Source organism: Myxococcus hansupus, assembly GCF_000280925.3.
Classification (GTDB): Bacteria; Myxococcota; Myxococcia; order Myxococcales; family Myxococcaceae; genus Myxococcus; species Myxococcus hansupus.
On the sequence record NZ_CP012109.1, the window covers coordinates 1,942,501 to 2,173,186 of the forward strand.

General features: G+C 68.6%; 181 protein-coding genes, 2 tRNA genes, 2 rRNA genes and 5 pseudogenes (1 of these 190 cut by a window edge). 94 read left to right on the top strand and 96 right to left on the bottom strand.

The genetic code is table 11. The features are described 5' to 3' along the window. The first annotated feature begins 102 nt into the window (after nt 1-102). The 4 genes from A176_RS08000 to A176_RS08015 all read left to right on the top strand — a co-directional run bounded on the left by A176_RS08000 (nt 103) and on the right by A176_RS08015 (nt 5,067). A tRNA-Ile gene (locus A176_RS08000) sits at nt 103-179 on the top strand. 326 nt (nt 180-505) lie between these two features. Next, nucleotides 506-3,468, top strand: a 23S ribosomal RNA gene (locus A176_RS08005). A 160-nt stretch (nt 3,469-3,628) separates the two neighbouring features. Further along, nucleotides 3,629-3,745 (top strand): 5S ribosomal RNA (rrf, locus tag A176_RS08010). A gap of 107 nt (nt 3,746-3,852) precedes the next feature. Further along, entirely contained in the window at nt 3,853-5,067 is a 1,215-nt protein-coding gene (locus A176_RS08015; protein ID WP_002640816.1) for a methyltransferase, read from the top strand. Nucleotides 5,068-5,289: 222 nt separating this feature from the next. Here A176_RS08015 and A176_RS08020 read toward each other — a convergent pair whose 3' ends face one another. Continuing rightward, nucleotides 5,290-7,305: a hypothetical protein gene (locus A176_RS08020; RefSeq protein ID WP_044891159.1), complete on the bottom strand. Its 2,016-nt coding sequence runs from the start codon at nt 7,303-7,305 to the stop codon at nt 5,290-5,292. Between the two features lie 713 nt (nt 7,306-8,018). Between A176_RS08020 and A176_RS08025 the strand changes: the two genes are divergently transcribed. Together A176_RS08025 and A176_RS08030 are read left to right on the top strand one after the other, a co-directional pair. After that, on the top strand, nt 8,019-8,327 hold the full coding sequence (locus tag A176_RS08025; RefSeq protein WP_144429515.1) for a hypothetical protein: 309 nt from the start codon (nt 8,019-8,021) through the stop codon (nt 8,325-8,327). A 253-nt stretch (nt 8,328-8,580) separates the two neighbouring features. Then, nucleotides 8,581-9,582, top strand: coding sequence for a hypothetical protein (locus A176_RS08030; RefSeq protein WP_002640812.1), 1,002 nt, complete (start codon nt 8,581-8,583; stop codon nt 9,580-9,582). Nucleotides 9,583-9,709: 127 nt separating this feature from the next. Here the strand turns inward: A176_RS08030 and A176_RS39745 are convergent, their stop codons facing one another. From A176_RS39745 to A176_RS08045, 4 genes are all read right to left on the bottom strand, one after another. After that, the gene (locus A176_RS39745; protein ID WP_226994238.1) at nt 9,710-9,973 is read right to left on the bottom strand and encodes a hypothetical protein; all 264 of its coding nucleotides are present in this window, start codon (nt 9,971-9,973) and stop codon (nt 9,710-9,712) included. Continuing rightward, nucleotides 9,970-10,785, bottom strand: coding sequence for a lipase family alpha/beta hydrolase (locus A176_RS08035; protein ID WP_226994239.1), 816 nt, complete (start codon nt 10,783-10,785; stop codon nt 9,970-9,972). Before A176_RS08035 ends, A176_RS39745 begins: the two co-directional genes overlap by 4 nt. Nucleotides 10,786-10,975: 190 nt before the next feature. Next, a complete protein-coding gene (locus A176_RS08040; RefSeq protein ID WP_002640810.1) occupies nt 10,976-12,157 on the bottom strand; it encodes a lipase family protein in 1,182 nt (393 codons plus the stop codon). 749 nt (nt 12,158-12,906) lie between these two features. Then, nucleotides 12,907-14,096, bottom strand: a protein-coding gene (locus A176_RS08045) for an IS3 family transposase (RefSeq protein WP_226993910.1) whose coding sequence is annotated in 2 segments (ribosomal slippage) — nt 12,907-13,814 and nt 13,814-14,096 — 1,191 coding nt in all. Because the reading frame shifts where the segments join, the coding sequence is not laid out codon by codon here. A gap of 26 nt (nt 14,097-14,122) precedes the next feature. On the opposite strand from A176_RS08045, the gene A176_RS08055 reads away from it, so the two are divergent. Both A176_RS08055 and A176_RS08060 read left to right on the top strand, forming a co-directional pair. Further along, nucleotides 14,123-15,364, top strand: a complete 1,242-nt coding sequence (locus tag A176_RS08055) for a M20/M25/M40 family metallo-hydrolase (RefSeq protein ID WP_002640854.1) — start codon at nt 14,123-14,125, stop codon at nt 15,362-15,364. Between the two features lie 200 nt (nt 15,365-15,564). Then, nucleotides 15,565-16,485 (top strand): hypothetical protein, encoded by a 921-nt coding sequence (locus A176_RS08060; protein ID WP_002640853.1) that lies wholly within the window; start codon nt 15,565-15,567, stop codon nt 16,483-16,485. A gap of 135 nt (nt 16,486-16,620) precedes the next feature. Here the strand turns inward: A176_RS08060 and A176_RS08065 are convergent, their stop codons facing one another. Beyond that, a complete protein-coding gene (locus A176_RS08065) occupies nt 16,621-19,734 on the bottom strand; it encodes a hypothetical protein (RefSeq protein WP_144429517.1) in 3,114 nt (1,037 codons plus the stop codon). Between the two features lie 943 nt (nt 19,735-20,677). On the opposite strand from A176_RS08065, the gene A176_RS08070 reads away from it, so the two are divergent. Together A176_RS08070 and A176_RS08075 are read left to right on the top strand one after the other, a co-directional pair. Beyond that, nucleotides 20,678-22,288, top strand: coding sequence for a mechanosensitive ion channel family protein (locus A176_RS08070; protein WP_082282705.1), 1,611 nt, complete (start codon nt 20,678-20,680; stop codon nt 22,286-22,288). 165 nt (nt 22,289-22,453) lie between these two features. Next, nucleotides 22,454-23,236 carry an endonuclease/exonuclease/phosphatase family protein gene (locus A176_RS08075; protein ID WP_002640849.1) on the top strand — a complete coding sequence of 261 codons (783 nt, stop codon included), beginning with the start codon at nt 22,454-22,456 and terminating at the stop codon, nt 23,234-23,236. A 63-nt stretch (nt 23,237-23,299) separates the two neighbouring features. On the opposite strand, the gene A176_RS08080 is transcribed toward A176_RS08075, so the two are convergent. The 6 genes from A176_RS08080 to rpsU all read right to left on the bottom strand — a co-directional run bounded on the left by A176_RS08080 (nt 23,300) and on the right by rpsU (nt 29,035). Then, a tRNA-Ile gene (locus A176_RS08080) sits at nt 23,300-23,372 on the bottom strand. Nucleotides 23,373-23,451: 79 nt separating this feature from the next. Further along, nucleotides 23,452-23,826 carry an MGMT family protein gene (locus A176_RS08085; RefSeq protein ID WP_044891114.1) on the bottom strand — a complete coding sequence of 125 codons (375 nt, stop codon included), beginning with the start codon at nt 23,824-23,826 and terminating at the stop codon, nt 23,452-23,454. Between the two features lie 81 nt (nt 23,827-23,907). Next, nucleotides 23,908-26,031: an RNA polymerase sigma factor RpoD gene (gene rpoD, locus A176_RS08090; protein WP_002640847.1), complete on the bottom strand. Its 2,124-nt coding sequence runs from the start codon at nt 26,029-26,031 to the stop codon at nt 23,908-23,910. A 92-nt stretch (nt 26,032-26,123) separates the two neighbouring features. After that, nucleotides 26,124-27,944 carry a DNA primase gene (dnaG, locus tag A176_RS08095; protein ID WP_002640846.1) on the bottom strand — a complete coding sequence of 607 codons (1,821 nt, stop codon included), beginning with the start codon at nt 27,942-27,944 and terminating at the stop codon, nt 26,124-26,126. Nucleotides 27,945-28,277: 333 nt separating this feature from the next. Further along, nucleotides 28,278-28,736 carry a GatB/YqeY domain-containing protein gene (locus A176_RS08100; protein ID WP_002640845.1) on the bottom strand — a complete coding sequence of 153 codons (459 nt, stop codon included), beginning with the start codon at nt 28,734-28,736 and terminating at the stop codon, nt 28,278-28,280. 104 nt (nt 28,737-28,840) lie between these two features. Next, the gene (gene rpsU / locus A176_RS08105; RefSeq protein WP_002614080.1) at nt 28,841-29,035 is read right to left on the bottom strand and encodes a 30S ribosomal protein S21; all 195 of its coding nucleotides are present in this window, start codon (nt 29,033-29,035) and stop codon (nt 28,841-28,843) included. Between the two features lie 111 nt (nt 29,036-29,146). Between rpsU and A176_RS08110 the strand changes: the two genes are divergently transcribed. Next, the gene (locus tag A176_RS08110; RefSeq protein ID WP_044891112.1) at nt 29,147-30,760 is read left to right on the top strand and encodes a HEAT repeat domain-containing protein; all 1,614 of its coding nucleotides are present in this window, start codon (nt 29,147-29,149) and stop codon (nt 30,758-30,760) included. Between the two features lie 171 nt (nt 30,761-30,931). Here A176_RS08110 and A176_RS08115 read toward each other — a convergent pair whose 3' ends face one another. Both A176_RS08115 and A176_RS08120 read right to left on the bottom strand, forming a co-directional pair. Beyond that, on the bottom strand, nt 30,932-31,843 hold the full coding sequence (locus tag A176_RS08115; protein ID WP_044891111.1) for a GGDEF domain-containing protein: 912 nt from the start codon (nt 31,841-31,843) through the stop codon (nt 30,932-30,934). Nucleotides 31,844-31,900: 57 nt separating this feature from the next. Beyond that, the gene (locus tag A176_RS08120; protein ID WP_044891124.1) at nt 31,901-32,965 is read right to left on the bottom strand and encodes an asparaginase; all 1,065 of its coding nucleotides are present in this window, start codon (nt 32,963-32,965) and stop codon (nt 31,901-31,903) included. A 72-nt stretch (nt 32,966-33,037) separates the two neighbouring features. On the opposite strand from A176_RS08120, the gene A176_RS08125 reads away from it, so the two are divergent. Genes A176_RS08125 through truD form a run of 3 tightly spaced genes read left to right on the top strand, consistent with a single transcriptional unit; the run spans nt 33,038 to nt 36,412 of the window. Then, nucleotides 33,038-34,027 (top strand): DsbA family protein, encoded by a 990-nt coding sequence (locus A176_RS08125; RefSeq protein WP_002640840.1) that lies wholly within the window; start codon nt 33,038-33,040, stop codon nt 34,025-34,027. Nucleotides 34,028-34,034: 7 nt separating this feature from the next. After that, a complete protein-coding gene (locus A176_RS08130) occupies nt 34,035-35,381 on the top strand; it encodes a DUF4388 domain-containing protein (RefSeq protein ID WP_002640839.1) in 1,347 nt (448 codons plus the stop codon). Beyond that, entirely contained in the window at nt 35,378-36,412 is a 1,035-nt protein-coding gene (gene truD / locus A176_RS08135) for a tRNA pseudouridine(13) synthase TruD (RefSeq protein ID WP_002640838.1), read from the top strand. The genes A176_RS08130 and truD overlap by 4 nt, the downstream gene beginning before the upstream one ends. Before the next feature lie 338 nt (nt 36,413-36,750). Here the strand turns inward: truD and A176_RS08140 are convergent, their stop codons facing one another. Both A176_RS08140 and A176_RS08145 read right to left on the bottom strand, forming a co-directional pair. Beyond that, on the bottom strand, nt 36,751-38,157 hold the full coding sequence (locus tag A176_RS08140) for an OmpA family protein (RefSeq protein ID WP_044891123.1): 1,407 nt from the start codon (nt 38,155-38,157) through the stop codon (nt 36,751-36,753). 17 nt (nt 38,158-38,174) lie between these two features. Beyond that, a complete protein-coding gene (locus tag A176_RS08145) occupies nt 38,175-38,492 on the bottom strand; it encodes a DUF4398 domain-containing protein (RefSeq protein ID WP_002640836.1) in 318 nt (105 codons plus the stop codon). Nucleotides 38,493-38,569: 77 nt separating this feature from the next. Between A176_RS08145 and A176_RS08150 the strand changes: the two genes are divergently transcribed. Both A176_RS08150 and A176_RS08155 read left to right on the top strand, forming a co-directional pair. Further along, nucleotides 38,570-39,625, top strand: coding sequence for a HEAT repeat domain-containing protein (locus A176_RS08150; protein WP_044891110.1), 1,056 nt, complete (start codon nt 38,570-38,572; stop codon nt 39,623-39,625). After that, nucleotides 39,622-40,587, top strand: coding sequence for an N-acetylmuramoyl-L-alanine amidase-like domain-containing protein (locus A176_RS08155; protein ID WP_002640834.1), 966 nt, complete (start codon nt 39,622-39,624; stop codon nt 40,585-40,587). Before A176_RS08150 ends, A176_RS08155 begins: the two co-directional genes overlap by 4 nt. Before the next feature lie 17 nt (nt 40,588-40,604). Here A176_RS08155 and A176_RS08160 read toward each other — a convergent pair whose 3' ends face one another. Next, complete coding sequence (locus A176_RS08160; protein ID WP_044891109.1) at nt 40,605-41,051, bottom strand: putative signal transducing protein; 447 nt, start codon at nt 41,049-41,051, stop codon at nt 40,605-40,607. An 83-nt stretch (nt 41,052-41,134) separates the two neighbouring features. Then, entirely contained in the window at nt 41,135-41,494 is a 360-nt protein-coding gene (locus A176_RS08165) for a response regulator (protein ID WP_002640832.1), read from the bottom strand. Nucleotides 41,495-41,662: 168 nt separating this feature from the next. Between A176_RS08165 and hpf the strand changes: the two genes are divergently transcribed. From hpf to A176_RS08185, 4 genes are all read left to right on the top strand, one after another. Then, the gene (gene hpf / locus A176_RS08170; protein WP_002640831.1) at nt 41,663-42,022 is read left to right on the top strand and encodes a ribosome hibernation-promoting factor, HPF/YfiA family; all 360 of its coding nucleotides are present in this window, start codon (nt 41,663-41,665) and stop codon (nt 42,020-42,022) included. Nucleotides 42,023-42,179: 157 nt separating this feature from the next. Then, complete coding sequence (locus A176_RS08175) at nt 42,180-44,282, top strand: MXAN_5187 family protein (RefSeq protein WP_002640830.1); 2,103 nt, start codon at nt 42,180-42,182, stop codon at nt 44,280-44,282. 127 nt (nt 44,283-44,409) lie between these two features. Beyond that, complete coding sequence (locus A176_RS08180) at nt 44,410-44,742, top strand: SMR family transporter (RefSeq protein ID WP_002640829.1); 333 nt, start codon at nt 44,410-44,412, stop codon at nt 44,740-44,742. A 70-nt stretch (nt 44,743-44,812) separates the two neighbouring features. Next, nucleotides 44,813-45,637, top strand: a complete 825-nt coding sequence (locus A176_RS08185) for a class I SAM-dependent methyltransferase (RefSeq protein WP_002640828.1) — start codon at nt 44,813-44,815, stop codon at nt 45,635-45,637. 1 nt (nt 45,638) lies between these two features. Here A176_RS08185 and A176_RS08190 read toward each other — a convergent pair whose 3' ends face one another. From A176_RS08190 to A176_RS08210, 5 genes are all read right to left on the bottom strand, one after another. Beyond that, complete coding sequence (locus A176_RS08190) at nt 45,639-47,288, bottom strand: sensor histidine kinase (protein WP_002640827.1); 1,650 nt, start codon at nt 47,286-47,288, stop codon at nt 45,639-45,641. A 10-nt stretch (nt 47,289-47,298) separates the two neighbouring features. Next, entirely contained in the window at nt 47,299-48,669 is a 1,371-nt protein-coding gene (locus A176_RS08195; protein WP_002640826.1) for a periplasmic substrate-binding domain-containing protein, read from the bottom strand. Further along, nucleotides 48,666-50,021, bottom strand: coding sequence for an FG-GAP repeat protein (locus A176_RS08200; protein ID WP_002640825.1), 1,356 nt, complete (start codon nt 50,019-50,021; stop codon nt 48,666-48,668). The genes A176_RS08195 and A176_RS08200 overlap by 4 nt, the downstream gene beginning before the upstream one ends. After that, nucleotides 50,018-52,633: a penicillin-binding protein 1A gene (locus A176_RS08205; RefSeq protein ID WP_002640824.1), complete on the bottom strand. Its 2,616-nt coding sequence runs from the start codon at nt 52,631-52,633 to the stop codon at nt 50,018-50,020. Before A176_RS08205 ends, A176_RS08200 begins: the two co-directional genes overlap by 4 nt. Nucleotides 52,634-52,734: 101 nt before the next feature. Next, on the bottom strand, nt 52,735-53,895 hold the full coding sequence (locus A176_RS08210) for a tetratricopeptide repeat protein (RefSeq protein WP_002640823.1): 1,161 nt from the start codon (nt 53,893-53,895) through the stop codon (nt 52,735-52,737). A gap of 170 nt (nt 53,896-54,065) precedes the next feature. On the opposite strand from A176_RS08210, the gene xth reads away from it, so the two are divergent. The 4 genes from xth (at nt 54,066) to A176_RS08230 (ending at nt 59,498) form a co-directional block, all read left to right on the top strand. Further along, nucleotides 54,066-54,836 (top strand): exodeoxyribonuclease III, encoded by a 771-nt coding sequence (gene xth, locus A176_RS08215; RefSeq protein WP_002640822.1) that lies wholly within the window; start codon nt 54,066-54,068, stop codon nt 54,834-54,836. Nucleotides 54,837-54,925: 89 nt separating this feature from the next. Continuing rightward, nucleotides 54,926-56,722 carry a serine hydrolase domain-containing protein gene (locus A176_RS08220; RefSeq protein ID WP_002640821.1) on the top strand — a complete coding sequence of 599 codons (1,797 nt, stop codon included), beginning with the start codon at nt 54,926-54,928 and terminating at the stop codon, nt 56,720-56,722. 43 nt (nt 56,723-56,765) lie between these two features. Next, nucleotides 56,766-56,966 (top strand): hypothetical protein, encoded by a 201-nt coding sequence (locus A176_RS08225; protein ID WP_002640820.1) that lies wholly within the window; start codon nt 56,766-56,768, stop codon nt 56,964-56,966. A gap of 93 nt (nt 56,967-57,059) precedes the next feature. After that, on the top strand, nt 57,060-59,498 hold the full coding sequence (locus A176_RS08230; RefSeq protein ID WP_044891120.1) for a serine/threonine-protein kinase: 2,439 nt from the start codon (nt 57,060-57,062) through the stop codon (nt 59,496-59,498). An 18-nt stretch (nt 59,499-59,516) separates the two neighbouring features. On the opposite strand, the gene A176_RS08235 is transcribed toward A176_RS08230, so the two are convergent. Together A176_RS08235 and A176_RS08240 are read right to left on the bottom strand one after the other, a co-directional pair. Further along, on the bottom strand, nt 59,517-60,470 hold the full coding sequence (locus A176_RS08235; RefSeq protein ID WP_002640818.1) for a DUF6999 family protein: 954 nt from the start codon (nt 60,468-60,470) through the stop codon (nt 59,517-59,519). Then, nucleotides 60,463-62,340 (bottom strand): StlD/DarB family beta-ketosynthase, encoded by a 1,878-nt coding sequence (locus A176_RS08240; protein WP_044891119.1) that lies wholly within the window; start codon nt 62,338-62,340, stop codon nt 60,463-60,465. Before A176_RS08240 ends, A176_RS08235 begins: the two co-directional genes overlap by 8 nt. Nucleotides 62,341-62,582: 242 nt before the next feature. On the opposite strand from A176_RS08240, the gene A176_RS08245 reads away from it, so the two are divergent. Then, nucleotides 62,583-64,256 (top strand): DUF1800 domain-containing protein, encoded by a 1,674-nt coding sequence (locus A176_RS08245; RefSeq protein ID WP_002638959.1) that lies wholly within the window; start codon nt 62,583-62,585, stop codon nt 64,254-64,256. 3 nt (nt 64,257-64,259) lie between these two features. Next, nucleotides 64,260-65,810 carry a DUF1501 domain-containing protein gene (locus A176_RS08250; RefSeq protein WP_002638958.1) on the top strand — a complete coding sequence of 517 codons (1,551 nt, stop codon included), beginning with the start codon at nt 64,260-64,262 and terminating at the stop codon, nt 65,808-65,810. A 57-nt stretch (nt 65,811-65,867) separates the two neighbouring features. Here the strand turns inward: A176_RS08250 and A176_RS08255 are convergent, their stop codons facing one another. Beyond that, nucleotides 65,868-67,088 (bottom strand): M20/M25/M40 family metallo-hydrolase, encoded by a 1,221-nt coding sequence (locus tag A176_RS08255; RefSeq protein ID WP_044891118.1) that lies wholly within the window; start codon nt 67,086-67,088, stop codon nt 65,868-65,870. A gap of 193 nt (nt 67,089-67,281) precedes the next feature. On the opposite strand from A176_RS08255, the gene A176_RS08260 reads away from it, so the two are divergent. Next, the gene (locus A176_RS08260; protein WP_144429518.1) at nt 67,282-67,614 is read left to right on the top strand and encodes a hypothetical protein; all 333 of its coding nucleotides are present in this window, start codon (nt 67,282-67,284) and stop codon (nt 67,612-67,614) included. Between the two features lie 146 nt (nt 67,615-67,760). Beyond that, nucleotides 67,761-69,362, top strand: a complete 1,602-nt coding sequence (locus A176_RS08265) for a GMC oxidoreductase (RefSeq protein ID WP_002638955.1) — start codon at nt 67,761-67,763, stop codon at nt 69,360-69,362. Between the two features lie 2 nt (nt 69,363-69,364). Here the strand turns inward: A176_RS08265 and A176_RS08270 are convergent, their stop codons facing one another. Next, complete coding sequence (locus tag A176_RS08270; RefSeq protein ID WP_002638954.1) at nt 69,365-69,880, bottom strand: OmpA family protein; 516 nt, start codon at nt 69,878-69,880, stop codon at nt 69,365-69,367. 244 nt (nt 69,881-70,124) lie between these two features. On the opposite strand from A176_RS08270, the gene dgt reads away from it, so the two are divergent. Further along, nucleotides 70,125-71,534, top strand: coding sequence for a dGTP triphosphohydrolase (gene dgt, locus A176_RS08275; RefSeq protein ID WP_044891117.1), 1,410 nt, complete (start codon nt 70,125-70,127; stop codon nt 71,532-71,534). 13 nt (nt 71,535-71,547) lie between these two features. Here the strand turns inward: dgt and A176_RS39750 are convergent, their stop codons facing one another. Beyond that, nucleotides 71,548-72,273 (bottom strand): hypothetical protein, encoded by a 726-nt coding sequence (locus A176_RS39750; RefSeq protein ID WP_226994241.1) that lies wholly within the window; start codon nt 72,271-72,273, stop codon nt 71,548-71,550. A 52-nt stretch (nt 72,274-72,325) separates the two neighbouring features. Next, the gene (locus tag A176_RS08290; RefSeq protein WP_226994242.1) at nt 72,326-72,538 is read right to left on the bottom strand and encodes a hypothetical protein; all 213 of its coding nucleotides are present in this window, start codon (nt 72,536-72,538) and stop codon (nt 72,326-72,328) included. 96 nt (nt 72,539-72,634) lie between these two features. Here A176_RS08290 and A176_RS08295 point away from each other — a divergent pair, with 96 nt between their 5' ends. Continuing rightward, nucleotides 72,635-73,309, top strand: coding sequence for an SOS response-associated peptidase (locus A176_RS08295; RefSeq protein ID WP_002638950.1), 675 nt, complete (start codon nt 72,635-72,637; stop codon nt 73,307-73,309). 10 nt (nt 73,310-73,319) lie between these two features. Here the strand turns inward: A176_RS08295 and A176_RS08300 are convergent, their stop codons facing one another. From A176_RS08300 to A176_RS08315, 4 genes are all read right to left on the bottom strand, one after another. Continuing rightward, on the bottom strand, nt 73,320-73,709 hold the full coding sequence (locus tag A176_RS08300) for a DoxX family protein (RefSeq protein WP_002638949.1): 390 nt from the start codon (nt 73,707-73,709) through the stop codon (nt 73,320-73,322). An 83-nt stretch (nt 73,710-73,792) separates the two neighbouring features. Then, nucleotides 73,793-74,128, bottom strand: coding sequence for a winged helix-turn-helix domain-containing protein (locus A176_RS08305; RefSeq protein WP_002638948.1), 336 nt, complete (start codon nt 74,126-74,128; stop codon nt 73,793-73,795). After that, nucleotides 74,125-74,802: a hypothetical protein gene (locus tag A176_RS08310; RefSeq protein ID WP_002638947.1), complete on the bottom strand. Its 678-nt coding sequence runs from the start codon at nt 74,800-74,802 to the stop codon at nt 74,125-74,127. The genes A176_RS08305 and A176_RS08310 overlap by 4 nt, the downstream gene beginning before the upstream one ends. Before the next feature lie 145 nt (nt 74,803-74,947). After that, nucleotides 74,948-76,462 carry an Hsp70 family protein gene (locus A176_RS08315; protein WP_044891107.1) on the bottom strand — a complete coding sequence of 505 codons (1,515 nt, stop codon included), beginning with the start codon at nt 76,460-76,462 and terminating at the stop codon, nt 74,948-74,950. A 260-nt stretch (nt 76,463-76,722) separates the two neighbouring features. Between A176_RS08315 and A176_RS08320 the strand changes: the two genes are divergently transcribed. From A176_RS08320 to A176_RS08340, 5 genes are all read left to right on the top strand, one after another. Then, a complete protein-coding gene (locus A176_RS08320) occupies nt 76,723-77,442 on the top strand; it encodes an AzlC family ABC transporter permease (RefSeq protein ID WP_002638945.1) in 720 nt (239 codons plus the stop codon). Next, nucleotides 77,439-77,747 (top strand): AzlD domain-containing protein, encoded by a 309-nt coding sequence (locus A176_RS08325; protein WP_002638944.1) that lies wholly within the window; start codon nt 77,439-77,441, stop codon nt 77,745-77,747. Before A176_RS08320 ends, A176_RS08325 begins: the two co-directional genes overlap by 4 nt. A gap of 99 nt (nt 77,748-77,846) precedes the next feature. Then, nucleotides 77,847-78,695, top strand: coding sequence for a pesticin C-terminus-like muramidase (locus A176_RS08330; RefSeq protein WP_044891105.1), 849 nt, complete (start codon nt 77,847-77,849; stop codon nt 78,693-78,695). 124 nt (nt 78,696-78,819) lie between these two features. Continuing rightward, the gene (locus A176_RS08335; protein ID WP_021781627.1) at nt 78,820-79,257 is read left to right on the top strand and encodes a tetratricopeptide repeat protein; all 438 of its coding nucleotides are present in this window, start codon (nt 78,820-78,822) and stop codon (nt 79,255-79,257) included. Nucleotides 79,258-79,276: 19 nt separating this feature from the next. Next, nucleotides 79,277-79,693, top strand: coding sequence for a DUF7693 family protein (locus tag A176_RS08340; RefSeq protein WP_049872254.1), 417 nt, complete (start codon nt 79,277-79,279; stop codon nt 79,691-79,693). On the opposite strand, the gene A176_RS08345 is transcribed toward A176_RS08340, so the two are convergent. Next, nucleotides 79,636-80,825, bottom strand: a protein-coding gene (locus tag A176_RS08345; protein ID WP_226993910.1) for an IS3 family transposase whose coding sequence is annotated in 2 segments (ribosomal slippage) — nt 79,636-80,543 and nt 80,543-80,825 — 1,191 coding nt in all. Because the reading frame shifts where the segments join, the coding sequence is not laid out codon by codon here. The two genes, A176_RS08340 and A176_RS08345, sit on opposite strands and share 58 nt — an antisense overlap. Nucleotides 80,826-82,522: 1,697 nt before the next feature. On the opposite strand from A176_RS08345, the gene A176_RS08355 reads away from it, so the two are divergent. Together A176_RS08355 and A176_RS08360 are read left to right on the top strand one after the other, a co-directional pair. After that, on the top strand, nt 82,523-83,008 hold the full coding sequence (locus A176_RS08355) for an AHH domain-containing protein (protein WP_237076908.1): 486 nt from the start codon (nt 82,523-82,525) through the stop codon (nt 83,006-83,008). 3 nt (nt 83,009-83,011) lie between these two features. Further along, a complete protein-coding gene (locus tag A176_RS08360; protein WP_002634064.1) occupies nt 83,012-83,590 on the top strand; it encodes an imm11 family protein in 579 nt (192 codons plus the stop codon). Nucleotides 83,591-83,770: 180 nt separating this feature from the next. On the opposite strand, the gene A176_RS08365 is transcribed toward A176_RS08360, so the two are convergent. Further along, entirely contained in the window at nt 83,771-85,255 is a 1,485-nt protein-coding gene (locus A176_RS08365; RefSeq protein ID WP_002634065.1) for a sigma-54-dependent transcriptional regulator, read from the bottom strand. Between the two features lie 219 nt (nt 85,256-85,474). Between A176_RS08365 and A176_RS08370 the strand changes: the two genes are divergently transcribed. From A176_RS08370 to A176_RS08395, 6 genes are read left to right on the top strand one after another with little or no spacing between them, the layout of a single operon-like run. After that, complete coding sequence (locus tag A176_RS08370) at nt 85,475-86,224, top strand: OmpA family protein (protein WP_002634066.1); 750 nt, start codon at nt 85,475-85,477, stop codon at nt 86,222-86,224. A gap of 22 nt (nt 86,225-86,246) precedes the next feature. After that, the gene (locus tag A176_RS08375; protein WP_044890648.1) at nt 86,247-86,681 is read left to right on the top strand and encodes a chemotaxis protein CheW; all 435 of its coding nucleotides are present in this window, start codon (nt 86,247-86,249) and stop codon (nt 86,679-86,681) included. Nucleotides 86,682-86,684: 3 nt separating this feature from the next. After that, nucleotides 86,685-87,053: a hypothetical protein gene (locus tag A176_RS08380; RefSeq protein WP_044890647.1), complete on the top strand. Its 369-nt coding sequence runs from the start codon at nt 86,685-86,687 to the stop codon at nt 87,051-87,053. Then, nucleotides 87,050-88,837: a methyl-accepting chemotaxis protein gene (locus A176_RS08385; protein ID WP_002634069.1), complete on the top strand. Its 1,788-nt coding sequence runs from the start codon at nt 87,050-87,052 to the stop codon at nt 88,835-88,837. The genes A176_RS08380 and A176_RS08385 overlap by 4 nt, the downstream gene beginning before the upstream one ends. An 11-nt stretch (nt 88,838-88,848) precedes the next feature. Further along, on the top strand, nt 88,849-90,651 hold the full coding sequence (locus tag A176_RS08390) for a methyl-accepting chemotaxis protein (protein ID WP_144429713.1): 1,803 nt from the start codon (nt 88,849-88,851) through the stop codon (nt 90,649-90,651). After that, nucleotides 90,648-93,353: a hybrid sensor histidine kinase/response regulator gene (locus A176_RS08395; RefSeq protein WP_002634070.1), complete on the top strand. Its 2,706-nt coding sequence runs from the start codon at nt 90,648-90,650 to the stop codon at nt 93,351-93,353. Before A176_RS08390 ends, A176_RS08395 begins: the two co-directional genes overlap by 4 nt. 134 nt (nt 93,354-93,487) lie before the next feature. Here A176_RS08395 and A176_RS08400 read toward each other — a convergent pair whose 3' ends face one another. Further along, nucleotides 93,488-94,246, bottom strand: a complete 759-nt coding sequence (locus tag A176_RS08400) for a DUF6209 family protein (protein WP_002634071.1) — start codon at nt 94,244-94,246, stop codon at nt 93,488-93,490. Nucleotides 94,247-94,533: 287 nt separating this feature from the next. Between A176_RS08400 and cheB the strand changes: the two genes are divergently transcribed. The 7 genes from cheB (at nt 94,534) to A176_RS08430 (ending at nt 100,607) form a co-directional block, all read left to right on the top strand. After that, nucleotides 94,534-95,592, top strand: a complete 1,059-nt coding sequence (gene cheB / locus A176_RS08405) for a chemotaxis-specific protein-glutamate methyltransferase CheB (RefSeq protein WP_002634072.1) — start codon at nt 94,534-94,536, stop codon at nt 95,590-95,592. Nucleotides 95,593-95,598: 6 nt separating this feature from the next. Next, a complete protein-coding gene (locus tag A176_RS08410; RefSeq protein ID WP_002634073.1) occupies nt 95,599-97,089 on the top strand; it encodes a CheR family methyltransferase in 1,491 nt (496 codons plus the stop codon). Between the two features lie 88 nt (nt 97,090-97,177). Further along, a complete protein-coding gene (locus A176_RS08415) occupies nt 97,178-98,023 on the top strand; it encodes a tetratricopeptide repeat protein (RefSeq protein ID WP_002634074.1) in 846 nt (281 codons plus the stop codon). Beyond that, on the top strand, nt 98,020-98,154 hold the full coding sequence (locus tag A176_RS40770; RefSeq protein WP_002634075.1) for a hypothetical protein: 135 nt from the start codon (nt 98,020-98,022) through the stop codon (nt 98,152-98,154). The genes A176_RS08415 and A176_RS40770 overlap by 4 nt, the downstream gene beginning before the upstream one ends. Before the next feature lie 72 nt (nt 98,155-98,226). After that, a complete protein-coding gene (locus tag A176_RS08420; protein WP_002634076.1) occupies nt 98,227-99,165 on the top strand; it encodes a bifunctional UDP-sugar hydrolase/5'-nucleotidase in 939 nt (312 codons plus the stop codon). A 111-nt stretch (nt 99,166-99,276) separates the two neighbouring features. Continuing rightward, nucleotides 99,277-99,504, top strand: coding sequence for a 50S ribosomal protein L31 (gene rpmE, locus A176_RS08425; RefSeq protein WP_002634077.1), 228 nt, complete (start codon nt 99,277-99,279; stop codon nt 99,502-99,504). A gap of 218 nt (nt 99,505-99,722) precedes the next feature. Beyond that, on the top strand, nt 99,723-100,607 hold the full coding sequence (locus A176_RS08430) for a DNA-methyltransferase (protein WP_002634078.1): 885 nt from the start codon (nt 99,723-99,725) through the stop codon (nt 100,605-100,607). Nucleotides 100,608-100,628: 21 nt separating this feature from the next. Here A176_RS08430 and A176_RS08435 read toward each other — a convergent pair whose 3' ends face one another. Beyond that, the gene (locus A176_RS08435; RefSeq protein WP_002634079.1) at nt 100,629-102,383 is read right to left on the bottom strand and encodes a M1 family metallopeptidase; all 1,755 of its coding nucleotides are present in this window, start codon (nt 102,381-102,383) and stop codon (nt 100,629-100,631) included. Between the two features lie 127 nt (nt 102,384-102,510). On the opposite strand from A176_RS08435, the gene A176_RS08440 reads away from it, so the two are divergent. Then, nucleotides 102,511-104,889, top strand: a complete 2,379-nt coding sequence (locus A176_RS08440) for a 3-hydroxyacyl-CoA dehydrogenase/enoyl-CoA hydratase family protein (RefSeq protein ID WP_044890645.1) — start codon at nt 102,511-102,513, stop codon at nt 104,887-104,889. 79 nt (nt 104,890-104,968) lie between these two features. Beyond that, on the top strand, nt 104,969-106,141 hold the full coding sequence (locus tag A176_RS08445; RefSeq protein WP_002634081.1) for a thiolase family protein: 1,173 nt from the start codon (nt 104,969-104,971) through the stop codon (nt 106,139-106,141). A gap of 76 nt (nt 106,142-106,217) precedes the next feature. On the opposite strand, the gene A176_RS08450 is transcribed toward A176_RS08445, so the two are convergent. Next, nucleotides 106,218-108,062 (bottom strand): MutS-related protein, encoded by a 1,845-nt coding sequence (locus tag A176_RS08450; protein ID WP_002634082.1) that lies wholly within the window; start codon nt 108,060-108,062, stop codon nt 106,218-106,220. 178 nt (nt 108,063-108,240) lie between these two features. Here A176_RS08450 and A176_RS08455 point away from each other — a divergent pair, with 178 nt between their 5' ends. Next, nucleotides 108,241-109,335 (top strand): vWA domain-containing protein, encoded by a 1,095-nt coding sequence (locus A176_RS08455; protein WP_002634084.1) that lies wholly within the window; start codon nt 108,241-108,243, stop codon nt 109,333-109,335. Nucleotides 109,336-109,356: 21 nt separating this feature from the next. On the opposite strand, the gene A176_RS08460 is transcribed toward A176_RS08455, so the two are convergent. Then, entirely contained in the window at nt 109,357-110,640 is a 1,284-nt protein-coding gene (locus tag A176_RS08460; protein ID WP_002634085.1) for a HEAT repeat domain-containing protein, read from the bottom strand. A 168-nt stretch (nt 110,641-110,808) separates the two neighbouring features. On the opposite strand from A176_RS08460, the gene A176_RS08465 reads away from it, so the two are divergent. Both A176_RS08465 and A176_RS08470 read left to right on the top strand, forming a co-directional pair. Beyond that, nucleotides 110,809-111,567 (top strand): metallophosphoesterase family protein, encoded by a 759-nt coding sequence (locus A176_RS08465; protein ID WP_226994245.1) that lies wholly within the window; start codon nt 110,809-110,811, stop codon nt 111,565-111,567. Further along, a complete protein-coding gene (locus tag A176_RS08470) occupies nt 111,567-112,154 on the top strand; it encodes a hypothetical protein (protein ID WP_021781478.1) in 588 nt (195 codons plus the stop codon). Before A176_RS08465 ends, A176_RS08470 begins: the two co-directional genes overlap by 1 nt. A 36-nt stretch (nt 112,155-112,190) precedes the next feature. Here the strand turns inward: A176_RS08470 and A176_RS08475 are convergent, their stop codons facing one another. Continuing rightward, complete coding sequence (locus tag A176_RS08475) at nt 112,191-114,104, bottom strand: sulfatase-like hydrolase/transferase (protein WP_002634088.1); 1,914 nt, start codon at nt 114,102-114,104, stop codon at nt 112,191-112,193. A gap of 95 nt (nt 114,105-114,199) precedes the next feature. On the opposite strand from A176_RS08475, the gene A176_RS08480 reads away from it, so the two are divergent. Then, nucleotides 114,200-115,111 (top strand): LysR family transcriptional regulator, encoded by a 912-nt coding sequence (locus A176_RS08480; RefSeq protein ID WP_002634089.1) that lies wholly within the window; start codon nt 114,200-114,202, stop codon nt 115,109-115,111. Nucleotides 115,112-115,214: 103 nt separating this feature from the next. Beyond that, nucleotides 115,215-116,786: an aromatic amino acid hydroxylase gene (locus tag A176_RS08485; RefSeq protein WP_044890667.1), complete on the top strand. Its 1,572-nt coding sequence runs from the start codon at nt 115,215-115,217 to the stop codon at nt 116,784-116,786. Nucleotides 116,787-116,788: 2 nt separating this feature from the next. Here the strand turns inward: A176_RS08485 and A176_RS08490 are convergent, their stop codons facing one another. From A176_RS08490 to A176_RS08505, 4 genes are all read right to left on the bottom strand, one after another. Then, entirely contained in the window at nt 116,789-117,370 is a 582-nt protein-coding gene (locus tag A176_RS08490; protein ID WP_002634091.1) for an SMI1/KNR4 family protein, read from the bottom strand. Nucleotides 117,371-117,490: 120 nt separating this feature from the next. Further along, the gene (mrpC, locus tag A176_RS08495) at nt 117,491-118,237 is read right to left on the bottom strand and encodes a Crp/Fnr family transcriptional regulator MrpC (protein WP_002634092.1); all 747 of its coding nucleotides are present in this window, start codon (nt 118,235-118,237) and stop codon (nt 117,491-117,493) included. Between the two features lie 273 nt (nt 118,238-118,510). Beyond that, entirely contained in the window at nt 118,511-119,971 is a 1,461-nt protein-coding gene (locus A176_RS08500; RefSeq protein ID WP_002634094.1) for a sigma-54-dependent transcriptional regulator, read from the bottom strand. 7 nt (nt 119,972-119,978) lie between these two features. Beyond that, complete coding sequence (locus A176_RS08505; protein WP_226994246.1) at nt 119,979-120,953, bottom strand: sensor histidine kinase; 975 nt, start codon at nt 120,951-120,953, stop codon at nt 119,979-119,981. Between the two features lie 77 nt (nt 120,954-121,030). On the opposite strand from A176_RS08505, the gene A176_RS08510 reads away from it, so the two are divergent. The 3 genes from A176_RS08510 (at nt 121,031) to A176_RS08520 (ending at nt 125,296) form a co-directional block, all read left to right on the top strand. Beyond that, nucleotides 121,031-123,871: a fused MFS/spermidine synthase gene (locus A176_RS08510; protein ID WP_002634096.1), complete on the top strand. Its 2,841-nt coding sequence runs from the start codon at nt 121,031-121,033 to the stop codon at nt 123,869-123,871. Between the two features lie 164 nt (nt 123,872-124,035). After that, entirely contained in the window at nt 124,036-124,290 is a 255-nt protein-coding gene (locus A176_RS08515; protein WP_002634097.1) for a hypothetical protein, read from the top strand. A gap of 142 nt (nt 124,291-124,432) precedes the next feature. Then, nucleotides 124,433-125,296 (top strand): hypothetical protein, encoded by an 864-nt coding sequence (locus tag A176_RS08520; RefSeq protein ID WP_002634098.1) that lies wholly within the window; start codon nt 124,433-124,435, stop codon nt 125,294-125,296. Nucleotides 125,297-125,300: 4 nt separating this feature from the next. Here the strand turns inward: A176_RS08520 and A176_RS08525 are convergent, their stop codons facing one another. Then, the gene (locus A176_RS08525; protein WP_226994247.1) at nt 125,301-126,875 is read right to left on the bottom strand and encodes a YfhO family protein; all 1,575 of its coding nucleotides are present in this window, start codon (nt 126,873-126,875) and stop codon (nt 125,301-125,303) included. Nucleotides 126,876-126,899: 24 nt separating this feature from the next. Between A176_RS08525 and A176_RS40775 the strand changes: the two genes are divergently transcribed. Both A176_RS40775 and A176_RS39755 read left to right on the top strand, forming a co-directional pair. Beyond that, complete coding sequence (locus tag A176_RS40775; protein ID WP_257720805.1) at nt 126,900-127,034, top strand: hypothetical protein; 135 nt, start codon at nt 126,900-126,902, stop codon at nt 127,032-127,034. A 105-nt stretch (nt 127,035-127,139) separates the two neighbouring features. Continuing rightward, the gene (locus A176_RS39755) at nt 127,140-127,331 is read left to right on the top strand and encodes a hypothetical protein (protein ID WP_226994248.1); all 192 of its coding nucleotides are present in this window, start codon (nt 127,140-127,142) and stop codon (nt 127,329-127,331) included. A 238-nt stretch (nt 127,332-127,569) separates the two neighbouring features. On the opposite strand, the gene A176_RS08530 is transcribed toward A176_RS39755, so the two are convergent. Continuing rightward, complete coding sequence (locus A176_RS08530; protein WP_002634100.1) at nt 127,570-129,048, bottom strand: hypothetical protein; 1,479 nt, start codon at nt 129,046-129,048, stop codon at nt 127,570-127,572. 134 nt (nt 129,049-129,182) lie between these two features. Here A176_RS08530 and A176_RS08535 point away from each other — a divergent pair, with 134 nt between their 5' ends. Then, complete coding sequence (locus A176_RS08535; protein WP_002634101.1) at nt 129,183-129,965, top strand: MerR family transcriptional regulator; 783 nt, start codon at nt 129,183-129,185, stop codon at nt 129,963-129,965. On the opposite strand, the gene A176_RS08540 is transcribed toward A176_RS08535, so the two are convergent. After that, nucleotides 129,962-131,131 (bottom strand): hypothetical protein, encoded by a 1,170-nt coding sequence (locus A176_RS08540; protein WP_002634102.1) that lies wholly within the window; start codon nt 131,129-131,131, stop codon nt 129,962-129,964. The two genes, A176_RS08535 and A176_RS08540, sit on opposite strands and share 4 nt — an antisense overlap. A gap of 77 nt (nt 131,132-131,208) precedes the next feature. On the opposite strand from A176_RS08540, the gene A176_RS08545 reads away from it, so the two are divergent. Together A176_RS08545 and A176_RS08550 are read left to right on the top strand one after the other, a co-directional pair. Continuing rightward, nucleotides 131,209-132,534 (top strand): amidohydrolase family protein, encoded by a 1,326-nt coding sequence (locus A176_RS08545; RefSeq protein ID WP_002634103.1) that lies wholly within the window; start codon nt 131,209-131,211, stop codon nt 132,532-132,534. 8 nt (nt 132,535-132,542) lie between these two features. Then, a complete protein-coding gene (locus A176_RS08550; protein ID WP_044890666.1) occupies nt 132,543-133,529 on the top strand; it encodes a class I SAM-dependent rRNA methyltransferase in 987 nt (328 codons plus the stop codon). 192 nt (nt 133,530-133,721) lie between these two features. Here A176_RS08550 and A176_RS08555 read toward each other — a convergent pair whose 3' ends face one another. Next, nucleotides 133,722-135,812, bottom strand: a complete 2,091-nt coding sequence (locus tag A176_RS08555; protein ID WP_002634105.1) for a spermidine synthase — start codon at nt 135,810-135,812, stop codon at nt 133,722-133,724. Nucleotides 135,813-136,633: 821 nt separating this feature from the next. On the opposite strand from A176_RS08555, the gene A176_RS08560 reads away from it, so the two are divergent. Further along, nucleotides 136,634-137,485, top strand: coding sequence for a TolB family protein (locus A176_RS08560; RefSeq protein ID WP_044890640.1), 852 nt, complete (start codon nt 136,634-136,636; stop codon nt 137,483-137,485). A 23-nt stretch (nt 137,486-137,508) separates the two neighbouring features. Further along, a complete protein-coding gene (locus A176_RS08565; RefSeq protein ID WP_021781476.1) occupies nt 137,509-143,244 on the top strand; it encodes an RHS repeat-associated core domain-containing protein in 5,736 nt (1,911 codons plus the stop codon). 576 nt (nt 143,245-143,820) lie between these two features. On the opposite strand, the pseudogene A176_RS41155 reads toward A176_RS08565, so the two are convergent. Next, a pseudogene (locus A176_RS41155) lies at nt 143,821-145,159 on the bottom strand (IS701 family transposase). A 272-nt stretch (nt 145,160-145,431) separates the two neighbouring features. Here A176_RS41155 and A176_RS08575 point away from each other — a divergent pair. From A176_RS08575 to A176_RS08585, 3 genes are read left to right on the top strand one after another with little or no spacing between them, the layout of a single operon-like run. Beyond that, nucleotides 145,432-146,661, top strand: coding sequence for a serine/threonine protein kinase (locus tag A176_RS08575; protein WP_002634111.1), 1,230 nt, complete (start codon nt 145,432-145,434; stop codon nt 146,659-146,661). A gap of 1 nt (nt 146,662) precedes the next feature. Then, nucleotides 146,663-147,460, top strand: a complete 798-nt coding sequence (truA, locus tag A176_RS08580) for a tRNA pseudouridine(38-40) synthase TruA (protein WP_002634112.1) — start codon at nt 146,663-146,665, stop codon at nt 147,458-147,460. 21 nt (nt 147,461-147,481) lie between these two features. After that, complete coding sequence (locus A176_RS08585) at nt 147,482-148,327, top strand: hypothetical protein (RefSeq protein ID WP_002634113.1); 846 nt, start codon at nt 147,482-147,484, stop codon at nt 148,325-148,327. Nucleotides 148,328-148,565: 238 nt separating this feature from the next. Here the strand turns inward: A176_RS08585 and A176_RS08590 are convergent, their stop codons facing one another. After that, nucleotides 148,566-149,477 (bottom strand): universal stress protein, encoded by a 912-nt coding sequence (locus tag A176_RS08590; RefSeq protein WP_044890639.1) that lies wholly within the window; start codon nt 149,475-149,477, stop codon nt 148,566-148,568. 92 nt (nt 149,478-149,569) lie between these two features. After that, nucleotides 149,570-151,180, bottom strand: coding sequence for a Na+/H+ antiporter (locus A176_RS08595; protein WP_044890638.1), 1,611 nt, complete (start codon nt 151,178-151,180; stop codon nt 149,570-149,572). 187 nt (nt 151,181-151,367) lie between these two features. Here A176_RS08595 and A176_RS08600 point away from each other — a divergent pair, with 187 nt between their 5' ends. Next, a complete protein-coding gene (locus tag A176_RS08600; RefSeq protein ID WP_044890637.1) occupies nt 151,368-152,192 on the top strand; it encodes a TVP38/TMEM64 family protein in 825 nt (274 codons plus the stop codon). On the opposite strand, the gene argC is transcribed toward A176_RS08600, so the two are convergent. Genes argC through A176_RS08635 form a run of 7 tightly spaced genes read right to left on the bottom strand, consistent with a single transcriptional unit; the run spans nt 152,131 to nt 159,855 of the window. Continuing rightward, nucleotides 152,131-153,198, bottom strand: coding sequence for an N-acetyl-gamma-glutamyl-phosphate reductase (gene argC / locus A176_RS08605; RefSeq protein ID WP_002634116.1), 1,068 nt, complete (start codon nt 153,196-153,198; stop codon nt 152,131-152,133). The two genes, A176_RS08600 and argC, sit on opposite strands and share 62 nt — an antisense overlap. Further along, the gene (locus A176_RS08610; protein WP_002634117.1) at nt 153,195-154,256 is read right to left on the bottom strand and encodes a DUF1611 domain-containing protein; all 1,062 of its coding nucleotides are present in this window, start codon (nt 154,254-154,256) and stop codon (nt 153,195-153,197) included. The genes argC and A176_RS08610 overlap by 4 nt, the downstream gene beginning before the upstream one ends. A 7-nt stretch (nt 154,257-154,263) precedes the next feature. Next, a complete protein-coding gene (gene argG, locus A176_RS08615; RefSeq protein WP_193409836.1) occupies nt 154,264-155,451 on the bottom strand; it encodes an argininosuccinate synthase in 1,188 nt (395 codons plus the stop codon). Between the two features lie 25 nt (nt 155,452-155,476). Beyond that, on the bottom strand, nt 155,477-156,826 hold the full coding sequence (argH, locus tag A176_RS08620) for an argininosuccinate lyase (RefSeq protein WP_002634119.1): 1,350 nt from the start codon (nt 156,824-156,826) through the stop codon (nt 155,477-155,479). Continuing rightward, nucleotides 156,819-157,880 (bottom strand): M20/M25/M40 family metallo-hydrolase, encoded by a 1,062-nt coding sequence (locus A176_RS08625; RefSeq protein WP_002634120.1) that lies wholly within the window; start codon nt 157,878-157,880, stop codon nt 156,819-156,821. Before A176_RS08625 ends, argH begins: the two co-directional genes overlap by 8 nt. Continuing rightward, complete coding sequence (gene argB / locus A176_RS08630) at nt 157,877-158,803, bottom strand: acetylglutamate kinase (RefSeq protein WP_002634121.1); 927 nt, start codon at nt 158,801-158,803, stop codon at nt 157,877-157,879. Before argB ends, A176_RS08625 begins: the two co-directional genes overlap by 4 nt. 44 nt (nt 158,804-158,847) lie before the next feature. Beyond that, complete coding sequence (locus A176_RS08635) at nt 158,848-159,855, bottom strand: N-acetylornithine carbamoyltransferase (protein WP_002634122.1); 1,008 nt, start codon at nt 159,853-159,855, stop codon at nt 158,848-158,850. Nucleotides 159,856-160,024: 169 nt separating this feature from the next. On the opposite strand from A176_RS08635, the gene A176_RS08640 reads away from it, so the two are divergent. Beyond that, nucleotides 160,025-160,459, top strand: a complete 435-nt coding sequence (locus tag A176_RS08640; RefSeq protein WP_002634123.1) for an arginine repressor — start codon at nt 160,025-160,027, stop codon at nt 160,457-160,459. A 105-nt stretch (nt 160,460-160,564) separates the two neighbouring features. On the opposite strand, the gene A176_RS08645 is transcribed toward A176_RS08640, so the two are convergent. Next, the gene (locus A176_RS08645) at nt 160,565-161,374 is read right to left on the bottom strand and encodes a DUF6209 family protein (protein WP_002634125.1); all 810 of its coding nucleotides are present in this window, start codon (nt 161,372-161,374) and stop codon (nt 160,565-160,567) included. A gap of 299 nt (nt 161,375-161,673) precedes the next feature. On the opposite strand from A176_RS08645, the gene A176_RS08650 reads away from it, so the two are divergent. Beyond that, nucleotides 161,674-162,222: an ECF-type sigma factor gene (locus tag A176_RS08650; RefSeq protein WP_044890662.1), complete on the top strand. Its 549-nt coding sequence runs from the start codon at nt 161,674-161,676 to the stop codon at nt 162,220-162,222. A gap of 55 nt (nt 162,223-162,277) precedes the next feature. On the opposite strand, the gene A176_RS08655 is transcribed toward A176_RS08650, so the two are convergent. Next, entirely contained in the window at nt 162,278-163,132 is an 855-nt protein-coding gene (locus A176_RS08655) for an SDR family oxidoreductase (protein WP_002634129.1), read from the bottom strand. A gap of 101 nt (nt 163,133-163,233) precedes the next feature. Here A176_RS08655 and A176_RS08660 point away from each other — a divergent pair. Next, nucleotides 163,234-163,649 (top strand): annotated as a pseudogene (locus A176_RS08660) (winged helix-turn-helix transcriptional regulator). A gap of 29 nt (nt 163,650-163,678) precedes the next feature. Here A176_RS08660 and A176_RS08665 read toward each other — a convergent pair. From A176_RS08665 to A176_RS08670, 3 genes are all read right to left on the bottom strand, one after another. After that, entirely contained in the window at nt 163,679-165,379 is a 1,701-nt protein-coding gene (locus tag A176_RS08665) for an Ig domain-containing protein (RefSeq protein ID WP_226994250.1), read from the bottom strand. Next, complete coding sequence (locus A176_RS39770) at nt 165,319-165,921, bottom strand: hypothetical protein (protein WP_226994251.1); 603 nt, start codon at nt 165,919-165,921, stop codon at nt 165,319-165,321. The genes A176_RS08665 and A176_RS39770 overlap by 61 nt, the downstream gene beginning before the upstream one ends. Nucleotides 165,922-166,044: 123 nt before the next feature. Next, complete coding sequence (locus A176_RS08670) at nt 166,045-167,358, bottom strand: amidohydrolase (protein WP_002634134.1); 1,314 nt, start codon at nt 167,356-167,358, stop codon at nt 166,045-166,047. A gap of 152 nt (nt 167,359-167,510) precedes the next feature. Between A176_RS08670 and A176_RS08675 the strand changes: the two genes are divergently transcribed. Continuing rightward, on the top strand, nt 167,511-168,836 hold the full coding sequence (locus tag A176_RS08675; RefSeq protein ID WP_002634136.1) for a DUF418 domain-containing protein: 1,326 nt from the start codon (nt 167,511-167,513) through the stop codon (nt 168,834-168,836). A gap of 21 nt (nt 168,837-168,857) precedes the next feature. Here A176_RS08675 and A176_RS08680 read toward each other — a convergent pair whose 3' ends face one another. The 5 genes from A176_RS08680 to clpB all read right to left on the bottom strand — a co-directional run bounded on the left by A176_RS08680 (nt 168,858) and on the right by clpB (nt 175,758). Continuing rightward, nucleotides 168,858-170,246 carry a di-heme oxidoreductase family protein gene (locus tag A176_RS08680; RefSeq protein ID WP_002634138.1) on the bottom strand — a complete coding sequence of 463 codons (1,389 nt, stop codon included), beginning with the start codon at nt 170,244-170,246 and terminating at the stop codon, nt 168,858-168,860. Between the two features lie 106 nt (nt 170,247-170,352). After that, entirely contained in the window at nt 170,353-171,180 is an 828-nt protein-coding gene (locus tag A176_RS08685) for a hypothetical protein (protein WP_021781475.1), read from the bottom strand. A gap of 163 nt (nt 171,181-171,343) precedes the next feature. Further along, nucleotides 171,344-172,360 (bottom strand): LLM class flavin-dependent oxidoreductase, encoded by a 1,017-nt coding sequence (locus tag A176_RS08690; RefSeq protein ID WP_002634140.1) that lies wholly within the window; start codon nt 172,358-172,360, stop codon nt 171,344-171,346. A 10-nt stretch (nt 172,361-172,370) separates the two neighbouring features. Then, a complete protein-coding gene (locus A176_RS08695) occupies nt 172,371-173,054 on the bottom strand; it encodes a spermidine synthase (protein WP_002634141.1) in 684 nt (227 codons plus the stop codon). A 79-nt stretch (nt 173,055-173,133) separates the two neighbouring features. After that, nucleotides 173,134-175,758, bottom strand: a complete 2,625-nt coding sequence (gene clpB, locus A176_RS08700; RefSeq protein WP_002634142.1) for an ATP-dependent chaperone ClpB — start codon at nt 175,756-175,758, stop codon at nt 173,134-173,136. Between the two features lie 128 nt (nt 175,759-175,886). Here clpB and A176_RS08705 point away from each other — a divergent pair, with 128 nt between their 5' ends. Beyond that, complete coding sequence (locus A176_RS08705) at nt 175,887-176,522, top strand: hypothetical protein (protein WP_021781474.1); 636 nt, start codon at nt 175,887-175,889, stop codon at nt 176,520-176,522. Between the two features lie 12 nt (nt 176,523-176,534). Here A176_RS08705 and A176_RS08710 read toward each other — a convergent pair whose 3' ends face one another. The 3 genes from A176_RS08710 to A176_RS08720 are packed head-to-tail and all read right to left on the bottom strand — an operon-like array spanning nt 176,535 to nt 177,936. Beyond that, a complete protein-coding gene (locus tag A176_RS08710; RefSeq protein ID WP_044890635.1) occupies nt 176,535-177,164 on the bottom strand; it encodes a hypothetical protein in 630 nt (209 codons plus the stop codon). 11 nt (nt 177,165-177,175) lie between these two features. Then, nucleotides 177,176-177,490, bottom strand: a complete 315-nt coding sequence (locus A176_RS08715) for a DUF1844 domain-containing protein (RefSeq protein ID WP_002634145.1) — start codon at nt 177,488-177,490, stop codon at nt 177,176-177,178. Further along, the gene (locus A176_RS08720) at nt 177,487-177,936 is read right to left on the bottom strand and encodes a hypothetical protein (RefSeq protein WP_002634146.1); all 450 of its coding nucleotides are present in this window, start codon (nt 177,934-177,936) and stop codon (nt 177,487-177,489) included. The genes A176_RS08715 and A176_RS08720 overlap by 4 nt, the downstream gene beginning before the upstream one ends. 92 nt (nt 177,937-178,028) lie before the next feature. On the opposite strand from A176_RS08720, the gene thiE reads away from it, so the two are divergent. The 3 genes from thiE to thiD are packed head-to-tail and all read left to right on the top strand — an operon-like array spanning nt 178,029 to nt 180,207. Next, on the top strand, nt 178,029-178,685 hold the full coding sequence (gene thiE / locus A176_RS08725; RefSeq protein WP_002634147.1) for a thiamine phosphate synthase: 657 nt from the start codon (nt 178,029-178,031) through the stop codon (nt 178,683-178,685). A 20-nt stretch (nt 178,686-178,705) separates the two neighbouring features. Next, the gene (locus A176_RS08730) at nt 178,706-179,470 is read left to right on the top strand and encodes a gamma-glutamyl-gamma-aminobutyrate hydrolase family protein (protein ID WP_002634148.1); all 765 of its coding nucleotides are present in this window, start codon (nt 178,706-178,708) and stop codon (nt 179,468-179,470) included. Then, a complete protein-coding gene (gene thiD / locus A176_RS08735; protein WP_002634149.1) occupies nt 179,467-180,207 on the top strand; it encodes a bifunctional hydroxymethylpyrimidine kinase/phosphomethylpyrimidine kinase in 741 nt (246 codons plus the stop codon). The genes A176_RS08730 and thiD overlap by 4 nt, the downstream gene beginning before the upstream one ends. 109 nt (nt 180,208-180,316) lie before the next feature. On the opposite strand, the gene dnaB is transcribed toward thiD, so the two are convergent. The 12 genes from dnaB to A176_RS08795 all read right to left on the bottom strand — a co-directional run bounded on the left by dnaB (nt 180,317) and on the right by A176_RS08795 (nt 189,939). After that, nucleotides 180,317-181,684: a replicative DNA helicase gene (dnaB, locus tag A176_RS08740; RefSeq protein ID WP_002634150.1), complete on the bottom strand. Its 1,368-nt coding sequence runs from the start codon at nt 181,682-181,684 to the stop codon at nt 180,317-180,319. 69 nt (nt 181,685-181,753) lie between these two features. Beyond that, entirely contained in the window at nt 181,754-182,524 is a 771-nt protein-coding gene (locus tag A176_RS08745) for a LytR/AlgR family response regulator transcription factor (protein ID WP_002634151.1), read from the bottom strand. Further along, on the bottom strand, nt 182,521-183,642 hold the full coding sequence (locus A176_RS08750; protein ID WP_002634152.1) for a sensor histidine kinase: 1,122 nt from the start codon (nt 183,640-183,642) through the stop codon (nt 182,521-182,523). The genes A176_RS08745 and A176_RS08750 overlap by 4 nt, the downstream gene beginning before the upstream one ends. Before the next feature lie 8 nt (nt 183,643-183,650). Beyond that, nucleotides 183,651-184,817, bottom strand: a complete 1,167-nt coding sequence (locus A176_RS08755; protein ID WP_002634153.1) for an acyltransferase family protein — start codon at nt 184,815-184,817, stop codon at nt 183,651-183,653. Nucleotides 184,818-184,989: 172 nt separating this feature from the next. After that, entirely contained in the window at nt 184,990-185,433 is a 444-nt protein-coding gene (gene rplI, locus A176_RS08760) for a 50S ribosomal protein L9 (RefSeq protein WP_002634154.1), read from the bottom strand. 27 nt (nt 185,434-185,460) lie between these two features. Continuing rightward, on the bottom strand, nt 185,461-185,850 hold the full coding sequence (gene rpsR / locus A176_RS08765) for a 30S ribosomal protein S18 (RefSeq protein WP_044890634.1): 390 nt from the start codon (nt 185,848-185,850) through the stop codon (nt 185,461-185,463). A gap of 51 nt (nt 185,851-185,901) precedes the next feature. Further along, the gene (rpsF, locus tag A176_RS08770) at nt 185,902-186,378 is read right to left on the bottom strand and encodes a 30S ribosomal protein S6 (protein ID WP_002634156.1); all 477 of its coding nucleotides are present in this window, start codon (nt 186,376-186,378) and stop codon (nt 185,902-185,904) included. 264 nt (nt 186,379-186,642) lie between these two features. After that, on the bottom strand, nt 186,643-187,218 hold the full coding sequence (gene pth, locus A176_RS08775) for an aminoacyl-tRNA hydrolase (RefSeq protein ID WP_002634157.1): 576 nt from the start codon (nt 187,216-187,218) through the stop codon (nt 186,643-186,645). 81 nt (nt 187,219-187,299) lie between these two features. Next, complete coding sequence (locus tag A176_RS08780) at nt 187,300-187,962, bottom strand: 50S ribosomal protein L25/general stress protein Ctc (RefSeq protein ID WP_002634158.1); 663 nt, start codon at nt 187,960-187,962, stop codon at nt 187,300-187,302. Nucleotides 187,963-188,135: 173 nt separating this feature from the next. Further along, entirely contained in the window at nt 188,136-189,086 is a 951-nt protein-coding gene (locus A176_RS08785) for a ribose-phosphate pyrophosphokinase (protein WP_002634159.1), read from the bottom strand. 47 nt (nt 189,087-189,133) lie between these two features. Next, the gene (spoVG, locus tag A176_RS08790; protein ID WP_002634160.1) at nt 189,134-189,433 is read right to left on the bottom strand and encodes a septation regulator SpoVG; all 300 of its coding nucleotides are present in this window, start codon (nt 189,431-189,433) and stop codon (nt 189,134-189,136) included. Nucleotides 189,434-189,567: 134 nt separating this feature from the next. Further along, nucleotides 189,568-189,939, bottom strand: coding sequence for a DUF5658 family protein (locus tag A176_RS08795; protein ID WP_002634161.1), 372 nt, complete (start codon nt 189,937-189,939; stop codon nt 189,568-189,570). A 192-nt stretch (nt 189,940-190,131) separates the two neighbouring features. Between A176_RS08795 and A176_RS08800 the strand changes: the two genes are divergently transcribed. Genes A176_RS08800 through hpt form a run of 3 tightly spaced genes read left to right on the top strand, consistent with a single transcriptional unit; the run spans nt 190,132 to nt 192,107 of the window. Beyond that, nucleotides 190,132-190,731 (top strand): thymidine kinase, encoded by a 600-nt coding sequence (locus tag A176_RS08800; protein WP_044890632.1) that lies wholly within the window; start codon nt 190,132-190,134, stop codon nt 190,729-190,731. Between the two features lie 15 nt (nt 190,732-190,746). After that, nucleotides 190,747-191,562, top strand: a complete 816-nt coding sequence (locus tag A176_RS08805; protein WP_002634163.1) for a uracil phosphoribosyltransferase — start codon at nt 190,747-190,749, stop codon at nt 191,560-191,562. A gap of 11 nt (nt 191,563-191,573) precedes the next feature. Continuing rightward, nucleotides 191,574-192,107 (top strand): hypoxanthine phosphoribosyltransferase, encoded by a 534-nt coding sequence (gene hpt / locus A176_RS08810; protein ID WP_002634164.1) that lies wholly within the window; start codon nt 191,574-191,576, stop codon nt 192,105-192,107. A gap of 55 nt (nt 192,108-192,162) precedes the next feature. Here hpt and A176_RS08815 read toward each other — a convergent pair whose 3' ends face one another. Beyond that, the gene (locus A176_RS08815; RefSeq protein WP_002634165.1) at nt 192,163-192,582 is read right to left on the bottom strand and encodes a hypothetical protein; all 420 of its coding nucleotides are present in this window, start codon (nt 192,580-192,582) and stop codon (nt 192,163-192,165) included. 36 nt (nt 192,583-192,618) lie between these two features. After that, nucleotides 192,619-192,888 carry a hypothetical protein gene (locus tag A176_RS08820; RefSeq protein ID WP_063787444.1) on the bottom strand — a complete coding sequence of 90 codons (270 nt, stop codon included), beginning with the start codon at nt 192,886-192,888 and terminating at the stop codon, nt 192,619-192,621. Nucleotides 192,889-193,118: 230 nt separating this feature from the next. Between A176_RS08820 and aqpZ the strand changes: the two genes are divergently transcribed. Beyond that, nucleotides 193,119-193,955, top strand: coding sequence for an aquaporin Z (aqpZ, locus tag A176_RS08825; RefSeq protein ID WP_002634167.1), 837 nt, complete (start codon nt 193,119-193,121; stop codon nt 193,953-193,955). Nucleotides 193,956-194,034: 79 nt separating this feature from the next. Continuing rightward, the gene (locus A176_RS08830) at nt 194,035-194,670 is read left to right on the top strand and encodes a LysE family translocator (protein ID WP_002634168.1); all 636 of its coding nucleotides are present in this window, start codon (nt 194,035-194,037) and stop codon (nt 194,668-194,670) included. Here A176_RS08830 and A176_RS08835 read toward each other — a convergent pair. Then, the gene (locus tag A176_RS08835; protein WP_002634169.1) at nt 194,667-195,320 is read right to left on the bottom strand and encodes a hypothetical protein; all 654 of its coding nucleotides are present in this window, start codon (nt 195,318-195,320) and stop codon (nt 194,667-194,669) included. The genes A176_RS08830 and A176_RS08835 overlap by 4 nt on opposite strands. A gap of 30 nt (nt 195,321-195,350) precedes the next feature. Here A176_RS08835 and A176_RS08840 point away from each other — a divergent pair, with 30 nt between their 5' ends. Further along, the gene (locus A176_RS08840; protein WP_193409894.1) at nt 195,351-196,403 is read left to right on the top strand and encodes a hypothetical protein; all 1,053 of its coding nucleotides are present in this window, start codon (nt 195,351-195,353) and stop codon (nt 196,401-196,403) included. Nucleotides 196,404-196,569: 166 nt separating this feature from the next. Here A176_RS08840 and A176_RS08845 read toward each other — a convergent pair whose 3' ends face one another. Continuing rightward, nucleotides 196,570-197,178, bottom strand: a complete 609-nt coding sequence (locus A176_RS08845) for a glutathione S-transferase family protein (protein WP_044890631.1) — start codon at nt 197,176-197,178, stop codon at nt 196,570-196,572. 118 nt (nt 197,179-197,296) lie between these two features. Here A176_RS08845 and A176_RS08850 point away from each other — a divergent pair, with 118 nt between their 5' ends. Further along, entirely contained in the window at nt 197,297-198,487 is a 1,191-nt protein-coding gene (locus A176_RS08850; RefSeq protein WP_021781473.1) for a DUF6348 family protein, read from the top strand. 66 nt (nt 198,488-198,553) lie between these two features. Here A176_RS08850 and A176_RS08855 read toward each other — a convergent pair whose 3' ends face one another. The 3 genes and pseudogenes from A176_RS08855 to A176_RS08865 all read right to left on the bottom strand — a co-directional run bounded on the left by A176_RS08855 (nt 198,554) and on the right by A176_RS08865 (nt 203,434). Continuing rightward, entirely contained in the window at nt 198,554-199,564 is a 1,011-nt protein-coding gene (locus A176_RS08855) for a ribonucleotide-diphosphate reductase subunit beta (RefSeq protein ID WP_002634173.1), read from the bottom strand. Between the two features lie 69 nt (nt 199,565-199,633). After that, nucleotides 199,634-202,146: pseudogene (locus tag A176_RS08860) on the bottom strand (ribonucleoside-diphosphate reductase subunit alpha). A 427-nt stretch (nt 202,147-202,573) separates the two neighbouring features. After that, nucleotides 202,574-203,434, bottom strand: a complete 861-nt coding sequence (locus A176_RS08865) for a hypothetical protein (protein ID WP_002634175.1) — start codon at nt 203,432-203,434, stop codon at nt 202,574-202,576. Nucleotides 203,435-203,538: 104 nt separating this feature from the next. On the opposite strand from A176_RS08865, the gene A176_RS08870 reads away from it, so the two are divergent. The 4 genes and pseudogenes from A176_RS08870 (at nt 203,539) to A176_RS41015 (ending at nt 214,798) form a co-directional block, all read left to right on the top strand. Beyond that, the gene (locus A176_RS08870; RefSeq protein WP_044890628.1) at nt 203,539-210,519 is read left to right on the top strand and encodes a methyltransferase domain-containing protein; all 6,981 of its coding nucleotides are present in this window, start codon (nt 203,539-203,541) and stop codon (nt 210,517-210,519) included. Between the two features lie 24 nt (nt 210,520-210,543). Continuing rightward, nucleotides 210,544-211,394 (top strand): annotated as a pseudogene (gene dapF / locus A176_RS37845) (diaminopimelate epimerase). 38 nt (nt 211,395-211,432) lie between these two features. After that, on the top strand, nt 211,433-213,283 hold the full coding sequence (locus A176_RS08885; RefSeq protein ID WP_002634178.1) for a GGDEF domain-containing response regulator: 1,851 nt from the start codon (nt 211,433-211,435) through the stop codon (nt 213,281-213,283). 19 nt (nt 213,284-213,302) lie between these two features. Continuing rightward, a pseudogene (locus A176_RS41015) lies at nt 213,303-214,798 on the top strand (DUF4388 domain-containing protein). A 10-nt stretch (nt 214,799-214,808) separates the two neighbouring features. On the opposite strand, the gene A176_RS08895 reads toward A176_RS41015, so the two are convergent. From A176_RS08895 to A176_RS08905, 3 genes are all read right to left on the bottom strand, one after another. Beyond that, nucleotides 214,809-215,339, bottom strand: a complete 531-nt coding sequence (locus A176_RS08895) for a DUF3592 domain-containing protein (protein WP_002634180.1) — start codon at nt 215,337-215,339, stop codon at nt 214,809-214,811. A gap of 21 nt (nt 215,340-215,360) precedes the next feature. Then, entirely contained in the window at nt 215,361-215,795 is a 435-nt protein-coding gene (locus A176_RS08900) for an SHOCT domain-containing protein (protein ID WP_226994253.1), read from the bottom strand. Nucleotides 215,796-215,936: 141 nt separating this feature from the next. Next, nucleotides 215,937-216,710, bottom strand: a complete 774-nt coding sequence (locus A176_RS08905; RefSeq protein ID WP_002634182.1) for an alpha/beta hydrolase — start codon at nt 216,708-216,710, stop codon at nt 215,937-215,939. A gap of 163 nt (nt 216,711-216,873) precedes the next feature. On the opposite strand from A176_RS08905, the gene A176_RS08910 reads away from it, so the two are divergent. The 3 genes from A176_RS08910 to A176_RS08920 all read left to right on the top strand — a co-directional run bounded on the left by A176_RS08910 (nt 216,874) and on the right by A176_RS08920 (nt 219,557). Next, complete coding sequence (locus tag A176_RS08910; protein ID WP_002634183.1) at nt 216,874-218,484, top strand: sigma 54-interacting transcriptional regulator; 1,611 nt, start codon at nt 216,874-216,876, stop codon at nt 218,482-218,484. Nucleotides 218,485-218,675: 191 nt separating this feature from the next. Next, nucleotides 218,676-219,023 carry a hypothetical protein gene (locus tag A176_RS08915; RefSeq protein ID WP_002634184.1) on the top strand — a complete coding sequence of 116 codons (348 nt, stop codon included), beginning with the start codon at nt 218,676-218,678 and terminating at the stop codon, nt 219,021-219,023. 183 nt (nt 219,024-219,206) lie between these two features. Beyond that, nucleotides 219,207-219,557, top strand: coding sequence for a hypothetical protein (locus A176_RS08920; protein ID WP_002634185.1), 351 nt, complete (start codon nt 219,207-219,209; stop codon nt 219,555-219,557). Nucleotide 219,558: 1 nt separating this feature from the next. On the opposite strand, the gene A176_RS08925 is transcribed toward A176_RS08920, so the two are convergent. From A176_RS08925 to A176_RS08935, 3 genes are all read right to left on the bottom strand, one after another. After that, entirely contained in the window at nt 219,559-223,233 is a 3,675-nt protein-coding gene (locus tag A176_RS08925; RefSeq protein WP_002634186.1) for a serine/threonine-protein kinase, read from the bottom strand. A 122-nt stretch (nt 223,234-223,355) separates the two neighbouring features. Continuing rightward, nucleotides 223,356-227,333: a DUF4215 domain-containing protein gene (locus A176_RS08930; protein ID WP_226994254.1), complete on the bottom strand. Its 3,978-nt coding sequence runs from the start codon at nt 227,331-227,333 to the stop codon at nt 223,356-223,358. A gap of 136 nt (nt 227,334-227,469) precedes the next feature. After that, nucleotides 227,470-229,299, bottom strand: coding sequence for an OmpA family protein (locus tag A176_RS08935; protein WP_002634188.1), 1,830 nt, complete (start codon nt 229,297-229,299; stop codon nt 227,470-227,472). Between the two features lie 373 nt (nt 229,300-229,672). Here A176_RS08935 and A176_RS08940 point away from each other — a divergent pair, with 373 nt between their 5' ends. Further along, a protein-coding gene (locus A176_RS08940) for a sigma-54-dependent Fis family transcriptional regulator (RefSeq protein WP_002634189.1) crosses the window boundary here: on the top strand, nt 229,673-230,686 show its 5' portion. It continues 1,386 nt past the right edge of the window; only the first 1,014 of its 2,400 coding nucleotides appear in the window; its start codon is at nt 229,673-229,675; its stop codon lies beyond the right edge, outside the window.

The following is a 230,686-nucleotide window of genomic DNA, read 5'->3' on the forward strand; positions in this document are numbered from 1 at the left end:
AACTTGGGCTTGCTGTTTGGTTTTGAAGGACTGAGTCCGAAAGGGACTTCAGCTCTTTGAGAATGAAGGACGCTGTAGGGTTTGCCGACGCGGTAGCCCCCTGGGCCTATAGCTCAGCTGGCTAGAGCGCGCGCCTGATAAGCGCGAGGTCGGTGGTTCAAGTCCACCTAGGCCCACCATTTCCTCCCTTGAGAGGAGGAAAGCGGTGACGCGCACTGGCAGGCCCCAGCGATTCTAAAAAGCTTCTCTGAAGTCTAGAGAGCGTTCTTTGACAAGTGCATACGAAGGGTAAGTTCAATTTCTGCTGAGAGAAGTTCTCACAGAAGCCCTGACGAAGTACCCCGCCAACGCCGAGAGGCGAAGGTGAGGGGAAGCAAGTCAGGGCTCAATCAAGCGTAGGTAAATAAGAAGTCTTCCAGGCTTGCTGCGAAGAGCAGGAGTCTGGGCCTTGGTTTCGAGTTTCGACAATCCGCCGGGAGGCGGGCGTGAAACAAGAGATTAGGGCAAGTAAGCTACTAAGGGCGTGCGGTGGATGCCTAGGTGCCAAGAGGCGATGAAGGACGCGGGTGGCTGCGAAAAGCCCCGGGGAGCTGTCAACCGAGCGTTGATCCGGGGATGTCCGAATGGGGAAACCCAGCACTGCGAATAGCGGTGTTACCTTCCACTGAATACATAGGTGGAATGGAGCTAACCAGGGGAAGTGAAACATCTCAGTACCCTGAGGAAGAGAAAACAATGAGTGATTCCCAAAGTAGTGGCGAGCGAAATGGGAGAAGCCCAAACCGAAACCACGAAAGTGGCGTCGGGGTAGAGGGTCCACGGTAGGACTTTGACTTGCTAGCGGAAGCTCCTGGAAAGGGGCACCAAAGAGCGTGATAGTCGCGTACGCGAAAGCGGGTTGGAGCTGAGTGGGTTACCCAAGTAGGGCGGGACACGTGCAATCCTGCCTGAATCAGCCGGGACCATCCGGTAAGGCTAAATACTCCTTGGCGACCGATAGTGAACAAGTACCGCGAGGGAAAGGTGAAAAGAACCCCGGTGAGGGGAGTCAAAAGAACCTGAAACCGCATGTCTACAAGCAGTTCGAGCACTACGGGGCAACCCAGTGCGAGAGCGTACCTTTTGCATCATGATTCGGCGACTTAATATACGTAGCGAGGCTAAGCCGTTAGGTGGAGCCGTAGCGAAAGCGAGTCCGAATAGGGCGAAGAGTTGCGTGTATTATAACCCGAAGCGGGGTGATCTACACATGGCCAGGTTGAAGTGCGGGTAACACCGCATGGAGGACCGAACCCGTGAAAGTTGAAAATTTCTGGGATGAGCTGTGTGTAGGGGTGAAAGGCCAATCAAACTCCGTGATAGCTGGTTCTCCCCGAAAGATATTTAGGTATCGGCTCGGGCAATTCAATGCCGGAGGTAGAGCACTGGAACGGCTAGGGGTCTCACCAGATTACCAAACCGTACCAAACTCCGAATGCCGGCAATTGTTATCCCGGGACGCAGTCAGTGGGTGATAACGTCCATTGGCAAGAGGGGAATAACCCAGACCGACAGCTAAGGCCCCCAAATCTAGTCTAAGTGAACACTAGAAAGGATGTGGCAGGTCATTGACAACCAGGAGGTTGGCTTAGAAGCAGCCATCCTTTAAAGAAAGCGTAATAGCTCACTGGTCAAGACAGGCCGCGCCGAAAATGTAACGGGGCTCAAGACTAGTGCCGAAGCTTCGGGTCACACGTAAAGCGTGTGGCGGTAGGGGAGCGTCCCAGTTGCAGCGAAGGTCGACTGAAAAGGCGGCTGGAGCGGCTGGGAGTGCTGATGCCGAAATGAGTAGCGATAAAGGGGGTGAGAAACCCCCTCGCCGTAAGCCCAAGGTTTCCTGGGTCAAGTTAATCTTCCCAGGGTTAGTCGGAACCTAAGCCGAGGCCGAAAGGCGTAGGTGATGGAAAGCGGGTTAATATTCCTGCACCATCTTGTGAGCGTTGAACTAAGGGAGGACGGAGAAAGCTAGGCGAGCTGACCGGTGGTTGTGTCAGTCTAAAGGTGTAGGGGTGTCGCGTACGAATAAAGGCGCGGCAGCTATCCCCGAGACTCCATGGCGCCCCGTAAGGGGTAAGTCGCTGATGCTCTGCTTCCAAGAAAAGTCCCGTAGGGAGCTTACAGGGTGTCCGTACCGTAAACCGACACAGGTGGGCGAGGAGAAAATCCTAAGGCGCTTGAGAGAACTCTCCTCCAAGGAACTAGGCAAATTTCCACCGTAACTTCGGAAGAAGGTGGGCCTCTGGTAGGTGTAGGCGTACAGCCGAAGCTGAGAGAGGTTGCAGAGAAATGGCGGTAGCGACTGTTTACCAAAAACACAGGACTCTGCGAAGGCGACAAGCCGACGTATAGGGTCTGACTCCTGCCCGGTGCTGGAAGGTTAAGGGGATTCGTCAGCCGCAAGGTGAAGCGATGATCCGAAGCCCCAGTAAACGGCGGCCGTAACTATAACGGTCCTAAGGTAGCGAAATTCCTTGTCGGGTAAGTTCCGACCTGCACGAATGGAGTAACGACTTCCGCGCTGTCTCGGAGAGGGACTCAGCGAAATTGAAATAGCTGTGCCGATGCAGTTTACCCGCAGCAAGACGGAAAGACCCCGTGAACCTTTACTATAACTTGACAGTGACACTAGGGATTGACTGTGTAGGATAGGTGGGAGCCTTTGAAGCCGGGCCGCTAGGTTCGGTGGAGGCAACGGTGAAATACCACCCTGTTGATTTCTGGTGTCTAACCATGTCCCGTCAGCCGGGATTGGGACACTGTCTGGTGGGTAGTTTGACTGGGGCGGTCGCCTCCCAAAAAGTAACGGAGGCGCGCGATGGTTCCCTCAGCCCGATTGGAAACCGGGCGTCGAGTGCAATGGCATAAGGGAGCTTGACTGCGAGACGGACACGTCGAGCAGGTGCGAAAGCAGGTCATAGTGATCCGGTGGTCCTGAATGGAAGGGCCATCGCTCAACGGATAAAAGGTACTCCGGGGATAACAGGCTTATCTCCCCCAAGAGTTCACATCGACGGGGAGGTTTGGCACCTCGATGTCGGCTCATCGCATCCTGGGGCTGGAGCAGGTCCCAAGGGTTTGGCTGTTCGCCAATTAAAGCGGTACGCGAGCTGGGTTCAAAACGTCGTGAGACAGTTTGGTCCCTATCTGCTGTGGGCGTAGGATACTTGAGAGGCTCTGACCTTAGTACGAGAGGACCGGGTTGGAGGCACCGCTGGTGTACCAGTTGTCTCGCCAGAGGCATCGCTGGGTAGCCATGTGCCGATTGGATAACCGCTGAAAGCATCTAAGCGGGAAACCGACCTCAAGACCAGGTATCCCGGGCGCAAGCCCCTGAAGACCCGTCGAAGACTACGACGTTGATAGGCCGGGTGTGTAAGCGTGGTAACACGTTCAGCTAACCGGTACTAATTGGTCGTGAGGCTTACTTTCCCCATTCTCTTGCATGCCCCCTCAAGGGGAGTAAGGGACTCGGGGCCAAGGCCGAGGCTCGAGTGCGACACGCACTCGCCTGGAAGACGTACCTACGCACAGCGAGACTTCGCTTAGTAGAAATTCGAAACTTACCCTTTGTATGCACTGTCGCTTGTTTTCCGGTGGCTATGTCGGAGGGGTCCCACCCGTTCCCATCCCGAACACGGAAGTTAAGCCCTCCAGAGCCGATGGTACTTCGCGGGAAACCGCGCGGGAGAGTAGGTCGCTGCCGGATTCTTTTTGAGAAACCCCTGGTGTCCCTCGTGGACGCCGGGGGTTTTCCTTTTTGGGGCCTTTGGAGTTTCAGGTGCGCCGCTGCGGTGGCGCATAGGCTGCGCCGACATGGACTTCCAGGCGCGACTCGAAGCGCTCACGCACCAGCTCCAGCCCTGGTCTCCGCTCTGGTCCCGCTCCATCCTCCAGGGTTGGCCCGAGTCAGGTGTCGCCTATCCCGAGGAGTGGCTGGCCTACGCCCGGTCGCTCGATGCGTCGGGCGAGCGGCTGCTGGACCAGGGGACGCTCGTGGGTGTCCCGCCTCCATCCCTGTTGGCCCTGCTGAACTCGCTCCACGCGCTGACGGCGCTGCCCTGGCACGAGGGGCTTCACGCGCTGACGGTCGCGGAGACGCAGGGGCTCAGCGCCAAGAAGCGCCACGAACTCGAGCGGGTGCTTGCCCTGCTCGCACCGAGAACGCGCTTCGTCCATGAAGCGGTCGACATTGGCGGCGGCATGGGACACCTCGCCCGCCTCTGTTCGCGGACGTTCGGGTGGACCTTCCACAGCATCGATCGGGACGCCGCACTGCAGGACAAGGGCCGGCGGTGGCTGACGAGGCCCCATCCCCCAGGCGGGGGCACCCTGGGTTTCGTCCTGGCCACCGTCGAGGACGGGCCGCAGCCCCAACTCGATCCGCTCTTTTCTGGCAGGGACCGCGCCTCCATCGGCTTGCACACCTGCGGGCCGCTCGCCCTCACGCAGCTTCGTAAGAGCCAGGGGGCGGGTTTCGTCCTGAACGTCGGGTGCTGCTACGACAAGCTGGAGGTCCCGCGGGACTACCCCGTCTCCCGCTTTGGGAAGGCGCATCCGCTGCCCCTCACCCCGCATGCCCTGGCGTTGACGACGCGGGGACGGCATCACAAGACCGAGGTGGAGTTCGCGCGGATGAAACAGGTGTATGCGTGGCGCTTCGCGTTCGACCTCCTCTCACGGCGGCACTTTCCCGAACGCGGTTTCGTGAGGGCGGGGGACGCGCCTCGGGCGCTCTATGCCGGACGCTTCGCCGCCTACGCGCGAGACCGCCTGGTGCGGCTGGGGCTCGAACCCGGCATGACGGACGCCGAGCTGGATGCCTTCGAGGTGTCCGTTCGCGCCGATACGCGGGACCTCTTGCTCTGCCATCTGCTGCGGGACCGCTTCGCGAGGGCGTTGGAGGTCGTGCTCCTGCTGGATCGCGCGATTCTTCTGGAGGAATCGGGCTTCCAGGTCGAGCTCCTCCAACTCTTCGACCCGCGCCTCTCCCCGCGGAACCTCGCGCTCATCGCTTCGCGGAGCACTTGAGCCGTTCGTGCTCGTGCTCCTCGCTGCGCACCGGGCCCTCGTCGCCCTGGGCGGCATGCGGCCGCTTCCTGAGTGACTGGAGCGGCAAAGTCGCTCGTGCTGAGGGGGCGCCCGGTTTGACGGCGCCTTCACGCGGAGAGAGCGTCACCGCCCAGGTGTTCGTTGGCGCAGGTGACGCTCACTCCAGGGCTGCTGGCTCACTGGTGACGACGTGGGCCTTCCTCAGTTCACGTTGAGAGAGAAGGCACCGCAATGATTTGCATACCCGGTCATGTGCACCAAGACCATCTGGCCTTGTTGAAGGGGGATGCTGACGGAAGACTGTTGTGTGCCACCTGCGTCGTCATTGCAGGCCAACGATGCGCCGCTCACCATGTCCTGGACGTCCAGGACGGTATCGAAGTTCGAACCCGTGCTCGAGAATGTATACGTGCGGGTCGCGGGGGCAATCCAGAGTGCGCTGGAATCTGATGCGGAGGGACTGTACGCGCAGGCCGGCGTCCAATCATTCTGGCCACCGCAGGTGTTGGTCGCCAAGATGGGCGAGCCCAGTCGGGTGCCGGCATGGTGCGCAATCCGCTGGATGTTCAACTTGAACTCACCACATCTCCCACCGAAGCCATCCACATGAATCTTGAGCCGCTGACCCGGGACGAGGAGCGGCGTGAGAATCATGGATTGAAGCGTGTTGCTGGCATCGTCGTTACAGCCCAGAACCTGACCCGTGTCGGCGTCCGTCACCGCGAGCACCGTGTCGTAAGCCGACCCGAACGTTGAAATCAGGTAGTAGGCGTTGCCTTGGGCCGGCGCGGTCCAGTCGAATCCCTGGTCGTTGGAGATGGAGCCTGTACAGGTCGGCTGGTAGTTATTGGAGCCACCGCACGTGTTTCCCTCTGCCACCGTGCGGCCCAAGCTTGATCCCAGATTGCTGTCGATGCGCGCGGACGCAGAGACGAGGGCATAGGCAGTGCCACCTTGAGTGACTTCGAACACCGAATAGAACTCATGGTTGGCGCGGTTCCAGAACAGAGAGGTTCCCATCCGGCCATTGCTCGACATGACGACGGAGGAGGGATCCAACCAGGATGGCGCTGGGCTCGAAGCGCCCGTCCAAGTGCCCGTCCGATAATGCGTCGGACCGTATCCATTGCTTCCCTGTGTGAAATCCGAAATCACGATGCGGAACTGTGATTGGCCATTCACCGTTGCCGAAGCGACGTCGATGAGAGCCCTGCGCGGCAGGATTTGAAGGCTGCGCCAGTTGTCGCTGGGGTCGAGCGCGTTTTCGTAGTGGAGTTCAGTCCGCTCGAAGCCATTGCTGAGGTCACTGGATGCAAGGTAGAAGTCACCTGTCGTCCGGTTCGCTGCGAGCGAGAGCGCCACTGAGCCCGTCTGGCTGGGACTGACGGAGCCGCTCCGCGAAAAAACGTTGGGCCAGTAGATCGGGGAGGGCGTCGAGGGCTTCTCCGCCACGGACAGGCCAAAGAATCCTTCGCTGCCGCAGCCCGAGTAGGGTTGCGAGAAGGTGTACCAGGCCATGCGTACGATGGGGGTCGACGCTGTGGCGCCGTCCGAGACGGCGATGCTGGGATACGTGATGATGTGGCTGTAGCAGAGCGACACCAGATTCACATCAGAGGCCGTGGCGACCGGCGTGGTCTGGGTCGCCGGGAAGGTCGCGTAGAGCACTTGCGGTCCTGCGGACCAGCCCAGGTGCATGGTGTTGCCGTGTGCGGCGATGGATGGGTTTCTCCCCGAGCTGCTCCTGTGGTCGGACGTCACCTTGAAGGGCGTGTTCCAGGTGCCACCCGGGCTCCGGGACCGATAGTGGATTTGACCCGTCCCGTTGCCGTCCACCACATTGCGGACGTAGACCAGGCCAAGGGTGCCATCGTCCGCTACCGCAAGGGCAGGTCGCACCGCCAATGAAGGCTCGAGCACGATGGGACTCGCCCAATTCAGACCGTCCACTGCGGTGGAGTAGTAGATGGTGCCATTCAATTCCCAAACGGCATGCAGTCCGTCCGGGGCGACGACGCTCTTCTTTCCATTGACGTACGAGAGAACTGTGTTCGTTGTGTAGTTGGAGTACTGGGCGACCGTGGCCAGGCCCAGCCCTTGTTCTACCTGTCCGAACTCTTCAAGGTACGGCTCGCCTTCGGGACCACAGCCAGCAGCGAAGAGCACGGCAAAGCACAACAGGTAGCGCGGGGCGAAATGCTTCGGTATTCGCTGCATGCAAGGACCTCCAGGGATTGAGGCGCGAGTCAGGGTTTGTCGCTCAAGGGCGGAAAAGTAGAGCGAACGGGGTCGATTATGGCAAATTTGGCCTTGGGTGGGGATGTGCGTGGTCAGGTGGGTCTGGCTGCTGGCGGGGACGTTTGGGCTCGGTTTGGCGCAGTAGGGTTTGAAGAATGTGAGGATTTTGTAAGGCAGCCATGGTGATTCGGCGTCATGTCGGTCGGGCATGCGTCATGTTGCCGTGCCATGGGGTCGTCGTGTCTTGAGCTGTCGCGCTCAGTCGCTTGAAGGCTCACTGTGTGAGGGAGTTTGTTGTTGTGTGCCATTGCGGCGCATTGGTATGTCGTGCGCGCCGCTGTGTCTGCGATGACCCGGACCGTGGACACCTCGTCGAAGCGCTCATGTCAGCGCCGTCCGTACACTCCCGTTCGCGGTTCTGACAGGGAGCGTGTGTGACGACGGACCCGGTGCTCGTGAATGCGCTGAGAGGGCTCACGGGCGACTCATCGATTCAGTTCAACTGGAACGCCGCAGGAGACTGCACCTCTGTCCTTGTCGAGGAGAGCTCGACCTTCGCGCCCAAGGGCCCCTGAGTTCCGGCGCTGGGAGGCGCTCGTTTGGCGCCTCCCGGCGGTGGGAAGGAGCGTGACACCGCCGAGGTTCGCTGCGCCGTCACCGCGGCCACGCTCGCCCCCGAAGACCTGACTCGGTTGAAGGCCGAGCTGATTCAGGTGGTTCGCGAAGAACTGACCGCCCGTGGAGAGGCCCGCGTCGTCGACGATGGCGCGCGCGTCCCGGCGCCGGAGCCTTCTGCCCAGAGCCTCGTCGCGCAACAGGAGAGCTATCAGGTCATCGACGCCGCCGCTCGCGCGCGGCGCTGGACGAATGAGGACCGGGATGCCTTGCGGCGCGCGTTCGTCGAGATGGCGCCGAATCAACGCATCGAGGTCATGCGCCGGTTCTCCACCAGCCTGAATGGCAAGAAGATCGACCTCCAGACCCAAGGCGCTCCGTTCTGACCTCGGAGGGGGGCGTCTGGATGTCTATTCGGAGCCGCTGCCCGAGGCGTTGCTTCGATTCCGGGGGGCAGCGAACCTCGAATGGGGTGAGTTGGGGCGGCGTGGTCTCGTTGAGTCAGGCGCTCGCGGCCTGTGCGAACCGTCTGGGGTCAGGTGTGCCGTGCGTGAACGCGAGACGTACGGCATGACGCGGCGGTCCAATCTGGGCTAGGCACAGCACCTTCTCGTGGGCGGTCGAAGAGGAGGGGGCCTCGTGCGCATCCTGAAATGGCTCGTTGGAGGCTTGCTGGTCGTGGCCTTGTTGCTGGGCGGGGCGTTCGTCTGGGGTGTGCAGCGGGTGTCACGGGCGCGTGCGGCACGCGTCGAAGCCCTGGGCCCGTTGCTCGCGCGGGCGACGGCCGTGGCGTCCCTGAGTCCCGAGGAGGCTTGTCTCGTCGTCGAGGGCCATTACATGAAGCGGTCGACAGTGCTCACCGCGGACTGTCGGCGTGCCACGCTCGAGGTCACGGGCCCTGGGGTCGTGAAGTTCCGGGGGCTGGTCGTGGCCGATGCATGGGACGACGCGCTCCTGGGTGGGGGCTACGTCCCGACACTCTGTCTCTCGAAGGGCCCTCGCGGGTGGGAGGTCGCGGGGTTCTCACACCAGCTCCTCGACTGTCAGTTCGATGCCCCGACGGGCCCGGAGCCGGCGAAGGAGGCACTTGCCCAGGTGGAGCGTCGGCGGCGCGCCTGGGTGGATGATGCGTTTGTCGCTGTTCGAGATGCGCTGACGCGCCCAGCGTCGGACAAGGCGGTCTGCGAGGGCCTCCCTGCCTTGTCGAAGTGGGACGTGCTGGTCCTGGATGCGGACTTGCTCGGTGAGGACCTGTCCTCGCGGTTGCAGCGGACCACCCGCATCGGAGACATGCTCGGCTATCAGTGCATCCCCGCCATGATGGGGCAGGGGCTGAACCTGGGGCCGTGCGCCGCGAATCAGTTCATCAGCCATGTCGTCGTCATCGACGACATCGACGAACGTCCTTTAGAGGTTGTGGGGAGTCGCTACTCCGGCGGGCGCTATGCCGCGATGGTGAAGCTCGTGGATGTGCGCAAACACGAGGTCCTCTGTCAGCGCGAGGTGTCCTTTCAGCTCCCGGAGAAGCTCCTCCTCGTGAAGCGGCAGGACCTGAACTCCGAGTACCGCAAGCAGGTGCGCGCGGCGCTGCACCAAGCGGTGGAGCAACTCACCCAAGGCTCGTTGACGGCGGAGTTCTAGGCGCGCTGGTTTGACGGGGCGGCCTTCGCTACCGAGTCGCCACGGGCGCAAGGCCGCCAACCACAGCCGGGTACGGCGAACCCTGGTGCCAACGCACAAATGGTGGGTGGGCGCGAAGGGACGCCGCTCAGCTACCCTTGGGCATGTTCAATGCCATCGCGACCAGCGAGAGGGTCAAGTCCTCGGGTTGGTAGGGCTTGAACGGGTTCAGCGTCGTGCCGGTGGAGTCCAGGTGGTCAATGCCGGACAGGGTGACGGCCTTGGAGCCGGGGATGAACGCGTCCTGCGGGAGCACCAGTCCGTCGGACTTCACGCCGTAGCGCTGCTGCATGTACTGCTCGGCGGCGAAAAGCGGCGAGGTGGGGTTCGTGGTGGTGGAGGCCATGCTCACGGTGGGGATTCCCGGGGCATCGGGTGCTTGGCCAGGAACGCCTTGCGGGAGTCGTAGGTCAGGTCCTCACCCGCCTGAATGCTTCCGCCCAGGGCCTCGACGGCGCTGCCCACGCCGTAGCGTACGAGCGGGTTGTCCAGCAGGTCCTGCGCCATCGGAGAACCGCCGTATGGCGACTGGATGGTCACCAGGGCGCGCACGTGCTCCTGGAGCTCTGGGTACATGGCCAGGGCCGCCGCGGAGTCCAGGCCGCCCTTGCTGTGCCCGATGAGCACCACCTGCTTGCCGTTCTTCGCGGCGTCGAGCACCGCCTGACGGACGATGGCCGCGTTGTTCTCCACGCCCATGTCCGTGTCCACGGGGACGCGTCCGACCTGGAGGCCCTGCGCCTCCAGCGCGTCCAGGTTCCGGTCGAAGTAGAGCTGCTTGGGCGCCGCTTCGGAGAACAGGCCGCCTACCGCCAGGTACACGCAGTCCTTGGCTTCGGCGGGCAACACATTCTTGCCTGCACGCACGGCCTGGTTGAGCTTCATGAACTCCGCCGTGGAGTCCTTGGCGGGCGGATACGCCTTCTGGATCCAGCCGATCTTGTCCGCCTCGCCCTTGCCGGGCCAGGGGATGGGGAGGCGCAGGGCGTTGACCTGCGCCAGCGCGTTCGCCCGCTGCAGGTCCGCAGGCGCGCTCGGTGTGAAGTGGTCGCCCTCCATCACGGCGTTGACGCCCCGTGCGGCCTTGGGCTCGACGGGCGCTTCCGGCGTGGCCCGCGTCCGGAGGGACGGGGAGATGCTGGAAGGACGGGTGACCTGGACCATGGAGGACCTCGGGTGGGGGATGCCGAGTTGAGGATCGGGGAGGCTTGCCACCATTGTCGGGGTGGGGCGGCAGAAGTTGCGTGCCTCGTTCCAAGCGCGTGAGAACACGAGAATTCCGGGTTCGTGTCTCAGCGAGGAGACGGCCACCGACTGGGTGACGCCTCCCCGCCTCACCTCCGCGCTGGGCCCGTCAGCGCCCGGTCGCGGCGCGGCTCGCGTCCTGGGGGGCCATCCTCGAGAGGGAGTTCCACCAGCGCTGGACGTTCTTCTGGAGCCCGGACTGCGCTCCCAGGGCGACCAGTGCTTGGATCCCGAACATGATGTCGTAGGCCACCACGTGCTGGTACCCGACCTCTTCGAAGAACTCATCTTTGTTCGTGACGGTGCCCTGGAGCTTGCCCGGTACCTCGATGTTGGGGAGCTGCGTGTAGGGGCCGGGCACGAGGCCTCCAACCTCCGAAGCCACGACGGCGGCGTCGACCGCGAGCGTGATTTCCAGGGGGGCGTGGCCGCTGGCCCACTGCGGGTCATAGAGGGTGGGAATCTGCTTGAGCATGTCGACGACCCACGCGTGGGGCACGGCGTCGAGGCTGTTCCAGATGTTCTGGTTCCAGGCGTAATGGTTCTGGGGCTCGTTCGTGCTGAGCGGCGGGAACACCTTCTGGAAGAACTCGGAGAAGCCCTTGTTGCCGGGCGTAGGGCCCGCCACGGGGAGCACGTGGACATGCCCCCAGCTCCGGAGGTTGAGGGGGCCTCCCCCGGGGTTGAACAGGGCGAGGGCGAGCGTTGGCGCCAGCGCGCCGCCCAGGCTGTGGCCACCGAAGATGAGCGTCTTGGAGCCGGTCCCGCTCCGTGAGTGTAGGAAGTCCCGAAGACTCTGCTGGGTCTTCAACGTGTCGGTCATGCCCAGCAGGTTGTTGACCCCCAAGGCGGTCCCCGTTGAGATAGCGGGCCAGGGGTGGAAGCCCAAGGGCGCGCCGTAGGGCGCCAGGCTCGGGAACGCCTCCGTCCAGAACTTCGTGGTGTTGACGCCGTTGTCCTCCTCGTTTTCGTCATAGCTGGACTTCATGTTGGTCCCAGCGATGGCGACGACATAGACGGACTCGTCAGGGCTCGCCGCGACGTACATGACATTGTCCGCGTAGCTCGTCGCGCTCTCCTCGGCCTCGAAGACCGCGGGTCCCCACACCACGGACCATTGCCCCTCCATGGCCTTCTGGACTTCCGGCAGGGCCAGGTAATCGGTCAGCATGGTTTGCAGTTGCTTGGCCAGCGTCTTTGTATCGCCTTTCGCTTCACCCAGAAGGTTGGATTTCCGAGTGAGGAGATAGGTCTTCTGATAGAGATTGAGGGCAGGGGTGGTGTTGGGCATGGGATTCCTCCGGCGCGTCGTGGATACGACTCGGTGATACGGGTGGGATATGGGCTCCCGGGCCTGGCCCGCGTGCCGACGCGCTGGAAATGCAGGGGCGGTGCCAGCACTTCCGTTAGAGGGAGCGACCCCCATTGCCTCCACCAAGAGTCGGGTTTTGACAGGGGAATGACGTGTCAGCCCCTCGCTTTGACGTGTCTGCTTCTTTGCGCGACGCGCGGTCCCGGCGCATGCCTGCCGATTATGTTCCCGAGGCGAGGCAATCGCGGCGCCCGTGGGGCGTTGCGAAGATTGGCCACTGCCATGGAGCGCACGCATGTTCCGTCGTCCACTGCCGTTCTTGCTGCTGGTTCTTCTCCCCGCGATGGCTGCCTCCGCTGCGTCACCGGAAGCGGAGCGATGGTGGGGCCACGTGCGCGTGCTCGCGGATGACGCGATGGAAGGGCGGGAGACCGGAAGCGAGGGCTACCGGAAGGCCGCGGCCTACGTGGCGGAGCAGCTCGCGGCGATGGGCATCCAGCCGGGCGTGGGCAAGGGGTACGCTCAAGAGGTGACGCTGGTTTCACGGCAACTGGTGGATGCGAGCTCGCGCCTGGCCCTGGTGCGTGGGGGCAAACGCAGCCCGCTGGTCATCGGTCGCGATGCCATCATCGGCTCACGCCTGGGGGAGTCGGGGCAGGTGGATGCCCCGCTGGTGTTCGTGGGACATGGCCTCTCCTGGGCCTGCTCCGGTTCGGTGGACAGGTTGACTATGCTGCCAGCCTCTTGGTTTCGGCCATCCGCTCGTACTCCGCAGGGCAGACGTAGCCCAGGGCTGAGTGGCGCCGCTTCCGGTTGTAGAACACCTCAATGTACTCGAACAGCGACTGCTTCGCCGCCTCACGCGTCTTGAAGCGGGTGACGTAGACGAGCTCCAACTTCAGGGTGGAGAAGAAGCTTTCCGCCACGGCGTTGTCCCAGCAGTTACCCTTGCGCGACATGCTGCATCCGATGCCGTGCTCCTCCAGCAGCCGGCGGTAGTCCTCGCTTGCGTATTGGCTGCCCCTATCCGAGTGGTGAAGTTGCGGGGCGGGACGGCTGAGCAACGCCATGTCGAGTGCGCGCAGCACCAGGCCGCGGTCGATTCTCTCGCCCATCGCCCAGCCCACCACCTTGCGGCTGAAGAGGTCCAGCAGCACCGCCAGGTACAGCCAGCCCTCGTCGGTCCAGACATAGGTGATGTCACCCACCCACGTACGGTGGAGCTGACCGGGTTGGAAGTTCCTCTCCAGGGTGTTCGGCGCCACGGGGTGGTGGTGGGCCGAGTCGGTGGTCCGTACGAAGCGACGCCGTGCACGGCCACGCAGGCCCGCCTGGCGCATCAGGCGAGCCACTCGCTTCCGCGCCACCCGCTGGCCTCTCGCTTTGAGTTCCGCATGCACCCGCGGAGCGCCGTACGTGCCCCGGCTCTCCTGGTGGACGGCTGCCACTTCGAGATGAAGCGCCCGGTCGCGTTGCTTCCGCTCGCACTCGGGCCGCGCCGCCCAGGCGTAGTAGCCACTGCGTGAGACGCCCAGGTGACGACAGAGGACAGCGACGGGAAAGAGGGCCTTCTTCGCGTGGATGAAGGAGAACTTCACTTCATCTCCTTCGCGAAGAAGGCCGCCGCGTTTTTTAGTATCTCCCGCTCCATCCGCAGCTCCCGGTTCTCCTTGCGCAGCCGAGAGAGTTCCTCGCGCTCCACCGTCGTCAGCGCTCCAGGCCTGCCCCCGCCCCGGTCCGTCTTCGTCTGCTCGACCCACAGCCGCAGCGCTGACTCCGTCAGGTCCAAGTCTCGGGCGGCCTGGGGAATCGTTTTCCCCTCCTCCAGCACCAGCCTCACCGCCCCGGCCTTGAACTCCGCCGTGAACTCCCGGCGTGGCCTACGGGGCTTCCTCTGCTTCTCGTCAGTCGCGGACATCCCGTGCTCCTTCCATCACATCTCGGGTGTCCACGGAACCGGGCTACTCCCACTCCATCCCCGAAGCGGGACATGACGACTTCGAGGGGCTGGAGCTCCAGGGAAAGGTGGCCGTGTTTCTCTACGGTGGGCCTTCTCACATCCCCGGTGCGCTTCGCGCCCACCACAGCTCGACGGAGGAACGAATCAAGGCGCTCCGGAAGGCAGGGGCGGTGGGCGTCGTGATGTTGCAGAACCCGAAGAGCGAGGAGATGCCCTGGGCGCGTGTGGCCTCGTCGCGGTTCGAGCCGGCCATGACCTTCGCCGACCCGTCGCTGGTCGAGGACCAGGGGCTGAAGGTGAGCGCCGTCTTCAACTCTCGCCACGCCGAGAAGCTGTTCGCTGGCGCGCGGCACTCCTTCAAGGACGTGCTGGCGATGGCGGATGCGAACCGGCCACTGCCGCGCTTCGAACTGCCCAGCCGGCTCGAGGCGCGGGCGGAGTGGAAGCAGGCTCCGGTGGCCTCCTCCAATGTCGTGGGGGTGTTGCCCGGCAGTGATGCCACGTTGGCGAAGGAGTACGTCGTCCTCACCGCACACCTGGACCACATCGGCGTCGGTGTGCCGGTGAAGGGCGACGCCATCTACAACGGCGCCATGGACAACGCGACGGGCGTGGCCGCGGTATTGGAGGTGGCTCGGACGCTTCAGGCGCTGAAGCCGAAGCGTTCCGTGCTCTTCCTGCTGGTGACGGGAGAAGAGAAGGGACTGCTGGGGGCTCGCTACTTCGCCGCGAAACCGACGGTGCCCCTGTCCTCGATCGTCGCCAACTTCAACATGGACATGTTCCTGCCGTTGTTCCCGCTCAACCACCTGTTGGCCTTGGGGCAGGAGGAGTCCTCCCTGGTGGCGCCGCTTCAGCAGGTCGCCACGGCCCATGGTGTTACGCTGGTTCCAGACCCCGCGCCCAACCGCATGCTGTTCATCCGTAGCGACCAGTACGCCTTCATCCGCAAGGGCGTCCCCGCGCTGTCCTTCAAGTTCAGTCACGCGCCGGGCTCCCCCGAGGAGCGCTTGATGAAGGCCTGGCACACCCGCCACTACCACGCGCCCTCGGATGACCTGCGCCAGCCCATGGACCGGGAGGCGGCGGCGAAGTTCGTCCGGCTGCTCTCGGACCTCACCCTCGCCGTGGCCAATACTCCCGAGCGACCGCGCTGGAACGACACCAGCTTCTTCCGGAGGTTTGCTTCGCCGTTGGTGGAGGAGGCCCGGCAGCGGGAACCTTGAGCGCCGGCAAGCGCGCATTCCATCATGCGCCGGTCCCCCGCCGAGCGAGACGCTGCGCTCGTTGGCTGTGCGGAGCATGCACGCTCCCGAGAGGTCCGTCGAACGGAGTCCTCGCATCACGCCGTTGGTTCGCCTCTCCGCACGCTCCGTGACTTTCTCGCGCGGGATAATCTCGTCACCGCAGGCGGTTCGCGTCGTTCATGGCGATCCCCAACAGCTTCCGTGCGTCGTTCATCTCTGTGCTCGTCATTGGCACCGCCGCTCCGGCGCTCGCCGCCCCGGCGGCTCCTCCCGCTCCCGTGGCGGAGGTCGGTCCCAGTGGAGTGGGGATGTTGTTCCCCTCCGAGCCCTCTGGCAGCAGCTTTTACCTTGGTGACGGTGACCCCACTGACTCCGCGCCATTGTTCGACATGGAGGGCGACGCGGCCACGCCCGGCTTCGATGCCGGCATCCCCTACTGGTCGACCACCGGTCACCGCGTCACATACGCGAGCGGCAAGCCCGCGGGAAAGACGGTGCGGCTCCACCTCCGTCCCGGTGGTGGCGAGCAGTCCTTCACTTGGCGTGACGGCGCTCTCGAGAACGGTTTCATTGGCAGCCCTGCTGATCTCTTGAACTTCGAGGCGACCGTCTACGTGCGGGTTCACGAGGACAACGGGACGCACCACTCCATGTCCTGGAAGATGCGTGGCGGCGAGCACACGAAGCCCGAGGTGGCTCGCTCGAGCTGCGTTGGCATGAGCGTCCCGTTCGGAGGCGTCTCGCCCCAGGCCTACCGCGAGCTCGACCACCCGACCTACGACCACCTCGCGCTCACGCCTTCCTTCGACTACCAACTGCAGGAAGGCCACTGGCTCGGCGTGAAGGTGGTCTCGTATCTGGTCGAGGGCGGCACCCGGAATCTGCTGTTCCTGGACACGCAGCCCTTCGACGCCTCCGGGACGCCGCGAAACGAGTTCCACCTCTTCACTGAATGGCATGACCGAGATGGCGAGAGCACCGGTCACTACGACCGGGCAGCCAGGTGGGCCGGCTGGGAGACGACTTTTCGCGTGGACGGTTGGCGGAGGGTCGACTTCGCCTATCCCTCGGCACGTGAGATCGTGCCACCGACCTCCTGATTGGCGGGTGGTGGCTCCGAAGCTTCACGCATGTGCCAGCGAGACGTTCATCTCTGGCCTCGGACCCACCGTTGGATGACAGGGGCCTCCCGTCATCCAACGGTGTGCGGGACGTCCTGGCGTGAACGCAGGCGCTCAGTGGGCGACGTTGGTTCGCACCAGCGTGTCCACCAGGGGCAGGGTGTCGAGCGTGCTGGCAATCCAGGGCAGCTCCTCGACGTATGTCCCATCCGCGAGCAGCCGTGAGTAGTGCGCATAGCGTGCGGCAAGCGCGTTCAGTCGGGCCTGGGCGCCGCCAATCATGCAGTCACCTACGGGGTCGTCTTGCGTCACGCCGGGCACGCCCAGCGTCGTGGACCGGCAGGCCGGAAAGGGCGCCGGCGCCGACCCGGGCGTGGTGTCCAGGTGGGGCTGCCCGGCGAGCGGATAGAACGTGCCACCACCGCAGGACCGGCCCGGGGACGACGTGGGTGAGCAGGCGTAAGCATTGAACGCGGTGGCGAACGTATTGCTGAGCTGGGGGCTGGAGGCCATGTCGACCGGGATGGAGCGCTGGCCGAAGAGCAGGCTCCCGAGCAGGTCGTCGCTGCCGAGCGCTACCGGGAAGCCCATCCGCGTGAAGGCCTGAAGCTGACGCGCCGCCCGGGTCATGTCGGCGGCAGCCACCTGGAGTGGCGTGTTGGCGTTGTAGAGCTCGGTCAGGACCCGGTAGTAGTACCAACGCTGCCGGCCCTGGAGAAACGCAGTCATCCGCGTCTGCGCCGAGGTGATGAGCGCCGAGTTGGTGGAGATGGTCGCGGACTGCTCGAAGAGGGCCTTGTCGCGTGGCCAGCGGACGAGGAGCGCGTCCTCCACCTCGATGGGCGGAGGCGGATTGGTCGGGCAGTGAATGCCGAGGCACTCGTGGTGGGTACGGATTTCAGGCCACGTGTAGGTTGCCGTCTTGGCGTTCACCCACGTCAGGTCGGGGTTCTTGCTTGGGCGAGGAGGGAACACAGGCGGCTGGGGATCGCTCTGGGCGGCCCAGCGGAAGCGGGTGTGGATCGCGAGCCGGAGCCTCGCGTAACGCGAGTAGGTGTTCCCTGAGTAGACCTCTCGCGCATTGACCCAGGACACGTCGTAGCACTGAGAAAGCTGCGGCAGCTCGAGGGTCTGTCCGACGGTGGGCGAGTAGGCGTAGTTCGCGAAGCGCAGCTCGGTTGCCAGCGTCCTGTAGGTCACGTTGGTCGGACGCGTGAGCTGTGGATTCCACGAGGTGGGCGTGCACTTGGTGAGACTCGCCAGGTCCGGTGGCAGCGTCGACTCGGGGATGGGCTGGTTGGCGGGGGCGAAGACCTTGTAGGTCTTGGGGACAGACACGTTCCGTTCCTGGCGCCTCAGCACCTCACCCGTCCGGAGGGTGGTCAACTGGTTGCCGAACCTCACGAGCGCGGACCGGTGCTCGTTGATGAGGCTGGTGAAGATGGGATTGGTGAGGTGGCCCGCGGAGTCGGGCTGCGGCGCCGGACGGCTGAAGCTCGAAGCGACGTCCAGGATGCGCTGACCCTCCAGCGAAATCTGTGCGCTCCGTGTCGAGTTGACCTGCCTTGCGTAGCCAGGGTTCTGCAGGGCGAGCAGGGCGTAGGCCTGGGCTGCGAAGTTCCAGACCGAGGGGTTCGCGAAGGCACTCGAGGGCGAGGCCACGCGGGAGTCACGGAAGCTGCCCAGCCGGGCCAGGTAGCTGAGCGAGCTGGACTCGCCGTAGCTGTTGAGGATGTCGGTCGGGTTGACGCCCGGCGCGATGGCGAGCGAGGGCGGGACCACGAAGGCCGCGTGCGTCGCGATGCCAGTGGCCGCGTAGTGGAACTCGTTTTCGGGGCCCGTGTATTCGCCGTAGGTGGGAATCGGGTGGCCATAGGTGTCCGCGTAGCCGATGTACTGGTTCACATCCGCGCGGGTGTCATGAAGCTCGACGTCTCCGATGGCAGTCAGGATGGTGGCCGCCACGGACTCCAGCCGCAGCGCTTGTTCGGCGAGCTGGTTCTGGACGTGGATGAGGGCGACGGTGTTGCCGGCAATGGCGGCATTGAGCCGGTCAAACTCCTGGAGCATGGTGCCGAAGATGACGTTGAGGGCCAGCTCGATGTGGTCGAAGCGCTCGCGCATCTCGATATGAAGCGCGCGCACCTCCTGCCTCAGTGCCATGACGTGCTGCAGGATTTGCTGGTCGAGCGAGGGGCCGCTGTCTCCCAGGAGGCCCACCAGCGTCATCACGGCGCCCAGGACGTTCGCGACCAGCACCAGGGACGCGCCGGAGGTGAGGGCTCCCGCCGCGCCGAGGCCGGCGACGGACGTGTCGAACTTGTTGATGGCGGTGACGATGGAGAACCATGCAGCCGCGATCTTCTCGATCTTCTCACCCTCCTTGGCGTTGGCGATGCGCGCCAGATTTCCCAGCAGCTTGGCCGCGACCGAGGCGACATCGATTTCCTTCTGCTGCGCTTCCGCGGTGGCGGTGGCCGCCGCGCGTTGCTGTGGGGTGCAGGACGTCGTGGGCGTGGCGGGGCAGATGCTCAACAACTGCGCGAGTCGGGCACGGGCCTGTTCGCTCTCCGCGGCGAGCGCGACGACCACCAGCTCGAACTGGCGTCGAATCTCTTGGAGGAAAGACTCCTGGGACGTCAGGTGGGCCAGGATGGCGTCGATGTCCAGGTGGACGAGGAGCTGTGGGTCGGACTTGAGCTGCGCCAGCGGGGCCGTGGCGTCCACGCCCACCGGCTGACCCAGGCTTTCGTTCCACCGGAATGCGAACGTGGCGTCCTGGGCCGCCTGCCGGCGGACCGCCGTCCACACGGCGAGCTCGACTTCGTTGCGCGCGCGCAGCCAGGCCGTGGCGCGCAATGAGCCATTCACCAGGTCTTCTCGCGTGTCGAACGTGGTCACGGAGGCGCCGAGCGTCCTGTCCACGAGCAGGCGGAGCTGGGGCGAGGAGGCAGCGGCGCTCTGGGCGTCCGTGAACAGGAATGCGACGAGCTTCAGCGCGGCGACGGGCTCGGACAGCATCGCATCCGAAGCCAGGATGGACGCGGCCAGACGCTGCTGGAGGCCGGTCAGGTGTTGGTGGACCTCCGCCGAAGTGGCCGCTGGATTCTGACGACGCCATTCGACGAGCTCCGCCGAGAGCACGAGGCGCACCAGTCCCTGATGGCCACCTTCGCGGACCTGCACCTGGGCTGAGAAGAGGTGCTCGGCCAGGACGTCGGAGGTCATTGGCACCGGCGCGGCCTGGGCGGAAAGTCCCAGGCCCCACACCATCGCGATGACTGCTGTTGCATGTATTGTTGTTGGTCGAAATCCGCCAAGCATGAAGCCCTCCTGGGCGATTCGGCGCGGTTGTTTGAGACGGGGAGTTTTGTGTTCGCGTGCGTCATGCCGCCGTGCCGACACGATGGGTTGAGATGCCGCGGGCCCCGTCAGCCTGACTGGGTCCTCACGGACGAACGCATCGCGTGTGTACGGAATGGGCTGTTACTGAATCCCTGCGAGCGCCATGTCGACGCTCTGTTTCATGACGCTTGTCTCGCTGCTCGTCGCGCGAAGCGAGGGGTTGCAAGCGATGCCTACGCGCTGAAGGTGTCTCGCTGTCCAATCAGGTCATGGGATGCATGCCCTCAGCCCGCCCTCTTTCCATAGGTCGTGAGCAGTCGGCTTCTGGCTGCGCGACAAAGACGTTCGTAAACGCGACATCCCGGAAACTGGCACCTCGCGTCTGCTGGCAGGGACGACAGGGCGCCTGCCGTCAGGGGCCACCTTGCACCTGCATCCCGATGAAACGGCGCGGGCTCCGAGTTCCGGCGCACACTACCTGGACAGTATGGGGGCTCCCTCATGCGCGCCCGCCGGATGGACTCTGGGGCTATTGAGGGCACCCGGTGCGTGTCGAACGATCGCTTCCTGGTGAAGCCTTCCGAGGGGGCCTCGTGGGCCCTCCCCGGGGCCGACGGTTCGTGTCGCACGCGGGCGCACGGGCGTGTCCCGGATGCTGATGGCGGAGCTTTGCCTCGCCGTGCCTCACACGCGTGGGGTCTGCCCGTTCCGCCTGCGATGCACTATTCGGTTTTGCGTGCTATGCCGTCATTGCATGGAGATCTTCAGGCTCGCGGATACGGTTGAGTTGAATAACGCATGGCTTGTTGGCCTGAGCGTGGCATTGATGCTGCTCGCGCTCTGGGCCTTGCTGGTGGCCTCCAGCGCGCTGCTGTATCAGGGCATCCGGCTGGTGGGCATGACGGCGCTGGAGCAGGTTGCAGACGCCCTTCGCAAGCGCGCCCGGCTGAGCGCCGCCCTCCTGTCTTTCGTGGTGGTGGTCGCAGGCATCGCGGTGTTGGGTTTCTCTTTGTGGGCGAAGAAGGACCTGGCTCCCCACTTCAACGCCTTGCTCGCGGGGGTGACCGCGGAAGGGCTGGCGGACCTGGGACGTGGGGCGGGGTTGCTGGTGCTGCTGCTGGCGGCCGTCGTGGTGCTGGAGCGCGCGGCGCGTCAGGTTCTGGTGCGGCTCGAACGCAGGTTGAACGAGTGGCAATTGGCCCCGGAGCACAGGGTGCATGCCCAGAAGGCGGTGGAGCAGGGGCCCGGCTTCATCAAGCTGGTGCTGGTCTACTTCGCGGTGGGCGTGGCGGTCGCCTCGCTGCAGCTTCCGGCCGCGTTCGACTGGCTCATTGGTACGACCCTCTTCGTGCTGCTGGCCATCAGCGGCGGGCGGCTGGCGGTATCCCTGCTGCACCTGCTGTCCGGGCGGCTGGTCGGGTCCTGGGCGGCGAAGGGCACTGCCTCGAGGTACGAGGAGTACTTCCTGGCTCTTGGCCGGCTGCTGCCGGTGGGGCAGAAGAGCCTGGAGGCCATCGTCTACATCTCGGTGGCGACGCTGATCATCCGTCGGTTCCAGGGTCTGGAGTTCTTTGCCCCCTATGGGCCGGTGCTCATCCGCGTCATCGCCCTGTTCTTCGCCGCCAGCGTCGTCGTGGAGTTCGTCCGGCTGCTCATCGCCCGGGGATTCAAGGTGGACGGCCCCGACCTGGATGACGCGGCCCGACGGCGCAACACCTTCGTCGCTCTCATCCAGGGCGCCTCCAAGTATCTGGTCTACTTCCTGGTGGGGATGATGGTGCTCAGCGACCTGGGCGTGGACCCGACCCCCATCCTCGCGGGCGCCGGCATCGTCGGCCTCACCGTGGGCCTGGGCTCGCAGGCCATCGTCACGGACATGGTCAACGGCGTCTTCCTGCTCTTCGAGGACCAGATCCTGAACGGCGACTACATCCGCATCAACGATACAGAGGGTGTGGTGGAGGAGATAACGCCTCGCATCACCCGCATTCGAGATCGCTTCGGACGCCTTCACATCCTCCGCAATGGCGAGGTCAAGAATGTCATCAACTACAGTCGCGGCTGGACGCTGGCCATCGTGGACATGGCCGTGGCCTATGAGTGCGACCTGAAGAAGGTGATGGATGTGATTCGGCAGGTGTGTGAGCAGGTACCCATGCTGTCGCAGGGGAAGGTGTCCGAAATCCCCAGGCTTCTGGGGATCGAGAGCATGGAGGAGAGCTGCATGACCCTGCGCATCGAAGCCAGGGTTCAGCCAGGGACGCACTTCGACGTGAAGCGGCTGCTCAACCGGCTGCTCATCGAGGCGTTCAAAGCCAATGGCCTGGAGTTCCCCTATCCCAAGGCGGTGGAATACGACGGGGGCCCGTGGCTCCCCGCCCTCTCCGTGGCCCCGTCACAGGAAGAGCCCCAGGCGCTCGCCGCCTCGAACCGGTAACCTCGCGGCTCCTCTTCAGGCCTGTCTCTCGAACTTGGAGGCGGGGCGTCAATGCCTCGCCTCGAGCCAGTGGTTCGCGGGGCATGAAGAACGCGGCCCGCGCGGCGTGGGTTCGTTCTTGATTTTCTGCTGTCGGTGACGCCGTCCTTGAAAGCTACGGGTGAGATGATGAAGCGATGGGCAGCCCTGACGGGCGCGGTTCTCGCGGTGATGGTGGCGTCCGGCGCGGCCTGGGCCCGCGTGGAGCAGTCCTCGCCCATGCCCGCGGCGATGGCGCAGGCGCAGTTGCGGGTCGTGACGGCCAATCTTGATTTCCACCGGAGCGAGGCGGCTCGCAGAGATTGGAATACGATTGGCCCCGAGGCTGACATCGTGTTCCTGCAGGAGGTGAAGTACGTTCGGATGCGCGACATCCTTGGGGATGGATGGGCGGTTCGTCAGGACACGTCGTCGGAGGACCGGCAGGGGAGCGCGGTCGTCATCCGCAAGTCCGCCGTGAAGCAGATTGGGGAGCTGCACCTGGTGAAGGGGGTGGACGCCAGCCCCTGCCCGGACGGCGGCATCATGACCCGGTGGATTGCCAGCGTGGACGTGCAACTCCACAACAATCGCTGGATTCGTGTCGCATCGCTGCACATGCCGCCCCCGCGTTGTCAGACGGGACCGACCAGCCCCTACGCCCGGATGGCGGACAGCGTGGTGGCCTTCGCGAACCGCAGTGAGCCGCTGCTCGTCCTGGGCGCGGATTGGAACAAGGTGGTGGACAGCGACCCGAACGACATTGGCGCGCGCACGGGCTTGAAGCCGCGCGGTCCGGACTCGGGACTGCGCATCGACGGCTTCTACGTCTCCCCGGCCATTGGCACCCAGGGACTCCAGTTCCTGCCGCAGACCGGTGACAACTCACACCGTCCGGTGAAGATGAACATCACCGTTCCGGCGCCGTAGTCGCGTTCAAATGGACAGACACTCCGGAAAGGTTTCCGGAGCCTTGCAAGGCATTGAGGGAAGTGGGCCCTCCTGGATTCGAACCAGGGACCAATCGGTTATGAGCCGACAGCTCTAACCGCTGAGCTAAGGGCCCTCATGCGCCAACCAACCGCGTAACGGATTGATTATCCCTGGGCGCGCAGTCCTGGCAAGGGGCCACGTTTTACCCAGCCTCAGCGCTTTCGCCTGGCAACCTTCGCGGGCGGCGGCGTCTCCCGGGCCACCTTCACGCGGAAGGTGTCCCCACGTTGGGTCACCTCCACGCCTTCGGCCCGGAGGTTCCGTGCCTGCTCCTGGGCCACTTGGGGCGCCAACGTCCCGTCCGATCGCGTGACGCGCCACCAGGGCACCGGCAGCTCGGGCTGATGGGGCAGGGTGGCCATCTCCCGGCCCACGCCCCTCGCGGCGCCCGGACGGCCCGCGTAGAGCGCCACTTGGGCATAGGAGCGCACCTGCCCGCGTGGGATCGCCCGGATCGCCTGCCACACCGCCTTTGCGAAGGGCGGGGGCGCTGCCTTCGGTGTCTTCGTCTTCGCTCGGAGTGCCACGAACCCGGACTCTAGAAACACGAAGGCCCCCGGTCCATGACTGGAGCGGGGGCCCGGTGCGAGTTCAACTCACGGAGCGGCTCAGCTCTCCACGAAGGAGCGCAGGCGCTTGGAGCGGCTCGGGTGGCGCAGCTTGCGCAGCGCCTTGGCCTCGATCTGACGGATGCGCTCGCGCGTCACCTCGAAGTCCTGACCCACCTCTTCCAGCGTGTGGTCGGACTTCTCGCCGATGCCGAAGCGCATGCGGAGCACCTTCTCTTCACGCGGCGTCAGCGTGGCGAGCACCTTCCGGGTCTGCTCGGCCAGGTTCATGTTGATGACCGCGTCCGCGGGCGACACGAGGCTCTTGTCCTCGATGAAGTCGCCCAGGTGGCTGTCCTCTTCCTCGCCAATGGGCGTCTCGAGGGAGATGGGCTCCTTGGCGATCTTCAGGACCTTGCGGACCTTGTCGAGCGGCAGCTCCATCTTCTCCGCGATCTCCTCCGGCGTCGGCTCGCGGCCAATCTCCTGCACCAGGTAGCGGCTGGTGCGGATGAGCTTGTTGATGGTCTCGATCATGTGCACCGGGATGCGGATGGTGCGGGCCTGGTCCGCGATGGCGCGGGTGATGGCCTGACGAATCCACCAGGTGGCGTAGGTCGAGAACTTGTAGCCGCGCTTGTACTCGAACTTGTCCACGGCCTTCATCAGGCCGATGTTGCCCTCCTGGATGAGGTCCAGGAACTGCAGGCCGCGGTTCGTGTACTTCTTCGCGATGGACACCACGAGGCGCAGGTTGGCCTCCACCAGCTCGCTCTTGGCGCGCTCGGCGCGGCGCTCACCCAGGCGGATGGCGTCGTAGTTGCGGCGCAGGGACTCGACGGGGAGGTTGGCCTCCTCCTCGACCTTCTTGATCTTCCGCACCGCCGTGCGCACGTCGCGGTCCAGGACCTCCAACTGCTCCGGCGTGAGGTTGAGCTGCTTCTGCAGCTTCTTGCCGATGTTGGGGTTCTCCCGCGACTCCTTCAACTGCGGGCGCAGGTCCTTCATGGAGCAGTCGTAGCGACGCTCCAGGTCCCGCAGCTCGTCCTCGGCCTTGTCGACGCGCTCGATGAGGGACTTGAGGTTGATGACGATGCGGTCCACCTGCTTCTTGTTGAGCCGCATCTCCTCCAGGACCTCCATCATCTTGGTCCGGAGGTCCTTGATCTCCTGCTTCACTTCCTTCTTGCGCACGTCGGTCAGCTTCTTCTTGGAGGACAGCTCCTCCTCCAAGACGTCGCAGTCCATGGCGAACTTGCGGAAGCGCTCGATCTGCTTGCAGATCTGCTCAATCTTGTTGAGCTCGCTCTGCGCGAGCTGCGCGGGGGCGTCACCCTCGCCAGCCTCCTCGGGGGCCTCGTCGGCACCTTCGGCCTGCGACTCTTCCGGCGCGTCCTTGATGACGTCGCGCACGCGCAGCTTGGCCGTCTTCAGCTTGTTGCCGATGTCGAGGATCTCCTCGACGGCGACCTTGCACGCGAGCAGCGCGCGGAGGACTTCCTTCTCGCCCTCCTCGATGCGCTTGGCGATTTCGACCTCGCCCTCGCGGGTGAGCAGGCTGACGCTGCCCATCTTGCGCAGGTACAGGCGCACGGGGTCGTTCGACTTGCCGCCCGGCTCGTCGTCCTCGTCCTTCTCGTCCTCGTCGGCGTCTTCCTTCTCTTCCTCGACGGTGACGGTGGGCTTGATCTCGTTGTTCTGAGCGGCCTTCTGCGCGTCGACAATCTCGATGTCGTTGTCGCCGAACATGCTCATCACGTCGTCGATCTGATCGGACGACACGATGTCGGCGGGGAGCGCGTCATTGACCTCGTCGTAGGTGAGGAAGCCCTTCTCGCGGCCCGCGGCGAGCAGGTCCTTGACCTCCTTGCGCTCGGCGACCGGATCCTCCTCGATGTCGTCCTCGACGGCGTCGGGGTCGACCTGGACGGCGGCGGCGGCCTCTTCCGCGGCCTCTTCCGGGTCCACGTCATCGCCGACCGGCGCCACGCCCTTCTTCTTCTTCTTGAGCTTCTCCGTCGCCTCGGCGACGACGTCCCGCGCGGCGAGCTCTTCCTTCTCCTCGGCGCCCGTCTTGGCCCCCTTCGCCGTGGCACCGTCCGGAGCCTTCTTCTTGCGGATCACCGGATCCACCTTCTTCTTGGTGGGCTTCACGGACGCCTTCGAGGGCTTCTGCGTCGGCATTCGGGTACTTCTCCTTGAGCAAATTCAGGGGCTTGAGGCCTGGGCGAGCCGGCCGATCTACCGCAAAGTCAGGGTTTCTTACAAACGCGAACTCAAACCGGTTGCATGGGCGCCTTTGTTCCCGAGGAGGCAGGCTTGAGCTCCTCCAGGACACGCTTCTTGAGCGCCAACAGTTCCACGCGCTCGGCGAGGAGCTGGCGCGTCTCCTCTGTCAGGTCGAACGCTCCCGGCGTCTGTTCCGTCGCCCGCTTTATATAAACGAGCCGCTCGTCGATGCGCCGCACCATGATTTCCCGGCAGATGGCCAGGAAGGAGCCTTCCAACTGGACAGGGTCCGAGGGGAGCTGCCGCAGCGCGCTTTCAATGCCGCGCTTCACGGCTTCCGTGGATTCAAAGAGCGCATCCTTCGCGCCATGCCCGGAGGTCGCATGCGCCAGCGCCATTCGCAGACCCATGTGGGAGAGCTCGTCACACACGCGGAAGGTGTCCCGTGCCATCAACCGTGGCTCTCTCAACACCGCGCCCACGTAGAAGCACTCCAGGGGCGGCGGCGGCTTCTCCAGGGGCGGGGCTGGACGGTTGGGGGTCGAAGGAGGCGCGTCGTGGGCGGCGGGCTTGGGAAGGGGCACCTTGCTGCGCAGGGCGGCCTCCACGTCCGCGGGCCGCCAGCCGAAGTGCTCGGCCACCGCGCTGAAGAGGGTGGCGCGCACCAGGCCCATGGGGACCTGTCCCACCACCGGCTTGAGCCGCTCGAGCGCCGCCATCTTTTCCTCGAAGCTCGCGGCCTTGCCCTCGGGGAGGAGCGAGGCGAACAGGTGGGTGGTGAGCGGGTGGGCGCCTTCCAGCAGCTTCTCCACGCCCTCCTGGCCCACTCGACGCGCGAACGTGTCCGGATCATCCCCTTGCGGAAGCAGGGCGACTCGGGCGGTTGCCCCCGCGGCGAGCAGGGGACCGGCAAGCCGTTCGACAGCGGCAAGTCCCGCCGAGTCGCCATCCAGGAGCAGAATCAGCTCGCGGGCCTCGGCGCGCTTGAGCACCTGCATGTGCCCCGCGGTGAGGTTGGTGGAGCACAGCGCCACCGCGTGTCGCACGCCCACCTGGTGCAGTCCAATGGCGTCGAAGTAGCCCTCCACGAGCACGGCCGCCTTGCGCTTGCGCATCTCGTCGCGCGACTGGTCCATGCCGAAGAGCGTCTCGCTCTTGTTGTAGAGCCGGGACTCGCGCGAGTTGAGGTACTTGGGCCCTTCGTCCGCGCCCACCAGGCGGCCACCGAACGCGATGGGGCGGCCTTCTGGCGCGCGGATGGGCACCATCAGCCGGCTGCGGAAGAAGTCGTAGTAGCCGTCCGCATTCGGGCGCTTGAGCACCAGGCCGGCCTTGGCCGCCCACTCCAGCATGCCTGTCTTCTGGAAGCGGTCCGCCAGCGAGGCCCATTCATGGGGCGCCCAGCCCAGCCCGAAGGCCGCGGCCGTCTCTTCCGAGACGCCCCGGCTGGCGACGTAGGCGCGGGCGGCGCGGCCTTCGTCCTGCTGCCACAGCATTGCGCGGAAGTGCTCGGCGGCCAGGTCCGTGGCCTCCTTGATCTGCTGCCGCTCCTTCATGCTGGGGTCTTGCTCGGCCTCCAGGTCCACGCCGAGCTCACGCGCCAGGTCCTTCACCGCGTCCAGGAACGTCTTTCCCAGGTAGCGCTGGACGAAGGACACCGCGTCGCCGCTCGCGCGGCAGCCATGGCAGAAATAGAAGCGCTTCTCCGGCACCACGTAGAACGAGGGCGTCTTCTCCTGGTGGAAGGGACAGCAGGCCTTCCACTCCCGGCCCGACTTCTTCAGCTCCACGTGCCGGGAGATGAGCCCGACGAGGTCCACCCGCTCGATGACTTCCTGGATCTTGTGCTCGGGAATCACGGCTCCCACCCCCTGGCCCACCCCTGGGCGGGCTCAGCCGGTCCATCATGCTTGCCTGGGCTGACGTCGCCTGCCCCACGGCCGACCTGACGGATCGTCCCCTGGAGGGCCAGGGCCGGTGCGCTCGGAAGGGGAGGGGATGGTCGCGGCATGGGGTGGACTCCTGAGGCCCCGGCCCGTGACGTCCGCCGGGGTGAGCGGGTGTCGCGGTGGGACTGACCCAGGCACTTAATGACGGGGGCGCGGGTGAGCAAGTTTCCGCATGCTTGTCCAGCCCCCTCAATGCAAAGGCGCCGCCGGTTTCCCGACAGCGCCCGTGCGGACTTCAGACCGAGGAAAGCGTCAGGAGAGCTTCGCGAGCTCCGCCTTGACGGCCTCGGAGATGGCGCGGCCTTCGGCCTTGCCGTGAATCTTGGCGTTGACGTGCTTCATCACCGCGCCCATGTCCTTGGGACCCTTGGCGCCCGTCTCGGTGATGGAGGCGCGGACCTCGGCGATCAGCTCGTCGGAGGTCAACTGCTTGGGCAGGTAGTTCTGGAGGACGGTGATTTCGGCCTCTTCCTTCTCCGCCAGCTCCGGACGGCCGCCCGACTTGAACTGCTCGACGGAGTCACGGCGCTGCTTGATGAGGCCGGCGATGACGGTGAGGATTCCCGCGTCATCCAGGGCGGAGGCACCGGGCTCCACTTCCTTGTACTTCACCGCGCTCTTGAGCATCCGCAGGACGCTGAGCGTCAGCTCGTTCTTGGACCGCATCGCGTCCTTCAGGTCCGCGTCGATCCGCTCCTTCAGGGTGGCCATGGTCGCAACTCCGGGAGGTGAGACGTTGTTCAGGGGGACTTCGACGGCGGGAGCCAGGGCACCTGACAGCGGTGGCGCCCCAGCTCCTCGCGCGAGGCACGCGCCTAGAACGACTTGCGGGCCTTCTTCACAGCGCGCTTCTTGGCGGCGAGGGCCTTCTTCTTCCGCTTCACGGAAGGCTTCTCGTAGTGCTCGCGCTTACGGATCTCGGAAAGGATTCCAGCCTTCTCCGTGGCCTTCTTGAAGCGCTTGAGGGCGCTTTCAATGGACTCTCCTTCCTTCACTCGGATACCGGGCATGTAGTCACCTCCTTCCGCCGTACGTAGATGTAGGTTTAGATCAAAAGGGCTCGCGGGTATGACCCACTGGGCGGGAAAACGCAAGGACGCCGGACGAAAACGCTAAGGCCGATGGACTACACTGTCCTCCTCGTGAGCCCAGCCCTCCTCCTGGTGGTACTCCTGACGACCGGCCAGCAGCAGGGTGGGACGCCAACCCAGGCGTGTTGGATGTCTTGCCAGCGCCACGTGACGGACACCGTCCTGCGGGCCCGCACCTGCGCGTCGTGCCTGCCGGGTGGTCGGGTGGACTCCTGGGTGAAGACGCTGTCGGGCCAGCGGCCCATCCCCCGGGCGCCGCTCGTCTCCGCGATGAAGGATTCGGATTGGCGGGTGAGGTGGGCGGCGGTGCGAGCGGATGCCCAGCGCATGGGCGTCTCGGATCGCCGGGCGCTGGCGGAGTGGGTGCTGGCGCAGCCCGCGGCGTCGAACCTGGAGGCCTGCCTGACGGCAGCCCGCGCGGCGGCGGAGGCAGGGAGTTCGTCCGCGAAGTTCCTGCGGGAAGGCGGCCCGCGAGGCGCCAACGCGGCGGCCCGGGTCTGGGGGCGACGGGACGCGATTCGCGAGGCGCTGGAGTTGGAGCTCTATTCGGAGGACCTGGCGGTGCGGAGCTCGGCGCTGGCCCACCTCGCGGGCTTCCTGGGCCGCAAGCCGGCGCGGGTGGTGCTGGAGGCCATGGCGACACGGCCGGAGAGCGTGGACGCCGTCAGCGCGAGCGCGCTCAAGGTCGTGGCCGGACGCAGCCGCACGTCGGTGGGCCGGCTCCTGTTGGATGAGGCGAAGCCGGGCGAGGAGGCGCGCATCAACCGGCTCTTCGCTGTCTATTCGAAGGAGCTGGAGGCGATACAGCCGCAGCTCACCGTGGCGGATCCGCTCCAGCGCCGGCGCGCGGTGGAGGAGCTGCGGGCGTATGGGCCGCTGGCCACGCGCGAGCTCGAACAGGCGTTGGGGGATTCGGACCGGTGGGTGCGGCGGGATGCGGCGCGGGCCCTGGCGGAGGCGGAGGGCGTTCCCCTGCGCTCGGCCGCCGAGCGGAGGTTGGAGTCGAGTGATGCGAACCGGGCACGGCCATGGTTGGAGGCGATGGCGCGGGAGCGCGGGTGCTCGGCGTTCTTCCTGGGGACGGCGCGTGACAAGGCGTTGCCCGCCGGGGTTCGAGGCGCGGCGCTGGCCCAGCTCGCGGACTGCGGGGAGGGGGCTCGGGACCGCGTCGCCACGTTGGAGCCGTTCTTCAATGACGGTCAGCCGCCGCTGCGCGCGGGGGCGGTGCGGGCCTTGAGCGGGCTGACGACGCGGCACCCGGGGGTTCCGGAGGCCACGTCGCGGGCGCTGCGGGACAACGCGCCCGAGGTGGTGAGCGCGGCGTTGGAGTTGCTGACGCTCCAGCGGCAGACGTCGCGAGGGGATGAGGCCGCGATGCTGCTGGAGTCGGACCACGCGGAGGTGCGAGCCGCCGCCGCCGAAGCGTTGGAGCAGATTGGCCGTGCCCCGCATGTGAAGGCGCTCGCCGTGTGCTTGCGAGGGGACACGGAGGCGCCGGTGCGCGTCGCCGCGGCGCAGGCGCTCGGGCGCATCGGTGGGGCGCATGCCGCCGCCGCGTTGTCGGATGCAGCGGCCCGGGACTCGGATGCGCACGTGAAGCACGTGTCGCGTGAGGCGTTGCGGCGGTTGGGCTTCGGCCAGTAGCTCGCGAAGCACGTGTCGCGTGAAGCGCTGCGCCGGTTGGGCGTCGGCCATTGGCTCGGGGCCGCTGCGCCCACGGGCCTCGCCTCGGAGCGCGCGGGGGAGGCGCCTCGAGACGGCCCGGTGGTGGCGACGGGCCTCGCGACGACTCGCCGCGGGGCCCGCAGTCTCCGTCTACAGGCCGCTGACGGCCTTGGCGTCCACGCGGTTGCGGCCCGCGCGCTTGGCCCTGTACAGGTACTTGTCCGCCGCGGCGATGAGGTCCTCGGGCTGCGAGAAGTCCGAGTCCAGCAGCGTGGCGACGCCCAGGCTGATGGTGACCTTGATGGGCGTGCCGCTGAAGACGAAGTCCGCCTTGTCCACCGCGTACCGGCAGCGTTCGGCGCACGCCAGGGCCTGATCCTCGGCGGACTCGCGCAGCATCAGCGCGAACTCCTCGCCGCCGTAGCGCGCGAGCAGGTCCTCGGTGCGCACCGTGTCGCTCACGCGCTGGGCGATGCGCGTCAGCACATAGTCCCCGGCGGGGTGGCCATACGCGTCGTTGATCTTCTTGAAGTGGTCCACGTCGAAGAGGACCAGCGACAACGGCACCCGGTGGCGCAGGCAGTAGCTGAACTCCTTGCGCACCGTCTCCAGGAAGTACTTCTTGTTGTAGACGCGGGTGAGGCCGTCACGGGTGGCGGACTCATAGATGCTGCGCTGGTACTGCTCCTCCAGGGCGTCCTGGATGGAGAACTTCAGGACGGTGTTGGAGCCGATCTGGATCTTGTCGCCGTCGTACAGCGGGGCGGCGTTGACCTTCAGGCCGTTGAGGTACGTCCCGTTGGTGCTGGCCAGGTCCACCAGTTGGAAACGGCCATCCCCCAGCGCCACCACCTTGGCGTGCTTGCGGGAGATGCCGTCGTCCTCCACCTGGAATTGCGCCTCCGAGCTGCGCCCGAGGACGACCTCGGAGCGGTCCAGCTTGAACATGCGCCCGATGCCCGCCGCGGACTTGGCGCTGATGACGATCAGATAGGCGCTCTGCTGCTGGGCACTGCCCAGCAGGTCCGAAATCGAATGGACGGAAGTTTTCTCCTCGGACATCGCGGCACCCATCTTACGGGCCGCCTTTTCGCGGCGGCAAGCATACTGCCCGACTCTTCACGACTCCCCTCGGGACCGTCGCGCGGCGCGGCGACGATTCGGGGCCTCCGGGGCGACTGTCGGGCGTCCGACGGTCAATTCTCCGGCCACCGGCGCCTGGATGTAGCGCCCCAGGCCCTGCTCCGAGCCGGAGTGGTAGGCCAGCCCCTGCATCAGCTTCACCAGGGCCGCCGAGGGCGTCATGTCCGCGCCCCCCATCGCCCCGGCCTCCAGGGCCGCCGCCCCCGACTCATACAAGGAGAGGTCCACCCCATTCCGGTGCGCCTGGCTGACCACCACCACCGGGACGCCCCGCTCCCGCGCCTGGAGGAAGAGGGGCCGCAGCGAGCGGCCCAGCTCCGGGTCGATGGGGAAGTTTCCGGCCCCGTACGCCTCCAATACCAGGCCCCGGACATGGGGCAGGAGCTGGAGCGGCAGGGACGGATCCAGCCCCGGGTACACCTTGAGGAGGAAGACCCGTGGATCCAACCGCTCGAAGAGGCGGAAGGCGCCCCGGGACTTGAGGCCGGGTTCGAAGGTGGCGTCCACGCCCAGGGTGCCCAGGACGGGGAAGTTGGGGCTGTCGAAGGCGTCGTACTCGGCGACCTTCACCTTGCGGGCGCGGTTGCCCCGGTAGAGGTGCGAGTCGAAGCAGATGGTGACCTCCCGGGGGCCCTGGAGCGCGGACATCACCGCGTCGATGAGGTTGAGCCGCGCGTCCGAGCGGATCTTCCCCAGCGGCCGCTGCGAACCCGTCAGCACCACGGGGCAGGGCGGGTTGCGCAACATGAAGGAGAGGGCGCTGGCGGTATAGGCCAGCGTGTCCGTGCCATGGGTCACCACGGCCCCGTCGAAGTGGGGGAGGCGCGCATGGAGGTGGGCCGCCATCCGGCTCCAGAGCTCGGGTTGCATCTCCGAGCTGTCCAGGTTGCTGAACAGCTCCAACTCGATGTCGGCCAGCTCGAACAGCTCCGGCACGCGGGCCTTGAGCGTCTTGAAGAAGGCCGCGGGGCGCAGGGCGGACGGGCGTCCCCCGGCCATTCCGAGCGTACCCCCCGTATGCAGCAGCAGGACTCTGGGCATGATGAACAGCCGCTTCCCTGCCAAGGCTGGCGTTGCTTTACAAGCCCCCCGCGCGTCGCTAAGACCCGCCGCGTGCTCCTTTCCTGCTGGAAGCGTGTCGTTCCCCTGCTGGCCGCCGCGGTCCTGACGGCCCCGGGGTGCAAGAATCCCGAGAGCGCGGCCCCCGCTGGAGGCCAGTCGGCGTCGTCGGCGCCCACCCCCGCGGCCCCTGCCACGCCTCCCCCGGCGGCCCCCTCCGCGCCCGCGGATCCGGCCACCGTCCTGTCGGGCATCCCGGGCATGGACTTCTCCTCGCTGTCGCCCACGGCGAAGCGGGAGCTGGCCGACGTCCTCAGCGACAACTTCTGTTACTGCGGCTGCCCCCACACGCTGGGCGCCTGTTTGAAGTCGCACACCCCCTGCAAGCACGCCCGGCGCATGACGCAGCTCGCCGCGCGCATGGTGTCCGACGGTGTTCCGGCCACCGAGGCCATCCTCACCCTGTCGGCGTACTACCAGGGGTTCCCGAGCCCTCGGGCCCAGTTCAAGGTGGATGACCGGATGTGCATGGGCGCCGCCAGCGCCGCCGTGACGGTGGTGGAGTTCTCCGACTTCGAGTGCCCCTACTGCGCCAAGGCCCGTCCCATCCTGGAAGCCTTCGCCAAGAAGCACGCGCAGCAGGTGCGCTTCTGCTACCTGCCGTTCCCCCTGTCCATGCACCCCAACGCGGTGCCGGCGGCCCAGGCCGTCCTGTGGGCCCGGGACCAGGGCAAGTTCTGGCAGATGCATGACGCGCTCTTCGAGCACCAGTCCAACCTCCGCCCGGAGGCGATTGCTACCCTGGCGACATCCCTGGGCCTGGACGGTACGAAGCTGGCCGCGTTGATGAAGACGGACGCGTATAAGGAGGAGCTGGACAACTACCGCAGCCAGGGCCGCGCGGCGGGCATCAGCGGCACGCCTTCGGTGTACTTCAACGGGCGCACGGTGGAGCTGTCCTTCGTGGAGGCCAACATGCTCACCCACAGCCTGGAAGACGAGCTGGAGTGGTCCGCCAACAAGAACGCCTGGGCGGCTGACTGACGCCGTCATGACCACGCCCCGCTTCCGCATCGACGCATCGGCGCAGCTCGTCCCCGAGGACCGACTCGCGCCCTCGCCGCTCGCGGGCCGCTCGGGGACGTATGCGCTGATGGCGACAGCGCCCGACCTGCTGGTGTTCTCGCGGACGCCCGCGGAGGGTGGCTCCATTCCTCTGCCTCGCGTGGTGCTGTCGGGCGACGCGGGCGGGTTCCCGCTGTCGGACCTCATCGCCTTCCTCAGCCAGTCCCGTTGGACGGGCGTCGTGCGCGTGCACGCCCCGGGCGGTGAGCGCTCCGTCACCCTCCGCGATGGCGAGGTGCGGGGCGCGTCCTCCGACGACCCCGCGGACCGCCTGGGCGAGGTGCTGGTGCGGATGGGCTACGTGGAGCGGCCCCAGGTGGAGTCCACCCTGCGCGAGCACCCGCCGTCCAAGGTGGGCCGCGCGCTGGTGGAGAAGGGCCTGCTCAAGTCGCACGACCTCTTCAAGTGCGTCACCCACCAGGTGAGTGAGATCTTCCACGCCATCGTCCTGTGCCGGGAGGGGAACTTCTTCCTCATCGACCAGCCGGTGGAGGACAAGTCGGGTCACATCATCCAGCTCTCCACGCAGAGCCTGCTGATGGACAGCATCCGGAAGATCGACGAGATGGCGCACTTCCGGAAGCGCATCCCCCACGGCCGGTTGTACGTGACGCGCAAGCGCCCCTCCGACGGCAAGTTGGAGGAGGACGAGGACCGGGTGCTCGGCCTGCTCGACGGGCGGCGCACGCTGCTCGAGCTGGGGCACGCGGCCCGGCTGTCCGAGTTCGACGTCACCAAGGTCGTCTTCCGGTTGCTGGAGGGAGGCTTCGCGGCGGTGACGGACAAGCCGCTGATGGTGCCGGCCCCCGGCGTTCCGACGCCGATTCCGCAGCCGCCCGAGCGCACGGCCTCGGCGACGCCGCAGGCCCGGCCGGCCGCGCGCCCCGTGGCGGTGGTGGATCCGCGCCCGGTGGCCCGCGTCTTCAACTTCATCTACCGGGAGATTCGCGACGAGGTGGCCAAGCAGGGCATGGACCGCGAGTTCATCGCCGCCGCCAACGCCGCGCTCTCCGGGCAGGGGCTCACGTCGTCTCCGGTGCTGGAGGGGCTCGCTTTCGTCCCGGATGGCAGCCTGCCGGAGAACAAGCTCATCGAGAGCTTCGAGCGCCACCGGGCGCAGTTGGGCAGCGAGCCGCTGGCCACCTTCCGGCAGGCGCTCAGCGACATGATGTTCTTCCTACTCTTCCAGGCCGGTGAGTTGCTGGAGTCACGCGCGGACGAGGATTTGGCCCGGCGCGTGAAGGAACTGCTGGCCACGCTCGAGGCACCGTGACGGATTCTGGATGGCCGCGCCTGACGGCGGAGGTGCCCGGTTGTGGGGGCGCCTTCAAGCTGGTGCCGGAGGATTTCGAAGTCGAGGAGCTGCCCGCGTACCTTCCTTCCGGGGAAGGGGAGCATCTCTACCTCTGGGTGGAGAAGCGGGGCCGCGATACGCGCGAGCTGGTGCGCGCGCTGGCCGCGTCGCTGGGCGTCTCCGAGGATGACATCGGCGTCGCGGGGATGAAGGACCGGCAGGCCATCACCCGGCAGCTCGTGTCCGTGCCCGCGCGCGCCGAGCCGAAGGTGGCGGACTTCGCCCTCGACGGTGTCCAGGTGCTCTGGACGAAGCGCCACGGCAACAAGCTCCGCACGGGCCATCTGCGTGGCAATCGCTTCCGCCTGCGGCTGCGGGGCGTGAAGGACGTGGGTGCGGCGCGGGAGAGCTTCTCCCGGCTGGTGGCGCAGGGCGTGCCGAACTACTTCGGCGAGCAGCGCTTCGGCCGCGCGGGCGACAACGCGGACCTGGGCCGGTTGTTGGTGCTGGGCCAGCGGCTGCCGAAGCGGCCGGACCGGTTCCAGCGCAAGTTGTTCCTGTCCGCCTTTCAGTCGCGCATGTTCAACCGCGCGTTGGCGGAGCGGTTGACCGCGGGCACGCTGGCCACCGCGCTGCTCGGGGACGTGCTGCGGAAGGAAGAAACGGGCGGCCTGTTCGTGTGCGAGGCGCCGGACGTGGACGGCCCGCGCGTGGCGGCGTTCGAGGTGAGCCCGGCGGGGCCCCTGTTCGGGCCGAAGATGACCGCCTCCGCGGGAGCCGTGGCGGAGGCCGAGGCTCGGCTCTTGTCGGAAGAGGGCGTCACGCCGGACGACTTCAAGCGCGGGGGCGGGGAGACGGAAGGCAGCCGTCGGCCCTACCGTGTTCGTCTAGGCGCCGCCGAGCTGACGCCGGAGACGAGGTCAGAGGGCGAGGACCTCTGGCTGACGTTTGAGCTGCCTCGGGGCGCGTACGCCACCGAGGTCCTCCACGAGTTGCTCAAGGACGGTTGAGCCGACGAGGCGGCGGAGGCTGCCTTGGGTGAAGGCATGCCGGCCACGTCTCGCCGCGCGGGCGCCGGCGGCGAATCTGCATCAAGGACGGTTGCGCTGGCGAGGCGGCGGAGGTCGCCCGTTGGTGAGGGCCTACCAACCCAGTTGCGTGGCCCGTAGCGCGGGCGACCGTTTTCCCGGAACGGAACCGCTTCCTCCGGCAGGGTGCTCCGGACGTGCCACGCGGCGCGGCTGCCGAGCGAACCGCGCCTCCAAAATGGAGACGCCTCCGCGGGCAGGTGGCCCGGGAGGCGTCTTTCATCGTGCCCCGGCCTGTGCGGCCGGGGCGGCCCTGGGGACTACTCCGGGACCTTGAAGTCGGTCCGGCGGTTCATGGCGCGGCCCGTCTTGGTGCTGTTCGGCGCGATGGGCTGCGTCTCACCGTAGCCCACGGCCAGGAGGCGGGCCGGGTCGATGCCGCGGCGGATGAGCTGCGCCATCACCGCGTCCGCGCGGCGCTGCGACAGCCGCATGTTGGCGGCGTCATTGCCCATCGAGTCCGTGTGGCCCTCGATGCGGATGCGCTTGAGCCACGGCGCGTCGCGCAGGGCCTGCGCCACATCGTCGAGCACCGCGGTGCTCTGCTTGCCGTAGATCTTGTGCGAACCGGAGCTGAAGAGGATCTGCTTCTTGATCTCGATCCGGTCGCGCTTGATGACGACCATCTTGTACTGCTTGGGGCAGCCGCGCTCTTCCTGGACGCCGGGCTCTTCGGGGCACGCGTCCAGCCGGTCCACGATGCCGTCACCGTCGGTGTCCTTGTCCGGGCAGCCGCCGTTCTCGGCCGGGCCGGCCTCGTTCGGGCACTTGTCCTGCACGTCCGGCACGCCGTCCGCGTCGTTGTCGAGGTCCGGGCAGCCGTCCTCGTCCTGGAAGCCGTCCATGTCCTCCGGCTCGTCCGGGCACTTGTCGTCCACGTCGAGGATGCCGTCACCGTCCCTGTCGACGATGGGGCAGCCCATGTTCTGCATGGGGCCGGCCTCGTTCGGGCACTTGTCCGCCGTGTCGATGATGCCGTCGCCGTCGTTGTCGAGGTCCGGGCAGCCGTCCTCGTCCTGGAAGCCGTCGAAGTCCTCGGCCTGGTCGGGGCACTTGTCCAGATGGTCGGGGATGCCGTCGCCGTCACGGTCCTTGGGCGCTTCCGCGGGGCAGCCCTGGTTCTCCGGCACGCCCGGGGTGAGCGGGCACTTGTCGTTCACGTCCAGGATGCCGTCGCCGTCGTTGTCCGGGTCGGGGCAGCCGTCCTCGTCCTGGAAGCCGTCGAAGTCCTCGGCCTGGTCGGGGCAGGGGTCATCCTTGTCCAGGATGCCGTCGCCGTCGCTGTCCGTCTCCTCGATGCTGACGACGATTTGGGGCTGCTGGGGCTGTTGCGGCTGGGGCTGCTGCGCCTCCGGCCTGTCACGGACCAGCACCTGGCGCGGGCCGCAGTTCCTGGACAGCTCCAGGGCGCGGGTCACCGCGGCGTCCGCGGTGCGCGCGTGCGTGTCCGCACGGCCGCTGTTGCCCTGGCTCAGCTCGCCCCGGGCGAAGTCGAGGTGGGCCTCCGCGGTGGCCAGCTCCACGGGGGCGCAGCGCAGGGCGCCGCTGCGGCGCGCGCGCTCCACGTTGGCCGAGAGCACCTCCGTGTCCGCGCGAATCTTGCTGCCGCTGACACAGGAGAAGGTGAGGAAGAGGGGAAGCAGCGCGACTAGGGAAGGACGCGTCATCGGGAAGCGCTCGGGCGTCACGGGTTCGGAGTGCGGCCGCCGGGCTCGGTGCCGCCAGCCACGGCCATGGCCTTCTCACGGGCCTCGTTGGCGTAGCGCGAGGCCTTCACGGCGAAGTCCACGCCCGCCTGGTAGTCGGAGTACCCCACCTCCTCGCGCGCCTTGGTGATGTACAGGTTGGCGGCCGTCCACTCGTAGGGCGCGAGCTGCTCCGCCCCGGCGGTACGCGCGGCCTGGATCTGCACTTCGGCGTCGAGGATGTTCGCGGTGGACTTCACGGGACCGCACGCGGTGAGCGCTCCCGACACCGCCACCAACGCCATCAGCTTCTTCATAGGGTGGCGCCTCTGGAGAGGAGTGAAACCTGGCGGTCGTATCAATCGCCTCCTGGAGGGTCAAGAATCGGGCATCCGTGCTGACCGGGGGGCCGGGCGGGTGGCGGGACTTTGACGGGCGCCGCCGCCCTTGCCATCGTCCGGTCCCCGTGCACCCGTCCGCCCGCCTCGTCCTCGTATTGTCGCTGCTCCTCCCCTGGGTCGCCCTGTCCGGGCCGGGGGCCGCCGCCAAGCGGGGCTCCCGCCGCGCCGAGACGGAGGCCGTCGTCCAGGCCGTGGCGGAAGGCGGCGCCGTTCCCCCCGCCATCTCCCGCCTGCGCTTCTTGCGCGAGGAGGCCTTCGCGGCCCGGGAAATCACCACCACCCTGAGCACGGTCCATGAGGAGCGCCTGCGCCGCAACCTCACCGCCGTGCTCGCCGGCCTGGGGACGCGCGCCGCCGAGCCCACCCTGGCGCGGCTCGCGTCCGACGAGGACAGCGCGGTCCGGATGTATGCCGCGCAGGGACTGGCGAAGCTCAACAGCCGGCTGACGCAGGTGATGATCCCGCTGCTGGAGGACAAGAGCAGCGGCGTGCGCCGCGAGGCCGCGAGGGCCCTGGGGGCCTCCCGCAACGCGAAGATGGGGCCGCTCCTGGTGAAGGCGGCCAAGGCGGAGAAGGAGCTGGAGGTGCGCGCCGCCATGCTCTCCGCCGTGGGAGACACCGGCGACGCCAAGCAGGGCGCGGCCCTGAAGGAGTTCCTCGCGAGCGATTCGGAGAGCACCCGCTTCGCCGCGGCGAAGGGCCTGTGCCGCCTGGGCTCGCCCGACGGGTTCGCCTTCGCGGGCAAGCTGCTCGGCTCGGAGGACCGCTTCGTGCGCCGCCAGGGCCTGGAGCTGTACGAGGGCGTCAGCGCCAAGAAGGCCGCGCCCGCCCTCAAGCCGCTCCTGGAGGACAAGGACCGCGCGCTGGCCGCCAGCGCCGCCCGCATCCTCCACGACGGCGGCGACGCGTCCATGCTGGAGTGGCTGGTGCTGGCGTCGTGGAACGCGAAGTCCGACGAGAAGCTCGCCTACGAGCGCGAGCTGGAGACGCTCCAGCTCCGAGACGACCGGCGCAAGGCCATCCTCCGCAAGGCGGGTGTCGCGCAATGAGCCTGGGTGCGGTCCTGGCCGCGGCGCTGTTGTCCCAGGCGCCCGTGGCCCCCAGTCCCGCGGCCGAGGCGGATGCCCGCCCTGGCGCGGAGGCCGTGCTCGAGTCCCCGGCCGCCTCCGCGCAGGTGGCCACCGCCCGTCCGGTGAAGCCCAACGGTTGGGTGGGGCTCACCGCGCAGGAGCGCGCGGCGCTGGTGGCCGAGGACGCGGAAGCGCCGCTCGCCAGCCGGCTGCTGCGCATGAGCGAGCGCTTCATCAACACGCCCTACGTCCTGTCTCCGCTGGGAGAGGGCCACGGCGTGGACCCTGATCCGACGTTCCGGCTGGACGCGGTGGACTGCCTCACCTTCGTGGAGCAGTCGATGGCGCTGAGCCTGGCTCGCAGCGAGGCGGACGTGGCGCCGCTCTTGGAGCGCATCCGCTATGCGAGCGCGCCCACCTATGAGGACCGCAATCACCTCATGGAGGCGCAGTGGCTGCCCAACAACATCCGCAAGGGCTTCCTGACGGACGTGACGCAGCGTCATGCGGGCGGGGACGCGGTGGTGGTGACGAAGTCGCTCACCCGCCACACTTGGCAGTCGCGTTCGTCACAGGCGCTGGGGCTCCCCAAGGCGCAGCAGGTGGTGGGCACGTACTCGCTCAACATGCTGCCGCTGGAGCGGGTGATGGCGCACGCGAGCGACATCCCCTCGGGCACCATCCTGGTGGTGATGCGCGAGGACCTGCCGCTGAAGGCCACCCGCATCACCCACCTGGGCTTCGTGGTGCAGCGCAAGAAGCGCACGTACCTGCGCCATGCGTCGCGCGGTGGCTACAACCGCGTGGTGGACGAGGACCTGGAGACGTTCCTCGCCCGCAACGCGCGTTACTCGAAGTGGAAGGTGACGGGCGTCAGCCTCTTCGCGCCCCGCCAGCCCGACGCGGCCAGCGGCGGCACGGTGTCACGCTCCGCTCCCTAGCCGGCCGTGTCCTCCGCTCAGAGGCTGGGCGGCGACGCGGCGGGGGCCTCGGTCTCCCGCTCCTCCGCCTCCGCGGCCGCGGCGGCTTCATCGTTGGTGGCCAGCTCCCGCAGGCGCTCCTGTTCGATGAGCGTGGCCGCGCGCATCTGCTGCTCGGCCGGGACGTGGATTTCCCACCAGGGCAGCACGTTGCCCGTGGTCAGCTTGTCCACCACGCCCGAGCGGCCCGCGCGCACCAGCACGGGGATGTTCTCGTCCTGGAGGAGCTGGGCGTAGACCTCCGCGGTGAAGGGGTCGTCCGCCGAGCCGGCCCGGACGAAGACGCGCGTGTCCAGCTCGTGAGGGAGTGGCAGCCCCCGGGCGCGCATCTCCTCCGCGCTCACGAGAGGCGGATTGCCTGGACAGTCCGCGCATTCGACGACGCTGTCCTGATATTCGGAGCCGCACCTGGCACAGTATCTCATTGCCGTCCCTCCTACCCGTGGGTGTCTGGAGGGAAAGAGTAGGTCTGGCTCGCGCGGACGGCACCGGGGGCCCGTCACTTCGTTCAATGCCGGGCTTCTTCGCCCAGCCTGCCCAGCGCCGCGCTGAGGCGCTCCACGTCGATGGGCTTGCGCAGCACCACGTCACAGTGTTCGGAGCCCTGCACTTGGGTGTACCCGGACACGAGGATGACGCGGGCGCGTGGCTCCCGTTCCTTCACCTTCTGCGCGAGTTCGGTGCCATTCATGCCCGGGAGGGATTCGTCCGTCACCACCACGTCGGGGTGCTCGGCCTCGAAGGCTTTCAGGCCGGCCACGCCGTCCGTGGCGGTGCGCACGTCGAATTCCGGCTCGAGCAGCTCCGCCAGCAGCTCCCGGCTGTCCCCGTCATCCTCGACCAGCAAGACCTTGATTCGCTCACCCATGCCTGGGGGGAACCTCGTGGTGCGGCCAATTCGTCCGGCACGTTCGCGAGCCCTTGCTGGCTCTCTCGTCAGGGGAGCAAGGGAGCAGGGTGGGGCGGGCAATGAAGTGCGGGGGACGGCTCACCACCAAGCGTCAGGCTGCCCATCATTGGGTTCGGAGGAAATGCCATGAAGGTGTTGCTGCGTGGAGTGCACCTGGACCTGTCGGATGCTCTCAAGTCGTATGTCGACGAACACCTGGTGCGCCATATCGAACGGTTCGCGGATGACGAGGCGGCGGAAATCGACATCTCCCTGGTGGACACCAACGGCCCGAAGGGCGGCGTAGACAAGGAATGCAGGGTGACGGTGCGGATGCCCGGGCTTTCCGCGGTGCACGTGACGGAGTCGTCGGAATCCCTGTATCCGGCCATCGACGCGACGCGTGATCGCCTGGAAAGGAGCATCAAGCGGCTGCTGGACAAGCGTCGCGACGTGCATACCAACGGCCTGCCCCAGGACGTGGCGGCCGACGTGCCCACCTACTGAGCGCGCTCGCGCGCTCCTCAAGGCGGAAAAATGAGCCCGGCCTCCCAGGTCGTACCCCTGGCGGCCGGGCTCGTCATGTCCAGTGCCCGAATCTTGCTGGGGCCGAACGGTGAACGCTATAAGCGGAACCCTTCAACCTCGGGCTAAAAGGACGGCGATGGTCCGCCTCAAGTTCCTCGTCTTCGCATTCCTGGTCATCGGACTGGGCGTTGTTCACCTGCCGATGCTGTCGGGACCGCTGCGCGAGCGCGCTGTCGCCGGAGCGTCGGCCCAGGCCTCCGCGGGCGCCGCCGAGGTGGCGCGCCGTGTGGAGACTCGCCGTGCCGAAGTGCAGTCTCTCGCGCTGAAACTCGCGGCGATGCCGGAAGTGGTGTCGGCCGCGCTGCCGCCGCCGTCGGAGCAGCCCGCGCCTCGCAATCAGCGTGAGCGTGAGCGCGCCGAGGCGGATGCCGCCGCCGCTCGCGTCTTCACCGCCGAGCGCTTCGCCGCTGTTCGCGGCGCGGTCGAAGCCGTGATTCCCAAGGAGCTCAAGGGCGCCGTGGTGGCCGTGGCCGCCCAGGACGCGCAGTTCCACGCCGTCGCGGGGGCCGAGCCGTCCTCCGACGCCGCGAAGCTGGACGTGGTGGGTCTCATCAAGTCCGGCGCCAGCGTGGCGGAGGCCTTTGGCGCGCCGCACGCGTTCGCCGCCGTGCCCCTGTCGTGGTCCGCCGGTGCGCCGGCGGTGACGCTGGTGGTGGGCGCGCCGGTGCTGGACGAGGGCGCGCTGGACGCCGCGGTCCAGGCGTCGGGCGTGGCCGCGCTCGCGCTGGTGAAGGGTGACGCGCTGGCGGGCGTCGCCGGCCCGCAGAAGCTGCTGGCCGAAGGGTCGCTGTCGAAGGTGGCCGCCGACGCCTCTGGCGTGGTGCTGAGCACCGGCAAGTTCCAGGAGCTGGGCCCGGTCGCGCTGCCCGTCTTCACCCAAGGCGATGCCATGGGCGGCCAGGCGCCGCTGATGGTGGGCTCGCGCCGCGCGCTGACCGGTACGCCGCTGGAGGTGCTCGCCATCGCCAGCACGCAGCCGGTGCTGGGCGCGCTGGCGGCGTACCAGCAGAACGCCCTGTTCGCCCTGGCGGGCCTGCTGGGCTTCAGCCTGCTGTGGACGCTGATGATGGGTTCGGGCCGCAAGGCTGGGGCCGAGGAAGAGTCCAGCGGCAGCTCCGACACCCTGAGCCTGTCGGCCGCCATGGCCGCCGCGCCCACGCCGGTCGCGACGCAGCCTCCCGCGCCCGCCGCGGAGCCTGCTCCGGCGGCCGACCCGTTCGCCTTCGCCCCTCCGCCCGCGGCCCCCGCGCCCGGCGCGGACCCGTTCGCCTTCGCTCCTCCGGCCCAGGCGCCGTTGCCCGCCGCTCCGGCCGCGGACCCGTTCGCCTTCGCGCCGCCGCCCGCGGCCCCCGCGCCGGATGCGTTCGCCTTCGCCCCGCCCGCGCCCGCCGCACCCACGGCGGATCCGTTCGCGATGCAGGCGCCGCCCCCGGCCGGAGATCCGTTCGCGATGTCGCCCCCGGCCCAGGCGCCGGTGGGGGACCCGTTCGCCTTCGCCCCGCCGCCCGCGGCCCCCGCGGATCCGTTCGCCTTCGCGCCCCCGGCTCCTCAGCCGCCCGCCGCCACGCCCTTTGGTTCGGCCGAGGCCTTCCCGTTCCCCGCGCCGCCGCAGCAGCCCCCCGCGCAGGCGGCGATGCCGTTCGACGCCTCCTCCGAGGGGTTCGGCGGCGGCCCCGAGCCGTTGTCTCCCGCGTCTCCGCGCCGTGGCGCCTTCGCCTTCGAGGACCAGCCCACGGCGGCGTACTCGCTGCAGCAGGCCGCGGACCCCTTCGCGCTGGCGGCATCACAGGCGGCGCCGGACAGCCCGGAGACGACGCGCGTGGCCGCGATTCCGCGCGAGCTGCTCCAGGCCAGCGCCCGGCCGCCGACGTCGGACGCCATCCCCATGCCCGCGCCGCGTCCCGCTGGCGCGCAGGCCGCGATTCCGCTGCCGGGCCTGGGCAACTCCGCGGTGGCCCTCACCGACGAGCAGCACTTCCAGGACGTCTTCCGCGAGTTCGTCTCCACGCGTGAGCGGTGCGGCGAGGCGGCGGACGGCCTGACGTACGACAAGTTCGTGCAGAAGCTGCGCAAGAACAAGGAGCAGCTCGTCCAGAAGTACGCGTGCAAGACGGTGCGCTTCCAGGTCTACGTGAAGGAAGGCAAGGCGGCTCTCAAGGCCACGCCCGTCAAGGACTGAGCGGCTTCCGGCCGCGATGCCGCATTCCGAAGGCCCGGGGTCTCCCAGGAGACTCCGGGCCTTTTCACGTCGTGCGTCCCGGGCTGGCGTCCTGACAGGCGGTTATAGAGCGCCGCGGAGGCCGCACATGAACAACGCCGTCTATCTGGGCATCGCCATCGTGGCCGAGGTCATCGCGACCTCGGCGCTCAAGAGCTCGAACGGCTTCACGCGCCTGGGGCCGTCCATCCTCGTGGTGGTGGGCTATGGCGTGGCCTTCTTCTGCCTGTCCTTCGCGCTCCGGACCATTCCCACGGGCATCGCGTACGCCATCTGGTCCGGGGCGGGCATCGTCCTGGTGTCCGGCGTGGCGTGGGTGTTCCAGGGGCAGCGCCTGGACGCCGCCGCGCTCGCGGGCATCGGCCTCATCCTGGCGGGCGTGCTCGTCATCAACATCTTCTCCAAGTCGTCGGCCCATTGAATGGGGTTATGATATTGATTTTGGTTATCAATATCGACATTGGACTGGGGCGACCTGAAGGAGGCGGAAGATGCAGACGCGCTACGTGCCCAACCTCACGGGAATCCCCGAGACGATGCTCTGGACGTTGCACAACCGGGCAGGGGAGGCGAAGCGTCCGGACGGCATCCTCAAGGACGCGGAGGTGGTGCGCATCTACGAGGCCATCGACTACGACTTCCGAAAGTCGTTTGGCCGCGCGGAGCCGTCGCACGCGGTCCGCGCGGTGGAGACGGACCGCATCCTCCGCGCGTGGTTGGCCACGCATCCGGATGGCTTCGTGGTGTCGCTGGGGGATGGGCTGGAGACGCAGGCCCAGCGGCTGGACAACGGCCAGCTTCGCTGGCTGAGCGTGGACCTGCCGGAGGCGGTGGCCATCCGGGAGCGATTCCTGACGCCGAGCGAGCGGCTGCGGCACTTCCCAGTGAGCGCCCTGGACCGTGCGTGGATGGAGCAGGTGGACGCCAGCAAGGGCGTGTTCATCATCGCCCAGGGCCTGTTCATGTACTTCGAGGAGGACGCGGTCCGTCAGCTCCTCGTGGACATCGCCGAGCGCTTCCCTGGCGCCGAGCTCCTCTTCGACACGATTCCCCGGTGGTTCTCACAGCGGACGCTCAAGGGGCTGCACCGCACGCGGGCGTACCAGGTGCCGCCGATGCCCTGGGGCATCAACCGCGACGAGGTGGAGGCGACCTTGAAGCGGTGGGAGCCGCGCATCAGCCGCGTGACGCTCCATCCCTTCACCTTCCCGCGCGGGGTTCACCGCTACAGCTACAACCTGATCAACCACGTGCCCTGGGTGAAGGAGCGCCTGCCCTCGCTGGTCCACGCCCACTTCTCGCGGACCGAGGCCTGATTCAGCGCGCGCGCGGCAGCACCAGGCTGAAGCGCGCGCCGTGGCCGGGCTCGCCGCCCACCTCGAGCTTGCCGCCATGCTCCTGGAGGATGCGCGCGGCGATGGCGAGCCCCAGGCCCGTGCCGCCGTCCTTGGTGGTGAAGTAGGGCTCGAAGACGCGAGCCCGGTGTTCCGGGGGGATGCCGGGGCCGCTGTCCTCGACCTCGACGACGGCGTCCGCGTCCGTGGAGCGCACGCGCACGCGCAGGGTGCCTCCGGTGGTGGCCATGGCCTCCTCGGCGTTCTTCACCAGGTTCACCAGCACCTGGGTGAGCTGGTCCCGGTCCGCGTTGGCCACCACGCCCGTCTGGAGCGTGGGACGTATCTGGATGCCGGGCGGCGGCGTGGCGTACAGCGACAGCACGCTCTGCGCCAGCTCGCCCAGGTCCACCGGCGCGAGCTGCGGCTTGGGCATCCGCGCGAAGTGGCTGAACTCGTCGACGATGCGCCGCAGCCGGTCCACCTCTTCGAGCACCACGCCCGCGCTCTCCTTGAACATGTCCGGGAAGCGCGGGTGCTTCGCCTCCTGCGCGGCCTGGAGCGTCTCCAGCGACATGCGGATGGGCGTCAGCGGGTTCTTGATTTCGTGCGCCAGGCGCCGCGCCACTTCCTGCCACGCGGCGATGCGCTCGCTGGCCATCAGTCGCTCGGTGGTGGCCTTCAGCTCGGACGTCATGTGATTGAAGGTCCGGACCAGCTCGCCCACCTCGCCGCTGGCCTCCACGGTGACTTGTGACTCCAGCGCGCCCTCCGCCACGCGCCGGGCGCCTCGGGTGAGGGCCTCCACCGGCCGCGTCATCCACCGGGACACCAGCACGCCCAGCAGCACCGCGAAGGCGCCGCCCAGCGCCGCCAGCAGGAGGAAGGCGCGCATGACGCCCTGTTCGGCGTCGCGCGCGGCGGCGCGGCTGAAGACGAGCTGCACCGTGCCCTCCTCACCCAATGGCAGCGACTTCGTCACCGTCGGCGGCTCGGCGTTGCCAGCGCGGGCCAGCGCGGTGTCGCCCGCCAGCAGCGTCACCTGCGTCTGCGTGAGACGCGCCAGGTGCTGCGCCAGGCTTTCATCCAGCAGCACGCCGCCCACGGCCCACAGCCGCAGGTCGCCGAAGTCCACGGGCCGGGCGGTGACGAGCGCGGGGAGCTGGCGCAGGCCGGACGCGGTGCGGACCTCCACGCGCACCGGCACGGGGTGGGATGACTTCTCCCGGGTGACGGCGAACAGGGCCGGGTCCGGGTCTCCACGCCGCGCGGGGAGGTGGCCGGAGGAGAGCACCGTGCCGTGGCGGTCGAAGAGCGTCAGCACGCTCAGGCCGCGCGTCTTCATCAAGCCCTCGGCGGTGCCCGCCTGGATGGCGCGGGTGGGCCGCTCACGGGCCTCGCGCGCCAGGTCCTCCATGATGGTGCTTTCCACCAGCTCCTCCACCGCGCGACGGGCGGTGGCGCTGCTTCGCTCCAAGGATTCCTGCGCGGAGGCGGTGGCGGCCTCCATGCGCGCGTCCAGCTCGCGCGACAACGTGTCGCGCAAGCGGGTGAGGGTGGGGGGGACGACCACCGCGAGCGGGACCAGGGCCAGCAACGCGAAGGCGAGCGCCAGCCGTGTCCTCAAGCGCATCGCGGTCTCCTCAAGGACGTCCTCCCAGCGCCGCCCCTTCGGATGGAAGCACGTACAGTCCGTCCAGCGAGGGCAGGCCTTGCGCGTCCATCATCACCCCGCCCACGTCTGGCGCGAAGCGCATTCCCAGCCCTTGTGCATAGAGCGGCACCAGGGGCACGGACCCGGCCAGGGCCAGGGCCCGCTCACGTGCTCGGGTGTCCCGTGCGGCGGCGGCCGGAAGCGCGCCAATGGCGGGCAGCTCCACGCCCAGCAAGTCCCGCCGCCCGCCCGCATCCAGCACCACCGCCAGCGCGGGGCCGGGGATGGGGGGCAGGAGCAGCGCGTGCAGCATCAGCTCGAAGTCGCCCTTGGCCCACCGGGCGCGAAGGGCCGCGCGCGAGAGGGCTTCCAGCGCCACGGTGTAGCCGCGGTCGTGCAGCTTCACCTGGATGCGCTCGGCCACGGCGCGCTGGTCCTCCACCGACGCGTCATAGAGCAGCGTCACCTTTCGCGCGGGATTCGCGGAGGGCGCGGCCGGGCGGGGACGGCCGGGGGCGTCCAGCAGCGCCGGTGGCAGCAGGTGCGGCATGGGCTGCGCGGGGGCCTGGACGAAGAGGCGCGTCAGGTCCTCGCGGTCGATGGCGCTCTCCACGGCCTGTCGGAAGTCCGCGGGCAGGCGACGGGGCGAGAACGCGAGGAACGTGGCGTAGAGCGCGGTGCCCGCGACGGCGTCCGTCTCCGACGCGACGCCCAGCTCCACCTGCACCTGGCGGGACGACCACAGCCGTGAGAGCCCGCGCTGATCCGTGGCCGTGAGCAGCAGCCGGTCCAGGTACGGGCGGCCCTGGGGCCAGGCGACTTGTACCTCCAGGGCGCCTCGACCCGCCGCGATGAAGGGGCCCACGGTGGTGGCGGAGACCGGGGGCGCCAGGGCAGGGTGGCACAGCGCGCGCTCCAGGTCCGGCCAGGGATAAGCCAGCGGGAGCTCCAGCACGGCGCCGCGAGGCGACAACTGCCGCGCTTCACCGCGCACGGCGTGGAAGAGGGCCCGGTAGGGGGAGGCGCCCTCGTTGCTGGCAAGCCGCATCCACGCGCGCGCGAGCCCCTGGGCGGAGGTGGCGCCAGGCAGGGTGAGTTGCAGGGCCTGCGGGGTGGGCCTCGAAAGTTGGCGTGCGAGCGCGGGCACCACGCCGCCGTCTCGCGTGGCCTGGCACACCGGGCGGGACAGCAGTCCCAGCAGCGTCGCCTCCAAGGGCGTGTCGGCGAGCGCGGGCTCCCCAATCTCGGGAGGGCCGCCGTGGGCGACGCGCAGCTCGCCGCCATAGCGGGGGCGTCCCGCGGCATGCGCGGACGCGGACGCGAGCAGCGCGACGCAGGCGAGGGTGGAGCGGAGTCTCATGGCGCACCCTGACGCAGGAGGAAGAGCTCGCTGGTGCCATCCGGCTTCCAGAGGCCCACGATGACCTCGCGGCGTTTGTCGCCGTCCAGGTTGGCCGTCACCACGTACAGCGCGCGGCCCGCGGGCAGGGCGCCCTGCCACAGCGGCTCCTGCGCGCTGGGGTCGCTCCCGGTGGTGGAGAGCACGCGAACGCGGTCGGGGGACGGCGAAAGCTGGGGGGAGGTGGTGATGAGCTCCAGGACGCCGTCGCCATTCAGGTCCCCCAGCGCGCTGCCCGCGCCCAGGCTGCTCCACCGGACGGGGGCTGCACCCGCGTGCGCGTAGTACACGGCGGAGCCATCCGGATGGACGAACAGCATCCGCTGCGTGTCCAGGCTGGCGGTGGTGAAGGGCGCGGGCACCGTCAGCGAACGGCCATCCGCCAGCGTGACCGTGGGGGCGAAGGCCGTCTGTCCCGGGACGAAGCTCCCGCGCTCCAGGGGGCCCAGCGGCGCCTGGTCCACCGTGCCCACCGTTCGGAGCGTGCCTCGGGCCTTGGTGTCCATCGCGAGCAGCTCGCCGTGCGCATGGCGCGTGCTCCACGCGGCCACGCGGGGCGGGCCTGGAAGGATGGCCAGCGCGCCAAAAGGCTCTCGCGTGGTGGCGCTCGATGCGGGCAGGGCATCCAGCTCCTTGCGCGCGATGAGCCGTCCCCCCGCGTCGAACACGGAGACGTCGTGCTCCGTGAGGGCCACGATTTCATCGCGCCCGTCGCCGTCCAGGTCCCCCGCTGCGAGCGCCGCCAGCGGATGGTCCAGGGTGGCCAGGGTGGCTCCCAGCAAGCGGATGCCCTGGGGCGTTGGCTCGGTCGGCACGGAGGGCGTGGTGCCACCGGCTTCCAGCGCGAGCGCCAGCACCGCGGCGTCGGCCGGCACCGTCTCCACCAGCGTGGCGGCGGGCCTGGCGGGGCGCGTGGGCGTGCGGCCGGACCAGAAGTTCACCCAGGTGCCCAGCACGTCGCCGCGTGCTCGCAGCTCGCCACCTTCCACGTCCAGGGACAGGCGCACGAGTGTCCGCGCGCCCTGGGCGCGGGCCAGGGTCTCCGCGGCTTCGGCCGTGGGCGCCTCCAGCACCACGGGCGCAAGCCCGGCGGAGGCCAGTTGCGAGGCCAGCAGGGTGCTCACCGCGCGGCGCAGCTCCGCGGACGCGCCCGTGAGGTTCACCGCGACAGGCGCTTCCACGCGCTGCGCGCGCACGGCCGCCGTCACCTGCCGGGTGAGTCGGGGGATGGCGGCGGTGCTTTCCGAGGACGCGAGGACGGATGGGGCCGCGAGCGCGGCGAGGACCGGGGCCCAGACCCAGGAGTGGCTCACAAACCCCGCCTGTTGCCTTCGTCGAGGAAGAACTGGTCGGTGGTCACCTGGCCGGGCGGAGGCGCCTCGGCGGTGGGCTGGGTGCCATCCAGGAACGGCTCCAACCGGCCCGGGACGGAGTTGCCCGCGAGCAGGCCGCTGATGGGGTCGATGCGCACCTGCACGACGCCGGAGGGGACCTCGAACTCCCGCGTGGGAAGTCCCTCATGGGCCACGCGCATGAACTGGAGCCAGATGGGCAGCGCGGCGCGGCCACCCGTTTCGCTGCCGCCCAGCGGTGCGTTGTTGTCGAAGCCCACCCACGCGCTGGCCACCCAGTCCGCGGTGTAGCCGGAGAACCACGTGTCTCTCGACTGCTGCGTGGTGCCCGTCTTGCCCGCGGCGGGGCGCTCCAGTGCGAGCACCGCGCGGCCCGAGCCGTCCTCCACCACGCTGCGCATCAGCGACGTGGTCAGGTAGGCCACGGCGGGCGGCAGCGTCTCCTCGAAGGCGGGCTGGTGCTCCTCCAGCACCTTGCCGTGCGCGTCCCGCACGCGCAGCAGCATCAGGGGCTCCGCGTACCGGCCGGTGGCCTGGAGCGTGGCGTAGGCGTTGGCGGCCTCCAGCATCGTCACCTCACCCGTGCCCAGGGCCAGCGTGAGGTTCTCCGGCAGCGGCGAGTGGATGCCCGCGCGCCGCGCGAAGTCGATGGTGGTGGCCGGGGTGAGGGCTTCGATGAGGCGCACGGACACCGTGTTCTTCGACTTGGTGAGGGCCTCGCGCAGCGTCATCGGGCCCTGGAACTGACGGTCGTAGTTCTGCGGCTTCCACGTCTTGCCCGTGTACGGGTCGCGCACGGCCTCGGGGGCATCGTTGATCTTGGACAGCGGCGTGTAGCGTCCGCTGCCCATGGCGGCGGCGTAGAGGAAGGGCTTGAAGGACGAGCCCGGCTGCCGCTTCGCCTGCGTCGCGCGGTTGAAGGAAGACCGCTCCGCGTCGTAGCCGCCCACCAGCGCCACCACGTGCCGGTTCTCGGGGCGGATGACCACGAGGCCGCCTTGCACCTCGGGCACCTGGTCCAGCGTCGCCTCGACGAAGGCGGGCGCGGGCGGGGCCTTGAGCACACGCACGAAGACGAGCTGTCCCTCCTGGAACACGTCGGAAATCTTCTTGGGGGCGCTCTTGCCCTTCTGCTTCGCCCAGCCGACGGTGGCGTAGGGGATTTCGGCGGTGCGGCCCACCAGGTCCACGCGCGCCACGTTGCGCTTCTCGTCCACCAGCGTGACGTAGCCGGTGAGGCGCAGGCCTTCCTCCATGGGCTTGAGGCGCACCGACTGCGTCAGGACTTCATCCGCGGAGAGCGGCGCCTCGTCGTCGGGCGTCAGGTCCGGCCGTTGCTCCTCGGCGCCTTCTTCCTCCAGCGGGTCCACGGACGCGCCACCGGCCTCCGGTGCCGCCGGGTCCTTCTCCGCCTTCGCCAGCGGGGCCAGGTCCGCGACGTAGCCCTGGTCCTTCTGCCGGCGCCCGGCCTCCTCGATGCGGGTGGCGATGAGGTTCCGGTAGCGCTCCCACTGGCCCTTCTCCAGCGTGCCACGAGGCCCGCGGTAGCCCTGCCGCCGGTCCACCGCCTCCAAGCCGTCACGCACGGACTGCTCCGCCGCGATTTGCAGCTTGGGCACCATGGCGATGTCCACCCGCAGCCCGCCCTCCATCACCGCCTGTTCGCCGTAGCGCGCGATGAGGGTGCGGCGAATCTCCTCGGTGTAGTACTGCCCCACGGGCGTGCCGCGCCGGGGCGCCAGGACGATGGGATTCTCCTTCTCCGTCTCCGCGACCTCGGCGGAGATGAAGCCGTTGCGCGCCATCTGGTCCAGCACGTAGCGCTGACGCGACTTCGCCCGCGTGATGTTCGTCACCGGGTTGATGCGGTGGGGCGACTGCACGGTGCCCGCGAGCACCGAGGCCTCGCTCACGTTCAGGTCCTTCGCGTGCTTGCCGAAGTAGAAGAGCGCGGCCTCCTCCAGGCCGTAGCGGCGCTGCCCGTAGTAGGACTGGTTGATGTAGAGCGAGAGAATCTGGTCCTTGGTGAGCGCCTCCTCCACGCGCGGGGTGAGGATCCACTCGCGGGCCTTGCGCGAGAAGCTGCGCTCGGGCGTGAGCAGCAGGTTCTTCACCACCTGCTGGGTGATGGTGGACGCGCCCGACTTGCGGCTGTTGGGGATGAGGTTCTTGATGGCCGCGCGGGTGATGCCGAAGAAGTCCAGGCCCTCGTGCTTGTAGAAGTCCGCGTCCTCGGCCGCGAGGAAGGCGTTGCGCGCGTGCGGTGGCAGGTCCTCCACGCGAATCAGCGTGCGGCGCTCGTGCGCGAACTCGGCGCAGAGGCTGCCGTCACCACACATCACCTTGGTGACCTGCGGCGGCTGGTAGTTGCGCAGCGCATCCACGGAGGGCAGGTCCTGGCTGTAATAGATGTAGCCCCCGACGCCCACGGCGACAGCGAGCACCAGGCCCACGATGCCGGTGATGAGCAGCCGCTTCGTCCAGCGCCACAGGCGGGCGCCGAACCCAGGGCGCGCCGGGGGAGTGGGTGTGGAGGAATCGGGCGAGGAAGGCATCGAGGGAACCGTGGGCATCGCGCGGGACTGAAGAGAAAGTGCGCAGGTTAGACCGGGGGAGGTGGAACGGGAACCGCTCTGGCGACCTGCCCGGTGCAGGCCCTCCAGGCAGGAGGGCGCTAGGGGGACGTCACCCCCTCACCCTGGGTGGAGCGAGACTGCCCACGCGGTGTCTGGGCGCCGCCGACGTCCACCTGGGCCATGCGACGCATCCGGTCGGCGTTGACGCGAGCTTGGACGTAGCGGGGGGACAGGTGCATGGCGGCGGCATACGCGGCGCGGGCGTCGTCTTCCTGTCCGAGCCGTTCGAAGGCCACACCCAGGTTGTTGTGCACGTAGGCCACGTGGGGAAGCAGCGCCGCGGCTTGCGTGAGGGCCTCCGCGGCCTTCTGGTTCTCCCCGGCGCGCAGATAGGTGAAGCCCAGGTTGTTGAGCGCGAAGCCATGCTCTGGATTCAGGTGCACCGCCTGCTGGAAGCGGAGCATCGCCGCCGACAGCTCGCCTTGGGCCAGGTGCGCCCGGCCGAGCACCTGATAGGCCTCCACGTATTCGGGATTGCGAAGCACGGCTTCCTCGCCCGCGGCCACCGCCTCGGGGTGGCGGCCCATCGACACCAACAGCCGGGCCTGTCGCACCAGGGGGCGGGCATCCAAGGGCAGCAGGCGGCCGAGTTGCCCATACGCCCGCACCGCCAGGTCCATCCGCCCGGTGAGGCCCGCGAGCTCCGCCACCATCGACACCGCGGCCGTGTCTTCCGGCGCGTCGTGAACGGCGCGACGGCACTCGGTGAGCGCGCCAGACAGGTCATCCCATTCGCGCAGCAGGTGCGCCCGGCTCAGGTGGTCCACGCGGCGTCCATGGACGTGCGGCAAGGCGAGGGAGGTGTCCACATCCGGTGCCGCGCGAGAGAGGCCGGGGGCGTCTTCGTTGCCCGGCGTCGAAGTGCTCGCGTCAACGACGATGCCCGTTCCGGCGGAGCGGCCCTCGGCTTGGGCGACGTCGTTCGTGCGCACCCACGCGGCCAAGGTGTGGCCCGCCGCGCTGCCGTCCCCTGGCGTCAGGGGCTGTTCCGGCGCTGGGAACGCGACGCGCACGACCGCGAGCCGCGCGTGTTGGCGCTCCGAGTCGAGCCACGTGCCCAGCGCTGGCGGCAGCGGCGCGTCCGCCCACGCGACAATCAAGCCGAGCGCCACCAGGCTGACGGGCACCAGCGCGGTCCGGACGGCGGACGGCAGGGTGAGGCCAGCGAACCGCGGGGTCTTCGAGTTGTCGTGGCGCATGGTTCTGACCGGGGCTCCAGGGCGCCGTGTGTCGGCCTCCCACCCGGCGTCAATGCGACGGGCGTGCCACGCCTCCGCCCCGAGGGGCACAGGGGCGTGTGTGGCCCCCTGGCCACAGGGCAGGGGAAAAGCGTGGCGGGGGGCGCGGGCGGCATGCGACGGTCCGCGCGATGAAGATCGCGACCTGGAACGTGAACTCGGTGCGGGCCCGGCAGGAGCGGTTGCTCGCCTGGTTGAAGAAGGCGCAGCCGGATGTCCTCTGCCTGCAGGAGCTCAAGTGCGTGGACGAGGACTTCCCCCTCGAGGCCGTGCGGGAGCTGGGCTACCACGCCGCCATCCACGGGCAGAAGACGTACAACGGGGTGGCCATCCTCGCGAAGGAGGAGCCGAAGGACGTCGTGAAGGGCTTGTCCGACGGCGTGGAGGACTCCCACGCGCGCCTCATCGCGGCGACGGTCGGTGGCATCCGCGTGGTGAGCGCGTACGCGCCCAATGGCCAGTCGGTGGATTCGCCCCAGTACCACTACAAGCTGGAGTGGTACGGCCGGCTGCGGCGCTATCTGGACACGCGCCACAAGCCCGACGAGCCCCTGGTGCTCGGCGGCGACTGGAACGTGGCGCCCGAGGACATCGACACCTACGACCCGAAGCTGTGGGAGGGCCAGACGCTCTTCACGCTCAAGGAGCGAGACGCCCTCCAGCACCTGGGCGCCTTCGGGCTGTCGGACGCCTTCCGCAGGCTGCACCCCGGCGTGCAGAAGTTCACCTGGTGGGACTACCGCATGCTCGGCTTCCCGAAGAACCTGGGCCTGCGCATCGACCACCTCTATGTGACGGCGCCCGTGGCCGAACGGCTGACGGTGGTGGACGTGGACCGCGAGGAGCGCAAGGGCAAGCAGCCCTCGGACCACGCGCCGGTGTGGCTCGAGCTGCGCGACTGAGTCACCCGCGTCCCCGGAAGCTCCCCGGCTCGACGTCGTCGGGGCGCTTCCAGGCAATCGCCCCCCAGGTTGCGCGTACGCCTTGGGGCATGCGCCCTTTCTCGCTCGTCTGCGCGGTCCTCGCCTCGGTGGCGGTCCCATTTCCCGTCGGGGCCCAGGCGCCCTCGGCGCCGTCGCTGTCCGAACAGCTTCCAGGGGTCTGGGGCAACGAGACGCACTTCGGCCCGAAGGTTCGCGGTGCCCTCACGGTGGACGGGCGCCAGGGTGAATGGCGGGCCCAGGTCTCCGGCTTCGACGTCACCGCGAAGCGCGCTGGGGCCGACGTCACCTTCGCCCTGCCGGAGAACCAAGGCGCCTTCCGAGGCCGGTTGTCCGCGGACGAGAAGTCAATCGAAGGCTTCTGGATTCAGCCGCCGGGCATGACGCTGAGCGCGTCGTACGCCACGCCGCTCCGGTTGCGCGCCAGCAGCCCGCGTGTCTGGGAAGGGGTGGTGGCGCCCCTGGACGACACGAGCTCCATGTACCTGCGCATCCAGCGCGAACCGGATGGCTCGCTGACAGGCTTCATCCGCAATCCCGAGTTCAACTTCGGTCTGCGACGGCCCTTCAAGTTGGAGGTCCAGGGCAACGACCTGACCTTCGTCAACACGCGCCGCAAGAACGACGCGCTCAGGGGGGTCTTCGACGAGGAGACGGGCAACATCTCGCTGCGCATCCAGGGCATCGGTCAGTTCGAGTTCTCCCGCCGCGACGAGCACACCGCGCCCCGCTTCCACCCGCGCACGCCCGGCGCGTCCACCTATGTCTACCGGCCTCCGGTGACGGGGGATGACGGCTGGAAGACGGCGACGCTGCAGAGCGTGAAGCTGGACCCGAAGCCCATCGCCGCGCTGGTGCAGTCCCTCACGGACGCCACCGCGACGGATGTCCACGCGCCCTACATCCACGCGCTGTTGATTGCCCGGCACGGGAAGCTCGTGGTGGAGGAGTACTTCCACGGCCACGGGAAGGCGCAGGTCCACGACATGCGCTCAGCGGGCAAGACGCTGGCGTCGGTGTTGCTTGGCATCGCGTTGGAGCAGAAGAAGGGCGTCACGGTTCAGACCCCTGTGTCGCGGTTGCTGCCCGGCCACGAGCCCCTGTTCCAGGAGGACCCGCGCAAGCAGCGCCTCACGCCCGAGCACCTGGTGACGATGACCTCGGGGTTGAGCTGCGACGACGACGACGGGGATTCGCCCGGCAACGAGGACGTGATGCAGTCGCAGCGGGCGGAGCGGGATTGGCATCGTTACGCGGCGGCGCTGCCCATGGCGCGGGAGCCGGGCGGCACGAAGGCCGTCTACTGCTCGGCGGGCATCAACCTGCTGGGCGCCGTCATCTCCCAGCAGTCGGGAATGCGGCTGCCAGAGTTCTTCGAGCAGCGCTTCGCCCGGCCGCTGGACATTCGCGACTACCACATGAACCTGATGCCAAACGGGGAGGGCTACCTGGGCGGCGGCATCTACCTGCGCCCCCGGGACGCGCTGAAGCTGGGACAGGTGTTCCTCTCCGGCGGCCGGTGGAACCAGCGGCAGGTGGTGAGCCCGCGTTGGGTGGAGGCGTCGACGCAGCGGCACGCCGAGTTCGCCAGCGACCACGGTTATGGCTACGCGTGGCACCTGCACGACATGAAGGTGGGCGAGCGCACCTATCGCGAGTACGCGGCGGAGGGGAACGGCGGCCAGTTCGTCATCGTCGTGCCGGAGCTCGACCTGACGGTGATGATTGCCGCGGCGAACTACGGCGACTTCGCGCGCTGGTATCGCTTCCAGGACCTGGTGCCCCAGTACATCATCCCCGCGGTCCTCGACGCTCCGGCCGTGAAGCCACCCCGGGCGCGCGAGTAGGGGCGCGCGCGGCGATTCATGCGATGCTCGCGGGCCCGAGGCCATGACGACGCCACCGCCCGAATCGCTGCCGTTTCCTGACAGCCTGTGTCATCGCTGCGCGGCCCCGCCGCGCTACGTCCAATCGCGGACCACCACCTTCATCCTCTGTCCGCTGCTGCCCCAGAAGTACCCGCCGCAGCCCGTGCGCGGGTGCGCCCTCTTCAAGCCCAAGGCTCCGGACGCGCCGCCGCACCCTCGCTGAGCAGGCGCCCGGTTGGACTCGCGGTGAAATGCTGGGAATCCAGGACTCGCGATTGCCGGGCGTCTGATGTCACAGCGGGATAGATTGCCGGCCGTGGCTGAAGCGAGAAACCCGAACGCACCCCCCGAAGGCGCCGACGCGACGGTGCTCTCACCGCAGCGTCCCGTCATCACCGGCGCGGATGGCGGCGAACTGTTCGCGGGCCGGTACGTCCTGGAAGGGCTGGCCGGCCGCGGTGGCATGGGCGCGGTGTACCGGGCGCGGGACACGCTGGTGGGCGACGTGGTCGCTTTGAAGATGTTGGAGCTGGGGACCTCGCCCGCGCCGGAGTGGATGGAGCGCTTCCGCCGCGAGGTCCGGCTGGCCCGGCGCATCACCCACCGTCACGTGGCGCGGACCTTCGACCTGGGCGAGCACTCCGGCTGTCTGTACCTGACCATGGAGTACGTGGAGGGAGAGAGCCTCCAGACGTTGATGGAGCGCGAGGGCGTCATTCCTCCCGCGCGCGCGGCCCGGTGGCTCCTGGCGCTGTGTGAGGGATTGACCGCGGCCCACGCGGCCGGCGTGGTGCACCGCGACCTGAAGCCAGCGAATGTGCTGGTGGAGTCCAGTGGCCGCGTGGTGCTCACCGACTTCGGCATCGCCCGGGCGGTGGCGGGGGAGGCGGCGTCGCGCACGCAGGGGCTGGTGGGCACGCCCATGTACATGGCGCCCGAGCAACTGGAGAGCGGCGAAGTGGACGCCCGCGCGGACCTCTATGCCGCGGGCCTGGTGCTGTACCAGTTGCTCACCGGCACGCCGCCGTTCTCCGGTGATTCCCCCATGGCGGTGGCGGTGGCGCGGTTGCGGCAGCCGCCTCCCGACCCGCGACGGCTCTCCGCGGTGCCGGACGCGTTGGCGGAGCTGGTGCTCGCGTGTCTTTCGCGCGAGCCCTCCGGCCGGCCCGAGGACGCCGCCTGCATGGCGGACACGCTGCGGCAGTGGCTCCACGCCGTGGGCGAGCCGGTGGAGCCCGAGCACACCCACGGCGCTCACCCCGTGTCGCGAGCGCTGGCCTCCACGGGTTTGTCCTCGGTGGCCGGGACACCGTCCGCGGTGGGGCTGCCCCGCTCGACGCCCCGGACGCCGCTGCGCCCCGATGAACAGTCGCTGGCGGTGTTGCCGCTGCGTTTCCTGGGGCCTCGGGACCAGGAGTCCCTGGGCGATGGCGTGACGGAGTCCCTCATCGACGTGCTGTCGAGGACGCGTGGGCTCCGGGTGCAGAGCAGTGGCGCCACCGAGCGCTTCCGGCACGAGCGAGAGCCACGCACCGCGGCGCGGGAGCTGGCGGTGGAGTTGCTCGTGGACGGGACGGTGCAGGCCGCGGGCAAGACGGTGCGCGTGACGCTGCGGGTGGTGGAAGGCGCGACGGGGACGCAGGTGTGGAGCGGCCGTTTCGAGGACTCGGACGACGACGCGTTCTTGCTCCAGGACCGACTGGCGCAGCGGCTCGCGGAGGCCCTTCGCGGTGAGCTGTCCATCCTGGCCTACCGCGCCACCGTTCCCTCCGATGCGCTGGCCCTGTACCGGCAGGTGCTGTCACGGATGCACTCGCATTCGATGACGCGGGAGCTCAAGGACGAGGTCATCGAGCCGCTCGAACAGCTCCACGTCTCGGTCCCCGGCTTCCTGCCCGCGGTGGCGCAGCACGCGGTGGCGACGCTCCGGGCGGGCTTCCTGCGCACCCTGGCGGACGACCTGGATTGGGACACCCTGGGGCGGACCAGTCTGGAGCGGGCCCTCCGGTTGGCTCCGGAGTTGGTGGAGACGCGCTTGGGGCAGGCCATCCTGGCCATCCGGGATGGGCGGTGGCGCGAAGCGGTGGTGGCCCTGCGCTCGGCGCTCGACACCGCGCCCACCTTCGCGCCCGCGCTGCAACTCCTCGGCAACCTCCAGTGCGAGGCGGGCCGCGCGGATGATGGCCTGGACCGTTTGAAGTTGGCCTACGCCCTGGAACCCGGCATGGCCATCAGCCTCATCGAGGTGGCGCGATGCAGCGCCCTGCGCGGCGACGAGGCCACCTACCAGGCGTGTCTGGCCCGGCTGCAAAGCCAGCCCTTGTTGAGCATGCCGACGAACATCCTCCGCATGCGTGTCTTCGCCTGGAAGGGAGACATGGACGGCGTGCGACAGTGCCGGGAGGCGCTCAACGAAGACCCGAGCCACATGGCCCTCCACGTGGCCATGTATTGCTCGGTGACGTTGGGCGAGCTGCCCGTCGAGGGCGTCGTGGCCAGCATGGACGGGATGCTCACCCGGCAGGTGAACTCGCGCTTCGCGTCGATGGTGTGTCAGCTCGCGGCGGAGCTGCTGTGCATCCGGGGCATGCCCACCGAGGCGCTGCGCTACCTCCAGCAGGCGGCGGACTCCGCGCTCATCGACCTGGAGTGGATGGACCGCTGCCCGGTGCTGGCGCCCTTGCGCGCCCAGCCGGGCTTCACGGAGGCGCGGCGCAAGGTGCGCTCCCGCGTGGAGTCCATCTGGTCCTCCTGAAGCGCGGCCGTCCGCCGTTCAGCCCGGGCCGGTGACGCCGAGGAGCTGGGCGTGCAGCGCGGGGGAGACCAGCCTCGCGAGCTGGGGCATCCGGCCGTGTTTGCACTCCACGAGGAAGGCGTGGAGGGATTCGGCGGACAGGCCATGCAGCAGCAGCCGGAAGCCCGCGCGCATCGTGGTCAGCGGAATCATGGGGTGGCGGTTGTTGACCAGCGCGACCAGCCCGGGCGCCTGGAGCAACGTGGCCACGTAGAGCGCGATGGTTTCGTCCAGTTGGAGGGAGTTGCTCGCCCGCCAGAAGTCCCGGTCCGTGAGGAAGAGCTGGTACACGGGCGTGAAGATTTCGATGGCGGATTGCAGGTCCAGCACGTTGGTCCATCGGTTCGGCAGCGGCTCGATGGGGAACGTGTCGGAGATGCCGCTGAAGTCGAGCCGCGCGGGCGGCGTGAGGGTCCGCCCTTGTTCGCGCAGCGCGCGGTTCAGCCGGATGACGAAGTTGTAGATGTTGAGGTCGTGGTTCAGGAAGATTTCGTCCTTCACGTGCTCCAGCGTCGTGGGACGGATGGGGCTGGTGGGCACGCCCAGCTCCGGCGTGTTCCGGGCGATGAAGTCCAGAATCTCCGTGCCCACGTGGAAGTGGCGCAGGATGAGCGAGTTGGCCTCCGGGCTGACCCACGTCTTCAACCCCCATGCGAGCAGCCGGTGCAGCAGCTTGGAGGACGTGAAGCGGTTGGGGACGAACAGCTTCAGCAGTTGGAAGAAGACGATGTACATCCGCGCGATGGGGCGGATGACGGGCAGCAGGAACTGACGCGAGCGCGAGCGCTGGTCCACCAGCAACTCCGCCTTGGCGCGCTCGCTCATGGGGATGCTGCGGTCCAGGAACAGGGCCACCCACGGGTCCGGGTCTTGCGGGTCGTGCGGCGCATCGTTCAGCAGGGCGACGGGGTCGACCCGTGACGGCTCAGACATTGCCCAGCTCCTCCAATTGCAGCAGGTACAGCCGCGCCGTCACCTTGGCCGTCTTGACGATGCGCGCGGCCAGCTCCGGCGTGAGGATGCCCGAACCCAGCGCGCCCTCCAGCCGGTCCAGGTGCGTGCCGTCATTTTCACCGTGGTACAGGAAGAAGCGGACCTGCTCCTCCTCCAGGCCAAGCTGCTCCCGGATGGCCAGGCCCCACTTGCGCGCCACGCGGCTGCCCAGGCCCTCGATGATGAACATCGCGCCCAGCAGGTCGAAGGGGTTCTCCTGGCTGGCGCGGTGGAACATCCACGCGGACAGCGCCTCGCTGCCAATGTTCTTTGGCGCGCGGGTGATGTCCTCGTGGGTTCCGCCGACGGAGACGTAGTGCCGCTCCAGCATCTCGTAGTCGCGGTGTTCCTCGCGGGCGTGGCGGATGAAGGACGAGCGCAGCGCCAGGTGCTCGGCGGTGATGCTGGACGCGGCGCGGGCAATCCACCGTGAGCCTTCCACCACCTGCTGGCGCAGGTTGATGAGCAGCTCCCGGTAGTCCTCGTGCGTGAAGACGCCGCGATTCAGCTTCTGGAGCAGCGGCACCTGCTGGAGCCGGGACTCGAAGTCCACCCAGACGTGGGTCAGCTCGCGGACCAGCTTCTCCTTCACCGGGTCACCGCCCGCGGCGGGCAGGGGAAGGGGGCCGGCGTCCTCGGTGGAGGTGACGCTGGCCAGCTCCGGCACGGCGGCGCGGCCCGGAGCCACGACGGTGAGCATCGCGTAGCAGACGATGAATCCGCCGCTCTCCGGCACCATGCAGAAGATGCGTTCGCCGGGGCGCACGCGGCCCTCGTTCACCAGCTCCTCGAGCATGAGGAAGATGGACGCGCAGCCCGTGTTCCCTCGCGTGGAGAGGTTGGTGAACCAGCGCTCCTCGGGGATGCGCACGCCGCCCTGCTCCAGCAGCTTGACGATGGGCTGCTTGAAGTAGTGGGACGAGTAATGGATGAGACACCAGTCGATGTCCGCGGGGCGGATGCGGCCCTGGTCCACCAACGCGAAGAAGCCATCCACGCCCAGGGAGACGAGCGACTCCAGCCGGCGGATGTCCTGTTTGATGTTGAAGACGCCCGCGGCGGTGGCCTCGGTGACGGAGGGGGCGTCGAGCCACGTGTCGCCAAAGCCTCCTTCGGGCGCCCGGTTGGCGCCGACGTACATGCCCAGCTCATGGCGGTTGGCGTGGGAGCGGATGTCCATCCACTCCACCTTGAGGCTGGGGCGGGTGGGGTGGGGCGTGGGTTGGAGCACCGCGGCGCCCGCGCCATCGGAGAGCATCCAGCGCAGGAACTCCGCCTCGAAGGGGAGGGCGTTGGCACCACCCGCGACCTCCTCGTAGTGGCTGGCCTTGAGCAGTCGGCTCACCAGCTCGCTGGCGCAGACGACGGCGCGGTCCGCCTCACCCGCGGCCACCTGGAGCGTCGCGTTGCGCAGCGCCTGCATGCCACTGGAGCAGATGCCGTGCAGTGACGCGACTTCACAGGCGGGTCCCCCCAGCGCGTGGTGGACCTGGCTGGCGAAGCCGGGCAGGACGAGGTCTCCCTGGGTGGTGGCCGTGACGAGCAGGTCCATCTCCTTCAAGGTGATGGGCGACCGCTCCAGCGCGTCGTGGATGGCGCGGACGGCCAGCTCCCAGTTGCGGAAGCGCGTCCGCTGCTCCGTGTCGATGGCGTAGTGCCGCTGGGTGATGCCGTTCTGAGACAGCACACGGCTGCGCGCGCGGGAAGGACGTCCCCGGACCTTGCCGAGGTACGTCTCCATCTGCTCGTTGGAGATGGGCTCTCCCGGCAGGAACTTCCCCAGGCTGGTGATGAACACGTCTCGTGACATGGGCACGAACGATACCCGGGCCGGGCCGCCGCGTGACGCCCCCGTCACCCGCGCGTCATGACCGCCTCCGTCAGGCATTGCCCCTGGCTTCGCGAGACATGGCAGGTCACGTGAAAACCCTGGCGTGAGCGAGATTAAGCAGCATTTTGCGTTTAAACGGCTTTGTCTGTTATGCGTAGCCCAGGCGGGACGTTCGCCGGTGCTGGTCGAAAGCCGCCGTCCCGCTCAGGAGAACGTCCCCCATGATTCGACGCCTTACCCTCGCCATCGCCGTGTGCGCGACTGCGTGCGCACCGGAAGACAGTCCCCCGGAGGTCGCGGAGGCCGAAGTGCTCGGTCAGCAGGAGCAGGCCGCCGAGCCCTTGGGCACACCCTCGGAGGCCAACGCCATCCGGTTCCTCGAGCAGGCCACCTTCGGGCCGAAGCTCGCGGCGGGTGCCAGTCCGCTGCCCATCGACTCGGTGGAGTACGTGATGGCGCAGGGCATCACCAATGCCATCACCGTCCAACTCAGCGCGCCCCGGTCCACCTACAGCGGCGCGCTGGAGACGCGCGACATCGGCTCCCAGTTCTTCACGAACGCCATCCAGGGGCGCGACCAGCTCCGGCAGCGCGTGACGTTCGCGCTGAGCCAGGTCTTCGTCGTCTCCCAGACGGGCATCCCCAACCTGACGAGCACGCCCGAGTCTGAGCCCAAGCTGGCCATGGCCGGCTACCTCAACACGCTGTCCGCGAACGCCTTCGGCAACTTCCGCACGCTGTTGGAGGCGATGACGCTGGACCCCGCCATGGGCACGTTCCTGGACATGGCGAACAACAAGGCCTTCCGGACGAACGGCCAGGCGGTGGCACCCAACGAGAACTACGCGCGGGAGATGCTCCAGCTCTTCACGTTGGGGCTCCACAAGCTCAACGACGACGGCACGGAGATGGTGGACGCCCAGGGAGCGCCCATCCCCACGTACACGGAGGCCCACGTCCAGGCCTTCGCCCACGCGCTCTCGGGGTGGACGTATGCCAGCGCCACCGGCTGCCCGACGGTGGGCCGTTCGAACACGGCCAGCTACGCGCAGAAGATGATTGGCTGTGACGTGAATCACGACTCGACGTCACGCGTGCTGCTCCGGGGCGTGTCCACCACGGCCGGCGGTGGCGCGGCGGCGCACCTGAAGCAGGCGCTGGACAACGTCTTCGCGGACCCGAACGTACCGCCGTTCATCTGCAAGCAGCTCATCCAGCACCTGGTCACCAGCAACCCGCGCCCGGCCTACGTCCGGCGCGTGGTGAACGTCTTCAAGAACAATGGCAGCGGCGTGCGCGGGGATTTGCGCGCCGTGGTCCGCGCGATTCTGGAGGACGACGACGCGCGCGGTCCGCAGGCGCCGCTGGCGCAGTACGCCAGTTATGGGCACCTGCGCTCGCCCGCGCTCTTCGTCACCACGCTGATTCGCTGGTTGAACGGCACGCTGGACACGGTGGGCGGCACCAAGGACCCCGGGGCGAAGCTGTATGCCTGGAGCAGTGCCATGGGGCAGGCGGTGCCCCGTCCGCCGTCCGTCTTCAGCTACTACCCGCCGAACGCGCCCGCGCCGGGAGGCAATGGGCTGCTGGGGCCCGAGTTCGCCATCCTCGACACGGCCACCGTGGCCGCGCGCGCCAACTTCGTGCACGAACTGCTCTATTCGAGCACGCCGGCCAACGCGGGCGTCCTGGTGAATGTGAGCGTGCTCCCGGCCGACTCCAATGACCTGGTGATGTGGCTGGGCCGCTACTGGCTGCACCACACGATGTCCTCGGAGCTGCAGCTCACCGTCTTCAATGCCATCACCGATTCGCGCGCGGGAGACTCGACGCGCAGGCGGAAGCTGGCTGTCTATCTCACGTCGCTCTCCCCCGAGTTCCAGATTCAGAGGTAGCCCATGTCCTTCTCCCGACGACAGTTCCTTCGTGGTACGTCCAGCGGCCTGGGCTTGCTCGCCGCGTCGTCCGCGCTGCCTCGCTGGCTGGTGGGCGAGGCGCAAGCCGCCACCCTCAATGGCTACGCGGGCTACCGCGCCATCGTCAGCGTGTTCCTGCTGGGGGGCAACGACGCCAACAACATCCTGGTGCCGCTCGGCGCCACGCCCTATGCGCACTACCGCGCGGCGCGGCCGAACATCGGCATCCCCCAGGCGGACCTGCTGCCCATCAGTCCGACGGGGCTGGGGACGAACTCCTACGGACTGCACCCCGCGCTCAAGAAGGTGCAGGCGCTCTTCGGACAGCAGCGCGCCGCGCTCGTGTGCAACGTGGGCTCGCTGGTGGTCCCCCTGCGCAAGCCGGATTACGGCAGCGGCGCCACGCCCCTGCCCGACAACCTGTACTCGCACAGCGACCAGCAGGACGCGTGGGCCAGCGCCATCGCGAATCCCGCCACCGCGCCGGTGCCCTTCGAACTCGTGGGCAAGGCGACGGGGTGGGGTGGCCGGACGGCGGACAAGCTCCAGGGGCTGAATCCGTCCCGGCCCCGGTATCCGGACGTCGTCTCCTTCGGAGGCAAGCCGCTGTTCGCCGCGGGCGCCGTGCGCCAGCCGATGATGGTGTCGTCCAGCGGCACGCTCGCGTTCCGTCAGACGTCCGACGCGAACTTCAACGCGCTCCAGACGGAGGCCCTCTCCCAGGTGATGACGCACACCCATGGCGTCACGCTGGAGGCGTCATACGGGGGCATCTTCACCCAGGCGCAGACCTTCGCCACGTCCCGCGCGGCGGCGCGCGATGCCGCGTGGGCGGCGCTCCCGGTGGCCACGCAGACGGCCATCGACGCGCTGTTCGTCCCGCCCGCGGGCGCCACCAACTGGACGCTGCTCACGCAGCTCTACCAGGTGCTGCGGGACATCCTCGCGGGCGCGACGGCCACGGGCCAGGGCGGCCTGGGGCTGCGGCGCCAGGCGTTCTCGGTGGGCCTGGGCGGCTTCGACACGCACGTGGGGCAGTTGCCGATGCAGAACTCGCTGCTCACGCAGCTCGACTTCGCCCTGGATGCCTTCTACCAGGCGTTGGACGTGCTGCGTTCGTCCGGCGTCTTCGGCGCCACGCCGCCGCAGGCCACGCTCTTCACCATGAGCGACTTCAGCCGGACGATGGTGGAGAACTCGGACCGGGGCACGGACCACGCCTGGGGCGGCCACGCCATCGTCATTGGCGACCGCGTTCAGGGCGGCCGGTTCTACGGCACGTACCCGAACCTGGACCTGTCCGCCAACGGGGTGAACAACCTGGACACCACGGACTCGCGGGGCCGCTGGATTCCCACCCTGTCGGTGGACCAGTACGCCTATTCACTGGCGTACTGGCTGGGCCTGTCGACGGCCGCCGAGCGCGAGTACGTGTTCCCCAATCTCGCGGGCTACATCACCGCGGCGACGGCGGGCGGCTTCCCCTCCTCCGCGCGCAACAACCGCGTTGGTTTCATGCTCGCGGACACGTAGCGCCGCCACGGGGCCCCGGTGCGTGGGTCGCGCCGGGGCCTCGGTGCCGGGAGCCGTCTACTGCGCGGTGCCCTTGGCGAGCTCCGCGACGTAGGCCGCTGCGATCTTGGAGAACTTGAGCGCGTGCGTGGCGGTGTTGTTGGACTGCGTCAGGGTGTCCCGGGACGTGTGGATGTGGGGGTTCTTCTGGACGACGGTGCCCTCGAAGGGGATGGAGGCCGCGAAGCCCTGGCCGTGCCAGGAGGCGTGGTCCGAGCACCCGTAGCCGCACGTCGTGTTGGTGAACGGCACGCCGACGTAGGTCGTAATCAGGTCGCGGATGAACTGGTTCTGCGGCGCGTTGGTGTTGTCGGTGACGATGCCCACGTCCGCCGTGGCGTTGGGGTGCTTGTAGTTCGTCATGTCGAGCTGCATCACCCCGACGACGTTGATGCCCTGGTTCTTGTGCGCGACGGCAATCTCCCGCGAGCCGCGCAGGCCCGTCTCCTCCGCGGCGTAGGCCATGAACTTCACCGTGCGCTGGGGCCGAAAGTTGCGAGCCATGGCGACGCGGATGACCTCGGTGAACGTCGCGATGCCGGACGCGTCGTCGTCAGCGCCGGGCGCGGCGCTGGTGGAGCTGATGGAGTCCAGGTGCCCGCCCACCACGACGACCTCGTTGGGCAGGGTGGTGCCGCGGATGGTGAGGATGACCGACGGCTGCCGCCAGCCCGAGTGCGGGTAGTACGCCACGGTGACGTCCGTGCGCCCCGCGCTGGTGGCGTAGCCCTGCCACTTGTTCAGGACGAGGGCCGCGGCGTCCACGCCCCCTTGTGAGGTCTGACTGCGCGTGGGGAAGGCGGACAGCTCGGCGATGGTGGTCCGGATGTTGTCCGCCGAGAGCGCGCCGATCAGCGTGTTCGCCGTGGCCGCGTTGGTGAGGGTGTAGCTGACGGCCTTCTGGTTCTTCACCGGGGGCGCCGGCTCCAGGGAGGCGATGGCCTCGTCTTGCGTCTCGTACGTGATGAAGCCCGCGCACCGGTTGAACTTCTCGTGCATGAGCAGCGCGAGCCGCGACAACTGGGACTCCTTCATCTGGAACACACCCGCGTGTTCCTGCTGCTTGAGCGCGGTGGGCACGCTCCAGCCTTCGGCCGCGAAGGCCTCTTGCATGGGCGCGATGGCATCCGTGCCGAGTGCAATCCAGACAGTCTTGTCGTTTGGCTTTGCCTTGATGGGCTCGGCAAAGGCCAGCGGGGCATTCAGCAGCAACACGGCGACCGGCATCCACGTCTTCATCCGCATGGGGCCTCCAAGGGGGCTGACTGCGCTGAGCAGCCTCTGCTTTTCCCGAAAAGAAGGCTTACAATGGGGGCCCTGGGGTGTGGGAAAGAAAACATACCCAGCGTGAAGTGCCGGGTGCCCCTCGTCACGACGCGCGACCGCCCTGGAATGTTTCACCCGGACACCTTCACTCGTTGGGAGTCGAATCATGCGTCGTTCCCCCTCGTGGTTTTCCTGGATGTGCATCGCCGCCCTGAGCGCCACGGCTTGTGGTGGCACGGAGATGGAGGCGCCGGCACCCGAGGCCGAGCGGGAGGTCGAGCAGTTCAAGTACTACGCGTACTGTGAGACGGACGCGCACGGCTACCAGACGGGGCGCTGCCTCGACTTCCACGCCTATGCGTACTGCGCGGACGCGCCCCTCCTGGGCTGTCATGTGGGGGCCCGCGCGCCCATCTCGCGTGTGAGCCAGGCCTGCGGCACGTACGTGAACGACTCGAACTGCGACGGGAAGTACCTGCCCGACCTCATCGAGATGTAGGGGGAGCCGCCGGGCGGCGCGTCACCCGCTCGCCGTGAATCCCGCGGGTTTCGGGCGCATCGCAAGGTCATCGACCCGGTGCGCCGGGGGGCCTCCGCTCGTGCATGGCTTGCACGGCGCGGAGGCTGCGGGAAGGATGGACGGCCATGGACTGCGACTGGCTCATCATCGGCTCGGGGTTCGGAGGCAGCGTCAGCGCGCTCCGGTTGACCGAGAAGGGCTATCGCGTCGTGGTGCTGGAGAAGGGCCGCCGCCTGCGCGCCCCCGACTTCCCGAAGACGAACTGGGACCTGCGTCGCTGGCTGTGGATGCCCACGCTGGGGTGGCGGGGCTTGTTCCAGATGTCGTTCTTCCGCCACGTCACCGTGTTGTCGGGTGTGGGCGTGGGCGGCGGCTCGCTCGTGTACGCCAACACGCTGCCCATCCCGAGGGACGACTTCTTCCAGGCCACCTCGTGGGGGCACCTCGCGTCGTGGAAGGAGGAGCTGGCGCCGCACTACGCCACCGCCCGGAGGATGCTGGGCGCCACCACCAACCCCCTGCGCACCGTGCCCGACCAGGTGTTGCAGGAGGTGGGCTCCGACATGGGCCGCACGGATTTCCAGCCGTCCACCGTCGCCGTGTATTTCGGAGAGCCCGGCGTCACGGTGAAGGACCCGTACTTCAACGGCGAGGGGCCGGAGCGCACGGGCTGCACCGCGTGTGGTGGCTGCATGCTGGGTTGCCGTCACGACGCCAAGAACACCCTCGACAAGAACTACCTCTACCTGGCGGAGCGGCGCGGTCTCACGCTGCACGCGGACACCGAAGTGACGTGGGTGCGGCCGCTGCCCGAAGGGGGTTACGAGGTGGAGGCGCTCCAGGGCGCGCGGCGCTCCTTCCGGAAGAAGGTGCGCTTCACCGCGCGGCACGTCGTCTTCGCCGGTGGCGTGCTGGGCACGGTGGACCTGCTGTTGAAGTTGAAGGCGAGCCCGGACGGACTGCCGCGCCTGTCGGACCGCTTGGGGGATGGCGTGCGGACCAACTCCGAGGCGCTGATGGGCATCGTGAGTGGCCGCAAGGAGCATGACTTGTCGCGAGGCATCGCGATTGGCTCCATCCTGCATACCGATGCGCAGTCGCATCTGGAGCCGGTGCGCTACTCCGCCGGGTCGGGGTTCTTCCGGTTGTTGATGGCGCCGCAGGTTCCGGGGGCCACGGTGCTTCAACGGCTGGTCCGGCTGGTGGCGGTGCTGGCCCGGCATCCGTTGCGTTTCCTCAAGGCGTGGTTCGTCCCGGAGTTCGCGAAGCGGACGGTGATTCTGCTCTACATGCGGACGCAGGAAGGGCACCTGCGCATGCAGCGCTCCCGGCGGCTGGGGTTGGGCACGGCGCTTCAGTCCGGTCCCGCGCCGTCGGCCAACATGCCAGAGGTGTTCGAGCTGGCGCGGCGGGTGGCGAAGAAGCTGGACGGCTACCCGATGACGATGGTGGTCGAGACGCTGCTGGGCATCCCGACGACCGCGCACATCCTGGGCGGCTGTTGCATGGGGGATTCTGCCCAGACGGGCGTCATCGACTCCCAGCATCGGGTGTTCGGTTATGACGGCTTGTATGTGGTGGACGGGGCCGCCATCTCCGCCAACCCGGGGGTGAATCCGTCCCTGACGATCACGGCCCTGGCCGAGCGGGCGATGGGCTTCATCCCCAGGGCCCCGACGGTGGGGGCCGGGGCGCCCGCGTCCACCCCGGGCGCCCACGTGGGTTGAGGCTACAGGCGGACCTGGAGCTCGTAGCGGCGGTTCTTCGCCTTCTTGGCGGCGGTGTCGTCGGGCTTCACCAGGGGCTTCTCGGAGCCGTGGCCCACGGCGAGGATTTCGTTCCGGGGGATGCCTCGGGCGATGAGCTCCTTGACGATGGTCTCCGCGCGCTGCTCGCTGAGCTTCTTGTTCTTGGCCGCGTCACCGGTGGAGTCGGTGTGGCCGGAGACCTCGAACTTGTAGGACTTCACGCCCGCGGCGACGAGCTGCTTCTTGGCGTCGACGAGCGCGTTGGTCAGCTTCTTGAGCTTCGCGTCGCAGCCGGGCTCGAGCTGGGCGGTGCCCGTCTTGAAGCTGCACTGGTTCTGCCGGCCTTCGTCCATGAGCTTCGTGTTGACGCGCTTCTCCACGGCGGACTTGCCGGCGTTGCCAGCGGCCTTTCCGAGGGAGTCGAGCGCGCCCTGCGCGGAGGCCACTCCGGGAAGGGTGAGCAGCGACACGGCGATGCACAGGGCCTTGAGCTTCATGCGTGAGGACTCCTCGGTGGAGGGCGGGTTCGCCCGGTGAGAGGCTGCCCAGGTGGCGCGGGTTCGTCCAGCCTCACGGTGTCCCCCGAGGAGGGAGGCGGGCGGCGCGTCCGCTCGGCTGGTAAAACTTGCCTCGCACCCTGAGGGCGGCAGCATGTCGCTCCAGGTCCCTTCGCACAGCGAGGCAGGCGTGAGCGGCAGCAGTCGAACGGAGCGGTGGCAGCAGCTTCTGTCGGGGTATCGGGTGGGGTCGGGCAACAAGCCGGTGGAGGAGCCGGCCCCCGTCCTGAGCGACATGGATGCGCTGCTCCAGGACGAGCGGACCGACTACGACCGGGACTACGACCGCATCGTCTTCTCCGCGGAGTTCCGCTGCCTGCACGACAAGACGCAGGTGTTTCCCCTGTCCACGAGCGACTACACCCGCACGCGGCTGACCCACAGCATCGAGGCCTCGTGCGTGGGCCGCTCCCTGGGGGCGCTCGCGGGCCGGGGGCTGCGGGCTCGGGAGGTCTTGGTGAATCCCTCGCACCTGGGCACCATCGTCGCGGCGGCGTGCCTGGCGCATGACATTGGCAATCCGCCCTTCGGGCACTCGGGCGAGGCGGCGATCCAGCACTGGGTGTCGCAGCGGTTGACGAAGCCAGGGGAGGGGCGGACCAGCCCCTTCGCGTCGCTGGCGGAGTGGCACGACCTGGAGTCGTTCGAAGGCAACGCGCAGGGCTTCCGCATCCTCAACCGGCTCCAGTCTCGCGAGCGCCGGGGCGGCCTGCGGTACACGGCCGCGACGCTGGGGGCCATGAGCAAGTACCCGCGTGCATCCGTGCTGCCCGGCGGGCGTGCGCGGGACAAGGCGCGCGTGTCGGAGAAGAAGTTCGGTTACTTCCAGGACGACGAGGGCCTGGCGCTGGAGGCCTATTCGGCCATGGGGCTGGTGGCGCGGGAGGCCGGCGTCTACTCCCGCCATCCGTTGGCGTTCCTCGTCGAGGCGGCGGATGACATCTGCTACGCGGTCATCGACTTGGAGGACTCCGCGAAGCTGGGGCTGATTCCCCTCCGCGATGCTTGTGAGCTGATGGAGGCGGTGCTGCCCAAGCCGGTGAATGGGCCCGTGCGCCCGCCGCCGTCGCACCTGGAGACGCGGCTGGCCCAGGCTCGGGCGCGGGCGATTGGTGAGCTCATCCAGGCCTGTGTGGCGGTCTTCCTGGAGAACGTGGAGGCGATGGAGGCGGGGACGTGGGAGACGCCCTTGGCGTCCGCGCGTGACGACGTGTCGAAGCCGCTGAAGGCCATCCGCAATCTGACCCGTCGTTACGGCTATGAGAGCGAGCGCGTGCTCCAAATCGAGAGCGCGGGTTTCAAGACGCTGGGCGGCCTGTTGGACATGTTCGCGATGGCAGTGGTGACGGACACGCCGAACCGCGAGGAGAAGAAGCTGCGGCAATTGTTGCCACTGGACTTGTTCCAGCGTCCGGAGCACGCGCGGGAGACGCAGTCGGAGCACGCGTCCCGGGAGGATGCCATCAACGAGGCGGTGGCCCGCCTCTCGAAGTACCAGCGGCTGCTCTGCGTGACGGACTACATCTCAGGCATGACGGACGGCTTCGCGGTGGAGCTGTTCCAGCGGCTGTCCGGCATCAAGCTGCCGACGTAGTCATCGAAAGGGCTCAATCCCCGGAGACGGCAAGCTGCCAGTCGCCTTCGGGTGTGATGCCCACGCGCAGGCCCAGGTATCCGCCCTGGTCCTTCATCCCCCGGACCTCTGCGTCCGAGTAGATGCCCGAGATGGCGGCCCAATCCTTGTCGGACTTCGCGCCGGTGACATGGACCGCCGGCCAGAAGTAGAGGTTGCCCTCCTTCGCATAGGGCAGGTTCAGGACCTGGACGATGCGCGCCAGGTCGGGGTTGCCGTTCTTCTCCGACTTGCGCCAGTAGTCGCCCGCGTCGGTGTCTCCGCCGTAGGAGAAGCGCACGGCCTTGCCGTTCTCGTCCGCCAGCGTGTTGAGCGCCGCGTAATCACACGCCACCGCGGCGGCGATGATGCGCTGGCGCATGGACTCCGCGGCGGGCGGAAGGGGGGGCGACGCAGGGGCCGCGCGCGGCGACAGACCCGAGGCCGAACACGTGGCCTTCTCTCCCGCGGGGGCCCCCGTGTACTCGCCCACGCCCGAGTCATTCGTTCCGGGTGCCTGGGCGCCCGAGTCGCCGCCGGCCGTCCCCGTGGCTGCCGTGGGCTGTTTGGAGGGCGGTGGCGCCGCGCTTTCCGGGGCGGGCGTGGGTGCCTGCGCCTCAACGGGAGCGGCGGACTTCCCAGTGTTGGTTTCAGGGGTCCGCTCGGTGCAAGCGAAGAGCGAAGCAGCGGCGCAAAGCGACAGCAGCGAGGTGCGGTTCATGGCGCACCCGTTCTAGTCCAGCGGCGTTTCACGGAGCGCCGGTTTCGGTTCCTCAGCCCCCGCCTTTTGGTGACTCGATGACGACTCCAAACGGGTCGAACGGCCGCTCGTCCTTCTTCTCCGGCGCGCGGGGCGTCGTGCCCGTGGGAGGGCCCGGACGGACCGACGTATAGGGGTCGATCTTCACCGGAATGCCATACACCTTGGGGTTCTTCGGCGACTCCGCGGGCTTGCTTCCGAAAGGAGGGCTGGAGTTGTCGCTCATGCCGTCCATTCTAGCTCGGCGTCCGCCTGTCCGGTTGTCCGCCCCGGAAAGGTGACTTCTTGGGCAATCGTCCCACCAGGGCGATACTTCCTGCCCATGTGCGGCCGTGTCACCGTTCGAACGTCTCCTGAGCAGATTGTCACCGGGCTGGGCCTCGCGGGCGTCCGCACCGCGGTCCAGCGCCCCCGCTTCAACCTGTGTCCCACGCAGTTGATGCCGGTGGTGACCAATGACGGCGCCCGGATGTTGGATGCCTTCCGCTGGGGCCTCATCCCGGGTTGGGCGAAGGACCCGTCCATCGGCAACAAGCTCATCAATGCCCGAGGTGAGACGGTGGCGGAGAAGCCCAGCTTCCGCTCCGCGCTGAAGAAGCGCCGCTGCCTGGTCGTCGTGGATGGCTGGTACGAGTGGAAGCAGGACACGAAGCCGAAGACGCCCTTTCACTTCCACCACAAGGATGGGCAACTCCTGGCCCTGGCCGGATTGTGGGAGGAGTGGACGGCGCCGGACACGGGCGAGGTGCTCAACACCTGCACCATCATCACCACCGGGCCGAACGCGCTGATGGCGCCCATTCACGACCGGATGCCCGTCATCCTCGCCCCCGAGGCGCAGGAGCTGTGGCTGCGTCCGGAGCCGCAGGACGCAGCCGTGCTGCTCCCGCTGCTGGTGCCCTTCGCGGAGGATTCCCTCGCCGCGTACGAGGTGTCGCGCGTGGTGAACTCCCCCGCCAACGACACCCCGGAATGCGTGGAGCGCGTGGCCGCCTGAGCGGACCGGCTCAGGCGCGGCGGCGCACCTTGGCGTCGAGGCTCCACGGCCCCGCGCCGATGAGCGCGATGCCCGCCATGACGGCGAGGTAGAGCAGGGCCAGCTCCATGCGGCCGAACGGGTCGGCGCGGTGCCGGTAGAGCGCCACCACCATTGTGAAGCCCGCCATCGCGGCGGCCGGACGCGTGAAGAGGCCCACCGCGACCAGCAGTCCGCCCAGGAACTCCGCCAGGGTGGCGCACCAGGCGAAGAAGGTGGGGAAGGGGAAGCCGAGCTGCGCGACACCCGCCGCGAACTTGCTCATGTCGCCGGTGAGCTTGGGCAGGCCATGGCCCAGCGCCAGCGAGAGACCGAACACCACGCGGATCAACGTCAAACCCACCGCGGACTTACCCACCATGCCGTGTACCTCCCAGGTTGCCCGAGCATCCTCGCACGGCGGCGCGCGTCACGTGTCGCGGATGATGGCGGGCCCCTGGCGCCCTAGCTGCTGCCTTCCTCGGGAACCCAGCGCCTGGCTCGGCCGCGCAGCTTCTCGAGCTGTTCCCAGTGACGCTCGATGGCCTCTCGTCCCGCGTCGGTGATGCGCAGCAGGGTGTGCGGCGTCTTGGCCCGGAACTGCTTCTCCACGGTGACGAGCCCTGCCTCCTCCAGCTTGGACAGGTGGCTGGACAGGTTGCCCTTGGAGAGGCCCGTGAGGCCCTGAAGGTAGAGGAAGTCGGCGCTGTCACACGCGGACAGCGCCGTGAGGAGCGACAGCCGCGCGGGCTCGTGGATGAGCCGGTCCAGCGTGGCCAATTGTTCGAAAGGGGCTTTCATCCCGCGGCTTCCAGTTCCGCCGTGGAGGTGTCCGCGGGGCTCAAGGCGCGGACGAGCAGGCGGTGGTCCAAAATCCCCAGCACCAGGATGGCCACGCCCCATGCGGCATTGAAGGTCACCAGATCGCACCGTACGGCGGAGGCCGCGTCACCCGCGTGCATCCAGCCGCACAGGGGATTGAATCCAAGCGCATGCAGGGCCGCGACGAGGAACATGGCACCCGCGGTGGGCGGGTAGTGGGGCACGAAGCGGCCAATGGCCGCCCAGTAGGCGAGCAGTGCCGTCGCGCTGACCGCGAGCGCCCCGCCGACGGGAAACCCGGGCGTCGCGCCGCGGAGCCCCAGCGCGATCAGCCCGAAGGCCAACACCAGTCCCACCGCGGAGAAGCCCAGCGTCAGCCGCAGCCGGGTCTGTTTCATGGCGGGGCTCGGGCGCACCTCGCCAAACCGGCGCTGGTAGTAGGCGCCCGCCAGCGGATAGAGCACCAGCGTTGCGACCATCCCCGCGACCAGCGCGATGGCCCCCGCGGCGGCGGGTGTGCCTCCACTGGGAGGCAGCAAGGTCAGCCACAGCGCGAAGCCGAGCATCAAGACGCCGAAGGGAAGGAACCGCAGTCCCTGGAGCCAGTCGTAGTACCGCGTCACGAATTGAATGCGCTGGAGCCGCTCGTCCATGGCTGTGCCTCGTTCGGGCAGACAGGTTTGTGGTGCAAACCAGGATGGAGATAGAGCCTCGTCGAGTCTCTGTCAATAACTGGTTTGCGGTACAAACCGGGCCGGCGACGGGAGCCCGGGGCGCGTGAATGTTCTGGGCGCCGTCTCAGGCGGAGCGCTTGGGCGCGCGCATGTCGCTGATGGCCAGCGGGAGCCGGTCTCCCTGGGAGGAGACGAGCGCGGCGTTGAGGACGAAGTCCTGGCCCATGCGGAGCTCCAGCGTGGTGGGGCCCTTGTGGGTGGTGCGCCAGTCCAGCTCGACGCGGACGGTGCCCAGCAGCTCGCGGTCCACGGTGGTGGTGTCGAGCGCCTCGAAGAGGGCGATGGAGAGCGGCCCCGGAATCATGGGCAGCTCCAGCGTCACCGACTTCGTCGCGGGCACGGGCGTGTTGGCGGGGATGACCTCGTGCTGGGCGCCGCCGGGGACCATGATGCTGATGGGCATGGGCACCACGTCCGCCAGGCCGGTGATGCCCCGCGCCAGGTTCCGGCCGAGGATGGCCGCGCCCACCGCGACGCCGAGCTCCGGGTGGACCTCCTTGTCGGAGGACAGTCGCTTGAAGTGCGAGAAGCGCTCGCGAATGGCGGGCATGCGCGTCTGGCCACCGACGAGGACCAGCTCGTCGATTTGCTCTGACTTGAGCTGCGCGCGCTCCAGCACGTCGTCGCAGGCGGAGGCGGTGCGCTCGATGAGTTGGAACACCATCTCCTCGAGCCGCTTGCGGGTGAGCGTGTAGTCGAAGTCGATGAACCCGCCGTCCTTCTGGGCGATGCACGGCACGCGGAGCACGGTGGCGTCGCGCTGGCTCAGGGCCATCTTCGCGGACTCGGCGGCGAAGACGAGCCGCTGCATCACGACCTTGTTCCCGCGCAGGTTGATGCCGTGCTTCTGGTGGAAGTCGTCCACCAGCATCTCCACGATGCGCTCGTCGAAGTTGGCGCCGCCCAGGAAGGCGTCACCGCCGGTGGCGAGCACCTTCACGACCTTGTTCTGCACGGCGAGCAGGGTGGCGTCGAAGGTGCCGCCGCCCAGGTCGAACACCATCACCGTCTGCTCGGGGTTGCGCAGGTTGGCGTAGTAGAGCGCGGCGGCGGTGGGCTCGTTGATGATGGCGCGCACCTGGAGGCCGGCCTGCTCCGCCGCGTGGCGCACGGCCGCGCGCTGGCGGCTGCTGGCGTGCGCGGGCACGGTGAGTACGCACTCGCGGAAGGGCGTGCCGGCGGCGTGGTTCGCCAGCGTGAGAATCTGCTTGATGATGAGGTGGGCGACTTCCGTCAGCGAGGTCTGCTTCCCGTACATCGTCACCGCGGTGTAGCCGTCCTCGGCTTCGACGAGCTCGAAGGCGTACTTGTCCTTGTGCTGGGTGACGTACTCGGACTGGAAGCGGCGGCCCAGGAAGCGCTTGGCGCCGAAGACGGTGTGGCGCGGGTCGTCGATGATCTGCCGGCGCGCGGCGTGTCCGACTATGGCCTTGTCCGCCGCGTGGAACCACACGACGGAGGGCAGGGTGACGCTTTTGTCCGTGACGGGAACGACCCGGAGCTTGCCCGCCTTGTCGAAGAAGGCCGCGGCGGTGTTGGTGGTCCCGAAGTCGATGCCAAGGATGGAGCCCGTACTCATCACCGCCGACTCTCCCACGTCCCGTCGGCCCGTTCAGCCCCTGAAAACATCCCCGTGTCCGGTGCGGGTGGGTCACTTGAAGCCCGGTTGCACTTCGCTTCACTCCCGGGCGTCGGCGCGCGGCGACGGGCAGTAGAAATGTGCCGCTGGGTGGGGATGGCGCGCACGCGGGGGCTCGCTGACTTGGGTGCCACGACCGCCCGCGTTGGTCCGGTGTTCGCCGTTGACCGGCATGCGCCGCCGTTCCATGGATGCGCGCCATGGGGCCTGTGGATCGAAGTCTGGTTCGGGATGTCGCGGCGATTGCCGCCGCGTCCGGTGTCATCGGTGCGTCGTTTGGTGCAATCGCGGTGGCGTCGGGACTGTCGGTGTGGCTCGCGTCGGCCATGTCCGTGCTCGTCTTCGCGGGCGGCTCGCAGTTCATGGCGGTGGGCGTGGTGGCCGGCGGAGGCAGCCCCGTGGCTGCGGTCATCGCGGGGCTGCTGCTCAACGCCAGGCACCTGCCGTTCGGCCTGACGCTGACGGACGTGCTCGGTGAACGCTGGCCCATGCGGCTGCTCGGCACGCACCTGATGGTGGACGAGTCCGTGGCGTTCGCGCTCGCTCAGCCGACGCCGGAGCGACGGAAGGCGGCCTACTGGTGGTGCGGCGGCGCGTTGTTCATCGCCTGGAACGTGGGGGTCGTCCTGGGCGCCCTCGCGGGTTCGACCCTGGGCAATCCGGAGGCGCTGGGGCTCGACGCCGCGTTCCCCGCGGGGCTGCTGGCCTTGTTGCTGCCGTCCTTCTTCGCGCCGTCCTCGGGGGCTGGTGAGGGAGTGGAGGGCGAGACGGCCCGCGCACACGAGGCCCGCGCGGCGGCAGTCCGGGCTCGCTGGGTGGCGGGGGGCGCGGTGCTCATCGCGCTCGCCACCACGCCGTTTCTTCCCGCTGGCGTCCCCGTGTTGCTCGCGCTGCTGGCGGTGGGGCTGGTGCTGCGATGACGCTGCTCCCCATCCTGATTCTGGCGGCGGGCACCTATGCCTTCCGGCTGGCGGGCCCGCTGTTGAGCCAGCGCCTTCAGGTGTCCGCGCGCGTCCAGGGGCTGCTGTCCCTCTCGGCCATCGCGCTGCTCACCGCGCTGGTGGCCACGGCCGCGCTGACGGCGAACGGCGGCTTCGCGGGCTGGGCGCGTCCGGCGGGGGTGCTCGCTGGCGCCGTCCTGGCGTGGCGGAAATGGCCCTTCGTCGTCGTGGTCGTTTCGGCGGCGGCTGTGACCGGTTTGTTACGAATGTCGGGTGTAGGTTGAATTCAGGTTAAATCACGCACTGCGGCTTGATGGGGGCTGATGTAGGTGGCAGGCTCCGCACTGTAGGTGGACATTTTACTCTCTCAGTGAGGACTTGCCATGACCGGAATTGATCGCTCTTCGTCGTCGAGAAGCTCCCAGCGGGAGTCGCGGGTGTCCGGAGGGGACTCCGCCAAGGGGCTCCGGAACGAGACGAACCGTCGTGAGGACGCGCGGCCGGTGGAGAAGAACAGGGCCTCGGGCTATTCGGTGAAGGACGGCTGGGATTCGCGTCCGGCCCAGGGCCACGCGGCGAACAAGCTTCAGCCGGCGGCCGAAGCCCAGGGCGTGCAGGCCGAGGGCGGAGTTGCCGCGACGACGGAGCCGAACGTCGACTGGGACTTCATCGCCGAGCAGGAGGGCCGCGCGGTAACGCAGGCCTATGTCCCGGACGCGTCGGGCAGCAAGAGCGGCGTCACGGTGGGCACGGGCGTGGACCTGGGCGCGCGGAACATGGCCGACCTGGACCGGCTGGGGCTGTCGCCCGAGCTGAAGGCGAAGCTGGAGCCATACCTGGGCAAGCAGGGCCAGGCCGCCGCGGACTACCTGGCGGAGAACCCGCTGACGCTGACGGCGGACGAGGTCAAGGAGCTGGACCAGGCCGTGAAGGGCGAGGCGCTGGACAACATCGTCAAGGAGTACGACACCGAGGTCGAGCGTCTGAACGCCGCGGACGGTGGAAGCCGGCCGAAGTTCGCCGAGCTGCCGCGGGAGATGCAGACGGTGATTGCGTCCGTCGGCTTCCAGTACGGCTCGCTGAAGACGGCCACGCCCAACTTCTTCGCGCAGGTGACGGAGCAGAAGTGGGACGAGGCGAAGGCCAACCTGGAGGACTTCGGCGACCGTTATCCGTCGCGCCGTGGCCGCGAGGCGGACCTGCTGGGCCAGGGCATCGAGAGCCTGAGCTGAGTTTCAGACGTGTCTCCGAGTGGAGGGCGTCTCTTCGTGGGTGAGGCCCCTGGAGGGACGCCGTTCCGCGCGACGGTGCGCTGAAGTAGGTTCCGCGATGGAGCAAGGGCATCGCGGAGCCGTCGTGACATCGAAAGTGGAAGACGTGGAAGCGCGAATCGCCGAGCTGTGTGCTGAAGGCAATGCGCTCGCGGATGAAGAGGACTTCGCCGGCGCGCTGTCGCGGTTCGAGCAGGCGTTGGCGCTGATACCCGAGCCCGCGGATGACCACGAGTCGACGCAGTGGGTCTGTGTCTCCATCGGGGACATGCACTTCCAACTGGGGCAGTACGCCGAAGGCCGCGAGTTCATGAGGCGGGCCGTGGCGCTGCCGGACGGACTGGGCAATCCCTTCATCCATCTCCGCCTGGGCCAGTTCGCCTTCGAGCTGGGCGACATGGCGCGCGCCGGAGACGAACTGGCCCGCGCCTACATGGGCGGCGGGGAGGAGATCTTCGACGAGGACGACCCGAAGTACTTCCAGTACGTGAAGTCCATCCTGCGCCCCGCGCGGGATTCTTGAAGGGAAAGGGCCGCCCAGCATGTCCCAGGAGCCGTTGCGCGAACAGGAGGTGCTGGATGTGCTCCACGCCATCGAGCGCGGGGAGGTCACCATTCCCATCGAACAGCAGGATGCCGCGTCGGAACGATACAGTGGCCATGTGGAGTTCATCGGCTCCAATGGCTGGCGGTTCGTCATCTTCGATGACTGCCATGAATGGGATTACATCGTCGAGGTCACGGCGCCAGACGGACGCTCGCTCGATTACGAGACCATGTATCGCACGATGCCGACGCTGGCGCACTACCGGCCGCCGCTGTCACTGTCCATCGACCAGTGGGGAATTCCTTCCCCACTTTGGGATGATTTGGGCCTGCTCCGGTTCGGTGGACAGGTTGACTATGCTGCCAGCCTCTTGGTTTCGGCCATCCGCTCGTACTCCGCAGGGCAGACGTAGCCCAGGGCTGAGTGGCGCCGCTTCCGGTTGTAGAACACCTCAATGTACTCGAACAGCGACTGCTTCGCCGCCTCACGCGTCTTGAAGCGGGTGACGTAGACGAGCTCCAACTTCAGGGTGGAGAAGAAGCTTTCCGCCACGGCGTTGTCCCAGCAGTTACCCTTGCGCGACATGCTGCATCCGATGCCGTGCTCCTCCAGCAGCCGGCGGTAGTCCTCGCTTGCGTATTGGCTGCCCCTATCCGAGTGGTGAAGTTGCGGGGCGGGACGGCTGAGCAACGCCATGTCGAGTGCGCGCAGCACCAGGCCGCGGTCGATTCTCTCGCCCATCGCCCAGCCCACCACCTTGCGGCTGAAGAGGTCCAGCAGCACCGCCAGGTACAGCCAGCCCTCGTCGGTCCAGACATAGGTGATGTCACCCACCCACGTACGGTGGAGCTGACCGGGTTGGAAGTTCCTCTCCAGGGTGTTCGGCGCCACGGGGTGGTGGTGGGCCGAGTCGGTGGTCCGTACGAAGCGACGCCGTGCACGGCCACGCAGGCCCGCCTGGCGCATCAGGCGAGCCACTCGCTTCCGCGCCACCCGCTGGCCTCTCGCTTTGAGTTCCGCATGCACCCGCGGAGCGCCGTACGTGCCCCGGCTCTCCTGGTGGACGGCTGCCACTTCGAGATGAAGCGCCCGGTCGCGTTGCTTCCGCTCGCACTCGGGCCGCGCCGCCCAGGCGTAGTAGCCACTGCGTGAGACGCCCAGGTGACGACAGAGGACAGCGACGGGAAAGAGGGCCTTCTTCGCGTGGATGAAGGAGAACTTCACTTCATCTCCTTCGCGAAGAAGGCCGCCGCGTTTTTTAGTATCTCCCGCTCCATCCGCAGCTCCCGGTTCTCCTTGCGCAGCCGAGAGAGTTCCTCGCGCTCCACCGTCGTCAGCGCTCCAGGCCTGCCCCCGCCCCGGTCCGTCTTCGTCTGCTCGACCCACAGCCGCAGCGCTGACTCCGTCAGGTCCAAGTCTCGGGCGGCCTGGGGAATCGTTTTCCCCTCCTCCAGCACCAGCCTCACCGCCCCGGCCTTGAACTCCGCCGTGAACTCCCGGCGTGGCCTACGGGGCTTCCTCTGCTTCTCGTCAGTCGCGGACATCCCGTGCTCCTTCCATCACATCTCGGGTGTCCACGGAACCGGGCTACTCCCAGATTCAGTGAGATGACTTTTGAAGGGGCCATGATGACTTCATCAATCATGGCCATTCCAGTTCATCCCAGATGTCACGCGTCGGAGCTGGCGCGAAGAAGGATTCGAGAGAGAGGCGCCGGTAGTTACAGGGCTTCATCCTCAAGTCCGTGATGGACCAGCTCCAGTCTGGCGGCGCCCTATACGACTTCAACAAGAGGAGGTTGCGATAGGGCGAAACTGACCCCCACCAGAGTGGTCTGGGCCCCACGGTGACGTCCTGTCTCCCATCGCTATAGTGCGGCACGTCGCGGCCTTGCCGGGGCATCTCCATCGGCCACGGCGGCTGTGGGTAACAGGGGACGTACGTGAATCGCACTGCATTGGTGTCCGTGGGGCGCATGCCGCTCATTGTGGTCGTATCGCTGCTGACGGCGTGTGTTGCTCAAGTAGACCCGTACCTGCGTCGCGGGGCCATTCTCGAAGAGGCTCAGCAGCCCGCTGACGCCCTTGAGGTGTACGAGGGCCTTATCTCTCGCACCCCACACGCTCCTGCTGCCTTCGAAGCGCGGGCGCGCGCTGCGTATGTCCTCGCGGGCGTCCACCCCGCGCGGGCACGCGCATGTGCGCGCGTTGTCGAGACGTCGGAGGCGGAATCGAGAGTCCGCGGGGCCGCGATTGCTTTCCTTGCGAGGAACCCGCCCAGTGCTGGGCAGCCTGACGGTCCGGACCGGTCGCTATGCGACACATCTCGCCCAGGGGACACTCAAAAGGTTCGACTGGCTCAGGCGAAAACACCTGCGAGCAAGACTGCATCCGTTTCCTCCTCGGCTCCGGCGCCTACTTCGAAGCCTGCGACGCCGAAGCCCTCGACGACGTCTCCTTCCGTTTCTGGCAGTGGGACTCGTGGCTCTGGGAACTGCCACTGGGTGAGCGGCTACACGAAGAGAAATGGCACAAGCGTGCGCGGACACATGCGGTGCCGATGATAGCGGTGACGACGCAGGATTTGAGGTAGCCTTCGCGGGGGCGCCGCTCGTGGGCGCCCGGTTGTGACGGGCGCCTGGGGACTCCACGCCGTCTGCGAGTGCCGTACGAGCACGCGCTGAAGACCTTTGTCGCGTACGACGTCACCGTGTGTTTCAAGATGACGTCGGATGATGAGTTCCAAGGTTTGCCGCCAGGGGGGAGCACTCCAAGATGCGGGAGGGTGTGCTTGTGAAGCAATGAGGGAGTCGTAGGCCGGTTGGATGTGGGTGTGTTTGCTTGGCGGCGGGAGGTTCGCCCCTGCGGCGCGGCTGTGATCAACCGCATGAGTACGGCGAAGTTGGGTGGTGTCCTGTCTGGAAGTGCGCGTTCGGCTGCACCAATGTGCCATCCATTCGGCCGTGGAGCGGGTGTCTGCTTCCAGCATGTCTGTCATCATCCGCGGAGCCCGCGTCCGATTCCTGCAGTCGAAGCCCGGGGACGGCCCGAAGCCGCCAAAGCGCCCACCTTGCGAGTACTGCGGGAAGGCATGGCACAATCTCGCCACCGCATGGGGCTGGCATGTGGGGAACTCCACGGAGCTGCGGGAGAACATTCTCGCGGGGAGAGAGTCTGACGAGCACTGCTGGTACACGGGGTACCGCACCATCGCGGCCCACCACCTCATCTGCTCAGAGGCCATGGCGGATGACGAGCAATGGGCCCGGTTCTGTCGGGACTTCGGCTACGACATCAACCGACGGGAGAATGGTGTCATGCTTCCCATGGTGCTGGCCGTTGCTTGCGAACTCCATGTCCCCGTGCACATCGGTCCTCATGCTGGAGGGTGGGCCTTCGACATGGACTTGGCGTACCCGAATGCCGTGAAGCGGTTGCTCATGGGGTTTGCCCGTGCCGTTGCACGGGGGCGCTTCTGCGCCGAACCAGATGTACTCGCGAAGGAGTTGGACCAGCTCAGCCGCACCATCCTCAACAAACTGGCAAGCGGTCAGTGGACGCTCACCACGGATGGGCTCGATTATCTGGGCGGCGGCACTGGGTGTTCTGGCTCAACGAGCATCCAGGACAAGCCGCAGCGAGCTTGCCCACGTGGGCGTAAGCACGGCTCACGTCATGGAAAAACAGGTGCGCCGCTCGTTCGGCGGACGCTCCAGGTCGGGGAGTAGGGCATGCAGAACGAGTACTTCGTTCTGATGCGTGAGCGGTCCCAACGGCATCCCTTGCTGACATGGGACCAGGAGTACCTCCCGTTCCTGAGACCCGCGCCGGTCGCGGTCAGCGAGCCCGTGAAGCTCAAGCTGGGGGAGCCCATCCCGCCGCGTCCCCTCATGGTCGATCACCACAGCCTTCCTTCGCCCGTCGTCTCTCCAAGACTGAAGGATGCGCTTGAAGCCGCAGAACTCCCCGGCGTCCAGTTCGTGCCGGCTGACGTCCTGGCCGGAGATGAGGTGCTGCGCTACTGGCTGGTGCACATGTGGCGAGTCATTCCGTGCATGGACAGGCAACGCTCCATCTTCGAGGAGACGGAGGCGGGGCACGTCTTGCTGAGTCTCGACAAGCTCGTGCTCGACGAGTCTGTGCTCCGGGGGATGCCACTCCACGAGAGGCGGGCCTTCGTCCTGGAGGAGGACACCGTGCATCTCTTCCACAGCTCAGTCGTGGAGCAGGTGCTTTCCTTGACACCGCCACCCGAAGGACTTCGCTTCACCCCTGTGGCTGAGTGGGGCGACGCTTACGGATTCCGGTGAGCGAAGCCCGATGGCTTTTCCAGGCTGGAGCCTGAGGCGATTGGCAACACGGCTGGCCGCCGTGGCGAGTCCGGCGCGTGGAGATGGACCGCCCGTCACTGCCGCGGTGAGCACATGCGCGTCGCGCTCACCACGTCGCCCACGGGTGCCCGCACAATGGAACGCAATGCATCCGCGGCGTTACGACTCTGAACTTCCTCGCCGCAAGCCCAGGGCCTTCATCTTCTTGTAGAAGTGCCCCCGCTCCAAATCCAGAAGCCTCGCGGCTTCCGTCACGTTGTCATGTGTATGGGCAAGCACGTACTGGATGATGTCTCGCTCCGCGTCCTCCACCTGCTCGCGGAAGGTCCGGTCCGCGCGAGGCCGGAAGCCCACGGGCGCGGGAGGCTCCACGGCCACGGGCGCCACCGGGCTCGGGGGCACGGCCACCGCGGCCTCAAATGAGGGCAGGGGGTTCGCGGCAGAGACAGGCGATTCCATCGGCGGAGGCGGCGGCACGTTGCGGCCTCGGGGCAACAGCTCCAGCGCATCCGTCCGGGTGACGATGGGCCCCTCACAGAGGATGGCCAGCCGCTCCACCAGGTTGCGCAGCTCACGAACGTTGCCGGGGTAGTCGTACGCGCTCATCACCGCCAGCGCGTCGGGAGACAGCGTCAGCGGCCGGCGTCCATTCTTCGCGCAGGCCTCATCGAGGAACGTCTTGATGAGGTCCGGCAAATCCTCCCGCCGCTCGCGCAGCGGAGGCGAGTGAATCTGCACCACGTTGATGCGGTAGTAGAGGTCCTCACGGAAGCGCCCGGCGGCAATCTCCGCCTCCAGGTTCTTGTTCGTCGCCGCGACGACGCGCACGTCCACCTTGTGCGTCTCCGCGCCGCCCACGCGCTCCAGCTCGCCTTCCTGCAACACGCGCAGCAGCTTGGCCTGCATCGCCTGCGGCATGTCGCCAATCTCGTCCAGGAAGAGCGTGCCCTCGTGGGCCAGCTCGAACTTGCCCCGGCGCACGCTCACCGCGCCGGTGAACGCTCCCTTCTCATGACCGAACAGCTCGCTCTCGATGAGCTCGTGCGGCACCGCCGCGCAGTTGAGCTTCACGAAGGGCTGCCCCTTGCGCTTGGAGTGCTGGTGCAGCGCCCGCGCGATGAGCTCCTTGCCCGTGCCGTTCTCACCCGTGATCAGCACCCGGCCCTCGGAGGGCGCCGTGCGCTGGATGAGCGAGAAGATGCGCTGCATGGCCGGGCCGCTGCCCACCATGTCGTAGCGCCCGAGCTGCGCCCGCAGCTCCTGGAGCTCCGCCATGGCCGCCTGGTGCTTGAGCACATTGCGCAGCGCCACCAGCAGCCGCTCGCGAGCAATTGGCTTTTCCAGGAAATCCCTGGCTCCCAACTGCGTCGCCTTCACGGCCGTGTCGATGGTGCCGTGCCCGGACATCATGATGACGGGCAGCTCGGGCTTCAGCTCGGTGAGCTTCGCCAGGGCGGTGAGGCCGTCCATGTCTGGCATCTTCACGTCCATCAGCACGGCGTCCACGGGCCGGGCGCTGACGACGTCCAAGGCCACTTGTCCGCTGTTGGCCAGATGCGTCTGGTAGCCAGCGAGCTGGAGCGACTGGCTCAGGGTGAGGAGGATGTTCTTCTCGTCATCGACGATGAGGACGGAGGCGGGCATGACGGGCTTTCCCCGAGGCGCGCCACGGGGCGGGCCGCACGCGGGTCAATCGTGACAATCTCACGGAAAATATTTGGACATTCAAGGGTTTCGGCGGCAGGGCGGGGTGTCCGCGGAGGGACAAATGTTTTGACTCACCCCCGCCAGTGAGACTACACGCCAGCCACCAGACCCCGCGGGCGCGGGCGCGTTTTCGACTACAGGATTCTGGAGGAAATAATGCGTCAGATTTCCCTTTTGGCGGGGCTCACCCTCGCCGTCGCCGTCATGGGCGGCTGCACCCCTTCGTACCCGAAGTGCAACGAGGACGAGCACTGCGCCGAAAAGGGCGAAGTCTGTGTCCAGGGCCAGTGCCAGGAGTGCGCCACGGACGCGAACTGCCAGGAGGGTTTCACCTGCCAGGCGAACAAGTGCGCCCCCAAGCCGCCTGAGTGCACCACGGACAGCGCCTGTGGCAGCGGCCGCATCTGTGAGGCCGGCAAGTGCGCCCAGGCCCAGTGCCAGCAGGACACCCAGTGCCCCGGTGGCGGCAAGTGCGAGTCCGGCCGTTGCCAGGCTCCCGAGAACACCTGCGCCTCCAGCTCTGACTGCGGCGAGGGCCAGGAGTGCCAGGCGGGCCAGTGCGTGACGGCCTCCGCGGACCGTTGCGACTGGAGCCCCATCCCGTTCGGCTTCAACGAGTCCGGCCTGTCGGCGGACGCGCAGCAGCGCCTGTCCGACCTGGCCACGTGCATGAAGGCCTCGCCGGGCCGCGTGACGCTGGCCGGCCACGCCGACGAGCGGGGCACGGAGGAGTACAACCTCCAGCTCTCCAACCGCCGCGCGGCCTCCGTCAAGCGGTACCTGGCGGACCTGGGCGTCCCGGGCAACCAGTTGAGCACGGTGGGTTACGGTGAGACCCGCCCGGTCAACTCGGCTTCGTCCGAAGAGGCCTGGTCGGAAAACCGCCGCGTCGAGTTCCAGCGCTAGTCTGAGGTAGGCTGCGCGGGTGATGGCCGTTCAAGAGCCTGATGCGCGTCAGTCCTATCTCGTCTTTGCCTGCGGCAGTAGCTGGTATGCGGTACCCGCGGAGAGTGCGGCGGAGGTCGTGACCTTCCCCGAACTCACGCGGGTGCCCGGCGCTCCAGCCCACCTGCTGGGCGTGTTCGCGCACCGGGGAGAAGTCATCCCCGTCGTGGACATGGGCCTGCTGGTGGGCGGCGTCAGCCAGGGCTCACGAAGGGCGGTGCTGGTGCGCCTGCCCCGTGGCACCCTCGCCCTCACGGCCAGCACGGTGGCCGGCGTCTCCCCGGTGACGGGCGCGCTGGAGCCCCTGGGCCCCACGGGCGTCCACGTCCACCTGCGCGGCCCCGCGAAGAGCGGCCCCCGGGATGTGGCCGTCATCGACCCGGAAGGCCTCTTCGACCACCTCAGTCAGGGGTCCTGAGTCATGGAGCCACCGGGCCGCGTCCGGGGAATGCTCCTGTGCCACGCCGGACCCCACCGGCTCGCCTTCCATGCGCACGAGGTGGCGTCCATCACCTCGCCCGTGGGGCGGGAGGTGGCGTCCGCGCGCCGGGCGTTTCAGGCGTCCGACGGTGCCGCTCGTGCGCTGGTGGCCGCGTCGGGCGGCGCCGTGGGCGTGGACACCCTGGAGATTGACGCCGAGCCGCACCCGGTGCTGCCTGCGCCCCTGGTGGCGGTGCGGGCTTCGGGGGGCAGCCTCCAGGGCTTCGTGCTCGCCCGGGGTGAGCTGTGGCCGCTGATGGGTCTGTCGGATTTCGAGCGCTTCCTGCGCGGACAGTGGGAGGGCGCATGACGATGCCCGTGGGCGTGAGGGGGCTGGCTCGGTGGATCGCGCGGCCGGCGTTGCTGGGCTTCTCGGTGGGGGCCCTGCTGGCGGTGTTGCATTGTCAACTCACCGACACGGTCCCCGAGGGGGCCTGGGCGCCCTTCCTGTTGTTCGTGGGCCTGTCGTTGACGTTGTCGCTCTGGTTCACCGGTGTTCACGGTCGACGCGCGCTGCGGGTGTTGTACGCCCTGGGTGAAGGCCGGCAGCCGGCCACGCCCGAGTCCTTGCTCAAGGCCTTGTTGGAGGCCCGCACGTTCCCCGAGCGGAGCTTCGCCTTCGTGCTCCAGTGCTGGCTCCTGGTGTCGCTGGGGCTGGCGTTCGTCTTCGTCCCGTTGGTGGGCGGCACGTGGATGTTGGGGTTGCGGCTGGCGTTGATGGGGTTGTTCCTGGGGCCGCTGAGCGCGCTGTTCGTCTACTTGATGGTGGCGCGCCGGGCGCGCAAGGCGGTGGAGTTGGTCGCGGCCCAGGGGTTGTCTCCCCTGGAGGTGGTGGCCACGGCGCCGCCGCGCCGCCTGCGCGTGCGCCGGCGCATGGTGCTCTTCACCGCCATCGCAGTGCTCAGTCCGTCGTTCTTCATCCTCGATGCCTCCGTGTCGCGGACGCTGGACGCGGTGGACGCCATGGTGGGCGCGCCCGTGCACCTGCAACGTGAGGCGGCGGCGCAGGCGAGCCAGACGCGGGGCCTCGCGGTGGCGGGGCTGGTCGCGGTGCTGGTGATGATGACGGCCTACGTGGGCGGCGCCGTCATCGCCGAGCCGCTGCGCTCCATCACCGAGGACGCCACCCGGATTGCCCAGGGTGACTTCCGCCCGCCGCGCATCATCGCCGCGGAGGACGAGGTGTGGGCCACCTCGGCGGCCTTCGCGCAGATGCAGACGCAGTTGGGGCAGGCGCTGACGCAGTTGCAGCGCGCGGGGCTCCAGATTTCGACCACCACCGAGCAGCTCGTCGCCACGTCCGGAGAGCAGGAGAGCGGCGCGGATGAGCAGGCCGCCTCGCTCAACGTGACGAGCGCCACCACGGAGGAGCTGGCGCGGTCGGCGCAGCAGATTGCTGGCAACGCCGAGTCCGTGTCCGCCATCGCGGAGACGACCTTCGGCGCGGCGCAGACGGGCCAGCGTGGCGCCGCCGCCTTCCTGGGCGCGATGCAGCGCATGAAGGAGGACAACCAGGCCATCGCGGACGCGGTGGTGCGCCTCAACAAGCGCGTGCAGCAGATTGGCAAGGTGGTGGAGTTCATCAACGAGATTGCCGACAAGTCAGACCTGCTGGCGCTCAACGCGGAGCTGGAGGGCACCAAGGCGGGCGAGGTGGGTCGAGGCTTCTCGCTGGTGGCCGCGGAGATGCGTCGCCTGGCGGAGAACGTCATCCGCTCCACCAAAGCCATCGAGCAGCTCATCGCGGAGATTCGCGACGCCACGCACGCCGCCGTCATGGCGACGGAGGCGGGGCTGAAGACGACGGACGCGGGCACCGTGCTGGCGGCCCAGGTGGATGAAAGTCTGAGCCTCATCTTGGAGCTGGCGCGGCAGACGTCGCACGCGGTGCGCAGCATCTCCCTGGCCACGCAGCAGCAGCAGACGGGCACCGACCAGCTCGCCGCGGCCATGGGCGACATCCTCCGCGTCACCGAGCAGAACTACGCGGCCACCAAGCAGATGGCCGCGGCCAACGCGGACCTGTCCACGCTGGCGCGCGACCTGAAGCGGGCCGTGGAGCGCTTCCACATCGCGCCGGGAGGTGACGCGTGAGCGGGGAGCGGATGGCCCGGAAGGCCTCATTCAGTCGGCACCTCATGGCGCCCGTGCCGCTCGCCAACCTGGTGGGCGCCGCGCTCAGCCTGCGCTTCGCGTCGCTCACCCTGGCCGAGCCGCTCGCGGGCCGGCTGGAGGTGCTCGGCATCCTGGGCGGAGCGCTCTGCGTGACGGCCCTGGCCGCCGGGGTGGCGGCGTCGCTGGGGCGGCAGCGGACCCTGCGCGGGCTCGAGCGCGGCGACGTGCCCTCCACGCCGGAGAACCTGGCGGCGGCGGTGGCGGAAGTCACGCGGGCGCCGGAAGAGGCATTCCTGGGCTCGCTGGGCATGTGGCTGGCCACCACGTTGGTGTTGGGCGTGTGCATGTGGCTGGGCGCGGGCGTGGAGCTGTCGGTGGCCTCGCGCATCGCCGCGCTGGGGCTGCTCTTCGGACCGCTCACCGCGCTGCTCGTGCATTGCCTCGTCGTGCTGCGCTCACGCCGGGTGGTGCTGTGGCTGGCGGAGCTGGGCATGACGCCCGCGCAGCTCATCGCGGCCATGCCCCGCCGCGCGGAGCTGCGGGCCCGGCTGGCGGCGTTCGCCTTCGTGACGGTGGTGACGCCCGCGGTGCTGTCCGCGCAGCTCGCCTCCGCGCTGGGGGAGCGGCTCTTCACCCGGCTCATGGCGGAGCGGGACGTCAGCCGGCAGTTGGAGTTGGCGCAGACGCTGCGGCTGGAGGCCCTGACGCAGGGCGGAGGCCTGGTGCTGCTCGTGTTCGCGGTGGCCCTGACGGCTGCGTACCTGGGGGGAACGCTGCTGGGCGGGCCGCTTCGGGAGCTGTCACGCGAGGCGAAGCGCATCGCGGAGGGCGACCTCGCCAGCCCGCGCGTGGTTCCCGCCGAGGACGAGGTCTGGGATGTGTCCGCGGCCTTCTCCACCATGCGCGCGCATCTGGCGGACGTGATGTCCCAGTTGCAGCGCGCCGGTGCGCAAATCTCGTCGACGACCGAGGAGATTCTCACCACCTCCGGGCGCTACGAGGCCGGTGCGACGGAGCAGGCCAGCTCGCTGGACGAGACGAGCGCCACCACGGAGGAGCTGGCGCGTTCGGCGCGGCAGATCGCCGAGAACGCTGGCTCGGTGGCTGAAATCGCGCAGCGCACGCTGGGGGCCGCGCAGCAGGGGCAGGGGAGCGCGGAGGCGTTCCTCGGGTCCATGGCGCGCATGCGGCAGGACAACGTGTCCATCTCCTCGGCGGTGGTGCGGCTCAACAAGCGCGTGCAGCAGATTGGCAAGATCGTCGAGTTCATCAACGGCGTGGCCGACAAGTCGGAGCTGCTGGCGCTCAACGCGGAGCTGGAGGGCACCAAGGCCAGCGAAGTGGGCCGAGGCTTCTCGCTGGTGGCTGCGGAGATGCGGCGGCTGGCGGAGAACGTGCTGGAGTCCACGAAGGAAATCGAAGGGCTCATCGAGGAGGTGCGTGAGGCCTCGGCCGCGGCGGTGTCCGCCACCGAGGGCGGCGTGCGCGCGGTGGAGACCGGCACCACGCTGGCGCAGCAGGTGTCCGAGTCGCTGCGGCAAATCGTGCAACTGGCGGGACAGACGTCGTACGCGGTGCGCAGCATCTCCCTGGCGACCCAGCAACAGCAGACCGGCACGGACCAGCTCGCCGACACGATGGCGGACATCCTTCGCATCACCCAGCAGAGCCTGAATGCCACCAAGCAGGTGAGTACCGCGAACACGGACCTGCTCGTGCTCGCCAGGGACCTGCAGGGCGTGGTCGAGCGCTTCCAGATTGGTCAGGAACCGCTCGGCGAGGAGGGCGGGTGAACCCGAGCGAGCGCCTGCTCAGGCAGTTCCGGGACCTGGTGACGGTGCGCCTGGAGCGCATCACCCGGTCCCTGATGGAGCTGGAGGCCGGTGCCAGCGCGGAGGCCGGACGCGGCGTGCTGCGGGAGCTGCACGGCCTCAAGGGCGAGGCCCGGATGATGGGCTTCGACGACGTGAATGTGCTCGTCCACGAGATGGAGGAGCTGGTTCGCTGCACGGAGCCGCTGCGTTACGCGTTGTCGGCCGCGTCCACGGATGCGCTGCTGACCACGGCGGACGCGGTGCTCGTGTTCTCCGGGACGCAGACCGCGGAGGAGCCTCCTCCCTCCGTGGAGCGGCTCGTCTCGTGGTTGCAGGAGTGCGTGCGTTCCGAGGTGGACCGACTGCCATCCCGCGATGCGCCCGTGGATCGCCCCGGGGCGGAGCACGGCACGCACCTGAGTGGGGTGGATGACCACTCGCCGGGGCAGGGAAGTTCGTCTGGGACGCAGGGTGTCCACCCTGCGGGTTCCGGTTCGTCTTCTATCAGGGACGGTGGTGTGCAGCCCGCGAGGGTCACCCCTGCGTTGGGCACCTCCCTCGTCATGGGGAGTACGACGCGGCCCCCGTCACCTGCTCGAGATGGCGAGGTCCCTTCGTCGGCAGGGGCCTCCCTCGTCGCCGGGAGCGGAGCGAAGGTCGCGTCTCTGTCCCGCGACGGCGGGCACATCCCTCCATCAGGGGCTTCCCTGGTCGTTGGCGGCACTGCGTCCGCCGGCTCCTCGCGTGTGGTGAGTAGCGGGGCTCAAGCCACGGCACCTGCCCGCGATGGCGGTGGCCCACTCCCTGGTTCCTCGCGAAGAGGCGGAGCCGCCAGCGAGACACCGGCCAACCCCGGCGCGGCAGTCCGGGGCACGACATCGAGCCTCGTGTCTCCCTCCTCTGGTGCGCCCTCGGCGGGGCTGGTCGTTCGCGGCCCGGCTCGGGCTTCTGATCCGCGCGGCACGCCCATGTCCCGGCAGCCCGAGCCTCGCCCGGACACCGCGGTGCGCATCGGCGTAGAGAGCCTGGACCTGCTCACCAGCGCCGTCACCAACCTCACGCAGGTGGCCCGTCGCCGGGAGCTGGCCAACGCCCGCCGGCTGGCACTGGCCCGCGAGTTGAGCCAGCTCGCGCGCGAAGCCGAGGACCTGGGCCCCGCGGGCGCCGCGCTCGCGGCCCGGCTAGGCTCCGCCAAGGAGATGGCCGCCGCGCTCCACCGTGAGTCGAAGCTCCTCTCCAACGCGGAGCTGCGCGACCTGGGCATGGTGGTGGAGGAGGTGCAGACGCTGCGCATGCTGCCCCTCTCCGTCCTCTTCGAGCCCTATCCCCGCATGGTGCGAGACCTCTCCCGCGAGCTGGGCAAGGAGGTGGAGCTCGTCGTCGACGGCGAGGACACCCGCGCCGACCGGGCGGTGGTGGAGGCCCTGCGCGAGCCGCTGATGCACCTGGTCCGCAACGCGCTGGACCACGGCCTGGAGACCCGCGTGGATCGGGTGTCCGCGGACAAGAAGCCTCGCGGCTGCCTCACGCTGCGCGCCGCCCGAGAGGGCAGCCGCATCAACCTCCGCGTCGAGGACGACGGCATGGGCATGGACCCGGCCCACCTCCGCAAGGTGGCCGTGCGCCGCGGGCTGCTCGACGAGAGCGCCGCCAATGCCTTGTCAGACGCGGCGGCCCGAGAGCTCGTCTTCCTCCCCGGGTTCACCTCGCGCGACGTCGTCACGGACCTGTCGGGCCGGGGCGTCGGGCTGGACGCCGTCCGCACCTCCATCCAGGGCCTGGGAGGCGACGTGGGCGTGGAGTCGGCGCCGGGCTGGGGCACCATCTTCGAGCTCCGCGTTCCCGTCTCGCTCACCGTGGCCCCGCTGCTCTTCATCCAGGTGGGCTCGGAGACGCTGGCCCTGAGCGCCACCCATGTCTCCCGCGCGCTCAAGGTGGACTTCGCCGACCAGTGCGAGGTGGCGGGACGTCCGTCCCTGCTGGTGGAAGGTCGGGTGTTGCCGCTGGCCTCGCTGGCGTCGTTGATGGGGCTGGAGCCGGAGCGTCCCGCTCGGGAGGGGGAGCTGGCCCTGGTGGTGAAGAGCCAGAGCGGCGCGGCGGCGCTCGTCGTGGACCGCGTCCTAGAGGAGCGGGTCCAGGCCATCCTCCCGTTGAAGGGAATCCTGGGGCGCTTCGGCCACCTCACCGGCGCGACGTCCCTGGCGGATGGGCGCCTGGCCATGGTGCTCTCCGCCGCCTACCTCACCGCCAGCGCCCATCAAGGCCATGCCCTGCCGCGTCCGGCGCCGTCGGCAGCTCCCGGGCCCGAGGCCCGGCGTCGGCGCATCCTGGTGGTGGATGATTCACCCCTCACCCGGGAGCTCATCGCCAACCTGCTGGAGGCGGTGGGCTATGACACCGTCATCGCCGCGGATGGCGCGGAGGCACTGGAGGTCTTGGACTCCCACGCCGTGGACCTGGTCGTCACGGACCTGGAGATGCCCGGCGTGGACGGCCTGGAGCTGGCCCGGCGCCTGAAGGGTCACCCCGTCCGTTCGCGCCTGCCCGTGGTCATCCTCACCACGCGTGGCGGGGAGGAGGACCGGCGGCGGGGATTCGCCGCGGGGGTGGACGGCTACATCACCAAGGGCGATCTGGTGCGCCAGGACCTGGTGGACGTGGTCCGGCGACTGCTGGGCTGACGACCCTCGAGGCGGCACGCCCGAGCAATCCCAGGGGACTGCTCGGACCCTTCGCCGAGCCCGTGCGCGCGGCACGAGGCGCGAAGGCAGGCCGTCGCGTCAGCCCGCCCACGTCGCGACTCGGCGGGTGCGGCTCACTCCACGGCGAAGTGATAGTTGGCGCCGTAGTTGCTGTCGTAGCGCAGGCAGGAGCTGCGGTCCGCGTTGAGGAACCACATCTCCAGGTGGCGGGCGCCGGCCGGAGCGGTGAGGGTCGTGGGCTCGGACCTGCCGGCGCTGGTGACGGCCGTCTCCTGGATGGGGCCGTTGTCGAAGCGGTACTGCGCGACAATCGACCAGGCCGGGCCGTTGTAGGTCGCGCGGCACTCGGGCAGGCGGGACGCGTCGTAGTTGATGATGAACGGCTCGCCGGCGCGCAGCGTGCCCGCCATCAGCTCGTCCCAGTTCGAGGTGAAGGAGAGCGTCGGCGCGGCGATGGGGAAGTGGTAGTTGCTCCCGTGGTTGGAGTCCCACGCCTTGCAGCCCGGGCTCGAGATGTCGAACCACAGCACCAGGGCGCCGGTCGACGTCGCCGGGAGGTGCAGGGTGCGCTGGGTGGGCTGGTTGTTCGGCTCGTGGCCGGCGACCCAGAAGCTCACGACAGGGCCTTGGTTCACCTGGACGTGGCCGGTGATGGTCCAGGTCGGGTTGCCCGAAGGCGTGGTGCCCCGGCACTGCGGCAGGCGGCTGGGGTCGTAGTTGACGACCACCTGACCGCCCATGGGAATCAGCTCCACCGACGGCGTCTCACTCCAGTCGCCATCGAAGTTGATGGCGACGGGGGTGGTCTGCGCCGCGGCCGTGGAGGCCACCAGCACCAGTGGCAGGAGAGAGGGGAGAAGTCGCCGGACCAAGATGCGCTCCTTTCGAGCGGAAGTAGGACCGGGCGGCGCTATCCCGCTCCCGAGTATCAGGTCAATGGGGATTTCCCAGCTTATGAGAATAGGTCGGATAGACGCCATGCCGAGGGTGCACGCCAACGCGGCGGCGCACCGCTGAGGCACGCCACATCGTCAGGGCACCGCGCGTTCCATCGCCCTGGGGTCGGCGCCTCCTGGTGGGTGAGGTGCTGCGACTGCTGGTCTGACGGGCCCCTGCATTGGCTATACTCCCCGGCTCGCGCACGGGGTATGGACAGGGCATGGGCAAGAAAGTGTCGGTGCTGGTGGTCGATGACTCCCTCATCTGCCGACAGCTCATCTGCGAGGCGCTGAGCAAGGACCCCGATATCGAAGTCGTGGGCACCTGCGCGGACGGCAAGCAGGCCGTGGAGATGACCAAGGAACTGCGTCCCCACGTCATCACCATGGACGTGGACATGCCCGTCATGGACGGGCTCACGGCCACCGAGCACATCATGGCCGAGTGCCCCACGCCCATCCTGGTGCTCACGGCGGACCCGCGCTCGCAGGCGCCGGAGCTGACGTACCGCGCGCTGGAGTTGGGCGCGCTCGCCCTGCAAATCAAGCCCGCCATCGACGCGGGGCCGGACGCGTGGAACCTGGTGCGCGAAATCCGGCTGCTGTCCTCGGTGCGCGTCATCCGTCATCTGCGCCGTCCGCAGCGCGGTCCCCTGTTGCCGCCCCGGGTGGCGACGTCGGTGTTGCCCGCGGTGTCCATGGGCGTGGTGGTGGTGGCGGCGAGCACGGGCGGGCCCCAGGTCCTCTTCAAGATGCTGTCGGAGCTGCCCGCGGACTTCCCGGCGCCCATCGTCATCGTCCAGCACATCAACGCGGCCTTCGCGGAGTCGCTCGCGGGGTGGCTCGCGGGGGCCAGCAAGCTGAAGGTCCGGCTGGCGCAGGACGGCGAGCCGCTGATGCCGGGGCACGTGCTCATCGCGCCGCCGGGGCAGCACACCTTGATTCCCTTCCGGGGACGGGTGGGGCTCAAGGTGGGCGTGGAGCGGGACGGGCACATGCCTTCGGGGACGGTGCTGCTGGAGAGCGCGGCGCGGACCTACGGCCGGCGCGCGGTGGGCCTGGTGCTGACGGGCATGGGCGCGGATGGCGCGGACGGGCTGCTCGCCATCAAGCAGGCGGGAGGCCTGACGGTGGCGCAGAACGAGGAGTCCTGCGTGGTGTTCGGCATGCCGGGCGCGGCGGTGGAGCGCAAGGCGGTGGACCACCTCATCCACGGTGACGACGTCGCGGCGACGCTGGTGCGGGTGTCCCGGGGCGAGTCCCTCGCAGTGGGGCGCTGAGCGCGGGTGGCCGGCGGCGCGCAATGGTCCGCGGTGCGCGCCTTCTTGACGGCGCACACGGGCATGGCGCTGAGCGTGCCGCAAATCCGGCGGCTCGATGAGCGGCTGGTGGCGCGCTGTCAGGGGCTCACGCCGCACCAGTACCTGATGTTCCTCAAGTCTCCGGCGGGCACGACGGACCTGGAGGACCTCGTCGCCGCGCTGGTGGTGAACAAGACGGACCTCTTCCGGGACGACGTGCAGCTCGCCGCGTTCCGAAGTCAGGTGCTCACGCCGCTGGTGGCCCGGCTCCGGAGGCCCTTGCGCGTGTGGAGCGCGGGGTGCGCCACGGGCGAGGAGGTGGCCACGTTGCTCGTCCTGCTCGCGGAGGCTGGCGCGGACCCGGGCAGCACGGTGCTGGGGACGGACATCGCCGGGGACGTCTTGCACCGCGCGCGGTGGTTGGCCTTCAGTCGGGAACAACTCAACCGGGTCCCACCGGAGCTGCGCGCGCGGTACTTCACCCGCGCTGGCGCGAAGGAGTCACTGGCCCCCGCGCTGCGGGAGCGTGCGAGCTTCCAGAGCCACAACCTGATGGCCACGCCGTACCCGGAGGCCCCGGGAGGGGGCGGCTTCGACGTCATCTTCTGCCGCAACGTCCTCATCTACTTCACGGCGGAGGCCTTCCAGAGCACCGTGGCGGCGCTGGCCGCGAGCCTGGCGCCCGGGGGCACGTTGGTTCTGTCCGCGTCGGAGCCGCTGCTCCAGGTGCCGCCGTCGCTTCGGGTGCACCGGGGCGCGCAGGCCTTCTTCTACGTGCGTCCGGAAGAGGCGGCTCCGGACGCGGCCGGGACGGTGGATGCGCGGGGCGAGGTGAATGCCAATGCCCGTGCCGTCAGCCCTCCGGGGCGAGCGCGCCCATCGCGCGGGGCCCGTGGGAACGGAGTCCCTGAACGTGAGGGACCATCGCTTCGAGAAGGGGCGGACCGCAGGCGCGGCGCGGTTGGAACGCGCCCCAACGGCGCATCCGTGTGGCCGGAGACCTCGGGTTCCACGATGGGCGCAGGGGAGGGGCGCGGGCTGGGCGTGTCCCCGCGTCCGGGGACGGACTCCGGAGCAGCTCGCGGTCCAGGCCTGTCTCAGGCTCCCGTGACGGGCGCGGGGCTCGGGGCGGACCCGTCCCCGCCGTCCGGCCCGGATGCCTTCCTGGAGGCGGATCTGCTCTTCGCCTGCGTCCTGGACGGGGCCGCCTCGGGCGTACCGGACAGTGTCTCGGAGCGGGACTTGCGCCGCTGCCTCGCGTTGGACCCGGACCATGCGGCCGCCCGCTACCTCCTCGGCCTCCTCCTGGAGCAGTGCCGGCGCGCCGCCGAGGCCACCATCGAGTACCGGCAGGCGCTCCAGTCCCTGGAGGCCGGCCGTGCCCGCCCGGTGCCCTTCTTCCTCAATCCCGACCGTCTCCGGATTGCCTGCGCGCACGCTGCCGAGCGGCTGGAATCTTCTCGCAGGAGGCGCTGACCGGCCGGCCGGGCAGGCCGTGGCGCGGAGGGGGGCGCCGCGAGAGAAGAACGGACGGGCCGGACGTTTGGCCCTAAGATGGCGCCCGATGCGAAGCTTGGCGCTGATTTCCCTGCTGGTCCTCCCAGGTTGCTTCTACCCCGCTGACCGCGGCCGCGCCCTCGAGGCGAAGGTCGACCGGCTCGGCGCTGACACGGCTCAGATTCAGACGGAGCTGAAGGAGGCGCGCGAGCAGCTCGCCGCCGCGCTCCCGCTGATCGACGAGAAGGTCGCCGAGGTCACCAAGGCCCTCAAGGGGCTGGACACCGCCGCGCGCCGCAAGGACGCGGACATCGGCGTCCAGTTCCAGAAGACGGTCGAGGACCTCGCCCAGCTCCGGGGCCAGGTGGAGACCTACCTCCACAAAATCACCGAGCTGGAGACCGCGCTGGCCGCGCAGGACCAGAAGCTCATCGCCATGCAGGGCGAGGCGGCGTTGAAGGAGGCCGAGGCCAAGCGGAAGGCCGAGGAGCTCAAGCGCCCCACGGACAAGAAGGAGTTCCTCGCGCTCGCCAAGGAGAAGGCCAAGGCCGGTGACGTGATTCTGGCCCGCCAGCTCTACAACGAGTTCATGAAGAAGTGGGCCAAGGACCCGCTGGTGGGGGATGCCCACTTCGGCCTGGGTGAGACGTACTTCACCGAGTCCAAGTGCCGCGAGGCCCTCTTCGAGTACGGCAAGGTGCTGCAGGACTTCCCGAAGGCGGAGTCCGCGCCAGAGTCCTACCTGCGCTCGTCGGACTGCTTCGCCCAGCTCAAGATGAAGGAAGAGTCGCGGCTGGCGCTCGAGGAACTCATCAAGAGCTACCCGAAGTCGCCCGAGGCGAAGACGGCGAAGGACCGCATCGCCGAGCTGGATAAGCCGAAGACGCCCCCGGCCAAGAAGGGCAAGAAGTGAGCCCGCGTCCGGTGAAGCTGGCGGCGCTCGCGCTGCTGCTCCTGCTGCCCCTGGTGGCCGGCGCGGCGCCGAAGCAGCTCGTCCTCCTCTTCACCGGAGACAATGGGGGCGAAGTCGCCCCCTGTGGTTGACGGCACAATCCCTCTGGCGGTCTTGCCAGACGAAAAGTCGCGATTGAGAAGGAGCGCAAGCAGGGCGCCCCCGTGCTCGTGCTGGACGCGGGCAATGCGCTCTTCAAGAGCCGGGACAGCGCCAGCGCTCCGGACGCGAGGGCGCGCGCGGAGCTCGTGCTCGCGCAGATGGAGGCGCAGGGCACCGCGGCCATGGCCGTGGGCACGCGGGACCTCGGGCTCGGCGTGGAGTTCCTCCAGGCGCAGACGCGCAAGGCGAAGCTGAAGCTCCTGTCGGCCAACCTCGTGGACGGGCAGGGGAAGCGGGTGTTTCCCGCCTCGCTGGTGACGAAGCTGAAGGGCGTGACGGTTGGCGTGGTGGGCGTCTCCCCGGAGACCCCCAAGCCGGTGCCCGTGGGGATTCCCGCCAAGGGCTCGCCCCAGGAGCTCGTCCAGGGGCTTCCAGGGGACCCCGCCGTGGCCGCCGAGGTCCAGCGCCTGCGGAAGGAGGCCGGGGTGGACGTCGTCGTGGTGCTCGCGGCGGTGTCCTACGACGAGGCCCTGCGCCTGGCCGACCAGGTGGAAGGCGTGGACTTCGTGGTGCAGTCCAACGACGGCCGGCCACCGGGGTACGCCCAGAGTCAGGGGCAGGCCACCGTGATTCCGCCCGGGGACCGGGGGCGCCAGCTCGCGAAGCTGGTGCTCCAGGTGGCCGGGAAGGGGCGCTTCGAGGACGCCGCCGAGCAGGACCGGATGCGCCAGAGCCTGCGCCTGCTCGACGACAACATCGTCCGGGCGAAGCAGCGGCTGGCGGGCACCCAGGACGCGGCCCAGAAGGCGGCCCTGGAGAAGAGCGTCGCCAGCCTGGAAGCCCGGCAGGCGGCCCTGCGCAAGACGTTGGAGGGCGGCGCAACGCCCGCGGGGCGCACGCATCTATTGTCGTACATCCAGCTTGGAAGTGACGTGCCGGCGGACCCGGGCGTTCAGAAGCGGGTGGAGCGCGTCGAGCCGCCCGGCTCGGCGGCCCATTGATCCGAGCTGGCCTTGTGAAGCGGTCCAAGCGCCATTATAAGCGCCGACCATCCCTCAGCGCCGGACCTCCCACCCGTTGGCGGGTGGGGGCAAGGCATACTGGAGAGTGCCATGAAGCCTGAAATCCATCCCGTCTACCCTGCGTCCCGCGTGACCTGCATGTGCGGCAACGTCGTGGAGACGAAGTCCACCCGCGGCTCGTTCTCGGTGGAAATCTGCTCGAACTGCCACCCCTTCTTCACGGGCAAGTACAAGCTCGTGGACACGGCCGGCCGCATCGACCGCTTCCGCAAGAAGTACGGCGCGTCGCCGACGTCCGCCGCCTCCAAGAAGGCGTAGTTCGCGGGGGCCTCTCACGGGCCCCGGCACAGTCCAGGCAGTTCCCGACGAGCAGGGTGACGGAGACCTCCAGAAAGGTCCTCCCGCCCTGCTCGCGGTGCTTCTACGGCATGAATGCCCCGTCAAGTTTCAGGGTGCTACAGGCCAGAAATTAGACGTAGCACCGAAGCGACCGCACATTCCGCCGCGTCCACGACGAAGAGTCCGACGGAGGCGAGATGTCCGCGCACGCTGCTGCAGCCCCTTCCCTGAAAGTCGTCCGCCGCTCGCTCAGCGAGAGCGTCCATTCCAAAGGGGAGGCCTACACGCTGCTGCACGGCGACAGCCTGGAGCTGATGTCCCAGTTCGAGCCCCAGACGTTCGACATGATTTTCGCCGACCCGCCGTACTTCCTCTCCAACGGCGGCACCACCTGCAAGGGCGGCAAGCGCGTCTCGGTGGCCAAGGGTGGCTGGGACGTGTCGCGCGGCGTGGAGGAGGACCACAAGTTCACCACCGAGTGGCTCGCGGCCTGCCAGCGCCTGCTCAAGCCCACCGGCACGCTGTGGGTGAGCGGCACGCAGCACGTCATCTTCAACGCCGGCTTCGCGATGCAGAAGCTCGGCTACAAGCTGCTCAACACCGTCACCTGGTTCAAGCCCAACGCGAGCCCCAACCTGGCGTGCCGCTACTTCACGCACTCCACGGAGCTGCTCATCTGGGCCTCGCCGAAGTCCGGCGGCAAGCTGCAGCACACGTTCAACTACGCGCGCATGAAGGCGGAGAACGGCGGCAAGCAGATGCGCGACGCCTGGGCGCTGCCGCCCTCCGGTGACGCCGAGCTGACGGCGGACGGCGAGGGCCGGATGTGGACGCTCACCGTCCCGCGCGGCGGCGAGGAGAAGGCCCACGGCAGCCACCCCACGCAGAAGCCGGTGGCGCTGCTGGAGCGCATCCTGGAGGCGAGCTGCCCCCCGGACGCGCTCGTGCTGGACCCCTTCAACGGCAGCGGCACCACGGGCGTGGCGGCCCTCAAGCTGGGCCACCGCTACGTGGGCATCGACATGGACGAGAAGTACCTCGACCTGTCCCAGAAGCGCCTGAACGCGATGGCGTCCAAGTAGCGCCTGCCCGCCGCGCGCCGCTCAGGCGCGCGACAGGATGAGCTCCACGCCCTGCCGGGCGATGGGGTGGTAGCGCTCCCCGTGCTTCTTGAAGAGGGCGCGCGCCAGGCCGCGGTAGTCGTGGGACGCGGAGAGCACCCCGTACAGCGGCTTGAGGTACTTCATCCGGCCCACCTCGCCGAGGAACGCCTCGGTGCGCGCCACGGCCGGCTCCCAGCCCCCGCGCAGCGCCGCCACCAGCCACGCCACCAGGACCTCCGGGTTGCGGCTCTGGGTGAGGTGGAAGCGCGCGTCGAGCTGCTGGAAGACGTCCCGAGGCGTCGTGCGCGGCAGGGACTCCAGGTAGAGCTGCCACTCCGTGGGCGTCCAATCCTTGGCCTGCTCCTGCGTGGGCACCGTGCCTCGCAGCGCCTCCAGGGATTCCAGCCGGCGCGAGCGCGGCGACGGCGCCCCCGCGGGCACGCCGGGCCGGTGCAGGTACGCCTCCGCGTCCACCTGGGCGAGCACCCCGGGCAGCTCCTTCTCCGCGAAGGCCACGAACTCCTCCGTGGTGAGCGCGCGGAAGCGGTAGGTGGCCAGGTAGCGGCGCAGGAACTCGTCGAACGCGGGGCGTCCGGCGGCGTCCTCCATGGCGCGCAGGAGCAGGTAGCCCTTCTCGTAGGGAATCTGGGAGAAGGCCTCGTCCGGGTCCACGCCGGCCAGGTGCGTGCGCAGCGACGTGAGCTGCGGGTGCGAGCGGAAGTGCTGCATCGCGGAGTCCAGCGCCCGCCGGCCCAGCGCGCCGTGCAGCGCGGTGACCTCCTGCCCGGCCAGCGCCTCCAGGATGCGGCGCTCGGCGAAGACGGTGAAGCCCTCGTTGAGCCAGAAGTGCTCCGCGGAGGCATTCGTCACCAGGTTGCCCGTCCACGAGTGCGCCAGCTCGTGCGCCACCACATTCACCAGACTCTTGTCGCCGGTGATGAGCGTGGGCGTGAGGAACGTCAGCCGCGGGTTCTCCATGCCGCCGTAGGGGAACGAGGGCGGCATGGTGAGCAGGTCGAACCGCTCCCAGTCGTAGGGCCCGAAGAGGGACTCCGCGGCGCGCAGCATGTCGTCCACGCCGGAGAACTCCTCCGCCGCGTCCTCCAAGAGCTCCGGCTCCGCCCACACGCGTGAGCGCGGCCCCAGCTCCTTGGGCGCCAGGCTGCCCACCGCGAAGGCGAGCAGGTAGGGCGGCACCGGCTGGGGCATCTCGTAGTGTTCCTCCGCCTCCACCCCCAGCTCCTCGCGCCGCAGGAAGCTGGCGGCCATGACGGCCTTGAGCGCCTTGGGAATCCGCAGCGACGCCTGGTAGCGGATGCGGATGCGCGGCGTGTCCTGGAGTGGCACCACGCTTCGGGCGTGGATGGCCTGGCACTGGCTATAGAGGAAGGGGTGCTGCCCACCGGCCGTCTGCGAGGGCGTCAGCCACTGGAGCGCGCTCGCGTGCGGCGCCGTGCGGTAGCGCACGGTGAATTGCCTCAAGCCCGCCGGCAGCTCGATGCGCAGCCGGCTGCCCAGGATGGGCTCGGAAGGGGAGAGGATGTAGGGCAAGGGGCGACCCGCGGTGTCGACCACGTCTCGGATTTCCAGATCCCGAGTATCCAGGTCCAGCGGACCCGCCGAGGCTTCCTTCAGGGTGTGTGTGACTTCCGCGTGAAGCCGCTGCGTCCTGAAATCGACGCGGGCCCTCCAGTCCAGGGTTTCCGTCTCAGGCTGCGTGCTGTCGTTGTACGAGTGCGGGTCGAGGCGCGCCATGGAGGGCCGGTATGTAGTCCGCCTGTCCTCCAGTGGCGAGCGCCCTGGTCGTCCGAACCGATTGACTTTCGGGTCAATCGCCTACATTTGTGCAATCCCCTCCTTCCCAACAGGGAGCCTTTTCCACATGACGACGCGGATCCGCAAAGTGGCTGTGCTGGGCGCCGGAGTAATGGGCAGCGGCATCGCCGCGCACCTGGCCAACTCGGGCGTGCGCGCGCTCCTCCTGGACATCGTTCCGCCCAAGGCCGGCCCGGGCGAGGACACCTCCTCGAAGGCGTTTCGCAACAAGTTCGCCCAGGGCGCGCTGGCCAACCTGCGCAAGCAGAAGCCCAGCCCCATCGTCTCCGGCGAGGTGCTCACCAACATCGAGGTGGGTAACTTCGAGGACGACCTGAACCGCATCGCCGAGTGCGACTGGGTGGTCGAGGTGGTGAAGGAGGACCTGAAGATCAAGCAGGACCTCTTCGCCAAGGTGGAGAAGATCGTCCGCCCGGGCACCATCGTGTCGTCCAACACCTCCGGCATGTCGATTGTCGGGATGACGGAGGGCCGCGGCGCGGAGTTCAAGAAGAACTTCCTCGTCACGCACTTCTTCAACCCCGTCCGCTACATGAAGCTCCTGGAGCTGGTGGCCGGCAAGGAGACGTCCCCGGAGGTGCTCAAGACGCTGCACCGCTTCGGCGAAGAGGTGCTGGGCAAGGGCATCGTCTACGGCAAGGACACCACCAACTTCATCGCGAACCGCATTGGCGTGTACGGGATGATGCGGACCATCGCCTCCATGGAGAAGGCGGAGCTGTCCATCGAAGAGGTGGACAAGATCTTTGGCCCGGCCATGGGCCGCCCCAAGTCCGCCGTGTTCCGCACCGCGGACATCGTGGGCCTGGACACGTTCACCCACGTGGCGAAGAACTGTTACGACACGCTGACGCACGATGAAGAGCGTGACGTGTTCGCCAGCCCCGCGTTCCTCCAGAAGATGGTGGAGAAGAACATGCTGGGCGACAAGAGCGGCGGCGGCTTCTACAAGAAGCAGGGCAAGGAGATCCTCGCGCTCGACCTGAAGTCGCTGGAGTACCGGCCGCAGGCGAAGGTGCGCTACGAGTCGCTGGGCGCCGCGCGGGACATCGAGAACGTGCGCGAGCGCGTGGCCTCGGTGATGAACGCCGAGGACAAGGCGGCGAAGTTCGCCGAGGGCGTCACGCTGGACGTGCTGGCCTACACCAGCCGCCGCATCCCGGAGATCGCCGACGACGTGGTCAACGTGGACCGCGGCGTGCGCTGGGGCTTCGGTTGGGACCTGGGGCCCTTCGAGGTCTGGGACGCGTACGGCGTGAAGAAGGGCGTGGAGCGGATGAAGGCCCTGGGCCTGAAGCCGGCCGCGTGGGTGGAGGAGATGCTGGCCGCTGGCCGCGAGTCCTTCTACGGCGTGGCGGACGGCAAGGACACGTACTGGGACATCCCGTCCAAGTCCGTGAAGGTGGTGCCGGAGAACGCCCGCACGCAGCGCGTGGAGTACCTCAAGCGCGGCAACAAGAAGATCGCCGGCAACGACGGCGCCACGCTGTGGGACCTGGGCGACGGCGCGACGCTGCTCGAGTTCCACACGAAGATGAACTCCATCGATGACCAGATCATCGAGATGATGAACACCGCGCTGGACGAGACGGAGAAGAACCACAAGGGCCTCGTCATCGGGAACGACGGCTCCAACTTCTCCGCGGGCGCGAACATCGTGGCGCTGCTGTGGGCGGCCAAGAGCGGCGAGTTCGAGTCCATCCGCAAGCTGGTGACGGGCTTCCAGGCGGTGAACCAGCGCATGCGCTACAGCCCGGTGCCGGTGGTGACGGCGCCCTTCAACCTCACGCTCGGCGGCGGCGCCGAGGTGACGATGGGCGGCAACGCCATCCAGGCCAGCGCCGAGCTGTACATGGGCCTGGTGGAAGTGGGCGTGGGCCTCATCCCGGGCGGCGGCGGCAACATGCAGTTGCTGCGCAACGTCTACGGCCCGTTCGGCACGGACAAGGACTTCGACTTCTTCCCCTTCCTGAAGAAGATCTTCCTCACCATCGGCATGGCGAAGGTTGCCACCAGCGCGGAAGAGGCGCGCGAGGCGGGCTTCCTGACGCAGGCGGATGGCATCAGCGCCAACCGGGACTTCCTGCTGTCCGACGCGAAGGCCCGCGTGCTGGGCATGGCGGACGCCGGCTTCAAGGCGCCCCGTCCCTCGCGCTTCCGCCTGCCGGGCACCAGCGGCGCGGCCACCATCGACATGATGCTCTACGACATGGAGCTCAACGGCCAGGTGAGCGCGCACGACCGGAAGATCGCCCAGAAGCTGGCGAAGGTCCTGACGGGTGGCAACACCAGCTCGTCGCTGCTCGTGACGGAAGAGCGCTTGCTGGAGCTGGAGGCGGAGGCCTTCCTGAGCCTGTGCGGCGAGGAGAAGACCCAGGACCGCCTGCAGCACATGATTGAGAAGGGCAAGCCGCTGCGGAACTGACGGCCCGCCGGTATCCATAGGCTACTGAACCTGAGATTCGTTGAAGGCCCGGGTGCCCCCCGGGCAAGGAGACATCAAAATGGCTGGTCGAGTCGTGATTGCCAGCGCGGTCCGCACGCCCTTCACCCGCGCCCACAAGGGAGAGTTCAAGGACACCCGGCCGGATACCCTGGCCGCTGTCGCCATCAAGGAGGCCGTTGCCCAGGTCCCCGGCCTCAAGCCGGAAGACATCGGTGACGTCGTCCTGGGCTGTGCCATGCCGGAAGCCGAGCAGGGCATGAACGTGGCCCGCGTGGCCACGCTGCTGGCGGGCCTGCCCGTCACGGTGCCCGCGATGACCATCAACCGGTTCTGTTCCTCCGGTTCGCAGGCCATCGCCCAGGTGGCCCAGGCCATCCAGGCGGGGATGTACGACGTGGGCATCGGTGGTGGCACCGAGTCCATGACGATGGTCCCCATGGGCGGCAACAAGGCGAGCGCCAACCCCGAGGTGATGGAGCGCCTGCCGGAGGTCTACACCTCCATGGGCGCCACCGCGGAGAACATCGCGTCGCGCTACAGCGTGTCGCGTGAGGACGCGGACAAGTTCGCCGCCGAGAGCCAGCGCCGTGCCGCCGCCGCGCGGGAGCAGGGCAAGTTCAAGGAGGAGATCGTCCCCGTCACCACGACGTACTACGACGACGACGGCGTGGCGCAGGAAGTCACCGTCACCGTGGACACCATCCTCCGCCCGGAGACCACGCAGGAGGGCCTGGCCAAGCTGCGCCCGGCCTTCAACCCCAAGGGCGTGGTGACGGCCGGTAACGCGTCGCCGCTGACGGACGGCGCCGCCGCCGCGGTGGTGATGAGCGAGGCGAAGGCGAAGGAGCTGGGCGTCAAGCCGCTGGGCTACTTCATCGACGCCGCGGTGGCCGGCGTGCCCCCGGAAGTCATGGGCATTGGCCCGGTTCCGGCGGTCCGCAAGCTGCTGGAGAAGAACAAGCTCAAGGTCGAGGACATCGACGTCTTCGAGCTGAACGAGGCCTTCGGCGCGCAGGCCCTGTACTGCGTGCGCGAGCTGGGCATCCCCGCCGACAAGGTGAACCCCAACGGCGGCGCCATCGCCCTGGGTCACCCGCTGGGCGTCTCCGGCGCGCGCATGGTGGCCACCATCCTGCGCGAGCTGAAGCGCCGCAACGGCCGCTACGGCGTCGTCTCCATGTGCATCGGCGGCGGCATGGGCTTCGCGGCGCTCATCGAGGCGCCGAAGTAATCAGCGCCTTGGACGTGACGAAGTGATTCAGGCGCGGGCCTCGGGGGAAACCCCGGGGCCCGTGTCGTTTCGGCGCTCAGCGCGCCACGGCGACTTCGTCCGGGTCGTCCACGGGCACGCCCGCCAGCCGCAGCACGCGCAGCGCGTTCGTGGTGTCCACCACGCCCTGGCGCAGCGTGTAGTCGAACACCATCTTCCCGTCCTCCAGGTGGTCCCGGAAGTGGACGTTGACGACGTGCGCCCCTGGCTCGTCCGCGAGCACCGCCAGGGACAGGTCATGCGTCGTCACCGCGCCAATGGCGCCGGTGCCCAGCAGCAGGCGCAGCACCTCGCGTGAGGCGATTTGCCGCTCGCGCGTGTTGGTGCCCAGGAGGATTTCGTCCAGCAGGAAGAGCACCTGTCCGCGCGCCGTCTGCGCCGCATCCAACACCGCCTTGATGCGCTGCACCTCCGCGTAGAAGTACGAGACGCCGCGCTCCAGCGAGTCCTTCACCCGCATGCTGGTGAGCACCTGGAGCGGTGACAGGCGGAAGGACTTCGCGCTCACCGGCGCGCCGGCCAGCGCGAGCACCACGTTGGCTCCCACCGCGCGCATCAGCGTCGTCTTGCCGCTCATGTTGGAGCCGGTGATGAGCAGCGCGTGCCGGGGGCCGGGCAGGGACACGTCGTTGGGCACCGGCGCGTCCAGCAGCGGGTGTCCCAGGGCCGTGGCCTCCACGCAGGGGCCCGTGGCGGCCATGCGAGGCCAGGTGAAGTCCGGCCGGTCATGCGCGAGCCCGGCGATGCAGGAGAGGGCCTCCAGCTCGGCCAGGGCCTCGAACCACTGGCGCAGTTGCTTGCCGTGGGCCTCGCGCCAGCGCTCCAGCGCGAAGTGCGCGTGGATGTCCCAGAGCGTGAGCCAGTGAATCAGCGGGTGGAACTGGTGGCGCTTGAACTCGATGAACGAGAACAGGCGGCTGAAGCGCTTGAAGTGCTCGGACACCGGCGGCTGGCCGGCCTGCTGGAGTCCGGACTGGAGCTTCTTCAGGCGCGGGTGCTCGAAGCGCTGGCCCTCCACGCGCTCGAAGATGGGGGCGTAGCGGACGAAGCCCCGCTCACCGGCCTCCACGCCTTCGTCCATGACCTTCAGCGGGCCGCGGGTGATGACGGCCACGCCGAGCTGCGCGGCCAGTCCGGCCCAGAAGGCGGACTCCGGCAGCACACCGAATTTGCCCAGGACGTAGACGGTCAGCGTCACCAGGGGCAGCACCACCGCGACGGGACGCGCCCAGCGGATGGCGTTCAACGACGGCCCGGACTCCGCCCACTGGATGAACAGCGCCGGGTCCGCCTTCTCGCGGGAGGCGTCGCGCGCGTCCACGCAGAGGTCCTGCCGGAAGTCGATGTTCGGCGCCAGCTCGCGAGCGGCGCCTTGCCGGGACTCGACATCCTCCGCGGACGCGGGCGTGGAGAGCCACGCCGCCAGCCGCTCCTCACCCGCGCGCGTCGCCGTCTCGTTGAGGAGCTGGTAGAGGCTGCCCTGACCGAAGACATCCAGGTCCGGCGTGTACAGGTGGCTGGGGGAGAGGAAGCGCTCCCCGCGCTCGGCGAAGTCGTGCCAGCCCGGGCCGAGCCGCGCCAGGCCTCGCTCGTTGAGCGTCACGTACAGCTTCGCGCGGGCCTCGCGGCGGAAGACCTGGTGGTGGAGGACGGCGAGCACGCCATAGAGCACCAGGGCCGCGGCGCTGGCCCACCACGCCACCTTGGGCAGGCGGCCGGCCAGGACAAAGCCCGCGATGCCAGCCGCGGCCAGGAACGCGAGTGTTCGCAAATTGGCGTAACGGGCGCTGACACGGTCCAGCGTGGTCAGCTCAGCCTGCGCGGCGGCGCGGCGCTCGGTGTACGTACGGTGCGGGGAGGGGGGCTCGGCGGTGGCGGACACGATGGGCACGCATGCTGCGGGCGCGCGGCCCCCAGGGCAAGCGGCAGGTGCAATCGCGTGACGACGGGTCGACTTACGCCCCTCCAGGACCCCGATTCAGGCCCCTGTTCCACCCCCGATTCATGTCAGACCCGGGACGTATGTTTGTCCTCGTCGGCGGTCACGAGGGGGCACTGCGATGAGCACGTCAGTCATTGATAATCGCGTTGAAATCGTCTTCAGCTTCGACACCACGGGCAGCATGTATCCGTGTCTGGCGCAGGTGCGGAAGAAGCTGCGTGGCACCGTTTCCCGATTGATGAAGGAGATTCCCGGCATCCGCATTGGCATCATCGCGCATGGGGACTACTGCGACGCGCGCTCCACGTATGTCACGAAGCTGCTGGACCTGACGGACGACGAGAACGCGGTGGTCCGCTTCGTCGACCGGGTGGAGCAGACGGGTGGGGGCGACGCGCCCGAATGCTACGAGTTCGTTCTGCACCAGGCGCAACGCCTCTCCTGGACGGTGGGCTATACGCGGGCGCTGGTGCTGATTGGCGACGACGTGCCCCATGGGCCGTCCCAGAATCCGCACAAGCTGGACTGGCGCAAGGAAGTGGATGCGCTGGGTAGGATGGGCGTGCCTGTGTATGGCGTGCAAGCGCTGGCGCGGCGCCACGCGACGGCTTTCTACAAGGAGCTGGCGGCGAAGTCGGGCGGCTTTCATTTGAGCCTGGACCAGTTCGCGCACGTCACCGACATGCTGTTGGCCGTCTGCTACAAGCAGTCGTCGGACTCGCAGCTCCAGTCGTTTGAGCAGGAAGTGGTGCGCGAGGGCCGGATGAGCCGGGGGCTGAACGTGATGTTCAGCACCATGCTTCAGCGCACGGCGGCGCCGCTGTACGGAGAGGCGGACCTGCGCGCGGTGCCCCCGGGCCGTTTCCAGGTGCTGGATGTGGACCGGACCCTGGCCATCAAGGACTTCGTGCAGGAGAACGGCCTGGGCTTCAAGACGGGCCGGGGCTTCTACGAGTTCACCAAGACGGAGACCATCCAGGGCCGCAAGGAGGTCGTCCTCATGGATCGGAAGACGGGCGACCTCTTCAGCGGTGAGCGCGCCCGGGAGATGCTGGGCCTGCCGCCGGGCGAGACGGTGCGCATCCGGCCCGCGAGCCTGGAGAAGTACGTCGTGTTCGTGCAGAGCACCTCGGCCAACCGGAAGCTCATGGGCGGGTCGAAGTTCCTCTACGAGGTCGAGGACTGGGACGGTGCCCGGTCCGCGGCGGCGTAGGCGGTCTCCCGGGGCGCCGCTTCAGCCCTCGAGCCGTTGTTCGAGCGAGACGTCGAGCGCGCGCAGCACGTCTGGGTTGCTCTCGAGGGCCCTGTGGGCGCGCAGCTCGTCGAGCGCATCGGGGTCGGCGCTTCGCGCCAGGGTCTGCACGGCCACTTTCCGGACGTCAGGCGCCGGGTCCGTGAGGGCCGTGCGCAGGGCGAGTCTCGCCGTCGAGGCATCGAGGGTGGTCAGCGCGACAGTGATGTGACTGCGCACCTCCGGAGAGGGGTCCTCGCGTTGCCGCTCCTGGAGCACGGCGGTCCGGTCCGGAGGCGCGGTGGAACTTGCCGCCCAGGCGGAGCTCGCCGCTTGTCTGATGCCGGGTCGTGGGTCCGACAGCGCCGTGCGGAGGGCGGCCCAGGCCGGGGCACCGCCCAGCAGGCCCAGTGCGGTGATGAGGTCTGCTTGTTCCTCCTCGTCGCCGTGCAGGTCGAGCATCGCGAGAAGCTGCTGACTCGCCCCCGCGCAGCCGATGTGTCCGACGGCGCGGATGGCGTGCTTGCGGAGTGACTGTGCCTGGGCGCTGAGCAACGGCAGGAGGTGCTCGCACGTGTTGGAGTCCCTCCGCAGTACGAGCACCTGGAGGGCTTCCTCTTGGACTCGCGTCGCCGCCGCGGAGAGGAGCGGGATGAAGACCTGGGTGGGAACACGCTCACGGCGGGACAGGGCCCGGAGCGCTTCACGTTGGATGGTGGGGGCCGTGTCCGCGAGGGCCTGGATGAGCAGGCTGTCAGAGGCTTCCCCCTGTCTGGCGAGCAGCGAGACGGCGGCGGTGCGCACGTCGACGGATGGGGCTGTCAGTGCGAGACGGGCCAGCGCCAATGCGTCGGGGAGCTGGAGCCGCTGCGCCGTGGCGAGTGCCGTCAGCCGTTCCGTGTTGGAGGCTTGCTCGAAGCGGGACAGGAAGAGCGCACTCGCGGCGGCCGGGTCGATTCGCGCGAGGACATTCATGACCGCCTGCTGCACGGTGGCGTCGGAGTCGTCGAGCGCGGCGACGAGGTATCTCCAATCCTCGCTGTCCTGCGGCTCCCTGGACTGTGGGGCAGGTGCGCTGGAAGGGCTCTGCGCCTCGGGTGTCGTTCGAAGGACCCACGCGCGCAAGGCGACGACCTTCTCCTCGGCCGTACCGGAGCGCAGGACGTCGTGCGCGACACGCGTGAAGTCCTCCCGGGCGCGCAGTTCTTCCAGTGCGTCCGAGGTGCTCCGGGAGGATGTGCTGGCCAGCGACCGGAGCAGGTCGCGTGTCGACAGGGGCGTGCTCATGCCACCGCCAACAGCGGCTGGCTGGAGGAAGTTCCGGAGACGTCCTGAGTCCCGTTCATATGGCGCGTGAGGATGGCTTTCTCCTCGGTCCGAATGCGTGGGGTTCCCTCTCCACATTCCATGGAAGCATCTCACTGTCGACGTTAGCGTGCGCACGTGCGCGTCTGGGTGACATTGCTGTTGGTGTTCGTCGGCTGCGGTGTCTTCGAGTTTCATCCCTACGAACTCCGCGGCCCGCCACGGGACCTGCATGCCCGCTCACTCGCGCGGTTGAAAGACGCGGGGCCGAAGCCCACGTTTCAGTTCGCGGTGATTGGCGACATGCAGCTCTTCCTGGATGACGCCGCGGGCGCGATGCGCGACCTGGAGCAGCGCAACGCCGACTTCGTCATCCAGATGGGAGACCTGACGGAGTTCGGCAGCACCCAGGAGTACGAGTGGGGCGTTGAACTCCTGTCCCGCTTGCCCGCGCCGTTCTTCGTGGTGATGGGCAACCACGACGCGCTGGGCCTGGGGCAGAAGCTCTACCGGCGCACCTTCGGCCCGGAGTCGTTCGCCTTCGAGTACTCGGGCCACCGCTTCGTCTTCTTCGACTCCAACTCGCGCGAGTACGGCTTCCCCGGGAACATCCCGGACCTCGACTGGTTGGGGACGGCGCTCACGCCGCAGCCAGGGCTCCAGCGCACCTTCACGTTCTCCCATGTCCCTCCTGGCAACGGTGACTTCGACGACGCGCTCATCGCGCCGCTGGAGCAACTCCAGGCGGACCACGGGGTCTCCATCTCCTTCCACGGCCACGTGCACCAGTTCACGGACACGGAGTCGCGCGGTGTCCGCTACGTCACCACCGAGGCGATGCGCCACCGGAGCTACCTCTGGGTTCGCGTGGATGGGGACGCGGTGCAGGTCGAGCGAGTGACGTACTGATGGCCGCGCCCATGCACCTCGGGGCTTGGACCCTGGCGATGCTGCTGCTGGGCGCTGAGAACGCGCGGGCCGCCGACACCTCGCCCTGGTACGTGCCCGACCATGCGGCGGTCCAGTTCGCGGGCTCCATCGGCTTTCTCTCCGCGGGGCCGGGCTGGAGCTTCCTCGAGGACGCACTGGAGGCCTCGGTGCTCGTGGGCTGGGCGCCTCCGGCCTTGGCGGGCGAGGACTTCCTCACCTTCACGCTCAAGGGACAGTGGCGGCCGTTCCGCATCGACACACGTGGGTGGACGGTGCGGCCGCTCTCGGTCGGCCTGTTGCTCAGCTACACGGCGGGGGACGACTACTTCGCCGCGAAACCGGACCGTTATGACGATGGGTACTACTGGTTCAGGACGGCGCTGCGCCCCGCGTTGACGCTGGGGGCCAGCGCGGGACGGCCCGTGGACGCGCTGAACCTTCGGCTCGTGGAGGGCTACTTCGAACTCGTCGCCACGGACTACAGGTTGGTGCAGTTCGTCCGGAACCCCGCCACGGTGAATGCGGGGCTCTTCTCCCTGGCGCTCGGTGTGAAGCTCCGGTTTTGAACCGGCAGGTCGGGTGTCCTCGCCGCCGCTCCACCGTTACGGCGGAGCGGGCATGGCCGTCGCCGCGCCCGTGTCCACCGAGCTGGTGCCCTGGGCGCCGCGCAACCGTCGAAGGATGTTGGGGGCCTCGGCGGCGAAGCGTTCCTGAGCATCGGGCAGGGGACGGTCCATCAGGTCGGTGATGGTCGTGCCCGGAAGTCCCGCACCGAAGTGGACCTTGAGCTCCTGCCCGATGAGCGCGTACCGCGCCTCCCAGCCCACGGTGGTGAGCAGATACCGCTCGGGGTCGGGCCGGGTCATCGGCGTGCCGTCACCCAGCAGCGCGGGGACGTGTGTATCGCCGAGCAGGTCGAAGAGCGTGGCCACCACGTCGATGTGCCCGGTGACGACGTCCACCTCACCGCTGGGCAGTTGCTCGTCGAAGACGAGCATGGGCACGTGGAGTTGCGAAGCCGTCACGTCGCTGGCATGGCCCACGCGGCCGTGTTCGCGAAACTCCTCGCCGTGGTCTCCGGTGACGAGGGTCAGTGGTCGCGCGCCACGGAGCTCCTCGATGCGTGACAGCAGCCCTTCGACCTTGGTGTCCACCTCATAGGCGGCGTTCCACGCGCGGGCCTTGAGGTGCGCGGGGGGCACGCGCGCGGTCGACAGTCCGCCCTTGCCATTCCAGGCCGGCGCGAAGACCTCGGAGCGGGGTGGGTAGTCGTAATCGAAGTGCGTCCCCGCGAAGAACACGAACAGGAACAGCGGCGTGTCGGCAGGCGCTGCCTCCACCGCCGCGAGCGCGTCGCGAACCATGGCTTCGTCCCGAAGGTGGCTCCGCCCGGTGTAGTCCGTCTTCAAGCCGCCCTTCACGTCGCGGAACACGGTGTCCTTCAGGCCCATCCAGTCGACGGAGGACGCGGCGAAGAAGGACTGTTGATAGCCGTTGCGGTCCAGCGCGGGGAACAGCAGCGGCGTCCGTCCCGCGCCCACCACGGCGTTGCGGCGCTGGGCCTCCAGCCCGAAGAACATGCTGAAGAGCGAGTAGTCCGTGGCGCTGGCCGAGCTGTGGTGCCGCAGGAAGCGCGTGCCATTCTGAGCCCTGCGCCACAGGTTCGGCATCACGTCCGGCGTGAAGAAGTCGTCGCGGAGGCTCTCAATCAGGACGACGACGATGTCCGGGCGGCGGGTGAACCGCACCGCCGAGGGGTCGATGCTCGCGGCGGGGGCGCCGGCCTCGGGGCTCACGCCCAGCCGCAGTCCGGAGGCGGGGGCCTTGCCGGTGATGCGGGTCAGGAAGGTGTTCATCCGCACCGGTGCCTGGAGGGGCAGGGTGGTGGTGGCGTGTTGCACGGCGCCGCCATGGGCGAACACCAGGGAGGCGCTGACCAGCCGCTCGGCGGTGCACAGCCCGGCCAGCAGCACCACGGTGCGCGCCACCCGGCGAGGCCCGAAGCCCCGCTTCAAGAACCAGAAGCCCGCGGCGGCATCGACGGTGAGCGTGGCGACCATGGCCACGCCCAGGAGGCATATCTCGGACGAGGACAGGCCCGTCTCGGCGAGCGCATGCGGTTGCAGCGCCACCGCCAACACCAGGCCGTTGATGTGGAAGCCGAGCGAGTTGAGGACCAACGCATCCAGGCCCAGGAGGACGCCGCCCACCGCCGTGAGACAGGGGAGGACGAAGCGGTAGCGGGGGCCCAACAGGAAGGCCAGTGGCAGCGTCCCCACGAAGGCCACCAGCCCGAGGAACAGCGCCTGGGCGAAGCTCCCCACGAGCAGCAGCGGCCGCAGTGAGGGCGCCAGTCGCTCCACGGCCACTCGCAGCGCGGTGCCGAAGTACATCAAGGCGACCAGGCCGTGCAGCACGCACCACGTCAGGGCGTTGCTCAGGTACGGGCGAGCCCCCTCGAAGCGCTGGAGGGCTTTCGTGGCCGCGGTGGACATCGCGTTGAGGACCTGTGACATTCGGGGATGCGGATATTCCGGAGTGCGGAATTTCGCAAGCCTCAAAGAAGTCTGACGGCGCGTCCGGCGGATGGGGGCGTGCGAGGATGCCGCGCATGCCTCCGCGCAAACTCGTCCGGCATCTGGTGTGGCTGGAGTCCTTCGCCGCCGCGGTGGAGGCGGGCAGCATCGAGGCCGCGGCCGAGCACCTGGGGGTGGCGCGCTCGGTGGTGAGCGAGCATGTCCGCGCGTTGGAGCTGGCGTTGGCGGACGGCGCTCCGCTGCTGGAGCGAGGGCCTGGACGGCGCCTGCAGCTCACCGCCCGGGGCGAGCGCCTCTTCGCGGGCACCCAGACGCCGCTGCACCAACTGGACATGAAGCGCCTGAGAGACCTGGCCAGCGCCGAGCCCGTGGTGCGCCTGGGGCTCAACCCGACGCTGTCCTTGTCCCTGGTGGGCACCGTGGCCCAGGACGCCGCGGCCTCGGACCTCAAGCTGGTGCTCAGCTTCGGCGGGACGCACGAGCTGACGCGCCAGGTGCAGACGCGGCAGTTGGACCTGGCGCTGGACTTCACGCCGCTGCCCACGCACGAGGGCGTGGAGTCCGAGTCCCTGCTCCGCATGCCCTTCGTCGTGCTGGCCGGCCCGGACAACGCGTTGGCGCGCCAGGCGGCCTCGAAGAAGTCGCTGCACGTGACGGATTTGGAGGGCCAGCGCTTCGTGGACTGGCTCCGGGATGATCCATACGGCGGCGCCAACAGCGCCCGCTTCGCCGAGCACGGCGTGACAGTGGACGAGGTGGGTCGCGCGGAGAGCTTCCTGCTTCTCTACGAGTTGCTGCGCGCGTTCCGGGCCTGCGCCATCACGCCGGACCTGCGTCCCATGCACCCGTTTCCGCCAGACCTCCATGCGTGGCCGTTGATGGAGGCGGAGCCCCAGGCCGTGGAAGTCGTGGCCCTCTGGCCGTCCGGAGCGCTCAGCCCGGGGGCCCAGCTCGTGCTGGACGGGCTTCGCCGCCAGTCAGGCTAGTCCGACGTAAAAACGACGAAGCCGTCGATTTCTGCCGGATTTCCGTTCACCCAAGGAAGGGATATCTTCAAAGAGTAGAAGATTCCGCCTGAGGTGAACGATGATGACTCCCACGGAACGGACGATTGCCCGCCTGCCTGCCCATCTGCGTCGCTACGTGGTGGGGCAGGAGTACGCGGCGTATACGTCGCGCGACCAGGCCGTGTGGCGGAACATCCTGGGCTCGCTGCGCGGCCACCTGGCCGACAAGGCGCACCCTGACTACCTGGCGGGCCTGGAGGCGACGGGCATCGGCTCGGAGTGCATCCCCAGCCTGGACGAGATGAACGAGAAGCTGGCCCGCATGGGGTGGGCCTGTGTGGGCGTGCGTGGCTTCATTCCGCCCGCCGTCTTCACGGAGCTCCAGGCGCTGGGCGTGTTGGCCATCGCCGCGGACATCCGCACCCACGAGCACATCGAATACACGCCCGCGCCGGACATCGTGCACGAGAGCGCCGGTCACGCGCCCATCATCGCGAACCGTCGCTATGCCGAGTACCTCAAGGCCTGCGGGTTGGTGGGCTTCAAGGCCATTGCCAGCGTGGAGGACCAGGCCGTCTTCGAGGCCATCCGGAACCTGTCGGTGGTGAAGGAGGACCCGGACGCCAGTGAGGAGGAAGTGGCGCACGCGCAGGCGCGGCTGGAGGCGGCCAGCGCGAGCCGCCGCTACGTCAGCGAGAGCACGCGGGCCAGCCGCCTCTACTGGTGGACGGCGGAGTACGGCCTCGTGGGCGCCGTGGACGCGCCGCGCATCTACGGCGCGGGCCTGCTGTCCAGCATCGCCGAGGCGCAGCACTGCCTGACGCCCGCGGTGAAGAAGCTGCCGCTGAGCGTGGCGTGCGCGGACATGGACTACGACATCACGCGGATGCAGCCGCAGCTCTTCGTTGCGCGGGACTTCGAGCACCTGTTCGAGGTGCTGGAGGCGTTCGAGTCCACGCTGTCGTGGAAGCGCGGCGGCGACTTCGGTCTGACGGAGGCGCTGCGCGCGCGGACCGTCAATCACCTGGTGCTGGCGGACGGCCTCGAGGTGACGGGACAGGTGTTGGAGATGCTGGCCGCGCCGGGCCCGGTGGCGCCGGGGCTGGACACCGCGCTGGTGCGGCTGGAGGGCCCCATCCTCACGTCGCGCGAGGGCAAGTCGCTGGACGCGCGGCCGTGGAACGGGCCGGCGCTGGTGGCCTTTGGCGCGGGCACGCTGCCGGAGCGCGGGGCGTTCAAGCTGTCGCTGGAGAGCGGGCTGGAGCTGGAGGGCTTCGCGACGGACGGCGGGCAGGTGCTGGCGCTGCGCGGTCGGCTGGCGGGGCGCGAGCTGGAGTTGCCCGCGGTGGCGAAGCTCTTCGTCACCCCGAGCCTGCCGTCGGTGGCGGGGGGACCGTCGGACCCGGAGACGTGGGACCGCTGGTACGGCGAGCTGAGCGCCTTCGCGGAGGGCGACGGCGAGGAGAAGGCCCGCTCGCGCAAGGCCCTGGCGCTGCATCCGTCACTGGCCGCGCTCTACCGCGAGGTCCGGAAGATGCGCGAGACGCACACCGTGAAGCCGGAGCGGCTGAGTCAGATCGCCGCGGCGGCCTCGGACTTCCCGGACGACTGGCTGCTGCGCGCCGAGGTGGAGGAGCTGCGCCGCCGCGTCTGAGGTCAGCGGCCCCAGTCCTTCTCCTCCAGGCCTTCGCGGAGGACCCAGCGCAGGTGCTCGTCGAAGTCGAAGGTGCAGCCCGACACGTCGGGCGCGTCGGCCAGCAGCCACGTCGCCAGGTCGAAGTCGTCGTGGCGCGCCGGGAAGATGAGCGGCCCGGTGTCGCGGCGCGTCCCCGGGTCGAAGTAGTAGTAGTCGCTCACATTGTTCGAGGCGATGTACTGGAAGGGGATGATCCGCTCGCGGAGCTTCTTCTCGAGGATGGCGGCTTCCAGCTCGTCCTCGTTGTCGCCGAAGCAGCCCTCCTCGATGGTCTCCCTGGACCACTGGAGCGCCTCCAGGAGCGCGAGGGGGCTCAACATCCGGGCCCGCTCGAAGCCCCGCCAGTCCATGGCCGACAGCAGGCCGTGCCGGGAGACGAAGTCGAGGTAGGCCGGAGGGAGCGATGTGCCCACCGAGGACACCAACAGGTCGAGGTCCTTGGCGTCCACCGGCGTGAGCGACACGGACCGGAGCGGGAGGTTCGTCTCGTGCTTCAGTCGCTCTTGGAGCGCGAGAAGGGTGTCGATGGCGCTGAGGGACATGCGGCGGCTCGGGCGGTGGGGAGCCCTGTATATCCAAAACGCCACGGGCCCGGCCACGCGGCGCTCCGCATGGTCAGGCCCGTCTGGTGTCACGCTTCCCGTTCGCCGCGGGTGCGCGGATTACTTCTCCTTGCCGGCGATCTTCCGCAGGGCCTTCTGGTCACGCACGCAGAGGATGCGGCCGACGTTGCCGAGCACGCCCTCGCGCTTCATCTCGTTGATGAGCGTGGACACGAAGGAGCGCGAGGCGCCCACGAGGTCCGCGAGGTCCTGCTGGGTGATGCCGCGCAGGTCCGTTTCGCCGCCGTGCGGGCAGCGCTCGCCGTGGGCTTCCACCAGGGTGAGCAGGGTGTCCGCCAGGCGGGCCGGAACCTCCTTGAACGTCAGGCCCAGCACGCGCTTGCGCAGGGCACGCACGCGCTCGGCGTAGGCGCGGACCACGTCCACGGCCAGGGCGGGGCGGGCCTCGAGCTGGGCGCGGAAGTCGCGGCCCTCGATGCTCCAGACCTCGGCCTCACCGGCGGCGATGGCCATCTCTTCAATGGGCGTGCCCTCGGGGCGGAACAGCTCGCCGAAGAGGTCGCCCGGGCGGAGGATGGAGACCACGGAGCGGGTGCTGTTCTTGCCAATGCGCATCAGGCGCACGCGGCCGGACTTCAGCAGGTAGACGCGGTCGGTGTTGTCACCGGGGCGGTAGATGGTCGAGTTGTGCGGGAAGGACTCGACCTTGAAGTAGCCCTTGAAGTCGATGGCCTCCTGGCCGGGCACCAGCTTGTTGGCGGTGACCATCATCCCGGAGCTGGTCGTCTGCAGCGGCGCCACGACGTTGGAACCGATGGGGCCGAGGGGGCGGTTGAAACCGTGCATGGCATTACTCCTGGGAAGAAAGCGTGGGGAAGTCGGGCCGTTTGCTTCAGCGGCGAACGGGACTTCCCTTCTCCAAGGAACGTGCCAGCGGGAATTGAAATGGTTCCGGGACAACACCGCCTGAAATGCCGGGTACTTAGCGCTACAGGCCCGCACTGACCCCCGCTCTGTGTCCAAAACCTGAAACAGAACGTTCAAACAGTCTGATCAATTTGAACGAAACGTTCAAACCGGAGGGGTGAGTGTCGCGGCAGTGACACTGTCCAAGAGTGCTCAGGACGCATCCTTCACAGGGAAGGTGTGCACTTGAGGGCTCTGGCCTTGTGCAAGACCGTACTTTTGGAGCTTGCGCTCCAGGGTGGGGCGGCTGATTCCAAGAATCTGGCAGGTGCGACCCTTGTGCCCCTTCGTGACGGTCATCGCACGGGCGATGAGCTGGCGCTCGGCCTCTTCCAAAGTGGGAATCAGGCTGGCGTCGTCCTCGGCCGGGGCGGCGAACATGGCGCCAGCGGCTGGCGGGGCGTTCCGTCCGGCGTCCGGGGCGGGGGTGGTGGACTCCAGCGCGGGCAGGTCGTCGCCGCGCAGGACGTCACCCGGGGCCAGGACGACGGCGCGGGTGAGCACGTTCTCCAGCTCGCGCACGTTGCCGCGCCAGGGCAGGCGGGTGAGGCGTTCCATGACCTCGCCGGGTACGCGGGTGACGCGCTTGTGGACCTTCTCGTTGATGCGCTCGAGCAGGTGCTTCACCAGCGGGGGGATGTCCTCGCGCCGCTCGCGCAGCGGGGGAATCTGGAGGGTGATGACCTTGAGGCGCTGGTAGAGGTCCTCGCGGAAGCGGCCCGCCTCCACTTCCTCCACCAGGGCGCGGTGGGTGGCGGCGATGACGCGGGCGCGCAGCTTGATGCGTTTGACGCCGCCCACGCGCTCGAACTCGCGCTCCTGGAGCACGCGCAGGAGCTTGGCCTGGAGCATCAGCGACATGTCGCCAATCTCGTCGAGGAAGACGGTGCCGTCCTCGGCCAGCTCGAACTTGCCGGGCTTGCCCGCGGTGGCGCCGGTGAAGGCGCCCTTCTCGTGGCCGAACAGCTCGCTCTCCAGCAGCGTGTCCACGATGGCCGAACAGTTGATGCCGATGAAGGGCCGCGGCTCGTCGTAGGAGTAGTTGTGGATGACGCGGGCGATGAGCTCCTTGCCGGTGCCGCTCTCGCCGGTGATGAGCACGGTGGCGTGGCTGCCGGTGACCTTGCCAATCTCCTTCACCAACTGCTGCATCAGCGGGCTGGTGCCCACGATGTCGCCCAGGCGGGCGGCGGCGTTCTCCCGGTGGACCTCGTCCGCGCGGCGCGACAACTGGCGGTACTCCAGCGCGCGCTCCACCACCAGGTCCAGGGCGGCGGGGTCCGGGAAGGGCTTGTGGATGTAGTCGAAGGCCCCGGCCTTCATGGCCCGGATGGTGGTCTCCATGTCGTGGTACGCGGTGACCAGGATGATGCGCGCGTCCCCGCACAGGCCCTTCATCTCCTCGATGATTTCCAGGCCCGTGCGGTCCGGGAGCATCATGTCGAGGATGACCACGCTGGGCATGGCCTCCTGGGCCGCGCGCAGCCCCGCAGCGGCGCTGGTGGCGGTGGCCACCTGGTAGCGCGGCTGGCCGTCCTGCTCGATCTCCTCGAAGTGCATCTTCAGCGTTTCGAGGAGCGAGACGTCGTCATCGACGATGAGAAGGGTCTCCATGGCGCTCTCAAATGGCGAACGTCAACGTCAGCACCACGCCCGGCTCGGCGCTTCCGCGGGCGGACACGTCGCCTCCCACGCCCATCATCACCCGCCGCAGGGCGGCCAGGGACAGGCCGGCGCCGCGCGCCAGCCGGGAGCCGAAGGGTTCGAACAAGGTGCCGTTCTCCTCGGGAGGAAGGGCGGCCACCGGGTCGTGGAGGATCATCAGCACCTGACCCGGGCCTCCCCGGCGCAGGGCCACCTCCACGGGGCTGCCCTCGGGTTGGCCCATGGCGACGTTGAGCAGCACCTGGGCCAGGACGGGCCGCAGGCGGTTGGGGTCCACGCGGACGCGGGGGATGTCGGGCTCCTCGTCCACGCGGACCTCCACGCGGCGCTCGGCCAGCTCGGGGGCGACCATCTCCGTGGCCTCCTGGACCACCGAGCGCAGCGGATGGGCATCCGTCTTGGGCGTGGTGTCCCGGCCGTACTCGGACAGGAGCCAGAGCATCCGCTCCATGGTGCGAATCTCCCGGTTGGCGATGGTGAGCCGCCGCTTGTCCCGGTCATTGAGGCCGGTGTTTCGGGCGAGCGTCTGCACGGCCATCTTCACCGAGGAGAGCGGGTTGCGAATCTCGTGGCTGAGCGAGGACGACAGCCGTGAAATCTGCACCGGCGGCGCGCCGTCCAGCAGGGTGTTGAGGTCCAGCACGGTGGCGCTGGCCTCGCCCGCGTCCAGGCCCAGGGACAGGCGCAGGGGCGTGGCGTCCTCGCCGCCCAGGTTCGCGGAGATGAACTCCACGGCGCGGCGGTCCTCGCGGGCACGGTGGTCCAGTTCGCGGGCGCGCGCGGCGGAGACCCCGAGCACGTCGTGCAGGGGCCGCTCCAAGAGCGCCTCCGCGGGGCGGCGCAGGATGCTGGCGAGGTCGCCTTCGGCGCGTGTCACCCGCAGGCTCGGAGTCCAGGCGAGCGTCGCGGCTTGCAGGAGATGGGTGTTCATTTGGTGGGCCTGAAACATACCGACTAAGGTTCCGCGCTGTCCCCATGTCATCTACGGCGCGTTTTCCTAAGAACCTTGTGGCTTGCCTCCTCTTCCTCTCCGGGGCGACCGCACTCGTCTATGAGCTCGTCTGGTCCAAGTACCTCGGGAATGTCCTGGGGAACAGCGGGCAGGCGCACGCCGTGGTGCTCGCCACGTTCATGGGAGGGCAGGCCCTGGGGGCATTTGTCTTCGGGCGGACAGCCGACCGGGCAAAGAACCCCCTGGCCCTTTACGGCATCCTGGAGCTGGGCGTCGGCCTGTACGCGCTGGCCTTCCCCTATGTGCTCGACGTGCTGGGGGCGCTCTGGTTGAGCGTGGCACCCGCGGTGCCGGACGGCTACCGGCTGGGGCCTCGGCTGCTCGTGTCCGCGCTGTCGCTGCTGGTGCCCACGCTGCTGATGGGCGGCACGCTGCCCGCGCTGGTGCGGCACTTCGCCTCCAGCCTGACGGGCGTGCGCTACGAACTGGCGCGGCTGTACGCGGTCAACAGCCTGGGCGCGGCGGTGGGTGTCTTCATCGCGGGCACGAAGCTGGTGCCGGCCATTGGCTTGTCCTCGTCCGCGAACATGGCGGCGGGCCTCAACATCCTCCTGGCCTTCGGCGCGCTGGCGCTGGCACGCCGCTTCGCCCCCGCGCTGGCTCCGGGGCAGTCACCTCCCGCCGGGAGCGACGAGGACGAGGTGTCCTATCCGCGCATCGCGGTGCGGGCCGCGCTCATCGGCGTGCTGCTGTCGGGCTTCACGTCCATGCTGTACCAGGTGACGTGGATCCGCCTGCTGTCCATCGTCCTGGGCGCGTCCACCTACGCCTTCACGCTCATCCTCACCGCGTTCATCATGGGCATCGGCCTGGGCAGCTTCTGGCTGATGACGCGCAAGGGGAAGGTGGACTCGCTGCGACTCTTCGGTCGCTTGCAGGTGGCGTTGGTGGCCAGCATCTGCGTGGCCCTGCCGCTCTACGTCCGGCTGCCGCACCTGTTCCGCAAGGCGCAGTGGATGATGACGCGCTCGCTGGAGACGTGGCCGCTGTTCCAGCTCCTGACCTTCAGCTTCTGCTGTCTGGTGCTGCTGGTGCCCACCTTCTTCATGGGCGCGGCCTTCCCGGCGGCGGCGCGCGTGGCCACGGCCAAGGTGTCCGAGGTGGGCCGCCAACTCGGCGGCGTGTACCTGTGGAACACCGTGGGGACCATCACCGGTTCGGCGCTGGGCGTCCTGGTGCTGATGCCGTGGTGGGGCATGGAGGGCAACTTCATCGCGGGCGTGACGGCGAACCTGATTGGCGCGGGGCTGGCCTTCCACGCGATGCCGGACCGGCCCAAGCAGCCCGCGCGCGCGCTGTGGCCGGTGGCCGCCACCGCGGGGCTGGCGGTGGTGGTGCTGGGGAGCATGAGTGGCTGGGCGGTGCGGCTGTCAGGCATCGCCTCCATCCGTTCGCACCAGAAGCCGCCGGAGAGCTACGCGAAGCTGGTGGCGGACACCGAGGCCATCATCCGCCCCATCTTCTACCAGGACGACACCTTCGCCACGGTGATGGTGGCGGACGCGCCGGCGGACAACCTGCGCTTCATGAAGCTCAACGGGAAGATCGACGCGTCCAACGGCGGTGACGTGGAGACGCAGGTGGTGGCAGGCCACCTGGGCGCGCTCCTGCATCCGCGCGAGCCGAAGACGGTGTTGCTGGTGGGCGCCGGCGCGGCGATTACGGCGGGCAGCGTGCTGGCGCACCCGGTGGACCACCTGGACATGGTGGAGATTGCCCCGGCCGTCATCGACGCGGCGCGCCTGTTCAAGGCGGACAACCGCAACGCCGTGGACGACCCGCGCACGCACGTGCACGTGGACGACGCCAAGACGTTCATGGCGCTGTCGCCGCGCAAGTACGACCTGGTGGTGAGCGTGCCCTCCAACCCGTGGGTGGCGGGCGTGTCCGGCCTCTTCACGCGGGACTTCTTCCAGACGGTGAACCAGCACTTGGCGGATGACGGCGTGCTGGTGCAGTGGATTCACACCTACGAGAGCAACGAGGACCTCATCAAGCTGGTGGTCCGCACCCTGCGCGACACCTTCCCCCACGCCACCACGTGGCTGGGGCCGCAGGACCTGGTGCTGGTGGCCAGCCGCAAGCCCCTGTCCTTCGACGCCGCGCGCGTCGCGGAGCGGATGCTGCACCCCGAGGTGCAGAAGGACTTGTCCCGCGTCGGCATCACCGACGTGTTCGGGCTGCTCTCCAAGCAGGTGCACAGCGAGGCGGGGCAGCTCGAGTTCGCGGGCAAGGGGCCCATCAACACGGACGACCACAACCTGCTGGAGTACACGTCGCCCATCGCCTTCTTCGTGTCGAACCTGGACGTGCGGGTGAAGGACGAGCGGCGCGCGCCGGAAGGGGCCGACCGGCTGTTCCTCCACGACTACGTGCAGCAGCACCCGCCCACGGCGGAGCAGGCCGCCAGGGTGTACCGGAACATCGAGCGCTACCACGCGGCCAATGACCCCATGGTGCGCGGCGCGGCGGCGCAGTGGCGGCGCCTCGCCCCGGACAGCCCGGACTCCGCCCTGGCCCTGGGCTCGGCGGCGCTGGCCCAGCAGGACCTCACGCTGGCGGCCTCGTTGCTGGAGCCGGAGGTGGCCCGTGGCGGGCGCACGCCGGCGCTGGTGACGGCGTACCTGAAGCTGGTGACGGCGCGCATCTGGGCGTCGCGCACCATGTGGACACCGGTAGGTGCCCAGGCGGATGCGGTGGCGATGGGGCGCGAGGTTGCGGCCCGGCATCCCGACGACGAAAATCTGGCCCGGGCGCTGCGCTCGCTCTGCGAGGCACTCCCGAGTTCGGCTTGTAACGGCGCAACGGCCCCTGTCGCCGCCCCCGCGAACCCCTGAAATGGGCTCGTGGATCATCAAAAAAGGGGCAACCTGCTGAAATCACAGGCAATTCCCACCATCCTCCCGATGACCGATGGAGGTGGAAGTGGGATCTGCCCTAGGGTGTGAATCACCCAAGCAGCAGGGTGTCTTTTCCACCACTGCAATCCCCGGAGAGTTCCATGAAGGCGACCTCGAAGAAGCAGCTCCGTAAGGCCCGTGGCCAAGGCATGACCGAGTACATCATCATCGTCGCCCTGATCGCGATCGCGGCCATCGGCGTGGTGACCCTGTTCGGCGACAACATCCGCAAGCTGTTCGGCGCGTCCGCCGCGGCCCTGGCCGGTAACGACAGCGTGCAGAACGATGGTCAGAGCTCCAACGACACGCTGAACAAGAAGACGATGAAGAACTTCGGTCAGAACAACGCCTACTGAGCGTTGCTGACGGGGGAGCCTCCGGGCTCCTTGGTTCTCATGGCAGCGGCATCCACTTTCGGGTGGGGCTGCTGCCATCATCATTTAGAGCGGCCGTTCAGACTCGGGTCACCTGGGTCCAGCCGTCTCCTGGTGTCTCCGCATGAACGCGCCCGTCTCCGTGGACCTGGCTTCGCTCCGGCGCCGCCTCTGGCTGTACAGGGCGCTGTCCCTGTTCCTCACGGCGTTCGTCCTCTGTGTGCTGTTGGCCTTGCGGAGCGCCATGGCGGTACCGGAGGACCCCGACGTCGAGGTCTTCGACGTGCCCGCGCGGTTCGAGGCCTTGTCTCAGAAGAACCCCGACGCGGCGGACGTCTCCGAAACCTACTTCTATGCGGACGGCGCGACCGTCCACATGCACGTCATGGGGCGTGGACAGACGTGCCCGCTGCACATCCACCGCAAGACGCACGAGGCGACCATCATCGTCGCGGGGCAGGCGGAGGTGCATCAGGTCTGGGGCCAGGAGGAGGGGCTGGCGGAGCGTCGCGGCACGCATGACCCCGGCGAGCTGATTGCCTCGGGGCCCTTCACGGGGCACGCCTGGTTCAATCGCGCGACGGACCGGATGCTGGGCAACCTGGTGTTCGCCTCGCCGCGGTTCGACGGCAACCTCTACGTGGAGGTGGATGACGCGCGGATGCGGCAGGGCGCGGCGCCCTTCGTCTACGTCCCGCCTCCGGCCCTCGACGTGCTCCAGGCGGCGGGAGAGCCCGTGCACGAGGTTTCGCTCCCCGTCCTGTCGGACCGGATGGCTGCGGTGAACCTGGGCGCGGGTGAGTACGGGGTGGAGGGGACGCGGGCGGCGCCGGTGCTCGTCTATGTCACGCAAGGCGAGGGCGGCCTGTCCGCGGGGGAGGAGCGGCCCATGAAGCCCGGTCAGCTCTGGGTCCTCCGGCGGAAGGCGAGCGTGCGCGCGCGGGAGGGCCACCCGCTCTCCTTCTATGTCTTCCGGCCCGGGGCCTGAGCCGCTATCGGGCGCCGCGCTTGTCGCGACGGAGCGCCACCACCACCAGGCCCAGCCACCCCACGAGTGACAGCGCGAGGCCGATGCGGAAGCTCAGCGGGCGGTACTCGAAGCGGACGGTGTGGGGGCCTTGGGCGACACGCACGGCCCGCAGCGAGACGTTCGCGCGGTGAATCACCGCCTCCTGGCCATCCAGCGTCGCGTGCCATCCGGGGTAGTGGCTGTCGGAGACAATCAGGTAGCTGTCGTCGCAAGCCTCCACCGCCAGCTCCAGGTGCCGCGCGCCCCGGCTCCGCGTTTCGACGTGGCCCTGGCAGCGGGGTTTGTCGAGCGGCTCGCCGGTCGCCAGAAAGGCGATGTTCCGGAAGGGCTGGTCCGCGTCGATGACGGCCTCCAGGGCCTCTTCGTCGCTCGCGAGCCGTGCCTGCTGCACCAGGAAGGCACGGGGCAGCGCGGTTCGTGAGCGCGACAGCGTGGTGCCATCCTCGGCCTGGTGCAGCAGCTCCAGGTCCTCGAACGGGGGCGGGCCCCTCCGGACGTAGTGGGTGACGCCCGTGAGGTCGTAGACGCTCCGTTCGCCCGCCTGGTGGAAGCGTGTCGTGTAGCGAGGCTCGGGGGCCCCGTAGCCCTCCAATGCCGGGAGGCGTGCTTCCACGAAGCGGTTGGGGGTGAACCTGTCGAGGCTGCGCTCGATGCCGTCCTTCGACTGCGTGCGCGTCGGGTCCTCCGGACCTTCGATGTCCACGCTGATGCGTCCCTCGAACACCTCGGGAAGGAGGGGGCGCAGGGCGGAGGGGCGCTCCAGGGGCGCGGACGGGGTGTAGCGGGGCTCACTCAGCAGGAACTGCGCGGCGACCAGCTCCATGATGACCAGCGAGGCCAGCCCGGCGCGGACTCTTCTGGGACGCGTGCCGCGCGCACCCGGGAGCAGCGCGATCAGGATGAGGGCGAGCCCCAGCCAGAAGGGAACCCAGGGCGCGCCGGCCTCGGCGGAGGCCCTCATGGGGAGCTGGCGCACCGCCCAGCCGATGGTGGCGACGGCCAGCACCGTGCCCGTGATGGCCGCGGCGGCCAGGAGGCCCGAAGGACGGCGCTTCCACGCGAGCCTTCCGAGCACGTCCACGCCGAATGCGGACAGGACCGCGAGGCAGAAGGCCGCGCCCACGAAGTACTTGGCCGGGTAGCGGAAGAAGGTGAACGGGGGAATGGATTGGAGGAGCCAGGCCGCCGGAGGGAAGTGCCGCCCCAGGCTCAAGCACGCCAGGAGCACGGCCCCCAGCGCGAATGGCTCAATCCGGCGCGGACCCCAGAAGCCACCCACCACCGCGAGCACGCACGGCAGGGTGCCCATGAAGAGGGTGATGATGAACCACTGGTCCTGGCCCCAATAGGTGTCACGCGGCGAATCCGCGAGCGGCCAGAAGACGGAGAGGACCTGGGGCCAGGACATGGACCAGGACAACTGCTCGGACCAGGCGGACTGCGCGCGCATCGATTGTTGGGCGAACTCCGCCGCGGGAAACAGCACCACCGCGGAGAGCACCACCGCGCCGCCGAAGGCCGCCGCCACGCGAAACATCGCGAGCCCTCGGGGCTTGAGCGAATGCCATCGCGGGGGTGGGGCGTCGTCACCGGCTGGGAGCCCCTGGGCGCCCCCATGCCCGCCACCGCCATGGCCATCAATCCCTGCCACAGCGTCGTCTCCGGTGAGCCCGCGAGCAGGGACATCGCGCCGTAGAGGGCCAGGCAGAGCCAGGGGCGGGGGCCCGGCTGGTGCGTCACATCGTAGGCGGCGCACAGCAGCAGCCCGCTCCAGGCCGCCGCGTCGACGACGTTCTGCTGGATGCCGAGCCCGACCATCATCGGCGACAGGCCAAAGGTGGCGCCCGCGACGAGCGCCGCGGGCCACGAGGCGTTCAACCTGCGCGTCAGCAGGAACACGCCCAGGGCCGCGAGCACCGTGTGCGCGAGGTGCATCACCGTCATGGACGCGACGGGGCCGGCGGCGAGCAGCGCGAGCCATCGCGGCGGGTAGAACGCCTGCGAGTACAACGTGGCGGCGAAGGGCTGCCCCAGGCGGAGGTAGGGGTTCCACAGCGGCACCTCGCCCGCGCGCAGCGACTCCAGGAGGAACGCCGAGTCCGGGAAGAAGATGCGGAACACATCCCGGCCCGCCAGCAGGTGCCCCGACAGCACGGACCGGTAGGTCACCGTGAGCAGCACCAGCAGGCCCAGGACAGACAGCGCTGTCCGCAGGCGTGAATCCTTGACCCTCATGGACGTTCCGTCGCGGTGGCGCGGTCCTGCGCCCAGAGCACGTAGGTCCCATCCCGCGTCACCTCGTGCCAGCCGCCCCGGGCGCGCAGGTGGTCGAGCAGGATGTTGCCCGGATTCGTCGTGTTCCAGAGCAGGTAGTCGGGGGCATAGCGTGCCAGCGCCTCTTCCCACCCGGGCTCGCCCCACAGCAGCCGGGTGTAGTCCTCGTGGATGGACAGGGGGAAGGGGTCATTGCGGCTGTCGATGAAGACCTTGTAGTCCGTGCCCGCGAAGAACGAGATGGCGCCGCCGATGACGAAGGGGTTGAGCACCTTCCCCGGCGGCAGCTTTCGAAGCTCCTCCAGCGCGCCCATGGGAATGAGGGACCGGCGCACGCCCTGTTCCACGGGCAGGGGATTGAGCGCGTGGATGGTGACGAGGACCCCCAGCACGAGCGCGGGCCAGAGCGTTCCCTTCGCGCGGGCGCTCCACTGGGCCACGGCTCCGTCCAGTCGGTGCCAGGGCCGCGTCACGGCGGCATTCACGGTGGTCCGGCCCGCGTGCTCCACGATGGTGAGGGCCATCAGGACGGCCGCGAAGGGGGCGTGGCGTTGCACCTTGATGGCGGCGACGCCGAGCACGAGTGTGGGCAGGAGGATGGCCATCCTACGGCCGGACGCGCCACCCACGACGAAGAGGGCGGCTCCGAAGAGCGCGAGGTAGGCCCAGCTCGAACCGAGGTCGAGGTCCAGGGGACGCCACTCCACGATGTTCTGCGTGGAGGGCAGCAGGGAGTGGTGGAAGGGATAGAGGTAGATGTTCACGCCATCGGGCCCCAGGCCCGCGGCGAGGAACGCGGCCACCGCGAAGGCCAGGCCGCGCAGGGCCTTGGGCCTGTCCTCGGCCGAGTCCAGGGCCATGCCCAGGGCCGTTCCTCCCAGGAGCGCGGGGCCCAGGGGCCAGCTTCCGTGGAGGTTGGCCCACAGGACACCGAGGAAGGGAAAGATCCACAGGATGCGCGTGTTGCCCGCGCGCCAGGCCTGGACGCTCACCACCGCGACGGTGAACAGGAGATGGCCCAGGTGGTAGGGCCGCTCCGTGCGCCACGTGGGGGCATGAACCAGCAGGACGGCGGTGAAGACGGCCAGCGCCAGCAGCCCTCGCCTGCCGGAGGCCGCCCGCTCCACGGCGGACCAGAGCAGCAGCACGTTGACGACGACCAGCGTGGCGATGAGCAGCCCCGGTCCGCCCGCGCCCAGCCAGCGGATGAGCGCCATGCAGGCCACGCCAAAGCCCCACTCGTGCGGCACCCAGCCCGCGGTCCCCGTGATGCTGAAGGGGTCCACCCGCGTGAAGCCGTGCTCCAGGAGAAACCGCCCCCCCGCGAGGTGGAAGAAGAGGTCGAAGTTCTTGAGCGGTGACATCCCGAGCCAGGCTGCGAGCACCACGGCGATGAGCGCCGCCGGGCCTGGGAGGAGGAGTGACTGCTGACGCATGGCGGGCAGGCTACCGTGTTACGGCAGACACGCGAAGGCAGCGGCGCGGGCGGGCCATCGGAAGCCGCGCCCCTTCGCACGGCCTTGACCCTCACGCGACGTGAGACCCTAAACCTCTCCTCGAGGAGGTGGAGATGGCCCTGACGGTGAGCCAGGTCGCCCGGCTGGCGAAAATCAGCATCCGGGCGTTGCACCACTATGACGAGCTGGGCCTGTTGCGCCCGTCGGACCGCAGCGAGTCGGGCTACCGGCTCTACTCGCAGGCGGACCTGCAGCGGCTGCAACAGGTGCTCTTCTTCAAGGAACTGGGTTTCCCGCTGGAGGAGATTCGCCGCATCCTGGCCGACCCCACCTTCGACCTGCGCGCCGCCCTGCGGATGCAGCGGCAGTTGCTGACGGAGCGCGCCTCCCGGCTGGACGCGCTGGTGCACGCAGTGGACACGGCGCTGGACGCGCTGGAAAGGGGAACGCACGTGGACAAGGACGCGATGTTCGAGGCCTTCGGCGACTTCGACCCGTCGAAGTACGAGGAAGAGGCGAAGCAACGCTGGGGGGAAACGGAGGCCTACAAGGAGTCCTCCCGGAGGGCCGCGCGCTACAAGAAGGAGGACTGGAAGCGCATCAAGGAGGAGGGAGATGCACTCTTCCAGGCGATGGCGGCCCTGCTCGACGCGGGCACCGCCGCGGCCTCCACGGAGGCCATGGACCTGGCCGAGGCGCACCGGCGATATCTCGGCACGTGGTTCTACCCGTGCGCGCACACCATGCATCGGGGCCTGGGGGAGCTCTACGTGGCCGACTCGCGCTTCACGGAGAACATCGACAAGACGCGTGCCGGTCTCTCCCTGTTCCTGCGTGACGCCTTCGCGGCCAACGCCGAACGGCATGGCGCTGGCGAACCCTGCGGCTCGATTTAGCTGAAGCCCAGCCGTTTCAGCATCACCGCGCGGATGGACGGAATCCGGAAGCGGTAGATGAGGGCATCCGCGAAGTAGTGCGCCAGGACGCACGCGAAGCCCAGGGACGTCGCGACGCGCAGCATCGGGTGCATCTCCGCCGCGCCCATGTTGCTGCCCAGGGCCCCGCGCATGACACCTTGCTGGATGAGTCCGTGCACCGCCCCCAGCGCGAGCAGGGGCAGCATGGACGCAATCATCGCCGGGACGATGAACTTCCGGGGCAGCCGGGGCGCGTCGCCCTCACGCGGCTCCAGCATGCGCGCGGTGAGCATGTAGTACTCGAGCCCGTGCATGGCGGGCAGCATGACGTAGCCCCACGTGGGGGCCACCAGCACCAGCCCGGTCGCCGTCGCCATGGCCAGGAGGTACAGCACCTTGGGCCCGCTGACGGCCTCCGTGCGCATCACGGAGCGGAACAGCAGCAGGAAGTAGCCCAGCCATACCGCGAGCAGCACCGCCAGCGCCCCGTGAGGCAGCACGTGTCCCTGGCCCACATCCAGGTACGCGGGCGCGGTGGGGCCCGGGGACTCGGCGACGAAGAAGATGCGCACCAGCAGCAGGGTGAGCATCAGCGGGACGTACATCTGTTGCAGCTTGCGCTCGACAGTGGAGGCGCCGGGCAGGCCGGCCTTGCTCGCGCGCAGGCCGTGCAGCGACCAGATGCCCCGGTGCTGGGACAACGTGTGGTGCGTGCCGAAGACGTTGAAGAGCACCGCCACGCCGTACGTATGGGCCGTGCGCTCCGCATAGAAGGTGAAGAAGAGCACCGTGCCCACGCCGAGCATGGCCAGCGAGCCGGCGAGCACCTGGCGCGGCTGCCCCGGGGCGGCTGTCAGCACGTCCCGGTGCACTGCGAACAGGAGGAAGGTGAGGATGACGTGCGTGGCGTTGCCGAGCAGGTTCTGCGCCGTCCAGGCCGAAAGCCGGTGGGCATTCTCCGCTGCGCCCGGGGCCAGCAGGCCCATGGCGGCGGCCGTGCACAGGGCCAGGGCCAGGGGCAGGGCGACGATGAGGAAATCCGCTCGCGGAGAGAAGAGCCACAGGTCCCGGAAGGCCAGGGCCCCCCGAGGGGATGGGGCCATCACGGGTGACGACGGGTTCACGGCGGGGCTCAGCGGCGTCATACGGTACGGACCCTAACATGCTCCGTGCGGGTCGTGCCCCTCGCGCGGCGCCGGACGCGTGTTAGAACTGGCATTTCATGGAAGGCCGCCTGCTGCTGAAAGACTGTGCCGTATTCAGGGCGGACGGGCGCGTCCGCCATGGCATGGCCGTGGTGGTGGAAGGAAACACCATCCGCCGAGTCGCCCCGGACGCCCAGGTGCCCGTGCTGCCCGGTGACTGGGAAGTGGCGTGCCGGGGCCGGCTCGTCGCTCCGGGGCTGGTGGATTGTCATTCGCACCTCGTCAACGGTCAGCTCCTGCCGCCCACGGGGCACTTCCTCATGCTGCCCCCCCGGGAGCGGCTGACCCGGATGCGCCACGTGGCGAGCCTCCTCACCGACGAGGATGTGGAGGACCTCACCCGTTACGCCGCCGCCCGCTCGCTGCGCCACGGCATCACCCTGGTGGTGGAGCACCTGTCCTGCCAGGACGTGGCCGGGGGGCTCGCCGCGCAGGCGCGCGCCGCCGAAGCCGTGGGCATGCGCCTGGTGACGAGCCATTCGACGCACGGGCTGGACGGCGCGGCCCAGGCCGAGACGTGGCTGAACGCCAACGCGGAGTTCACCCGGGCGCACAAGACGCATCCGTTGGTGCGCGGGGCGCTGGGCTTCCACGCTTCGTTCACCTGTGACGATGCGCTTCTTCGCCGCGTGGCGGAGCTGAGCCGGGTGCTGGATGCGCCCACCGTCTTCCACCTCGCGGAGAGTGATGACGACCTGACGGCGACCTACTCCCAGCATGGCAAGCGGGTGGTGCCTCGGCTGGATGCGCTGGGGTTGCTCGGGCCGCGGGCCATCGCGGGTTACGCGCGCGTGCTGGACAGCGCGGAGGCGGAGCTGTTGGAGCAGAGCGGCGCCTTCGTGGCGCTGGCGGCGCGGGGGGCTCGGACGCTGGAGCGTGGCGTGGACCCCATGGATTCGGTGCTGCTGCGGGTCCACCTGCTGGGCCTGGGCACGGGGGGCCATGGGAGCCTGCGGGACGAGCTGCTCGCGGCCATGGTGGGCGTGCTGCGCATCTCCCGCTCGGGCCGGATGCCCGACGTGGATGGCGCGTTGGCGCACCTGCTCGTCAACGGGCCCGCGGAGCTGTGCACGCGGCTGTTCGGCCTGCCCTCCGGCAACGTGGAGGAGGGGAGCATCGCGGACCTGGTCGTCTATGACGTCGTGCCGACGGCGGACCCGGAGACGGGGTATTCGCCGCACCTGCTCGGGCAGCTCGCGCATTCGCCGGTGGGCTGGACGGTGGTCAACGGGCGCGTCTGTGTTCGCGAGGGGCAGCTCTTGGGGCTCGACTACACCGAGCTGTCTCGGGCCGCGACCCGGGCGCTGGAGCGCGTGTGGACGCGCGCCCGGCTGGGGACCTGAGCGGCGTCATGGGTTCATTGCCAGTCTCACTCGTGGACACGCTGCGCGCTTCGCGTGGCCGGCGGGGGGCGTTGCTCGGGGATGCCCGGACCACGGCCCTGCGCGTCTTGAATGGTGAAGCGGACGGCGTCCCGGACGTGACGGCGGATGCGTTTGGCGACCTGGTCGTCATCAGCCTCTACCGCGACCTCACGCCGGAGGAAGAGGAGACGCTGCTCGACGCGGCCGTGACGGCCTGGGCGCCTCGGAGCCTGTATCTCAAGCGTCGTCCACGGGAGGCGCGCGTCCTGGCCAACGTGGCGAAGGATGCGCTCGCGCCCGAGCTTCCGGCCCGGGGCGAGGCGGTGGAGTCACTCACCGCGCTGGAAAACGGTCTGTCGTTCCTCATCCGCCCCGGGCAGGGGTTGTCGGTGGGGTTGTACCTGGACATGCGGGACACGCGGGCGTGGCTGCTGTCTCAGGCGCGCGGCCTCACGGTGCTCAACCTGTTCTCGTACACCTGTGCCTTCGGGGTGGTGGCCATGGAGGGGGGCGCGAAGCGGGCGCTCAACCTGGACGCGAGCCGCCGGGTGCTGGAGTGGGGCGAGGAGAACGCGCGCCTCAATGGGCAGATGGTGGACCGGTACGACTACGTGGCGGGCGACGTGTTCGATTGGCTGAAGCGGCTGGCCAAGAAGGGCGAGTCCTTCGACATCGTCATCTCGGACCCGCCGTCCTTCTCCACGACTCGAAGCGGGCGCTTCTCGGCCGCGCGAGACTATGCTCGTCTGGCCGAAGCCGCCGCGCGCGTCGTGAGTCCGGGTGGGCAGTTGGTGGCGTGTTGCAATCATGCGGGCCTGCCGGCTCGGCGCTTCGAGGCGATGGTGCTCGAAGGAGTGGCTCAGGCTGGGCGGCAGGGCAAGTCATTGGGCTCACTGGGGCCTTCCGCGCTCGACTTTCCTCCCCCGCCTGGGCAGGAGCCGGCGCTGAAGGTGCACCGAGTTCAGGTCCGCTGACGGCAGTACCTTGCCCTCTTGTTGGGGGCCATCTGTATCTCCCGACGGGAAACCCCTGTCTTGACAACTTCGGGCCGCGCCGCCGGGAAGCAGGCTTGCGGCCTTCCATGTGCGGTGTGGAAGGCATGCCGGCGGCGCACTACGCCTCCCTGCGATGGGACCTATTGAGGTTTGACTGGCTGCCCGTCGACTCTACTGGGCGAGTGCATGCAAGAGATTGACGTAGTTGTCGGTCCATGCTCGTCGCTTCAGTATCTCAGGGGACGAGTTCACCGCCTGGAATCGAAGCTCTTGTTCGAGGATGCTGATCGCCGTGCTGCCAGGGCTCATTGCGAACCAGACACTTGGAGAGCGACCTGTCGCGAGTTCGTCGGTGGTCAGGGTCTCATTCTGACTGACGAACCCCTGGACTCTCAGTTCGGAGCTCAGGCGGGTGAGGACAGGGATGAGGTCGAACAGCCGACTCGAAACGTGAAAGAGCAAAAGCCCATCAGGTTTCAACTTTCGGAGGTAGAGGTCCAGCGCTTCTCGGGTCAGTAGATGCGTTGGAACGAAGTCGCTGGAGAACGCATCGAGGACGATGATGTCATAGCGACGGTCTTCGGCTTCCTCGATTCGCAAGCGCGCATCGCCTGTGAGCACGCGTATGTGTGCCTGGCTCGTGTTGAGCAGGCTGAAGTGCTGGCGGGCGAGTCGTTCGACTTCTGGGTCGAGTTCGTAGAAGTCCCAAGATTCGCCGCGTCGGCCGTAGGCAGCCAGGCTTCCAATGCCAAGCCCCACAACGGCAACCTGTTCACGTCCAACGCGCCCAGCGGCGAGCACGCGGCCCACAGGAGATCCGCGGTGATAGTACGAGAGCGGTTCCCCTCGTTCATCTGGGTGAAGGCTTTCGACACCATGAACGGTGCTGCCATGTTGAAACAGTCTCAGGGTTTCTGTGTCCTTGACGGTGTAATGCCCATAGAAGGTTCGGGAACCTTCGATTCGCCCGCGAGCAAGCATCCATCCGGAGAGAACGAGGATCGCGATGATGAAAAGAGCTGCCCCTCCCGAAACGTAGGGCGCAAGCTTGGGGCGCGGCACCCCTTGGGCCTGACGCATCACATCGCGGGCAGCCAGCCCTCCCAGGAGGAGAATTCCGGCCAGTCCGTGATCGAGATAGGGAAGCGCCAGGGATCCGAGGGTTAGAGGGACCACCAGTGCAAGCAATAGCGTTCCGGCCAATCCTCCGAGGGACACGTGAAGGTAGAACGAACCCAGAAGGCGTGGGTCGCTAGGGCGGCACCACACGAGATTTCCATGCATCAGCAAGCACCCCACCCACAGTACGGTGCTGTGAAGGACCAGGGAGGGGATGGATGTTTGTGCTCGTGCCAACGCGAAAACGGCTGCGATGAGGGCGATGGCAAGGCTTCCTATCGCCAGCCGGTTCAGTCCCGTTGGGGTGGGAGGCCGCTTGGAAAAGCAGATGATGAGAGTCAGCAGGTAGAGCGAGAGGGGAAGGATCCACAGCAGCGGGATGGATGCATCCAGGGTGAGGACATTCGTGACCGCGAGGAGCAGCGCGTTGGCGCTCGCGGAAAGCAGCATCCAGGTGATCCGTGATGAACGCGGCACCTGAGGTCCGGGCTCCGCGTTGGGAGGGGATTCCTTCGTGCTGGCAGTGTGCGTGCCAGTTCGAACGCTCAAGATACAGAGCCCCGCCAGGAGAACGAAGCACCCGTACCCGACGTACCAGACCAGGAGTTGCACTTCGAGGTCGAGCGCGGGTTCCACCAGGAATGGGAAGGAAAGCAGCGCCAGGAGTGCCCCTGCGTTGGACGTTCCATAGAGGAAGAATGGGTCAGCCCTCGAAGGGTGCTCCGTTCTTGTAAACCACCCTTGTGCGACGACGCTGGTTGTCGACAGGGCAAGGAACGGCCATCCCAGGGATACCGTCAGCGTCAGGAGAATGGCTGCGACAGGCGGCAGGTCGAAATGGTGCAGTCGGAAAGGGAAGACGACCACCGCGAGCAGCACGAAGAGCAGATGTGCCCAGCGATAGTTTCCCTGCTGAACTGCTAGCGTCACCCGGCTCGAGTAGAAGTATCCGAGCACCAGAACGGCTTGGTAGAAAACAAGACAGGTTGTCCAGATGGCTGCGCTGCTCCCGTAAGAGGGAAGGAGCCGCCTTGCGAGGATGAGTTCGACTTGGAAGAGAAGAAAGGAGCCAAGGAAGACCCAGAGATGAAAAAGGGTGCCGATGTAGGTGCTTGCAAAGGTTTTCTGGGGAGGGGCTTCCATTTTTTCCCTGAGAAGTCGGACGGGTCGGTTATCCCAGCGAGGCGTCGCGCTGGCAAGTCCCTGGTCACTCCTCTGGGGTGCACTTCGTTCGCGTGCTGATGGGATGCTTCTCCCGGGTTGCGGGAGCGGCCCCTGCTTTTCGAGAGGAGAGGCGGGGGCATAGCCGCGCGCAGGCTCGTCCTGCGCATCGCAATACCTGGCCGACCATTCGCGGTCGTCGGATGACTCCGCAGCATGGATCGCGAGCGGCGAAGCTTATGGTCATTTGAATTCCAGAGTATTCGTTTATTTCCGCGAGTATTGGCTTTGTTCGCGGGGAGCGCTGTCTGGGGTCGTAAGCGTGGCGTGGGAACTCTGAGATTAATTGACTTTCTTGCGAGAGAGGCAGTATGTGAACTTCTAAACAAAGTCTTGTGAAGTCTTGCCTTTGGAGACGCCGTGACGAACCGAACTGCCCTGTTGGTTGGAGTGCTGGGGGTGCTGGCCGGGGCTTGTAAGGACTCATCGCCAGATAGGGTTTTGCAGGCGGCTCCCGTCGAGGAGGTGTTCGGAGAGCATCGCCAGAAGGCGACCGCCGCGCGCTCCGCTGGATTGGGGGAAGACTGCACGGACTCAGGCGAAGCCGGGTGTGTGTCGGGTGTGTGTCTTCATGTCAAGGCGGCACCATCTGCCGGGTATGTCTGCTCCAAAAGCTGTCGTTCGGAAGCCGCATGTCCGACGGAGTGGAGATGCGGAACGGGCCATCCGCAAGCCTCGACAGGCGTTTGTATTCCTCCCCCAGATTGGACGCCTCGTCTCGTCGAAGCGAGTGGGGTCGACAAATGATGCTGGGAGTCCTGTTGGCGGTGTTGGTTTCGGCGCCCCTTCCGGCGAAGGTGGAGTCGAGGTACTTGACGTTCGGAAGGTCTGGGGAGTGGGTTGCGCTGGAAGTGCATTCGCGGAAGCCCGAGCGGATTATTCTTCCGCTGCCCTACAGCGCAAGGACACTGACTCTCTCGGCGGACGGGCGGTATGTGTTTTTCACCGCGTACGATGAGACGGCGCGGAACGATTTGCTGTACCGCTGGGAATGGCGCTCAAGCACGGCGCCAGTGCGTATTGGAGGGGAACAGGGGTTCCACGCGGATCCTGCACTCAGTCCGGATGGCAAGTGGGTCTACTTCGCGCACCATCCGCGAATGGGAGGGCCGCCTGGGCAGCATCAGCCCCAAGCCAATGCCCAACTCTATCGCGTGCGGATGGACGGGACCGAGATGCAGGCGATGACGGATGAAGTGGGGTGTCATCTCCGTCCGGCGTTTCGGCCTGATGGAGCGCTCATCTACGTTCATACCCTGTGCAGCGCGACGAAGAAGAGTTTGCATTTAATGCAAAATGGCGTGGTTCAGCCCGAAGCCCTCGCAGCGGAAGATTTGAATGAGCCGGCGTTTTCCCCTGATGGGAAGCGGCTGGTTTTCGTGGCGAGAGATGGCCCGCATGCGATCCTCAAGGAGTGGACGTCGCTGAAGCGTCCCGCGCGGGTGATGCACCGCCTACTGTTGGCGGAGGACTCCTCGGTGCGGGCGCAATACGGTGTCCATGCCCGAGAGATATTCTTTCAGGATGAGCAGTCGGTGATGGTGTCGGTGGGCGGCCGGATAACTCGACTTTTTGCTTTGGGGGATGTTCCTTGAGACACCTGATCCGAGGATGGTGTGTGGTGGTGGTGGCCGTGCCGACGTTGGCGTTGGCGCAATTCTGCCCTCAGGACGTCATTCCGCGTTGCCAGGATTCGCAAGGTAACCCTAGCGGCGGCGGCGGCGGCGGCGGCGGCGGCGGCGGCGGCGGAGGAGGCGGCGGAGGCGGCGGCGGAGGGAATGGGCCGCCGCCGATACCGAGGATTGAGGCGCCCGGATTTCACGGGGACCCAGTCAATGTGTCCGACGGGTACTCGTACCTTCGAGAGAAGGACTTCGAGCTGAAGCTGAGTCAGGGGAGTCTGCCCTTCATCCGAATGTACGTGTCGCCAGCGCGCTCGTACCAGTACTCGCGTTTCCCGGAAGGCTTTCTGCCGAGCACGAGTAACAACTACCTTCCGCGGCCGTTTGGAGAGCACCGGAATGGGGGAAGCCTCAACTGGTGGCATAATTTCTACAGCGCCGTCTACAAGTGGTCTGCGTCGGGGGCGGATGCGGAGATCCGTGATGTGGACGGGTTTCGCAACACGTTCCAGTTGAGCGGTCAGGCGGCAGCGTCGGGGCGGTGGTACCTCAACGACAACAACAAGAATTCCGCGGACCGGCTGTGGCAGGACGTGGGAACTCTGGGGACGTGGCCGCAGAAGTTCGTTTATTACCGTGAGGAGAGCGGACGGTATGAGCATGATGCCGTCTACGTGCACCCGAACGGGACGGGTGCGCGGCACTATTTCCTCACCAGCATTTTCGACACGGAGTACGCGCCGACGGGTGCGACGGAGATTCCTCGTGTAGTGGTGACGTATGCAGTTCCGATTACCGTCGGGGGGACGACGCCGGACACGCTGTGTCCAATCGGGGGCGCGGGGTCGACGCCTGGGGTGCCGTACATCAACACGGTGACAACGCGCGATGGGACGACACTTCGATTCTATTACCGGCGGTTGGTGAATACGCGAGGGCGGACGGAGTGCGTGCTGGACCACGTCAATGTGGAGTCGATCGAGGCTGGTGGCGTGGTGGAGAAGACGCTGGTTCAGTATCAGTACATGGCTGCGTCGAATTTCCTGGTGAAGGTCGACTCCCCGCAGACGGGACGAAGCATCGAGTATACGTACCCTGTCTCCGGTCATGCGACGACGACGTTTGAGCGCAGAGAGAACGGAGCGCTGACGAGTCGACACAGCTACTACTACAACGGGACGGTGGCGACGCGGGACGAGGGAGAGGGACACGACTTCGCCATCAACGACGTGACGAGCAGTAACCCCGGCGTGAAGGACTCGTGCACTTTGGTGTTGGGAGGGTCGCTGCCGACGCGGGAGTTCGTGGACTCGAAGGCGGGATTGGGGACAGGGGCGAATGGGGTTACGACGATGACGTCGCGCTTCGTGTCCGCGCCGGCGCACTATCAGCACCAGACATGGCGGCTGAATTCGATTGAAGAGCGGTGCGACGGGACGTCCTGCCCCGGCTTCGTGGCTGGGACGCGGAAGTGGGAGTACGAGTGCCCGACGGCGCCTGGGGATACGTCGAGTGTGCCGGCGATGCCGAAGGCCCACAAAGACCGGCGCAGCGGGTGGGAGGTATACACCCACGCGGCGGTGCCAGACGCGGGCGTGATTGAGGGGGACGCGGGGGTGCCCATCGGCCACATGAAGTCGCTGACGCGGTTGGCGGAAGGGGCGCAAGATTCGAGCGGAACGGGGGCGTTGGCGGAGATGGATTTGAAGTACACGCTGGGCAGTACGGGGCGTGCGGCGCCGGCGTATGAGCGGTTGCTGGAGCGAACCGAGGTCCCGAGTGTGCTGGCGCCAAGTGGAGGAGTGACTCAGACTCAGTTCGTCTACGACACGGCGACGAATCGGCTGAAGGCGGAGTTCCAGACGGGGTGGACACAGGTGTGGAACGACACCTCGGGGGCATGGCAAGTGGTGAAGCGACGCATTGGTTTGTTCCACTTCGGAGCGCCTCAGTGTGGAGGAGTAGGGACGGTGGATGCGCAGGGACGGAAGTTGGAGACGCACGGTCCGTGCTTCGTGGATGAGAGCGCTGATGTGGCAATGATTACGGGTTGTCAGGCGGGAACTGTCTTCCCTGTCGTCAAGTATGAGTACTGGGCGATGACGGAGACAGGGCACAAACGCAACCAACTGAAGAAAAAGTCGGTGCTGCCTGGGGGCTGCACTGGAACGACCTCATTGGACACGCAGTACCTGGACTACGACGTCTACGGAAACGCGACGCGTGTGCAGGACGTCAATGGGTTGGTCGTCGAGCGTCAGTACAACCAAAGTCAAATGACGAGTCAGACGGTGGTTTCGGGAAGTGTTTCGACGACGACGCTGGCGAGTTTCGACAACGGGAAGCTGAAGGCGATTCAGTATCCGCAGGGTAACTACGACGTCTTCTGCTATCGGACGGGGACCACGACAGGGTTGGGGTGCGTGGGAGGGACACCGACGTACCTGCTTCAATGGGTGGCAAAGGCGGCAGACGCGAGCGGGGCGAACTGGGCGGAGAAGGTTGAGTACGCGTATTGGCCGGATGAGACGGTGAAGACGAAAACGTTCCTCGCGTGGACGGGAACCGTAGCGGAGACGCGGCGAGTGGTGTCGTTCGCCGCAGATGCGCGCCGGAACCCCACTTACCAGGGGTTGGGAAACGTGCCTTCGTCAGTGGTCACGACGCGCCTCTTCGATGCGAATGGAAACTTGACAGGGATTGGCTTCCCCTCGAATGAGGCACCAGCGGTGTGCGGAGGCCCGGACTCGGAGGGGCAGCCCGTGTCGCCCCTTTGTGCTTCGCTGGGATACGACAGGTTGAACCGGCTGGCGAAGCTGGACGAATTTCCTTCTGCGGGAGTGAGTCAGCGCACGTGCTTCTCATACGACGTCCACAGCAACGTGACGGCAGCACGTCAGGGGTGCGTTGTTGCCGCTGGGAATGAGTGTGGGAGCTGCTCGGCGGGCAGTCCCGCCAGTGAGTACGCCTATGACGACTTCGGCAACCTCGTTTGGGCGAAGCTGCCGCATACGCAGGATGGGGTCGGCGGGGCGGGGACGACGCGTTACTCGTACAACGCGCTGGGATTGCTAGTAGACAAGGCGACCCCGGAAATGCAAGCGCACGGTGAGCGGGTGTCGCATACGTACGACGCCGCAGGCCGGTTGCTGCGGCGCAATCGCCACTACCTCTCGTCATCCAACACTCAGATGGTGCAGAATCTCTTCGTCCTCTCGTATGACGTTACGGACGCGGGGGACGTGACGAGCACTCCGCCAATGGACTGTCCGCAGCCGGCGAATACGCGGGGGCGCTTGCGCTACCAGCACGACTCCTTTGGGCGCACCTGGTACCAGTACGACGCGCTGGGGCGACTGACCGGCGAGGTACGGCTGCGCGAAGGGCAGACGAGCTGTTCCTCGGCGGGCCTCAATGACAAACCGCATACATTTTACACGTACACGGCCAACGGGAATGTTGACTCCATCACCTACCCCCACGGCCGGGTGGTGAAGTACGTCTACGGCACGGGGGCGACGGTGGACCGGGTACAGGCGGTTGACGTGAGGCTGTGGAGCAGTTCGGGTTTTTTGGATACGCGACTCATTCAGGGCGTCGTCTGGGAACCCTACGGGCAGTTGAGAGGCTACCAGGTGAATCACCCGACGACGAGCAACAGCAGCGCGGTGGAGTACATGCTGGGCGACAACTCCGGGTCGGTGCCAGCGGCGTGTCCTGCGGCGCCGCCGATTGTGGCGAGCGGCGATTTGACGGGAAGGCTGAGGGCGCTCCGGGTGTCGACGGGGACGTTGGCGGCGGGGGCGGGAAGTGGCGACATCTACAAGCAGACGTACACGTGGCATGGAGACCAGGTGTCGCAGGTGGACACCTGTGTGCTGGGGGCGACGACTCCTCGAATCGAAACCTTCGGGTACGACAGGAGTCTGAAGCTGGTGTCGGCCGAGCGGCCGATGGGAAATGTGGCGGCGACGGGCGGCGCGTATGCGAGCCGGAACTTCGGGTATGACAATCGAGGAAACCGCACTAGTATGTCTGCGGATGGTTCATCCTATGCGTTTGCAATGACGTCAGCGCCAGCGGTGGACCGGTTGGCGGAGTGGGGGGCGACGGCACCTGGAAGTCTGTTGCGGTATGCGCTGGCTTATGATGCAGACGGGCGGGTGACGTCGCAACGGTGGGCTCCCGGGGTAAGTGGTACACCCGTGTTTTTGCAAGGATTCGAGTACGGAATCGACGAGAGTGCTCAAATTGGCGTCGCGACGGATACCGTATTTCGCGCCGTCAATCGAAATGGGGTCACCTACAATTACTTTTATGACGCACAGGGGCGGCGGCGGCTGAAAGCCTACCCTGGAGGGACGAAGGACGAGTACTTCAACAGTGCTGCGCACAGGCTGCTGACGGACCGGGGGAGTGACGGGTTCGTGGCTGCGGTGGGGCACTACACGACCGATGACTATGTCTGGCTGGGAGGTAAATCGGTGGCCGTCATCCGCGCGAAATTCAGCAGTGCGTGGGTGCGTCAGGCGGACGGAGCGGGCGACTGCTCGCGCAATGAGGAGTCGGCTGCATGCGGAGTGTACTTTCCAGTGGTAGACCACAGCGGTAAGCCGGTGGTGATGCTCGATGGTTCGAGGCGTGTGGCAGGATCGGCGGACTATGACCCATTTGGCCATGTCAACCGGATGTTGCAGATGGCGGAGACGGCGCATCCCTATACCAGTGGAAGCAGTGTCAGTTTGGCGACGCTGACTCAGCCGGTGGGGGCGGGGCCAGAGGTGGTGCGGATGCGTGCGCTGTATCACCTGCTGGACACGGAAAGTGGTGAGGCGAGCGTCAGCTTGGTTGACGTGGATACCGCGGCGAGCCTGCATTCCACCTCGTTGGCACGACAGGGGAATGTCATGACGCCCTGGGTGCAGCCCTCGAACGGGCGTGTGGCGGTTCGGTTTGATGCGAGCGCGACGGCGACGTCAAATTACCAGGGGGTGGTGTTGGAGGGATACGAGTACCAGCGGTATCAGTCGGGAGCGCAGCCCTTCTGGCTGCCGTTGCGGTTTCCTGGTCAGTACTACGACGCCGAAACGGGGTACTTCGAGAATTGGAATCGCTTCTACAATCCCTCAGAGGGGCGGTATATTCAGCCCGAGCCGCTTGTTCAAAGCCCACGTACTTCTCTGCGGAGCGCAGGAGGAGGGCATGTTATGGCGGTTTACTCATATGGGCAGAGCAATCCTGTTGGGTTTGTTGATCGGACTGGGTTTAAATGGAATACGGCGCATCAGTTGCGACATAATGAGGAGGCGATTCGCTTGAGGGATAAAGAATTCTGGCAGAAAGTGGAAGATGTGGATGATATTGAGTTGCGATTCGAGGCGACTCATGGTCGCTATGAGCTTATGCCGAACCTAAAGCCATTCCCAACGACAAATGTGGGCTATGGGCAGACGGTCAATAATATCGAGGCCGGAAAGTGTGTTAACTCAAGCGTGAATGTCTGGGCGCTTGCTATGTTTCGTCCGCATAGGCTCAAGTCAGAGCTTTGGACGTTCGCGCACGAGGCTTATCATGCGGCACTTATGATGGGAGCGATTAAGAAGCCGCATCCTGATGCGAATGAAGAGCAACAGGCTGATTTTTTTGCCCACCGAATTACTGGCGAGCCGTTTACGGCTGCGGATAGGGTATATTGGGCGTCGCGGAGCGGAGAGATTCTTCCAGAGCCATGATGTGGGCTTAAAATGCTATTGAGAACTCTGCTGCTGGTTGTTTTAGGCGGGTGTGCGCATACGGTTGTTCCGAAAAGCATGGCGCATGCAAAGGCTGTGTCTGAGTGTCTTGTGGAGTCTGGTCATGCGGATGAAATCCAAATTCCGGATGGCCACGCTCGTACTTTTGCGTGCCGCGAACGTTGGTGGTGGGCTGCTAGTGAATTCGAGCAGCGCTCGGTTTGCGCGGATGATGATGAGTGCGTTTTAGTGTCGCTGGAGCCGAGTCTGCATGGAGGGTGTTGGCTTGCTTCTTCGAAGTTTGTGCTTAAACATGTTGCGCATCCGTATTTTCGGGAAGTTGCTGACGCCTGTGGCCACTACTCTGTCGGATGCGCAGATAGGCCCAGGGTTCGTTGCGTAAGTGGAAAATGTAGAATCCCTGGGTACCCGAAGATGCGTGTGCCGCGTGAGTCGAACTGTAATGGCGTGGTTCCGTAGCGTTGAGATCACTTGATCTGAGGAGCGAATTGGCTGTTGCGGAGCCTTGGGCGTAGGGTGCTGCCAATACCACTTGGTCACATCCGAGAGGGCGGCTCAGGCGGGGCTCTGGGGTTGATGGACCTGTTGCAGAGGGGGCAGGTGCCAATCTGTTTGAGGAGGAGGTGCTGCAACGCGCGTCGCACCATCGGGAGCGTCCAGTGCACCCTGCTCCGAGGGGAAAAGCGCTCGACGGAGCGCGAGGAAGCCATGGGCCACAGCGCAGAGGGTGGCGTGGTGGTGGAAGCCACGCCACGTGCGTCCTTCGAAGTGGTCGAGACCAACTTCTCCCTTTATCTCCTGGTAGTCACGCTCGACGCGCTAGCGCAGCTTTGTGAGGCGTACGAGCTGCTTCAGGGGAGTGTCCGCAGGCAGTGTAGAAAGGTGAAATTTGGTGGGCGCTTTCTCGTGCCTGGGCCATTCGCACAGCAGCCTTTGCTCGTCGCCTGGGGCAAATCCCAGATGGTGGCGGTGGGCGGTACGGATGCGTAGGGCGCGCGAAGCGCGAGCTCCGCGCGCCCATGGTGCCTTCGCGCCAACTGACCGACTTCCAGGTTGTTCGCGGCAGGCCAGCGGCCAGCTTCTCGATGGCAACGGACTTCGCCTCGCCATAGCGGTAGCGCGTACGCGCTGGCCCACTCATTCCCGCTGGCTTCGGAGGGATGGGAGGAGGTGTGAATCCCGGAGGCCAGACGACACAGTCGCCTCGAATACCGACGGCGTACGGCAGCCCACGGCGCGTGAGTTCCTCACGGAACTCGACCTCGTTTCCGTATCCCGAGTCTGTGAGAAACAGGCGCGGCTTCACTCCCCAGCCCAGCGCGCGCTCAAGCAGCTCGAGCGCGATGCCCCTCTTCGTCTCGAACGCCACGTCTTCCGGCACGCCCGCCTTGCACAGGCGCTTGGTGTCGGACGTTCACTCCGTCGGCAGATACAGCCGCATTCCAATACAGCCGCTGCCCTTCGCACCGGCTAGATGCAGGCTGACGGCCACCTGGCAGTTGTCGGTGCGGCCCAACGTGCCCGAGTACTGCCGGGCCACGCCCACTGAATGTTCGCCCTTCTTGGGGAAGCCCGTGTCATCCAGAACCAGCGCCTCGACGTCCGGCAGGTCCTCCTCCAGCTTCAGCGCCAGTCGGCCCATGACCTCGTCGTCCGCCCAGCCGCTGCCGCTAACACACTGTTGGAGGCGCTGGCGCATGGCTTCCTTCTCGGAAGCCTCCTCCACCAGCCGCCCTGCCATCGGGTCAATGCTTTTGCGCTCCCCTTCCAGCAGCAGTCCCTTGACGTACCAGTTCATCGCCCGTCGTCGCTCCACGCGGCCCATGCCTGAGAACATCGACTCAAGGAAGCTCTCCAGCTCTCCCTCCAACCGCTTCAGTTGCCTCGGCATCATGCTGGGGGAACAGCCCGCCCACCCTTACGCATTCTTGAAGTGACCAAGTGGTATTAGTCCTGCGGACTCTTGAGTGGGTGGCGCTCATTGCGCTCACCGGACCTTGAGCAGAGGGCGGCATTATCCGGAAGCGGCGAAGGGCTGCTCCTACCGAGACCGTTGACCTGCGGGGGCAGGGGATCAGATGGACCGCTGGAGAACCCCGTAACCCAGGGGCAACCCGGACACTTTCTTGGCACTTCGTGGCCCCGCGCGGGTAGGCTCCCTCGGTCATGCCCCCCGCTGCCCCTTCGCGCGACACCGGCCGCTTTGGAAAATACCGCCTCATCGACCGCGTCGCGGTGGGAGGCATGGCCGAGATCTTCCTCGCGCATCAGCAGCAGGAGGACGGGCAGGAAACGCCCGTCGTCATCAAGCGCATCCGCCCGCATCTGTCCAAGCACGCGGCCTTCGTGAAGATGTTCCTCAACGAGGCCCGGCTCGCCGCGCAGCTCAACCACCCCAACGTCGTGCAGATTCACGACCTGGGGAAGATCGCGGACAGCTACTTCATCGCCATGGAGTACGTGTCCGGCCGCGACATGCGCCGCGTCGTGCCCAAGGCGGAGGCGCTGGGGATTCCCTTCCCGCTGGTGTACGCGGTGAAGATCGCCTCGAACGTCTGCGCGGGCCTGCACCACGCACACACCAAGGGGGACCTGTACGGCACCCCGCTCAACATCGTCCACCGGGACGTGTCGCCGGAGAACATCGTCGTCGCCTTCGACGGCTCCGTGAAGATTCTCGACTTCGGCATCGCCAAGGCCGCGAATCAGATGGAGCAGACGCGCAACGGCGAAATCAAAGGCAAGCTCAGCTACATGAGCCCGGAGCAGTGTCTGGGCAAGCCCATCGACTGCCGCTCCGACGTCTTCTCCCTGGGCGTGGTGCTCTACGAGTGGCTCACCGGCTTCAAGCTCTTCACGGGTGAGTCCGAGGCGGCGGTGATGCGCAGCATCACCGATGGGAAGATCTACGCCCCGTCGTACTTCCGCGAGGACCTCCCAGAGCGCCTGGAGACCATCCTGATGAAGGCGCTGGAGCGCGACCGGGACAAGCGCTACCAGACGGCCGCGCAGATGCAGAAGGACCTGGACGCCTTCCTCGACGCGTACGACTTCACGCCCACGCCGCTGCACCTCTCCAACTTCATCAAGCAGCTCTTTGAAGAGGAGCTGGCCGGAGAGCAGCGCCGTCTGGCCGTGCGCGCCGCGGCCGCGCCCACGTCGGAAGAGGCGCTGGAACTCTCGGACGTCGTCTCCGCGCTCGACACCGCGAAGGGCGTACCCGCTCCGGAGCCCGAGCCGCCCCCCGTCTCGGAGGACCGCACCGAGCCGCGCACGCTCGCCGTCCCGCTGAACCAGGCCCTGGCCGAGGCGCTGGAGGCGGTGGCCAAGCGCAACAACATCTCTGCGGGCCGCATGGTGGCCGAGCTGCTCGAGTCCTGGCTCAAGTACCGCTGACATGCCCCGGCTGAAGCTGACTCTCGAATACGACGGGACGCGTTTCGTGGGGTGGCAGGCGCAGCCCCAGGGGCCCTCCATCCAGTCCGTGCTGGAGTCCGCGCTGGAGCGCCTGTTGGGTGAGCGTGTCCCGGTGGAGTCCGCCGGGCGCACCGACGCGGGCGTGCATGCCGAAGGGCAGGTGGCGTGCTTCGACTCGCCTCGTGAGCTGCCCATGAAGGCGTACACGATGGGGCTCAACGGCATCCTCCCGCCCGACGTGGCCGTGGTGGCGGCGGTGGAGGTTCCGGAGAGTTTTGATCCGCGCCGCTGGTCCCGGGGCAAGCGCTACCGCTACCGCGTGAGCAACCGAAGGACGCGCTCTCCGCTGCGCCGGACGACGCATTGGGAAATCTTCGCGCCGCTGGACGTGGAGGCCATGCGGCGGGCCGCCGTGCACCTGGTGGGGCGGCATGACTATTCGGCCTTCCGGGCCGCCGACTGCCAGGCGAAGCACGCCGTGCGTGAGATTCGGAGCCTCACGGTCGAGGGCACCTCGGGGGACGCCGTGTCCATCGTGGTGGAGGGCACCGCGTTCCTGAAGCACATGGTGCGCAACCTGGCCGGGACGCTGGTGGAGGTCGGCAAGGGCCGCCGCCCCGAGGCCTGGGTGGCGGAGGTGCTGGCCTCCAAGGAGCGCAAGCGCGCCGGACCGACGGCGCCGCCCCAGGGGCTGGTGCTGGAAGAGGTCTTCTACGGGGACGGCCCGCCTGCCCGCACGGCAGGAAGGACAGCGGACGCGGAAGAGGACGAGGGCTGAAGTGGGGTAGGCTGCCTGCCCGTGAGCTCCAAGACGAGTGTCCTCGAACCGCTGCGCGTCCGTGTCCGTCGCTTCCAGTTCATCATGGGGCTGGGATTCATCGCGCTCGTCGTCGGCTCGATTCTGAGTGTGGCGTTGACGCTGCGGCTGAGCGTGCGCATCCAGGCGGTGCCGGTGGGCGTCCTGCGTTTGACGCTGGCGGTGCTGCTGGAGAACCTGTGGGTGCTCGGGGTGCTGCCGTTGATGTGCTACGGCGCCGCGCGGGTCATGGAGCTGCGGCCGTGGACCACGGGAGGCGGCGCGGCGGTGGCCGGCTCCCTCTTCGTGCACGCGCTGGGCTTCGTTCAGAACGGCGTGAATGGCTTGTGGCTGGGCGGGTTGGGTTCGTTCCTCAGTCTGGCGGCGTTCGCCGGGGGCGTGGTGCTCAGTGCCCGCGCCGTGGCCATGGGCCGGGCAGCGGCGGCGGCGCAGACGGTGAAGTCGCAGGCGAAGGCGCAGGAGCGCAAGTCCGAGTACGACGAGTTCCTCCTCGCCGCCGAGCAAGGCGCCGCGCGGTTGGAGCAGCGGGAGGCGCAGGCCTCCTCGGCCACGGCGCCGGTGACTGCGGAAGCGGGGCCGCAGGGCCCTGTGACGCCGGAGGCCCCCCAGGCTGCGGACGTCGCGGAGATGGATTCCGAGCAGGCTCCCGCATCTGCCGCGCAGGCTTCCGATGCGGTCGCGGAGCTGGCTCCGGCGGAGGCGACGCAGTCCGAGGCACTGAAGACCGCCGCGACGTCCGAGGCGGCGGCGCCGCTGGACGCCCCCTCCTCGCCGGTCGAACCGGCCTCCGTTGCCGCTCCTGCGGAGCGCAAGACGTCCGGGGCCTGAGCCGACGGCCAAGCCCGGGGCGGTGGCCACTACCACTACGACGCCGCTGAAGGCCCCTTCCGGGCCGGTCGAACCGGCCTCCATTGCCGCTCCAGCGGAGCGCAAGACGTCCGAAGCCTGAGCCGACGCCCCGTTGATTCGGCTCGGACCCGCTGGACACCTCGCACGGTGCCCAGCGGTCGTGACATCTCCAAGGCTCGCCCCAGTGGCCAAGCCAATCCCGCCCGGCACACAGCGCCTACTCGGGGACTTCCTTGGGCTCGCGGACGACGAGCACATCGCACTTCGCCTCGCGAATCAGGTCCGTCGCAACGCTTCCGAGCAGCGCGTGCGCCACGCCCGAGCGCGCCCGTGTCCCCAGCGCCAGCAGGTCCGCGCCTTGGTCGTCCACGAACTCGAGGACGATGGAGCGCGAGCCCCCGTTCTCCATCACCATCCGGTATGGCACCCCGAGCCCGTCGAGCTCCCGCCGCAGCGGCGCGAGCTTGCGCTCCGCGGCGCCCTTGAACGTCTTCTGGTACCGCGTGTGCTCCTTCGTCGTCAGCCCGGGGAACACCGCGTACTCCAGTGGAACGTCATAGGCGTGAACCAGCGTCAGCTCGGAGCCGGGCGTCATCAGCGTGGGGACGAAGCCCGCAACGCGGCGTGACGTCGCGTCCGCGTCCACGGCCACCACGGGCCGCAAGTAGGACCCGGTGGCCCGCCGGGTGGCGATGAGCACGGGCAGGTTGCCGCGGCGGATGACGTTGTCCGCGGTGGAGCCCAGGAACATGTTGCGAAGGGGCTTGTCGCCGTGCCGGCCCAGCAGGACGAGCTCCGCGCCAAAGGCTTGTGCCCGGCGCAGGATGGCGTCCACGGGCTTGCCCCGGGCGATGTGCGTGTCGACGATGGCGGTGGCGCCTTCGGTCCGCAGCGCCTTGCGGAGCCGCTGGGCGACGCGCTCCAGCTCCCGCGCGGTGGCTTCCAGCGCGCGAGCGCCCAGCTCCGCCGGCATCCGGCTGGGCAACACGTGCATCAACAACACCTTCGCACCCGGCGCGAGTGGGAGGTGGGCAACCCTCCCCACCGCGTGGGCGCTCGATTCCGAGAAGTCCGTCGGAACGAGCACCTTGCGAAGCTGCGGCGGCGACATCGGCTTTCGTGGTTTCACCCACGCGAGTCTAGAGGCGCACGCCGCGTCCGGCACGGCAATACCGCCTGACTGTCGACTGTCGTCAGGCGGCGATGCCGTGCCGTGAGGAACTACGCGCTCGCGGCGCCCACGACCTTGGGCGTCTCCTCGTCCTGCGGGACGTGGTTCTCGGCCGCGTCCGCGGCGGCGATGCGTTCGTCAAGCTCCGCGGACAGCTCGGCGAAGGCTTCCTTGCCAATGGTGGCGGACTGGTAGGCCTTGAGCAGGGAGGCCTTCTCCACCATGAGCACGCGACGGACCGCTTCCTGGTGCTCCTCCTCGTGGAAGCGCATCGACTGCTGCTTGAGGTCCGCGAGCTCCTTCTCGGCGACGGTCTCCTTCTCCTGGTAGGTCTTTTCGAGCTGAGTCACCACGTCGGCTGGAATCTCCCGGGTGCGGCGCATGGCTTCCAGGGCGGCGAGCGCCGCATGAATGGTGCCCAGGCGGCCACGGGCCAACTCGTACTGCTCCTGGTACTCGTCCTTGAGGCCCGTGATGCGCAGCTTGCGCAGCAGCGGCGCCATGGTGAGGCCCTGGAAGACGATGGAGAGCACCACCACGCCGAACGTCATGTTCACCAGCAACTCGCGGTGCGCGAAGTTGTTGGGGAGACCGAGCACCAGCACCATGGAGATGGCGCCACGCAGACCGCTCCACGTGAGGACCGCGCTCCAGGTCCAGGGCATCTTCTCCTTGGTGAAGCGCAGCAGTGAGGACACGCCGTAGACGACCACCGCGCGCGCGACCAGCACCACCACGTAGGCCACGAGAATGGGCTTCCAGGAGGCCAGCAGCGAGCTGAGGTTCACCTCCAGCCCGATGAGGAGGAACACCACGGAGTTGAGCGCGAAAGCCAGGTACTCCCAGAAGCTGTTCACCGCGATCCGGGTGGCGGGGCTCATGCCTTGGTGCGAGGCCCAGTTGCCGCACAGCATGCCGGCCACCACCGTCGCGATGACGCCCGAATAGTGGAAGTGCTCGGCGACGACGAAAGAGCCATAGGCGGCGATGACGGTGAGGGTGATTTCCACCATGGCGTCGTCAATGCGCTTGATGATCTGCGAGGCTCCGTAACCGACGGCGCTGCCCACCAGCACGCCCATGCCGAAGACCTTGGTGAAGTTGGCGAGGGCTCCGCCCACGGTGAACTCTCCCCCCATGGCCACGGCGACGATGAGCGTGAAGAGCACGACCGCCGCGCCATCGTTCAACAGGCTTTCGCCCTCCACCAGCAGGAGCAGCCGCTTGGGCGCCCCCAGGGACTTGAACAGCGCCACCACGGCGATGGGGTCGGTGGAGACGATGACCGACGCGAACACCAACGCGGACAGCATGCCGAAGCCGTGGACGAAGTGCAGCCCGTCCACCACGCGGGTCAGGAACAAGGCCGTGAGCCCGGCGGAGGCCACGAGTCCTGGAATGGCCAGCGCGTGGATGGCCAGCTTGTTCTTCCAGAACTTGCGGAACTCGACGTGGAAGGCCGCTTCGAAGAGCAGGCCCGGCAAGATGATGGCGAAGAGCAGCTCCTTCGTGAGGTGCGGCGGCTCGAACGCCTTGAACGCTCCCAACAGCACGCCCGCGACGACGAGGGCAACCGTATAGGGGATTTTGAAGTACCGCGCGGCGATGGCCACAGCGGTCGCGATGGCGAAAACCAGTACGAAGGCCAACTCGAAATGCATCGTCCCTTACCCGTTTGGATCCAAAGCGCCGGACCTTAGCGCAGTTGCGCAGAACACAGTCGCACACGATGTGCTTCTTGCGAGCAGGGGAAGTGCCGCATATTGCCAGGGCAAGGCGTATTGCAAGGCTCCATCCCCACGCCTGCCCGCTCTTGCCTCCTGGCATGACGCTTCCCAGCTTTGTGCCATGTCCAAGCACCCCCGCTCCAAGGGAGGACGGTTGAGCGCGGGTCTCAAGCTCATCGGACCGCTCTGCGTCTCCATCGGACTGCTCGTCGGGCTGCGGCTCTTGGGGCCGCAGTATCTGGATCAGCGAACGCTGTCGGAGTGGCTCCGGCCGCTCGGCGCGCTGGCGCCCGTGGCCTTCGTCGCGCTGCTCGCGGTGCGGCCGGTGACGCTGCTGCCCGGGCAGCTCTTCACGGCGGTGGGGGGCATCCTCTTCGGCATGGCCATGGGCACGGCCTACGCGCTGGTGGGGACGCTGCTGGCCACGGGGCTCATCCACTTCCTGGCGCGCAAGCTGGGGCGCAAGCCCATGCGGCGGCTGGCCGGGGACAAGCACCCCGTGTTCGAGCGCGCGGCGAAGAATCACGGCTTCCAGATTGGCTTCCTGGCCTGCATCAACTCGGTGATTCCCGCGGATGTGATGTTGGCCACGGCGGCCGCGTCCGGGGCCCGCTATGGCCCGCTGGCGCTGGGGGCGGTGGTGGGCACCATCCCGGGGACGCTGCTCACGACGCTCTTCGGCAGCTCGCTGGGGCAGGGGCGGACGTGGATGACCGCGGTGTCCGCCACCGGCATGGTGCTGAGCCTGCTGCTGGGGCTCGTGCTGGGGCGGAGGTTGATGCGGGAGCTGCTCGCGAAGGAAGCGCCTTCAAGCCCCGAGGGCGAGGCGCCTCCTTCGCGCGAGCGGCCCGGGCACGCGCGCCCGGGCCGGGGAACCACGGAGCCTACGGGTAGCAGGCAGCCTGACGCAGTGCCGTGTCTTCCGGCAGCCCCAGTGCGACGTTGAAGTTCTGCACCGCCTGGCCGGCCATGCCCTTCACCAGGTTGTCGAGCGCGGCCATCACCGCCACCGAGCGGCCCTTGGTGGCCACCGCGATGTCGCAGAAGTTGCTGCCGGCCACCGCGGCGATGCGCGGCGTGCCCTCGACGATGCGCACGAACTTCGAGCCCTCGTAGTAGCGGCGGTACTTCTCCATCAGCGACGCCGTCACCACCGCGCCGCCGTGCTCCGGCCACTCGAACTGCACGGTGGCGAAGATGCCGCGAACCATGGGCGCCGAGTGCGGCACGAAGGCCAGCCGGTGCCGCTGCGCGCCGTGGGCCACCAGCATGACCTCCACCTCGGCCTCGTGCTGGTGCTCCAGCGGCTTGTACGCGCGGAAGTCATGCGCACGCGTCGGGTGGTGCGTGCCCTCGCCGGGCAGCGAGCCCGAGCCGGACGAGCCCGTGACACCCGACACGGCGAGCAGCCCCAGGCCCGGCGTGGAGGCGATGGGCAGCAGCGCGAGCTGCACCGCGGTGGCGAAGCAGCCCGGGTTGGCGATGCGCTTGGCCGTCTTCACCGCGTCGCGCTTCCACTCGGTGAGGCCGTACGTGAAGGTGCCCAGCAGCTCGGGCGAGGGGTGGGGGCGGCCGTAGGCGCCCGCGTAGCGGCCCGGGTGGTCCAGCCGGAAGTCGGAGGACAGGTCGATGAGCAGCAGGCGCTCGGCGATGCCGACGTCCGCCCACTGCTTCTCCAGGCCCGCGAACTGCTTGGCCAGCTCGCCGTGACCCAGCGCGCTGAAGACGACGGGCTGCTGACAGTCCGCCAGCCACTTCCAGTCGGGCTCACCTTCGAAGCGGCCCTCCACCAGGCCGCGCAGGTGCGGGTGGACCTTGTGGATGGGCTCGCCGGCGTGGTGCCGCGACACCGCGCGGATGCTGCCCACCGCGGGGTGACCGGAGAGAATGCGCAAGAGCTCGCCGCCGCCGAAGCCGGAGGCACCCAGGATGTAGATGTTGACCTGCGTCATGACTTCCTCCCCGCGCCCAGCTTGGGGGCGAGCTTTTCCAGGATGAGTCCGCCCAGCGCCGCCGCGTCCGCGCGGGCGTTGCGAGCGGGGATGCCCACCACCTGCTCCACGAAGCGAACGCCCACGGCGTTGTCCGTGGCCGGTCCGGCCACCACGTCCACGTCGATGCCGTACGCCTCGCGCAGGTGCCGCACGCCGCCGGACGCGCCCACCGGGTCGTTGGCGCACAGCACCCACGCCCCCGCCAGGCTCTTGAGCTCCGGGTCCGCGAGGATGCCCTGCACGCCGTACTCGCCCATGATGCCGTCACCCGTCTCCGCGACGATGACGTCCACGTTCTCCGCCGCCAGCTCGGAGAAGAGCACCCGCGCCACGCGCGCGCCCGTGCGGGGCCCCGTGCAGACGATGCCCGCGTCCGTGAAGTCCATCACCACGTCCGCGCCGGAGTCCTGCATGCTCAGCGTGTCGCGCATCAGCGACACGCCCGTCAGCTTGGCTCCGCCCACGCGGAAGCCCGCCTGCGCCAGCTTGCGCACCATGGCCGCGGCGGCGAACGTCTTGCCCGCGTTCATGCAGGTGCCCACCACGTAGACGACGGGGCACTTCACCGGGGACGAGGTGCCCTTCAGCGCGCCGGACGACACGTGCGCCGGCTGCCCGGTGCGCGACATCAGCTCCGGGAACTCCAGCACCTGGCCCAGCACCTCGGCCTCGAAGGGCAGGCCCACGCCGTGGTTGTGCGAGGTGCACTTGCCGATGACGCCGCCCATGTTGAGCACGTGCAGCCGCTCGCCCACGGTGACGGTTTCGGGCACCACGCCCTCGTAGCCGTGCAGCGCGTTGCGGTGGCCCAGCGCGCCCACGACGATGTCGCCCGCGTGCAGCGTGACGAGCCGCCCGTGTACGTCCTCGAGCTGGTTGTAGGTGCTCTTGTCCCCGTGGATGCGAACGGCCACCACGGCGCCTTCCTCGGCCTTCACCTCATGGGCGAGGTGAACCGTCCGGCCCAGGCCGAGGTTGCGGGTGACGCTGCCCACCTTGTCGACGAAAACCTTCATGGCACCCTCACTTCGCGCGATGCGAGAGCATCTGCGCGACGCCGTACAGCTTGGCGAAGCCCGCGGCTTCCGAGCCGTTCCACAACACGTTGGCCTCTCCGTACGTCGCCACCTTCGCATCCATCAGCGAATGGGGCGAACGCACGCCCTCCACCACCTGCGTGCGCGCGTGCAGCACCAGCCGCACCTCACCCGTCACGCGCTCCTGCGACGAGGTGAGGAACGCCTCCAGGTCCTTCACGAGCGGGTCGAAGAAGTGCCCCTCGTGCAGCAGCGAACCGTAGAGGTTGCCCATCGACTCCTTCCAGAAGAGCTGCTTGCCGGAGAGCACCAGCTTCTCCAGCTCGCGGTGCGCGGTGACGAGCAGGTGCGCCGCCGGCGCCTCGAAGCCCACCCGGCCCTTGATGCCCAGGATGGTGTCGCCCAGGTGGATGCCCCGGCCGATGCCGTAGGTGCGCCCCAGCGCGTTGAGCGCCTCCACCAGCTTCACGGGCCCCAGCTTCTCGCCGTCCAGCGACACGGGGACGCCCTTCTCGAAGCCAATCGTGAGCGGGCGCGGCTTCAAGTCCTGGGGCAGCTCGCCGCCGGGGAAGGCCGCCTCGGGCAGCGCCTTCCAGGAGTCCAGCGTCTCGGCGCCGCCCACGGAGGTGCCCCACATGCCCTCGTTGACGGAGTAGGAGCCCAGCTTCGGCGGCATGTGGACGCCGCGCTCGGCCAGGTAGGCCAGCTCCTGCTGCCGGCTGAGGGACAGCGTGCGGATGGGCGTGAGCAGCTCCAGCTCCGGCGCCAGCGAGCGGAAGGCCACGTCGAAGCGCACCTGGTCATTGCCCGCGCCCGTGCTGCCGTGCGCCAGCGCCTGGGTGCCCTTCTCGCGCGCCACGCGGACCACCTCCACCGCCTGGCAGGCCCGCTCGGCGGACACGCTCAGGGGGTAGACCTGGCCGCGCAGCACGTTGCCGGCGATGAGGTAGCGCAGGTAGCCCTGGAAGAGCGTCTCGCGCGCGTCCACCGTCACGTGCTCCACCGCGCCCAACTGCTTGGCCAGCGCGGCGATGCGCTCCAACTGCTCGGGCGGGAAGCCGCCCGTGTCCACGGTGACGGTGGTGACGTCGTAGCCCTGCTCGCGCAGGTAGACGGTGCAGAAAGCGGTATCGAGTCCGCCGGAGAAGGCCAGCACCACGTTCTTCTTGCTCATGATTCGCTCCTCGCGGGGATGCATTTCAAATCGTCCAGACGCGTCCGGCGGCCTCGGCCACGGCGCGGTGTGTCTCGTCGAGCCAGGCGCGCGAGGCGGCCAGCTCTTCCCGGGCCTGGGGCAGGCCCAGGTTGCCGGCGCCACCCAGGTGGGTGGCCGTCAGGGCCCCTCGGTCGGGGCGGAACGTGCCTTCCTCCAGCTCGCGCCCCACCTGCTTGTAGGCGTCGCGGAAGGCCTGTCCCTGCGCCACCAGCGCGTAGGCGTGGTGCGCGGCGTACAGCGTGTCGTCGCTGGCGCGCGCCGCCGCGTCCGCCTTCACCTGGAGCGCCGGCACCAGCCGGGTGAGCACGTCCAACAGCTCGCGCGTGGAGCCCAGCGCCGTCAGGGTGGGGGACTTCAGGAGCTGGAAGTCCCGGTGGTAGCTGGACGGCAGTCCGCCGGCGATGGCCTCCACCTGGTGCGCCAGCCCGCGCAGCTCGCGGCAGCGCCCCCGCGCCAGCTCCACCACGTCCGGGTTCTTCTTCTGCGGCATGATGGACGAGCCCGTGGTGTACGCGTCCGGCAGCCCGAGGAAGCCGAACTCGTCCATGCTGTAGAGCTGCACGTCCCACAGCCACTTCTCCAGCGTGCCCGCCACCGAGCAGGCCCAACCCAGCACCGCGGCCTCGTGACGGCCGCGTCCGTTCTGCACGTCGATGGGGCTGCGTTGCACGCGCGAGAAACCGAGCAGCGACGCGACGTACTCCCGGTCGATGGGCAGCGGCACGCCGAAGCCCGCGGCGGCGCCCAGCGGGCAGCGGTCCAGCCGAGCCCACACGCCGCGCAGCGCCTCCAGCTCCTCGAGCAGACCCTCCGCGAAGGCCATGCCCCACAGGCCGAAGGAGGACGGCATCGCCCGGCGCAGGTGCGTGTAGCCCGGCAGCGCCACGTTCGCGTGCGCCTGGGCGAAGTCCAGGAAGGCCCCTGCCAGCTCCGCCGCCCGCGCGCCCAGCGTCAGCACCTCTTCGCGCAGCAGCAGGCGCAGGGCCAGCTGCACCTGGTCATTGCGCGAGCGCCCCAGGTGGATGCGCTTGCCCGGCTCGCCCACGCGGTCCACCAGCGCCGCCTCCAGGGCGGTGTGGCCGTCCTCCTGCTCGGGGCGGATGACGAACGCGCCCGCGCGGGCCTCGTCGTGCAGCGCCTTGAGCGCCGTCACCAGGGCCTGGGCCTCCGCGTCCTTCAGCAGGCCCACGCGCGCCAGCATCCGCGCGTGCGCGGCCGAGCCGAGCGCGTCATGCGGCGCCAGCGCCAGGTCCACCACCGGATCATTTCCCACCGTGAAGCGGTGGATGGCCGCGTCCAGCGGAAGGCCCTTGCCCCACAGCGTCTCAGCCACGAGCGAGCTCCTCGAAGTAACCGCGCACCATCCGCGTGTAGAAGGCGGCGCCGGCTTCCAGCTCCGCCCGGGTGATGTACTCGTCCGCCAGGTGGCTGCGCAGCGTGTCGCCGGGCCCCACCTTCACCGCCGGGACGTCGCCCAGGAAGGCCCAGTCCGACGCCGTGCTGGAGCCCACCGGCTGCTGCCCCGAGGCCGCCACCGCCGCGCGGACGATGGGCTGCTCCGACGCCGTCGCCTTCGGGAGGTAGCGCTCCGAATGCACCTTCACTTCGCTGCGCAGCGCGCCCGCCACCTGCCGGGCCACCATCCCGTGCTCCATGCCCGGCGTGGTGCGCAGGTCCACGAAGAACTCGCACCGGTCCGGCACCTGGTTGCGCGCCAGCCCGCCCGACACCTGCGTCACCTGCGCCCGGGCCTCACCCAGCAGCGGGTGGGGCGGGAAGCGCAGCTCGGCCAGCACCGCGATGTCCGTCGCCGCCATGTGAATGGCGTTGACGGCCTCGGTGGTGTGCGCGTGCGCGACGTGCGCGCTCTTGCCGTGCGCCGTGCAGCGCAAGAGCAGCATGCCGCGCTGGGCGGTGCAGGGCTTCAGGCTGGTGGGCTCCCCGACGATGGCGGCGTCCAGCGGCCCCAGCGTGGGCAGCAGCGTGCCCAGGCCCTGGCCTCCCGTCTCCTCTTCAGCGGTGAAGGCGAAGACGATTTCGGCGTCCGCGGGCGCGCCCTCGGCGAGCAGCGTCTTCGCGGCCAGCAGCATCCCCGTCACGCAGCCCTTGGCGTCGTTGCTGCCCAGGCCGTACAGGCGGTCCTCGCGCCACACGGGCGCGTGGGGCTCGTACGTCCACCCGGCGCACGGCTTCACCGTGTCCAGGTGCGAGTTGACGAGCAGCCGGCGCGGCCCGCTTCCCACGGAGAACCACACGTTGTGGCCCTGCCGCTGGACGCGCGCGCCCCAGCCCTCGGCCCACCCGGACACGGTGTCCGCGATGCGACCCTCGTCACCCGACACGCTGGGGATGGCCACCAGCGCCTGGAGCAGCTCCGCCGCCTTCATCCCACCGCCCCGGCGGGCTTGTTGGCGTTCTCCCGCACGACCATGGTGCCGCTGCCCTCGTTGGTGAACACCTCTTCCAGCAGCGCGTTGGGCTGCACGCCGCTCACCAGGTGCACGCTGCCCACGCCGCCCACGAGCGCGTGGCGGATGGCGTGCGCCTTGGGCTTCATGCCGCCCGCGATGGCGCCGGTGCTCTCCATGGTGGCCAGGTCCGTGAGGTTGGCCAGCGTGACGAGCGACGACGGATCATTCACGTTCTTCAGCAGGCCCGGGACCTGGACCAGGAAGAAGAGCTTCTCGGCGGACAGGGCCACCGCCAGCGCCGCCGCCACGGTGTCCGCGTTGGTGTTGTACACGGCGCCATCCGCGCCACCCGACAGGGGCGCGATGACGGGCACGTAGTCGGCCGAGCGCAGGTGCTCCACCACGCGGGTGTCCACCTGCTCGATGTCGCCCACCAGGCCGTAGTCCACCAGCTTGCCCTCGGTGGCCCCGGCCTCCGTCACCATGACGGGCGGACGCTTGCGCGCCTTGATGAGCCCGGCGTCCACGCCGCTCAGGCCCACCGCGGGCACGCCCGCCGCCTGGAGGTCCGCCAAGAGGTCCGTGTGCAGCTTGCCCGCCAGCACCATCTTCGCCGCGTCCAGCACGGGCGCGGAGGTGACGCGGCGGCCCGCCACCTTCTCCACCGGCAGGTGGAGGGCGTCACACAGCGTGTCCAGCTCCGGACCGCCGCCGTGGACGACGACGGGACGGATGGAGAAGGTCCACAGCAGGGCGATCTGCTCGCAGGCGGCGCGGCGCAGGCGCGGGTCGCTCAGCATGGCGCCGCCGAGCTTCACCACGAACGTCTTGCGGCGGAACTGCTGCACGTACTTCGCCGCGTTGCGAAGCGCGGAGTAGGGGTCGGGCGAGAGGGGCACGTGAGACCTCGAAGTTCAGGAAAGGAAGAGTGCGGAGGGGCCGCTCAGCGCGAACGCATCCAGTGCAGCAGCGCCCGCTGGACGTGGTAGCGATTGCCGGCCTCGTCTACGACGCGGCTGCTCGGGTGGTCCAGAACCTCGTCGGCCACTTCCACGTTACGGCGCACCGGCAGGCAGTGGAGGAAGGCCGCGTCCGCCTGCGCGCGCGACATCGTCAGGCGCGTGGGCATCCAACCGGAGTACGACGCGAGCAGCGCCGTGACGTCGTTGGGCGAGAAGGCCGCCGCCGCCGTGGGTCCCCAGGACTTGGCGTAGACGGCGCGGCTGCCGACCAGGGCCTCGTCCTGGTCATGGGTGTAGGTGATGCTGCCGCCAGTGGCCTTGGCGTACGCCTCCGCCTCGGCGCGCACGGCCGGGTGCAGCTCGAACCCAGGAGGGTGGGCCACGCGGACCTCGCAGCCCGCGGCCGCCGCGCTCAGCAGGAAGGAGTTGGGCACGGCCTTGGGCAGCGGCTTGATGTGCGGCGCCCACGTCAGCGTCACCGGCAGCTTCTTCGTGGAGCCGAACGTCTCGCGCAGCGTGAGCATGTCCGCCAGCCCCTGGCAGGGGTGCTCGCGGGCGGACTCCATGCTGACCACCGGCACGGTGGACCACTTGCGGAAGGCGTTGATGACGGGGTCGACCTCGTCCTCCTCGTCACCGCCGCCCTGCGAGAAGGTGCGCACGCCCAGCATGTCCACGAAGCGAGACAGGACGGGCGCGGCCTCCTTGAGGTGCTCGGCCCGGTCCGCGTTCATCACCGCGCCCTCGCGGTGCTCCAGCTTCCAGACGCCCGCGCCCACATCCAGGATGATGGCGTTGCCACCGCCGCGCAGCATGACCGCCTCGAACGAGGTGCGGGTGCGCAGCGACGGGTTGAAGAACACCATGCCCAACAGGGTGTTGGCGAACAGCGCCTGCTCCGGGCCCTTCAGCTTCCACGCGGCCGCCTGCGCGAGCACCGCCTCCACGCCCTCGGGCCCCAGATCCTTGATGTGCGTGACGTGCTTCATGGGCCTGTCCTCCCCACTTGCGGCAAACTGCATATTCGTGATGAATATGCGTGAAAATGCGTGCATTGCCGCGAAAAGGCGGCGGATATTATGCAGAAAGACGCGCCGCGCAAGCGGATTATTCGCAACGTTCGCATGCATGTTCTTGCATGAATATTCACGGGGATGCATGTTGGTGGGAATGAATCTGGACGAGGCCATCCTGCGGCTCATCACCGAGCGGGAGATCGGCGATCAGGCCGTGCTGCAGCAGCTCCTGGAGGCCGAGGGCCAGGCGCCGAGCCAGTCGACGCTGTCCCGGCGCTTGAAGAAGCTGGGCGTGCTGAAGGTGGGAGGCCGCTACCAGCGCGCCGCGCCCGCGCCCGCCGTTGTACCGGAGCGTCCGCGCGTCACCATCCTGGAGGCTCCGCCCAACCTGCTCGTGATTCGGACGGCGCCCGGCTTCGCGCCGGTGTTGGCGCTGGCCCTAGACAAGGAGCGGGAGTTGCCCGGGCTCGCGGGGACGGTGGCGGGAGATGACACCATCTTCGTCGCGGTGACGGACCCGGCGCTGCTGCGCGACGTGCGCGGGGCGGTGGAGCGGCTGCTGTCGCTGGGGGCGTAAGGAGGCGCGTCCCTCGCTCGAGGTGATGGACGCGCCGTGGGCGGGAGGCTCCGCGCCGATGCGTGCCCTGGAGCGCGTGTCGTCCGCGCTCCCTGGCACGGCGGCTCACTGGAAGGCGAACACGTAGTTCTGTTCGTAGCGCGTGTCCCACTGCTGGCAGCCCTTGCGGTCCGAGCTTCCGAACCACAGCTCCAAGGTGCCGGGGCCGGCGGGCAGCGGAATGAACGCGGGCACCTGACGCCAGTACTGGAGGTTCTGGTCACCCCAGCTCGTCGTCAGGCTGACGCTCGTCACCGGGCCGCCGTTGATGCGGTAGTACGCGGTGGTGCCCCACGCCTTGTAGTTCAGGTACATCGCGCGGCACTGACCGATGCGGCCGATGTCGTAGTCCACCATCAGCATCCTGCCACCCTGCAGGACGCCTTCGACCGAGTACGTCCACGCGGGCGCGGGGTGGAACGAAATCATCGGGTACTGCTTCACCCAGGTGTGGAAGTTGTACTGGAGATTGGAATCCCACTGGGAGCAGCCGGTGGAGTCCGAGTTGTGGAACCACATCTCCAGCGTGCCGCCCTGCCAGAGCTCCAGCAGCATCTGCGCCTGGGTGCCCACCGTCGTCGCGTTCGCCAGCGGGAAGCCCTGCACCGGGCCTCGGTTCGTCATCATGTAGCCGGTGATGCTCCAGCCCGCGCCCCGGCACGCCGGCAGCCGCCGGGTGTCATAGGCAATGGCCAGGATGGCGTCCGTCTGGGCTTGTCCGGAGAGCGTGACGCTCCAATCCGCGGCGAACGTCAGCGTCGCCGGGCCCGACAGCGTGGCTTCCGAGGTCTGCACGGACACGGGGGCCTGCGGGGCGGCGAAGGCGGCGGAAGCGAGACACAGCACGGGCAGCAGGGCGGACATCAGCGGCTTCATGGGGACTCCGGAGCACGTGAGGAGGACGCGGCCCGGCGGCGGGCGTTCGCCACCGGACGCCAGTGGCTCGCTAACACGGTCCGTGGAAGGCCCGATATGCCCCGTTGCCCCTGGCGAGTGGTGGGTGAGGCTCCACCCAGGGACGGCGCTTCCCGGAAAGCCTGTCGACTTCCTACCCCGCAGGGCAGGGAAATCGTTGCGCCGTGAGGGGTATCTGCCCCACTTTTCCAAGATTTCTCGTTGAGGGCGTAGTTTCTGTGGGGGCGGCGAACCCGTCTGGCCTGGAGGTGAATGTGGGCATGTCGGAGCTGACAGAGCTACTGGACCACGCGCGCAGGGGAGAGCAGGGCGCGCGGGACGCACTGAGGGTGGCGGCCTATCAGGAGCTGCAGGAGATGGCGCAGCGGGCCGTCCACGACGCGTCACCTCCTTTCTCCCTTCAGCCCGCGGTGCTGGTGAAGGAGGCCTGGCTGCGGTTGTTCGGCGCGGGCGCGCCGGTGGAGGCGCGGCGCCACTTCTTCGGTGCCGCGGCCCAGGCCATGCGCCGGGTGATGGTGGACCGGGCGCGGCTGCGCAGGGCGATGCGGGAAGCCCGCCTGGAGCGGCTGAGCCTGGGCGACATGGAGGCGGATGTCCCCGCCGGGCTGAGCATGGAGGTGCTGGAGCTGGACCGGGCGCTGTCGGAGCTCGACACCTTCCAGCCCCGGCTCGCGCGCATGCTGGAGCTGCGCTACTTCGTGGGGCTGGACCTGCTGGACACCGCCGCGGTGCTGGGCGTGTCGCCCGTCACCGTGAAGCGCGACTGGGCCTACGTGCGCGGGTGGCTGCTGGAGCGGCTGGGCAACTGAACCGGCGGCCCGCGCTCCTCACGCGGGCCCGGTCCGTGCCGCGGCCTCGTGGACGTCAGGCCTTGACGGCGGCGGCGACGCTCGGAGCGAGCGGCGTCGTGGGCCGTCCGATGAGCCGGCGCAAATCGCCGGAGCTGTCATTCAGCTCCCCGCGCGCGGCGCCCGCGTCGGAGTCGGCCAGCACCTCGGCGAAGGGCGCGGGCACGCCCACGCCAATGAGCGCGCCGGCGTAATCCGCCTGGGGCAGGTCTTTGTAGAGGACGCTCTTGCCGGACTGGCGGGACACCTCGGCGGCCAGCTCGGTGGCGGTGAAGGCGGTGTCGCCGGCCAGCTCGTAGACCTTGTTCTCATGCCCCTTGCTGGTGAGCACGGCCACCGCGGCGGCGGCGTAGTCCGCTCGGGTGGCGGCGGCGACGCGGCCTTCCCCCGAGCTGCCGATGATGGCGCCATGCGCGAGGGCCGGCGCCAGGTTCTCCGTGTAGTTCTCCGTGTACCAGCCGTTGCGGAGGAAGACGAAGGGCAGTCCGGACGCCCGGATGGCTTCTTCCGTGGCCTTGTGCTCGACGGCGAGCGCCAGGCCGGACGTGTCCGCGTGCAGGATGCTGGTGTACGCCAGCAGCCGGACGCCGGCCTTCTTCGCCGCGTCCACCACCGCCTGGTGCTGTCTGGTGCGCTGACCGACCTCGCTGGATGAAATCAGCAGCACCGTGTCCACGCCTTGGAGCGCGGGGCCCAGCGTCTCCGGCTTGCTGTAGTCCGCCTGCCGGACCTGGACGCCCCGGGCCGCCAGGTCCGAGGCCTTGTTGGGGTCGCGCACGGCGACGGCGATGTCCTTCGCGGGGACCTTCTCGAGGAGGCCCGAGACGACCAGGCGGCCCAGCTTACCGGTGGCTGCAGTGACAAGAATCATGGGGTTCACATCTCCCGTCGTGGAGGGATTTCCCGACGCGAGAAGAACCTAACGGCCTCACTTACTTTACGTAAGTACCTACCTTTTTGTAAGTTACTGGCATGGGGACGAAGAAACGCACGGGGCCGTTGGCGCGGATGATGGCGAAGCAGGCGGAGGAGCGAGGCGACCTGTACGCGCCCGCCTGCCCTTCCCGGGGCGTGCTCGACCACGTGACGAGCCGTTGGGGCGTGCTGGTGTTGATTGCGCTGTTGGAGGGCACGCGCCGCTTCAGCGAGCTGCGCCGCAGGGTCGCCGGCGTGAGCGAGAAGATGCTGTCGCAGACGCTGCAGGCGCTGGAGCAGGACGGCTTCGTGCTGCGAGAGGTCCACCCGGTGATTCCTCCGCACGTGGACTACAGCCTCACGCCCCTGGGGAGGAGGTCGCCACGCGCGTGGAGTCGCTCGCCGAGTGGATCGAGGAGAGCATGCCTCGCATCATGGAGGCACGGGCCCGGCACGTGCCGCGCAAAGGCTGAGGGCCTCGTGCGCGGCACGTTGCTTCGAATCAGGCCTGCCGCTGCTTGCGGCGGATGCGGGCGACCAGCGCCAGCGCCGCGAGCCCCAGGGCCTGGACACCCGCGCCGCCGCCATTGCAGCCGCAGCCACCGGGGGCGGCCCCTTCATCCTCCGGGGGCGGAGGGGGCGCGACGATTTGCAGCGACACGGCTCGCTCGGCCGTCTGGTTCGCGGAGTCCGTCACGCGCACCGTCAGCGCGAAGTTGCCGCTCAGGGTGGGCCTGCCGCTGAGCACGTAGGCGCCGTCGGTCTGCTGGAGCGTCAGTCCGCTGGGAAGCGTCCCGCCGGCCAGGTTCCAGAGGTAGGGCGCCCGGCCTCCCGAGGCGGTGAAGCGGGCCTCATACGGGCTGCCCTGCGTCGCGGACGCGAGCGCGCCGCTGGAGATGCTCAGGTCGCTCACCACGTCCACGCTGAAGGTCCGCTCCGCCACGCCGCCGCGGGCATCGCGCGCGCGCACCGTGACGGCGCTGCTGCCCGCCTGCGTCGGCGTGCCGTGGAACGAGCCCGTGGAGCGGAACGTCAGGCCCGGGGGCAGCGTGCCCACCAGCTCGTACGTGAGCGTGCCCGAGCCCCGGGCGTCCAGGGCCACGAGGTAGTTCGTCCCCACGCGGAAGGGATCCAGTCGCTCCGTGACGAACACGGGCTGGGGCCAGGGGCGCCGCGTGGCCACCAGCAGGCGGCGCGGGCTCACCGCCACCACGGACGTGTCGCCCGTCGCGAAGGACTCCGCGGTGTAGCTTCCGCCCGCGCCCGTCGGATGCGCCGTCCACTCCATGGCATCCGCGGAGACGTGCAGCTCGAACGAGGGCAGCGCCGGCAGGCTCTGCGGCGGCGTCCCCGTCCAGCTCACGACGAAGCTCTGGTCGACAAAGGCCACCAGCGGCGCGGGGGGCTCGGTGGACGAGGGAATCTGGAGGCGGCCCACGCGCGCCCAGGTGCTGCCCAGGTCCTCGGAGCGGTAGAAGCCCGGGGTGGGGGTTTCTGACTGGGGCGCCAGCGCGGCGGGCGGCGAGGGCGGCGGCATGGGCGCCCCGGCGTAGGCGACGAAGCGGCCATTGCCACCCGCGAGCTGCATGAGGGTGAGGCCCGACAACGTGGCGGGCTCGACCAGCTCCCAGCCGCTGCCTTCCGCGCGGGGACGCGCCAGCGCGGACGTGCCAGAGGGGGCTCCGGCCATGGGGAGGGCCGCGGCGAGGAAGCTGTCCTGGCCCGGGGCCAGCGCCACGAGGTCGTAGTTGCTGGAGATGCTCTCATCCGTCCACGTCGCGCCATCCCGGGAGGTGGCGATGAGGCCCGCGGTGCCCACGGCGGCCAGCCGGTTGCCGCTCAGGGCCAGGGCCAGGAAGCGGCGGCCCTCGGTTTCACCGTCGCGCGGTGGCGCCTGGTAGAGGGGCGACCACGTGAACGCGTTGTCGGTGGAGACGACGATGCGGCCGTCCGACAGGCCCAGCCACCGGAGCTGCGAATAGACGAGCCGCTCCAGGCGGATGGGCGTGGTGGTGCCCGCGCTCACGGGGGTGAAGCCCGTCCACGTGCGCCCGTCCGACGAGCGCAGCATCTCCGCGCCGCCGCTGTTCGTCAGGGCGAGGAAGGTGCCGTTCCCATGCCACGCGCTCGCCGCGGAGGGCGTCACCTCGGTGCCTGTCGCGGTGCCTGAATCCCAATGGTCGAAGGTGGTGGTGGGGGCCACGTTGACGTGGAGCAGCCGCTCCAGCCGCCCCGTGAAGTTCGCGGGCTGATAGGCCTGCGTCTCACCCTCGCCCGGGGCGGACCGGCGTTGCGGAACCCGCTCTGGTAGCGGACCCTGTAGGGGCCCTGCGCCACGGACGGCACCGCCAGGGAGAGCTGCGCGGTCGCCAGCACCGACTCGGTCCCCGTGGTGAGGCGGTCCGACACGAGGCAGTGCCACGCGGCGCCGCTCACCGGCCAGGCGGACTGGGCTTCGCTGACGAGCTCCGCCTCCGCCGCCTGCGCGGCCACGGGGGCCGCGCCCGCGTACGTATAGGTGCCGCCCGGCGCCTGCCAGCCCGAGGGCAGGGCGATGCAGGCGACCATCTGCCCGTCACGGCTTTCCGGGCTGTCAGGGCCGAAGTGAACCTGGAGGCTCAAGGGAACGGAGGTGCCGCTGCGCACCGTGCCTTCGTGGCTCACGAAGGCGTCGGATTGGCAGCCAGCGGCACACCACAGCGAAGCCCCCATCAGGGTTCGCAGGACGTGATTGCGATTGAGCAAGGGAAGGAGTTCCTGTCGCGATGCGAGAGGTTCCCTGTCTACGGTTTCGTATTCCGCCGAGTCAAATCACCGCGAAGGGCCCGCGCGCCCGGCACGCCAGCAGGCCGGGCCGCTTCCAGGACTTCACGGCTTGTCGAACAACTCCAAGGCGGCCGTCGTCAGCGTGGTGACGCCCGTGCGGAGCGTGCGCTCCCGGTCCGGCGCGAAGAGCGGCGAGTGCATGGACGGCAGCTCCTCTCCCGAGGCCTTCGCCTTGGCATGCCGCTGGGGCTCGCTGGAGCCAAGCCAGAGCAGCACCGCGGGGATGCCCGCTCGCCCGTATTCGGCGAAGTCCTCGCCGCCCATGACGGGTTCCGTCTCCTGGAGGTTCTTTTCACCCAGGACGCGGGACACGGCGCCGACCAGTCGCTGGGTGAGGGCTGGGTCGTTGTAGACCGACGGCGTGCCCTCGGTGACGGTGATGTCGGGCGGGCGGGGGGCACCCGACGCCATGGCTTCGGCTTTGACGATGCGCTCGAGGCCGTCCAGCAACGCCTTGCGGACCTCCGGCTTGTACCAGCGCAAGGTGAGCTGGAGCTTCACGTCGTCGGGGATGATGTTGTTCTTGGTTCCACCGTGGATGGAGCCGACCGACAGCACCGCGGGCTCCAAGGGGTGGCGCTCCCGGCTGATGAGCGTCTGGAGGGAGAGGACGACGCGCGCCGCCATCACCACCGGGTCCACGGTTGAATGGGGATACGCGCCGTGTCCGCCCTTGCCGTGGAGCGTGATTTCGATGGAGTCCGCGCCCGCCAACGCGTAGCCCGTGCGGTACTCCACCGTGCCCGCCGGGGCGGTGTTGACGTGGAGCGCCAGCGCATGGGTCGGCTTGGGGAAGCGCTTGAAGAGGCCGTCCTGGAGCATCTGCCGGGCGCCCGCCGCCAACTCCTCCGCGGGCTGGCCCACCAGCAAGAGCGTGCCCTTCCACCGGCTCTTCGCGCGGGCCAGCAGCGTGGCCGTGCCCATCCACGCCGTCATGTGGACGTCGTGTCCGCACGCGTGCATGACCGACGTCGTCGCGCCCGCCGCGTCCTTCACCGTGGCCTTGCTCGCGTAGGGCAGGCCCGTCTTCTCCAGCACGGGCAGCCCGTCCATGTCCGTGCGCAACATCACCGTCGGGCCGGGGCCGTTTCGCAGCACGGCCACCACGCCATGGCCGCCCACCTTCGTCGTCACTTCGAAGCCGAGCTTGCGCAGCCGGTCCGCCAGCTTCGCTGACGTCTTCGCCTCCTGATTGGACAGCTCGGGCGTCTGGTGCAGATCGCGATACAGCGCGTCCAGGTCGGGGTAGAGCGCGTCGAGCCCGCCGAGCACGGGCGCCGTCTCCGCCGCGAGCGCGAGGCCCGCGGGGGTGGCCAGCGAGAGAAGGAGCAGGGGAAGCAGGTGGGGGTTCTTCACAGAGCGTGTTCCTGTTCTGCGGGGAGCGCCGCCACTACACCACACCCGGGGTGGCAGGAGTTGTCACGCGTGGGCTCGGCGGGCCGCCGCGCCAGGGGCAGGCGCACCTCGGGAGATTGACGGCTTATCATCGGAGGGCGTCTGCTTCGGGGATGTCCGAGTCTGATACGTCCGCGTCATCCGCCGCGCCCGTGACGCGGCCGGTGGAGGCCTCCGAGCGAGTCGTCTTGCTGGATGTCCTCCGGGGTTTTGCGCTGTGGGGAGTCTTCGTCTCCAACAGCCTTGTCTGGTTGAGCGGCCGGGTCCTCCTGCCCAAGGAGAAGGCGAAGGCGCTGGCCGAGCCGCTGCTGGAGCAGATCATCTCCGGCCTCTACGTGACGCTGGTGACGCAGAAGTTCATCTCCATCTTCGCCTTCCTCTTCGGCCTGGGCTTCTCCATCCAGCTTGGTCGGGCGGAGGCGCGGGGCACCTCCGCGGTGCCGCTCTACCGCCGGCGGTTGGGCGTGCTCCTCTGCATTGGATTCGCGCACGCCCTGCTGGTGTGGACCGGTGACATCCTCCACGTCTACGCGCTGGTGGGCCTGGTGTTGATGGCCTTCCGGGCCCGCTCCAATCGCACGGTGTTGTTCTGGGCCCTGGGGCTCGTCACCGTGATGCCGTTCGTGGTCCCCGCGGCCATCCGGTACATCCCCATCCTGATGCACGGCGCGGAGGCCGCCGCGGCGGCGGTGGAGGCCCGGCAGGCCAACATCCAGGCCCTCTTCGCGGACTCCCTGGCCGCGCTGTCGAGCGAGTCCTTCTGGACGGCGCAGATGGGCAACGCGCGCCTCTACCTGTCGTTCTTCTGGACCGAGCCCCGACAGGTGCTCTGGATGAGCCTCATCCTGGGGCGCTTCCTGTTCGGCTTGCTCGCCGGACGCCTGTTGCTGCTCCAGGACGTGGAGACGCACCGTCCGCTGCTGCGCCGGATTCTGGGGTGGGGCCTGCTCCTGGGGTTGGTCATCAACGGCGGCGGCTACGCGCTCATGCGTCTGAACGCCGAGGGCACGCTGTGGGACCCGAAGGGGCCCTGGACGCTGGTGCTCACCGCCATCCAGGAGCCGGGCTACATCGCCACGGCGGCGGCCTATGTCGCGGGCTTCGCGCTGCTGTTCCAGCGGGAGCGCTGGCGCCGCTGGATGAGCGTCTTGTCCCCGGTGGGGCGCATGGCCCTGACGAACTACCTGATGCAGTCCGTGGTGAGCATCTGGATCTACAACGGCTGGGGGCTGGGGCTCATCGGCAAGCTGCCGATGTCGCGCGCGCTCGCCATCTGCTGCGCCATCTTCGCCGTGCAGGTGGTGTTCAGCCACCTGTGGCTGGCGCGCTTCCGCTTCGGTCCCGTCGAATGGATGTGGCGCTCGCTCACCTACGGCCGGGCCCAGCCCCTGCGACGCGCGCCGGGGGAGGGGAGCGCCCCGAGCGTCGCGGCCTCCTGACGCGGGGCGCGGCGGGGCCCCTCAGAGCGATTCGAGGAACGTGAGCAGCGCCTGCCGGTCCGTCAGCGGCAGGCGCGTGTAGCGCTCCTGCGCGAGGGCGGCCTCGCCGCCGTGCCACAACACGGCCTCTTCCAGGTTGCGGGCGCGCCCGTCGTGCAGGAAGCGCGTGTGGCCATTCACGGCCTTCACCAGGCCAATGCCCCACAGCGGAGGCGTGCGCCATTCGGTGCCGCTGGCGAGCCCATCCGGCCGTCCGTCCGCGAGCCCGTCCCCCATGTCGTGCAGCAGCAGGTCCGAGTACGGGTAGATTTTCTGCCGCGACACCTCCGGGAAGCCGGGCACCTCTTCCGTCTCGAAGGGCGTGGCCAGGTGGCAGCTCGCGCAGCCGATGGCCTCGAACACCGCCTTGCCGCGCAGCGTGGTGGGCGCGTCCCAGTCCCGCCGCTTCGGCGCGGCCACCAGCCGGGTGTAGAAGACGAGCTTCTCCAGGTCCTCGGGCGTCACCTCGGGGACGGCGTCGCCGCTGGGGGCCTCCTGGCCCTGCCCGAGCGGGAACACCGTCGTCGTCAGTCCCATGTCCGCCGACAGGGCCTGCGCCACTTGCTGACGGAGCGTGGGCTGGTTGGCCTTCCATCCGAAGCGGCCCAGGCGCGTCTGGCCGTCCTCCACCGTCATCACCCGGTTCGCGCGGCCAGAGATGCCGTCCTGGTTCCGGTCCTCCGGGTCCTCGTTCGCCAGGAGCGCCGCTTCGGGAATCGCCTCCAGCAGCCCCAGCCCGAAGTTCACCGGCGCGACGCGCGGCGAGAAGCGGACGCCGTCCTCGAGCGGGCCCTTGGACAGGGCCGCGAAGGTGTAGCGGGGACGGAGCAGCGCGTAGGCCTCTCCCGAGGAGAACCTCCCCGTCACTTCGTCATAGCGGACCTCGACGGTGCCCTCCGCGCTCTTGCCATCCAGGTGCCGCACGTCGAGCTGGGCGCCGTAGCGGGGATGGACGCCGTGGCCCTCCGGGCCGCTGAGCTGGAACGCGAGCGAGACTGGCGTTTCCTTCGGGGACGCCGGGGGCTGCCCACGCCCGTCCTTCACGTGGCACGTCATGCAGGAGGGCGCGATGAACAGCGGCCCCACATGGACGGGGCCGTCCACGTCCGTCCAATCACGGTCGAAGATGCGCTTGCCCGCGTGGAATTCCGGCCAGCGCTCGCGCGCCATGTTCATGGGCGAGCGGCCAAAGGCATTCCGCCCCGGGTCGGGAACGGAGGTCGCTCCGCCGGACAGCTCTTCCCCGGGCTCCAATCTGGCCGCGAGCGCCCCCAGCTCGAGCGGCGGTGGCAGCCGGTTCGTGTTCGCCCACACGGCGATGAGCACGACGGCGCCGACAGAGATGCCCAGGAGGAACAGCCGCCCTTTCATCGAAGAGACTCCAGAAGACCCGGGGTGGAACGGACCGCGCTACAACCCCAGGCAGGATGGCTTCCCTGCCCGGGGCGTCGCCCATGCGAGGCACGGGCGGTGGAGACTACTTCTTCCCGGCGACAATCTTCTCGTCGAGGATGGTGAACTCCTTCGCGGAGGCGTTCACGTCAATCCCCGTGAAGAGGTTGTACGGGTAGTGGCCGCTCTCGATCTCCTCGATGAACTCCACCTCGTCGCCGCTGATGGTGGTGCCGTCCGGGAGCTGAAAGGTGAAGTCGCGGTCATCCGCGCGCAGACGCCAGCCGCAGGCACCCACGTTGGACGGCTCCGCCATCTGCGCCACGCCGTTCTTCCAGATGATGATGTCGATCTGGAAGAAGTCCGCGTGCGCGACGAGGTAACGGATGAAGTCCCACCAGTTCCAGAAGATGAGCCGCTGCGCGGCCGGGTTGGTCGTCGTGCCCTGGAGCTGGCCGTCGCGGTAGACGTTCATCCGGTAGCTGGAGCCGCCCGGCGCGCCCGTGAAGTTCGGCGTCACCTGCACGCTGCCGGGCTCGCGGCCCGCGGAGACGTTCAGCGTGCTGACCACCTGGTCGCCGGAGCGCGCGGACAGGTTCAGGCTGCCGTTGTTACCGCCGAAGTTGATGCCCGTCGTCTGGGTCCAGGACGAGGCGCGCGTGAAGCGGCTGGCCACGCCGTCCGCCTTCGTGTCGCCGAGCCCGGTGACCTGGATGCCCTTGTCCGTGGCGCGCAGCTTGGCGTTGCCCGTCGGGCAGTTCGTGATGCCATCGAAGCGCTGGACGCAGTCGCTCTTCGCGTCCGCTTCCTGAGCCGCCAGGGGCTCGGAGTCCAACGTCTCATCACCCTGACAACCAGCCGCGACGCTCAGCAGCGCGGCCGCGAGCAGGCGACCCGTGAAATTCATCTGCATGAAGTCCTACCTTGGTGTGGTGCGAATGAAGTGTTGCACCTCCGCTCCATTGCACTGTTCACGCCACAACAAGGGTCCGCTTCACCCCTCGGGAAACAGGGGGGATGCACGCGCCGGTGTAGCGCGCCCCGTCACAAAAGGGCGCTGGCTGTGCCATTTGAGGTTACTCGCGCCGCGAGGCCTCCGCCTGGGCGAGCCGGGCGCGCGCTTGCGCCGTCAGCTCGAACGAGCGCAGGCGCGCGGCGGGGTCGTAGACCATGCCCGTCACCATCAGCTCGTCGACGCCGGTGAGGCGGATGAAGGCGTCCAGTCCCTGCTCGACGGTGTCAGGGGCACCGACGATGGAATACGTGAGCGCATGGTCGGCGCTCGCGCGCTCCACGGGGGAGGCCACCGTGTCGATGTCATCCACGGGGGGCGGCAGTTGTCCGGGCGTCCCGCGGCGCAGCCGGAAGAACTGCTGCTGCACGGAGCTGAAGAGGCGGCGCGCCTCCGCGTCCGTGTCCGCGGCGAAGACATTCACACACGCCATGGCGTAGGGCCGGGCCAGCGCGTCCGACGGCTTGAAGCGCTCCCGGTAGATGGCCAGGGCCTGCAGCAGGGCATCCGGCGCGAAGTGGGAGGCGAAGGCGAAGGGCATGCCCAGCACGGCCGCGAGCTGCGCGCTGAACAGGCTGGAGCCGAGCAGCCAGATGGGCACCCTCAAGCCGGCCCCGGGCACCGCCTGGATGAGCTGACCGGACTCGGTGGGCTCGAAGTAGGACTTCAGCTCCACCACGTCCTGGGGAAAGCTGTCCGCGCTCGCCGCCATGTCGCGCCGCAGGGCGCGCGCCGTCAGCATGTCCGTGCCCGGCGCCCGGCCGAGCCCCAGGTCGATGCGCCCCGGGTAGAGCGTCTCCAGCGTCCCGAACTGCTCGGCGATGACGAGCGGCGCGTGGTTGGGCAGCATGATGCCGCCCGAGCCCACGCGGATGTGCTTCGTGCCTCCGGCGACGTAGCCGATGACCACGGACGTGGCCGCGCTGGCGATGCCCGTCATGTTGTGGTGCTCGGCCAGCCAGAAGCGCTGGTAGCCCCATTCCTCCGCGTGCCGCGCCAGGTCGAGCGTGTTCCGGAGCGCGTCGGACGCGGTGGAGCCCTGGGTGACGGGCGAGAGGTCGAGGACGGAGAAAGGAATCATGGGGCCCCTACTAACGCCGTCCCTGGGGCCTCCGCTTGCCGATGAACAGGGTGTGCCGCGTGCCCTTGGTGCCGTGGGCCGCCGGGTGCAGCGTCTGGACGGTGAACCCCGCCTGCTCCATGCGGCGCTCGAAGGCGGGGGAGGGCCCGGCGCTCCACACGCCCAGTGAGCCCCCGGGCCGCAACGCCTGGACGGCGTGTGCCAGTCCCACGCGCCCGTAGAGGCCGTGGTTGTCGGGGTGGGTGAGGGCGGTGGGCCCGTTGTCCACGTCCAGCAGGATGGCGTCGTAGGCCCCAGCCGTCCGGGCCATGTGCTTGCCCACGTCGCCCTCCACCACGGCGACGCGAGGGTCCTCCAGCGGCGCGCCGGCCAGGGCCGCCAGGTGGCTCCGGTTCCACGTCACCACCACGGGGAGCAGCTCCGCCACGGTGACGCGGGCGTCGGGGCCCAGCGTGTCCAGCACGGCCCGCGTCGTGTAGCCGAAGCCCAGCCCGCCCACGAGCACCCGGGCGTTGCTTCGTTCCGCCAGGCCCTCGCAGCCCGCCTTCGCCAGGGCCTCCTCGGAGCCGTGCTGCCGGCTGGACATGAGCGTCTGGCCTCGCACACGGAAGACGTATTCGTCCCCGCGCCGGACCAGGGTGATTTCCCCCACGCCGGGGGCCTCCGCGCGATCGACCGTCTCCCAGGGCTTCATGGCCGGGGCTCTTCTCGCGGGAAGCGGCCCGGCGTCAAGCCACGACGCCGGGCCAGGGGACCTCCGTGAGCGCCCGGACTCAGGCCGAACGCTTCACGTTCTTCGTGGTGTCCACCAGCACCTTGGCGAAGGCGAGCCCGTCGGGGCCCGCATCCGCCTGGATGTGGTCACCGGGGACGAACTCACCGCCCAGCACCTTGAGGGCCAGCGGGTCCAACAGGTTCTTCTGCACCGCGCGCTTCAGGGGCCGCGCGCCGTACGTCGGGTCGTAGCCGCGCTCCGCGAGCAGCTCGCGCGCCTTCTCCGTCAGCTCCAGCGTCAGCCGCTTGTCGGCCAGCAGCTTGGACAGGCGCGCCAACTGCAGGTCCACGATGCGGTAGATGTCCTTCTTCCGCAGCGGCTCGAAGATGACGACCTCGTCCACGCGGTTGAGGAACTCCGGACGGAAGTGGCTTCGCAGCGCGTCCATCACCTCTTCACGCGTGCGCTCGTCCAGCTCCTCCTTGCCCGCCATGCCGGCCTGGATGTCCTGCGAGCCCAGGTTGGACGTGAGGATGAGCACCGTGTTCTTGAAGTCCACCGTGCGGCCCTGGCTGTCGGTGAGCCGGCCCTCGTCGAGAATCTGGAGCAGCACGTTGAAGACGTCGTGGTGCGCCTTCTCGATTTCGTCGAAGAGGACCACCGTGTACGGCCGCCGGCGCACGGCCTCCGTGAGCTGGCCGCCTTCCTCGTAGCCAACGTACCCCGGAGGCGCGCCCACCAGCCGGGCCACGGAGTGCTTCTCCATGTACTCGGACATGTCGATGCGGACCATGGCGGAGTCATCATCGAAGAGGAACTCCGCCAGCGCCTTGGCCGTCTCCGTCTTGCCCACGCCCGTGGGGCCCAGGAAGATGAACGAGCCAATGGGGCGGTTGGGGTCCTGCAGCCCGCTGCGCGCGCGGCGCACGGCGTTGGACACCGCCTCGATGGCGCTGCGCTGGCCAATCACGCGCTTGGCCAGCCGGTCCTCCATGTGGACCAGCTTCTGGACCTCGCCCTCCATCAACCGCGAGACGGGGATGCCCGTCCACTTGGCCACCACCTCGGCGATGTCCTCCGCGTCGACCTCTTCCTTGAGGAACTTCTGGTTCTTCTGCAGCTCGGCCAGCTTCTCGTTCTGCGCCTTCAGCTCCTTGTCGAGCGAGGGGATGACGCCGAACTTCAGCTCTGCCGCGCGGTTCAGGTCGCCCTGACGCTCGGCCGCGGCCTGGTCGTTCTTCGCCTTCTCCTGCTTCTCCTTCAGCGCGCGGATGGCGCCAATGGCGGACTTCTCCGCGTCCCAGTGCACCTTGAGCGCGTTGAACTTCTCGCTGAGGTTGGCCAGCTCCTTCTCAATCTGACCCAGGCGCTCCTGCGAGTGCAGGTCCGTCTCCTTGCGCAGGCCCTCCCGCTCAATCTGGAGCTGCGTCATCTTCCGGCGCACGTCGTCCAGCTCCGTGGGCATGGAGTCGATTTCGATGCGCAGGCGGCTGGAGGCCTCGTCGACCAGGTCGATGGCCTTGTCCGGCAGGAACCGGTCCGCGATGTAGCGGTGGCTGAGCGTGGCGGCGGCCACTAGGGCGTTGTCCTGGATGCGCACGCCGTGGTGCACCTCGTAGCGCTCCTTCAGGCCGCGCAGGATGCTGATGGTGTCGTGCACGCTGGGCTCGCCCACCATCACGGGCTGGAAGCGGCGCTCCAGCGCGGCGTCCTTTTCGATGTGCTTGCGGTACTCGTCCAGCGTGGTGGCGCCAATGCAGTGCAGCTCGCCGCGCGCCAGCGCCGGCTTGAGCATGTTGCCCGCGTCCATGGCCCCTTCGGCCTTGCCCGCGCCCACCAGCGTGTGGAGCTCGTCGATGAAGAGGATGACCTCGCCCGCCGCGTCGGCGATCTCCTTGAGGACGGCCTTGAGGCGCTCCTCGAACTCGCCGCGGTACTTGGCGCCGGCCACCATGGCGCCCAGGTCCAGGGACACCAGGCGCTTGTTCTTCAGGCCCTCGGGCACGTCACCGTCGACGATGCGCCGCGCGAGACCCTCCGCGATGGCCGTCTTGCCCACGCCGGGCTCACCGATGAGCACCGGGTTGTTCTTCGTGCGCCGGCTCAGCACCTGGATGCACCGGCGAATCTCCTCGTCGCGCCCGATGACGGGGTCGAGCTTGCCGGAGCGCGCCGCGTCCGTGAGGTCGCGGCCGTACTTCTCCAGCGCCTGGTAGGTGGACTCCGCGTCCTGGCTCGTCACGCGCCCGGAGCCTCGGACCTCCTTCAGTCCGGACAGCACGCGCTCGCGCGTGACGCCCGAGGACTTCATCACCTCGCCCACCGCGCCCTTGTCATGGGTGAGCGCGAGCAGCAGGTGCTCGGAGGAGATGAACTCGTCCTTGAGGGACTTGGCCTCGTCCTCGGCCTTGTCGAACGTCTTCAGCAGCCGCTGGCCGAGCATCGCGCTCTCGCCGCCCTGCATCCGGGGAAGCTTCTGGAGCGCTTCGCCCAGCCTCGCGGCGAACAGCTTCACGTCCGCGCCAATCTTGCGGAGCAGGGGCTCGACGATGCCGTCCTTCTGACCAAGCAACGCCGCGGCCAGGTGCTCGGGCTCGTACTGCGGATTATCCGCCCGACGGGCCAGAGTCTGACCCTCTTGGATCGCCTCCTGCGCCTTCACTGTGTACTTGTCGAGTCGCATGCCTCCAACGTAAGAGTCGAAGACCCCTTGGCAAGCAGCGCGCGTGGCGCATCGGTTTCGCTCGCCCTGAAAATGTTTGGACTCCTGGTAACCGCCCGCTTTCCTCGGTGCCGGAGTTGCCATGGGGTATGATGCCGGGTATAGGCGGCGCCCAATCCCCTGGGGGGCTGACACTGAAAGCACACGGCGGATATCTCGTACGACTCGAAAGCTTCGGCGGCCTGGAGCTGCTCCGGCTGGCGCGTGAAGCGCTGTCGCTGGACAGGGCGATGGGCGCGACGGGGCTGATGGTCTCCGTCAACCGGCGCCGCAAGGTGGTCCGGCTCGCCTTCGTGGGGCCCTTCACCGAAGGACGGCAGGGCGCGCACTGGTATGCGGCCCACCATGCGCTCGCCCGGCTGCTGTCCCGCGCCGCGAACGTCACCGTCCAGGCCTACGTCTATGATCCAGACGAGGGCGAGGAAGTCCTCGCCTACGGCAACGGCCGGCGGGTGGGTGGCGACCGGGTCGTCTACGAGGACGTCGAGCTCCCTGTCCCCCTGGACGAGATGGACGACGCGGCCTTCAAGTACATGCAGGAGCGGTGGCCCATGGGCCACCTGGCCTACGTGTTCGGCCTGACGCGCAAGGAGCTGCTGCGGCTGCACCGCGTGTCCCCGAGCCACGAGCTGGCGCTCGAGGGGCACGACGCGGAGGGCGAGGCCTTCCTGGAGGCCCTGCTGCCGACGGGGCAGGTGGCGCTCCCGGAGTCCGACGTCCTCTGAACGAGGGGACGGCTATTCCTCCTGCGGGCCATCCTGCACGGCGACCGCGAGGCGGACGCCCTCGCTGCGGAAGTACTGCCCCAGGATGGCGAAGGTTCCCGCCACCAGCAGCGTGAAAAGCATGGCGCCCCCCGCGATGACGCCCGGGAGGGTCTGTCCCATCTCCGCGGTGTTGGCGTCGGGCGGCAGGTTGGGGACCAAGTCCAGGGAGGCCGCCAGGGTGCTTCCCACCTGGCGGGCCACCGCGGCGAGCTGCGCTCCATCAATGGTCCGGAGCACCGCCGTCAGGATGGCGGCGCGGCCGAGCACCCGGCGCATCCCATCCCGCCGCAGGCCGTACGGCCGCAGCAGCCGCCCCGACGCCACGAAGACGAACGAGCACGTCACGGTCAGCATCGCCATCAGCACGACGCGGGGCTCGTGCATGGGCTCCAGGGCGGCGAAGTACGTCTCCATCACCCGCCGGTACAGCTCCAGCGTTGGCCCGGTCAGGGTCGACTCCCCCTGTTCGAGGAGGCGCGAGCGCGACTCGAAGAAGCGGGCGAGGCTGAAGGCCTCCTGCAGCGCGCTCCAGCCCGTGAACGCGGAGAACACCATGCCCACCATCGCGGCGAAACGAATGCCGCCCGGCAGGCCTTTCATGCTCGAAGCCGTCAACGCTTGGTCGCCTCCACGTAGCGCAGGCGCAGGTCCGCGAGCAGCCCGTCAAAGAGCTTCTCTTCCTCCTGCGTGAGGTTGCCGCGCGTCTTCGCGCGCAGCATGGACAGGAGATCCAGGTTCTGCCGGGCCAGCGGCAGATCCTTCTCCAACTGGCCCGTTTCCGGATTGGGAGCACCTCCCAGGTGGATGAGCACCGCGGTGCCCAACCCCACGATGAAGGTGCTGAAGGAAATCGACTCTTCGGACGCGGAGCGCGCTTCCCCCCGCATCACGAAGGTCTCGCCGCGCTTCTCGTCCCCGGAGCTCATGCGGAGACCGGACCCTCGTCGTCGCTCTTCGACGCGCTGTCGCTGTCGTCGGCGTCGTCGCTGTCGTCCGCGGCGTCGTCGCTGTCATCCGCGTCGTCATCGCTGTCATCCGCGGCGGCGGCGGCGGCGCTGTCATCGGAGCTCGCGGCGGCAACGGCGGCGGTGGCCGTGGCGGTGTCGTCGTCCCCGTCCTCGTCGTCGGACGCGTCGTCGTCGGAGGCATCGTCGTCGTCGGACGTGTCATCGTCCTCGTCGTCGAAGTCGTCCTCATCGTCGAAGTCATCGACGTCGTCGAGCATGAGGGTCTCAATCGGAACGGACTTCTCCGCCACGTCAGGCAGCCCCTGGAGGTGGCGCTCGTACGCCGCTTCGTCGAGCTGGCCAGAGCGCACGTACCGCTCCGCGGTGCGCTTATCGAGGTACTTCGGGTCCGCCGAATCCGCCATGGTTCAAATCCTCAGAATTGCTTGGAAAACAGCGCGGCACCTTATAGCAGGGTGGCCGTCTGTCAACGCCGCCGTCCCGCCTACCAGAGCCGATGAACGCACCGTCTCACCCGCACCTTCCCCGCGGTCTCTACCTGCTGTGTGACGACACCGTCCTGCCGGAGCTTTCACTGGTGGACAAGGCGGCCCGCCTGGTGGCCGGCGGGGCCCGCGTGGTGCAACTGCGCATGAAGCGCACCCCGGCCCGCGAGGCCCTGGCCGCCGCGCGGCAGGTGGTGGCGCTGTGCCGCCGGGAGGGCGTGCTCTGCCTGGTGAACGACCGGGTGGACCTGGCGCTGCTGGCGGACGCGGACGGCGTGCATGTGGGCGACGAGGACGTGCCGCCCGAAGACGCGCGCGCGTTGCTGGGGCCTGGGCGGTGGGTGGGCGTGACGGTCCGCGACGTGGCGGGCGCGCGGGCGGCGCAGGCGGCGGGCGCGGACTACGTGGGGCTGGGGCCCCTCTTCGCCACGACGACGAAGCAGGTTCCGGCGCCGGTGATGGGGCTGGAGGCCTTCGCGGCCGTCGTCAGGGAAAGCCCGCTGCCGGTGGTGGGGATTGGCGGGGTGGGGCTGGCGAACATCGCGCGGGTGGCGGCGGCGGGAGCGCACTGCGCGGCGGTCGTCTCGGATGCGTTGCTTGCCGCTGATATCACCGAGCGTGTGAGGCTGCTGATGGCCGCGTTTGAACAGGGGCGCTCCGGGGCATAGCCTCGAAGCCAGGAGCTTCCATGAACAACCATCCGCGTCACCACGGGCCGGCGCCGCGCCGCCCCAACATCGGCATCACCCCGGACTGGAGTCCTGCTGGAGAGCAGGCCTTCGCGCGCTACGAACTCAAGGTCCCGTACGCGGACGCGGTGCTGCGCGCGGGCGGGCTGCCCTTCGTGTTGCCGTACTCGGACGACATCGCGTGCGTGGAGTCCTATCTGGACCGCGTCTCCGGGGTGCTCGTCACCGGGGGGGCGTTCGACATTCCGCCTTCCGCCTACGGCGAGGAAGCCCGCGAGGGCCTGGGGGCGCTGAAGGAGGGGCGCACCGCGTTCGAGGCGGCGCTGATGCGCGGCGCGCTCAAGCGCAACATGCCGGTGCTGGGCATCTGCGGCGGGATGCAGTTGCTCAACGTCATCCTGGGCGGCACGTTGTTCCAGGACATCGGCCGCGAGGTGGAAGGCGCCCGCGAGCACGAGCAGAAGCATGACCGCACCCATCCCCAGCACCCGGTGGACGTGAAGAACAGCACGTTGCTGGCGGAGGCGGTGGGGCACGGGCAGTTGATGGTCAACTCCACGCATCACCAGTCGGTGCGCAGCGTGGGCAAGGACGTGGTCATCACGGCGGTGGCTCCGGACGGCGTGGTGGAGGCCATCGAGTCCACGGTGCACGTCTTCGCCTTGGGCGTGCAGTGGCACCCCGAATACATGTCGACGACCATTCCGGTGCACGTGGGACTCTACAAGTCGTTCGTGCAGAAGGCGCGCGAGCACCGCCGGTGAGCCCTCGCGTCCTGCTGTTGGCGGGCCTGGAGCCCACGGGCAGGGCGGGGTTGCTGGCGGACGTGGCCGCGGTGCGCGCGCTGCGAGGGCAGCCGGTGGCGGTGCCCTCCGCGCAGACGGCGCAGGGGACGCGGACCTTCACCTGGACGGCCTCTCCGCCGCGCGTGTTGACGGCGCAGGTGGTGGCCGCGCTGGAGCTGGGGCCGCTGCACGCGGTGAAGTGCGGCATGGTGCCGGCCCGCGCGCAGCTCGCGGCCGCGCAGGCGGCCCTTTCGGGCACCGACCCCTGGTGGGTGGTGGACCCCGTGGTGCGCACGTCGCGGGGCGAGCCCCTGACGCGCCTGTCCGCGCGTGCCTACTTGTCCCTGGCGGGACCTCGCGTGGTGCTCACGCCGAACCTGGATGAGGCCGGGTGGCTGCTGGGGCGGCCGGTCGCGCGCACCGTGGCGGAGGCCGCGGAAGCCGCCGAGTCGCTGGCACGCCATGGCTTTGGCGCGGTGCTGGTGAAGGGCGGGCACCTGCCGGACACGCAGGGACTGGCGGATGTGCTGGCCACTCCAGGCCGCGTGCGGGTGCTGGAAGGAAAGCGGTTGGCGCGCTCACCCGGGCGGCGTGGAACAGGCTGCCGGTTGGCCTCCGCGCTGGCCACGGAGCTGGGCCGGGGACGCACGATGGAGACGGCGGTGCGCTCCGCCCGGGCGCTGGTGGTCCGTTACCTGCGGACAGGCTCGGAGTAGGGCGAAGCCCGTGCCGCGGGAGGCTCGCGGTGGGTTGGACGCGGCTCGGCGCTCCTGAGGGCCCGCGCTGGGCGCATGGGGTGCGCGCCAGCGTGGACCGAAGCGGCCGTCAGTCCGTGCGTTGGCGGCTCTCGAAGCGCGTGTACTCGGCCAGGAACACCAGGTCGATGGAGCCGATGGGGCCGTTACGCTGCTTGGCGACGATGAGCTCCACGGGAATCACGGTGCTCGACTGTTGCGCCGGCTGCCCGTCGGGGCCCTCTTCAGACGTCTCACGGTGGATGAACATCACCACGTCGGCGTCCTGCTCGATGGAGCCGGACTCACGCAGGTCGGACAGCAGGGGCTTGCCGTCCTTGCGGTCCTCCACCTTTCGGCTGAGCTGACTGAGCGCGATGATGGGCACCTCCAGCTCCTTGGCGAGCTGCTTCAGCGCGCGGGAGATTTCGGCGACCTCCAACTGGCGGCTCTCCACCTTGCCCTTCTGGTGCATGAGCTGGAGGTAGTCGATGACGATGAGCGACAGGCGTGGGTCGCGCTGCTTCACGCGGCGGGCCTTGGCGCGCAGGTCGAACGGGGACAGACCGCCGGAGTCGTCGATGTAGATGGGCGCGTTGTAGAGCGCGCCCGCCATCTCCTGGAACTTCTCCTCGTCGTGCGGCGTCAGGCGGCCGCCGCGCAGCTTCTTCATGTCCACGCGCGCGGTGGAGGCCAGCAGACGCATCAGCAACTGGTCGGCGGGCATTTCGAGGCTGAAGATGCCGACGGCCTTGTTCTCCTTCAGCGCCGCGTGCACCGCGATGTTCATCGCGAAGGACGTCTTCCCGATGCCGGGACGCGCCGCGAGGATGATGAGCTCGCCGGCGTGCAGGCCGGTGAGCTGGTTGTCCAGGTCGATGTAGCCGGTGGACAGGCCCGTGATGCCCGTGGCCGCCGCCTTCATCTTGTCGAGCAGATCGAGCGTGTGCTCCATCAGCTCGCTGACCGGGCGCAGGTCGCCCTCGCGCTTCTTCTCCGCGAGGAGGAACACCTTGCGCTCGGCTTCGTCGAGCAGGACCTCCAGCTCGCCCGTCTCCTGGCTGGCGAGGTCTTGAATCTCCTTGCCCGCCTGGGCCAGGCGGCGGCGGATGGCCTGGTCCTTGACGATCTGCGCGTACTGGACCGCGTTGGACGCGATGGGGACCACCTGGTCCAGCCGCATCAGGTAGGCCGGGCCGCCCACCGACACGAGGTGGCCCAACACCTTCAGCTCCTCGGCCAGCGTCAGGTGGTCCACCTGTCGCGACTGGCCGTCGAGCTTGAGCATCGCCTCGAAAATCTGGGCGTGCGCGGGGCTGGAGAAGTCCTCGGGGTGGACGACCTCGCCCACCGCGGCGATCAGCGTGTTGTCCGCCAGCACGGCGCCCAACACCGCGCGCTCGGCGGCGAGGTCCTCGTGGACCTTCCGACCCTCTCTGAACTCGTGGACATTCTCCATGGCGGCTCGCCCACTCTACAGGCAGGGCTGACACAGCCAAGTTTTGCTACAAAGCTGTAGCACGGACGCCTACCCCTCGAGTCCCCACCGCTGGAGGAACGCTTCACGCCACGTGCGGCTGAGGACGACCGAGCTGCCATCCTTGAGGACGAGGATGCCGTCTCCGTGCGTCCAGGGCTCCAAGCGGGCCACGGCGTCCAGGTTGACGATGTCGCCCCGGTGGACCCGTACGAAGCGCGTGGGGTCCAGCCGCTCCTCCAGGCTTCGGAGCGTCTGACGCACCAGGTGCTCGCCCTGGGCGGTGTGGAGCCGGACGTACTTGTCCTCCGAGGACAGGCGCCAGACGTCCGTCAGGCGCAGCGGCACCCAGGCCTCGCCCGCCTTCACCACCAGTCGCTCCAGCGGGCGGCTCGAGGGCGCCCGGCCCAGGTCGGCCAGGAGGGCCTGGAGGCGCGCTGTCTCCGGCAGGCCACCTTGGAGCACGGTGTAGGCGCGCTCCAGCGCGCGGGCGAAGCGCTCCGCGTCGTAGGGCTTGAGGAGGTAGTCCACGGCTTGCGCTTCGAAGGCGGCGACGGCGAAGGCGTCGTAGGCGGTGGAGAAGATGACGGCGGGGCATTGCTCGGGGCCCAGTGCCTCCAGCACTTCGAAGCCGGTGAGGCCGGGCATCTGCACGTCGAGCACCAGCAGGTCCGGCCGTAGCGCCGCCACGCGGTTCAGCGTCTCCGTCCCGTCCGAAGCCTCGCCCTCCAGCACGAAGCGCGCGTCGTCCGCGAGCAGGCGCTTCACCTTGGCGCGGGCGGGCGCTTCGTCATCCGCCACCAGGACCCGGAAGCGCGTCATGGCGCGGCCTCCCGAGGCAGCAACAGCGCCACGCGCGCACCGCCCTCGGGGCCTTGGCCTCGCTCCAGTCGGGCACGTCCGTCGTGGAGCAGCGCGAGGATTCGCTCCAGGTGCGCCAGCCCCACGCCGGTGCCCGACGCGGGGGAGCGGCTCCCGAAGCCCCGGCCCGTGTCCTCCACTTCCAGCCTCCAGTCGGGCCCGTCCTCGCGGGCGCGGATGCGGACCTCCAGCGGCTCCGTCCGATCCTGGTTGTGCTTCACGGCGTTGTCCACCAGCGCTTGCAGCGCGAAGCATGGCACCTGCACCTGCTCCAGCCCCGGGGCCACCTCCCAGCGCACACAGACGCGTTCACCGAAGCGCGCGGCCAGCAGCGCCACGAAGCGCGCGGCCTGGGTGCGTTCCTCCGCCAGCGTCCAGGTGGCCTCACGCCGCTCCAGGCTGGCGCGCAGCAGTCCGCCCAGGTCGCTGAGCAGCCGGTCCGTGCGCGCGAGGTCCTCGTACATCACCGCGCTCACGGTGTTCAGCGCGTTGAAGAGGAAGTGCGGGTGCAGTTGGCCCGTGAGGGCCTGGAGCTGGGCGGCGCGCAGCTCGCCCTCCAGGGACGCCTCGCGCAGCGCGCGGTCCTGCCGCTCCTTCCACGCCGTGAACAGGCTCACGAAGGTGGCGCCCAGACTGTAGGAGAGGAGGTCCTTCATCGCCTCCATGGGGATGCGAAAGGCCATCGCCCCATAGTCGTACGGGCCCCAGTCGAACAGCGCGTAGAGCCCCTGCCGCGTTACCGCCATCAGCACGATGTGCGCGCTGGTGAAGAGCAGGAAGGCCACCGCGTGGATGCCCAGGAACCGCCCCCAGCCCACGCGAGGGCCCGGCGCGTTGATCACCGCCGTGAAGAGGATGGGCAGCACCAGCCACGCGCCAAGTGCCCCCGTGAGCTCCCAGACGAAGGGGCGCAGCCCCGGCACGGTGCCCCCCTCCGCGAGGATGTTGAGGCACACCGTGAGCCCCAGGAGCAGCCCCAGGGCCACGCAGAAGCCCAGCAACGCCAGCGCGGGACGCGCGTGGATGCGAGGCCACTGCCACGAAGCCACGATGGAAGCCTGGGACGAGGGAGTCGGCATGGATGGACTCACCCAGTATGCACCGGGCTCGCGGCCCGAGCGGGCACCCGCGACGCCGCGCGCGCCGTCATCCCGAAGCACGCTCGCAGCCAGGGCACGCGGGCCACCGCCAGGCACAGCCCCCACGTGAGCAAGAACGACACCGTCAGCACCGCGAGGAAGAGCGTCCACGGGCCCATCGTCCACGTGAGCAGCGCGAAGCCGACGACGACGATGACCGTCTGGTGGAGGATGTAGAACGGATAGGCCAGCTCGCGCGCGTGTCGGAGCCATGGCCGCCGGTCATGGATGCAGGCTCGCGCCCAGGCCAGCGCCGTCAGCATGACGAACCACTGAAGCGCGGTGCGTCCCAGCGTCTCCGGAATGAAGGGGAACTCGTTCGGCGGCACCATGATGGCGAAGACCACCGCGCTCGCCCCCAGCAGCGCCTTGCGCCGCGACATGAGGTGCTCCCAGACGCGCGGACACCGGCCCAGCAGATGGCCGCTCAGGAAGAACAGGCCGTAGTGGATGAACGCCCTCGGGTCGTCGAGGAGCGCATGCGTGTGGGGGAAGTCCCGCAGCAGCACCTCGTTGAGCGCGAGCGGCAGGAACCCCCAGGCCACGTTCCACCCCCGGCACAGCCACGCCTCGGCCTTTGCGAGCCAGGCCTGCCCGGGGCCCGTGCGGAGCAGCGCGAACAGGGGCAGCGCGAGCAGGCAGTAGACGAAGAGGTAGGCGACGAACCAGAGGTGGTGCCAACTGAAGCTGCCGGCGGGGTAGGGCACGAAGCCGAACACGGACGGATAGAAGTCCGCGTAGCTTCCCTCGAACGTCCCGCGCTGGAGCCGCTCCACGTAGATTTGCGGCGGCACCACCACGAACATGCCGAAGACCAGCGGCCCCAGGAGCCGCTTCACGCGGTCCTTCGTGAAGGTGCCCAGCGAGCGCCGCCGCAGGGCGAACGCGGTGCCCAGGCCGGAGATGCACATCAGCAACGGCATGCGCAGGTGGTGCAGCACCTCCATGGGCGGCTCCAGCCAGGGCAGGGCCTGCGGGCTCTTCACGTGCCAGCCCCAGGTGTTGAACATCATCCCCGTGTGGAACAGGTGCAGCAGGAGGATGCACACGACCCGGAGCCAATCCAGGTCGGGGCGGTGGGCATCGGGCGTGTGCGGCGCGGCGGTGGTGGGCATTCGGGCGGCTCCCTCCGCACCGACATAGGCACCCCGCGCGCATCACCCCACGCGTTTGTCGCCAGCCGGACCGGCGGGGGCGCGAGCCGGAGCGGGACAGGGGCCCAAATGGAAAGGCCGCCCGGGTCTCCCCGGACGGCCTCACCGAACAACGTCGAGTCTCGACGGAGGATTACTCCGGCAGGACCTCGAGCTTGATCTTCGCGACCACGTCGCGGTGCAGGCGCAGCTCCACCTCGTAGTTGCCCAGGGCCTTGATGGGCTCGGGCAGGTGGATGTGGCGGCGGTCGATGCTCTGACCCTCGGCGGCAACCGCCTCCGCGATGTCCAGCGCCGTGACGGAGCCGAACAGCTTGTCCTGATCGCCGACGCGGCGCTTGATGGCGACCTTGATGGCGCCAATCTTCTTCGCCTGCTCCTCGGCCGCGCCCTTCAGCTTGGCGTTCCGAGCGGCGATGACCGCCTTCTCGTGCTCCAACTGACGGAGGTTCTGCTCGCTGGCCAGAACCGCCTTCTTGCGGGGCAGGAGGAAGTTGCGGCCGAAGCCGTCCTTCACGGTGACGAGTTCCCCGGACTTGCCCAGGTTCTCGATGTCCTCACGCAGAATGACCTTCATGTTCAGTCTCCTGTGCGGACCGGCGGACTAGCCGACCACCGCGTTGTAGGGGAGGAGCGCGATGCCGCGGGCGCGCTTGATGGCCACCGCCACTTCGCGCTGGTGCTTGGCGCAGTTGCCGGAGATGCGGCGGGGGATGATCTTGCCGCGCTCGGTGACGAAGTACTTCAGCGTCGCCTGGTCCTTGAAGTCCACCGACGCGTTCTTCTCCGCGCAGAACCGGCAGACCTTCTTGCGGCCGAAGCCACGGCCACCGCCGCGCTTGTCGTCGTCACCACCCATACCGCCGCCGCGGTCGCCGCGATCACCACCGCGGTCACCCCGGTCACCACCACCGCGCGAACCACCACCGCCGAAGCCACCACCGCTGCGGGCGGCGGGGGCAGAGGCCGTCTTGCTATCCGTTCCGTTGCTCATGAGCGTTCTCGTATCCTGGAATGGTCTCTAACGAATGGACCCAGAAGGCCTTCAGGCCTCCTCGGACGACTCCTCGTCGGAATCGCCGCCCTGCTCCTCGGAACCCTCGGAGCGGAAGCCGCCCTCGCGCTCCGGAGAGGCACCCGGACGGGTCTCCTCGACGTCGCCAGCCAGCTTCACGTCCTCGAGCACCGGACGCGTCTCGGGGTCCACCTCGTCCGCGATCTTCACGGAGATGTAGCGGGTGACCTCGTCCAGGTTGCGGAGGTTACGCTCGATTTCCGCCACCAGCTTCGCGCCGCCCAGGAAGTGGGTGTGCACGTAGATGGCGCGGGGCTGCTTCGCCACGGGGAACAGGGTCTTCTTCTTGCCCCACACCGTGAAGCGAATGACCTTGCCACCTTCACGGGAAACGATGCCGCGGACGCGCTCCTTGAGCTTGTCCACGTTGTCGTCCGTCAGGTCCGGCTTGACCAGGAAGATGGTCTCGTACTCACGAAGCCGCGTCGCGGCCTGCGTCTCAGCCATTGTTTTCTCTCCCCTTGGGGTCGAGTGCCCTCCAGACAATCCGGAGAGCGGGGAAACGGTCAGCAGGCCAGGAGGCCCACCACCGGGGACGGGAAACCGCGCGCCCGTCTCCTTCGCGCTACGTCCCGTGTACCAACACGGGAAGCTGGAAAAGAACATCCCACCGGGTCATCCCCGATGAGGGAACGGGCCTTCTATGGGGGGCCCCGGACCAAGTCAAGCGGCCGGGCGCCCTGGCCGCCCGCCAGGGGTGCTCCAGGCCGCTCAGGCCTTCCGGTTGAACCGGTTCATGGCCACCGACAGGCCCTCGCGAATCCAGAGCTCCGCCATGTCCATGGCCCGGTCGATGAGCGCGTCCATCTCCCGGCGCTCGCCGTCGTCGAAATTGGACAGCACGTAGCCGGACACGCGCTCGCGGGCGTTGGGGCCCTCCGGCTTGCCAATGCCGAAGCGCAGGCGGATGAAGCTCTCGTCGCCCAGGCTGGAGACGATGCTCTTGAGGCCGTTGTGGCCCCCGCTGCCGCCGCCGGCCTTGAGCTGCAGCCGGCCCAGGGGCAGGTCCAGCTCATCATGGATGACGAGCACGTCCTCCACGGCCACCTTGTAGAAGCGCGCCGCCTCCGCGACGGAGCGGCCCGACAGGTTCATGAACGTCTGCGGCTCCACGAAGAGGACGCGCTCGCCCGCGAGCGTGCCCTGGCCCACCTTGGCGGCGAACTTCTCCTGGTTCAGGCTCGCGCGGGCCCGCGCCAGCAGCGCCTCCACCACCATGAACCCGATGTTGTGCCGGTGCCGCTCGTACTCGCGCCCCGGATTGCCCAGCCCGACGATGAGCTTCATGACGTGGCTCCCGAAACGAGAAACGGGGCCAGCCCCTTACCGGGCCGGCCCCGCTCCAGGAAGACAGCGGGTGACGACAGCTTACTTCTTCGCCGGCGCCTTCGCGTCCTTGGCCGGAGCCGCCTTCGCGTCCTTGGCCGGAGCCGCCGCCGCGGCAGCCGCCGCCGGACCCGCCTCAGCGGCCTCGGGCGCGCTGATGACGGCCAGGGTGTAGTTGACGTTCGTCTTCACCGACACGCCCGCGGGCAGCTTCACATCGTTGATGTGGAGCACCTCGGTGATCTTCATCGGGGTGACGTCCACCTCGATGCGCTCGGGGATGGCCGCGGGCAGCGACCAGACCTCGAGCTCACGGCGGGCCTGGGTGAGCAGACCGCCGTCCGCCACGCCCTGCGCGCGGCCGGTGAGCACCAGCGGCACGTTGACCTTCACCTGCTCGTCCGCGCGCACGTCCAGGAAGTCGGCGTGCAGGATGGCGCGGGTGACGGGCTCCATCTGGTAGTCCTTCAGGAGCACTTCACGGTCGCCGCCCGCCACCTTGATCTTGATCAGGGTGTTGAACTTGTGCGGGGTGTTGATGGCCTGGCGGACCGCCTTGGGGTCCACGGAGATGTGCACCGGCTTCTCCAGGTGCTTTCCGTAGACGACGGCGGGAATCAGGCCCTGGGCGCGCAGGCGGCGGGCAACGCCCTTGCCGGAGCCTTCACGCGGCTGGGCCTCGAGGGTGCTCGTATTGGCGGTCATGGAATCCTCACGAAAGGGACTGCGGGTGCCATCGTCGGCCCTGGCGCCCTCGGCATCCCGCCCCAGTGGCGGGCCCCGAAGACGGCGCCTGTGAAGACCTCCGATGGAGGGCCGTGCACATGCCAGCCGGACGGCTTGGAGTCAAGCCACCCGGCGGGCAGGCGTGCACCGGCTCAGACGAACAGCGAGCTGAGCGAGTCGGCGCGGTGGATGCGGGCAATGGCCTCGCCGAAGAGGCGCTCGGTGGTGAGCAGGCGGATCTTCGAGCAGGCCTGCGCCGCCGGAGACAGCGGCACCGTGTCGGTGAAGACGACCTCTTCCAGCACGGAGTCCTGGATGCGCTGGATGGCCGGGCCGGAGAGGATGGGGTGGACCGCGTAGGCCACCACCCGGCGCGCGCCCTTGGCCTTCAGCGCCGCGGCGGCCTGGGCCAGCGTTCCGGCGGTGTCCACCATGTCGTCCACCAGCACCGCGTCCTTGCCGCTCACGTCGCCAATGAGGTTCATCACCTCGGACGCGTTGGGGCGGGGACGGCGCTTGTCGATGATGGCCAGGCCCGTGTTGAGCCGCTTGGAGTACGCGCGGGCGCGCTCCACGCCGCCGGCGTCCGGCGAGACGATGACCAGCTCCTGCGACTCCGGGAAGCGCTTGCGCAGGTCCTCCAGGAACACCGGCGAGCCGTAGAGGTGGTCCGAGGGGATGTTGAAGAAGCCCTGGATCTGCCCGGCGTGCATGTCCATGGACACCACGCGCCCGGCGCCCGCGGACTCCAGCAGGTCCGCGATGAGCTTGGCGGTGATGGGCGTCCGCGGCGCCACCTTCCGGTCCTGACGGGCATACCCGTAGTACGGAATGACGGCGGTGATGGAGCCGGCGCTCGCCCGCTTGAGGGCGTCGCACATGATGAGCAACTCCATCAGGTGGTCGTTCGCCGGCGGGCAGGTCGACTGGAGGATGAAGATGTCGTGGCCGCGGACGTTCTCGCCGATCTCGACGTGTATCTCCCCGTCCGAGAAACGGCCGACCTCCGCCTTGCCCAGAGGGCGCTTGAGGTACTCGCAGATGCGATGCGCCAGGCCGGGATTCGAGTTCCCGGCGAACACCTTGAAGTCACGCGGCTGCATGGTGGGGCCGCTGACTAACCTGGACGCGGACGGAAGGAAAGAAGTCGTTAGTCGAGGTCCGCTGGCGCCGCGACAAGCATCCCGGCTTGCGCCTGATGAAGGTGTCGCTCGTACTCCATCAAGATGACGCGCTCCATTTGACTGCGCGTGTCCGCGTTGAGCGGGTGGGCAATGTCCTTGTACGTCCCATCCTTCCGCTTCTTGGCTGGCATCGCGATGAAGAGCCCGGTCGAGCCGTGAATGACCTTCAAATCGCGAATGACGAAGCAGTGGTCCAAGGTGATGGTGACGTACGCCTTGAGCTTGTCCTCTTCGACCGGAAACACCCGGACGTCGGTGATGTTCATGGTCCCCCCCCGAACCCGAAAGGTCGGAGCTGAAGGGAAGCCTGGGACATACCGGGTGTCAAATGCAAGCACGGGCGCGAGAGAGATTCGCGCCACTGTTCAATGCACCCACAGTCCGCCGTTGCGAGTGGAGGCTAGGTCAGCATTTGCGGCCAGTGCATGACCAGATGGGTCATGAACGCGAGGTGGTACACGACAATGACGGCGTACACCGCGGCCCCCAACCGGATGGCGACGCGGCTGGCGGTCAGATTCCGGTGGATGCACAGCAGCCACAAGCCGGCGTTCACGATGACGAGCTTGGAGAACATGAAGAAGAGCGGGGACTGCTCGTAGGCCACCCGCATGATGGGGTTCAGCTCCTCCGCGACTCCAAGCTGGAGGAAGAAGAGGGTGAAGAGCCCGTCCAGCAGATTCAGCGTCAGCAGCGCCACGGACGCCGGTGACAGGTAGAAGGAAGTCCTGCTGCCGCCCCACAGTTGCTCGAAAGTCGCCGCCACGCCCATCCCCCTTCGCCGGTCCGTGGCCAGAGCCTTTCAAGAGCCCTGCCAACGCCCAGAAGGGCCGCGTGCGGGCGAGGAAGCGGGCGACATCCGCCGGCGATTCGGCTATGGGGACGGCCCGTGGCGGGAAGTTGACTCCCCTGGGGTCGTGGCAGACTATCCGCGCCCCTTCCGCCCCCGGCCCGTGAGCGTTCCTTGCATCAATTCCCCAAAGATATCGGGTGGATAGAGGTCATCTGCGGCTCCATGTTCTCCGGCAAGACGGAGGAGCTGATCCGCAGGATCCAACGCGCCGTCTACGGCAAGCAGAAGGTCCAGGTCTTCAAGCCGCGCATCGACAACCGCTACGACGACTCCGCGGTGGTGAGCCACTCGCAGCAGAAGGTGCTGTCCACGGCCATCGAACGGGCTGAAGAGATTTTTTACAGGCTTGCACCGGACACGCAGGTGGTGGGCATCGACGAGGTGCAGTTCTTCGGTTCAGAAGTCGTCGCCGTGGTGGAGGCGCTGGCCAACAAGGGCCTGCGCGTCATCTGCGCGGGGCTGGACCAGGACTACCAGGGGCGGCCCTTCGAGCCGATGCCCCAGTTGATGGCGGTGTCGGAGTACGTGACGAAGGAGCTGGCCATCTGCGTGGTGTGTGGGAATCCGGCCAATCGCTCCCAGCGCATCGTGTCCAGTGGCGAGCGGGTGGTGGTGGGCGCCGCGGGCGCGTACGAGCCGCGCTGCCGCAAGTGTCACGTGGCGGAACCGGCGGAGGGCACGCCGCCGCAGACGCTGGAGCTGTTCGACTGAGCGGGAGCTGAACGAATGCGCGACACCCTGTACTCGAACGTTCCCTTCAAGCTGAACGAGATGACCCACCACTATGGGCCTCACGTCCACCTGGTGGGAAATCCCTTTCTCCTGACGCAGCTCGCGACGCTGTGTTCGAAGGGCGTCATCCAGCCGCAGATCAACCGGCTGGTGGAGACGCTGTACGTCGACCTGGTGAAGACGGTGCTCAACGCGGAGTTCCCGCGCAAGAATGTGAGCCTGCCCACCCGGATGATCGACTCCACGCCGCAGGGGCTCTACCAGGGCGAGGTCATCGACCCGCAGGTGCGCGTGGTGACGGTGAACATCGCCCGTGCGGGCACGCTGCCGTCGCAGGTGACGTACGACCTGATGAACGCCACGCTGGACCCCACGGTGGTGCGGCAGGACCACATCATCATGAGCCGGATGATTGACGCCGCCGAGGCGGTGGTGGGCTCGGAGATTGGCGGCGCCAAGATTGGCGGCGACGTGGATGACGCCTTCGTGCTCTTCCCCGACCCCATGGGGGCCACGGGCGGCAGCCTGTCCACGGCGATTTCGCTCTACAAGAAGAAGGTGCCGGGCACGCCCCGGCGCATCATCACCTTGAACCTCATCGTCACGCCGGAGTACCTGCGGAAGATGACCACGGACCATCCGGACGTCATCATCTACGCGCTCCGGTTGGACCGGGGCCTGTCCCCGCCGGAGGTGTTCGGCACCGAGCCAGGCGCGCTCTGGGAGAAGGAGCGGGGCCTGGATGACCGGCAGTACATCGTCCCCGGAGGCGGCGGCTTCGGGGAGATCATGAACAACGCGTACGTGTAACGGAGGAATCCTTGGCGTTCTACGAGCAGGAAGTCGGAGTCCTGATTCCCGAGGACAAGTTGCAGGCGCGCGTGCGCGAGCTCGCGGCGGAGATTACCCGTGACTACGCGGGCAAGGACCTGACGCTCATCTGCGTGCTGAAGGGTTCGGCGTTCTTCGCCATCGACCTGGCGAAGTACATCGACCTGCCGGTGAAGCTCGAGTTCCTCGGCGTGTCCAGCTACCACGGTGGCACCGAGTCCACGGGCGAGGTGCGCATCACCACCGATGTCAGCAAGCCCATGGCCGGCAAGCACCTGCTCGTCATCGAGGACATCATCGACACCGGGCTCACCATGCAGTTCCTGCTGGAGAACCTGCGCGCCCGGCACCCCGCGTCGCTGAAGGTGTGCTCGCTCCTGGAGAAGCCCGCGCGCGCCCGGACGAAGGTGGACATCGACTACAAGGGCTTCGTCATCGAAGACCTCTTCGTCGTCGGCTACGGGCTCGACTTCGATGAGATCTACCGGAACATCCCGTTCATCGGCGTGATGAAGAACAAGTAGTCCCTTCGTCGGTGCGGGCGCCGCCCACTGTGCGCGGCGCCCCACCAGGCGGGGATTACTTCAGCGGGCAGACGGTGCCACCAGGCGTCGGGCAGCGGCGCTCCACGCCGTCGCACCGGATGGAGCAACTCGTCCACTCCATGCAGACCTGCGTCGTCGTCGGGCACCGGAGGATGGTGCTGCTCCCCGGGCAGCGGAGCGTGAAGTCCGCGCACGGTCCGGGCGGCGGAGGCTGCTGGCAGTAGGTGTACTGGCCATCACAGACGACGTAGTTGCTCTCGGATGAGCAGGCGTTGCCCGTACAGCTAATGGCCGAGCCGCCCGTGCTCGAACAGCTATTGGTGCAGGTGTGCAGCTCCGCGGTGCTCTGGCCCAGGTCCTCGGCGGCCACGTCGGGCGCCGGAGCGTCCACGGGGCCACAGGCACCGAGCATCAGCATCGCCGTCACGGCGAGCAGCAGGCTTCCAGTCTTCATGGTGGGGTGTCCTTTCCGGTGGGGGGACTGGAGGCGTTACATGAGGGGGCAGAGGTCGGCGAAGTCGCAGCGAACCTCGACGCCGTCACAGTCGAGCGAGCACGTCGTGTACATCCCGCACGTCTGCGTGCCGGAGGGACACCGGATGAAGCTGCCATTGGGACACATGTGCTTGAGCGCGCCGCAGTTGTTCAGCGCCGCCTCGCTCTGGCCCAGGTCGGCGTCTGCTTCCGGCGCGTCCACGGGTCCACATCCAACCCCAGCCAGCAGCGTCGTCACAGCGAGCAGCAATCGTGCAGCCTTCATGACAAGTCCTTTCGGTGGGAACGGCTTGTTCAGGCTGTCTCGCTTGATTTGGAATGTCAAAGAAGGCCCGGCTCAGGATGCCAGGGTTGGCCGAGCGTCGCAGGCCGTGCGCGGGGGCGGCCCAGGGGGCATGGGCGCCGCTTGTGTGTTGTCGTCGCCACACTCATGCACAGCATGCCTGGAAGAATGCACTGAGGCGTGGCGATGGGCCGCGCGGAGCGAGGCTGAGCATGGATGCATCCAGGGACAGGGCCGCGCTGGCCAGGGCGGGCAACCACGGCAACACCGAGGCCGTCCGGAAGTACGTTGCGGAGTTCATCGGGACGTTCGTCCTGGTGCTGGGCGGCGTCGGAGCGGCCGTGCTGGCGGGGGACCACATCGGCTTCCAGGGTGTGGCGCTTGCCTTTGGCTTGTCACTGCTGGCCATGGTGTACGTGATTGGCCCCATCTCCGGCTGTCACGTGAATCCGGCGGTGACGCTGGGCTTGCTGCTCTCGGGGAAGATGGAGGGCAAGGACGCGGTCGGTTACGTGGCGGCGCAGTGCCTGGGGGCCATCCTGGGCGCGGGCGTGGTGCTGCTCATCGCGCGGGGGATGCCCGGTGGGTACTCGGTGGCGGCGCAGGGACTCGCGACCAACGGCTATGGCGCCGCCTCGCCGGATGGCTTTGGCATGGGGGCGGCCTTCCTCACCGAGGTGGTGCTCACCTTCCTGCTCGTCCTCACGGTGCTGGGCTCGACGGATGCGCGCGCGCCGGTGGGCTTCGCGGGGTTGGCCATTGGTCTGGTGCTGGCGCTCATCCACCTGGTGGGCATTCCGGTGACGAACACGTCCGTGAATCCGGCGCGCAGCCTGGGGCCGGCGCTTTTCGCGGGGGCGGTGCCGCTGAGCCAGTTGTGGCTGTTCATCGTGGCGCCGCTGCTCGGTGGAGCCACGGCGGCGGCGGTGTACCGCACGGTGTTCCGGCCGTCCGTGCCCATCAGCGCGGAGGAGGCGGAGCGGGCGCTGCGGCGCGAGCGTGAGGCGCGAATCGCTGACGAGCGCGCCGGGACGCGGGCGCCGGTCTGAGTCAGCGAGTTCCATGGTGCGCGGCGCTCCGGCGGGTTAGCGTGAGAGGAACTCTCTCGCCTCCGCTGGAACCGCCACCATGCTCTTTGACCTGACGCGCCTCACGGCCTACTTCGTGGCGGTGCTCGCGCTCATCCTGACGCCGGGGCCGGACACGATGCTCGTGCTGGCCCGGAGCCTGGGGCAGGGGCGCAAGGCGGGCATCGTCTCCGCGCTGGGGATTTGCGCCGGGTGCCAGTTCCACATCGCGGCGGCGGCGCTCGGGCTGTCCGCGCTGTTGGCGACGTCCGCCCTGGCCTTCTCCGTGGTGAAGTGGGTGGGCGCGGCCTATCTGGTGTGGATGGGCGTGCAGATGCTGCGCGCGCCGGACACCGGGCCCGAGGTGGTGAAGGCGCTCCCCCCCAAGGGCCTGTTGCGCATCTTCCGGGACGGTGTCGTCACCAACGTGCTGAACCCGAAGGTGGCCGTGTTCTTCCTGTCCTTCCTGCCGCAGTTCGTGGTCGCCGCCGAGGGCTCGACGGGGCTCCAGTTCCTGGGGCTCGGGTTGATGTTCTCCGTCACGGGGACGCTGTGGCTGATGGTGCTGGCGGCCACTGCGGGGACGTTCGGCGGTTGGATGCGGCGCAATCCCCGCGTGGAGGCCTGGCAGAAGCGCGTTACCGGAGGCGTCTTCGTGGCGCTGGGGGCGCGGCTGGCGTTGCAGCGCCAGGATTAGGCGACGAGCGTCTTGATGACGAGGTAGAGCACGTAGAGCGCCCACGGCACGGCGGCCAGCAGCCCGAGCATTCCGAGCAGGCCGGCCCACACGGGGTAGCCCTTGCGCCACGGCAGGAGCAGGAAGGTTCCGCCGGCGAGCGCGGGCAGGGGCAGGAGGTTGAGCGCGGCCATCTTCGCGTTCATCAGGCCCCAGGCGCGGAGGAACTCCCCATGCTGAATCAGCGCCAGGAGGCGCTCCACGCGGCCTGGGAGCAGCGAGAGCTCGAAGGGCAGGGTGAAGCCGCTGACGAAGTGGTGCAGGGCCTGTGAGGGGCCCAGGCAGACCATGGCGATGGCGACGGGGAAGGCCCAGGGCAGGAGGATGACGGCAGCGTGCTGCGCCGGGGAGAGGGCGAGCAGCCTGTCCTGGGCCGGAGCGCCGTCCTGGGCGGGTTCGCTGAAGCTCACCGAGCTGGCGCCGGGGATGGGGCGGAAGGCGCAGAGGATGCCGCCCAGGCGGCCGGAGAACAGGGTGGGGCCGAAGCCGAGGACGACGGCCACGGGACGCGCACCGAGCGTGCTGGCCACGGCGGCCTGCGCCAGCGCCCAGAGGACGGTGACGGCGAAGAAGAGCATCCAGAGCCAGAAGAGTTGGGTCAGGCGGTCCATGCGATGCGTCCCTGTCTACCATGACCCGGGGTGGCATCTCGGCAGGCGAGGGGCTCCAACGGTGTGGAGGTGGGCGCCGCGTCTCTGGTAGGCATCCAGGCCGAGGAACTCATGGCCTACGGCATCGCGAATCACCTCTGGATTCATGGGAGCCCGGACCGGGCCAGGGTCCGGCAGTGGATGGACGCCGCGTTGGGGACGTCGTTCGGGGAGAATCCTCGGAGCGACATCGTCGTCGCGGACGTCTTCCAGTTCGGGCTGGCGCTGACGCTCATCGACGTGCAGGTGCTCGGAGCCCCGCGCGTCGTCGAAGGCGAGGCGGGGGCTGGGGCGGCCGAGGAGAAGGATGCGTTCCTGACCCGGGTCGCCATCCTGGCGAAGGAAGCGGGCTTCAAGAACACGCGGGTGTGGATGTCCGACGTGGGCACCATTGCGTGGGAGCTGGAGTTCCAGGGCGATGAAGGTGTGCCCATGGGTGCGAAGCGGGAGGACGAGGCGCTGCGCACGCTGTGGCCGGATGGGTGGTCCGTAGACCCGCTGGCACCAGTGTTTGCGCGCGAGGTCATCCGGAGCATCGTCAAGCTGCCGTTGGAAGAGGTCCACCACTACATCGACTGGGCGGTGAGTTGCCGCAGCGCGATGGCGGCGGGGACGCCGGTGGAGGGCTTCAACCTCACCCGTGCCACGAGGCTGCTGGCTACGCACTACCTGGTCTGGAAGGGGAAGGTGCTACCGAAGCCGACGCCGGTGAGCGAGATGGCGCCGAAACTGGGCAGGGCCCGGCGGATGCGCAGGGCCGCGACTTTGGTGCCCGCAGCGCGCGTCTGGGGACTGGTCCTGCTGGTGGCCTTCGTGGTGCCTGCCGTGCTGTACCGCTTCATCTTTGCCCCTCCGGTAGAGAGCCCCGTGAAGGGTTTTGTTCTCAGCGGGGTGATGACACTGGTCTGGGCCCTGTTTGCCCTGGCGCGGTTTGATGACTTCCAGGGGCGGCCCGTGCGCCTGCCTTGGAGGGTGGCGCTGTTCGTGGGGGGGCAGCTCGCGGTGGGGGTGCTGATGTGGTGGCTTCATGGGATGCCTCGCTGACGAGGCATCCTGTGAATGAAGCTGACAGCACTCCGCCATCGGCGGCGAGCTTGCTGGGCAGATGCTTGACGGGAACGCAGGCGCATCGAGCCCATTGAGGCCCGGTTCGCTGAGGCGCCCGAATAGACAGACGCCATGCGCCAGCGGCTTCAATCAAGCCAGCCGTCTAGCCACGGTAGCCTGTTTTCGCGCCAGGCCGTTCCAGCACATGAGCCCGGTAGGCCTTCAGTGCCGGCAAGTCGTCGTGCAATTGCTCCATTAGACTTGCAAAGTAGAGCACGCCACCGAGCACCACATCGGCTGCGGAGAAGGTGTTGCCGACGATGAAGTCGCGACCCTTCAGTCGCGCTTCGAGTACTGCTGCCACTGTCTGGAAGCGCTTGCTGGCGCGGGTGACGGCCGCCGTGGATCGCTCTGCCTCGGGGAGGAAGCGAGTGTGCTGGGCAATGGTGACGAGCTGGGGTTCCATCTCGGTCATCGCGAAGAGGATCCACTGGTAGTACTCCCCGCGCTCGTAGGTGCCCACCGGCGGCGCCAACTTCTTCTCGGGGTACTTGTCCGCCAACTGCATGATGATGGCGGCGGATTCGAAGAGGGGCCCGCCATCGTCTTCGATGGCTGGCAATGCGCCCAGGGGATGCACCTTCAGGTAGTCGGGGTGCTTGTGTTCGCCCTTCAGCATGTCCACCGGCGACAGGTCATAGGGAATGCCCAACTCTTCAAGCATCCAGCGGACTCGCGTGGCACGGGACTGCTGAAAGAAATAGAGCTTCATTGCTGACCCCCTGAATGCGTGACGCCGCAGGGCCAGTTTTCCTCCCTTCAGGGGGCGTCAGGCAAGGTGGGCGCCGTAGGGCCTTTCGTACGAGTGCGTTATGGTTCCTAGGCCCGATATGGACGCCATCCCTGCCTCTGAACCCCTGCGCGATTTGATTGAAGCCCACGGTGTTGCGTGTTCTGAGGAAGGGGAGTGGTTGCGCCTGGGTAAAACCGGCCCACGCGCTCGCGCCTGGTACGTACATCCGGAGGGAACGGACCCTGAGCGGCTCGTTCAGTTGGACGTGGAAGTTGAACTGTGGGCGGGCCGGATTCTGGGGGAGTCGTCCGTGGGGATGGGGGCGTCGCCCATCGAAGCCCGCCAGAGCGCGTACCAGAGCTTTGCCTCGGGCTCGCTGCACGTGCTGCTGGGCGCCTTACTCAATGCTCCTTGCGAGCACATGACGGTGGAGGAGTGGACCGTCGGCGGCATTCCTCGCCGTGTGTTCCTGGGGCAAGTCGTGGCGCGCACCATGGGCGAGGCGGAGGCTCCGCAGCCTGAGTGGTTCGATTCACTCAAAAGTGCCGTGGCGTCGTTGCCGCTGATGCCAGGAACCCACTGGCTGCGGATCTACTTCGCCCAGCGCGATGCGGAGGTCATGAAGCTCGAGTGCCTCCTCGACAACGAAGAGTGGCCTGAGCTGCAACGTGCCCTCTCGGAGGCGCCTTGGCCCCGGACTCAGGGGTTCGTCAGCCATCGTCTGTTCCTGCTCCTTCGGGGCGGTGTCGACGTGAGCCAAGTCGTGGCGAAGTTCGTCGAGCCTCCGAATCGGGACTTTGACGAGATCTGTGATGAACTCCGCGCCGAGGGGGTGTCGGCGCTCGAGTCGGACAAACTGGTGTCCTATGTCCCCGAAGCCTTTGGCTTCGTCATGGCCTCGGACTTGGGCGCGAAGCTCCCATCGTCAGCGGAATTTGTTCCGTGGGAGGGGCCGGGATTCCATGAAGCCTTGCTGGCGCAAGAGCCGCTCTGGCAGGAGTCGGTCCGGCAAGCGAGGCTCGCGACTTCGGGAAAGACGCTCACGGGCGATCAACTCATGTCCGTCGCGGGGCGCAGTGCCATTCTGAATGCACTCAATTCGAGTCTGCACGCTGGGGTCGAACCGAAGGACCTGAAGTTCACCTCGTTGCGCGTGGTGCTCTCCCCAGAAGGAATGAAGGCAATGGAGCAAGAAGCCGCGGCTCGCGCCCCTGCGACTCCTCCCATTCAGACGCCAGAGGAGGGGACTCCCGCACCGCCGAAACGCCCCTGGTGGAAGTTCTGGTGAACCCACCGCGCGCTGACCTCAACCGGGGCGCCTGAAGCCGCGCCCCGGGACACAGCGCACAGCCGCTCAGAACGCAGCGTCGAGCACAACGTCGGTCGCCGCACCAACCCCCACGGCCACCTGGTACGAGGACACGCGGCGCTCGAAGAAGTTCGTGAGTTCCTGCACGTCTTGCAGGTCCATGAAGTGCAGCGGGTTCTTCGTGCCGAACACCGGCGACATGCCCAACTGCTGGAGGCGCTGGTCGGCCACGTACTCCAGGTAGCCGCGCATGTCCTGCACGGACAGGCCCACCACGCCGCCGCTCAGCAGGTCCTGCGCGAACTGCGTCTCGCAGTCCACCGCCTCGCGGAGCATCGCCACCACGTCGCGCTCCATCTGCGCGTCGAAGAGGTCCGGCTCCTCCTTGCGAGCCACCTGGATGGACTCGAAGGCGAACGCCATGTGCGCGCTCTCGTCGCGGAACACCCAGTTGGTGCCCGCCGCCAGGCCGTTCAACAGGCCCTTGCTGCGCAGAAAGTACACGTAGGCGAAGGCCGCGAAGAAGAAGAGGCCCTCGATGCAGCCCGCGAAGCAGATGAGGTTCAGCAGGAACTGACGCCGGTGCGCCTTCGTCTGCAGCGTGTCCATCCCCTGAATGCTGTCCATCCACTTCATGCAGAACTGGGCTTTCCGCTGGATGGACGGGATGTTGTCCACCGCCGCGAAGGCCTTCGCCCGCTCGGCCGGGTCCGGCACGTACGTGTCCAGCAACGTCAGGTAGAACTGGACGTGCAGCGCCTCCTCGTAGAGCTGGCGCGACAGGTACATCCGCGCCTCGGGCGCGTTCAGGTGCTTGTAGAGGTTCAGCACCAGATTGTTGCCGACGATGCTGTCTCCCGTCGCGAAGAACGCCACCAGCCGGTGGATGAGGTGGCGCTCCGCGTCCGTCATCTTCGAGCGCAGGTCCACCAGGTCCGTGGAGAAGTCCACCTCCTCCACGGTCCAGGTGTTCTTGATGGCGTTCCGGTACATCTCGAAGAACTGCGGATACGCCATCGGGCGCAGCGTGAGATTCAGGCCAGGGTTCAACAGCATTGCTTCCGTACTCCTCGCGCTGCGGCGCGGTGATTCAGCTCAATCGTTCTAAGGCGAAACGTCCGGGGCCTACTGGCAGGCCTCGCACGCCTCGGGGTTCTCCAGCGAGCAGGCCACCGCCTCGGCCTCGGTCGCCTTCGCCACCGGGGCAGGGGCCGCCTGCGCCACGCTGGCGCCGCCACCCGCGCCCACCGTCGCCTTGGCGATGCGCGTCGCCGGCCGCGAGCGGAGGTAGTAGGTCGTCTTCAGACCCTTCTGCCACGCGTAGAAGTACATCGAGGAGAGCTTGCCGATGTTCGGCGTCTCCACGAACAGGTTCAGCGACTGGCTCTGGTCGATGAACGCCCCGCGGTCCGCGCCCATGTCCAGCAGCGAGCGCATCGGCAGCTCCCACGCCGTGCGGTACACCGCGCGCAGGTTCTCCGGCAGCTCGGTGATGTCCTGCACGCTGCCCTCCGCCATCTTGATGCGGTTGCGGACGTTCTCGTTCCACAGCCCCAGCGCTTGGAGGTCGCGTACCAGGTAGCGGTTCACCTGGAGGAAGTCACCCGACAGCGTCTCGCGCTTGAACAGGTTGGACACCTGCGGCTCGATGCACTCGTAGCAGCCCACGATGGAGGCAATCGTCGCCGTGGGGGCAATGGCAATCATCAGCGAGTTGCGCAGGCCGTGCTTCATGATGCGCTGGCGCAGCGCGTCCCAGCGCGCCATGTCCGTGGGCACCACGCCCCAGTGGTCGAACTGGAGCTCGCCCTTCGCCGCCCGCGTCTCCGGGAAGGAGGTGTGCGCGCCGTACTGCTCGGCCATCTCGCAGGAGGTCGTCAGCGCCGCGAAGTAGATCTCCTCCGAAATCTGCTTGGACAGCTCGCGCGCCTCGGGCGCGTCGAAGGCCAGCTTGAGCTGGAAGAAGACGTCCTGGAGCCCCATCAGGCCCAGGCCCACCGGGCGCCAGCGCTGGTTGGACGAAGCCGCCGTGGGAATGGGGTAGTAGTTGAGGTCGATGACCCGGTCGAGCTGACGCATGGCCAACTGGGCGTTGGCGCGCAGGCGCTCGAAGTCGAACTTCCCGTCCTTCACCATCCGGCCCAGGTTCAGCGAGCCCAGGTTGCACACCGCCGTCTCACCCTGGCTCGTCACCTCCAGGATTTCGGTGCACAGGTTGGACAGGTGGATGACGTTGCCGTCCTTGCCCGTCTGGTTGCTCTTGCGGTTGCTGATGTCCTTGAAGGTCATCCAGCCGTTGCCCGTCTGCGCCAGGCTCTTCATCATCCGGGCGTAGAGGTCACGCGCCTTCACCTTGCGCATGGCCAGGCCGTCCGCCTCGGCCTTCGCGTAGGCCTGCTCGAAGGCGTCGCCGTAGAGGTCCGTGAAGTGGGGGACCGTCTTGGGGTCGAACAGGCTCCAGTCGCCGTCCGCCTCCACGCGCTTCATGAAGAGGTCCGGCACCCAGTTGGCCAGGTTCAGGTTGTGCGTGCGGCGCGCGTCGTCGCCGGTGTTCTCACGCAGCTCGAGGAAGTCCTCGATGTCCGCGTGCCACGTCTCCAGGTACACGCAGCACGCGCCCTTGCGCTTGCCGCCCTGGTTCACCGCCGCCACGGAGGCGTCCAGCGTCTTCAGCCAGGGGACGATGCCGTTGGAGTGCCCGTTGGTGGACTTGATGAGCGAGCCGCGCGCGCGCACCCGGTGGTACGCCACGCCGATGCCGCCGGAGAACTTCGACAGCATCGCGATGTCCGAGTACTTCTTGTAGATGGCGTCCAGCTCGTCCGCGGGCGAGTCCAGGAGGAAGCAGCTCGAGAGCTGCTCGTGTCGCGTGCCCGAGTTGAACAGGGTGGGGGAGCTGGGCAGGTACTCCAGCGAGCTGAACAGCCGGTACAGCTCGATGGCCTCGTTCACGTTGTCGCCGCTGAGCGCGCTGGCCACGCGGAGGAAGAACTCCTGCGGCGTCTCCAGCACCTCGCGCGTCTGCGGGTTCTTCAGCAGGTACCGGTCGTAGACGGTGCGCAGGCCGAAGTACTCGAAGAGGTCGTTGCGCGTCGGGTCGATGGCCGCGTTGAGCTTGCGCGCGTTGGCCTGGACGAACTGGAGCAGCCGGTCCGCGATGAGCCCGTGCTTGTGGCCCGCCGCGATGGACTGGCTGAAGGAGTGGATGTCCTGGTTGCTGACCTCCTTCTGGATGAAGGTGGCCAACAGGCGCGCGGAGAGGCGGCCGTACTCGGGCTCCTCGACGATGAGCGCCGCCGCCGTCTGGATGGAGAGGCTGTCCAGCTCGCGCGTGGTGGCGCCGTCATACAGGCCGGAGATGGTCTTCGTGGCCACGCGCATCGCGTCCACGCGGGGCAGGCCCGCGCAGGAGCGGCCCACGGCGCGGACAATCTTGTTGAGGTCGACCGTCTCCGCGCCGCCGTTGCGCTTGCGCACGCGCATCGACGTGGCGCCGAAGTCACCCCCGTCGTCTCGGAGACCGGAGCGGCCGAGACGGCGGTGCCGGCCTGCGCGGTCGTCGTCGGCGTGGGGCTGCCGGAGGTGACGGGCGGGACGGACATGTTGGCGGCGGGCTTCACGGGCGTATCGAAGTTCACGAGCGGCTCACTCCAGACAAAAGCAGGGCGCTTCGGACAGACACGAGGCCTGTCCAGGGAAGCGGACTTCCCCACCACGTTACTGGAAAATTGTTCAGGTAGAACCCGTTCCGGGCGGAGCGGGCTAGCGGTCGGAAACGACGGTGTAACTGGGGGGATTTATGGGCCAAACCGATGCTGTGCGCAAGAAACCCACAATCCCTCCTCTTCCCCGTCGTCCAGCCACATCGGCTGGTGGGGTGCCATCGACCAGCCACAAGCTATGGGGGGGTACCCAGCCTGTCAACGCGAGATCTAGTGTTTGCTCCGGCATGCGCCGTGCAATCTATGATCGATCTCCAACACACTTTCCGCGTCACACGTTGAACACTCGGTTGTCACACGCAGGGACGTGGAGTGTGGGCCCTCTGGAATCCACCGTGGACGGTCAGAAAGCGCCCGAAGGAGGCGGTTGGATCACACCTCCCGCATCCGTTCCGGTGGTCCCCTGGGCGGGTTCGTCCAGGGCCTTGCCCGTCGTCTCGGGCTGGGGCGTGGGGGCCTCTGGCGCGGGCTGAGGCGCGGCGGGAGCGGCCTGCTGGGGCTCGGCGGGGGTGGGCTGCCGCGGCGCGGCCTGGGGCCCGCTGAGGCTGTGCACGGCCCGGCGCAGGGCTTCCTCCAGGTCACGGGCGGGTGGCGACACGGCGGTCAGCATCTGGTTGGCGCTGCGCGCGTTGCGGCTCTGGCTCTCCGCGGCGAGCTTGAGCTGGGTGAGGGCCTCGCTGACCAGCCGGCGGGCGTCCTCCAGCTTCTGCCGGGCCTGGTAGTAGGCCACGTCCACCATGTGCTTCTGGAGCGTCAGTCGCTGCTCCTCGGTGATGCCGGAGAGCTTCTCCGCCCGGCGGAGGTAGTAGAGGCCCTGGTCCACGCGGGCCGGCTCATCCGACGCGATGCGCGGCCGGGCCAGGGACTCCAGGACGGGGAACAGGGCCTGGTCCAGCTCGTCCCGGTCGGTGAACTTGCGCGTGAGGAGGGTGGAGACGTCCTGGCCCTCGATGGCGATGGGGGCATAGGCGTCCGCCAGCCGCGGGTCCCCGGTGCGGTAGGGCAGGGCGCCCATGGGGGCGTTGCGGCCCTTCATGACGACGAGCTGCCCGTCCTGGAGCGCCAGGGTGAAGGTGCGGGCGTTGAGCTGGGACAGCAGGAAGACGACGACGCCGCCCAGGCCCAGGATGAGAGTGAAGACGAGCAACCGCGTGAAGGTGCGCCTCGCCCGATAGCCGAATCCCTGTTGTGCGTTTCCGTTCATGTCGCCTGCCCTCCTGACGTGCGAGCGCGAAGCCGATTTCCGGCTCCGGCGCTTAACTTGGGGCTCGCGTGCCCGGGGGTATACTCCCACTCCCGAACACACCGATGCACCACACATTCCGCCGCTTGGGGCCCAGTGAGCTGTTGCCCCGCTACATCTTCGCGGAGAGCCTCTTCGCCCGTCGACGGGTTTTGGAAGTCGATGCCGTGGCCTCCACCGGGGGCGAGAGCGCACGCTTCCTCGTGGAGCGAGGTGCGCGCGCGGTCGTGTCGTGCGACAGGGATGTAGCGGCGGTGGAGGCGGCGCAAAAGGCGCACGGCGGTCCCAACCTGCGGTTCCGGGCCAACGTCTACGACGATTTCGAGTCCGGCAGCTTCGACGTGGTGCTCATCGCGGACCTGGCGCCCTATGTGAAGGCACCGGAGCTGCTCGCGGAGCTGGCGCGGCTGGTGACGCGGCAGGGCTTCCTGCTGGGCGGTCTGCGCAACGTCGCCGGGCTCGCGCTGCCCCAGTTGCTGGAGGCCGAGGAGACGGTGCCGCCCACCTATGGGCAGCTCCTGGACGCGCTGTCGGTCCACTTCGGGCAGGTGGAGGTGGCCACGCAGTCGCCGGTGCTGGGTTACCAGCTCGCCTTCGAACGGGGCGAGGGGCTTCAAGTCGATGGCACGCTCGTGCATCACAGCGAGGCCGCGTACTTCCTGGTGGTGGCGGGGCAGGAGCCCTCGCGCGTGGTGGACCCCACGTGGGTGCAGCTCCCGCCGGAGCCGCTGGCCTTCACCCGGGGCAAGCTCGACGAGGTGGTGGCGCGCGCGAAGTCCTGGGAGGAGCGCAGTGGCCGACTGAAGGAGGCGCTGACGAAGCTCCGCGCGGAGCTGACGGACCGGGAGGCGGAGGCGGTCTCGTTGCGGCCGGCGTTGGAGACGGCGCGCGACGATGTGGCCCGGCTCACGGCGCAGTTGGAGCAGTCGCGCGGCAGTGAGCAGGCGCAGCGCGAGCGGGATGACCTGTCCGGGAAGCTGCGGCGGCGCGAGCTGGAGCTCCAGGTGGCGCAGGAGCGGCTGGCCGATGTGGACCGGCGGCTCGCGGCGCAGCGCTTGGAGGTCGAGGCCGCGCAGCGGGCGCAGGCGGACGCGGGCGTGCAGTTGCTCTCGGCGCAGGAGTCGCTCCGGCTGGAGCGCGCGCGGCGGGAGGAGACGGCGACCTCATTGGAGGAGGCTCGCGAGCGGCTGACGCAGGCGTACGCGCAGGTGCGGGATCTCCAGGAGGAGCAGGGCACGCTGCGCATCGAGCGCGAGCGGGACCGGCTGGCGGCCGAGCGCGCCGTGGAGCAATCCGAGGACCGTCGCCGCGCCGCGGAGGCCGCGAGGGACCGGGAGCTTCGCATCGCCGAGCAGTACTCGGCGGCGCTGGCGGCCGTGGAGCATCTGAAGGCGGAGGCGGCTCGGGCGGAGGACCTGTCTCGCGACGCGGGGGCCGCGGTCTCCGTGAAGGACGCGGAGCTGGCGCGTACGGCGCGCGAGCTGGCGGATGCCCGGCAGCGGACGGCTTCGGCGGAAGGGGCTCGCAAGGAGACGGAGTCGCGCCTGGAGGCGCTCCTGTCGGAGGTCCGCGGCCTGGAGACGGAGCTGGCCGCGGCTCGCGAGGCGCAGGCTCGGCTGGGGCAGGACGTGGAGGCACTGACGCGTGCGGAGTCGGCCGCTCGGGCCACGGCGCAGAAGTGGGAGGAGTCGCTTCACGAGGCCACCCAGCGGCTGGACGTGCTGGAGGCGGAGCGCGCGCGGACCGAGGCGCGGCTTGGACAGGCGCTGGAGACGGAGCGCGCGGAGCTTCAGGCCCGGCTGGCCACGCTGGAGCGTGAGCTGGAGGAGGAGCGGGCTCGCGCGGCGGCGCTGGAGCAGCAGGTACTCGATGGGGTCTCCGCGAAGGCGGAGGTCGAGGCTCGGTTCCAGGCGGCAGATTCCTCCAAGGTCGAGGCCGAGTCGCGGGTTCGAGCGCTGGAGCAGCAGGTCCAGGAGTCTGCTTCCTTTAAGGAGGAGGTTGAAGGCCGGCTGCGGGCGTTGGAGGCGCAGCTCCAGGAGGCTGTTTCCGCCAGGGACGCGGTCGAGGCTCAACGACAGGTGCTGGCGCAGCAGCTTCTGGAGGCAGGCTCCGCGAAGGCGGAGGTCGAGACGCGGCTCCTGTCATTGGAGCAGCAGGTCCTCGATGGCGTCTCCGCCAAGGGTGAGGTCGAGGCCCAGCGGCAGGCACTGGAAGAGGAGCGCGGCGCGCTGGTCCGGCGTGTGGTGGAGCTGGAGGCGGAGGCCTCCTCGAACGCACGCGCGGGGCGGCAGGCCTTGGAGCGCGCGGCGGAGTTGGAGTCCTCGCTCCAGGCTGTTGGGGCCGAATTGGAGTCCGCTCATGGTGAGTGGCAGGCCTCGGAAGAGCAGCTCGGACAGGTGCGTGAGGAGCTGGACTCCGAACGCGAGGCCCGGGCCGCTGTCGAGGAAGCACTGCGGCTCGCCCGTGGGAAGCTGGAGAGCGCGGCACAGCGGCTGACGGATGCCGAGGCCACCCTCGCGCAGACCCGCGAGGCGTTGGACGCGGAGGTTCAGCGGCGCACCGAGTTGGAGACGGCTCTCGCGGATGCGCGGGCGTCGCTGGAGTCCGAGCAGGAAGGGCGCGTCCAGTCGGGCAGTGCCCTGGAGACGCTGCGCGCGCAGTTGGACGCGGAGCGGGAGCGGCGTGGCGGCGCCGAGACGGCGCTGGCGGAGACCCGGTCGGGTCTGGAAGAGGCGCGTCAGGCGCTGTCGCAGGTTCGTGAGGCTCTGGCCGCCGAGGAGGAGCGTCGCGCTCGGTGGGAGGCCGCGCTCGCTGATGCGCAGTCGCAGCTCCAAGCCGAGGGACAGCATCGCGCTCAGGTGGAGGCCGCGCTGGCTTCGGCGCAGGCCCTCCACTCGGAGGAGTCGCTGCGACGCACGGAGGTCGAGGCCGCGCTGGCTTCGGCGCAGGCCCTCTATTCGGAGGAGTCGCAGCGGCGTACGGACGTCGAGGCCGCGCTGGCTTCGGTGCGGGCCCTCCACTCAGAGGAGTCGCAGCGGCGTACGGACGTCGAGGGCGCGCTGGCTTCGGCTCAGGCCCTCCACTCAGAGGAGTCGCGGCGCCGCGCGGAGGTCGAGGCCGCTTTGGCTTCGGCGCAGGCCCTCCACTCAGAGGAGTTGCAGCGACGCGCGGAGATCGAGGCCGCGCTCGCGGATTCCGAAGCACGGTTTACGGACGCGTCGCGGCGGCGTGAGGATGTCGAGTCGGCGCTCGCGGCAGCCGAGGCCCGTTTCACAGATGTGTCGCAGCGGCGTGAGGGCGTCGAGTCAGCGCTCTCAGAAGCCGAGGCACGGTTCACGGACGCGTCGAGGCGGCGCGAGGAAGTCGAGTTGGCGCTCGCGGCGGCCGAGGCCCGGTTCACTGAAGAGGCTCGGCGGCATGAGGCTGCGCTGACGGCGGCCGAGGCGCGGCATCTCGAGGAGACGCAACGACGGGAGGCGGTGGAAGCTTCGCTGTCGGCCGTCGAGGCCCGCCACGCTGAACAGGCCCAGCGGCGCGAAGCCGTGGAGTCGGTCCTCTCGACGATTGAGGCTCGCCATCTAGAGGAGGTGCGCCGACGTGAGGATGTGGCGTCCCTGCTCGCGGAGGCCGAAGCCCGGCATCTGGAGGAGACGCGGCGTCGCGAGGACGTCGAGTCGGCGCTCACGACGGCGGAGACGCACCAGCGCGAGGAGGCCCAGCGGCGCGCCGAACTGGAGACGGCGCTCTCCGAGGCGCTGGCTCAGCACGCCTCGGAAGCGGAGACGCGGGCTCAGACGGAGGCCGCGCTCGCCGCTGCCCGGCGCCAGCATGAGGAGGTGCTGGCGGAGCTGTCCGAGGCTCGCGAGCGATTCTCCTCTGAACGTGAGCACCGAGAAAGTCTGGTCGCGGAGCTCACCGCGATGCGGGAGCGTGCCTTCGGGGCGGATGAGGTCGTCACCCGACTCCAGGCCGAAACGGCCACGGAGCGAGAGGCTCGCACGCGGCTTGAATCGTCGCTGTCACTCGCGCAGGCCGAGCTTCAGACGGAACGCACCGCGCGCGCGGAACTCGATGAGGCGCTCACCGCCGAGCGTTCGGCCCGAGCCCACCTGGATGCGTCGCTCGTCGTCGCGCAGCAGGACTTGGAGGCCGAACGGCAGGGCCGTGGAGACGGTGAAGCGGCGCTGACTCGCGTCCAGGCGCAATTGGGGACCGAGCAGTCCGCTCGTGCCGAAGCCGAGGCCACCCTGGCGCAGCTCCGCGCGGCGCTCGACGCCGAGCAGCGGGCTCGTGCGGAGGCCGAGGCCGCGCTGGTCCAGTCCCGCTCGGCATTCGAGGCGGAGCAACAGACGCGGGCCGAGGTCGGGAACGCGCTGGCTCGGCTCCAAGAGGAGGCGGCCCGTGTTCATGCGGAGGCCTCCGAGAGGGACCAGGCGCGGCAGGAACGTCTGTCGGCCGCCGAGCGCGTGATGGCCGAGCAGGAACGCGCCCTGGAGTCGCAGCGCGTGGCGGCGGAGGCTCGCGAGCAGGAGCTTCGCGAGGCTGTCTCGCGGCTCGAGTCCGAGCGGACCTGGATGGAAGGCGCGGCTCAGGAGCAGCGTACGGCGCTGGAGGCCCGGCTCGCGGAGACGCGTTCCGCGCAGGAGTCGGACGCGGCACGTGCCGTGGCGCTGGCCCAGTCGCTCTCCGAATTGGAGCAGGCTCGGAGCGCCGCGGACACGCAGCTCGCCGAGCGTGCTGGAATCATCGATGCGCTGGAAACTCAGGTTGCCGGGCTTCGAGCGGACGGGGAGGCGGGGGCGGCGCAACATGCGGAAGCGCTGGCCGAGGCGCGTGAGGCCCTGTCTCGGCTGGAAACGGCTTCGCAGGAGCGGATGGCGGAGCTCCAGCGCGAGCTAGACGTCGCGCTCGCTCGCGCCGGGCAGTCGCAGGGCGAACTGGAGGCGCTTGCCGCGGACCGGGAGCAGAGCCGGTCGGCGCTGGCCGCTGCGCAGCAGGAGCTGACCCACCTGGCGGTCGCGCGGCAGGAGAACATGCGCCTGGGGACGCAGCTTCAGCGCGCCATGGCGGCCGTGAACGAGCGGGGGATGCACATCGCCCGGCTCGATGCGGAGTTGGTGGACGCGCAGGACCGGCTCGCCGCGCAGCGCGAGAATGCCGAGCTGCTCATGGTGCAGCTCGAGACGGCGCGCCGGTTCGCGGGTAAGGCCACCGCGATGGAGAACTCGCTCGAAGCGGAGCGCGCGGTGCTGGAGACGCTGCGCTCTGAACTGGCGCGGGCGACTGAGTCCGTCACCGCGGAGCAGGCTCGGGCGAACGCGCTGGAGGCCCAGCTCGCGGAGTCGACGGCGGGGCTGACTCACGCTCGGACCGAGATGGAGGCCCAACTCGCGGACGTCACATCCCGCGCGGAGAGCCAGCGCGCCGCGCTCGAAGGTCAGCTCGCGGAGGCCCAGTCGCGCTCCGAGGCTGAGCGCGCCACCCTCGAAGGGCAGCTTGCGGAGGTCCAGTCTCGGCTGGATGCCGAACGTGCGGCGCTCGAAGGACAGCTCACGGAGGTTCAGTCTCGCGCGGAGACCGAGCGTGCCGCGCTCGGAGACCAGCTCACTGCATTCCAGTCGCGCGCCGAAGCAGCCCGCGCCGCGCTCGAAGCGCAGCTCACCGAGGTGACCGCCCGCTCCGAGGCGCAGCGTTCCGAGGCGGATCGCCTCGCCGCTGAACGCACGGCGCTGGAGCAGCAGCTCACGGATGCGGAGGCCCGGCTCGTTGACGGCACTGCGCGGACCGACGCGCAGCGTGCCGACCTGGAGTCTCGCCTTGCCGAGGTCACGGCCCAGTTTGATGCCGCGCGTGCCGAAACCTCGGCCCGGCTGGCTGACGCCACCACTCAGGCCGAAGTGCAGCGCACCGAGCTTGAGGCTCGCCTGACGGAGGTCTCCACTCAGTCTGAAGCGAATCGCGCCGAACTGGAGGCCCGTCTCGCCGAGGTCACCACCGAGGCCGAGGCACAGCGCACCGAACTGGAGGCCCGTCTCGCCGAGGTCACCACCGAGGCCGAGGCACAGCGCACCGAACTGGAGGTCCGTCTCGCCGAACTCACGGCCCAGGCCGAAGCGGAGCGCAATGCGCTGACCTCGCGCCTCGCCGAAGCCAGCGACCGCGCCTCCCAGCTCGCCGATGCCGCGGCCCGGGCCGAGGCCGACAGCGCCTCGCGAGGCGCCCACCTCGCAGAACTCACGGCCCAGCTCGAGACCCTGCGCGCCAACCTGGAATCCGCCTCCGCCGAGCGCGCCGCGCTCCACGCCGCCCAGGACAAGCTCGCGCGCGCCGACTCCGACCGGGAGCGTCTCCAGTCCGACCTCACCGTGGCCCGTGCCGCCCGGGTCCGCCTCGAAGGCCGCGTCACGGCCCTCGAAACCGCCTCGACCGAAGCCGTCCGCATCCTCGATGCGGAGCGCGCGGAGCGCACGCGGCTCGCCCAGTCGCTCGAAGCCGCCACCCAGCAGCTCCAGCAGCGCGAAGGTGGCGCCGCCAGCCAGCTCTCGGCCTTCCAGTCCGAGCGCGCCCAGCTCGACACGCAACTCCAGGGCCTCAACGCCCAGCTCCAAGAGCAGCAGGACCGACTCGCGGCCTTCCAGTCCGAGCGCGCCCAGCTCGAAGCGCAACTCCAGGGCCTCAACGCCCAGCTCCAAGAGCAGCAGGACCGCCTGAGCGCCGTGGACGCGGAGCGCACCGCGCTGCTCGCCACCGTGGAGTCGCTCAAGGCCTCCTCCCAGCCCGAGGCCGTGCTGGAGATGGCCGCGGAGATGGAACTCCTCCAGTCCCTGGTCGAAGACCTCCAGCAGAAGCTCGCGGACCACGAGGCGGAGCGGGCCGCCGCCCAGCGAGACGACGGCGCCGAATCCGTCCGCAACGCGATGTCCAGCCGCCCCGCGGCCACCCCGGCACCGGCCGCCCGGCCTCCGGCAAGGCCCCCGCGCGCGGCGATTCCCGCCCTGGACCTGCCGCCTCAGCGGCCCTCCGTGAAGCCGGACGAGCGCGAGTAGCCGCTCGCGACTAGGATTGCGTCCGTGGAAGCTCGCGAGCGCATCTTCAAGTACCAGGGCCTGGGCAATGACTTCGTCGTGCTGGACCGTCGAGGCTCCGGCGAGGACATCGACGCCGCCGCGTCGCGGTGGATGTGCGACCGCCGCCTGGGCATTGGCGGCGACGGCGTCCTGTCGCTGTTGCCCTCGGACCGAGGCGTTGCCCGGATGGTCGTGCACAACGCGGACGGCAGCATCGCGGAGATGTGCGGCAACGGCCTGCGCTGCGCGGTGAAGTACCTGGTGGACACCTCGGGCACGACGCCGGGCCACATCGACGTGGAGACGGGCGCGGGCGTGCTCACCTGCTTCCCCTCGTATGGCGAGGGCGGGGTGGTGGGCGTGGACATCTCCATGGGCCCCGCCCGGCTGGTCGCGCCCAACCTGCCTTCGGGCGCCACGGGTCAGCCTTTCCTGGACGCCTTCGTGCCGGGCCACCCGCCGCTGCGCGCCTACGCGGTGAGCATGGGCAACCCCCACATGGTCCTCCTGGACCAGCCGCTGGAGGACGCATCGCGGATGGGCCCCCTCCTGGAGGTCCACCCGTCCTGGCCGGACCGCACCAACGTGGAGTTCGTCCGCGTGGACTCGGACGGACTCACCGTGGTTGTCTGGGAGCGGGGCTGCGGCTTGACGCAGGCCTGTGGCACGGGGGCGTGTGCGTCCGCGGTGGCGGCGGTGCTCGCAAAGCGGCTCCCGGCGGATGCCTGGCTGCGCGTCACCCTGCCGGGGGCGACCTGCGCATCCGCGTCCCCGCCGACCTGTCCGACATCCGCCTCCGTGGACCGGTGGCCTTTGTCTTCGAGGGCGTTGTCGCGGTTCCCTCGGGCCGGTAACCTCCCGCGTTCCTCTCGCCCCCAGGTCAGAACGCGCCGTGGCCGGACCCATCCTCGTCGTCGACGACGACCTGTTCTTCCGTCAGCTCGCCAGCGACCTGCTCTCGCGTCATGGGCATCGCGTGGTCGTGGTGGAGAACGCAACGCTCGCGCTCGAAGAGGCGGCCCGTACGCCGTTCGACCTGGTCATCACCGACGTGGTGATGCCGGGGGTGGACGGCTTCGCTCTCACCGCCCGCCTGCGTGAGCGGGACCCGGACCAGGAGGTCATTCTCGTCAGCCAGCGCACCGACCTTCGAGGCTCGGAGATGGCGCTGCGCTCGGGCGCGGCGGACTGCCTCACCAAGCCGGTGGAGGCCCACGACATGCTGCTCGCGGTGGACCGCGCGTTGGAGCGCGCGTCCCTTCGCCGGGAGCGCACGCAGCTTCGCGACGAGAACCTCGAGTTCGCCCGCTTCCACAACCTGCACCAGCGCTGCCTGGAGCTGCTGTCTCATCCCGACCTGGAATGGCTCCAGGAGCGCCTCACCTCCGAGCTGGCGGCCATCTGCGACGCGCAGAGCGCCGCGTTGTGGGTGACGGACGACCGGGGAGATTTGGTGCTGCGCGCCTACCGGGGCCTGCTCGACCGGCAGTTCCTGGCGGAGAAGATGAGCCCGGAGGGGCCGCTCGCCGGACGCCTGCGTGAGGCGCAGCCCTGGTCGGCCCGCGACGAGCGCTCGGCGGTGATGTACGTGCCGCTGGTGGCGTCGGGGGAGGTCGTTGGTCTGGCGCAGCTCTCCGACCCGCTGAGCGGCGACTTCCGTCCCGAGCACGTCCGCGATGCGCGCGTGCTGGCGGACTTCGCCGCGGTGGGCCTGAAGAACGGCCGGAAGATGCTGGCGCTCCAGCGCCTGGGCCTGCGGGACCGCGAGACGGCGGCGTACAACCTCAGCTACTTCACCGACTACGCGTCCAAGGAGATCTACAAGGCGCGGCGGTACGGCCGGACCTTCTCGCTGCTGACCTTCTCCATCGACAACCTGCCGCTGGTGCGCGTGCGCCAGGGTGCGGCGGACGCGAAGAAGGCGGTGCGCGGCATCATCAAGGCGCTCAGCAAAATCATCCGCGACTCGGACGTCATCGCGAAGGCGAGCGACCAGGAGTTCTACCTCCTGCTGCCGGAGACGGACTTCTTCGGCGCGCTGATGTTCGTGCGCCGCGCCGTGGCCGCCGTCCGCGAGGAGCCCGAGGCCATGGAGGTGGAGCAGCGGCTGCCCCTGATGTTGGTGGGCGGCGCCAGCACCTTCCCCAAGGACGGCGAGGACTTCGACGAGCTGGTGCACCGTTGCCGCCGCCGCATGGACGAGCGCCGCGCGTCGCTCCAGCGCCGGTTGATGCTGGACGGGCTGCCCTTCTGGGACGAGGTGGACCTGCTGCTCGGCACGCCCAACAGCCCCCGGCTGCCGGTGGACGAGCGCTCCGAGCCCAGCCGCCGGGGCAAGGTGTCCGACGTCCTCTTCGACGAACTCCAGGCGGAGATTGCCCGGGAGATGATGCGAGACCCGGGCTCGCGAGGGCTGCTCTACGTGGGCGGGCCGGAGATTCGCACGGACCTGCCCATCGCCGCGGGGCTGGAGTCCGCGCCGCCTGACTTGTCGTCGCGCATCTACCTGCTGGGCCGCCGGGTGGACCTGGAGTCGCACCCCGCGCTGACCCCGGTGTTCCTGGAGGGCGACGACCGCATCACGCGGCACGAGTTCATCCTCTGGCTCTCCGAGAACGCGGCGTACGCGCTCATCCAGCGGCGGGGCCACGGCGCGACGTGGGGCTTCCACACCTCGGACACCGCGGTGGTGGACGGGCTCATCTCCAAGCTGCAGGCCGAATACGACCTGCAGCCCTACTGATACGAAGCGGAGCGCCACCGTGGCCCCGGTCCGGAAGATTCTCATCGCAGACCCCGACCTCGAGTCCGTGCGCTCGCTGTCTCGCGCGTTGCGCACCAAGGGGTATCAGGTGCACTACGCGCCGGATGGCTCGCGGGCGCTGGAGGTGGCGGTGCTGCGCCACCCGGACCTCACGCTGTTCGACGAGGCCTGCCGGCTGCTCGACGCGCGCACCTTCATCCAGATTCTGCGCACCAACCCGCGCACCGAGGACATCCCGGTGGTGCTCACCACCGCGAGCTTCGAGTCGGACCGGTTGCGCGGCCTGCGTGACGGCTACCTGCGCAAGCCCTTCAACCTGGACGAAGTACTCAGCCGCATCGAGCACATCTTCCGCCGCAGCGAGGCGGCCAAGGACCTCAAGAGCGAGCAGCAGGAAATCGAAGGCTCGCTCAGCCAGCTCAGCATCCCGGACCTGATGCAGTTGCTCGGGATGAACCGGCGCAGCGGCCGGCTGTCGCTGGAGCGTGGCAACGACCGGGGCGAAATCGCCGTCGCCGAAGGCCGCCCGTGAATGCGAAGCTGGGGCGCGTGGAAGGGGAGAAGGCCCTGTTCCGCCTGCTGGCGTGGGGGATGGGACGTTCACCTTCTCGCCGGGCGGAAACGTGGCGAAGCCGCGCATCAACCGCGGCATGGATGACGCGCTGCTGGAAGGCATGCGCCAGTCGGACGAGGTGACCCGGCTGATGCCGGGCCTGCCCCGCGCCACACGCGGCTGATGCTGGCGCCGGACGCGGACCTGCAGGGCGACCAGCACCCGGTGACGCAGCAGGTGGTGGATCTGCTCCGCCAGCCGCGCGCCCTGGGTGAGGTGCTGGACCTGGCGCCGGCCACCGACCTGGAAGTGCTCAACGTCCTCACCACGCTGATGCAGCGGGGCGTGGCGAAGGCCGCGGATGGGGACGGCGTGGAGGCGGCGACCGGCGAGTTGCTGGGCGCGGCGGAGGTCCACGCCCTGCGCGGCCGGCTTCTGCGCACGCGGGCGCCCGCGAAGGTGGCCACCGCGAAGATCTTCGTGTGCGGCAGTGGCGCGAGCGCGGCGCGGCGGGTGCTCTCGCGCATGCCCGGCATGGAGGCGCTGTCCGCCGAGCCCACCGCGGTGAAGAGCGGTTTCGGCACCTTGGGGCGCCTGGTGCTCAGCGAGGTGCTGCGCCTGGACTTCTGCGTGCTCCCTCCCGCCGAGGCGGCGCGCCCCCTGTGGCGTCCCTTCACGGCGGGGGCGCTTGGCGCGCTGCTGATGGACGTGGCCGAGCCCTCGGTGCGGCTCGCGCACTACCTCGCCTGGGAGTCCCGGATGCCCATCGTGGTGGTGGGCGCGGAGGTCCCCGCGGCGTTGCAGGGTGCCCCGCGGGGGCCCTGGGCGCGGGGGATGACCTGGCGGACGCGCTGCGCTCGCTGCTGGTCCAGGCGCTCAACCCGGCGCCCACGCTGCCCGGCGTGCCCCAGGTGCAGCGGGCCGCCGCGTCCATCGTGTAGCCGGGGCGCTTCACATCCGCGCGAGAATCGCCGCCTTCTTCTGGGCGTACTCGTCCTGCGTGATGAGCTCGCTGTCCAGCATCGTCTGGAGGTCCTTCAACGCCTTGACCGGGTCCGAGGGCGCCACGCCCCCGGCCTCGGAGTACCCCTGGGATACCGCGAACAGGGCTTGGATGCTCTGGGGGCGCTGCTGCCCGATGGCCCCCATGACGACGAATTGCAGAGGGTCGTTCGGATCGACCTTCACGTTGAGACGCACGCCGGGCTCCAGGATGAAGGCGTTCCAATCATGCGCCCGGCTGCGGTGCTGCCGCCTGTAGAGGGGGCGACCCGGCACCTTGAACTCCAGCAGGAAGTCGTAGACGTATCGCCTGTTGACTCGCATCGACGTGCGCTCCATCCGGAGGATGGTGGCCTCGCCAGCGGTGCCGTGCTCGCGGAGGCGCTGCTTCTTCGCATGTGACCGGTACATGAACCAGGCCACGATGCCGATGACGCCCAGCCACAGGAGCATCAACAGCGTACCGAATCGATTCTCCACCCATCACCTCCATGCACGCGTTCAGATGCGCGCGAGAATCTGAGCCTTCTTCGCCTCGAACTCTTCCGAGGTGATGAGGCCCTTGTCCAACAGCGTCTGCAGGTCCTGCATGGCCTTCACCGGATCCGCCGCGGGAGGCAGGCTCTGAATCACCACGGCGTTGGGAGTCACCGTCACGGCCGCGCCCACGATGGCGACCTTGCTCGCGTCGTTCCGGTCCACCTTGACCTTCAGAAGCGCGCCCCTGCCCAGCCACGCGGAGTTCTGATGGCGGCCCAGATGCTCCTTCGCTCGTGCCCGATACGCCGCGCGTCCTCGCGGACGGACCTCCAGGTGCACGTCGAAGACGGGGCGGCGGTCGATGCGCAAGGCCGTGTCGCGCAACTCGAGCACCGTGGCCTCGGCGTCCTCACCGTGCTGGAGCACCCGCTTCGCCACCGCCAGGTCGCGGAACACGCCCCGACGTACCAGACGATCCCAGCCAGGACGCCGCCGACAAGGAGGTAGACGAAGAACTCCGTGGGCGTTGATGGAAGCAGATACGTCATGTCGCGCACACCCTACCACCATGGCGCGACATGTCGGGAGCGCGGGGTGTTACTCCAGCAGCCAGCGCATGGCCTCGGGGAGCCGTCGCTGCCAGTCGCGTTCGTGGTGTTCGCCGCCGGGTTCGAGCACCAGCCGCAGCTCGTGGTCCGCGTAGCCCAGGGACTGGAGGTGCCGGTGGAAGTCCCGCGTCGCCTCGCCGTAGCGCATGACGTAGCCCACCGGGTCCACCGTCTCCGTGGTGCCCGCGTCCAGGTAGATGCGCGACCACTGCCGCGTGTGCTCGGACCACTCGGAGAACATCCGGTTCCAGCCCCACATGACGGACGGGGACAACGCGCCGATGCGGCCGAACTGCTCCGGATGCGTCCGGCCCAGGTGCAGCGAGATGAGGCCGCCCATGGACGCGCCCATCGTCGCCGTCCACTCGGGTCCGTGGCGGACGCGGTAGGTGCGCTCGATGTACGGCATCAGCGTGTCCACCAGGAAGCGCACGTAGGGCGCGGCGCCGGCCGCCACGTTGCTGCGCGGCTCGTCCCAGGGGGAGTACTCGGAGAGCCGCTCGTGCGTGGAGTCCACCGCGACGATGAGCCACGGCTCCGCCTGGCGCTCCGCCACCAGCCGCTCCAGCGTGAGGTTGGCGCACCAGGTGTCGAAGAGGGCGGACTCCGGATGGGCGAACACGTTCTGCCCGTCATGCATGTAGAGGACGGGAAAGGACCTGCCAGGTGAGGTGTCATACGCAGCGGGCGTGTAGATGCGCACCGTGCGCGGGCGCCCCTCATGCGGGGACGCGAAGTCTCGGAGGATGTGGACGTAGCCCATGGGGTCCGAAGGTTGTCAGCGGCGGGGAGGATAGGCCGTGCCTCCCACGCCATCCAGCCCCCAACCCACGGGATTCTCACGACGTTTCCTCGAAGGATGAACCAGCGCTCGGGCTCCCGGAGGTGTAGGCTCAACGGGTATCCCAGGACTCACGCGAATACCCATGCAGCAGAAACTCGCCGCAGACATGTCGACCACCGCGGGCCGCGCGCAGGACGGGCAGACGCCAGTGGCGCTCTCCGTGCCCGCCCTGACGATTGTGTCCCATCCGCAGCCGCAGCGCATCGGCGAGCGGTTGTTGATGGAGGTGCTCGCGGCGCAGGGGCGCACGGCGGCGTTGTCTCGCAACGCGCCGGACTTCGCGCGGCCCGGAGGGCTCATGGCCCTGCCGCTGGGGGACCCGTTCCTCAGCCGCAAGCCGCTGGAGTTCGAGCCCGGCCCCCGGGGCGGCGTCCGGATGCGGGTGCCGGAGGATGGGACGCAGGTGCGGGTGGCCAACGAGCCTGTCCAAGGCGGCCGCGAATTCTCACGCGAGGAGCTGTCCGCCGGCGTGCCGCTGGTGCTCGCCGACCGCGTGGTGCTGCTGCTCCACCTGGCCTCGTCCTTCCGCCAGGCGAGCCCGTTGGACCTGGGCATCGTCGGACACGGTGAAGGCATCCACCGCGTTCGGGAGGACATCGTCCGCGTGGCGGACCTCAACGTGCCGGTGCTCATCCGGGGCGAGACGGGCGTGGGCAAGGAGCTGGTGGCGCGCGCCATTCACGAGAGCGGCCCGCGCCGCACCGGGCCCTTCGTCAGCGTCAACCTGGGCGCGCTCGCCAAGGAGCTGGTCGCAGCCGAACTCTTCGGCGCGCAGCGCGGGGCCTATACGGGCGCCAGCAGGGATCGAGAAGGCTTCTTCCGGGCGGCGCAGGGCGGCACGCTCTTCCTCGACGAGGTCGGCGAGGCGCCTCCCGAGGTCCAGGCGGCGCTGCTGCGCGTGCTGGAGACCGGCGAAATCTATCCGGTGGGTGGACACACGCCGGTGCCCGTCGACGTGCGGCTCGTGTCCGCCACGGACGCGCATCTGGAGGCGCGCATCCAGGAGCGGCTGTTCAAGGCGCCGCTGCTGCACCGTCTGGCGGGTTTCGAAATCCTGGTGCCGCCGCTGCGCGAGCGCCGCGAGGACATTGGCCTGCTCTTCCACCACTTCGCCCGGCAGGAGCTGGACGCCACGGGGGAGGGGGGCCGGCTGACGACGGCGGACCCTCGCGCCGAGCCGTGGCTGCCCACGGCCCTGGCGGTCCGCCTGGTGCGCCACGCGTGGTCCGGCAACATCCGGCAGCTCCGCAACATCACCCGGCAGCTCGTCATTGGCAGCCGGGGCCTGCCAGGGCTGCGCGCCGACGCGCGGCTGGAGCAGATGTTGGACGCGGAGGCGCAGCCGCTGCCCGGGCGGCCGTTGACGCCGGTGGAGGGGGAGGACGGGGACGGCGTGAAGGCCGCGCGTCGCAAGCCCGCGGACGTGGGGGAGCAGGAGCTGCTGGAGGCCCTGCGCGCGTGCTCCTGGGATCTCAAGGCCACCGCGGACTGGCTGGGCATCCCCCGGCCTTCCGTCTATGTCCTCATCGACAAGAGTTCACTGCTGCGCACCGCGCGGGACTTGAGCCCCGAGGAAATCACCCGCTGCTTCCATGAGTGCGAGGGAGACCTCGACAAGATGGTGCAGCGGCTGGAGGTGTCGAAGCGCGCGCTCCAGCGGCGGGTGCGTGAGCTGGGGTTGAGCACGGGGTAGCCTCGCCTGACGCGTCAGCGTGGACCTGATGGGTTGGGTTGACGCGTCCAGGGCGGCTCCGGCCAACGGGCCGGGGAGGGGCTTGCGAGCAGGGCGCCGCGCCTGACCTGTCTGGTACGGTGTCTGCAATTCACGGCGCGCAGCAATCCCTTACATGGCCCCAGCGGGGCCTCGCCCAGGAGCCATTGCCCATGGCCATTGTCACCGTCGTCATCAGCAAGAACAGGGACCTTGTCTACCTTCCCAGCAACAAGGTCCGGCATGGGGACACCGTCAGCTTCGCGCTCAATGTCGTCAGCGGGGCCTCGGATGCGACGGTGAATCCGCCCACCTGCCTCGAGGGAACGGAGCAGATCACACTGAACGTTCACTCCCTGCACACCCTCAATCGAGAGGAGCCCGTGGCGGCTGGGGCCGCGGTCGGCTCGTATCCGTTCACGGTGCTGGTTCCTTCCGTGGAGGTGGCGCGGAGTCACGGACTCGAGCTGGAGACGAAGAACGGCAACCTCGAGGTGACGACGGATCCGCCGGAGCTCTGAGTCCACCTGACGTGTCAGACCGAACCTGCTGGGTTCGGTTGACGCGTCCATCCGGCTCTGGAACCCGACCTCGAGGCGCGTGTTCGAGGGATGACGCGACATACCTGTCTGGTACGGTGCCTGCACATCCCAGCCCGCAGTACCTCACCACGCGCCCCGTTGGGGGCACAGGAGCCACGGCCCATGGCCATCGTCACCGTCGTCATCAACAAGTCCGGAAACCTGAGCTACATCCCCGACAACAAGGTCCGTCATGGAGACACCGTTCGCTTCGCCATCAACATGGCGGGCGGCGCTTCGGACGTGACGGTGAATCCCCCCGCGTGTCTGGACAACACGGCGTCGTTCAGCCTGAGCAACACCTCGCTGTCCGCCTCCCAGCGCGAGGACCCCGTGTCCGACGGGGCCGCGGTGGGCTCGTACCCGTTCACGGTGGTGCTCCCCGACTTGCCCGAGGCGCACAAGCACGGGACGGAGCTGGAGACGAAGAACGGCAACCTCGACGTGACGACGGACCCGCCCAAGGCGGTGTGATTCAGGGCGTGGGAGGGCCGGCCAGGGGCTCGCGAGCCGCGCTGAGCCGGCCTCTCCATTCGGATTCCAGGTGGGGGTTGCGGGCCAGTGCCTGCCGCAACACCTCCTGTCCCTCGGTGCGCCAGGCCTGCCGCTGCTCGGTGGAGGCGTGCGTCGCCGCCAGCGCGAGCAGCGCGGTGCCTCGCAGCGCCTGGGCCCGGGCCCAGCCGGGCCGGTCCGCGAGGACCTCCGTCACGAGCGTGAGCCCCTGGTTCAGCAGCGGCGCCGCGTCCTCGCTCCGCTGCTGACGCCAGTCCGCCCAGACGAAGTGGAACCGCGCGGCGGCGAGCCGGTAGTCGTGCCGCCGGGGCTCCAGTGACAAGGCCTGCTGAAAGGCCTGGGCCGCGAGCTCGAAGTCGGCGTCCCGGGCCGTGCCACGCCGCGCCAGCCAGCGCGCCTTGAGGGCTCGGGCCTCGCCGGTGTTGCGCCACCCGTGGCCCTGGCGGGGATTCAGCGTCGTCGCCTGCGTCAGGGACTCCTCGGCCCTCGCCAGCTCCGCTTTCGGGTCGCCCTCCGTCTCCAGGCTCCACGTCGCCAGCAGGGTCTGCGCGCGGCCCAGGTTGGCCCAGAGGTCGGCGTCCTTCGGTTGCAGCGCGAGCGCCTGCCGGTAGGCCTCCACGGCGCCGCGTCCGCTCGGGCCTGGATTCTCCCTGCGCGCGGACTGGAAGGCGGCTCGCATCGTCCAGACCTCACCCAGGTTGTTGTGGGCGTACACCTGCTTGGGCGCCAGCGTCCGGGCTTCCTCGAAGGCCGCCTGCGCCTGTTGGAGCAAGGGCTCGGGGTCGCCGCCTTCCTCCCAGCGTTGCTCCGCCTGCCACAACAGCGCGGCGCCCAGTCCGTTGTGGAGCGGAGGCAGCTTCGCGTTGATGCCCAGCCCCTGGCGGAAGAGGGCCAGCGCCTGCTCCAGGTCCGCCTCGTGGGGCTCGCCGTGGTTGGCGCGCCAGCGGGCGAGCTGCTCGGAGATTTCCGCGCCCCGGAAGCTGGCCACGACGTTGCCCGGGTTGAGGGCCAGCGCCTTCGCGAGCGCATCGCGTGCCCGCGTCAGGTCGCCCTCGGCGTCGGTGGCGCCCGGCGTCGACGCGCGTCTGCGCAACGCGTTGCCCAGGTTGATCCACGCGTCCGCTTGATTCTCTCGCACGCGGATGGCCGCGAGGTACGCGTCAATGGCCTTGCCCTGGTGCTCCAGCGGGTCCACGCCGCGCTCGGCCTCCGCGTCGGCCCACACCTGGTACGTCAAGCCGAGGTTGGCGTGGAAGGCGTAGTCGCGCTCCTCGGGGCGCAGGCGCTCGAAGGCCTCGATGGCCAGCCGGAGCTGCTCGGCCGGGTCATGCCCGCGCTCCTGCCGGTAGCGGGCCCACAGCCGGTACGAGATGGCCAGCTCCAGGGCCACGCGGTCGCTGGGCGGCGCCAACGTCAGGGCCTCTCGCGCGGAGAGAATGGACTTCTCCAGCAGCGGCTCCGCGTCCTCGCGCCCCTGGTTGATGCGCTGCTCCGCGAGCCGGCGGTGCAGCCGCGCCATGACGACCAGCGAGCGGTGGTGGTCCGGCGCCGCGGCGAGCGCGCGGGAGGCGGCCTCCACGCCGCGTTCGTAATGGGGGAGCACATCGCCGTCGCCGTAGAGCGCCATCACCATCGTGGCCAGCTCCAGGCGCGCCAGCACGTAGTGCCCCGTGGGCTGGCTCTCCGCGGTGGCGATGGCGGTGGCGTACGCGCGGCGGCCCGCGTCCAGGTCCTCTTGCGAGCCCGCCTTGTCGCCCTGGTGCCAGCGCTGGGTGGCGCGCGCGAGCAGCACGTCCCCTTGCAGCAGCGGCGCCTCGTAGAACCAGGGCTGCGCGCGGCCCATGGCCTCCAGTTGGGTGAGGGCCTCTTCGTGACGGCCTTCGTAGAAGGCGAACAGCGCCTTCACGTACATCGGCGGCACGGGGACGTCGGGGCCTTCGGCCTGACGCAGATAGGCCAGGGCCGGATCGCGGAAGTTCTGCTCCAGCTCCTTGCGGCGGAGCTCCCGTTGCTCGGGGCTGCGGCGCTCCACGTCCAACAGGAGCCGCTCCTGGTAGAGGTCCCCCAGCACCTGCGCCAGCGCCCAGGCCACGCGGGGTTCGCGGTAGCCCTGGGCCCAGGCGGCCTCCAGCCGGGTGCGCGCGGCCTCGCGGTCATCCAGGACGAGCAGCGCGCGGCCCAGGGCGTACTGGCCGGGGCCCAATGCGTGGGGGCCCGCTTCCCGCACCTCGGCCTCCAGCGCGTCCATGCTGGCGCGCAGCTCGCGCCGGTCCTCGCGCGTGTCATGCAGCCGCGAGAGGGCGGAGTACCGCGCGGAGGCCTCGATGCGCTCCACGCGTTCGGTGAAGCGGCGGGTGAGGCGCTCGCGCTCGGCCACCTCACCGCGCGCGACGGCCGCCTGGACCAATGCGAGCAGCACCACCGTCAGCGCCGTGGAGCCCAGCGTCAGCGCCACCCGGTGCTTGCGGGCCTTCCTCCGCAGGCGGTAGCCCAGGCCCGGGCGCGCGAGGACGGGCTCGCCGTCGAGGAACCGTTGCAGGTCCTCCGCCAGCGCCCGCGCCGAGTCGTAGCGGGCGGGCCGCTGCTTCTCCAGGCACTTGAGGACGATGGCTTCCAAATCCGACGGGATGTCCGCGTCGAGCGCGCGAGGCGGCACCGGCTCCTCGTTCTGGAGCCGGGTGATGACCTCCACCTCGGTGGCGCCGGTGAAGGGCGGCCGGCCGGTGAGGAGTGAGTACAGCGTGGCGCCCAGCGCGTAGATGTCCGCGCGACGGTCCAGTCGGGACACCTCGCCTCGGGCCTGCTCCGGCGCCATGTAGTGCGGCGTGCCCTGCACGGCGTTGGGCGCGGCGCCTTCCTCGCGCCAGTCGCGCGCCAGACCGAAGTCCATGACGAAGGGCGCCAGCCCGCCGTCCGAGGTTCGCTCCACCAGGATGTTGCCGGGCTTGATGTCGCGGTGGATGAGCCCCGCGCCGTGCGCGGCGTGGACGCCCTCGGCGGCCTGGCGCAGGACGAGCACCTTCTGCTCCAGCGTGAGTGTGCGGGCCAGCAGGCCCAGCGGCTGCCCGTCCACGAAGCGCATGGCGATGTAGCCACGGCCCCGCGCCTCACCGACTTCGTAGACCTCGCACACGCGCTCGTGCCGGACGCGGGCCTGGGCGCGGGCCTCGGAGAGGAATCGCCGCGCCAGCTCGGGGTCGTCGCCGCGCACGAACTTCAGCGCCACGTTGCGCCGGAGCATCGGGTCGTACGCCAGGAACACGCGGCCCATGCCGCCCTGCCCGAGGAAGCGCACGGACTGGTAGCGGTCCCAGTCCGGAATGGGGAAGGCGGACTCGTCCACCTCGCTGCTGGCCGCTGGCGGCGCGACACCCGGCGTGACGGGCGTCAGCGTGGCGGCCTCCAGGGGGCGGGCGGCGCCCGGGTCGGTGCTCTCGGCGGAGAGCTCCCCGCGCAGTGCCACCACGGAGTCCTCGGAGAGCCGGCCCCGTTCGCGCAGCAGGTCCAGGGGGCCACGCCGCAGACGCAGGGCTTCTTCACGCAGGGCCGCGGCCTCCTCACCGGAGAGCAGCCCTTCGTCCATCGCGAGGAGGAGCTCCTCCTCGTACGTCTCACTCAGTCGCCCCGCCACGTGCACGGCCCCAGCATACGGGCTGGCGCGTGGCGGGGGGAAAAACCGCCGGGAGGCCCACGAGGCCGGCGGAGGGCCCCAACGGGGGAGGTGTGGGCCTCCCGGCGGAAAGTCGTAGCGGAGGGCCCTTAGTCGCGCTTGCGCCGACGCAGGGCGAGCAGGCTCAGCAACGGCAGCCAGGACAGGCCAGGCGCCGCGCTGCAGCCGCCACCCGCGAAGGCTCGCGTGAGCTCCACCCGCCACGTGTAGACCGCGGGCGTGGAGTCCACGTTGCCCGCCCGGTCCGTGGCCCGGACGCGCAGGGTGTGCTGACCCTCGCCGACGTCATAGCTGTCACGGCAGGGCTGGAAGGGGCCCCCGTCGAGACTGCACTCGTAGGTGACGCCGTCCTCGGTGGAGCCGTACTCGAACGCGGCCGTCCGGCTCTCGCTGCGCGCGGGCGGCGTGCGGGGGATGAACGTGTCCGGCTCCCGCGTGTCGATGATGAGCTCGCTGGGCGCGGAGGGCGCGCTGGCGGGCCCCGAGCCCGCGGTGGCGGTCGCCGTCAGCGTGTGCGGTCCGTCGGGGAGCGGCTGGGACGGCGTGCAGGTCCACTGGCCCACGTCGTTCGTGGTGGTGGTGCACACCGCCGTGTCGCCCGAGTACACCGTCACCACCGTGCCCGGCGCCGACGTGCCGCTGATGGGCGGCGTCGGGTTGTTCGTCACCGTGCCGTTGGGAGGACCGGTGATGACCGGCGGCGCCGTCACCGTCCCACCCAGGTCGACCGTGAAGGTGACGGGCGCGGAGGTGGGGCTGGGGCTGCCGCCCGGCGGCGTGCCGGTGGCCGTCACCGTGTGCGGGCCCTCGGCCAGGGGCGTGGTGGGCGTGCAGCTCCACTGGCCCGACGCATTGGCCGTGGCGGTGCAGAGGACCGTGCCGCCCTCGTACACCGTCACCAGGTCGCCCGGCGTGGCCGTGCCGCTCAGCACCGGCGTCTGGGTGTCCACGACGGCGCCCTGCGCGGGGCCGGTGATGACCGGCGCGGCGGGGGCCCCGGTGTCGACGATGAAGTCCACCGACGTGCTGGTCTGCGGCGCGCCCGGGAGGTCGGCCGTGACGACCGCCGTGTGCTGGCCTTCGTCGAGGTCACCCGGCAGCGGGCAGGACCAGTTCCCCGAGGCATCGGCGACGACCGTGCAGATGGGCGCGGGGGCACCATCCACGTACACGTTGACCGTGGCGCCCGGCGTGGCCGTGCCCTCGATGTCCGTGCCCGCGGTGCCACCCGGCGTGGGCGTGGTGATGACGGGGGCGCGCTGGCAGATGGACAGCGCGTCCACGCGGTACGTCACCGCGCTGTTGTGGGAGCTGAGCGCGCAGTCAGCGGCCACCAGCGCGATGCGCACATCGCCCGTGGCCGCCGTGAAGTCACGCGACATCGGGAAACCGAGCGCGATGGCCTCGGCCCGCGTGGCGGAGCCGGTGGGCGTGCGGCCCAGTGAGAACGCCTGCACCTGCGTGCCCGGGTTGGCGTTGACGCCGAAGATGCCCGGGTACCACCAGTTGGAGCCTCCCACGTAGTTCGCGGCGCCCGACACATAGCGGATGCGGTAGCGGCCCGGGACGCCCAGCGCGGACTGCACGTTGCTGGCGGGCAGTTCGGGGCTGTCGATTTCAGTCACCTGCGTGCAGTGCGTCTGACGCTGGAAGCTGAGGAACACCCGCGTATCCGCCGTCTGGCACGCGAAGCCGCCCTCCACCTGGCAGGTGGCGGAGCAGCCGTCACCGTTGATGGTGTTGCCGTCGTCGCAGGCCTCGCTGTCCGCCTTGATGCCGTCACCACACGTCACGGCGCAGACGGACGGGGTGCCCGTGCAGCCGTAGCCGTTCTCGATGGCGCAGCCGGGCGAGCAGCCGTCACCCGCCAGGGTGTTGCCGTCGTCGCAGTGCTCGCCCTCTTCCAGCGTGCCGTTGCCGCAGGCGCCGGGGGTGACACAGGTGTTGGTGTCGGGGCTGCAGACGCCGCTCTCGCAGACGCCGGACGCGTTGCACGTCTGGCCGTCCTCCAGGAGGCAGCGCGAGGAGCAGCCGTCGCCGTTCTCCAGGTTGCCGTCGTCACACGCCTCGCCGCCGACGCGGACGCCGTCGCCGCAGGTGGTGGCGCAGGTGCTGGGGGCGCCGCTGCACGTGTAGCCATTCTCCACGCGGCAGGACGCCGAGCAGCCGTCACCGTTGGTGGTGTTGCCGTCGTCGCAGGCCTCGCCGCTGTCCACCGTGCCGTTGCCGCAGGTGTTGAAGCACACGTTGCCCGCGCCGGGGCAGCTCCAGCCCGGCTCCACGGTGCAGGTGTTGGAGCAGCCGTCGCCGTTGGTGGTGTTGCCGTCGTCGCACGCCTCGGTGCCCGCGCGGGTGCCGTCACCGCAGGTGGTGGCGCAGGTGCTGGGGGCGCCGCTGCACGTGTAGCCATTCTCCACGCGGCAGCCGGAGGAGCAGCCGTCACCGCTGGTGGCGTTGCCGTCGTCGCACGTCTCGTTCGGGTCCAGCACGCCGTTGCCGCAGCTCGCGACGCAGACGGACGGGCCGGCGGGAGGCGTGCTGCACGCGTAACCTTCTTCCACGCGGCACTCGGTGCTGCAGCCGTCCGAGGGGTCCAGGTTGCCGTCATCGCACTGCTCGCCCGGGTCCACGGTGCCGTTGCCGCACGTGGCCACGCAGGCCTGGCCCGGGGTGGGGCAGGCATAGCCCAGCTCCAGGGTGCAGGCGTTGGAGCAGCCATCGCCCAGGGTGGTGTTTCCGTCGTCGCACAGCTCACCCGGGTCCAGGCGGCCGTTGCCGCACAGCGGGGCGCACTGGGACGGGGCGCCCTGGCACTCGTAGCCGCGCTCGATGCGGCACGCCGCGGAGCAGCCATCGGAGTCGTAGGCGTTGCCGTCGTCGCACTGCTCGCCGGGGTCGATGGTGCCGTTGCCGCACGTCGTGACACAGGCCTGGCCCGGGGTGGGGCAAGCGTAGCCGGCTTCCACGCGGCAGCTCGCGTTGCAGCCGTCGCCCGCGGTGGTGTTGCCGTCGTCGCACTGCTCGCCGGGGTTCAGCGTGCCGTTGCCACACGTCTGGGCGCAGGTGCTGGGCTGGCCGGTGCAGCCGTAGCCCGCCTCGATGCCGCAGGTGCTGGAGCAGCCGTCACCGTTGTCGGTGTTGCCGTCGTCGCACTCCTCGCGCAGGGACACGAGCCCGTCGCCGCAGCGGTCGTCATACGCGTCCACGAACAGGTAGCGGAAGGCGTTGGGTTCGGTGGCCGCGTTCTCGTTGCACAGCTCGATGCGGTTGAGGCCCGCGCGCCACGGGGCGTTGGTGCCGAACTCGCGGAAGATGTTCTTCTGCCAGGGCTGGCCCGGCGGCTCGTTGACGACCGTGGGGGTGAAGGGCTGTCCGTTCACCCGCGCGCTTTCGAAGTAGTTGTCGTTGAAGGTGGCCAGCCGCAGACGGAACTGGGAGACGTTCGTCGTCGAGGGCACCATGAAGTCCTGGTACACGCAGACGGGCGCTCCCAGGGGCGCCGCCATGAAGCGGGCCGTCTGGATTTCCTGCGGCCAGTCGCTGGCCGTGCGGGGGCCGGTGGCGGCGCCCGTCGTGGTGTCGCTGTAGAACCAGTGCGGGTCCGCGCCCGTCTCCAGGCGGCGGTTGTTCTCGTCCACGCCGGTGTTGAAGACCGTCACGCCCGCCCGGACGCAGCGGCTGGGGCTGCCGGCGCAGGCGAAGCCGGGCTCCACTTCGCACAGGCGGCTGCAGCCGTCGCCCTCGAAGCGGTTGCCGTCATCGCAGACTTCCTGCGCGTAGGACGGGTGGGCGCGGTTGTCGAACACGCCGTTGCCGCACAGCGACAGGTCGCAGTCCGCGGTGCAGTCGGAGCCGGGGGCGCTGCTGTCGCAGGCCTCGCCGGAGTCGACGACGTCGTTGCCGCACAGGCTCGCCAGCGAGCAGGGTCGCCCCGGCACGTGGCAGAGGTAGCCGGCCTCGATGGTGCCGGTGGCGGAACAGCCGTCGCCGCTGACGGTGTTGCCGTCATCACATTCTTCGCCGGGCTCGAGCTTGCCGTCTCCCACGAGGGATGCGGACTGGCTCACGAGCACGGGCTCGGGGGAGCGGCGGACGGACGTGAGCCATTCGACTCACAGCCCGTCAGGGTGCCGAGCAGCGCGAGACAGAGCGCCGCCGTCTTGAAGAAAACATGCGTTTTCATGGGGATGTCTGCCTCGCTTCTCAGTGGGTGTCGGTGGAGGGTTCGCCCTGCTGCGTCTGGACGCCCTCGGCGTCTCCGACCATCTTGAACTCCACACGGCGGTTCTTCGCGCGGCCCGCGGTGGTGTCGTTGTCCGCGATGGGCTGCGCCGGGCCAAAGCCCTTGGCCTCCAGCCGCTCACGGGCCACGCCCTTGCTCACCAGGTAATGAACGACCGCTTCGGCACGGCGCTGGGACAGGTCCAGGTTGTAGTCGGGGTTGCCACGGTTGTCGGTGTGGCCCTCCACGCGCACCTTCTCCACTTCCGGGTGGGCGTTGAGGATGTTGGCGACCGTGTCGAGCATCTTGTTGCTGCGCGAGATGATGATGTCCTTGTTGTTCTCGAAGTAGACGGCCTCGATGAGCTGGATGCGGTTCTCGCCAATCTGCGCGAGCTGCTTCTCCTTGCAGCCGTGGTTCTTCGCCGGGCCGGGCTCGGTGGGGCAGTTGTCCAGCCGGTCGACGATGCCGTCACCGTCGGTGTCCTTGTCCGGGCAGCCGCGGTTCTCCTTCGGGCCCGCCTCGTTGGGGCAGCGGTCGGCCGTGTCGAGCACGCCGTCGTTGTCGTTGTCCGGGTCGGGGCAGCCGTCCTCGTCCTGGAAGCCGTCCTTGTCCTCGGGCTGGTCCGGGCACTTGTCCTGGCTGTCGGCGATGCCGTCGCCGTCGGTGTCCGGGTCATCCGGGCAGCCGTCGTGGTCCTCGAAGCCGTTGAAGTTCTCCGCCTCCTGGGGGCAGCGGTCCGCCAGGTTGGCGATGCCGTCACCGTCATCGTCGCCGTCCGGGCAGCCGTAGAGCTCCGACAGGCCGGCCTCGGTGGGGCAGCGGTCCGCCGCGTTCTTGATGCCGTCGCCGTCCAGGTCGAAGTCCGGACAGCGCGCCGGGTCATGCGGCTGGCCATCGACACAGGCGTTGGGCGTGGAGGCGGGGACCCCGAAGTTGAGGCCGGCGAGCACGCGGAACGACGGCGTGCCCGGCGTCTGGCCAAAGCCCGGGCCGCCCATGGCGTAGAGCTCCGTGCCGGCGGGCATGGGGACGCGCACGCCGAGCAGCACCTCCATCGACTGGGGGGCGTCCGCGACGGGGAGCGTGCCGCGAACCACCAGCTCCTCGCGCAGGCCGAAGAGCTGGGCGGACACGTTGATGCCGCCGTTCAGCTCGGTGCCCAGCTCATCGCGGAAGGGCTGCGTGTTGGGGGACAACGCGTACGTCTTGGTGCGCACCAGCGCGCCCACGTCGGCGCCCACGCGCCACGTGCCGCCGAGCTGCTTGCCCAGACCCACGCGCGGGGAGAAGGTGAAGCCCTGGTCTCGGGTGAGCGTGTCCGAGCTGCCGAAGGGCAAGCCCGCGCCCAGGTGCACGCCCAGGTCCATGAAGCCGCCGCGCTGCTCGGACATGAGGCCCGCGCGAGCCTGGAGCCAGGGGGTGCCCAGCGCGCTCGTGGACGGCGTGGTGACGCCGAGGGCGCCGGTGTCCGGGCCCCACTGGGCGACGATGGGCACCTGCGCGCCCAGCTCGAGCCAGTCGGTGATGGCATAGGCGCCACTGAGGTGGACCGTCATGCGGTCGGAGACGATGACGCCTTGCTGCTCCCCACCGGAGACGAGCACCAGGGGCTCACTCTGATAGTGGCCGGTGATGCCGAGGCGGTACTCGCCGCGGGACATGAGGTCGCCGGTGGACAGCACGAGGCTGTCTTTCGCGCCGGGATTGAGTTGCAGTCGTTCCAGCTCGATGCCGGGGATGCGCTGCGTTTGAGCCTGGGCCGTCACGGCCCACAGCACCGCCAGCCCCCCGAGCCAGGGGTGATACACGTGTGATGACAAGGGTTCCTCCCCCTCAACGTGTCGCCAACAGGGCGCACGCGGGTTGTTCCGCCTACCATGAGACGCGCAGTGTTTTGCACGCAACGCGCCACATCCTTTGCGAGCAGGACCTGCGACGTCTGTGAGAGGGACCCGTGAAGTGGGTTGGGTTCGGACGCGCGCGGTTGACGTGTCAGCCGACCCCTGACGCCTCCTTCGGACGCGTCAATGACGTGTCAGGACAGGGGGCTTGGGTGGACGGCACAGGTGGGGACCGCACCCACCTGGTTGGGCCGTGACGCGCTGCGCTAGGTCTGGCCAGAAACATTGAGGCGCTCGGCGGTTGTTGTCCCCGCGAGGATTCCACCAAGATTCAAGGTCCTTGGGGACGCTTACGCTCAGCGCTTCACCGCTCCTCTGGGAGCAGTTCCTCGTCGGCGCGCTCGACGGGGAGGCGGGGTTGCGTCCGGAGCTGCGGTCCATCCTCCCTCGCTGGCAGCGTTCCCGGACGCTGGGCGCCCCGAGCACCGGGCAGCCGGACGAAGGCCCCAGCGTGGGGAGTCTGGCGCTGGTGGAGCGCCGCGCGCGGCTGGAGCCCGTGTGGCACGAGCTGGGCGGGATGATGGAGATGCTCTCCGCGGCCCCCCTGTCCGCGGGCCGGGTGGCGGTGCTCGCGGACCGGGAAGGCGTCATCCTGGCGACCCGCAGCTCGGGTGGGGATTTCACGTCCCACGCGGACTACGTGCGTCTGGTGGAGGGCGCCTGCTGGGACGAGACGTCGCGCGGGACGAATGCCATTGGGACGGCGCTGGCGGAGGCCTCGGCGGTCGCGGTGGTGGGCCCGGCGCACTACGCGCAGCGGCACCATGGGCTCGTCTGTTACGCGGCGCCGGTCCACGACCCGTTCGGTGAGCTGGTGGCCGTGCTGGACGTCACGGGCCCGGCGGGGGCGGCCGACCCATTGGTGCTGGTGGCGGTGGCGAGCGTGGCCCAGGCGGCGGAGTCCCGGCTGCGCGAAGTGGCGTGGGCCCGGGTGGCCGCGGCGGCGCGTGGCGGGTTGGAGTCGCGGCTGGCGCGTGAGGACGGCCCGGTGTTCATCGTCGAGTCGCCGGGGCAGGTGAGCCGGTTCAATGCCACCGCGCGGGTGTTGCTCGGTGGCCGGAGCGCCGTGTCAGTGGAGGCGGCGCTCGGGGTTTCGTGGCGGGCGCTGGCGGACGCGGCGCTGCGAGGGGCAGCCCTGGAGACGCGTGTCCTGTCGGCGGGGCCGACCTGGCGCGTCCACGCGGAGGCGGTGGGCACGGGCGGCGCGGCGCTCGCGGTGCTGGTTCGGTTGGAGCCGCTGGGCGCCAGGGTTTCTCAGGGGACCGCGGGGGCTGCGATTTCCGTCGGCGCGTTG

Bases quoted from the DNA above. Each gene is read 5' to 3' on its own strand.
- thiE (WP_002634147.1), top strand. From the start codon at position 178,029: ATGAACGCACCGTCTCACCCGCACCTTCCCCGCGGTCTCTACCTGCTG.
- A176_RS08870 (WP_044890628.1), top strand. From the start codon at position 203,539: ATGCACCACACATTCCGCCGCTTGGGGCCCAGTGAGCTGTTGCCCCGC.
- A176_RS08705 (WP_021781474.1), top strand. From the start codon at position 175,887: ATGATGCCGGGTATAGGCGGCGCCCAATCCCCTGGGGGGCTGACACTG.
- A176_RS08820 (WP_063787444.1), bottom strand. From the start codon at position 192,888: ATGAAGGCTGCACGATTGCTGCTCGCTGTGACGACGCTGCTGGCTGGG.
- A176_RS08695 (WP_002634141.1), bottom strand. From the start codon at position 173,054: ATGAAGCCCTGGGAGACGGTCGATCGCGCGGAGGCCCCCGGCGTGGGG.
- A176_RS08755 (WP_002634153.1), bottom strand. From the start codon at position 184,817: ATGCCCACCACCGCCGCGCCGCACACGCCCGATGCCCACCGCCCCGAC.
- A176_RS08600 (WP_044890637.1), top strand. From the start codon at position 151,368: ATGTCCAAGCACCCCCGCTCCAAGGGAGGACGGTTGAGCGCGGGTCTC.
- A176_RS08525 (WP_226994247.1), bottom strand. From the start codon at position 126,875: ATGTTTCGCGTGGCGGCGGCCTTCGGCGGCGCGGTGGTGCTCTCCGCG.
- A176_RS08645 (WP_002634125.1), bottom strand. From the start codon at position 161,374: ATGAAGCCGCTGATGTCCGCCCTGCTGCCCGTGCTGTGTCTCGCTTCC.
- A176_RS08185 (WP_002640828.1), top strand. From the start codon at position 44,813: ATGCAGACGCGCTACGTGCCCAACCTCACGGGAATCCCCGAGACGATG.
- A176_RS08145 (WP_002640836.1), bottom strand. From the start codon at position 38,492: ATGAAGAAGCTGATGGCGTTGGTGGCGGTGTCGGGAGCGCTCACCGCG.
- A176_RS08320 (WP_002638945.1), top strand. From the start codon at position 76,723: ATGGGGCCTGTGGATCGAAGTCTGGTTCGGGATGTCGCGGCGATTGCC.
- A176_RS08225 (WP_002640820.1), top strand. From the start codon at position 56,766: ATGACGACGCCACCGCCCGAATCGCTGCCGTTTCCTGACAGCCTGTGT.
- A176_RS08710 (WP_044890635.1), bottom strand. From the start codon at position 177,164: ATGAAAGGCCTGCCGGGCGGCATTCGTTTCGCCGCGATGGTGGGCATG.
- A176_RS08850 (WP_021781473.1), top strand. From the start codon at position 197,297: ATGGACGCCATCCCTGCCTCTGAACCCCTGCGCGATTTGATTGAAGCC.
- A176_RS08270 (WP_002638954.1), bottom strand. From the start codon at position 69,880: ATGAAGCTCAAGGCCCTGTGCATCGCCGTGTCGCTGCTCACCCTTCCC.
- A176_RS08140 (WP_044891123.1), bottom strand. From the start codon at position 38,157: ATGACGCGTCCTTCCCTAGTCGCGCTGCTTCCCCTCTTCCTCACCTTC.
- cheB (WP_002634072.1), top strand. From the start codon at position 94,534: ATGGGCAAGAAAGTGTCGGTGCTGGTGGTCGATGACTCCCTCATCTGC.
- A176_RS08835 (WP_002634169.1), bottom strand. From the start codon at position 195,320: ATGGACCGCCTGACCCAACTCTTCTGGCTCTGGATGCTCTTCTTCGCC.
- A176_RS08515 (WP_002634097.1), top strand. From the start codon at position 124,036: ATGAAGGCGACCTCGAAGAAGCAGCTCCGTAAGGCCCGTGGCCAAGGC.
- A176_RS08430 (WP_002634078.1), top strand. From the start codon at position 99,723: ATGTCCGCGCACGCTGCTGCAGCCCCTTCCCTGAAAGTCGTCCGCCGC.
- A176_RS08685 (WP_021781475.1), bottom strand. From the start codon at position 171,180: ATGCAGATGAATTTCACGGGTCGCCTGCTCGCGGCCGCGCTGCTGAGC.
- A176_RS08195 (WP_002640826.1), bottom strand. From the start codon at position 48,669: ATGAGACTCCGCTCCACCCTCGCCTGCGTCGCGCTGCTCGCGTCCGCG.
- A176_RS08455 (WP_002634084.1), top strand. From the start codon at position 108,241: ATGAGCACGTCAGTCATTGATAATCGCGTTGAAATCGTCTTCAGCTTC.
- A176_RS08855 (WP_002634173.1), bottom strand. From the start codon at position 199,564: ATGCTGTTGAACCCTGGCCTGAATCTCACGCTGCGCCCGATGGCGTAT.
- A176_RS08910 (WP_002634183.1), top strand. From the start codon at position 216,874: ATGCAGCAGAAACTCGCCGCAGACATGTCGACCACCGCGGGCCGCGCG.
- A176_RS08205 (WP_002640824.1), bottom strand. From the start codon at position 52,633: ATGCCCACGGTTCCCTCGATGCCTTCCTCGCCCGATTCCTCCACACCC.
- A176_RS08635 (WP_002634122.1), bottom strand. From the start codon at position 159,855: ATGAAGCACGTCACGCACATCAAGGATCTGGGGCCCGAGGGCGTGGAG.
- A176_RS08920 (WP_002634185.1), top strand. From the start codon at position 219,207: ATGGCCATCGTCACCGTCGTCATCAACAAGTCCGGAAACCTGAGCTAC.
- A176_RS08595 (WP_044890638.1), bottom strand. From the start codon at position 151,180: ATGCATTTCGAGTTGGCCTTCGTACTGGTTTTCGCCATCGCGACCGCT.
- A176_RS08535 (WP_002634101.1), top strand. From the start codon at position 129,183: ATGGCCCTGACGGTGAGCCAGGTCGCCCGGCTGGCGAAAATCAGCATC.
- A176_RS08865 (WP_002634175.1), bottom strand. From the start codon at position 203,434: ATGAACGGAAACGCACAACAGGGATTCGGCTATCGGGCGAGGCGCACC.
- A176_RS08330 (WP_044891105.1), top strand. From the start codon at position 77,847: ATGACCGGAATTGATCGCTCTTCGTCGTCGAGAAGCTCCCAGCGGGAG.
- argC (WP_002634116.1), bottom strand. From the start codon at position 153,198: ATGACGCAGGTCAACATCTACATCCTGGGTGCCTCCGGCTTCGGCGGC.
- A176_RS08210 (WP_002640823.1), bottom strand. From the start codon at position 53,895: ATGCGCCACGACAACTCGAAGACCCCGCGGTTCGCTGGCCTCACCCTG.
- A176_RS08675 (WP_002634136.1), top strand. From the start codon at position 167,511: ATGTCCGAGTCTGATACGTCCGCGTCATCCGCCGCGCCCGTGACGCGG.
- aqpZ (WP_002634167.1), top strand. From the start codon at position 193,119: ATGGATGCATCCAGGGACAGGGCCGCGCTGGCCAGGGCGGGCAACCAC.
- A176_RS08075 (WP_002640849.1), top strand. From the start codon at position 22,454: ATGATGAAGCGATGGGCAGCCCTGACGGGCGCGGTTCTCGCGGTGATG.
- A176_RS08690 (WP_002634140.1), bottom strand. From the start codon at position 172,360: ATGATTCCTTTCTCCGTCCTCGACCTCTCGCCCGTCACCCAGGGCTCC.
- A176_RS08130 (WP_002640839.1), top strand. From the start codon at position 34,035: ATGACCACGCCCCGCTTCCGCATCGACGCATCGGCGCAGCTCGTCCCC.
- hpf (WP_002640831.1), top strand. From the start codon at position 41,663: ATGAAGGTGTTGCTGCGTGGAGTGCACCTGGACCTGTCGGATGCTCTC.
- A176_RS08460 (WP_002634085.1), bottom strand. From the start codon at position 110,640: ATGAGCACGCCCCTGTCGACACGCGACCTGCTCCGGTCGCTGGCCAGC.
- A176_RS08555 (WP_002634105.1), bottom strand. From the start codon at position 135,812: ATGGAAGCCCCTCCCCAGAAAACCTTTGCAAGCACCTACATCGGCACC.
- A176_RS08035 (WP_226994239.1), bottom strand. From the start codon at position 10,785: ATGGTCCAGGTCACCCGTCCTTCCAGCATCTCCCCGTCCCTCCGGACG.
- A176_RS08040 (WP_002640810.1), bottom strand. From the start codon at position 12,157: ATGCCCAACACCACCCCTGCCCTCAATCTCTATCAGAAGACCTATCTC.
- A176_RS08070 (WP_082282705.1), top strand. From the start codon at position 20,678: ATGCTGCTCGCGCTCTGGGCCTTGCTGGTGGCCTCCAGCGCGCTGCTG.
- A176_RS08020 (WP_044891159.1), bottom strand. From the start codon at position 7,305: ATGCAGCGAATACCGAAGCATTTCGCCCCGCGCTACCTGTTGTGCTTT.
- A176_RS08235 (WP_002640818.1), bottom strand. From the start codon at position 60,470: ATGTCTGAGCCGTCACGGGTCGACCCCGTCGCCCTGCTGAACGATGCG.
- A176_RS08815 (WP_002634165.1), bottom strand. From the start codon at position 192,582: ATGAAGACTGGAAGCCTGCTGCTCGCCGTGACGGCGATGCTGATGCTC.
- rplI (WP_002634154.1), bottom strand. From the start codon at position 185,433: ATGAAGGTCATTCTGCGTGAGGACATCGAGAACCTGGGCAAGTCCGGG.
- A176_RS08720 (WP_002634146.1), bottom strand. From the start codon at position 177,936: ATGGCGGATTCGGCGGACCCGAAGTACCTCGATAAGCGCACCGCGGAG.
- A176_RS08750 (WP_002634152.1), bottom strand. From the start codon at position 183,642: ATGCCGACTCCCTCGTCCCAGGCTTCCATCGTGGCTTCGTGGCAGTGG.
- A176_RS08415 (WP_002634074.1), top strand. From the start codon at position 97,178: ATGCGAAGCTTGGCGCTGATTTCCCTGCTGGTCCTCCCAGGTTGCTTC.
- mrpC (WP_002634092.1), bottom strand. From the start codon at position 118,237: ATGCACGGTTTCAACCGCCCCCTCGGCCCCATCGGTTCCAACGTCGTG.
- A176_RS08845 (WP_044890631.1), bottom strand. From the start codon at position 197,178: ATGAAGCTCTATTTCTTTCAGCAGTCCCGTGCCACGCGAGTCCGCTGG.
- dnaB (WP_002634150.1), bottom strand. From the start codon at position 181,684: ATGGAGAATGTCCACGAGTTCAGAGAGGGTCGGAAGGTCCACGAGGAC.
- A176_RS08500 (WP_002634094.1), bottom strand. From the start codon at position 119,971: ATGGAGACCCTTCTCATCGTCGATGACGACGTCTCGCTCCTCGAAACG.
- truA (WP_002634112.1), top strand. From the start codon at position 146,663: ATGCCCCGGCTGAAGCTGACTCTCGAATACGACGGGACGCGTTTCGTG.
- A176_RS39755 (WP_226994248.1), top strand. From the start codon at position 127,140: ATGCCGAGCCCGACCATCATCGGCGACAGGCCAAAGGTGGCGCCCGCG.
- A176_RS08440 (WP_044890645.1), top strand. From the start codon at position 102,511: ATGACGACGCGGATCCGCAAAGTGGCTGTGCTGGGCGCCGGAGTAATG.
- A176_RS08475 (WP_002634088.1), bottom strand. From the start codon at position 114,104: ATGTCACAGGTCCTCAACGCGATGTCCACCGCGGCCACGAAAGCCCTC.
- A176_RS08110 (WP_044891112.1), top strand. From the start codon at position 29,147: ATGGACTACACTGTCCTCCTCGTGAGCCCAGCCCTCCTCCTGGTGGTA.
- A176_RS08520 (WP_002634098.1), top strand. From the start codon at position 124,433: ATGAACGCGCCCGTCTCCGTGGACCTGGCTTCGCTCCGGCGCCGCCTC.
- A176_RS08220 (WP_002640821.1), top strand. From the start codon at position 54,926: ATGCGCCCTTTCTCGCTCGTCTGCGCGGTCCTCGCCTCGGTGGCGGTC.
- A176_RS08470 (WP_021781478.1), top strand. From the start codon at position 111,567: ATGGCCGCGCCCATGCACCTCGGGGCTTGGACCCTGGCGATGCTGCTG.
- A176_RS08545 (WP_002634103.1), top strand. From the start codon at position 131,209: ATGGAAGGCCGCCTGCTGCTGAAAGACTGTGCCGTATTCAGGGCGGAC.
- spoVG (WP_002634160.1), bottom strand. From the start codon at position 189,433: ATGAACATCACCGACGTCCGGGTGTTTCCGGTCGAAGAGGACAAGCTC.
- A176_RS08315 (WP_044891107.1), bottom strand. From the start codon at position 76,462: ATGAGTACGGGCTCCATCCTTGGCATCGACTTCGGGACCACCAACACC.
- A176_RS08180 (WP_002640829.1), top strand. From the start codon at position 44,410: ATGAACAACGCCGTCTATCTGGGCATCGCCATCGTGGCCGAGGTCATC.
- A176_RS08680 (WP_002634138.1), bottom strand. From the start codon at position 170,246: ATGAAAGGGCGGCTGTTCCTCCTGGGCATCTCTGTCGGCGCCGTCGTG.
- A176_RS08065 (WP_144429517.1), bottom strand. From the start codon at position 19,734: ATGACCTCCGACGTCCTGGCCGAGCACCTCTTCTCAGCCCAGGTGCAG.
- A176_RS08290 (WP_226994242.1), bottom strand. From the start codon at position 72,538: ATGAGCGACAACTCCAGCCCTCCTTTCGGAAGCAAGCCCGCGGAGTCG.
- A176_RS08375 (WP_044890648.1), top strand. From the start codon at position 86,247: ATGGCCGTTCAAGAGCCTGATGCGCGTCAGTCCTATCTCGTCTTTGCC.
- argG (WP_193409836.1), bottom strand. From the start codon at position 155,451: ATGAGCAAGAAGAACGTGGTGCTGGCCTTCTCCGGCGGACTCGATACC.
- pth (WP_002634157.1), bottom strand. From the start codon at position 187,218: ATGAAGCTCATCGTCGGGCTGGGCAATCCGGGGCGCGAGTACGAGCGG.
- A176_RS08445 (WP_002634081.1), top strand. From the start codon at position 104,969: ATGGCTGGTCGAGTCGTGATTGCCAGCGCGGTCCGCACGCCCTTCACC.
- rpsR (WP_044890634.1), bottom strand. From the start codon at position 185,850: ATGAGCAACGGAACGGATAGCAAGACGGCCTCTGCCCCCGCCGCCCGC.
- A176_RS08100 (WP_002640845.1), bottom strand. From the start codon at position 28,736: ATGGCCACCCTGAAGGAGCGGATCGACGCGGACCTGAAGGACGCGATG.
- A176_RS08805 (WP_002634163.1), top strand. From the start codon at position 190,747: ATGCGCGACACCCTGTACTCGAACGTTCCCTTCAAGCTGAACGAGATG.
- A176_RS08780 (WP_002634158.1), bottom strand. From the start codon at position 187,962: ATGACCGCCAATACGAGCACCCTCGAGGCCCAGCCGCGTGAAGGCTCC.
- A176_RS08435 (WP_002634079.1), bottom strand. From the start codon at position 102,383: ATGGCGCGCCTCGACCCGCACTCGTACAACGACAGCACGCAGCCTGAG.
- A176_RS08175 (WP_002640830.1), top strand. From the start codon at position 42,180: ATGGTCCGCCTCAAGTTCCTCGTCTTCGCATTCCTGGTCATCGGACTG.
- A176_RS08650 (WP_044890662.1), top strand. From the start codon at position 161,674: ATGTCGGAGCTGACAGAGCTACTGGACCACGCGCGCAGGGGAGAGCAG.
- A176_RS08785 (WP_002634159.1), bottom strand. From the start codon at position 189,086: ATGCAGCCGCGTGACTTCAAGGTGTTCGCCGGGAACTCGAATCCCGGC.
- A176_RS08370 (WP_002634066.1), top strand. From the start codon at position 85,475: ATGCGTCAGATTTCCCTTTTGGCGGGGCTCACCCTCGCCGTCGCCGTC.
- A176_RS39750 (WP_226994241.1), bottom strand. From the start codon at position 72,273: ATGAACCGCACCTCGCTGCTGTCGCTTTGCGCCGCTGCTTCGCTCTTC.
- A176_RS08365 (WP_002634065.1), bottom strand. From the start codon at position 85,255: ATGCCCGCCTCCGTCCTCATCGTCGATGACGAGAAGAACATCCTCCTC.
- A176_RS08730 (WP_002634148.1), top strand. From the start codon at position 178,706: ATGAACAACCATCCGCGTCACCACGGGCCGGCGCCGCGCCGCCCCAAC.
- rpsF (WP_002634156.1), bottom strand. From the start codon at position 186,378: ATGGCTGAGACGCAGGCCGCGACGCGGCTTCGTGAGTACGAGACCATC.
- A176_RS08745 (WP_002634151.1), bottom strand. From the start codon at position 182,524: ATGACGCGCTTCCGGGTCCTGGTGGCGGATGACGAAGCGCCCGCCCGC.
- A176_RS08640 (WP_002634123.1), top strand. From the start codon at position 160,025: ATGTTGGTGGGAATGAATCTGGACGAGGCCATCCTGCGGCTCATCACC.
- A176_RS08575 (WP_002634111.1), top strand. From the start codon at position 145,432: ATGCCCCCCGCTGCCCCTTCGCGCGACACCGGCCGCTTTGGAAAATAC.
- clpB (WP_002634142.1), bottom strand. From the start codon at position 175,758: ATGCGACTCGACAAGTACACAGTGAAGGCGCAGGAGGCGATCCAAGAG.
- A176_RS08255 (WP_044891118.1), bottom strand. From the start codon at position 67,088: ATGAAGACGTGGATGCCGGTCGCCGTGTTGCTGCTGAATGCCCCGCTG.
- xth (WP_002640822.1), top strand. From the start codon at position 54,066: ATGAAGATCGCGACCTGGAACGTGAACTCGGTGCGGGCCCGGCAGGAG.
- A176_RS08610 (WP_002634117.1), bottom strand. From the start codon at position 154,256: ATGAAGGTTTTCGTCGACAAGGTGGGCAGCGTCACCCGCAACCTCGGC.
- A176_RS08560 (WP_044890640.1), top strand. From the start codon at position 136,634: ATGATGCTGGGAGTCCTGTTGGCGGTGTTGGTTTCGGCGCCCCTTCCG.
- A176_RS40775 (WP_257720805.1), top strand. From the start codon at position 126,900: ATGCCATCGCGGGGGTGGGGCGTCGTCACCGGCTGGGAGCCCCTGGGC.
- A176_RS08245 (WP_002638959.1), top strand. From the start codon at position 62,583: ATGATTCGACGCCTTACCCTCGCCATCGCCGTGTGCGCGACTGCGTGC.
- A176_RS08360 (WP_002634064.1), top strand. From the start codon at position 83,012: ATGCAGAACGAGTACTTCGTTCTGATGCGTGAGCGGTCCCAACGGCAT.
- A176_RS08795 (WP_002634161.1), bottom strand. From the start codon at position 189,939: ATGGGCGTGGCGGCGACTTTCGAGCAACTGTGGGGCGGCAGCAGGACT.
- A176_RS08355 (WP_237076908.1), top strand. From the start codon at position 82,523: ATGGCGGATGACGAGCAATGGGCCCGGTTCTGTCGGGACTTCGGCTAC.
- A176_RS08190 (WP_002640827.1), bottom strand. From the start codon at position 47,288: ATGCGCTTGAGGACACGGCTGGCGCTCGCCTTCGCGTTGCTGGCCCTG.
- A176_RS08655 (WP_002634129.1), bottom strand. From the start codon at position 163,132: ATGATTCTTGTCACTGCAGCCACCGGTAAGCTGGGCCGCCTGGTCGTC.
- A176_RS08530 (WP_002634100.1), bottom strand. From the start codon at position 129,048: ATGCGTCAGCAGTCACTCCTCCTCCCAGGCCCGGCGGCGCTCATCGCC.
- A176_RS08325 (WP_002638944.1), top strand. From the start codon at position 77,439: ATGACGCTGCTCCCCATCCTGATTCTGGCGGCGGGCACCTATGCCTTC.
- A176_RS08310 (WP_002638947.1), bottom strand. From the start codon at position 74,802: ATGGACGAGCGGCTCCAGCGCATTCAATTCGTGACGCGGTACTACGAC.
- A176_RS08160 (WP_044891109.1), bottom strand. From the start codon at position 41,051: ATGAGATACTGTGCCAGGTGCGGCTCCGAATATCAGGACAGCGTCGTC.
- A176_RS08295 (WP_002638950.1), top strand. From the start codon at position 72,635: ATGTGCGGCCGTGTCACCGTTCGAACGTCTCCTGAGCAGATTGTCACC.
- A176_RS08715 (WP_002634145.1), bottom strand. From the start codon at position 177,490: ATGAGCTCCGGGGACGAGAAGCGCGGCGAGACCTTCGTGATGCGGGGG.
- A176_RS08550 (WP_044890666.1), top strand. From the start codon at position 132,543: ATGGGTTCATTGCCAGTCTCACTCGTGGACACGCTGCGCGCTTCGCGT.
- A176_RS08490 (WP_002634091.1), bottom strand. From the start codon at position 117,370: ATGTCCCTCAGCGCCATCGACACCCTTCTCGCGCTCCAAGAGCGACTG.
- A176_RS08485 (WP_044890667.1), top strand. From the start codon at position 115,215: ATGACTCCCACGGAACGGACGATTGCCCGCCTGCCTGCCCATCTGCGT.
- A176_RS08015 (WP_002640816.1), top strand. From the start codon at position 3,853: ATGGACTTCCAGGCGCGACTCGAAGCGCTCACGCACCAGCTCCAGCCC.
- A176_RS08505 (WP_226994246.1), bottom strand. From the start codon at position 120,953: ATGAACACCCATCTCCTGCAAGCCGCGACGCTCGCCTGGACTCCGAGC.
- A176_RS08625 (WP_002634120.1), bottom strand. From the start codon at position 157,880: ATGAAGGCGGCGGAGCTGCTCCAGGCGCTGGTGGCCATCCCCAGCGTG.
- A176_RS08305 (WP_002638948.1), bottom strand. From the start codon at position 74,128: ATGAAAGCCCCTTTCGAACAATTGGCCACGCTGGACCGGCTCATCCAC.
- A176_RS08120 (WP_044891124.1), bottom strand. From the start codon at position 32,965: ATGCCCAGAGTCCTGCTGCTGCATACGGGGGGTACGCTCGGAATGGCC.
- A176_RS08390 (WP_144429713.1), top strand. From the start codon at position 88,849: ATGGCCCGGAAGGCCTCATTCAGTCGGCACCTCATGGCGCCCGTGCCG.
- A176_RS08115 (WP_044891111.1), bottom strand. From the start codon at position 31,843: ATGTCCGAGGAGAAAACTTCCGTCCATTCGATTTCGGACCTGCTGGGC.
- A176_RS08060 (WP_002640853.1), top strand. From the start codon at position 15,565: ATGGCGATCCCCAACAGCTTCCGTGCGTCGTTCATCTCTGTGCTCGTC.
- A176_RS08250 (WP_002638958.1), top strand. From the start codon at position 64,260: ATGTCCTTCTCCCGACGACAGTTCCTTCGTGGTACGTCCAGCGGCCTG.
- A176_RS08155 (WP_002640834.1), top strand. From the start codon at position 39,622: ATGAGCCTGGGTGCGGTCCTGGCCGCGGCGCTGTTGTCCCAGGCGCCC.
- A176_RS08540 (WP_002634102.1), bottom strand. From the start codon at position 131,131: ATGACGCCGCTGAGCCCCGCCGTGAACCCGTCGTCACCCGTGATGGCC.
- A176_RS08165 (WP_002640832.1), bottom strand. From the start codon at position 41,494: ATGGGTGAGCGAATCAAGGTCTTGCTGGTCGAGGATGACGGGGACAGC.
- A176_RS08480 (WP_002634089.1), top strand. From the start codon at position 114,200: ATGCCTCCGCGCAAACTCGTCCGGCATCTGGTGTGGCTGGAGTCCTTC.
- rpoD (WP_002640847.1), bottom strand. From the start codon at position 26,031: ATGCCGACGCAGAAGCCCTCGAAGGCGTCCGTGAAGCCCACCAAGAAG.
- A176_RS08340 (WP_049872254.1), top strand. From the start codon at position 79,277: ATGTCCCAGGAGCCGTTGCGCGAACAGGAGGTGCTGGATGTGCTCCAC.
- A176_RS08300 (WP_002638949.1), bottom strand. From the start codon at position 73,709: ATGGTGGGTAAGTCCGCGGTGGGTTTGACGTTGATCCGCGTGGTGTTC.
- A176_RS08265 (WP_002638955.1), top strand. From the start codon at position 67,761: ATGGACTGCGACTGGCTCATCATCGGCTCGGGGTTCGGAGGCAGCGTC.
- rpmE (WP_002634077.1), top strand. From the start codon at position 99,277: ATGAAGCCTGAAATCCATCCCGTCTACCCTGCGTCCCGCGTGACCTGC.
- A176_RS08905 (WP_002634182.1), bottom strand. From the start codon at position 216,710: ATGGGCTACGTCCACATCCTCCGAGACTTCGCGTCCCCGCATGAGGGG.
- A176_RS08915 (WP_002634184.1), top strand. From the start codon at position 218,676: ATGGCCATTGTCACCGTCGTCATCAGCAAGAACAGGGACCTTGTCTAC.
- A176_RS08830 (WP_002634168.1), top strand. From the start codon at position 194,035: ATGCTCTTTGACCTGACGCGCCTCACGGCCTACTTCGTGGCGGTGCTC.
- rpsU (WP_002614080.1), bottom strand. From the start codon at position 29,035: ATGCCCGGTATCCGAGTGAAGGAAGGAGAGTCCATTGAAAGCGCCCTC.
- A176_RS08260 (WP_144429518.1), top strand. From the start codon at position 67,282: ATGCGTCGTTCCCCCTCGTGGTTTTCCTGGATGTGCATCGCCGCCCTG.
- A176_RS08240 (WP_044891119.1), bottom strand. From the start codon at position 62,340: ATGTCACGAGACGTGTTCATCACCAGCCTGGGGAAGTTCCTGCCGGGA.
- A176_RS08380 (WP_044890647.1), top strand. From the start codon at position 86,685: ATGGAGCCACCGGGCCGCGTCCGGGGAATGCTCCTGTGCCACGCCGGA.
- A176_RS08385 (WP_002634069.1), top strand. From the start codon at position 87,050: ATGACGATGCCCGTGGGCGTGAGGGGGCTGGCTCGGTGGATCGCGCGG.